This window comes from Chitinophaga sp. Ak27 (assembly GCF_012726295.1).
GTDB lineage: Bacteria > Bacteroidota > Bacteroidia > Chitinophagales > Chitinophagaceae > Chitinophaga.
This window is the reverse complement of record NZ_JABAOB010000011.1, coordinates 1-230,686: the sequence shown is the minus strand read 5'-3', so window position 1 is coordinate 230,686 and position 230,686 is coordinate 1. Positions and strand designations below refer to the sequence as shown.

The following is a 230,686-nucleotide window of genomic DNA, read 5'->3' as shown; positions in this document are numbered from 1 at the left end:
CTAAACAATACCACCATATGAAAAAACAACTATGGGCATTGTTGCCTTTGATATTATTTGCCTGCACCATGCGTATGCCGAAAGCAACAGATAATGGGACGGCGGCCCTCAATAAACTCGCTGAAAAATATGTGCGGCTGGGATTGGCCATTGGTCAATATGATCCGGATTTCGTAGATGCTTACTATGGCCCCGATTCGCTGAAGCCGGTGAGTAGTAAATCCATCACCTTTCCGAAAGATAGCTTTCTGAATGCAATAAGAAACCTGAGATTATTGCTGGACAACGTAGCTAACAACACAACAAATGATACCATCCTTACCCGGGCAAACTGGATGGATGCACAACTCACTGCCTTCAGCAGGCGTATTCAAATCATCACCGGTGTATATGCGCCCTTTGACGTAGAGTCGAAAGATTTATTTAATGCCATGGCGCCTATTTACACGGAATCACACTACCAGTCGCTGATCGCCTCGCTGGATAGCCTGCTACCCGGGAAAGGCCCGGTTGCCAACCGGTTCCAGCAATTGGCTAACCACTTTATTATTCCAAAGAATAAACTGGATACCGTTTTTAAAACGGCGATAGCAGAAGCGCGTAAACGTACCTTATCGCATTACCAGCTGCCGGCAACAGAAAGCTTTACCCTGGAATATGTAACCGGTAAACCCTGGATGGGCTATAACTGGTACAAAGGCAATTATAATAGCCTGATCCAGGTAAGCGTGGATGTGCCGATTTTTATAGAGAAAGCCATAGATCTCAGCTGCCACGAAGGATACCCGGGGCATCATGTCTATAATATGCTCCTGGAAAAGCATCTTTATCGCGACAAGGGTTGGGTGGAAATATCACTATATCCGTTGTTCAGTCCACAGTCGCTGATTGCGGAAGGCAGCGCCAACTACGGTATAGAAATGGTTTTCCCCGGTGAAGAAAAAATCGCATATACCCGCGATGTATTGTTGCCGCTGGCAGGCCTGGATACCACCGGCATCAGCACTTACTTTAAAGCGTTGGCCATCAAAGGAGCACTCAACTATGCACGTAACGAAGTAGGCAGAGGACTGGTAAATGGCACGATGTCCGACTCCGTAGCGAGCAGGTGGCTGCGTGATTATACGCTGCTCAATGAAGAGTCTATCCCCAAAGGCATCCAGTTTATTAAAAAGAACCGTAGCTATGTGATTAATTATAATTACGGGCAGGACCTGGTGAAGCAATACCTGGATAACCATTACGGCCAGCAGCCGGATAAAAGATGGGAGGGCTTCGGTTACCTGCTGAGCAACGAAATGACGCCTAACAACCTGCTGCAGTCAGGAAAATAGTATTAAGCCAAATCGCTGTCATACATCCCATACCATTGCGGTATGGGATTTTTTTGTTACGGCAAGAGACAAAAAAAGCGATATCGGGTTAATATCGGCAAAGAAGCTATCAATTTTAGCGTATACCATTCAAGTACATTATTCTAAATTCGCTGTGCAACAGCAGCATTCGAACAGCGCCACATTCCCGTTTATGAAGGTCCTTGCAGGACACGGTGTTTCAACCAAAACAGAATCAGATCAACGGTGTTGAATTTTCTATGACCCGCAGACGAAAGCCCTTATCTTCAATTCTTCCCGTCGATTTATCAACTCATCCTTAAAACCATTTTTATGAAGTAGAATTTTTGCTCCTTATTCATACAGCTAACATACCAGCTGTAGCAGCTTTACCGGTAGCGGGTTGCTACCGGCAGGAATTCTTTTACCCTTATGTTTAAATCGTTTATATGTCACAGTTATCTCAACGGATAATAGCGGCACTGCTTTGCCTCCTGGTGAGTGGAGGTGTAGTGGCGCAGCAAAAAAATGCGCCGGCTCCCTCGCCCGACCACTGTTCATCTTCCAGGGCCATGCAGGAGTTGTATAAAAAGCACCCGGCCTCCTTACAGGCTGCTCGCAAACAAGAAGCCTATATCAGCAGCATCGTAGCTAAAATGCGGGAACAACGACGCACCCTGGCTACCCAGCCGGTACAATATACTATCCCGGTAGTATTTCATGTCAACGACCCAGTAAATCCTTATAAGGTAACCATGGAACAAATCCGCTCTGCTATGGATATCCTGAATCAGGACTATAACTTGGCCAATGCGGATTATTCGCAGATTGATCCCCGCTTTATAGGTCTGGCTGCTAACCTGCACATTACCTTTCGCCTCGCCGATATTGACCCACAGGGGAATCCGACTACCGGCGTAACCTACCACTATAACGATCTGGATGGTCGTTCTCCCGATGGATCGGGCGCCGCGGTGAAAAGCGTTTCCTACTGGCCGTCGGAAAAATACCTCAATATCTGGATCGTTAGCGAGGTAGAACAGAAAGGTGTGTATAATAATTCCGGGTGGACCTACCTGCCCGATGACTGGGTAGCGGCCAATCACCTCGACGGGGTAGTTTATAACTGGCGTTACCTCGGGGCGCCAGGCGTAGGTTGCTCCGAAAACGGTTACCCCTATATGAAACGGGTACTGACCCACGAAGTAGGGCATTTTCTCAACCTGGAACATACCTTTGAAAACGGATGTAATGCACCGGGAGATGGGGTAGACGATACGCCTCCTACCTTATCAAACTATGGCGGGTGTAATCTCAACGCCAACTCTTGCGGTCCGGTAGCCAACGTAGAAAACTATATGGACTATTCCTCCTGCACCAAGATGTTTACGGTCGGGCAAAGTGACCGGATGCTGGCTGCGTTGACCAGCACCGTTGCCCACCGAAATAACTTGTGGTCGGCCGCCAACCTCGCCGCTACCTTATTACAGGATTCTGTCAAACGACTGGTGCCCGGGTTCACTTTATTCAACGAGAGCGACGCGAATAACGGTGCACTCACAATGGCCGATACCCTCAAATTGCTGGGTGGTGCTACGTTTGCGTTCAATAGCGGCAACCTGGTGCAGGGCACGCACTTCACCGTGCAACAGCTGCCGGCTGGCCTTACCCCGGTGATACAGGTGGTTAACAATACCACCGCCGTGTTGTCGTTCACCAGCAATGCTGCGCAACATAATGCTGTCAACAGCACCGATAGCCTAAAGGTTACTTTCCTGAACGCTGCCATTCAGGGTGGTGTAGGCGCGTTATACCGGCCATATATCAACCTGGGTATTCATTTCATAGATCCATATAAGATCGTGTATAACGATATTCCCGACATTGTGATTAACAGTGCAAATATCTGGACCTACTTCAGCTTCAACGCGGGGGACGGTGATTTTGGCGGGTGGCTCAACAGTGGCAAACTCCGGTTGGAAACCTATCAGAAAGCAGCCGTTTGCGAAGGCAGTTCCAGGAACATCTCCCCGCTGCCTGTCAATACGCTGATCGGCGATACGTCTAACTTCGTGGCTGGCGGCGCTTATCCTGATGAACACGATATTTACAGCAACACCTATACGAAATGGGCAGGCAAAACGGCCTATATAGGCGTTAAATTTACGCTGAACGGCAAGCCTCGTTACGGTTGGATTCGTATTGCTGTAGCTGCTGATGGCAGCAGCTATGTAATTAAAGACTACGCCTGGAACCAGGCGCCCAATGGTAGTATTGCCGCAGGCAACGCCGGCGCGCCTACGCTTTCCTGGTCCCGGTCGCAGTTCCGCGAAACACTGGCTAACAACGGCGCCTTCAGCGATACCGCCGAAATAGGTATTCTCGGTAACACCTTTGCTATCGGCAGCGGTATCTTTACCCGTAATACGCACTATACCGTCAGCAACCTGCCGGCGGGACTAAACGTGGAGCTGAAAGCCCTGAACAATACCACGGCGCGTTTAGCCTTTACCGGTAGTGCCGCCAGTAACGCTGCCTCCAACAGTGGCGTGGTTACCATCAATATATTGCCCGCCGCCTTTAGCAATCAACAGCCGGCCGACAGCAGCCAGAAACAGTTGTCGCTTAGCTTCCGCGACCCATATACCATTAAGTATGTGGACGTAAACGATACGGTGTATACAATTAACGCCACCAACAACTGGTATTATTTCCTGGTAGATAATATCCCGGAAGCGGCCTATGGGTTATGGTCCGACAGCGGGAAGCTGCGACTGGAAACCTACCAGCAGCCCATGGTTTGCGATGGCGCAACCAAAAACATTTCCCTGCTGGCGCTGAATACTGTTATCAGCGATACCTCACATTTCGTAGCAGGCGGAGCTTACCCCGATGAGCATAACCTCGTAACCACCACCTATTCTACGTGGAAAGGTAAAACAGGTTATGCCGGCTTTACCTTCACGGCCGGTGGCGAACATTTCTATGGCTGGTTCAGATTTAAAGTAGCGGCTAACGGCAGCAGCTATACGCTGATGGACTATGCTTACAATACTATGCCCGGTGGCAGCATCAAAGCTGGTCAATCGGCCCCTGCAACCGCCGACACCAGCGTACACGTACAGGACTACTGCACTGCCAGCACCGCGCTAAATTACAACACCATTACCCGGGTACGGCTGGCCAATCTCGACAACAGCTCGCAATGGGACGGGTATAAAGATTTTACCGCCCAATCGGCTACGGTCACCGCCGGTGGCTCCTACCAGCTGCAGATCAACCTGGCGGTGGAGTACTGGCCGGATATTTCGGTGGCTGCATGGGTAGACTGGAATGGCGACAAACAGCTCAATGATACCACGGAGAAAATATTTGTGAAACGTGGCAGCGGTCCGTTTACCCAAACCATTACTGTACCGGCTAACGCTAAAACCGGCGCCACCCTGCTTCGGGTAAGGATGGGATATGGCAGCAATGTGAAACCCTGTGGGGTAGATTCCTACCAGGGTGAGGTAGAAGACTATACCATCAAAGTAACCGGTGGAACCATGTTGGCTAAAAAACAGGATGCCAATGTTAATACCAACCGGCTGAATGCCACCAGTCCGTTTACCGATAAAATCAATATCACCTACCAGTCGCCGGTAGCGGGTATGGTACTGGTACGCATGTATGATATGAATGGCTATATACAGAAGGAACAACAACACCAGGTGGTGAAAGGGAACAATTATCTACAGCTGGATAATCTGTCGCTGTTGGGCTCCGGCATTTACATTATTGATATTTCCAATGGTACGAGTCATCGTACTACCAAGGTAGTGAAGTAGCTGTAGAAAGCAGAAGGCAGAAAGCAAAAAGCAGAAAGCAGAAAGCTATTGTAGCGAATGATCGATCCGGATATTTATCCGATACATGATCGCTACAATAGCTTTTTGCTTTCTGCCTTCTGCTTACCAGGTTAAAATATGTATACTTGAGGTTAATTTTTACATAGGTTACTCACGGGAAATATAATACTTTGGCGGCTCATAACCTGTTCCCGGTGGCATTGTCTTCTCCACATAAAAATATAGCACCTTTGCCTGTGCCTGACAGCAAGCCTGCTGCCGGAGAAGCCCTTGCCGTTTTCTGGACCGAATTCCAGCAACATAACGAACATGGCTTGTATAAGATCTATCATGAACTGTACGATAACCTGTATCATTACGGAATATCCGTGGTGCTGGATCAGCAAATGGTAAAAGAAGCCATCAACGATGTATTCGTGGAGTTGTGGAAGAAACGGGAGCAGCTGATCATGCCGGATCATATCCCCAATTATATATTTATCTGTTTCAAACGCCGCCTCAGCAAACTGTTGGGCAAAGAGCATAAACGCTCTGCCAAATATGCGGGACAGCTGTTCCAGGAGCCGGAAGAACAGCCCTACGAGGCCGTGCTCATCGGCATGGAGGCGGATGTACAGTTACGCCATAAAATGGAAAAGGTGCTGGCACAGTTAACAGCCAGGCAAAAAGAGTTTATCCACCTGCGTTTTTATGAAAATATGAGCATGGAAGAAATATCCCTTAAAACTTCCGCCTCTGTACGTACTATTTATAATACCCTGCATACCGCTATGGTACAGCTTCGCAGGATTTTGTCCTTCTTGTCACTCACCTTGCTGTGGTATTTAGTAAAATAATTTTCATTTTCTTTAGTAAAAAAGAAAAGTACCGGTCCTCTTTACATTAAACGGGCAATTCATGAACCTACAGGCCTTCATGGCGGAAGATTTTATGCTGAACGAATCCTTTGTACGTTACTGTCTGCAGAGTAACGACGAAGATGTTGCTTTTTGGAACGACTGGATTGCACGGAACCCTCATAAACGGCCAGAAACGGAGAAGGCGAGGGAATGGGTGCTGCGCCTGGGGGTACGACTCAACGCTTCCGAGAAGCAGGAAGAATTCAACAAGCTTCGCGCAATGATTGAAACGGACCGTGTCCATGGAAAACGCCGGCAAAACTACCTGCCGTATGTGGCCGCGGCAGCTATGTTTGCAGGGGCTATCGTTGGCGCATGGTTGTGGAAAAAACAACCGCGCACCGCGCATAGCACCGCCGCCATGGCGTATACCACGTACCACGCGGATAGTGTTCGTAAACAGGTAATACTGGCAGACGGGAGTACGGTGATCCTGAACTGCAACAGTACATTAAAAGTCCCTGCCAGCTTTAATCAGCAGGAACGCCACCTGATCCTGCAAGGCGAGGCGTTGTATGATGTACAGAAAGATGACAAACGCCCATTTACGGTAACCGCCGGGCAGGCTACTGTACAGGTACTGGGCACGGTGTTTAAAGTAAGGGCCTATCTTTTTGAAAACAATGTGCAGGTGTCATTGCTATCCGGGAAAGTGAACGTAGCAGCCAACAATGCGGCAGCGGCACTGTTGCCGGGACAAAAGGTGACAACGAGCCGGGGAAGGCTGATTGCCGGCACATTTGATGCTGCAAGGGAATCGGACTGGCGCAGTGGACGATTGTTATTTAAAGATGCTTCCCTCCAGGAAATAGCCAGCTTACTGGAGTATTGGTACGGTGTTAAGGTGCATGTAGCACCCCGCAATTATCAGGCTATTCATTTCAATGGCCAGTTCATGAACAAGTCTTTACCAGAGGTGATTGCCTCTATTACTTACATCACTAATCTTAAAATTAATATCTCCAAAAACGAGTTATTTATCAACCAATAGTGAGCGCAGCAAGGCTGCTATTCCATTCTAAACTATAAACTTTCTGACGTTATGAGAAAGCAAAGCATCTCTTGTCATTACAAGAGTATAACCCGGCGTGTGTGCTGTATTGCGCTGGCGGTATGTTTACTGTCGTGGGTACAGATACCCGAGGGGCTAAAAAATAAAGTCGAAATAGGATTTTCTCAGTCGAGTGTACTCAACGCGCTTCGCTACCTGGAGAAAAATACCGCGTTAAAATTCTCTTATAACCGCGATGACCTGGAACGTACCGCCAAATTTTCTATCGACAAAAAAGTACGTACGGTAGAAACACTGTTAAAAGATATCTGCGCCGCCGCAGGCCTTGAATACCGGGTTACCAACGACATGATCCTGGTAAAACGCGCCCCTGTGCCGCCAGCGGTAACCAATGTGGAACAGCAAAAGGAGCACGAGCTGCAGGGTATCGTAAAGGCCGCCACCGGCGAGCTGATTCCCGGCGCCACCATTAAGGTAAAAGGCAGCAACAAAGGTACTTTCACCACAGAAGACGGAAAGTTTAAGCTCGCCGGCGTACCGGAAAATGCTGTACTTGAAATTGCCTACATCGGCTATGAACCTCAGGAAGTTGCCGTGGGTGGCCGTAACGATATCAGCATCACCCTGCAGGCATCTGTGAAAGTACTGGACCAGGTGGTAGTAGTGGGATATGGTACGCAAAAACAAGGTAACGTTACCGCCGCCATCTCTTCCGTAAAAGGCTCCGCTATCCAGAACATGGCTACCAACAACCCGGTAGACGCCCTCCAGGGAAGAGTAGCCGGCCTGTCTGTTACCAGCACTGGCGGCCAGCCCGGCGCCATGGCCGATGTACGCATCCGCGGCCTCAGCACATTTGGTAACCACCGGCCACTCTTCATCATCGATGGCTCTCCCGGCGATCCCACTTACCTGAGCAATAACGACATCGCGTCCATGGAAGTGCTGAAAGATGGCGCCGCAGCTTCTATTTATGGTTCCTCCAGTGCCAACGGCGTAGTGATCATCACCACCAAAAAAGGGAAGAAAGGCGCACCGGTGATCGACTTCAACGCCTACTACGGCCTGGTAAGCCCTACCAGTAAATACAAACTCCTGGATGCCGACGGATATAAATCGGTACTCAAAATGATGTATCAGAATGCCGGCCGCAATTTGCCCGCCTACGTGACCAAGAATACCGGCGTTAATACCAACTGGCAGGATGAAATCTCCCAACAGGGTAACGCAGAAAACTATAACCTCAACCTGCGCGGTGGAGGCGATTATATTACCTATGCCCTCAGTGGAGATATTACCAATGAAAAAGGTAATTTCATCGGATCTGATTTTAAAAAGAAAACAGTACGCTCCCGCAATGAATACAAAAAAGGTATTTTAACGGTAGAAGCTAACCTGACCTACTCCGAGACTAAAACGCAGGTACAGAAATTTTCCCTCCGGGAAGCTTATTTTCAGTCGCCTTTGCTCCCGGTGCTCGACAGCAGTGAAAAATACGGATATGGCTTAACGGTAAACGGGTTGCCTAAATACCAGAATCCCGTAGGCGCCGATCATTATTTCCAATCATACAACACTACCCAGTATTTCAACGTAAACACCCGCCTAACCCTTGATCTATGGAAGGGGCTGAAAGCGGTAACGAACCTCAACCTGGTAAATGCCAACAACTTTGATTTCGCTTTCCGACCCGCTGTCCGGATCAATGCCAACGATGGCGCCGTACCCTATGCTTATCTCTATAACCAGCGCGCCAACAACCGGCAACGCCTAATGGAAAACCTGCTTTACTACGATTTCAATAAAGGAAAACACGCGCTCAATGTACTCGCGGGCTACACAGCACAGGAAACTACCAGCGATTGGCTGAACGTTACAGCCGATGGTAAAACTATTGTACGTACTATACAGGACGGGCAATTGGTTGAAAAAACAGTGCCCGGCGGATTCCTGGATCCGTCTTTCGTTACCATGGACGGCGCATTGGGAGGGACTTTCGGCGCCGGAGGCAGCAAAACAAAATATGTACGCCTGTCTACCCTCGGTCGCATCAACTACGCCTACGATGATAAATACATGATCCAGGTATCCGTGAGAAGAGATGGCTCCTCCAAATTCGACCTGGCCAAACGCTACAGCGTATTCCCTTCTGTAGCCCTGGGATGGAATATCCAGAAAGAAAGCTTTATGAACACTATCAGCTGGCTGGATATGTTGAAATTGCGCGCCAGCTATGGTGAACTGGGAACAGAAGAAGCATTGCTGCCTTATGATCACCTGAATCTCATGTATGTCGACAATACCTGGTTAGGCGGCTATGTACAGGGGAGCGGCAGCACGCCATGGACCGGTATCATCGGGCAGGACCTGCTGGGCCGCGAGCTGCACTGGGAAACCAGCCGTTCTTCCAATATAGGCGTCGACTTCGCCCTGCTGCAAAATAGACTGAGCGGATCTTTCAACGTGTTTAACAATAAAACAGATGGCTTGCTGATCACCAAAGAAGTACCCCCTTCTTCCGGCGTAAATAACCCTACGCTGAACGTAGGTAAAATCAGCAACCGGGGATGGGAACTTGAGTTTACATACAGCAAACACGAAAACGCCCTCCAATACAGTCTCACCGGTACGCTTAGCAGCGTGAAAAATAAAGTGGTAACACTGGCCAACGAAGGGCAGACGTTATATGGTACAGGTCTGAAATTCGGTGCGGACCATATTGCCAACCAAACCCGTGTAGGCAAAGAAGTAGGGGCGTTTTACCTGTATGAAGCAGATGGCATATTCCAGTCAGATGCTGAAGCAGCCAACTACAAAAATAAAGCGGGCGATCGCCTGCAACCTGCCGCCAAAGCAGGCGATATCCGGTTTAAAGATACCAATGGAGACGGCGTGATCGATGAAAATGATAAAACCTACCAGGGATCAGGCTTCCCTAAACTGGAATATGGATTCAATATCACACTCAATTACAAAGGGTTCGACCTGGTACTGTTCCTGCAAGGGGTAAGCGGCAACAAAATCTACAATGGTAACCGCTTCGAGCTGGAAGGCATGGACGCCGGCCGTAATTTCCTCACCACCACCTTAAATGCCTGGACACCAGATAATACCCATACAAATATACCACGTGCCGTATTGGGCGACCCTAACAGGAATGCCCGCGAATCTACCCGCTTCCTGGAAAATGGCAACTACCTGCGGATGAAAACGATCCAGCTGGGTTATACGTTCCCCCAAAGCATCCTGGGTCGTTATAAAATACAAAAGCTGCGCCTGTTTGCCAGCGGACAAAACCTGTTAACGCTTACCCACTACAGTGGGCTGGACCCGGAAATAGGCAGAGCCTCCGTACTCAACACCGGTATGGATCGTATGGCATACCCTCAGAACAAGAAAGTGATACTGGGTGCGCAATTGTCTTTCTAAGCATAAAATTATTCAAGATGAGAAAATTACACGTCTATATACCGCTGATACTTGCCCTGATGGCGATAGTACCAGGTTGCAGCAAGGATGTTTTAAACCAGCGCTCTCCTGATAAACTGGAAAGTGACTTGTACTGGACTTCCAAAGAAAGAGCGTTGTCGGGCCTGGCCGCCGCCTATTCACAGGTGGAAGGATTTATTTATTGGGATAACTATGTGGAAGCCCGTTCAGTACGCGAATTCTACCGGGAAGACTATGTGGAAGCCGGCGATGATGCCTATAACTATTCCTGGTGGATAGAGCACTTTAACTTCAACTTTACCTCCGGCAACTATGCGATAGATTTGTTATGGAGAGAAAATTACCGCGGTATTTATTACACCAACCAGGTACTGGAAAACGTAGCCGCCATGCAGCCTTCCATGATAGACGATGCTTCCCGCAAACAGATCCTGGGAGAAGCCCATTTCCTGCGCGCCTACTATCATTACAAACTCCTGGTGGATTTTGAAAAGATCATCATCCGGGATAAGGTTCCACAGAAAGAGGCAGAACTGCCCAAAGGCTTAGCTGATCGTAAAGAGACATGGGACTTTATCTGCAACGAGTTAAAAGCGGCAGAAGCAGTGCTGCCACTGAGAAGCGAGCGCCCTGATGCAGAGCTGGGGCGGGCTACCAAAGGCGCTGCACAGGCATTCCTGGGTAAAGTTTACCTGTACCGCGCCGGAGAAGATAAAGGTGCGGCGCCTGCGCTGCTGGCAGCATCGTCCGACTGGTTCGGCAAAGTACTGGCTTCCAACCAATACCACCTGGAAGATAACTATATGTCCATGTTCAATGGCGTTGGCAAAAATACCGCCGAGTCTATCTTTGAATTGCAGCAGTCTTCCGACGTAAACAACGGGGCTTCCTATGGCTCCTACCTGGCCGACTGGATGGCTGCCTCGCAAATGGGTGGTTACGGCGAAATTTACGGTACGCCGCGTTTACTCACGGAAATGCTGAAGGAGGGAAAAACCGCTACCGATCAACTGTACGACCACCGCGTTTATGCCAACCTCGTTTTCAATGATCCATATTTCAACGATGCCAATAATCCCCGTGCCTACGGATATACATACAACCAGATTTTTGAGGCAGGTACCAACGTGGTTGCCTTCAGGAAATGGATTCCGGCATCACTCGATCGTTTAGGAAACGACAATGCCCTCAACATACCATTGATCCGCCTGGCGGATGTAATGCTGATGCAGGCAGAAGTACTCAATGAACTGGGGAAGCCCGGCGCTATGAGTCTCATCAATGACGTAAGAGCCCGCGCAAAAATGCCGGCGTTAAACCTCACCGTCAAGGACGATATCTTCAAACAGATCATGCATGAAAGAGTGATGGAGCTCACCCTGGAAAACTGCCGCTACTACGACTTACGCAGGTGGGGATTGCTGGAAACAGAAATGAAGGAAGCCGGTCGTAAGTATACCGCCGACAAAGCCTTCTATCCGCTTCCATTGAAAGAAACGGTGAATAATCCGATGGCTAACTAAGGGGAAGTATGTATAAGAAAATAGGTTTGTTATTCGCGATAAGCGCCAGCGTTACTACCGCTCAAGCACAAACGAATGATTGGGAAAATCCGGGAAAAGTAGCTCAACATGTTTTAGCCCCGCATGCCCACTTCATACCCTATACCAACGCAGCCGCAGCTGTACGCCGGGATTCCGCGCGTGCAGCTGTCATGCTGCTCGACGGTACCTGGCATTTTCATATTGCCCGCAACCCCGGCGCCCGGCCCCGGGATTTTTACCGCACCGATTTTGATGTATCTCAATGGAAAAAAATACGGGTGCCGGAAAACTGGCAGACAGCAGGATTTGACAGCTACATTTTTACAGATGTAGAATATCCTTTCAAACCAGATCCTCCCAAGGTGCCGGCAGACTTCAACCCGGTGGGTTCCTATCGCCGCGATTTTGAATTGCCCGCTAACTGGAAAAATAAGCAGGTATGGATACACCTGGGCGCTGTAAACTCTTTCTTCTACCTGTGGATCAATGGGCATTACCTGGGTTTCAGCAAAGACAGTAAAACCCCTACGGAATTTGATATTACGCCTTACCTGAAAACGGGCGCCAATAACGTTTCCATCCAGGTATTCCGTTTCAGCGACGGATCGTACCTGGAAGGACAGGATATGTGGAAACTCAGCGGAATTGAAAGAAGCATATATCTCGTAGCCAGACCTGAATTGTGTGTATTTGATTTCTTTGCTAAACCCTTGCTGACCAACCAGTACAAAGATGGTAACCTGGACCTGCTGCTGCAACTGAACCGCCGCCCTTTGCCTGCAGAGGCGGGGCAACGGATCCGCGTGAAGCTATTGGATAAGGATAAAACTATCTTAACGAGAGAATGGCAGATAGAAAGGGATAGCACCTGGGAGATGAAGGCAGTATTGACCGACATCAGGTCCTGGAATGCGGAACGCCCTGCCCTGTATACTTTGGTGATAACGCATTACGGCCGGAATGGCGCCGAGCTGGAAAGCGTAGCCCATCGGATTGGCTTCCGTACCGTTGAAATCAAAGGCGGACAGCTGTTGCTAAACGGCGTACCTATCCATATCAAAGGCGTTAACCGCCACGAGCACGATATGTACCGTGCCCGCGTGATATCGCATGAAGGCATGCGCCATGATATTGAAGTGATGAAACAATACAATATCAACGCCGTGCGTAACAGCCACTACCCCGATACTGAGGAATGGTATGACCTCTGCGATGAATATGGTATTTACCTGGTAGATGAAGCCAACATAGAATGCGATGGCATGTCGCTGACACCACTGCAAACCTTGTCAGATAAGCCCGAATGGGAACAGGCCTACCTGCACCGCACCAAACGCATGGTGGAACGGGATAAAAATTATTGCAGTATCATTACCTGGTCGCTGGGCAATGAAAGCGGCTTTGGCGATAACTTCATCACCACCTATAAATACATCAAGGCAAAAGACAATACCAGGCCGGTGCAGTATGAAGCCGCTGGCTCCAATCCGTGGACAGACATCATTTGCCCGATGTATAAATCGATCTATACGTTACAGCAAAAATACCTGCTGGCAAATGACCCGCGTCCCATTATTCAATGCGAATATGCGCATATGATGGGTAATGGCGGTGGTAACCTGCTGGATGACTGGGAATTGTTTTACCAGCATCCCCGCTTGCAGGGCGGATTTATCTGGGACTTTGCTGACCAGACATTTTTAAAAACAGATGCCAATGGCCGACAGATATGGGCCTATGGCGCCGACATGGGCACTGTAGGCGCTACCAGCGATACCAGCTTTTGTGCCGACGGTATGCTGGCGGCCGACCGTACGCCGCATCCGCAGGCATTTGAAGTCAGGAAAGTATACCAGAACATACAAATTAAGCCGGCAGGAACACAATGGCGTATCACTAATCGCTTTGATTTTACTAACCTGCAAGACTATACGATCCGCTGGAAAATCAAGGGAGATGGTGCAGATGTCGCCACCGACGTAATACCGCCGCTGGCCCTGGCGCCAGGGAAAGACACGCTGCTGGCCATTGCTCTACCTGATTTTGCACCCACTGCCGGCACGCACTATTACCTGCATTTTGAAACATTGTCGCCTGACCAGGCGGTAGTGGCCACGGAGCAATATCCGTTACCTGCTTATATACCGGTGGTAAAACAAACCATGGACGGACCACCTTTGCAGGTAACGGAAGATGGGACCATTGGTAATACGCTGTTTAAAGCCCGGTTTAATAAAATAACCGGTTGGCTCGATAGTTATACCTCCGGCAACCAATCCCTCCTGCAAAGTCCTTTACAGCCTAACTTCTGGCGGGCGGCCACCGATAATGATATTGGCAACAGCGGGCAAATCCGTTGCGGCATCTGGCAACATGCGCTGCAAAATGCGGAACTGAAGGAGCTGAAAATTACACCGGTAAATGCTACCCGTACGGAGGTGAAAACAATACACTATCTGCCTACTGTAAAGGTAACCTACACTACCACCTATACGGTGTTTGTAAACGGTGATATCAACGTGGCGGCTGAGTTTATGCCGGCAGATACTACGTTGCCGGAACTGCCGCGCATGGGTATGCGCATGATCTTACCGCCCAACTACAACCAGGTAAGCTGGTTGGGACGAGGCCCGTTCGATAACTACCAGGACAGGAAATACGCCGCCGACGTTGACGTATATATGATGCCGGCAGACGCGCTGTTCCATCCTTATCCCCGTGCGCAGGAAAGCGGACATCGTACCGATGTGCGCTGGATGGCCATGCAGGATAAAGATAAGTCCGGTTGGATGTTCCTGTCAGACACATTGCTTAGCGCAGGCGTGCTCCATTTTGATATGGCGCAACTGGACTTCGACCGCCGGCAGAATAAACACGGCCATTCTATTCTCAATGACAATGGGATATGGTGGGATATTGATTACCTGCAACAGGGAGTAGGGGGAGATAACAGCTGGGGCGCTAAACCGCATCCACAATACCAGTTACCCTGCCGCCCTTATCAATATTCATTTACATTAAGAAGATTAACGCCCGGCATGAATGCGGTACAACAAGCTAAACTAAGTTTTGAATAATATGAGGAAATGGTGGTGGTTATTGTGTTGCAGCGCCCTTGGGGTGAAAGCGCAGCAGGTAGACAGGCAGCAGTTTACAGACGTATTGGACATAAAACATTTTGTAAAAGACAACGCTGATGTAGCCGTTAATTTTTTTTCAGACATGGGGGCCTGGCATGCTTACGCTTTGCCGGCACGCAGCGCCGACTACGGCGGTTTTATCGGCCCCCTGTTGATGGAAATGGAGGGACGTTGGCTAAGCAACAGCATCGCGAAGTTGCATGTATCAGCGGAGGACAAAACGTGGCAGCCAGAAAATGGAACTACGCACTATTACCCTGGGCTGATAGAACAAAGTTACCGGCTGAAAGACATACAGGTGCGTCTGCACCTGATTTTCACGAGTCGTACTACCGCCATGCTCCATACGGAATTGACCAACCTGGGCCGCAAACCCCTCCGGCTGCACCTGCGGTGGGAGGGAAGCATCTCTCTGCCATCAAAAGAATGGCAGCAGCATGGCCAGCAACTGAGTACTAACGTAAATGGGCATACGTTTTATATCGATTATTTGTCCACCGGCAAATGGGATATCCATTTAACGGATACCGGGTATACGTCGGCAAAAACGATCTTGTTACCGGCAAAAGGCCATTGGCAGGAAACGCAGTGCCATAGCTACCGGCAGCGGGATACCATCACTGCCAGCTTTGACGTTGCCTTACAACAAAACCATTCCCGCTGGAATGGCTACCTGCAATCGGTATTGGGCAACGATACCATCCTCCAACGCCTGAAAGTAAAATGCCTGATGACATTGATGACCAACTGGCGCAGTGCATATGGTCACCTGAAGCATGACGGTATTTTCCCTTCCGCCAGCTACCAGGGCTTCTATGGATTCTGGGCCTGGGACAGCTGGAAACAGGCTGCCGCTACCTGCCTGTTCTATCCCGCATTGGCAAAAGATAATATCCGCGCCATGTTTGACTACCAACAGCCCGATGGAATGGTGATCGATTGTATCTATGCCGATAGCAGCGAAAACAATGCCCGTGATACCAAGCCTCCATTGGCGGCGTGGGCAGTATGGGAAGTATTCCGGCATACAGGCGATACCGCTTTTGTAAGAGAGATGTATGCACCGTTGGTACGTTATCATCGGTGGTGGTACGCCGACAGGGATCACGACCGGGACAGTCTTTGCGAATACGGCGCTACTGATGGCACCCGCATTGCCGCCGCCTGGGAAAGTGGCATGGACAATGCCGTACGGTTCGACCATGCCCGTATGCAGCAAAACCATGACCATGCCTGGTCGCTGAATCAGTCATCGGTCGATTTGAATGCTTACCTCTATGCAGAAAAGCAGTATCTTGGCAAAATGGCCACCCTATTGCGTCTGGAGGATGTTTGGACAGCTCCGGCAGCAGCGTTGAAAGAGAAAATTAATCAACAATATTTTGATACGGCTACGGGGTTTTATTATGATAGTCACGATTCCCTGGTGAAAATACAAGGAGCGGAAGGCTGGATACCGCTATGGGCGGGCATTGCCACGCCTGCACAGGCAGTGGACGTAGCGGCCGTCATGCAGCAGCCAGCGAAGTTCAATACCAAAGTGCCCTTGCCGGTATTAGCAGCCGATCATCCCGCCTTTGATCCCCTCAAGGGCTACTGGCGCGGACCGGTATGGCTGGACCAGTTTTATTTTGGTATCATGGGATTAGAAGCATACGGATACCAGCAACAGGCGGATGCCCTGCTAACGAAGCTGTGGGAGCATGCAGAAGGGATGAAGGATAATCATCCGTTGTATGAAAACTATCATCCCCTCACTGGGAAAGGGTTGAATGCAAGGAACTTCAGCTGGTCGGCAGCACATATATTATTGTTATTACAGCGTAAATAAAGTATTATGGAGATATCGGTAATGAAAGCGCTCGTGCAGCAGCACTATGAAATGGACGTCAGCGTACAGGCGCTGGATGGTTATGAAGAACGCAACTATCTGCTGAAAGATAGTGCCGGTCAGCAATACATCTGCAAGGTAGGGAATGCAGGCGGCAACCTGTCTCTGCTGGATGCGCAAATAAAGACGCTGGAACACCTGGCTAATTCCCCGGCGGCAGCAGGTTTTCAGCGGGTTAAGCCTAATATACACGGCCAGGCAATCACCGCTATTCCTGCCGGGTATATGCGGATACTCACTTTTCTTCCCGGCAAAATATGGGTAGAGGCGCCAGCGCATACCCCCGCGTTGTGGAACAGCCTGGGCGGCTTCCTCGGAAGAATGGATAGCGCGTTGCGGGATTTTGCGCATCCTGCGGCTTACCGCATCGATAGCTGGGATCTGCGGAATGCCCTGGCCGCCAGGGAATACCTGGGCGCTATCAAAGATCATGAGCGCCGCCGGATGGTGGCTTATTTCCTGTTGCAGTTTGAAACGGAGATAGTGCCGCAACTATCACACCTGCGGATGGCAGTGATTCATAATGATGCCAACGATTATAACCTGTTGGTCAACGGTGAGGCCGTAACAGGTCTCATTGACTTCGGCGATATGGTATACAGTCAGCTGGTCAATAACGTAGCTGTAGCATGTACATATGCCATGTTACACCAGTCCAACCCCCTGGCCGCCGCTGCGGGTGTAGTCGCCGGTTACCACAAAGAATGGCCATTGACACCGGCTGAAATCAGCTGCTTGTATTACCTGGTCGCCGCACGTTTATGCATCAGCGTTACTAACTCCGCTAAGCAGGCGGCCGCGGGCAGTGATAACGGTTTTCATTTTATTACTGAGAAGGGCGCCTGGGCATTGTTGTATCAACTGATCAAAATCAACCCGCTGGCAGCAGAAGATGCCTTCAGGGTAGCAGCTGGCCTGCCATCGCAGATAAATACCAGTGATGATTACAAACCCCTGTTGGAAGAAAGAAAGCAGCACATTGGCCGTAATCTCAGTATCAGTTACCGGCAACCCCTCAAAATCTGGAAAGGGGCATTGCAATACCTGTATGATGAAAAAGGCCGTACTTATATAGACTGCGTAAACAATGTAAGTCATGTAGGACATTGCCATCCGGCCGTGGTAGCGGCTATCCAGCGGCAGGCAGCCAGGCTTAATACCAACACCCGTTATTTGTACGACGACCTGGTAGCTTATGCCAAAGAGCTGACAGCCACACTGCCGGGAGAGCTGAAAGTGTGTTACTTCACCAACTCCGGCAGTGAGGCCAACGACCTGGCGATCCGCATGAGCCGGCACTTTACTAAACAGAAAGATGTGATTGTGCTGGATCATGCCTACCACGGTACTTCTACCGTGGCGATGGAGCTGAGTCCCTATAAATTTGATGGTAAAGGTGGTTTTGGCAAACCGCCGCATACGCATAAAGCGGTGAACCCTGACCTGTACCGCGGTGAGTTCCGCTATGGGCAGGAGCATGCCGGCGCAGCTTATGCGGAAGATGTGGCTCATATTATCACCCGCTTGTTGGCAGAAGGAAAGGGCGTGGCCGCCTTTATCTGCGAAACCCTGCTGGGAGTAGGAGGACAAATTCCACTGCCTGCCTGCTACCTGGAAAAAGTATATCAGCATGTGAGGGCTGCCGGCGGAATATGTATCGCCGACGAAGTACAGGTAGGCTTCGGCCGCGTGGGTAGTTGCTTCTGGGGCTTTGAGCTGCAGGAGGTAGTACCCGACATAGTGGTACTGGGTAAGCCTATTGGCAATGGACACCCGCTGGCCGCAGTGGTAACCACCCCAGCTATTGCAGAAGCATTCAACAACGGCATGGAATACTTTAACACCTTTGGTGGAAACCCTGTATCTATGGCCACAGGAAGAGCCGTATTAAAAGCTATCCAGGAAGAAGAAATGCAACAGCATGCCCTCAACACCGGCGCACATTTCCTGGAGGGGCTGAAACAGCTGATGCACAAGCACCCAATCATCGGCGATGTACGCGGACATGGGTTATTCATTGGAGCGGAGCTGGTGCGCAGCCGCGAAACGTTGGAGCCAGCCGTGCCGGAAATAGATGTGGTAGTAGAGAAAATGAAAGACCGGGGCTTCCTGATCAGTACAGACGGACCGTTGCACAATGTGCTCAAAATAAAGCCACCATTGGTATTTAATAAAGAAAATGCAGATGCGCTGTTGGCGCACCTGGACATTGTGTTGGGAGAGCTCTCTTATCCGGGGAATTGATTCATAACAGCTACAACGTGTCGAATCTCCTCTTCTGTATGGATAACAGAGCAGGGGAGACTTAAGGTTTGCTGATGAATCCGGGTAGCAATGGGATAATGGTAATGATGAAGGTGTCCCTTCAATGCTGGCTGGTCATGCGGCGCTACGGGGTAATGAATATCCGTAGCGATATGGTGATCAGCCAGGTATTTTTTTAGCTCATCCCTTTTGGAATGGAGCACATTATAGATATGATAGACGTGAAAATAGTCTGGGTCCACTACAGGTTTTATAAACTGATTATCCAGGCCGGCAGTATAAATAGCCGCCAGTTTTCTTTTATGTTCGTTGATGCTGTTAAGCGCAGGGAGTTTAATTCTCAGGAAGGCTGCCTGTAGTTCATCGAGCCGCGAGTTATACCCGATAACGCCGTTATGATATTTTTTTTCTGAGCCATAGTTCCGGAGCTGCCGGAGTTTCAGGTAGTCGGCTTTGGATTTACAAATAATGGCGCCGGCATCGCCGAGGGCGCCCAGGTTTTTGGTAGGATAGAAGCTGAAAGCGCCAAAGTCGCCGAAGGTGCCAGCGAGTTGTTGTTTGTACCGGGCGCCATGTGCCTGGGCACAATCTTCAATTACTTTAAGGCCATGCTGGGTGGCTATATCCATAACCGGTCCCATATTGCAGCATTGTCCGTATAAATGTACCACCATGATGGCCGCCGTTTTGGGCGTAATCAGGGATTCAATAGCGGCAGGATCTATATTATAGGTGTTTGTGGCTGGTTCGGCTAACACCGGCACCAGTCCGCAGTGAATGATAGAAAGAATGGTGGCAATGTAGGTATTGGACGGAACAATAACTTCGCTGCCTTTTTCAAAGCCGCAACACTGGAGGGAAAGGATCAGGGCATCGAGGCCGTTGGCAACGCCTACTACATATGCTGAGCCGTGAAAGTCGGCAAATTCTTCTTCAAAACGGGTTACCTCTTCACCCAGGATATACCAGCCTTTTTCCAGGACATGTGCCAGTTGCTGCTTGAATTGCTCTTCAAAAGGATGGTTGAGCCGCTTCAGATTTTCGTAAGGAATGGCATAGCTCATAGCGCCATGCTTTTGAGTAGACGGTTGTTCATATGGCATCATATGGCTCATAAATATAGTCTTTTGGGTCAAAGGACGTAGATGCCAACACTAACAGGATGGCATCCGGCGAAAAACTATGCATGACATGCCAGTCTTCAGGCATTAACAACAGGCATTTATCAGGACTGTCCAACACAAACTCCTCCGTGATTTTACTGTTATGATTGCTGATCTGGCAGGAACCCTGGATACAGATGGCCGCTTGTTCGGTAGTATGGTGGCGATGGCCTCCCCTCGAAGAGTTATCTACGGAGTAAATATAAAATAACCTTTTTATCTGGAAGGGCACCACGTCGTCCAATACTGTTAATGATCCTCTATCGTCTTTAAATGTTTTTATATGAATTAATTTTGCCATCGGTCGGTATATATTCATCAATGATATCAAGAATTTCCGGGCTCTTCGTCATGTTAAACTTGCGTGCAAAAAGCATGTCGGATTGCAGTAACTTTTTAGCATCGCTGGCATTCAGCACTTTGGGATTTGCGCCACCCCGCGACCAATCTATATAACGATAGCTGTTGTTAATAATTTTGTCCCGGTAGGGAGAGTTCATCAATATCGTCTGAAAAACGACCTCATCACTCGCCCAGCTGAAGAAAAAGAAGTGCCGGAGCTTTCTATCAGCTATTACCCTGTTGACTACATACAACGCAGCCTCGGGGCTTAGCATCCAGAACATGGAACCTCCGTAGGGGTGTAGTCCGTAAGGGATTTTTTTTCTCGGGAATATTTTATTGATCAGGTTTTCCAGGCTATATTTCCCTGGAAAATTAAACGCTGTCAGGTAATATTTTCTTAGCCGGATCCACCCTTCTTTCCAGTCGTTTATAATGTCCCGGCAGGTTATAAATTCCTTTCCCCGGTGCGCTTCCAGGAAATCGTTGATGTAATCAGCCGATTTAATCGGGTAGTCCTGGCCACTCAGGAAGTTGATAAAATCGTAGTGTATTCCCGTTGCTGCAATTTCCCGGATACAGGCAAAAGTAGCTAATACAGTACTGAATGCGGCCCACGTAACCTTTTGCCGGTTCTGTATGAAATATACATTAGGTAATGATCCCAAATATAAATGTGGCTGTATATCAAACTTTTTATCTACGTGGATATAGAAGTCAAAATTCTGGTGGGATAATCTTTTGATCATCCTTTCCGTTTGATGCGGATCAGTGTAGGTAAGGATCAAGTGGGCGACGCGCATACTTTGCCAGCGACATTAATTGTGTATGAATAGTAGGTGCTGCTGCATTGTCAGGAAGCTTGTCTCCTGTAGCAAATCATCATCACCACGTTAAATATAGGCATTTAAATTCATAATGTGCCGTAGTAAATTGTTGTAACAGTGCTAATACTCAAATCATTGCGCGCAGGGCGCATGATAAGAACGATTGATGTGTTCGCTATTGTACTACAACGTCAGCAATTCCACCCGGTTTTTTGCACCAAATTGCCTGCAAAAATCATCATAACCAATGTTTACAGGTACCCCGAGGTTGTTGAAAAGGGCTGTTTTAACTGCGAGGTTATCTGGATGGTTAATGTCGGTATACCTATAATAAGGAGGCAGCCCCTTCCTGAAATCGGCCAGTAAATCTATCGGTGCTCCACAGCAGACTCCATTATTCCTGAGATCAGTATCTAAATCGATTCCTTCGGGGCCTGTTATGGCTACAGGCGATATATCTGCGACCATGGCGTGCCCCCAGCCGAAATAGTATCCCTTCCTGGCCGAGGCTACATAACGGCCATAATGCATCGGGAAATTCAGTTCAGTAGGCTCCAGGGGCAGATGACCGACGATTGGATATTGCCCGCGCATCAAAGTATCATCCATCATATAGAAAGCCGGTAGCGTTTTCTGTTGTCGAACCAGTGACAAATCTACTGCCAGGGAATCGGCCCTGAAATCATATAGGGTAACCAGCTGCACAACCGTCATCAGGTCATACCAGTGATGGTCTTTATCCACTACCTCTCTTTTTCTCAATGCCGAAATATTCAGGAGGTGTCGACCAAATACATACTCAATAGTATCGCCATACAGGCTAAAGCGGGTGGACACGGCAAAAAAGTCGCCGCTTTTAAACTTTATCGGCCGGGTTTTTCCCACCTTCTTTTCTTTTAGTTGTGCTAATCTATTCAAGTGATCGGCAGGCAAGCTCTGGATAAATTGTGGGAGTCGCTGCCAGAAATCGGCCAATTGCTGCATACCATTGAATACCGGTGCATTATTTTCGATGTCGAGTTGTTGCGAACCTATCTTCCACCTCCAGTAGGTTTGGTAAGCAGGTGGAGGCTCATTATGCTGGGCCATCTCCGGCAGCACATCCACTGGCGATATATCTACTCCGAAACTCACTGTTCTTCCCGGATAGCTACTGATGTTGATGGCGGAAATGGGTTTTTCTTTACCCTTACCTCCGGGAGAAATAACTTTACTTCGCTCCCTTGTGGCAATAGCTATGTCGAATTCCGCATAGGAAGTAGCGGTTTGTATAAGTGCTTTGCGGATTATATCCTGGTCAAAATAACAGATCAGTCCTTTGGGAAAAGTGATGCGTGTCCATTGTGGGTCAACAGGGCACAAACCGATATATTTCCGTTGCTCATTGCTAAATTCTAACATACACGATAGTACTATTAGCGGCAAATTACAAAATAGTTGCCAGCCAGCCATATTGCGTGTAGCCGGCCCTGTTGTATCTTCTGATACTAACGCATAAGGATATATTATTAAAGCTGGAACAGATGGAAAAGCATGTATCCGGCCATGATGAGCAGATAGAGCTTGTTTTGGGATATCTGAAACAGTTGTTAACCTCACTGCAGGAACCACGGGTAAGAATCGGATTTATGCGCGCACTTCCTTCATCTTCATCAACACCCACACACCCGACAAAAAAGTAAGTATCCCCGCAATATGCACGGCCCAGGCCAGTCCCGCCAGCTGCGCTACAATGCCCGACATCACCGCACCCACGGCATATCCTATATCTCTCCAAAATCTATAAACCCCCAGGGAAGACGCCCGCCAGGATGGATGCGCCGCATCGCTCACTGCCGCGAGCAACGCAGGATATACCATGGCAGTGCCAGCACCTAATAACACGGAGCCTATCATGCCGGAAAGAAAAGGGGAAAAGAGCAACAATCCAATCACCACATGGCCCACTGCCTGGGTAAACATCCCCCATACAATCAAGGGCTTTCGGCCAATACGATCCGTTAGCGGCCCGGTTACTACCTGCCCCACACCCCATACCACCGGGTAAATAGCTTTTATCCAGCCAATTCCCTCCAGGCCCACACCCGCTGAAACAAAAAGCAAGGGGAATACGCCCCACGACATACCATCGTTGAGATTGTTGATAAGCCCGGCTTGGGATACGGCAAACAGGTTTTTATTTTTAATACTGGTTTCTTTAAATACCCACCACAGGTTGGGCCGGTGTGGCCGCTCTCCGGATGTAGTAACAGCTACCTGGCTGGCTTCCAGCACAGCATAGGGACGCGTGTCGCGAATGATAAAAATAGACAATAACAGTCCGAGAATCGTATAGGCGATACCGATATAGAAAGGTTGAGGTCTTAATCCATATTGTGCCGCTATGTAACCGGTGAGTAGGGCGGTTAAGCCCACGGCGCCATAACCGGCGGCTTCATTAAGGCCCATGGCCAGGCCTCTTTTCTTCGGGCCTACCAGGTCAATTTTCATGTTAACGGTCATCGACCAGGTGAAGCCCTGGCTCATACCCAGTAACACGTTGGCAAGGATAATCCAGTTCCACGACGGCCCCCAGGCGAGCAAAAAAGGTACAGGCAAACCGATGATCCATCCCAATATCAACACCCGTTTACGGGTTAGTTTGTCGGCCAATATGCCGGATACCAGGTTGGTAAATGCTTTCACCACGCCGAAGGCAATGATGAAGGAAAATACAACAATGTCGGACGCCACCTTAAATTCTTCTGATCCTACCAGGGGTACTACGGTACGCTCCAATCCCACCATGCCTCCCACGAGGCAGTTTACCAGTACCAGCAACACAAATTGTTGCCAGTTTTCTTTTAATCCCAATTTGATCTCCACGATAACAGCTTGATTATTTGGTGGCAATGGGATAACCCTTCGCAGCCCAGTCAGGGAACCCTTCAGATAACCTTTGCGCCTTATAGCCTTTTTTCTTCAGCAAACTCACGGCTTCATCGGCAAATACACAGAAAGGGCCACGGCAGTAAGCGATCACGGTTTTACTTTTGGGTAATGTTTGCAGGATGCTGCTCAGCTCCGCTATCGGGGCACACAGTGCCCGGTGTATATGGCCCCGGTTATACTCTTCTGCTGGCCGTACATCCAGCAAAATTATTTTATTTTTTTCCAGCAGGTCAATCAGCGTCTCGGCATCAATGCTTTCGATAGGGCCGTATCCTTTCCGGAAATCACTCACCACTTTTTCTACTTCAGCGTTATACACCATGCCCAACGCACGCAAAGCCGCCCAGGCATTAAACACGTTTTCACCAGCCAGGGAATATAGTATAAAGTTACCATCCCGCGCAATGCTGACCAGCTTCGCGCTTTTCAATACCTGCAAATGCTGGGAAGCATTGGCTACCGGCATGCCGGTATGGTTGGCAATCTGCTCCACGGAAAAAGGACCTTGCCCCAATAGGTCAATGATCTCCAGGCGATGGGGATTGCCCATCGCCTTCGTGATCTTCGACAACTCACCATACACTTTGTCCTTAAACGCCCGCTTCGTCATATTGGCAGATTATTTTTGCGTAGGATAATGTTGATCGATCCAGTTCACTTTCACGTTCTTTTCAATGTTCAATAGTCTCGCTTGTTTGAAACCCATTTCGGTCAACGTTTTAAATGCAGGACGAACATTCGGGCATTTATCAAATGGGCAGCAACCACAGTAGATTACCACTTCTTTATTTTTGTCGGTGGTCTTCAATACCTTTTTTAGCTTGGCTAAACTTTCTGCATCTGATGCAGGCCCTATGTCAATACTGTTTTTGATAATAGCGCCCGGACCCACGGATAAGATCAGCAGGTTACCATCTTTCTGATGGGTAATGGCATCTGCCAATACCGCTGGGGCCATTAATTGTGCAGGCGTCCAGGGCTCCACTTTTTGTTGTGCTGATAAGCCCTGTATACAGGCTATTAACCCAATCATCAACAAAGAGAAATACTTCATAAGCTCTTTTTTTGACGAATGTAGGGGATATTTAACTATTCAACAAAATTATTGAATAGATGCCGGCATCCGGGAAGCAGTGTTAGGGAGGAAAAAGGTCAGGGCTGGTAATCCAGCATCCGCTCTACCACACGGGCAAAAGAAGCCCCATACTGCTGGCGTATACGGTCCAGACAAACGTCGATCGTATACCGGCGGCCAGTGGTATCGTAAGGAATGATCTGTAAATGAGGGTTTCGCTGCCGGCATTCATCCACAGCCGCCACCTGGAGGCCAGGCACATGCAGTTCGTCCAGCCGGTCCTCCCGGGTATTGCCCGTAGGAATCAGGGTAAGCCCGAACCTCGATACCACGGGGCGGTTGCCGGCAGAAAAGGAACGGATAGACGCCGGAAAAGTGCGGTAATAGGTATCCATAATCGCAGCCAGCTGTAATTCATTAATGCCGTCGGCAAGCCATACACCCACATGCTGGTTGGCGCCAAGAAATATCTTCCGGCCAATGCGCCATTTGGCAGCCCCGTTCACTTCAAGGCTTTGATGACGCAGGGATACGTCGTTATAAGGGTAGCCGATATCCTGCATGACTTGCTGCAATATAACAGTACCGAATAAACGCTTAATTACTACGAGGCTGCCCGCCACAGCATTGGATACGCCGGCGGTACTGTAACAATTGCCCGCTCCGGTAACGCCAGTATCTCGCACCCAGGCCAACTCGGGAAACTGTTGTTGGTTTTGCCGCAGTTCCGAGGCATGGGTAGTGATAGGTTTATCATGGTACAACCCGGTGGCAGCCATTGTCAGGGAACCCTGGCAAACAGAGAGCAGGAGCATTGAATCGGTATATTGCTGCTGTATCCAACGCACGATAGTGCTATCTTGTCCTTGCCGGTCCATAGCTGATAGCGCAGGAACGACCAGTACGTCCGGCTTTTGCGGCAGAAGTGCCGTCTCCGGAAAACTAAGATGCGGTAATACGTATAGCCCTTTACGTAGTATCACCGGTTTTTTTTCCGGCGCTACAACAAACACATTAGCTTTCCCGGTAGCCTGGAAAAGATAAAAAGGCGCCATCATATCAAATAGTTCAGTACCCCGGTTGTCTGCCACAATGAAAATGGTCTTTCTCGCAGGATCATAAGCGGGAGCAGCATAGTGGAAGTGATGACCGCCGCGGTATTCCGGGAACGTATAGAATGCTTTGAGAGGCTTACAGCCATGAAAGGTCACGGCCAGGCATGCGACGGCAGCCAAGGCCAGTCCGGCTTTAGTAATCAGGTGCATATATTGGATGTTGTTTTAAGAAAGAAGTATCCGCTGTAATTGACGGGCCGACCGGAAACCGCACTGGCTGGCAATATAAGCCATGGTATGCGCCGGATTTTTACGCAGCGTATGGGCTTTTTCTATTCTGAGTGCAGTAAGGTATTGGTGAACGGTGATGCCGGTTTGTGTCTTAAACACCCGGGCCAGGTTACGGGGACTCATCACCGCAATATCCGCCAGCGTATCCAGGTCACAATCGGTATGCAGGTGTTCAATCATATAATCCTGTACCCGGTGTATTTCCGCCCGTATATGATTGCGGTAAGCGAGGTAAATACTTTGCTGGGAATGATCAGCATTGCGCCGGTGATATACCACCAGCCCCCTGGCTACATGGTGGGCAAACAAAGCTCCCTTCCATTCCTCGAGTACAAACAGCGCCAGGTCTATGCCCGAACTGACACCGGCACTGGTATAAATTCGCTCACTTTTTACAAACAGTACATCTGTTAGTACTTTGGTGGCAGGATACAGCTGCTGCAACATTTTTACAGACCTCCAGTGGGTAGTGCACTCCCGCTGATCCAACAGTCCCGCTTCGGCTAATACAAAGGCGGCATTACAAACGCTGCAAATCAACACGCCTTTTTGTACCTGGCTACGGAGCCATTCCAGGAAAGCCTTTTCGGCAGCTGGTTCCCGGGAAAGTGTTTCGGCATGTATGCCCGGCAGAAAAATGATATCATCGGTATCCAGGATCAAATCGCTGTAATGCAACGCCGGCGCCAGGATCAAACCTGCGGCGCTGCTGACCGGCTGATGAAACCCGCAAAATATTACATCGGCGGCCAGCCCCTGGTGCCTGGCCTCAATAAATACCTGCGCCGGCCCTGCCAGGTCCAGCAATTCTACCTGTGGTAACAAAATGAATACAACTTTTTTCTTCGTCATGCTACAAAGGTATTGCGGCACCAGCAACTACCCAAGGACATTCATGCGTCAGAAAAGGACAAGGCACAAAAAAAACAGGCGCCTCAGCAGAGAGGTGCCTGTCGGTTATACAGATGAGAATAGCCTTAGAATTTATAGGTTACGTTACCGGAAAAGCGCCTGGGCATCTGCGGCTCCAGGGTGCTCCAGCCTTTATAATAGATCTGGTTAGTGAGATTATCCAGTTTAAACGCTACGCCAAATTTATTGGTATTGTAAAACAGGGAACCATTCAGCACGGTATAGGCGGGCAAGGTGAAAATACCGGTGGCAGCGCGGTTCAGGATAATATTTTCGCCGGCATAGTTGCCGCCAAAGCCAATACCGAACCCTTTAACAGCGCCCTGCTGGAATTTGTAGGTCACCCATAGGTTAGCCAGGTTTTGAGGACCTGCTTCTTCCGGGCGCCTGTTCATATAGTCAGCGGCGTCTGTTTTGGTGATCTTACTGTCGTTATAGCTATAACCGGCAATGACGTTTAGCCCGGCAACCGGGTTGGCAGTGATCTCGGCTTCGATACCACGACTATATTTTTCCCCGCCCTGGTTGTAATACCGTGGCTGATTAGGAATTTCCATGATGATATTTTTTACCTTGATATCGTAGTAGCTCACGGAACCGGTGATCATACCTCCCAGCAGGCTGGCTTTCATGCCCGCTTCCAGCTGGTTTGCCTGTTCAGGTTTGAAGGTTTTGATGCTGTTGTCGCCCTGCTGCTTAGGTGCACTGTTGGCATTGGAGAAGCCATTCATATAGTTGGCGAAAACAGACAGGGTATTTGGAATAGGTTGATATACAAGGCCAAACTTAGGCGATACGGTGGTTTGCTGGTATTTGTCGTTTTTATTGAGTGTCAGTCCCCCGTTAGTGAAATGATCCACACGCAGACTCACCATCGCTGATAAGTTAGGTAGGAAGTTAAATACGTCCGATACATATGCACTGTATACATCCTGTTTCAGGTTGGCATTTTGCAGTGGTAATGCATTGAGCAGCGAATCCGTATGCTGTTTGGAAAGGATCCCATTGTCAGCGCCGGCCATATTGATGATGCCATTCATGGCGTAACCGGTGGCGCTGCTCACGGAACCGCGACTGAAATAATCCAGTCCGGCTACCATTCGGTTTCGAAACTGACCCATCTTGAAATCACCAATGAAATTTTGCTGGATATCCGTGGTATTGGTACTACCGTTCTGGTAACTGATATACCGGGCAAAAGTAGGGGATATGTTCGGGAACCCGGGTGTGTTGGCAGACCCTTCATACAGGTAAGAATAATATCCTTCAGATTTGGCCGTTCCTCTCGACACAATCGTCTGGGAAGTCCACGCATTGGAAAGTTTATATATGGCCTGTGCCTGTACACTGGAGGTGGGTGTTTTAATGCTCAGGTTATTGCTGGTATAAGATCGCCGGTAATCATATCCCAGCGCGGCCAGGTTCGTGGCAAACAGCGATGATCCGCGGTCAAAGAATAACATAGTGGGATTGGTGCTTTCGGCCAAAAGGAATTCTGTATTCAGCATCAGTGTCAGTCGGTCATTTACTTTATAGGTGAGCGAGGGCGCAATAAAACGTCTTTTTGCAAATCCTGCATCCTGGAAACTGTTTTCATCATGGTAAGCGCCAGTAACACGCAGCAATACTTTTTTATCTTTATCCAACGGGGTGTTGATATCCATCGTTAAGCGGTTCAGGCCATAGCTGCCACCGGTGTAACTGATCTCTCCCCCAAAATGATCGTATGGCTTTTTGGTAATGGTGTTGATCAAACCGCCGTAGGAAATAACGGAGCTGCCAAACAGCGTGCCCGACGGGCCTTTTACCACTTCGATCCGGTCAATGTTGACTACATCCAGACCGCCGTTGGTTAAACCAGGTAAACCATTTACCAGCGTAGGCTGTACGGCAAACCCGCGAAGGGAATAGTAGCCCGCGCCATCACCTTCGCGACCGGTAGACGACCAAAGTTTGCTCAGCCCCGGCGCATTGTTCAAGGCATCATCGAAACTGCTCACCACCTGGTCTTTCAGCAGGTCGGCCGAAATAACGCTGTATACCTGCGGGTTTTCTATATTCTTAAGCGGCAGCTTCGCCACATAGTCGCTATTGCTTTTCGTATATTTATTACGAGTACCGGTAATCTCTACTTCATTTAAATTCTTTTCGGATATATTCAGGCGGAGATTAATGGTAATGGTTTTATCTTTTTCTACGGTCACCGATTGGCTGCTGGTTTCATAGCCCGTGAGCGAAACCTGTATGGTATACTGACCTGGCGTAATGTTACGTAACAGGTAGGCGCCGTCGTCGTCTGTAATTGTCGTCTTCTTACTGCCTTTTAATACCACCACTACGCCGGGCGCCGGTTTGTTGTCTGAGGTAGTAACCAATCCTTTTATGTGGCCGCCGTTGTCAATGTCGGAGGCAAAGCCCGCTCCGCAAAAGAGGAGGTTGATAAGCAATCCATACCAGAAGGCACGGCTGAAAAATTTTCCTGTCAATAATGTATCCATAATCCTATGCTTAATAATTTGCTGGCGCAAAATTCGGATGCTTATCCTGCCGGGAATAATCCGATACGGAATTTGTTTTACGCAATGCGGAAAAACATCGGGATCTCCCGGTGATCAATAATTTCATGTTGACTTGACACTTATTTTTATATATTTGGAGAGTCATGCCAGCCACCGGCAATTTGTACTACCTGGAAAAAAATTGCTCCGCCAATAGGACCAACCCTTTTTTGAATCGTCATATAACATAGATCAACCGTTAATGCAGTGGCCTTTTGGTCAGGGAATTGTTGTAAGTATTTTTATATCAATTGTTTATATATTATTGTGGCCACAGCCGGGCCCACTATTCAGGGTTAGTATATGGGGGAGTACCAGGAAGAAAAAATCAGTAATAGCGCACGGAAACAGCAGGAACAGTTTTCCTTATTATTCCGGCAATACGAACATCGTTTGTATGTATTTGCCTGTAATATGGTACAGTCAGAGTTGCTGGCCCGTGATATTATCCAGGAGGTATTTATCAAGTTATGGATAAAGAAAGATGACCTGGAAGGGATTGTCAACATCGAACAATATCTCTACTTGATGGTGCGCAATAAAGTGATCGACGTATTACGCAAACTGGCCAACGACCGTAAATTACGGGAAGAGTATTTCCGCCATCATCAATGGCAGGAAAATAAAACAATGGAACTCGTGGAAGTAAAAGAGTTTGAACTGGCCCTGGCAGAAGCCATCAGCCACCTGCCTCCCCAACGCCGCATCATTTACCAGCTGAGCCAAATCAGCGGTATGAGCCGCGACGAGATTGCCAGGGAACTACAGCTGTCGCCACACACGGTAAAAAATCAACTGACGGCCGCACTTTCCACCTTACGCAAATTTGTCAGCAACCATCTCCGGTTTTTCTAAAAAAAATTTCCATCACAATAGGACCAGCCTTTTTACAATTCGTCTTATAAATACGGCCAGGCCTTCCGCCAGCTAAAACGATATACACCATTGGAAAGAGCATATTTTAAATACCTGATCGACTTATATGTCTCCGGTAATATTACGGAAGCGCAGCGTAATGAGCTGTTTGATTATATACGTTCGAGCGATGCCGATGAACCACTGATCGCGTTGATGGACGAGCATTATGCCCGTATCCGTGGCGAAGTGCCGTCATCAGCTTTTGTAAGCCGGTATGGCGATATCAATTTGCCGGGCGATTTGCCCGGCACAGCATTGTCACCAGTGCAACCGCGCTGGTACCGTGGATGGGCTATTGCAGCCAGCCTATTGCTACTGGTGATAGCCGGCGCCGCTTACTTCCTTCGCGCGCCCGGCAAGCCTGCCCTCAATACCGGTAACGTTGCTGGTATGGAGCCGGCCAACGTGCTGACTTCCACCACCACCATCCGCACGGGTAACAAAGAGCAGAAACTGATTGTGCTGGCCGACAGTACCCGGATCCTGGTAAACGGGGCCACTATATTGCGTTTTCCTGATACTTTCAGTAAAGATAGAAGAGAAATATACCTCGAAGGGGAAGCTTATTTTGATGTACAACATGCCGCCAGCTGGCCTTTTATTATCCATACCCCGGCAGGCATCACCACTGTGGTACTGGGCACTGCATTCAATATTAAGGCTTATCCGGGACGTAAACAGTTGATCGTTTCCGTGGTAACCGGTAAAGTAAAAGTTACCAAAGATACCAAAGCCCTCTCTGTACTGGAGAATGGTCAGGAAATGAGATGGACCACCAGCAATAATAAAATAGAAGAACGCCAGGTTACGCCAGTGCTGGTCGACAGCTGGCAGCGGGGAGATATCAATCTCGTCGATGAATCCATGGCGGATATTATAAAAGATCTGCAGATCTTTTACGGTATCAACATACAATTAAACAACCCATCGCTCTCCAACCTGGTATTGACGATCGGATTTAAAAAACAGACATCTGTTGAGAGTGCCCTCCGGATTTTGTGTGAACTGGCAGATGCCAGGTTCGATAAAACCAAAGATGGTTATGTAGTTTATTAGCTACGCATTTAAATCAACCAATTAAAGTACATGATGACAAGAAAATTTGTTATGGTGCTGCTGGCAGTGCTATGCCTGCAGGTTTCACAAGCCTATGCCCAGGAGGCAGACGCCAAAGTAACTATTCACAGCAGACAGGTATCACTGAAAGAAATTTTCAGGCAGATGCAACAACAAACAGGGATGATTTTTGGCTACCAAGCCCGCGACTTGGAAGGATTGCCCGCTATCAGCATGGATTGCAATAACCTTCCCTTAAAGGAAGCCCTGCGCCGCCTGCTGGACAGTACTACACTGGGCTTTGTGATCCGCGGACAAAATGTACTGATCCGCAGAAAGCAAAACGATACCCCGGTGAAACTGGAAGAACCATCGGCCGTGGCGACACAACGGACTATCTCCGGACGTGTCACCACGGCCGATGGCGTGGGTATCCCCGCCGCCACCATCATCGCCGGCAACCGGAATATATCTACCAACGATAATGGGGAGTTCTTCCTGAAATTGCCTGCCGGTACCAACCTCATTTCTTTTTCCAGCGTAGGCTATGAACATGTTAATATCGCCGTAGGAGCGCAGAACGAATACAAAGTAGTATTGAAAGAGAGAGTAGGCAACCTGAAACAGGTGGAAGTGGTATCCACCGGTTATGCTAAACTGCCAAAAGAACGCGCTACGGGCTCTTTTGGCGTGGTAACCGCCAAACAACTGGAAAAGATTCCTGTGCCTAACCTGATTGCCCGGCTCGAAGGACAAGTGCCGGGTGTACAACTCAATCTCACAGAATCAGACAACAGCTTCGTATACTCCAACCTTACCGGGGATGTACAGGGCAACGGTAGCTACAGTGTTGCTATCAGGGGTACCAGCACACTTGATAATAATACCAATAAGAAGCCCCTGTTGGTAATAGATGGTTTCCCCTCCGAAATGGACATGCGCACCATCAATCCTGCCGACGTAGAACAGGTGACCTTCCTGAAAGATGCGGCTGCGGCCTCCATATGGGGCGCCCGCGCCTCTGCTGGCGTGATCGTCATCACCACAAAAAAAGGAAAATCAGGAAGCGCTCCCCGGATTTCCTTTACCGCCGGCGCAGGCTTCAATGGCAAACCCCGGCTCAACAGCCTTCCATTTATGGATGCTGCTCAAATGATTGACTATGAGCAGGAGCTGGTCAATAAAAGATTCATCACGGATCCCTCCAGTCTGCCCGCCAGTAGCCAGCGTCCTATTAGTGAGGCGGTAGACTGGATGTTCCGCCTCAAAAGAGGAGAGGTGACCCAGGCCCAGGAAGATTCGGCCTTCGCCGTGTTGAAGGGGCGCGATTCCCGTAGCCAGGTAAGCAAATACCTGCTGCAACCAGCATCTACCCAACACTATGACCTCAATATCAGCGGCGGGGGCGATAGGTACACCTACTTCGTTTCCGGCGCCTATGACAAGGAAAATACCAGTACCAAACTGACCTCCGGTGAAAGAATGACGCTGAGCGTTAACCAGGAGTTCAAAGTATACAAGAATATCACCTTGTCAGCCAATCTCCGCGGCAGCTGGTTCCACTATAAAACCGGTAACACCGGCATCGGCGTATATGCCCGCTCTTATTCGCCACTCATGCCCTATGATCAGATTGCGGATGCCAATGGGCATGGCGTCGACTTCTCCCGGGCTTATTATGCCAGGCGGCTCAGCAGCCTGGAAGCACAGGGATATCTTCCATGGCGCATCAATTACATCAACGAAATGGAGATGAATGATAATACCACCAATGAAAGCAACTATGCCGCCAACCTGGGATTAAATGTGCCCATCTATAAAGGTCTTTCATTCAGTGCACAGTACATGGTGGAGAGGGCCAGTAGTAAAGTCGGCGTTTTTAACAGCGATAGCAGCTACTATACCCGCAATCTCATCAATACGGCCACTTCCATTTCTAATGGTAAACTCGTATATGGGATACCGTTAGGAGCTATTATGAACCAAAACGAATTTGCAAAGAATAATTATAGTCTTCGCGGCCAGCTTAATTTTGATCAAAACTTTGCAGGCAAACACCAGGTAAATGCCCTCGCCGGTAGTGAGGTCAGACAAACTATCGATATTACCGGGATTAACACACTGTACGGATATAATGAGCAAAATCAATACAGCAAGCCGGTAGATTATGTTACGCCTTATTTATCTGTGGATGGTTATTACAGCAATTTATCCTATAATAACAGCTACTCCAACAGGCGTAAGCGTTACCTTTCTTACTTTGGTAATTTTTCGTATACCTATAACGGTAAGTATACCTTATCGGGAAGCGCGCGTTACGACGACTACAACAACTTCGGCTTAGATAGAAAATATCGCGCAAAACCTTTCTGGTCGGCGGGTGCTTCCTGGGCCATCAGCAAAGAAAACTTCCTGCAGCCTGTATCCTGGTTGAGCAGCCTTTCCTTGCGGGCTACCTATGGTATCAATGGTAATATCAGTATGTCGGCCCTGCCTTATGATCAGTTATCGCTTGCCACAGATTATAAAGCGCCGTATGATCCTTATGCCTATGTCTTCTCGCCCGCCAATCCCGCCCTGCGCTGGGAGCAAACCGGTATTTATAACCTGGGCATCGACTATAGCCTGTTCGACTATCGGCTCAATGGTAGCATCGAAGTCTACTATAAGAAAGGCAAAGACCTCTTCGCTACGTTCCCGATCGATAATACACTCGGATTTGATAACCTGACCCGGAATACCGCCACGCTCGACGGTAAAGGGATAGATATAGCGATTGGCGGAAAGATGATCAGGAAAAAAGATATCGAATGGTCCGCCAATTTTGTATTCTCTTATAATACCAACAAGGTAACGGATGCCCGCTACAACATTACCAACTACCTGCTGCAGAGCGCGGGCATAGGAGGGCCTCTGGAAGGATATTCCACCGACTACCTGATGGTGTTCCGTTATGCAGGACTTGATAAAAACGGCAGCCCACTCATCAAAAGAGGTAAGGGGGATACCCTGAATATCTACCAGCAGGTAAGAAATATCAATGACCTGAAAAATGCAGGCCATGTGAATCCTCCTTACTTCGGCAGCCTGAGTCAAACACTCCGCTATAAAGGATTGTCGCTGTTTGTGATGCTCACCTATAAACTGGGCTACGTATTCCAACGCTCAGTTCCTTCCAATTATCCCGGCAGGTATGGGCTGTCTAATTATGAGATGAATAAACTGATAGACCAGCGCTGGCGCAAACCTGGCGACGAAGCATTCACCAATGTACCCGGACTTTCAGGCAACAGCGGAGCAGGATTGATACGTTATGTTAACTCCGATATCAATGTCTTGCCAGGAGATCATATCCGCCTGCGGGAAGTTTCGCTCACCTATGAAGTACCGGTAACGTGGTACCAACGTCTTCCGGTGAAGAATATTTCACTGACCGGCGCAGCCCGCAACCTGGCGTTGCTGTGGACAAAAAACGGAGATGGTATAGACCCTGATTTTCCACCGTCTATCGCCAACCTGCGACTGCCGCCTTCTGCGTCTTATAACTTTTCTCTCAACATTGGCTTCTGATCCGACGATAAAGAAAACAACATGAAAAAGAATCATCTCATTCTCGCTATAGCCTTGTCGGCCTTACTGCTCCCGGCTTGTGGCAAGTATACTGATATAAAAACTGCCGGTGCCATTACGCCAACAGACTACAACAGCTTTCGCTACCTGATGAATAATAACCAGGTGCTCGAAAACGGCGTGGACGCTCCCGACATTACTTCAGATGATATTACACTGTCCGACGCAGGTATTCAACAGAACACTGGTACCGACAACATGCGGCAATATATGTGGAGCGCCGACTTTTATGACGCTGTCACCGCTGATCCCGACTGGAAGAACCTGTATGCCGCCATCTATACCTGCAACCTGGTAACAGACCAGGTCATGAACAGTACTGGAGGTACCCTGGCCCTGAAAAAACAGGTGCTGGCAGAAGCGAAAGTACACCGGGCCTATAACTACTTCACTTTGGTAAACATGTACGCCAGACAATACGATAGAACCACCAGTGCTACAGATCCGGGGGTACCATTGTTGTTGAAGGCTGATGTGGCAGTAACGGCCAAAAGGGCCACTGTGCAGGAAGTGTACAATAGCATCCTGGACGACCTCCGTACAGCTGTCGATGACCTGCCGCTACACAACACGTATAATATTTATCCTTCCAAAGCCGCCGCATATGCATTGCTGGCAAGGGTATGCCTGCAGATGGGCGATTATGTGAATGCCGGCAGCTATGCGGATAATACCTTACAGATACAAAACGGATTGCTGGACCTGCCTGTGGTGACCAATTATCCGCAGCGCATCGACGATCCGGAAATTATCTTATCCAAAACGTCCCGGAACTCTCATGCCTACTATGCTTACCAGGTATTGAGCAACGACCTGCTGGCGCTGTATCAGCCGGATGATTACCGCTACAGCTACCTCACGAAAACGCTGTCGCTCAGCGGTGTGAACTATCGCGTTTATGCGAAGGAAATTGTGAGCGGCAACAACCGTAATATTGGGTTAGCCGTACCGGAGGTGATGCTGGTAAAAGCAGAATCGCTGGCCAGGGCCGGACAAGCCAACGCCGCTATGGATATGCTGAATACACTGCGGGCCAAACGCTTTGCGGCGACTGCCTATACGCCGTTAACGGCAACAAGTGCTTCCGATGCTTTGGTAAAAGTATTGGAAGAGAGAAGAAGAGAATTATGCTGCCGCTGTATCCGGTGGTTTGATCAAAAGAGACTCTTTACTGATGACCGCTTCGCCAAAAGTATTACCCGTACCAACATCGCAACAGGGAAAACATTTACGTTATTGCCAGGAAGTAACCGGTATCTCTTTCCCATCCCGGCGTATAACATCCAGTTGAATCCTGCATTACAACAAAATCCAAGATAAAAGACCTTAAACGGAAACCTGCTTTTAAAAAATGAAGATGAAGAAAATAAGCATATCGATTGCTGCATTGGGACTCCTTGCAGGAGCCGTCAATGCACAACAGCCATTTCATGTAATACCTGGCAATCCTGTCTCCGGCCAAATGACTACCATCGCGTACAACCCGGCTACCACGTCCCTTAAAGGACTGGCGCCAGTGAAAGGAGTAGTATGGGCCTATCGCAATAATGATTGGGAGGCATACGATCTTCCCATGAAAATGGTGGATACCGGTTGGGTAGGAAGCTTTCGCCTGCCGGTGAACGCTGCTATCATCGTAGCCACTTTCAGCGCCAATGGGAAAGTAGATAGAGGGGGAAAGATGACCTATACTATGATGACTCACGATACCGCCGGCCGGGAAATTGCCACCAACTATGCGGCCTGGGCATTCCTGCGTACCAATGCGTTAAAAGACGTGGTTCCTCCTATCGTGGACGACACCGCCCGTATCACCGATGACATCGGGTTGTTCTGGATGAATACAGAACTAAAGTACCATCCCGAAAGCCGCCGGCGTATTTTCTATAATGCTATGACCATCTTACAACATGAAGATCCCAAACGTGCCGATACGATCATCCCCCGGGAAATAGCCTTCATCAGCAGTCTCCCGGACCCTTCGGAAAAAGAACTGATGGACGTCAGCAAAGCCTATCGCTACCTGTTAGCCAAACCCGCTCTGGCCGACAGTATGAATAAGGTAATCATATCACGCTTTCCGGATGGCATCACCGCCCGCGACCAGTCCATACGCCGTATGTTCACGGCCAAACCGGATGAACGCGTAACGCTGTGGAATGAGTTCGTGAAAAAGTTTCCGCCGGAGAAGTTTAAAAATGTAACCACAGAAACATCACAACTATACCTGGAAAAGACTTTCCGCGGAATGGTATACACCGTTTTCCTGAAAGAAAAAAAGCTGTCTGCCATCGATCCCTTCCTGGATCAGGCCTCCCTGGTATCATTGACCGAATTTCACCGGCAGCTGATTGTAAACGCGCTTGAGCACGGTGAACAACAGCCCGCCGCAGCCCTGCCGTATTCCACCAAACTGGTAGAACGTATTGCTGCCTACGCCGATCGTCATGATGACGCAGAAAGCCGCTATTACTCGCCCGATCAATGGAAAGAACAGGTATTGGACATGGCGGTGCCATCCTTCAAAGGACACGCCGCCTTACTGCATACCCTGGGCAACGATAAAACCGCACTTCAGTGGATGGAGAAAGTGAAAGACAGGAAAGGTACCAGCCGGGCCGATTTTCAGGGGCTCTATGCCACGTTGCTCAATAACAATAACCACCCCGCTGCGGCATTGGCAGTGGCAGAAAATGCTGTGCGCAACAATACCGCCACGCCAGAAGTAATAGCGCTCGTAAAGCAAGCCTACATAAAGCAACATGGCTCAGCAGCCGGCTTCACACAGTATTTCGACAGCATGAAAAGTACCGACGTGTTGTCGGCGCAGCAGGAACACCTGCGGGCCGCGCTGATTCGTGAACCTGCGCCTGCTTTCAAACTGGAACGGCTGAACGGAGGAACAGCGGAATTATCTAAACAAAAAGGAAGCATCGTGGTGCTCGATTTCTGGGCTACCTGGTGTAGTCCCTGCAAAGAAGCCTTACCGGGTATGCAGATGGCGGCAGACAAATACAAGGCCGACGATAAGGTGAAATTCTATTTCATCGCTACCATGGAAACAAAACCGGATTACAAAGCACAGATAAAGCAGTTCCTGGCCGCTAAAAACTACCGGTTAGAGGTACTGTTGGATGGTAAGAACAAAACAACCGGGCACCTGGATGCTGCCTATGCAGCCTATGCCAGTGCCTTGCATTTCAGCGGTATCCCGGCCAAAATGATTATCGATAAACACGGAGTGATCCGCTGGACTTCCAACGGTTATATGGGCAGCCCCAGCGCCCTGGCGGATGAAATCAGCTATATCATTGAATTACTGAAGAAAGAAGGATGAGGAAAGGAAAGAAATGGATAGGGTGGCTACTTTGTTGCGCCTTGGCGCTGAACGTCAACGCGCAGCAAAGCGCCTGCCGCAGCGATTCGGTGTCGTTCTTCAACCGCGATCAGTCGATCCGCTTTGGCGGTACCCTAACGGTACCTACCCAACGAAAGAGTTTTCCGGCAGTAGTGCTGGTATCTGGTACCGGCAAACAAAACCGGGATGGCCTGATGGCGGGGCATGCCATGTTCCGCGCGCTGGCAGATTCATTGACCCGTATGGGCTTCGCCGTACTGCGTACGGATGACAGGGGAGTGGGTACTACCACCGGCGTGTATGAAACGGCTACTACAGCCGATTTTGCGGCAGATGCCCTGGACGCAGTTGCATGGCTGCGTAAACAGCCAGGAGTAATCAGTGCAGGATTAATCGGGCATAGTGAAGGAGGCGCCGCCGCCATTATCGCAGCAGCCACCGGGAAAGTAGATTTTGTAGTCACCCTGGCGGGACTGGCCACCCGCGGCATCGACGCCCTAAAGCTTCAAAACCAGGCCATCATCAATGCCGCACCCATTTCCGACTACGATAAACATCGCCACCAAACCATTACTACACTGATGTTTGATACGGCCTACCAGTACGCCTATACGAATATCATGGAGGCAAAGCTGCGTAGTACTTATAATGCCTGGAAACAGGCAGACGACAGCGCCTTTGCAAAGGATATGCCTGGTAAGCACGATCATATGCGGTTTTTTATCGACTCATACATACGGCAGGCTACCGGCGCCTGGTACCAGTTCCACCTGCGCTACGACCCGGTGCCCTACCTGCAGCGCATCCGGGTACCTCTCCTGGCCATGAATGGCGACCGCGATATCATGGTGCCTTACAGGGAAAACCTGGATGTGGTGGAAACTACACTGTGTGCAGCCGGAAACAAAGTCTTTGCCGTGAAAGTATTGCCTGGACTGAACCACCTGATGCTGCGGTGCCATACCTGCACCAACGAAGAGCTGCCGCAACTGCCAGGCGACTTTGATCCCGAAGCCTGGGCGGCTCTGAAACAATGGTTGCAGGAACAAATTACCAGATAACTATGCCAGCCAATTAAAATAGAAAAAGCCTGTAGCGCCTGCGCTACGGGCTTTTTATGATCGCATATTCTTGTCTTGCCATCGCCATAATTTGGTTTTTTTTAACACCATTAGCTCAATGTCTCCCCAGTGAATAGCATAATTTAACGGCTCCTTTTATGGCTTATGCAGATGAAAATCTATGAGGTTCTTTTCTTATGCCTCGGAATTATAGTGAGGCCGGCATGGGCGCAGCAGCTCCCACACAGCATTAGCGGCAAAGTAATAGATGCGGCCAGCAGCAAGCCATTGCCCGCCGCCAATATTACCGTGCACAAAACCGGTATAGGGACTGTCAGCAATGAAGCCGGTGAATTTCGCCTGCAGGTACCCGCCGCTTTTCAAAAAGATACCCTGCGCATTTCCTGCCTGGGCTACGCGGTACAATACCTGCCAGTCGCGCAAATGACCAGCGGCGCAACAATCGGGCTGGAACCCACCGGGATCCAGTTGAAAGAAGTGGCAGTAGGTATCAAAGATCCGTTGAAATTATTGCAGCAGGCAGTGAAAAAAATACCAGGGAACTATCTCACCAACCCCTGCCTGTTAAAAGGTTTTTACAGGGCCGTTACCCAAAAGGACCAGGAATACCTGGAATTATCAGAAGCCGTTTTCAATATTTATAGCCAAGGGTATGGTAGCGCCGCTTCCAACCAGTTATACCTCGAAGGCATGAGGGCAGTGAAAGATGAAGCGGCCTCCCATGGCGTGGAATGGGGACTTAAACCCAACAACCTGTTCGAATTTGATGTAGTCAACAGCATGACAGGCGATGGGATACTGGGCGCGGCAGCCTGGCGTAAGTATGTGTTTGCATTAACAGGTATTGTTAATTACAAAGGACAGCCGGCCTATGAAATAACTTTTGATCAACGGGAGGAGCTAAAAGAATCTTTATACAAAGGAAGGTTTTATATAGACCAAGCCTCGCTGGCGTTTCTCAAAGTTGAGTATGCCCTGAGCCCCAAAGGTTTGCCATATGCGCGCTATGGAGATATGGTAACCCGCTCCCTGCTAAAAATGCTGGGCATGGACATCAAACGGCTGAAAGAAACCACAGCAGTGGAGTACAATAAAGTAGGAGACCGGTGGGTATTATCAAACGCAGTAAATTACTCCGATATAAATATCCATAGTAAAAACCGTGGTTATAATTTTATCAGTCATACTAAAGTAGATTATATCATTACCAATGTAGATACCACCGCCACAGGGCAGGGAATTACAGGTCAGAAAATCAAAAACGACAAGCTGATTGAATTTCATAGCTTACCGCCTGATACAGTGTTCTGGCGTAATAACACCATCCAGCTGGCCGACTTCGATGCAGAAGCCGCCTTCTCTACACTGCGCGCAAGAAATGAAGCCGCTAACCTGAAAAAACAATGGCAAACACGTACGCGGAAAATGAAGTGGATGCCCATGGAGCGAATCGACTCCCTGTTGAGCTTTTATCACCAACATCGGCAATTCAACGGCACTGCGCTGATCAGGGATAACCAGGGAAATAGCTACGTTAAACATTACGGCTACGCCGATAAAGAACAGCAGCGGCTCGCAGATAGCCTCACGCAATATCGCATCGGTTCCCTGTCTAAATCGTTCACCGCCATCGTGATCCTGCAACTGGTGGAAGAAGGGAAGCTGCACTTAAACGATGAAGTAAAAAAGATCTTACCGGGCTATGTGCATGGGGAGGTAACGATTGAGCAGCTACTCACGCATCAGTCAGGGATCCCCAATTATACCAACAACAGCGAGTATCTTTCAAACATACTGCGTCAGCGGTTTTCCCTCGATGAACTGGTGACGCAGTTTTGCAGCGACTCCCTGGATTTTACCCCAGGTACCCGTTTTCAATATAGTAACAGTGGTTACGTGGTGCTGGCTCGTGTAATAGAGGTGATCTGTCATCAACCATTTCCCCGCGTGCTGAAAGAACGGATTTTTATGCCAGCAGGCATGCGGCACACTTATGCCGGAAATACGGATACTACGGCTGCCGGGCAGCTGGCCACAGGGTATCTCGATAACGCCCCGGAACCAGCCTATTATACCGGCAATACATTGGGCGCCGCAGGTATCGTTTCCACCGGAACAGATCTCCTTCGCTGGAATGATGCCCTCACCACGCATACGTTGCTACCGCAACGCCGGCTGGAGGAAATGTGGCAACAGCATGCCGTATACTCCGATTGGGATGCAGGGTACGGCTATGGCTGGATGATAGACTTCGGACAGTTTGACGTATCCACGGAATCCCATCGCGTTATCTACCATCCCGGGACGGATATGGGTTTCTATACCATGTTCGCCCGGCAGGCGGGAAAAGCAGGCGTAGTGATCCTGCTGAATAACACGGGTGATTTTCCCCGCTTTGATCTCACAGATATGATTTTTACTGCGCTGAACGAAGCCCGGTAATAGCTGCTATGGCATTTGTTGCAACTGTTGTAGTGTAAGCCGGTACTCTTCCAATCGTTGTTTTAAGTTAGATAAGATGTAGGAGTCGGCACCGTGCGATCTGGAGGCAAGGTGCTTGTATATGGGCAACAGCTGAGGATCTTTTACTCCCGATAGCGCCTGCAGGGCCGTACGGATGACATCTTCCGATTCGTCGTTCAACCCGCTGATAAAAGCGGAGAGATAAGCGTCTTTATCTTCCAGTTTACCCAGGGTATATAACGCTGTAACACGTATATCGGCCAGCGTATGATGTACAAAGGGCGCTATTACTGGCCCAAACGGGTATTGGCTTTCGGTGAGGAGATAAGTACAGAACCGGAATGTTTCGCCGTCCTGCACCATCGGTAATTGGGTGGTCACCAACGCACACCATTCTGCACAACGGTCCTTTGCATACCAGTAAATAAATTTAATGATGTCGGGGAAGTGGTCTTCCCAGGCGGTCAGCAGGTAAGGCTTTGCCCGCTTATAATCAAACTTGGTTAATATTTGCAGCCATTGCAGATGAGCTGCCTCATCTGCATGTTGCAGGGCCGTTTCCAATTGGTCTGTTGTTACGGCACCCAATACTGTTTTTGCGACGATGCCATCCAGGCACTCGGCTTTAAATGCCGGATCGGCGGACGATTGATATTGTTCCAGCAGAACGGCCATACTTCCGTTCCGGCGGTAGCCATACCAGGGAGCTGTATCGGCAATAAGGTCCCCGGAAATAACTTCGTCCAGCCAGCCTTCATACCAGTCGAGGAAATTATCAGCAAAGGAAAACACCGGTTGCGCCAGGTCCAGGTCAATATTTACCACGCGGCCAGCGTACGGGCCATTCAGCAGTAATCCGTGATAGTAGCTGCATCCCTGCGAGCCAATAGGCAGTATGCCGGCAAATACCCGGCCTAACGTGGCTGTATATACGTCGTCTGACAGATCGTCGGCCAGCAGGTCATGCTTTAGCGATTCCCAATGAGCGGCTGTCATGCCCGGGTAGATGTTTACCGGTTGCTGAAGGTAATCCGAAGGCGCTCCGGCAAACTCGTCTGTATTTTCTCCCATAGGATAAATACCATAAAATGGCCCGGCGGCGGAATCCATGTAGGAGGGCCCCCCATTACCTATAGTGGTAAGGAAGGCTTTATAACAGGCTGGTAACTCAATTCCCCGGGTAAGTTCAAACGCTGCTACCTGCTCAGGTTGGAGCGGTGTATACAAAATATATTGATGGTCGCTCGCACCAAACGTTTTATGTTCGCTGTCTGCGTCACGTGCCAGGACTAATTTGGCTATTATCCGGCTGATCTGTTCTTTAAATACTGACATTGGTGTTCCGGTTAACAAGAAAACATTCTCTTTTTTTCAATGGCAAGGTACTAAACCGGTTATTACCTGCCGCCGGTTATTTTATTATTTATAAAGAGATATTTGTATCTTGCAATTAAATGTTTAGTTGACAATTAATTAGACGCCGCTATAGTATTGCTAAAATTCCGCGTGATCGCACCTTTAGACATCGCATACGTATAAACGGAAACCTATGAAAACCGGTTCTTCCCTAAACGGGAAAACCGGTATATTGTATGGCTCAAACAAAAACAGTAATAGTATTTATGAAGAAAATCTGGATGGTTATCTTGCTGATAGGCGTGATAAAGGCGGCAACAGCGCAGGATTCAATATACATTTTCTCTTATTTTAAAGATAACGGACAAGATGGTCTGCACCTCGCCTACAGCGAGGATGGTTATACCTGGAAGGAACTGGGCAATGGCCGTTCTTACCTGCAGCCCACCGCTGGAAAAGATAAACTCATGCGGGATCCTTGCGTGATCCGCGGCGCAGATGGATTGTTTCACATGGTGTGGACCGTTAGCTGGAATGAAAAAGGGGTTGGCTATGCCTCGTCCCCTGACCTGTTGCACTGGTCGTCCCAGCAAGACATTCCCGTTATGGAGCACGAGCCCGGCGCACTCAACTGCTGGGCGCCGGAAATCACCTACGACGCGCGCAACAATGCCTACATGATTTACTGGGCTACCACCATTCCCGGGCGTTTCCCTGCCGGCGATACCAGTGGCGATGATAAATACAACCACCGCCTGTATTACGTCACCACTAAGAACTTTAAACAGTTCACACCTGCGCGGGTGCTGTACGACCAGGGATTCAATGTAATAGATGCTACCATCATCCCCGACAATAACCGCTACGTGATGTTCCTGAAAGATGAAACCCGGAAGCCGCCGCAAAAAAATATCCGCATTGCAGTCAGCAATAAATTGACGAAGGGATACGGAAAGCCGTCGGCGCCCATCACTGGGCAATACTGGGCGGAAGGTCCTACGGTATTGAAAAGAGGCAAGGAGTGGATCGTTTATTTTGATAAATATACCCAGGGCAGCTACGGCGCCGTAAGATCAGAAGACAACGGGAAAACCTGGTCCGACATCTCCGATAAACTGACCATGCCTAAAGGGCTCCGCCATGGAACGGTGGTAGCCATTACCCGGGACGAATTTGATAAGCTAAAAGACTAAGCAGAAGGCTTAATGCGAAAAGGTATTGTGAAGAAGACTTTGGCGAATATTTAATGTTCGCGGTAGTCATTCTCCACAATAGCTTTTTGCTTTTTAAAAAATAATTGTCAAATTGACGATTAATAAAATAATTTATTATTTTTCCGTTGAAAACAGCCGGCAGGATGCACAACACTGCCGGGAAAAGCATTCACGGTTATGAAAAACACAAACAAATGGTGTGCTGCCAGAAAACCGCTCCCCGGTATGGTAGCGTGCTTGGCAACAGCACTCTGCAGCCTGTCTGCCAACATTACTTATGCACAACAGCAAACAGCCGGTCAACCGGTAAATGGCATTCCTGCGAAAACTATTTCTCCCAATTTATTTGGTATCTTCTTCGAAGACATCAGCTATGCAGCGGATGGAGGACTTTACGCAGAACTGATCCAGAACAGGTCGTTCGAATATACGCCGGCGGATCGCAGAAACTGGCATTCCCTCACCGCATGGGAGTACCTCACCAAAGGCTATGGATACGGCTCCCTGTCGGTAGAAACGAAAGCGCCGGTGCATCCCAATAACCCGCATTATGTGGTGCTCAACATAGATGATGCAGGGCAGGAGGGCGTAGGATTGGTAAATGAAGGCTTTGACGGCATCGTGCTCAGGGCAGGGGAGCAGTACGACTTTTCGGTATTTACCCGCTTGTTGTCGGCGCAACCCATCCCGGTGACGGTACAATTGAGAAGTAAGAAAGGAGAGATTTACGCCGAAACCACTTTTACAGCAGCTGCCAAAAGCTGGAAAAAATATTCCCTGGCACTCACGCCCGGCAAGAGCGACGATAGCGCCAGGCTGGCCATTGTGGCCAAAACCAAAGGGATACTGGCCATCGACATGGTATCTCTATTTCCACATAATACTTTCCATGGAAGAACAAATGGCCTGCGCTCCGATCTGGCCCAGGCTGTTGCTGAGCTGCAACCGAAATTTATGCGCTTCCCCGGCGGCTGCCTGGTACACGGTGATGGACTCAACAACATGTATCGCTGGAAGAACACTATTGGCCCGGTAGAAGAGCGGAAGGAGCAAAGAAATATCTGGTCTTACCACCAGTCCACCGGCCTGGGCTATTTTGAGTACTTCCAGTTTTGCGAAGACATTGGCGCCAAACCCTTGCCGGTAGTACCTGCGGCGGTGAGCTGCCAGAATTCAGGCGGTACCTGGGTCATTGGCGGCACCGGGCAGAAAGCCCTACCCCTGGCAGATATGCCAGCTTATATACAAGAGGTGTTGGACCTGGTAGAATATGCCAACGGCCCGGCCACTTCTAAATGGGGCGCTAAAAGAGCAGCTGCCGGCCATCCGGCGCCTTTCCACCTCGAATACCTGGCCATTGGTAATGAAGACAAACAAACCCCGGAATTCCGGGAACGTTTTAAAATGATCTATGAGGCGGTGAAGAAGAAATATCCGAATATCACGCTGATCGGCACTTCCGGACCGGGTTTCGATGGGGAAGACTTTCAGGAAGGTTGGGCATTTGCCAATAAATATGGCTGGCAGATGATGGACGAACATTACTATGAGAACCCAGAATGGTTCCTGGCACATACCCACCGCTATGATCAATACAACCGCAACGGCTCCAAAGTATATATAGGCGAGTATGCCTCTAAAGGAAATACATTGTTCAATGCTATGTCGGAAGCCTTGTATATGACAGGACTGGAACGCAACGGCGATGTGGTAAGCATGGCGTCTTATGCGCCGCTGCTGGCCAGAACGGCCCATACCTCCTGGAATCCCAACCTGATTTATTTCACCGGCAACAGCGTGTCGTTGACGCCCAATTATTATGTGCAGCAATTATTTTCCCGCAACAACGGCGACATGTACTATGATAACGTGGTATCGTTTTCACCAGCCGACAGCCGTACTGCCGGCGCTTCCTGCGTAAAAGATACCAAAACCGGCGATGTGATTATTAAACTGGTAAATGCCGGCGATACGCCGGTTACCGCTACCGCCTCGCTGCCTCCACTGGGAGCACGTTCAGGAATGGCTGTCATCACTATTCTCAGCGGCGAAAGCAAAACGTCTACACAACCGGTGATCAAGACGGCAGACTTTAAACCTGGCGAAACCCTGAACTATACATTGCCTCCTTATTCGTTGTCCGTGATCCGGGCAAAAACGAAAGACTAATCATTCCCCGGCGCCGGCATTGCCGGCGCCGGAAACAGGTATTAGTGCAAACTGATAACCCGGGAGATCTGCCAATGACCATCCGTATTTTTCCAGAGCACAATAAACTTACTGGCTTTTGAAGGCGTACCCACTGGCTGCTGATTGTTATGAAACCGGTGGTAGGCTATCTCCACCGCGCCATACCCGTGAATCGGGTATACTTCCAGGCTGCCAGGCACCAGTTCCCGGCTTACCTTACCACAGATATTTTTATGGGTAGACTCCAGTACATCTTTTTTGGAAGCACTCAAGCCTGTTTGGTCATGATAAAATTCCAGACTGTCGCTAAATGTATTGGTCATCGTTTCCATATCACAGTTGTTGTAAGCATGGAAGAACAGGCTGTCTTGCCGCGCAATCACGTCATATAATGGTTCAGCAGAGGGTACATAGGGATTAGGAGCATAACGGGGCTGGCCGGCATCAGGAAAACTGGTTTTTACCGCATAGTCCAGCTCACTTACCATCTTCCAGTCGTTGCCCTCTCTTTTCCAATTGCGTGTAAATTTAGATTCCTCCACCAGCCGTTCTCCTCCCTGTTCCATTAGTACGTATAGCCGTTGTATTCCGGTTTGTATTGCCTCCTGATGGTTGACCGGGATCACCTGCAGGCTGTTACCAGCAATTTCACGCCGCATCTCTGGCGTATGACTCGTACAGCGGTGCTGGATGTTTTCAATAAAACTAGCCAGCGACTGTGTTCCGGTAGGGCCATCAGACCCATTGTCATGGTAGAATACAAAGTCCGGGGCGAAGACTTCGTGTAGCCGTTGCACATCACAACTGTGGAAGGCAATATCAAACAACAGGCTGTCCTTCGCTTTCAAAGTCCTATAAAGCGCCGTTGTTGCCTGTCCCCGGGCGCCTGTCGCTTGCAGGAATAGTGTACCTGTTATAATCGTAAATAATTTAATGTGTTTGAGCATAATATGAATTTTTAGCTGTAGATGCCATGTAAATGGATGTTTGATGTTATACAAAGATATATGCATTTAATGGTAGTGTGTAATACATATTACGTGGGTTTCAAAAAATAATGATCAACGGCAAATGTTATCCAGCGCTGGCAGTGTTATTTTTTATGCTATCTTTAATAAGTTGATCCCTGAAATTCCATTATGATCCTGTGATGTTTAGCTAGTAGAAATCCTGATAAACCCTCAAATATATGATACGCCACTTTAGGAAAATTTCATGTGTATTGTTATTGACTACCCGGATGGGTAATGCTGCTGCGCAGAAGGAGATTGCTTCGCTGCCTGCTGCCAATGACAGTTCTTATGGTTATACTGCGGCCAATCCTGTAAAACTTAAGAAAGGTAATGTGGAGAAAAGCATCCTCCATACAATGGATTACCTGGCCGGACTAGTGACCGCAGATAACCAGGCGCTGGTGCTGATAAAACGCTCCTCGGTACCGGCTCCCGGACGTTCCGCCACCGCTCTCAGCGAGCGGTTTGGCGTAGCCAAACCCGGCATACTGGATAAATATGTTTTCGTAACCGCCACTTCAAAAGATACGATTACCCTGTTCGTAGATATTTATAACAAAAGCAAAACCATGATACCCGCGGGACTGAAATATGTACAACCATGATGGATTCGTGTATTCCTGCCCGTTAGGTCATCATCCCATAAAAAAGAGGTTGTACCCCGTACAACCTCTTTTTTTATGATCTCTTTACTCGTGCTTACTCAACAGGCGTCAGGTATTGCGCATAGGCATACCCTTCTGCTCCGCCATCAGTACGGATTAACCACCACTGATCACTTTGTTTGCTGATCAGTGAAACCACTTCATTGTGTGCAGCTTTACCTACAATCGGCTGATCAGTGCCTGGACCCTTACGGATATTAAGGTTGGTAGAGTCGGTAGTTACCGTCAGTTTAGCGCCCGCTACTGCTGTTGCTACATTGATGTTCATAACTACGTCGCCGGCCAGGAAATTTGGATCGATCTTGCCGTAGATGTCCCACAGCTGGTCTTTTACAGCGCCGCTGGGTGCTTCGCCATCAATATGTAATACGCCATCCTGTTCAGCTACCTGTAGATTGGTAGTACCGGAGGATTTAGCTGCATCAATCAGCTCTTTGTATTTATCCTGTAATGCCATGATTAATAAATTTAGGGGTGGAAATTATTTTACTTTCAAACCGGAAGCATCAACTTTCTTAGGCTTCAGCGCATCTAATGCCATTTTCAGTTTTTTCCAGCGATCTGCTTTTGCTTCTCCGGTAATGGTAATAACACCGTCTTTTACATCTGCAGTAATACCAGGGAAATCTTTTACGATATCTGCTACTGAAGTCTTCAGCGCATCATCAGCAGTGGCAACAGGTGCTGCCGGAGTAGGAGGTGGTGGAGGCGTTACTGTAATGTTGTCTACTACGCTTTTTACCCCAGCTGTTACTTTGGCGGTATTTTCTGCCGCATCTTTGTCCGCTTCATTGGCAACGGTTCCCGTAAGCGTAACTACACCATCTTTTACATCAGCGCTAACGCCGGGACTCGACTGTAAAGCCGCTACTACCGCAGCTTTGATGTCCGCATCTTTAGGTTTTGATTTACAGGAAATCATAAACATAAGTCCTGCAGCAAGGGCGAGTGAGGTCAGGTGTTTCATTTTCATAGTCATACTGTGTTTTAGTAATGAAATAATAATTCTTAAGTTAAGTATCTTTTTTCAACTGGCCATCACGCCATTGTATGTTGTTTATTTTTTAATACGACGCTTCAGTCTGTAAAATCATGCCGGTTTTTTATCTACCTCAAAAAATTTCGGGATTTTTTTTAAACCCGTATGGAATTTTATCCTTTCCCCGCATCATGCCGCCGAACAGCGATAAAAGGCTGGTGATATTGAAAGTATCGTTCTGATTAATACGTATTTATAGCGTTTACATAAATTTTAGTCCATGGTTGCACCCGGATAACAATAACATATATACGATAATGTAGGGTATTTATATTGGGAGAAACAAAAATATATTCCTTTGAATATTTATACTGTTTTTTGGTTGCTCCACGGCGGTTAATGTCCTGGGAAGATACGCCCGTAACCCCGGTTATTTCCAGCGCCTTCCACTAAGAGGATGACGCTTTTTATACCCCTGCGTAAGGACATATTTCTGAAATATTTTGCGGATTACCCCCGTTTACCTATTTTTGTATTTAGATAGTTGTCTAAATATATATCTAATGAACAACGTTTTCAAAGCACTCAACGATAAAACCCGCCGGGATATCCTGGAGCTGCTGAAACGGGAAGACATGACGGCGGGACAGATTGCCGACCACTTTAATTTCTCCAAACCTACCATTTCGCATCACCTGGATTTGCTGAAACAGGCGGAACTATTGACCAGCGTGAAAAAGGGGCAGTTTGTGTTTTATTCCCTCAACACTACGGTAATGGACGAATTATTAAAGTGGATGCTGCAGTTTACCGCCAATACCTTACCTCTCAAAAAGAAAATAACACCCCGCTATGAAGGAAAATAAATGGTTGAGGGATGTCCCGCTACTAGCCGTCATGGGCGCGCCCTTCGTGGCATACCTATGCCTGCGGAGCCAACTGCCGCCTACATTGCCATCGCACTACACGATTGGCGCAGAAGGAAAGTGGATCGCCAATGCCTACATGTCGCCATTGAGAAGCATATGCGCCATGCTGATTGGCAGCCTCATTGTATATGCCGCAATGAGCATCCCCACGTTTATAAATACGCAAAAAAGGGAGGCACCCCGGCAAATCAGAGCTATCGCTCCTACTTTATATATTATGAAAGTGGCACTGGTGCTCTTGTTTACGGGTATCCCGATTTATGAAATGCTGGTAGGCGCCGGTAAATTATCTGCCGGAAGCTCTTCCATGCTGGCTTACATGGGCGGCGCCGGGTTGCTGGTGCTATTGAATATTTTTATTTACCGGGTATACGCCATCATGTATAAATATGCCGATGAAAAACCACTGGCACGTAAATCTTATGTGGTCATCTGGGCGAGCACACATGTGGTAACTGCTATCGGCCCCCTTTGTATACTGCTGGCCGGTATGCACGTCAACCCCGAAAGAATGATAGCACAGTTTGTCCTGGTGTTTCTTGCTATTACCGGCAACCTCCTGTATAACGTGCGCCCCAACCGCTACCTGGGCATCCGCACGCCCTGGACGTTGAGGAACGATACGGTATGGCGGAAAACACATCGTTTGGGAGGCATCCTGTTTTTCGTGTTCGGTACCCTGGGTTTTATCGCTACCTTGGCAACTACCGGTTATCAGTCGCGTTACATCATGCTGGCTGTCCTGGCCATTACCACGCTGATACCAAGCATATACTCTTTTGCCCTCTACAGAAAATTAATTCATCAAGCCTGATACTATGAAACGTTTATTCATCTTAATGATTATAAGCTGCAGCCAAATGGCGACAGCATCTTATATACATCAAACTACTCCTTTGCACCTTTCTTCCTTTGCAGCTTCACGTGCCCAACAGCAAAAAGACAGTGTGGTGAGCCTTTTCTTTGAACAACTCGGTAAAGGTAACTGGGAGGCTGCCCGGGAGGCGGTAGATCCAGCGGTGAAGGACAAGCTGACCGCCGCATTGCTTAGCAGCACCTGGCAACAACTGGAGCTGGCCTACGGCAAGTGGGAGGCATTCACCAACCAGCAAACAATTCCGGCCGACCGTATGCACGTGATACTCGCTGCCAATACCTTTGCCCGGGGGCATATCCTCTTTAAAGTGGCATTGAGCCAGCAGCACAAGATAACGGGATTTTTTATAGAAGAAGCCCGGACTAATGCGCCTATATTGCAATCCAATGAAAGCGCTGATTCCATTACCACGAAAGACGGTGGTACGCTCTATGGCACGCTGACGCTGCCCCCGGGAAAAACAACCGCACCTGTAGTATTGATCATCGCCGGATCTGGTCCCACCGACCGTAATGGAAACAATGTGATGCTGCCGTTGCCCAACAGCGCCTCCTACCAGCAAATGGCTGCAGGCCTTGCCGCCAGCGGCATTGCCTCCCTGCGTTACGACAAACGCAGAGTGGGAGAAAGCCAGGGATTCTCTATTCCTATAGATCAAACAACGCTCAACGAATTTACCACCGATGCCATCGCCTGGGTAGATCACCTCCAGCAAGACAAACGGTTTACCGGCGTTACCGTTATGGGGCATAGTGAAGGCTGCCTTATAGGCAGCAAGGTGGCCGGGGAAAGAAAGCTGCACCGGCTGATACTGCTCTGTCCCCCGGGAGAACCCATGAGCAAACTGCTGACCATGCAGTTAAAGCCACGCCTGAGTGATTCGCTGAATCAACAGCTGGATAATATCTTGACCGCGCTGAGCAACGGTAACAATCCCACCACCATACCCCGCGACCTGGGAATGCTCTTTGCTCCCTCCCTGTATAATTTCTGGAAAAGCACCTTTAAGTATGTGCCCTGCGCTTTACTGGCCCCGGTAAAAACGCCAATACTGCTGGTAGGTGGTTCGGCTGATGTGCAGGTGCCCCCCGCGCAGTTGGATATCCTGCACCGCTGTAAGCCAGCAGCCACCTTGCTGATGGTGCCCGGCATGACGCATACCCTGAAAAACAACAGTAATATTGGACCGGATAAAAATGCACCCTTACCTTTGGCGCCGGAACTAATGCCCGCATTGGTAGCATTTATTAAAAAATAAATCTCAAAATTATTTTTCACTGGCATAGGGGGATTTTTCAGTTAAGGTGTATTAAGGGTATAACAGCAAAGGGAGTTGCATCTGCCACTGGAAATGAAGCAAGGTCATGACAAACTGGTTTCACTTGTAGAACACTACTTTCATACTTACTATGAAAGCCTGCACCGCTATGCCTTTACGATCCTGAAAGACAACGACCAGGCAAAAGACGCCGTACAGGCGGTGTTCCTGAAACTATGGGAGAAAAGGAGTACGATCGACGAAGAACAATCTGTAAAATCTTATCTCTACACAGCCGTATACAATTATTGCCTGAATGTAAAACGGCACGACAAAGTGAAAGACCGCTATGCGGCAGAAAGCAATATAACCGGAGATGACAGCAATCAGTTGGTCAGCAAAGAAATCAGTCAACGTATCATGTCACAGGTAGCCGCGCTGCCTCCGCAATGCCGGCTGATCTTTACTAAGAGCCGGTTTGAAGGGAAGAAGTACGCCACTATCGCAGCGGAGATGAACCTGTCGGTAAAAACGGTAGAAGCACAAATGGGCAAAGCATTGAAAATTTTACGGGAAAAATTACTGGACCTGATCATCAGCCTCGTCATCTTTTTTCTCTGGTATAGCTAACAATATTATTAATAATGAATAGTCCCGGTCACATACAAGTAGATGAGGAAGTACTGGCTAAGTACCTTTCCGGAGAAGCATCTCCGGAGGAAGCCATGGCTGTGGATAATTGGGTGAAGGCAGATGATGACAACCGGCGCCTGTTTGAACAGGCTATGAAAGTATGGGAGGGCACCAATACCGGCTCTTACTGGCAACTTCCTGATCCGCAAATCACTTTAACAGCCCTCCGCACGCAGGCGCTGGCTAAATCCTCTGGCAGGATAAAAGCCATCCGCTGGAGCATTGCAGCTGCCGTGCTCCTGCTCTTGGGCGCCACCGGCCTGTATGTGGGCTGGCAAAAGAAAAACGCCCTGCAACCACCACTGGCGCTGATCACCCGCACTGCGCAGGATATTACATTACAGGATACATTACCGGATCACTCACTGGCTACCATCCAGCCAGGCAGTACTATTGCTTACACTCCCGGTTTCTCCGGCGCCGCCCGGGAAATACAACTGAGCGGTAACGCCACTTTCGATGTAACTTCCAACCCGGTTAAACCGTTTAGGGTGCGTGTGGGCGATATCCAGGTGCAGGTGTTGGGTACTGTATTTCGGGTGTGGGAAGACAGCCAGCACATCAGGGTGCAGGTAAATGCAGGCGCAGTAAAAATGTATAGAAACGAAGACGGTATCGTCCTGAAATCAGGACAAGCAGGGAGCTACGAAAAAGCCCATCACCGCTTTATCACCGATTCCATTCCGGCCGTTGGAACAAGACTGCCATCCTTTACCTTTACTAATGCCAGCCTGAAAGATATAGCTACGCAGCTGGAAAAAGCCTATGGTATACATGTGGTATTTAAGAATAAAAAACTGGAAGCCTGTACCATGAGCAGTTCTTTCGATAATAAGACGAAGGAATTTATTTTTGATGTTATCTCAATTACGTTGAATGTTCAATGCAGGATCGAAAAAGATACGGTGTATATCAGTGGTATGGGATGTAATGAATAGTATTGGCCGTTGCATCATAATCGTGTTAATCGCCCTGGCAGCCGCCAGCCCGGCCAACGCGCAGCAAAGAAAAGTAAACTTGCAAAAGCAGGTGGTGCTTCCGGGAAAAAACCTCCGGTTTGATTCGCTGTTGGGTATCGTTAGCCGCCAGACAGGCGCGCGCTTTTCGCTGAACACCCGCAAGTTTCCGCCGGGCCGTGTCATTCACGCAAGTAGCGGCACCATGTCTGTGGCGAAGCTCCTGGCAGAGATCAGGCAATATACCGGTATTTATTATACGATTTTAGGCGAACATATTATCTTCATCGATAATCCACCTCCCGGTGCTAAACCGGCGTCTACACGTCCAGCAACGAAAATAACGACTAAGGCGAAAATACCGGCCGTTGTTACTATTCCATGGCGTCAACAATTACATACACTGCCGCCACGATATCCTTCTTCCGATATACCCACTAACTTTGATACCGCCTTCCATCTTTTCATGGCAGATACGGCATGGACGCTTTCAAAAAAAGATTCCACCTTTGGCCGTTTATCCCCGCCAACAGATAGTTCCAGGCAACTGACTTTAACGGGCGGATGGTCGCTGCGTCCCGGATGGCATTGGAAGAAAGGTACAGACTCTGCGAAGTATACGTTCGTTATCATCCCCGGAAAAGATTCGGCTGCCGATAAAACAATACCACCGGCAACGGATATAGCAAAGGCACGTAAAGAAACGGCTGTTCATAAAACCAGCGTCTTGCAATCATGGTGGCAAAATACTTTTGCCAGCGGTTACCAGCGGCCTGCATCGATGAAAGGAAATAACAGCAGTGAACGACGCCCCTTTGCCTTCCTGCTTAATGCCGGTGTGTCGGCAGATGAAATGAATTATGTGAACCCTACTTTGCAATTGGGATTTCCGTTCCTGTATGGCATCGGCTCCTGGAGCAGCAATTTTAGCAATTCCAGCCTCCGCTGGGGCGCAGGCATCTCCATACGCCTGTCGGAAGATTGGCGATTACACCTGCAAGGTACTACCGGCCAGCTCAGGCAGGCCTGGGATACGATGACGTTAACTTCCACAATGAAAGTACAACATGGGAAATTGGCACTGTTAGCAGAAAAAAGATTGAGCAATCATTTTAGCCTGCAAGGAGGGCTATCCTTTAATCGCATGCTCACGCGTTATTATGACTTCAATGGCCAATTCCAGGCGTTGGATAAATCGGCGATGGAAACGATGAGCACTTATTTCACGCTGCCCAAGCCACCCTATACGCTCAGCGACAACTATGGCGGCAATGGAAACGTAAAGACCTGGATAGGCTTTCAGCTGGGCATATTTTATAACATGAATTTATCAAAACGCAACTAAGGGTTTTTCACTAGCCGTGTGTAGTAAGTAATGCCAGGTAGCATGACGATAGTCAGGATACCGATTATTCATTTAAAGACGCATTACTATGATGGCATTATTGAAAACGGCTGAACGGATCAACAACACTTCTTTTGTTAATAACTACGTTTTCCAGCGGCATGTATTTGCCTACAAGGCTATTCCAATGGAATACCTTTTACACAAACAGGTATTGGAGCTGGGCTGTGGTGAAGGATACAGCCTGGATTTGCTGGCAAGGCACACGGCCCACTACCGGGCAGTTGATAAAAAGAAACCGCAGGCTACGTTACCAGCCAATGCTTCTTTTCAAACCTGTCACCTGCCGTATTTAACAGGAATTACCGACAACAGTTATGATACGGTGATCTGTTTCCAGGTAATAGAACATATCCGTGATGACCATGCGTTATTGCGGGAAATAAAACGCGTATTGAAACCCGGAGGCCGCCTGCTGCTGACTACTCCCAATAAATACATGTCGCTGAGCCGCAACCCGTTTCATGTGCGGGAATACCTGCCATCCGCCATGAAGGCGCTGATGCGGGTACACTTCCCCGAAGCCACTGTAGCTGGTATTTACGGTAATGATACGGTGATGAGGTATTACGGGGAAAATAAACAGCATCTCGACGCACTGGCCCGCCTCGATATCTTCCGGCTGCAATACAGGCTGCCAGCCTTTTTGCTGAAAGTGCCCTATACGTTGCTGAACAACATCAACCGCTACTTCCTGCTGAGAAAAATAGAAGATGTAACCGTGAATATCAATTACAGCGATTTTTATTTTCGGGACCTGGATCAGTATTGCCTGGATTATTTTGTTACGGCAGTAAAAGAAGATCAACTGTAGCGATCATTCCTCCAGGGATAGGCGGTGTTTGAATAGCCCCGCTCTTCCCAAAATCCCAGGGTATTGGCCGTTAGAAATTCAATGCGGCGTATCCATTTCGCACCTTTCCATGCATACAATTCCGGGGTGATCATTCGTACCGGCCCTCCATGTTCCCTGGGCAGCGGAGCATCTTCTACAGTGTGCGCCAGCAGTACATCGGGTTTTAATGCTTCCTCCAGGGATACGTTGGTGGTATAGTCGTCATACCCATAACACAAAATATGCGTAGCGTTTTCGAGGGGTTGTACCAACGCAGCCAGGTCGAGCAGGCGCACGCCTTTCCAGTGCATGCCGAGTTTCGACCAGCTGGTTACACAGTGAAAGTCGGAAGTATCAGCTGTTTGGGGCAAGGCCATGAAATCTTCCCAGGTAAGCGTAGTGGGATGCTCCACGGCGCCATCCAGTACCAGTCGCCACTCGGTTAATGATATCTCCGGCTCAATGCCCAGGTCCAGTACCGGCCATTTATGGGTGATGGTTTGGCCTACCGGTAATTCCGGCATGCCGTGACGGTTAAGTTTACCGCTGCCCTGAGGCCGGTTGTCTGCTACCGATGGGGTAAGCCGCATCTTCTCTTCAAAACGGGACTTTAGCTTCATCCTCGCTTCCACAATGCGTTTCAGTTTATCAGCCGCTTCCATAAGATAAATATTGCATAAAGGTACGCATTTACCGTTGGCCACAGAATGCTTGAATTTTTGCGAATAATTTTTTACTTTGTACGGACAAGTTGTTATTTGTTCGAACAAACTATGCTATTCCATTGATTTAAACGTGTGCTATGATTTTTTTTCAGACATTATTCCACGAAATTATCGGCTTCTTAGGGATCTCCAGGTTAATAGACATCTGTAAAACGGGCGACTATAAAGTGTTATTGACGCTCAACGGGATCTTCTCTGTAATTTCCCCACTCATACCTTTTCTGTTATTGCTGGAAATTGGCCGGGCGGTATTTTATAAGCGCTTCAAAATAGAGGACTACAAAATGCCTTTCTTTATTTTTGTAGCCAATCGCTTCATCTCCCGCTTTATTTCTATAGCAGCCGTGGCATTTTGCATTGGCGTACTAGAGAAGTACGCACTTTTTAACACCTCCCTCAAATGGTATTGGTTTATTTATGGCTATGTAATATGGGAATTCTCTCATTTTATTTATCATTATTTTGGCCATAAAGTGCGCCTGTTCTGGTGTTTACACTCTACGCATCATGCGCCCGAAACCATGAATTTATCGGTTACCTACGCCCACTTTTTCCTGGAGGCGCCCTATGCAGACGTGATCCGCACCAGTATCTGCATACTGATGGGCGTAAACCCGCCGCTGTTGTTTATCATCATGTTTATCGACGGCACCTGGGGAGCGTTTATTCATGTAGGAGAAAACCTGATTAAAGATGGGCGCCTGGGCTTCCTGAACAATATTATTCTCACACCTTCCCACCATCGGGTACACCATGCTAAAAATCCGTTGTATATGGACACCAACTTCTGTAACCTCCTCAATATATGGGATAAGGTGTTTGGTACTTTCCAGCATGAAAAGAGGGAGATGAAGATTGAATATGGGATATCACGCGATGTGAATCCTAATAATTTCCTCGATGTTTACTTTGGTGAGCTGTATGGTTTGTGGAAAGACATGGTAAAAGCCCCGGGTATTAAAAATAAGCTGTTGTATATCGTGATGCCTCCGGGCTGGAGCCATACTGGCGAACATAAAACCGCCAGGGTAGTGAAACGCGCCTGGCTGGATGAAAACAGGGAATCAGCCCATCTGGTCAAAGAGGTAGTAGAGGGGTGATTCTTCCAGGACCGTGCGGGTATCATTTTTCCATTTCACCAGGCGGATAAATCCATTTGCTATCTCAATGCCGGTAATGTCGCCGTCACTAAAGCAGCAGCAGCCGGTATTGAAATAGGAGGGACGCGCCATGGTTTTCACAAATTGTTTACCTGCATATTCGGCCCTGCGGGCAGCTAATGCCTGTTGTAAGATGTGTACCTCAGCGCTGTTTCCCTGGCTTTGGGCTTTTTCCAGTTGCTTTGTCAGCCGGTCTATATGATCCAATGAGGCAAACACTGGTTTATGCGTGTGCCCCGAAATCAGGAAAGTTTTTTGGTAATTTTTGCTCCACTCGTACATCAGACTGTTGTGCCGGTCAGCCAGGTCATAGCTATCCGAAAGGGTATCCATACGGACATTAAAATACCGTTGCACCGGCGTCCAGATGGCGGCAACAAACCATTTACTGAATGTATTGCCATCGCTCCGTAAATCGCCCTGATGGCCATGTGTGAGGAAAATACGATAGGTTTGTTCCCGGTAGCTGGTTTGAAGGATAAGCCCCTCATATACTTTCAGTTTTCTACCGAACAGGGGTTTAAGAAATTGTTGTCGGGGAACAGCATAGCGCCATTCCAGGTCATGATTACCAAAAATCCGGAAATACTTTTTTCCCTGTAAGAAGCGGGCTTCTGCCATGAGCGAAACCTGGTTGGCCGCCAACACTTTCGTAGGCGTACATTCCCACAGTTCTTCACAGTCGCCCAGGTTAATAAATGTGAATTGTTGTTCCCCGTAATGCCGCAAGGCAGCCAGGTAGCTGGATTCTGCGGCCATAAAATCATCTGCGCCATCTTTTCCTCCTTTATGCTGATCGGAGAAAATGATGAAGCGCGATTGCTCCATGGCAAAAGGCAGCACCAGTCCCTTTTGGCGCCGGCCTGCAAGAATTGCTTCGTGCAATGCCGACAGGGAACTAAATACCTGTTGCCGGTCAGGACTGGATGAAAACCTGGTAGAGAGCCAGATCACCGGGCGTTGCAACAATCGTTTTAACGGGTTAGACACGCTTCGTTGACTTTAGGGATAGTAATAGCGCTGGTTCCCCGCTCGTGAGGAGGAACGATGCGTGGAAATAGTGACAGGTTTGCCGGTGGTTAACGGCCTACTTCTTTTTTACATTCACCGCATTCAGCCCTTTAGGACCTCTTTCCACTTCAAAGGTAACGCGGTCTCTTTCTTTAATCGGCCCGGCCAACTGGTTAATGTGCACGAATACACTATCCTGTGTTTCCTGGTCAATAATGAATCCATAACCTTTGGACTCGTTGAAGAATTTTACCACTCCGGTACGTTCGGTATTAACGGGTTCGGACGGCTGCTGCTTGGGCGCGCCTATCTGGATGTCCTCCAGCTTAATTTCTACTTTCTTGTTCGGATCAGGAGGGGTAGAAGTCAGGTTCCCGTTTTCATCGAGATAAGCCATCATGTCTTCCAGGCCCTTTCCTTTTCCACTGTTTGCTTTCCGCTCTTCCTTTCTCTCTGCCTTTTCCTGGCGCTGTTGCTTCTTTCTCTTTTCTAATTCTTTTTTGCCACCTGTTTCCTGAGATTTGGCCATATGTTACGTATAAATTTTTGGTACGGCATAAAGATCGGTTTTTTTTAGCTATGCTGGTAGAAATATCCTGTATAATCCAGCACTGTTATGTTGCCCTGTATCCACCGCAGAGGATGCATTATCCTGCCTAATTGCCGGCGATACCAAATATGGGATTTTAACGGGATGTTTTACCGGATTTCCATAGATTAGTAAATAGCTTTAAACCTGCTGCACCGGGACCATTACCAACGGCTACCGGTATCACCTATCTAAAACGCTTATGATGAAAACAACAGCCCTGATCTTCCTGGCCGCTCTGGCGGGAAAACAGGCCACGGCACAGGTAGATGCCGGCCTATTCCGCTATCCCGATGTTTCCAGTTCCCAGATCGCATTTTCCTATGCAAATGATATCTGGATCGTTCCCAAAACCGGCGGTACCGCTATCAAATTGATTTCCCCACCCGGTGTGGAAACCTTCCCGAAATTTTCGCCTGATGGCGGCAAACTGGCTTACAGCGCCAATTACGACGGCAACACCGACGTGTATGTATTGCCCGTGGCCGGTGGTATACCGTTGCGACTTACCCAATATGGTGGCGCCGACCGGGTGGTTGATTGGACGCAAGACGGAAAACAGGTGCTCTTTGCCTCTGGCCGGGAAAGCACCAAAGAGCGTTTTAACCAGTTCTATACCATCCCCGAAACCGGTGGCGCCCCGGTGAAACTGCCGCTGGCCTATGCCGAGTTCGGCTCCTGGTCACCCGACGGCAACCACATAGCGGTAACCACCCGCACCCAAAGTTTCTCCAACTGGAAAAGATACCGGGGTGGGATGAAAGCTGATATCCATGTTTTCGATTTCAATAAACAACAGTCTGAAAACATCTCCAGCAAAAGTGAAACCAGCGACGAGTTCCCGATGTGGTATAAAAACTATATCTATTTCCTGTCGGACCGTGGCGATGAAAAACGGATGAACCTTTGGCGCTACGACACCAACACGAAAGCCAGTATACAGGTAACCCACTATAAAGACTACGATGTACATTTTCCCTCTATAGGGCCGGCCGATATTGTGTATGAAGCCAATGGGAAATTGTATCTCCTGTCACTCGCCAATGAACAAACCACGGAAGTAAAAATAAACATCAGCACCGATCTGGCTGGCCTGAAGCCCCGTACAGTGCATCCGGGGACGCTCATACAATCTTCGGCCATTAGTCCCGATGGACAGCGTGCCCTCGTCAGCGCCCGGGGCGATATATTTTCAGTACCGGCCAACAGCGGGTATATTAAAGACCTCACCCGCACCAGCGGCGTAGCAGAACGTTACCCGGTATGGTCGCCAGATGGCAAAAATATCGCCTGGTGGAGCGACAAATCCGGGGAGTATGAACTCTGGCTAGCGCCTGCCGGGAAGGAAAGCGAAGCACGCCAGATTACCCACTATGGCCCCGGCTTCCGCTTCCGTCCTTACTGGTCGCCCAATAGCAAGCAGATTGCCTTCATCGACCAGACCATGAAAATATCTGTACTCGATGTTACCACGGGTAAAACCACTGAAGTAGATAAAGCCCTGCACTATTCTCCCGACGTATTTGAAACATTCCGCTTCAGCTGGACACCCGACAGCCGCTGGCTTACATATAGCCGCGACCTGGAAAACGGGCATGAAGCCGTTTTCCTTTTCGATACAAAAGATAACCAACGCCACCAGGTCACCAGCGGCTTTTACGACTGCAACCGCCCTATATTTGATGAACGCGGAAAATACCTGTACCTGTTCACCAACCAGTCTTTCAAACCTACCTACAGTAGTATAGATAATACATTCATTTATGCTAACAGCACCCTTATCGGCGTAATAGGATTACAGAAAGAAACTCCTTCTTTGCTGGCCACCCGCAATGATGCGGTAGACATGAAAGAAGATAAAAAGGAATCTCCCGCGTCCGCAAAGGATAAAGACAAGCACAAGAAAGACAAGAAGGAGGACGCTAAAAAAGAAAAACCAGGTGCCGGAAAAATTGCCGCTACCGCAATTGACATCGACAATATGGAAGCCAGGATGATATTGCTGCCGGTGCCGGGAGGCAACTATTCCCGCCTGGGCGCCGCCAAAGGAAAGATCCTGTTTCTCACCACCGGCACGCCGGATGAAGATGAGGGAAATGGCGAAAGCACGTTGCAATATTATGATATCGCCACTCGCCAGGTGAAAACCATCATTAAAAATCCAGGCCAATATGAGCTTTCCGCCGATGGCAATAAAATCCTGGTCAACAACGGCCCTTATGGCGTAATCGATGTTGCCGAAAATCAGAAAATAGATACGGCAATGCGCGTAGGCGAAATGACCATGACCGTCCAACCCATGGAAGAATGGAAGCAGCTATTTATGGATACCTGGCGCATGGAAAGGGATTTCTTCTACGATCCGCACATGCATGGGGTAGACTGGAATGGCGTAAAGGATAAATACCTGCACCTGCTGGAAGGCGCCCGTACCCGCGATGAGGTCAGTTTCGTGATCCGCGAAGTGCTGGGCGAAATAAGCTCCTCGCATACCTACAATATGGCAGGGGACCTGGAAAATGCCAAAACAGAAAATGTAGGTTACCTGGGCATTGACTGGCAAGCCGACGGCCAATATTATAAAATAAAAAGAATTATCCGTGGCGCGCCCTGGAATGGAGAAGTGCGCAACCCGCTCGATGAACCCGGCGTAAACATCCATGAAGGAGATTATATACTGGCGGTCAATGGTGTGCCGCTCACCACCGCACAGGAGCCCTATGCAGGTTTCCAGGCCCTGGCAGGTAAGGCTGTGGAACTTACCTACAACAGCAAGCCTGCGATGGAAGGTGCTAAAACAGCCATCGTTACCACTATCGGCAAAGAATATCGCCTGCGTCACCTGGCCTGGATAGAAAGCAACCGTAAACGGATTGCGGATGCCACTAACAACCAGGTAGGCTATATTTATGTGCCCAGCACAGGCTGGGATGGACAGGATGAGCTGATCCGCCAGTTCAACGCCCAGTGGGATAAAGCCGCGCTCATTATCGATGAACGCTTCAATAATGGCGGACAAATCCCTGATCGCTTTATAGAAATGCTCAACCGCAAACCGCTCGCTTACTGGGCCACCCGCAGCGGTACACCGCAGCCATGGCCTATGTACGCCAACTTTGGCCCGAAGGTAATGCTCATCAATGGCTGGAGCGGCTCCGGAGGAGATGCCTTCCCCGACTACTTCCGTAAAGCCGGCCTCGGGCCCATTATCGGTACCCGCACCTGGGGCGGATTAATAGGCATCAGCAATACACCGCCACTGATAGATGGTGGCGTTATAACGATACCTAATTTCCGCATGTTTAACCCGGATGGCACCTGGTTCCGCGAAGGCCACGGCGTAGACCCGGATATCCCCGTGGATGAAAATCTTGGGGATATGGCGAAAGGTGTAGATCCGCAGATAGAACGCGCTATAACAGAAATAAAAAATCTCCTGCAAACGAAAGGGTATAAGGCGCCGGCACAGCCGCCATATGAAGTGAGGTGAAACTTTTTAGGCAAAATAAAGAAGGAGCAAAGTGGTAATTTTTACTGCTTTGCTCCTTTGTCTGTTTGTTGCGCTGCGTGATCAGACAACCGTTGCAGAACGGTATCAACCCAGTGAAGATCATCTTCCCCAATAATAATCGTCGGGAAATGATAACATTCGCCTTCTATACCTACGCCCGGGGCATCGTCTACATGTATATCGATATTAAATGCCGGCGGGTACTTGGAAATCCGGTGCGCCCGTTCTCCCAATATTTTATCATGTAAGGTCTTATTGATAATTTTCTTCGGGAAAATACCATACGGGAAAAACAAACGCCTGATGTATGCAGGTGACCGGTAGGAAGTGGTATAAATATAGATCCGGCAACCACGGGCACGTAATGCCTGTATCAGGGAAATAGTGCCCTGTCTTATCTTTTCGCGGCTAAAAAGCCGGTGCCACAGGTAATTACGCTCTACGGGGAATCGTTTGATACCGGGTATCAGCAGGTCGTCCAGATCGAAAGAAATGATAAAGGCCATAAGTACATGCTGGCCACGAAGATATTGAACCCGGTGGATATAACAACGTTGTCTGCCCGGCCCCATAAGGGCTCGAAGCAGACAAGGCATATTTTAATATAACCGTTTCCGTTAGTGACGGGTGGGTTTGAAATTCCACCGGAGGCCGCCGCTGAAGAAATAATTGGTAGCCAGGCGATGTGGATGGTCTTTATCAAACATATGCGAAAGATTTTTTTCCTGGAAAGACACTTCATTCAGCAGGGTAGCGCCCCCGGAAGCTACAAAGTCGATATGCCTGTTCAGGTGCCAGGTATTTTCCAGGCCTATACTCATCTCTGTTTGCCCCATCATTCTTTTATTGTTTTGCTGGTTTTCTACGTCGTAAGCAGCGCCACGCATACGGAATGCAAGACCGAGGTCAGTATATTTGTTCAGCGTGGTAACGACACTGATCTTTTCAGGGAAATTGATATCTATCCTATACTTGTTATCTGTTTGCCATCTTACCATGAAGGCGGGAAGTACCATTGGTGTGCCAAAGGAATTGGTGAGCATAGCACCTATGCCATAGGAGAAACGACGATTCACCTGTTTCACAAATAAAACGCCTCCATTCACAAAAAGATCTTTCTCGTCGACCTTCACGAGGTCAGTGTAAATGCCGGCTGAAACCAATGCTACCAGCGACCAGCGCCGGTTAATATTGCGGTAGTGTTGCAGCGCCAGTTGGGTACCCAGCAATTCTTCCGGGAAGATGTTGTGTTCATAATCTTTATTAGTGAATTTGGTGTAGCTGCCGGAAGCCGCCAGGGACCAGTTTCTTACCTTACCGGTAATGGTGTCAACACGGCTGCTGAGTGAAAAGATAGCGCCGAAATTATAACGTACCTGTGAAGAGGTAGAGTGTGTTTTAACACTGTCTTCCGGGCGGATATAACGCGATGCTGGCAGGTAATCTACGCTGAATCCAATGCCGGGTCCATTGAGAGAAGTCGCGCCCAGCTGGGCAAAGAGGCGTTGGGCAGGGGTAAGGGCGAATATGGCCACTAATAAACAAAGTGATTTTTTTTGCTTGCGCAGTTGCAGGTGTTTTGATGTGTAACCCATCATGATCGTCTTATTTTAATATGTTTTTTAAACTACATGAGGAAGACAGCATGACCGGGGGATACCCCTACGCACTTTTTAAAAATTAATTTTAAGGGTGTTGGTGGTACAAAATAAAGGGCTGTCGTTTTTACAACGACAGCCCCGGTTATTATAAATAGGTTTTCAATTATATTTTTCGGAAGACGACAATGCCATTGTGGCCGCCGAATCCAAAGGTGTTGCTCATGGCTACCGACACTGGTTTTTCTATAGCGTTGGTCAGCACGATCTGCATCCCTGCGGGAATAGCAGGATCCAGCTGTTGCGTGTTGATGGTAGGAGGGATGATACCCTGCTGTATGCTCATTACACTGGCAATGGCTTCTATGGCGCCTGCTGCGCCCAGTAAATGCCCCGTCATGGATTTGGTAGCGCTGATATGCAGGTGTGCAGGTGCTTCTCCAAATAATTTACCAATAGCGGCTATTTCACTCAGGTCGCCCACCGGAGTAGAAGTAGCATGAGCATTCAGGTAGTCGACAGACGATTTATCCAGTCCTGCATCTTCAAGCGCCTGTTGCATGGCGCGGAAAGCGCCCAGACCTTCGGGATGTGTGGCGGTCATGTGATAGGCATCTGCTGTCATAGCGGCGCCTGCCACTTCTGCATAAATATGCGCGCCCCTGGCTTTCGCATGTTCGTACTCTTCCAGTATCAGCGCGCCGGCGCCTTCTCCCATCACAAAACCATCGCGATCCACATCAAAAGGCCTCGAAGCGGTAGTCGGATCATCGTTGCGGACCGACATGGCTTTCATCGCACAAAATCCACCTACGGAGGCAGGCGTGATAGGCGCTTCAGAACCACCCGTAACAATTACTTTGGCCTTACCCAGCCGGATGTAATTTAAGGCATCCATGATGGCCGTATTAGAGGTGGAGCAGGCAGATACAGTGGTATAATTGATGCCCATCAGCCGGTACTTAATAGAGATCATGCCTGAAGCCATATTGGTGATCAGCTTGGGAACGAAATAGGGACTGAAGCGCGGGTTATAATCGCCGGATACATATTCGGTCACCTGCTCTTCAAATGTTTGCATACCGCCCTGGCCCGAGCCCCAGATCACCCCGGTATCAAAAGGGTCCATGTTACTGAAATCCAGTCCGCTGTCGCGAATAGCCTGATCAGCTGCTACCAGTGCATATTGCGTAAATGGATCGGTTTTCCGCAGTTCGGCCTTGTCCAGCAATGCACCGGCATCAAATCCTTTCAATTCATGGGCAAACCGGGTGCGAAACCGGCTGGCATCAAAATGGGTAATGGTGGCAGCACCACTGCCCCCATTCACCAGGTTATTCCAGAAAGTGGCAACATCGTTACCTATTGGCGACACGGCGCCCATGCCTGTGATGACAACTCTTTTCATAGTTAGCTATTTTTGACAGAGGTCTTCCAGCAGTTGATCTGCGATCCGGTGAAAGGCGGATGGGCCCATCACGCGCGACAGCAGCAGGGAAGACTGTAAATTGGATATGATGATCAGCGCCCGCGCATCGGCGGCGCCTTTAAAATGAAGACGTTTGTTTTTTCGGCCCTGCTCCAGGCAGTTGGTCAGCCATTGCAGAATAATGCTACCCATTTCCTGTACCTTGGCCTGCATGTCGGGCGACAATGTCTCGAAATCCGTAGCCAGTGAGCCCATCAGGCAAATGTTGCCCTCGCTGTTGTAGCGCCGGAATATATCGAATAACCGCGACAGCTGCTCATCTTCTGGCAGATGGGCCCATTTGCCGGTATTGCCGGTGAATAGCGCAATTTCATGAGCTACTATCTCTATGCCTAAATCGGCTTTCGCCGGAAAGTGGTAGTGTACCGCTGCGTTTTTAATATCCAACGGCGCCGAAATGTCTTTATAGCTGAAGGCGTTGAACCCCTTGGTTCTTACCAGCCTGTCGGCCATAGATACGATTTTATCTTTTGTGCCCGCCATATTTATTGCTTTTTGGCGGTGTAAAGATACTTACTTAGTAGTAAGTAAGCAAATCAAATTCTTTCCGTCACTAAAATTGCCAGTGACTGGATTGCTTTTCCGGAGAACAACTCCAGCTTCAGTGGGATCTTTTCACCGCTTTTCATTAATAGCGTGAGCCGGTATGCGGTGATCTGCTGACTGGTATACGTCAGCAGTTCAATATCCGCGATATCGCGGTAATAGTAATACGTAGCCTGACGTTGCAGGTTTTGGGTAAGGAAGCATTCGGGGTAAATATCCAGGTAACAAACACTGTTGGATTTGAAAAAGGCATCATAACAATACCAGCCGATCCCTCCCAGGAACAACACCACGAACACCATTTCCGGGATCTCGTAGTTGAGGTTGGGCACCAGGTACCAGTACAAAGTGTACATCACCCCGGCGAAAATAAAGAACAGCAAAATAGAATGATACGGGCGGAAGGAGAAATGCTGCTCTTTCATTTTTACTCATGTGTTGACTGGGCCAGGATCTCAGGTATGATGGAGTCCTTGTAAAATCGTTCCGCTTCTTTGGGTAAACCTGCCAATGGCTCACAATAGATCTTGTTATCCTGTTTGTTTTCGAAACCAGCAAAGGTAAAGTTACCATACTCCGGGAAGTTGAGGTTGAAAGAAAAGTTGGCGTAGGTTTCATTGCGGGTAATTACATAGAAGCGGGTTTTGCTGAATTTTACGCCAATCCGGTGAGGGCCCCGGGCAACCCTGATAGCGCCCGTGGGAAAGATGGTACGTACATCCAGGCTGTCGATGGTGGTAATCTCCAGGTTGTTGCCAGTATACAGTGTAACAGTGCTGTCGCCTTTTGCAAGGCGTCCCAGCTTCTTAATATTGCTACGTCCTTTGATTTCTTTCTGTCCCAGCACAAATAATCCCAGCAGCAGCAAACCGATATAGATGATGTTTCGTAGCAGTTTCATATATACAGATGGTTAGAGTCTGTTGCTAAACTACATACTGCCTGGTATCCGCGGCGGATACAATATATATTCGCGACCAATGGTCTTATATTCGCCCCGTTTGCCCGGATGCGCGTTTTCCCTGTTGGGTTCACCAACATCTGCAGGGAAGCATGTCCCCGCAAGTCAGTTACTTTTTTTATGATAACCCTTCTCGCCGTATGGCGCCAGTTCCAGCATCACCAGCTGCTCCAGGGCCTTAACATCTTTGCGATGGTCAGCCCCTGGCTCGCCCGACTCCTTTAGTACTTCCACGATCTCGTAAAGGAAGCCTTCTTCGCCATATGCCAGCCAGTCGCGCTGTAAGGCTTCGTTGGCATGATTCCCGGATTTTAGCTGTACTCGCAGCGAGTTCCAGGCCCTGCCCAGGTCCATGCTGCTGCCAATAAATATTTTGTTGTTGTGCTTATTACGCAGCTGGTATACGCCTTTCGGGAAGGTCATTTCCTTATATACCTGCTTCAGCGCTTTCTTCGATGACATGGTGTTAACTTTTTAGCTGGCTGTCTATAAAATGAGTGGCTTGTTTTAGAAAGGCGTCATAGCTGCCGGGATGGCGCCTGTTGAGGTAGAGCGTGAGCAGGCCGGTAGAGCCATACAACAAGGCGGCCTTCTTCAGTCCCGCCTCACGGGACGTGAGCATGCGCATGTCTATACAGTAATCCCAGTCCGCGGCGCATAGTTCGTCCAGCAGTGAGGTAATCAATGCGCTGGTATCTCCCTTGCCACTGATATCTGATAATTTCTCCGCAAAAAACAAATCGAATATGCCCGGGTATTGGATGAAGTATTCCATATAAGCCAGGATAATGGCTTTCAGTCGTTTGTTGCCCGGTGTAATGGCCATGGTGCGGCTCTCCACATATTCCCGGCACTCTTCCCGGAAATCCTTTACACAAAGAAATACCAGGTCTTTTACATCTTTGAAATAGTTGTACAAAGTAGCAAAAGAATACCCGGCCCTGTCTGCAATGTTGCGAACACTCACGCTTTTCAGCCCATCGCTTTTCAACAGGTCTTTCGTAGCCGTAATAAAATAGCCTTTCACCCGCTGCTCCTGTATTTCCTTTTTATTCATAATAGTGCAAATATATTGAACAGTGTTCAAAATATAAAACAGTATTAAAGTAAATGGACAAAAAAAAAAGCGCTTCCACCGGAAGCGCTGTATATAGGTGAAGCCATGGTAACTGCTCAGGAAGTGCGTTTCGCTTTTTTCAGGGCTATCTTATATTTATCAGGTGTACCGGAAACATTCAGGCTCATAAAGCGGACCTTCTTGTCTTTATCGCGTACCTCAATGGCATCTACCTGGTCTACATTCACCTCTTCCCGCTTACGGCCAAACAGAGCCTGGAAGCCCACCTGCGTCACCATCTTCATCGGGATGCGGAGGTAATAGTCCATCTGCATATTGAGCGACTGGCTGCCAGAAACCTCTATATACCCCAGGGAAGAATTGATATTCATATTGGGGATCTGCAATACGCCGTTCTTCAGCGTGAGCTGGTTGCGCAGGGTATCAAACCTTACCATGCGGAGGTTCTTGTCCTTGAAATAACCGGCCATGGCCTGCATGGGGCCAAAATCCAGCAGGGTACCATTCACAATGGTAATATTCATCTGCGATTCGGTTTCGCTCAGCACCGGCGTCAGATCCGGGTGCAGGCGTACATTGCTCTTAATATGCCCGCTCAGCGTGCCCTTCAGATTGTTATTCAGTACGAAGTCCTGCCCGAAATTATCGAACTTGATCAGCAATTTGGAGATATCTACATTTTCGAGATAGATACCGTTTTTGAAATACAGTTTCTTCGGATCGCTGGCGTTAAACATGCCCCGCATGGCTACATGCCCGCCGGCAATGTTCATGGCAACAGTGTCTACCTTAATTTTTTTATCTTCCCGCATATGTACATTCGCCAGCAGGTTTTTCATCCATAGCCGCTTATATTTTACTTTTTTGATATCTACCTGCGTTTCAAATTCAGAGAACGGGATGTCGAATACATTGAAGCCGGCTGCATGCAGGGAGTCGTTTTCTCTTACAGTGGTGTGTTTCGCCGGCGCCGTTGTAGCCACAGCGGGCTCGCTGAAATCATAGTTCATCAGCTCATCTACATCCAGCAGGTTGGATTTAAACCGGAAGTAGTTGCTGCGCTTTTGCTTGTTTTTTCCTGGCCCTACAGCATAACGCATGTTCAGATCAAAGTCAGTACGGCCTACTTTGCCGGTCAGCGTATCTATCACAATAAACCGGTTGTTGCCATAGCGTATCCGCCCGTTTACTTTTTCTATACTGATAGGATGCTCCCGCAGGGTGCCGGAAATATTGGCGATATGCGCATCTGCTTTCTTAAATACGGTATCGTATTTAAGGCTCATTTTAGAGCGCAGCCATACGTTGTTTGCCTGCTCGTACCAATATCCCCGGGGAATAAACTGGCGCCCCCGTTGGCTGATCAGGTCATTCACGGCCAGGCGGTCCGACTTAAAGTCAAAAGCAATTTCAGTATTTCCCTTTTTGATGTTATCGAACCAGAGGAGATAGTTATTGAGTCGTCCTTTCAGCGCAAAATTACTGCTGTCGATGTTTCCGCTGAAATTAAACACCCGTAAGCTGGTGTCGCTGATCGTCACCGCGGCGTTGAAGTCGTGTAACGCATGCGGGTATTGCTGAAATGCTGCCTGCAAGTGTGCTATTTTAAAGGTGCCTTTAGGTAGTGGATGGGGATGCAACAGCTCTTTCACCGAGCTTTCAAAAGCCAGTCCCATATTGAGGTTTTTTACTACTTCTTTGGCCAATACCGGGTGGATGGAATCTAGTTTCCACAGTTCACCCAGCTGCAGGCGCCTGCTGGATACGCCAAAGGTAATGGCTACCGGCTTGTTTTGCTGATGGAAGAGGGCTGGCACATCGCTTACAGATGCATGCGCCAGTATATCGGAACTGCCTATACGAAAAGCCACGGAATCTACCTGCAGTCGTCCCTGTTGAATCACCGCATGCACATTCATATTTTGTACCGGTAGGTGGTAACCGGGAATCCTGAACTCCAGATGTTTCACGGTGAGCTCGCTTTGCACGCCTTCTTTCAGCTTTGCCAGGCTTTCTTCGGGAATACGCATATCAACCATTTCCCGGAAGTTCATATTCAGCTTAATTTCTCCACTGATCTGCTCCAGGTCTTTAATTCCCAGGAACTCGCCTACAAATCGCAGGTTCAGCTCAGAATACAACTGCATAATGATTTGCGGGTCGGCGAAGTTCTTCATCACGAAGTTGCCCTTGAATATACCGGTACCCGGGCGGGCATTGAAATTAAGAATATGCAATTCTGATGTTTGAAGGTTATGCGCCGCACCATTGGTATAATATCCCCTGAAGCCCAGCTGATCTACTTTGCGGTCTATTTTTTTATTCTGAAACCACACAGATTCACAGCCGAAATTAGCGGTAATCAACGGAGCTATTCCCTTGCCCACCGGTCCTTTGATAATACCGTCGAAAAAGATACGGCCGTCGTGTTTATATTTCTCCAGTAATACCGCCACGTTCTGCGGTACCAGGGCCAGCAGGAGATTCATGTCGGGCTTGTCGCCCTTCACTTTAAGATCCACAAAGTGCTGGCTCAACAGTCCCTCTAGCTCGAGGGACGCGGCTTCTAACCTGATTTTCCCCGGCGGAATGGTTAACGTTTTCTTTTGCTTATCATAAACGCCGCTTAATGTAAACTGCAACTGCTTATGCCGGAAAAGGCTGGTATCGGTTTTCCCCGTGATGTCCACCATCAGCTTACTATCCATGTTAATAGCGATGCGATTGGCATCCATGGAGAACGCGGTTTTAATTTTATCAATATGGGAGGTAACCTTCCACCCACTGGCATCATCATGATAGGTGACGTCGATATTTTTCAGGATGACCTTTTTCAGATCGAGGTTCAGCGCAGCGGTAGCTGTATCTGTAGAAGCGCTGCTGTTGTCGCTTTTTAATGTATGCGCATCAATAATATCAACAGCGCCATTAGCGTAACGGGCAACATGTACTTTCCCGTTGGCCAGCACGATGATGCGGGCATTGTACCGCTGCTGTAACACATCGGGCAGGCTGAAACCTATGTATAGCCGTTCTACCTGGTACAAAGGAGTCCCATCCATTTTTTTATCTCTGAAAAAACGGACATCGCGTAACGCAATAGAGATATAAGGAAAGGTGCTGAAAGGGGAGATACTGCTGCTGGCTATTACCAGCTCCCCGGGAAGTTGCTTGTTCAATTCTCTGACAGCCATCTGGGTAAGGCGTTCCTGCTGACTGTACAGTATACTTCCAGCTATGGCGATCACCAACAAGAAAATACCGGTGATGATCAGTAATAGCCTGATTATTTTTTTTCCACGCTTCATGTCAATTGCCTTTCTATTGGATAAAAGTATGTAAAAATATATCGGAAATTTATCATCTTTAAAAACGCTATGGAGATTTTATTATTTTTAACGATTCATTTTAATTGTTGTTCATGAAAAGAAGAATTATAGCATTGTTATTATTGGCAGGGAGCGCGGGCATGGCTACAGCACAGCAAAAGAAGCTGGACAAATTATCCGGCAACCCTGTATTTCCCGGTTGGTACGCAGACCCGGAAGGGGTAGTGTTTGGTAAGGAGTACTGGATTTATCCAACATACTCCGCGGCTTACGAAAAGCAGGTATTTTTTGATGCCTTCTCTTCGCCCGACCTGGTTACCTGGACCAAACACCCGCGGATATTGGACACTGCCGCCGTAAAATGGGCTAAAAGAGCCATATGGGCGCCGGCAATTATCCAGAAAAATCAACACTATTATTTGTTCTTCGGCGCTAATGATATCCAAAGTAATGCCGAAATAGGCGGTATCGGTGTAGCAATTGCCGATCATCCTGCGGGGCCATATAAAGACTACCTGGGAAAACCCCTCGTGGATAAGATCATCAACAAAGCCCAGCCCATTGATCAATACGTATTCCACGACAGCGATGGGAAATATTATCTCATCTACGGTGGTTGGGGACATTGTAATATTGCACAGCTGAAAGATGATTTCACCGGCTTTATTCCTTTTGAAGATGGCACTACCTTCCGGGAAATTACGCCGGAGAAATATGTAGAAGGACCAACCATGTTTAAGAAAGATGGTAAATACTATTTCATGTGGTCGGAAGGCGGATGGGGAGGCCCGAACTATTGTGTAGCCTACGCCATTGCCGATTCTCCGATGGGCCCCTTTAAACGCATTGGCAAAATACTGGAGCAGGACCCGGCTATAGCCACAGGGGCAGGGCATCACTCTGTGATCAGTATTCCTGCTGAAAATCGCTGGTATATTGTATACCACCGCCGCCCGCTCACAGAAAAGGCAGCCAATTCACGGGAAACCTGTATCGACCGGATGGAGTTTGATGCCAACGGGTATATCAAACCGGTGAAGATCACTAAAGAAGGAGTGGCGCGCGCTCTAATCCGATAGACAAATTCCTTATCGCGTAAATCATTTTCCCGATACGATAAAGCCGCCGGTCAACCTGGTTATATCTTGCGAAAAAAAAAGCAATATATGATCAGGCAGACCGGCTTCTTAATAATATGGGTAGTACTCCTTTTCATTCCGAAATTCCTCCTCGCGGAAGATGAACATGGCGGATCCATTAAAGGAAAAGTAGTGACCGTAGATGGGAAATCCGCCACAGATGTAGTTATCCGTATCATAGAAACCAATGAGGCTGTTGTGTCAGAAGCAGATGGCACTTTTATATTCGAACATCTCAAGCCCGGCAACTACCATCTCAGCGTTACGCTCATGGGATATCAGCCTATTGAAGAAACAGCGGTGATCAATGCCGGTAAGATAACCCATATCAGGATTCAGCTGGCCATATCCAGCAAGGCCTTGCAGGAAGTGGTGGTTACCGGCAACTACAATAAGCTGGTGCGTGCTTCCAGCGAAGATGTAGCCAAAATGCCGCTGAAGAATATTGAAAACCCGCAGGTATACAGCACCATTACGAAAGACCTGTTGCAGCAACAAGTAGTTTTTTCGGTAGATGATGCCCTGAAGAATGCACCTGGCCTCACCCGCATGTGGGATGCTACCGGCAGGGGAGGCGATGGCGGCGCTTATTACAACCTCCGGGGATTTATTGTGCAGAGTAAACTGCGCAATGGCCTCGCAGGAAATGTGACCGCCCGGATCGACGCTTATAACCTGGAACAGGTGGAAGTGATCAAAGGCCCCTCCGCTACACTGTTTGGCAATGCGCTCACCTCTTACGGCGGATTGATTAATCGTGTTACTAAAAAGCCATATGATCGTTTTGGTGGCGATGTTACCTATTCCATGGGCAGCTACGGCTTTAACCGCATCAGCGCTGACATCAATACACCGCTGGACAAAGAAAAAGATGTGCTGTTCCGCTTAAACGCCGCCTATAACTACGAAGGCAGCTGGCAGGACTACGGCTTTTCCAGGAACCTGGCGCTAGCGCCCAGCCTGTCTTACCGCGTCAATGATCGCTTGTCTTTCTTGTTCGACGCCGAATTTTCCGCCGGGCAAAATACTGGGTTGGGGGTATTTTTCTTCCCGTATATGCAGCCGGTATCCGCGCTGGGCGCCGATCGTGCCGACCAGCTGAAGATCGATTATAAACGCTCTTACGCCAACAGCGACTTGTTTCAGACCGCCCGCAACACTAATATATTCGGGTTCATGAAATATAAAATTTCGGATCAATGGAATATGAGCACCAATATCAGCTCTACCAACAGCTTTTCTAATGGTCCGTCGCCTTACTTCTACCTCTTGTCCGATGCTGCGGCTACCGGGGTTGCCGGGGCAACGGGCAGCAACTATATCTCCCGCAATGACCAGTTTACCGATAACAGCCGCGATGCCATTGTGGAGATACAACATAACTTCAATGGCGATTTCCACATCGGTAGCCTGCGAAATCGCTTTGTAGGCGGATTAGATTATTTCCATCATCATTCCAACCAGTTCTTTGGTGGTAATACTTATGATACGATTCCTTCCCATGGCGATATTCCAGCATATGGTAACTTCAACCGCCGCAATCTGGATACCTTGTATGCCCGGCATGGGTTGTCGTTTACTTTCCCCGTGCGCACCATCAGCAATACATACAGCGCCTACGCATCGGACTTACTTAATATTACCGATAACCTGATGGTATTGGCCGCTCTGCGTATCGATTACTTTGATAATAAAGGCAGCTATAATGAAGTAAAAGGTATTTATGAGGGAAGTTACAACCAGACTTCTTTCTCCCCCAAATTCGGGATCGTATACGAGCCGCTGAAAGACCGGCTGTCCCTGTTCGGTAATTATCAGAACGGATTTACCAACCAGGTGGGCAATGCCGCCAACGGTAAGCCATTTAAGCCGGAACAGGCTAACCAGCTGGAAGGTGGCGTGAAACTGCAATGGTTGAATGGACGGATTAACAGTACCATCAGCTATTACTATATCAAGGTGAAAGATGTACTACGTCCGGACCTGGTCAATCCTAATTTTTCCGTACAGGACGGTACGCAGGTGAGTAAGGGAATTGAGGCGGAAGTAATAGCCAATCCTTTACAGGGATTGAATATCGTAGCCGGATTTGCCTATAATGATGCGAAATACGAAGCCGCTGCCAAGGAGGTAGAGGGACTTCGTCCTGGTACCGCGGGAGCGCCCACAGTGGCCAACCTATGGATCAGCTACCGCTTGTCTGCCGGCGCTGCAAAAGGGCTGGGAGCGGGTTTTGGCGGCAACTATGCCAGCGATAATAAGGTGCTGAATGATAGAACGGTAGGAACTTTCATACTGCCGGCTTACACGGTATTAAATGCCAGCGTGTTTTATGATCAGCCCCGTTTCCGGGTAGCGTTGAAAATGGACAATCTTGCAAATCAACGTTATTGGATTGGTTATACCACGGTAAATCCGCAGAAGCTCAGAAGTGTTACCGGCAGCCTGTCATTTAAGTTTTAAGGAAGGCGTTGTTATGCCAGCACCATCTTGTACCGGGTACAGGGTGGTGCTGATTTTTTTACGGTAATTAACAAATACCACGGTGGCTACGGCGCCGGCCAAACCTGCTACGAATACGGTCAGCCGGGGACCTATCAGGTGGGATAATAACCCTGTTAATAAACTACCCACGGGGATAATGCCCTGGAAGGCCATGATATAGTAGCTGATGGCCCTGGCGCGCATGGAAGGAATAGCGTGGGTTTGTATATAAGTATTGATACTGGCTGTTTGTGCCATCATACCCACACCAGAAAGCGCCATGAACAGGAGCGCCAGCGGCAGCCAGCCGGAAAAGGCCAGCAGCAGTACGCTGAGCGAAAAGATCAAACTGGCAGTGATCAGGATCTTTATGAGATCTTTATTAGGCTTCAGTTTGGCCATGTAAATGGCGGAAGCAATGGAACCCAGTCCCGCAGCGCTCTCAAACCAACTGAAAGTTTTGGCATCTCCGTTAAAAATATCTTTGGCAAATACCGGCATCAGGGTATTGAAGGGAATGACCAGCAGGCTGCTGGCACAAAGCATCAGCAATAGCGAGGATAAGTCTTTATCGCCTGCAATATAATCAAAACCTTCCCGTAGTTCGGTCCATATGCTCCGTTCGGATTTTACAATGACCGGCAGGGTGATTTTCATCATCCACAAGGAAATCAATACAGGAACATAACTGAGGAAGTTGCTGAGAAAACAGAAGTCCTCTCCGAAGGCGCTGAGTATAATGCCCGCCAGCGCGGGGCCGGCAATACGGGCGAAGTTGGACATGGTGGAATTGAGCGCAATCGCGTTGGGAAGGTCTTCCCGCTGCTCCACCATTTCCACCATCAGCGATTGGCGGCAGGTTACATCAAAGGCGTTGATAATGCCCTGTACGAGCGACAGGAAGATAATGCCTGGAATATTATAATATTTGAGTAAGATCATACCGGCCAGGGCGCCTGCCTGCAACATCGAAATCACCTGGGTGATGACCAGTACCCGGTAGCGGTTATGCCGGTCGATGTAACTGCCCGCATAAGGCGATAAAAAAAGGGAAGGGATCAGGCTTACAAAGCTTACAACTCCCAGCAATACTGCCGAGTTGGTGAGCCGGTATACCAGCCAGCATACCGCCGTTTTTTGCATCCAGGTACCTATAAGGGAGATTGATTGTCCGTAGAAGAAGAGCCGGAAATTCCGGGATTTTAAAGCACGAAAAGCATCCATTATTCCATACTGTTTAAGATCGTTAGTCATATAATCCGGTGCAAATTTCGCAAAGTTGGATATATTTGCTAAATAGATTGTTTTAATGATATTGATTGATAAAACCGATTGATGTATGGAATTAAGGCAACTGAATTATTTTGTAAAAGCCGCGGAGTTGTCCCATTTTACTGAAGCTGCCGCTGCCCTGTACATCACGCAGTCGACTTTGTCGCAGCAAATCCGACAACTGGAAAATGAGCTGGGCATACCGCTATTTGATCGTATAGGCAAGCATGTTAGTCTTACCGAGGCCGGGAGCGTATTCCTCTTACATGCCCGGCAAATACTGCTGGAGGTGGAAAAGGGTAAGCAGGCGATACAGGATTTACAGCACCTGCTGAGCGGCGATTTACGTATAGGCGTTACCTATGCCTTCACCTCTTTTCTATTGCCAGCCCTGGCTACTTTCCCGGTACAGTATCCTGGTATCCGCATGTATGTAGAGTATGGCACTACGCAGTCGCTGGAGGCTAAGCTAAGGGCGTCGGAACTGGACCTGGTGCTGGCGTTCCATCAGGAGGCATTTAATAAAGACCTGGAAATGCTGGAGTTGTTCCGCTCCAGGATGGTAGTGGCAGTTTCGCGTAAGAATAAGCTGGCCTCCCTGAAAAAGATACCGCTGCAGCGGCTTACAGGGATGGACCTCATTTTTCCGTCACGCGGCTTCAGCGCGCGGGATTCGCTGGACGAGGTATTGCAGAAGAATAATATTCAGCCGGCCGTGCGTATTGAAATGAACGACGTGCATTCCATTCTGTCGCTGGTGGAAAAGGGGCATTGGGCCACCTTGCTGAATGAGCGGGCATTGCTGGGCTGGAAAAACCTGGTGGCAATTCCTATTGAGGGCAGGGAGCTGCAACGCCGTGCCTACATCATCTGGCAGAAAGGTACCTACCGGAAGAAGGCGGCCGACTTATTCATGCAAGAGCTGCTAAAGGCGCTGCCGGATATGGAGAAATAAACGGCGGCCACAGGAAACGTTACTGGGCGATCCGGAGGTCGGCGATAACGCAGCGGTAATATTTTCCAAAGGCCTTTGCCATTTCTTCCCAGCTATTGTATTGGCTTATAGCAGCAATATGCGTCAGTGAATGATTGGTTTCCGCAATCATTTTAAAGAGGCAGGCCATTTTCTCCTGTTCAATGAGTTGCTCCACGGTAACCAGGAATTGTTGTTCAAATGGCGCTTCCAGGAACTCAGGCACTACCTTAAAGCGTTGGCAAAGGGCTTCTTTACTCACAGCTTCCAATGGATGCTGCTGTACGAAGGTGGCGATCTCCGTCAACTGCTGCTGATAGCTTTCTTCCAGCATAATGGGCGGCCTGTTTTGAAGAAAATGGAGATAGGTGAGATAAAAATCGAGTGCATTCCGTTCAAGGAAAATATCGGAAGCCTTTCCAATATACTTGCAATTGCAAATCCGCTGCATCACCTGGTAGCTGGTAAGATTTAGCTGGAACGGGCGGTTATGCGACGGTTTCCTGGTTTCTTCCAGGCCTATGGCGTCAATGATTTTAAATGCGGGGAATAGCGCCGACATTTTTTTGAGAGAGTAGCGATTGAAGTTTACATGGAAGCTGAAGATAAATTCTTTCTCATCGACTGGCATTTCTGGTGCGCCCGGTGCCGCTTTCACTGTTTTTTTCCTGAGCCGCATACGCATGGGCATAGCGGGATTGTTTTCAGTAAACCCTGATACATGGGCGGGCAGTGCATAATCGTATGGAAGTACCGTATCTAGTTGTACACCCTCTTCCAGGTGAATAAAATGGTAATAGATGGCCCAGTCCTCTGATTCCAGGATCTGTTGGTCGATCACTATACCGTTTTCGTCAACATCAGTAAAGCATTTGGCGTTGGGCACCAGTAAGGGATGTACATAGCTGGGTATATGTTCATAAGTGGTATACCTGGTATCGCCACGGACGATTCTCAGTTCTTTGGTTGCAGATTGTTGCATGTGGAATGGTTAATATATATTGAGAGTTTCGGTTACTTAAAGTGTAGGGTACTATCTGCGGTAAAATAGTAATCGGTGCCGGTGGTGGCTTTGATACCTTCCAGGAAAAAGCTCATGGAGGTACTCTTGTCCAGCAGGCCGGTAAATGTCCGCGACGCCAGTTCGGGTTTGTCCAGCACGGCTTTTACACCATACCAGCGGAAAACGGACTGGCAAATTTCGTCGAGGTGTGTATTTGAAAAACAATACAATCCTTTTTGCCAGCTCAATTCTACGGTGGCATTAAAAGGTTGGGTATCAAGCGTGGCTGCCTGCTTGTTGAAAATGGCTTGCTGACCGGGCTTCATTGTCACTGTTTTCTTGCCGGCTTTCATCCTTACCTTTCCGTCTACCAGTGATACTTTTACCATGCTGCTGTCGTAGCTGTTGATATTAAAGCTGGTACCCAGTACTTCTACCGTACTGTTGGGCAGGTGTACCAGGAAAGGATGGTTGGGTTGTCGTGCTATTTTAAGATAAGCCTCACCGTTGAGGGTAATTTCCCGGCCGTGCTCCGTTGTGGAAAAGGTGAAATCCATGCGGGTAGAGGCATTTAGATTCACCGCCGAACCGTCGGGTAACGCTACTTCATAGCTTTTACCCGGGGGAACGATCAGGGTATTTATTCCTTCCGGGAGCTGGCTGGCGGCGTTGAGGAACAAGGTGTTGTTTTTATTCGGAATGGAATGGCCGCCGATAATGATGGCGCCAGGTGACTGGCTGAGGTTGATAGTAGGTTGCCCGGCTACCTGTAATAGTACATCTGTATTGATTTTAGCGACAGGAGTGGTTTTTGGGGGAAACAGGAAGTTCCATTTCCAGGCGGTGAGCGATACCAGCGCCAATACCGCGGCGGCAGCTGCCCAGGGCAGCATCCTGCGATAGATAGACTTCCTGGGTTTGAAATCAATGATTTCTATCCAGGGATCGGGGGGAGGCGGCACCTGGATGGCGGAAAGCTGTATCCATTTTTCGCGTACTTCCGGATCCGATTCGATCAGATCCTCCAACCATTGGTCATCTGTTGCGGAAATAAGGCCCGCAATCTTCTCTGTCATTAACTTGTATATTTCTTCTGCGCTGTTCATGTACACTATTAACCGATTTTTAAATGGCACGGGGTATTAAAAAAAGAGGATTTTTTTTAAAGAAGCCCGTAACGTTTTCAGCGCGTTAGCGACTTGTTTTTTCACTGTTTCTTCGCTGGTGGCCATCTCCGCGGCTATTTCCTTGCGGGTTTTATGTTCCTGGTACGCGAGCCGGAAAGCCATGGACTGGCGTTCAGGCAGGCGACTGATGGCTGATTCCAGCTGCTCCCGCAATTCATTGTTCTCCAAACCATTGGATGGGGGCGTATAAGTATCTGACAGAAAAATATCTTTTAATCTCTTTTTCCGGGTGGCATCTTTGGCAATCTTATTCAGGCAGCGGTTCCGTATGCTGACAAATAAAAAGTTCCGCAGTGAGCTGGTGGTGTTCAGATCAATCCGCATCCCCAGCCCTTTCTGCCAGAAGTCCACAAACAGGTCCTGTACCAGCTCCTGTGCTTCTGCCTCATTTTTTATGATAGAGTAAGCCGCTACGTACAGCCAATGCCGGTAGGTAGTATAAAAGTGCTGAAAAGCTTCAAGACTGCCCGTCTTCAGTTGTGCAAGCAATTCATCATTATCGTTGATAGATGCACTCATGATGGGATTTAGTTGATAATAGTAACAACGGCGGTAGGTTCCCCAGAAGACAACTGCTTTGGTAACAATGCATTAATATGCCTATTGGTATATTCGGTTCAATCAATGAGACGGATTTCCATTTTTGCCCGTGATTTGTTAATAATTTGTTATTCAGGAGAATCTAATACCCCTCTCCGGCATTTTGCAACAGAAAATCGTTCAATTGGAATTTACCAGGTGCCATTTGTACAATAGTACCAAATGTTTTGATAAAATGCGCCTGATCATAAAAACCGTCCTCCATGCCCGGGACGCTTTGAAATGAATAATAAAACTTACATTAGCGGTTTGCCTACGGGGTATGGAATAACATGAGTGTATCGATCAGTAGTTTACAGCAATTGCTATTTGAGCTGTCGGGAGTATTACCGGCAGATTCCTCGCCTTTATTTGCCGTTACCCGGCAGGTAAAGCTGCATGCGAACGAAACCTATATCCGCGAGGGAGATCAGGACCGGCGGCTGGCCTATATTGAAAAGGGTATTATGCGTGCCTATACGCTAAAGCAAAATGGCGACGAGGCCACGTTGTTCCTGCGCTGGGAAAAGCAGTTTATCGCTTCTCATGATACGATTATCCACCGGAAGCCGTCCCGGTTTGTGTACCGGGCCCTGGAAGACGTAACCCTGCTGGAAATTGACTACGATGTACTGGAAGCTGTCATGAAAGTGTATCCCCAGTTTGAGCCGTTGCGTAATTTTTTCCTGATGCGCATGCTGTCGGAATCGCTCGCGATGATGGAAGCGTTTGTAACGCTCTCGCCAGAAGAACGCTACCGTAACCTGCTGGCCGAACGCTTCGATGTGGTGAACCGGGTGCCCGACAAGTATATTGCCTCTATGCTGGGCATTACGCCGGTTTCGTTGAGCCGTATCCGTAAGCGCATGCTGGAGAAGGGAAAATAGGAAATTAACTTTTGTTATCGCCGGAAATTAACCTTTGTAAACCTCTGCTGCCGCTGCCTTGCGCTATTTTTGGAGATAAATACACAAGGCGATGAAATCAATTATTGAAGCAGGCATCCGGGTTTTCAGCATGTCGGCCCTTCGGTACTTTTTATTGGCGGGCATTCCTTTCACTTTATTTTATTTGTTGATGCCTGCCCGGTTCAACCGGTTTAAGATCCAGTTGAAGCAGGCCACCAAAAAGGACTTTCTGCGCGAAATCTGGTATTCTATGCAGAGTACGCTCGTATTCACGATCATTACCGTGATACTACTCTTCACGCCGGTGAGAAAATTTACGCTCGTTTATGATCACCTCAACGATTTCCCGCTATGGTATATAGGAGTGAGCCTGGTGGCCAGCCTCATTTTGCATGATACCTATTTTTATTGGATGCACCGGTTGCTGCACCACAAGCAATTGTTTAAACGGACACACCTGGTACACCATGAAAGTACCAACCCCTCTCCATGGACGTCCTATAGTTTTCATGTGCTGGAAGCGATAGCAGAAGGCGGTATACTGGTGTTAATCGTTAGTGTAATGCCCATGCATCCCTTAACGGTATTGCTGTTTACCATTTCCGGTTTTATCATCAATGTATATGGTCACCTGGGATATGAGTTAATGCCGGAAAACTTCCGCCATACCTGGTGGTTTGAAGTGCTGAATACTTCTGTACACCACAATCTGCATCACAAAAAATTCAAGGGCAATTACGGTTTATACTTCCGGGTATGGGACCGCATCATGGGGACGGAGCATCCGGACTATGTAAAGGAATACGACCTGGTGCAGGCCAGGCGTTTCGGTCCTCAGACAGTAAAGGCTTAGCATAAAAAAATCCACCGCAGCATCCGGTGGATTTTTTTTATAGCAAAAGCTCGTACTATCTTATTTCTTTTTCGGCGTCCGCTTCTTTGGCTTACCGTATTTCAGCATCATCTTTTCTTTATGTGATACCTTTTTATTAGTCTTCATATTTTTAGCCAGCTTCTGGTGGAAGGCAGGCCCAACGTCTTCCCGTTTGGGCGCTTTCACGAGCGTATTACGCATGAATACCTTCGGTTTTTCATCTTCCGTTAATACATCTGAAATGGTAAGATCCCCTGGTAAAGCCTGTTCAGGGATGGTATAGTTCATCAGGCTTTCAATCCGCTCCAGGTTTTCCTTTTCTGCATCTTTGGTAAGCAGGATGGCAATCCCCTTTTTGTCGGCTCTACCGGTTCTGCCTATACGATGGATGTAGTTTTCAGGCACTTCCGGCGTGTCGAAGTTAATCACATGCGTTACTTCCGCTATATCCAATCCACGGGCTACGATGTCGGTAGCAATCAGGAAGCGGGTTTCGCCCGACTGGAACTTACGCACGGTATTAAAACGATGGTTCTGCTCTTTATTGGAGTGAATGATCCCCACCTTGTCAGGGAATTCTTTGATCAGTTGTTCGTACAGGTCATCTGCCAGTTGTTTAGTTCCTACAAAGATGAGGGTTTTGGTCATGCTGGCATCATCAGTGATCAACAGTTCCAGCAGGTTTACCTTGGTGTAAAAGTTTGGAACTTTATACACAATCTGGTCGATGTTTTCTAGTGGAGTGCCGGTAGGAGCTGCTTCTATTCTGACAGGATCATTGAAGTGCGTGTTAATCATTTTCTCCACGTCTTCCGTAATGGTGGCGGAAAACATCAGGTTCTGTCTTTTTGGTGGCAGCAGGTCCATAATATTGGTGAGCTGTGTACGGAAGCCCAGGTTCAGCATTTCGTCTACCTCATCGATGATGAGGCGTTTGATGGATTTTACTTTAAGGGCGCCACTGAGTATGATATCATATAGACGTCCGGGTGTAGCCACCAGGATATCCAGCTTATCTTTCACTGCTTCCATCTGTGGATTCATGTTCACGCCGCCATATACGCCCAGTACCGATACGTTCATGTAGGTGGTGAGTCGCCTTACGGATTCAACAACTTGTTGTACCAATTCCCTGGTAGGCACCAGGATCAGCACGGTGGGATGCTTTTCTTTTGAAAACCTGAACATTCGGAGCGTGGGCAGCAGGTAAGCAAAAGTTTTACCGGTCCCTGTTTGTGCAATACCGCATACATCCTTACCAGACATGATCACGGAAAATGCACGTTGTTGTATAGTAGTGGGGGTGCTTATGCCCAATTCATCCAATGCGTTTAATAAAGGGGTATTAAGATTTAAATCACCAAAAGTCATGATACAGCTATAATTATGAACGGCAAAGGTAAGTTTTTTCAATTTTATGACCGGCGGTTTCCGCTTTAGGCAGGCTGCAAGGTGTATCTTAGCAAAAAAAGATATGAAGAACCTCCACATACCCGCTATCCGCGTACACACCTATGGAGGCCCGGAACAGTTGCTGTTGGAGGAAATCCCGGTACCGGTTCCTGCCAAAGATGAGGTGTTGATAAAGGTAATAACCAGCGGGGTGAATCCGATCGATTGGAAAGTAAGAGAAGGTTTTATGCAGCATCCGTTGCCCTACATCCCCGGTGTAGAAGGGGCAGGCATTGTTACCGCTGTGGGAGAAGGCGTATACGGCCTTAAAATAGGTGATGAGGTGTATGGCTCCGTAGATGGTTCCTATACCACTTATGCCGCCGTGTCCACGGAAGTATTGTTCCGCAAGCCGCATACGGTCTCTTTCGAGGAAGCCGCTACGATGGCCGGTGCCAGAACTGCCTGGGGCGCCTTGTTTGATGTAGGACGCCTGGCCAAAGGGCAACGTATCCTGGTACATGGCGGGGCTGGTGGCGTAGGTCATTTTGCTGTGCAACTGGCTTATAATGCGGGAGCATATGTCATTGCTACAGCCGGCGAGGCTAATGTCGACTTTGTGGCCACGCTGGGCGCCAGCGAGGTGGTTGATTATAAAGCCGCGCCTTTTGAAACACAGATGGACCCGGTAGATATTGTGCTGGATACCGTGGGTGGCGATGTGACTGCCCGGTCCATGAAAGTGTTGAAACCCGGCGGGTTGTTAATCAGCATCGTCAACATGCCCGATCCGGCCATGGCGGAAGCCGCCGGCGTAAAATCCGTATGGGGAGGCACTAAAACGCTGGCCGCTATGAAAGCGGTGCATGACCTGCTGGAAAAAGGATTGATAAAACCTTATGTCCGCAGGGTGTTTCATTCCCTGTCAGCAGCAGCTGCTGCCCAGGAATACAGTAAAAGTGGGGGAGGTGGAAGAGGAAAAATTGTACTGAAAGTAGGAGAGATATGATCAAAAGCGGCGCCTGATGGCGCCGCAGTTATTTTCCCAATATCTTCTTCCGGTGCTGCAGTCCCCACTGCTGTAGCGCTACAATCACGCTTTCCAGGGTGGCGGCGTAAGGCGTCAGGGTATATTCTACCTGTACCGGTTGCGTATCATATACTGTCCGCCGGATGAGCTTATGCGTTTCCAGGTCTTTCAACTCCTTGGAAAGTACTTTCGATGTAATTTTAGGGATACTGCGCTCAATATCCCGGAAGCGGTTATGCCCCCGGGAAACGGCGATGATAATGGGTAGCTTCCACTTCCCACTGATCACATCCAGTGCATCTCTTACGGGCATGATCACCTTATGACAATCGGTATGGCTGTCGCCCGTTGGCGGGGCGCCACAATCCACCAGCAATCCTGTACTCTTCATTTATATAGGTTTGGTTTCCCCCGGTAAAGCACTTACCTTTTGGAAACTGGTTACTTTTTGATAGCAAATGTATTTAACTTTGCGGAGCAAACACTAAAAAAATAAAAATGAAAGTAGAAATATGGTCCGACATCATGTGTCCGTTTTGCTATATCGGCAAGAGGAAATTTGAAGCGGCATTGGAACAATTTCCAGGTAAAGACAAGGTAACAGTGGAGTGGAAGAGCTTCCAGCTGAATCCCGACCTTAAATCCCAACCAGGCAAAGACATATATGAATACCTGGCAGAAATAAAGGGACAGTCCCGCGAATGGTCAGTGGCCGTTCATGAACAAATGACTGGCACCGCCCGGGAAGTAGGACTCACTTATAACTTTGACAAAGCCGTGGTAGCGAATTCTTTTGATGCACACCGCCTCATCCAGCTGGCTAAAAAGCACGGAAAAGGAGATGCCGCCGAGGAACGCCTGTTTTACGCCTACTTCACAGAAGGAAAAGACATGAGCAATCATGATACCCTGCTGGAAATCGGCACCGACATCGGTCTCGATAAGGCTGAAGTAACAGCGGCACTGGCATCCAGCGAATTTGCCGAAGCCGTAAATCATGACGTAAATGAAGCGCAGCAACTGGGCATCCGCGGAGTCCCCTTCTTTGTACTGGACCGTAAATATGCCGTATCAGGCGCACAGCCGGTAGATGCCTTTACGCAGGCACTGGGACAGGCTTTCGAGGAATGGAAGAAAACACAACCGGTAGTGGAGCTTGAAACCTTGTCAGGGCAGGTTTGTACCCCGGATGGAGAATGTAAGTAAGTTGTTTTTGGTATAGTGGGGTTGGTTACGCCGTAACCAACCCTTTTTTATAGTATATCATTAGAGCGATTTCAGGGTCGTCATAAAAGCATGCGCCTGCTCTTTGGTTTTAATGACCTGCGCCCGGGAGTTTACACCACCTGATTTTAAGGTGACATTGATATTGCTATCCTTGCATTGTTTTGCCTTGAGCAGGATAGCGTCCATTTTCCGTTAGGTGTTTTTATCCATACAGTTAAATTACAGGCAAACATCTGGTAGTTTGTGAATCACGTCCAAACAGTTTCATACTGATTATTAAGCTTTTGATTTAAGACAATCTCCCCTATATTTACGTAACAAATTTTCTTTCATGAAAAAACAATTCGACGGCTTGTAGCACCAAATGTGTTAACAAGTGAAAAACTACAAATGCTTAAAGGAAACGACCCATCGCCGTACTTACAACCTTGTCAGGAAAGAGGAACTGGCCATGTGCTCCAGATGCAAATGGCACCCTAGTTTCTGGCGTAGATGCGCGGATCACCCTTTTATCTACATGGTTTACGAGGACGATGGTACCAATAAACCCTATAAACAGCGGTTTACACATCATCTCAACTGGAAACTGGTAACGAAACAGCCCAAGCAATGGATGAAAAAGAAATGGCATCAGAAGGTGCTGTCTAATTTCGAGAATGAAGTCACCATCTATTTTGGGATTTGATAATTACCTAAAAATGCTGAAAGGTCATCTTCCCAACGGGAGATGACCTTTCTTATAGAACAATATTCTTCTTAGCTTTATATCACAATTATCGATCTTATGGCGCTTCTGAAAAGAATCAACCCTTTTTTAAGACAGAACAACGACACCGGCTTTGGCGTAAATGCCAACGGTTACGGTGGCCGCTTTATTAACCGCGACGGGAGCTTTAACATACGCCGGGAAGGCCGGTCGTTTATGCACCGTTTCAATATTTACCATGCGCTGCTGAATGTCCCCGCCTGGCAGTTTGCAGTTGTGATCCTGTTATTTTATTTTTCTATTAACCTGTTATATTCCGGTATTTACTGGTGGATCGGTTACGACGATTTCCAGGGGATCATCGGGAAAACGCCCTGGCAACGGTTTAAGGAAATTTATTTCTTCAGCACCGAAACCTTTACAACGGTAGGATATGGCCGGGTAAATCCGGTAGGTGACGGGGCCAATACAGTGGCTGCTATTGAAGCCATGACAGGCTTTCTGTCTTTTGCAGTGGCTACAGGTCTTATCTATGGCAGGTTTTCCAAGCCCAGGGCGCACCTGCTGTTTAGCGACAATGCCGTGATTACTCCTTTCCAGGACAAAACTGCCCTGATGTTCCGCTTCGCTTCCTATAAGGAAAATCATACGCTTACCAATGTAGAAGTGCTGGTTACCCTGGGGCTGCAGGTGCAGGAAAATGGAAACGCAGTGTATAAATTTTATACCCTGCCCCTGGAACGGCGACATGTAGAAACCTTGTCGATGAACTGGACAGTTGTGCATCCTATTGATGAGGACAGCCCATTGCAGGGATTTACCTCACATGACCTGGAAACAGCCGATGTGGAGGTGTATGTAACTGTAAGGGGCTTCAACGATGTATATGCCAATACCGTTATACAACGTACATCTTACACCTACGATGAAATAGTGTACAACCGGAAATTTGTACCAATGTACAGGGAAAGTGATAATGGAAAAACAACGGTGCTGGAGTTGCACCATCTGAATAAAACAGTCGAAGTTTAAAAAAGCAGAGGGCCAAAAGCAGAAAGCAAAAAGCTATTGTGGCGAATGTTTAAAGCGAATTTTAAATACTCGCTATGTTCTTCTCCATAATAGCTTTTTTCTGCTTTTAGCTTTCAGCTTTACGCGATATCAGCAACAGGCCAATAAACGTAAAGGAGCCATTTATGATCAACAGTTCCAGTCCTATCTGGAAATGTCCAAACAACACAGACTGGTAAGTATCTACTAATAAGCACAGCAGGGGGGCCGCCACGCAGACCAGGGGTACCAGGGAGTCGTTTACTTTACGTTTCGACAGGATACCAAAGGCAAACAATCCCAGTAATGGTCCATAAGTATAGGTGGCCACTTTCAGGATGACGCCGATCATGCTCTGGTTATTTACCCATTCAAATACCATCACGAACAACAGGAAAATGAACGCCATGAGGAGGTGTATACGCTGACGCACTTTTTTCTTTGTTGCTTCCGGCCAGTCGCTTCTCCGCTGCATATCCAGTATATCGATGCAGAGGGAAGAGGTGAGGGCCGTCATGGCGCCATCGGCACTGGGAAACAGTGCAGATATCAGGGCAATAATAAAGATCACGGAAATCACCGGCGGCATATGATGCAAGGCCAGTTCCGGGAATAATTTATCGCCTGTAGCAGTTACCTGTTGTTGGGCGCCATACAGATGGAGCAGGCCACCCAGGAAGAGAAACAGGCCAATCACGATCACCATGATAAAGGCCAGTGATACCATGTTTTTCTTGGAATCTTTTAATGTTTTTACAGAGATATTTTTTTGCATCATCTCCTGGTCAAGACCGGTCATCGTAATGGTAATAAAGGCGCCTGCCAGTATCTGTTTTATAAAAAACAACTTGCTATCGGGATCAGTATTGAAAATGGTAGTCAGCCCCCGTTCATGCATTGCACTCAGGCTCTGTCCCAGGCTGAGATCCATGGTGTGCAGGATAAAGCCTACGCAAATGACCAGGCCAGCCAGCATACAGGTGGTTTGCAGGGTATCTGTATATACGATTGTTTTTACCCCTCCTTCATAAGTATAGAGGAGGATCATGATCAGGATAACCAGCGTGGTAATCCAGAATGGCACCCCGAAACTGGAAAGAATGGCATCCTGGAGAATGCGTACCACCAGGTATAACCTCGCCGTAGCGCCCAGGGTGCGGGACAGGATGAAGAAGGAAGCGCCGGTTTTATAGGATTTGGTACCAAACCGGGTACCCAGGTAATTATAAATAGAGGTGAGCTGCAACCGGTAATACAAGGGAATCAGTACATAGGCAATGGTAACGTACCCAATAAAGTACCCCAGGGTAATCTGCATGTAGGAAAAAGCATCTTTCCCTACGGCGCCAGGTACGCTCACAAAGGTAACCCCGCTCAAAGAGGTACCGATCATACCAAAGGCCACCAGCATCCAGTTACTGTTACGGTTGCCGATAAAGAAAGAGTCGTTGTTCGAATTACGGCCTGTATACCATGCTACGATCAGCAGGATGACAAAGTAAGCAATGACAAAAGAAAATAATAAACCCGGAGACATAAATCTGATTTCGTGATAAGGGCCTTTTGCTGCTGAACAGCAAAGGGAAGGTAGCAAATATAATATTTGCTGGAAATTTATCTTCATAGGTAACAGAAAACCAGTAAATGGGTGCTTAAAACCGCAGTAAATAAAATAGTTGACATAGGCAAATAAATTATTTGCCTATGTCAACTATTTACGTATTTTTGTTTGAAAAACAGCCTCCTATGTCTAGTAATTCCCAGGTAGTAAGCGATGTACGCAGTTTTAACCGCTTTTATACCGGCATGATCGGGTTATTAAATCAGCATATCCTGGATAGCCAGTTGTCGCTATCAGAAGTGAGGGTATTATATGAAATAGGGCAGCTGGGAAAGTGTACGGCAGGACAGCTCACCGGTATTTTAGGGATAGATGGCGGCTACCTCAGCCGCATGTTGAAACGTTTTGAAAAAAATGGCTGGCTGTTAAGGCAGCAATCTACCGCCGACGGGCGTACGTTTTTTTTGCAGCTGAGTGCAGCGGGGAAAAAACTAATGGCCCAGCTGGAAGATAAATCGACCCGGGAAATTCATCAGCTCACCGATCCCTTGTCTGAAAAGGACCAGCATCAGCTCACCGGCGCCATGAAAACCATTCGGCAGGTGTTATCGAACGATAAAGGCGGGGAACCTTCAGCTATCCATATACGTTATAACCTGCTGCCCGGCGATGTAGGATACCTGATTTATCTGCACGGACATTTGTATGCCCGGGAATGTGGGTACAACCTGGAATTTGAAAGCTATGTCTGTAAAACATTCTATGAGTTCCTGCCTGCCTATAACCCGGCGAAAGACCGTATGTTTATCGCTACAGCCGATAATCAGATGGTTGGCGCCGTGGCCATACTGGGATCTTCCCGGCACCTGGCGCAGCTGCGCTGGTTCCTGATCCATCCCGACTACCGCGGCAGAGGGCTGGGAAAACGTTTGCTGCAGGAAGCCCTGGATTTTTGCCGGGAAAAAGATTACCAGAAGGTGTACCTGATGACAACCAGCATGCAGGAAGCCGCTATCAGTCTCTATAAAAAGGCCGGCTTCCGCAAAACGGGAGAAAAGTACCTGCAGCTTTGGGGACAGCAACTATATGAACAACGTTACGATATGGACCTGTTTTAGGCGTATTTATGCAGCAATACAATTTGCCCCAGGTGATACGCATCATGTTCTGCCAGTCCCTGTAAATATCGGATGGCAGTGTATTCGGTGCCCGGAATGGTATCAAACAGGAACTTTTCGGGGAAGTTCCGGATAGCCGCGGTGATCATCTCAAAAGAATGTCCCAGCCGGTGAATGGTAGCCTGCCAGTTTTCCTCCCCATGATTTTCAGGCATATAAAAATCAGGCAGATCTCCGTCCTGCTCGGGAGCCTCGTTATGCATATACCGTTGCACCCGCTGGTGCCAGAAAATCAGGTGATTTACCAGCTCCCAGGTATTGTTGGAATCGCCGAAGCGTTGCACAGCCTGGGCTGCATTCATGCGCGACAAATGCTCCTGGAAAGTGACATCTATCCAGGGATTGCCATTGTATAGTTTTTCCAGTGATGAGGCTAAGTGTTCCGTTAACGACATACAAAAGAATTTTATTTTTTAAAAGATATCTGTATCTCTTTTAAATGCTATACATATAACCGGCATACAGCTATACAAATAAGAAACAGAATCGCGGTAATCATAATATTCATCAAAATACCAACGAAGTCCGGCGGGAGCCGGGCAGGTCCCTCTTCGTAATTTACTGAATTCTTTCCCTTATTTTTAAAGAATATAAAACCCATCGTTATGGATCAGCAGCAACTGGAAACCAATAAAAATGAAGATGCCATGCGGATGGCGATCAGTACTATGAAACAACGCCTGGGAGTGATTGAACAGGGCGGAGGAAAAAAAAGCCTGGAAAAAGTGCGGCAACGGGGTAAGCTTACCGCGCGCGAGCGCATCGATTACCTGGTAGACAAGGACACCACTTTTATGGAAATAGGCGCCTTTGCCGCCTATGATATGTACAATGAATATGGAGGTTGCCCTGCCGCCGGTACAGTAGGTGGTATTGGGTATGTAAGCGGGCGGCAATGCATGATCGTAGCAAACGACATGACTGTAAAGGCGGGCGCCTGGTTTCCGATGACCGGTAAAAAGAACCTGCGTTTACAGGAGATAGCGATGGAAAATCATCTCCCGGTCATTTACCTGGTAGACAGCGCCGGCGTATTCCTGCCTATGCAGGACGAAATTTTTCCCGATAAAGAACATTTTGGCCGCATCTTCCGCAACAATGCCCGGATGAGCGCCATGGGCATTACCCAGATTGCAGCTGTGATGGGTAGTTGCGTGGCCGGAGGCGCCTACCTGCCCATTATGAGCGATGAAGTGCTGATGGTAGAAGGCAATGGCTCCATTTTCCTGGCCGGTCCTTACCTGGTAAAAGCCGCTATAGGAGAAGATGTAGATGCCGAAACATTAGGCGGCGCCGTTACCCATACCGAAATTTCGGGTATCGCCGACTATAAATTTAAATCAGATGAAGAGTGCCTGGACCAGGTGAAACGAATTGTCAGTAAAATAGGGCAGCCTGCCCAAGCCGGGTTTGATCGTATCGCAGCAGTAGCGCCCACTAAACCAACCGAAGAACTGGACAGTATATTACCAGCCGACAGCACCCGTCCCTATGATATGCTGGAAGTAATAGAACGCCTGGTAGATGATTCTGCATTCGACCAGTATAAACAGGATTATGGTAAAAGTATTTTGTGTGGATACGCCCGCATCGATGGATGGGCAGTAGGCATTGTGGCCAACCAACGTAAGATTGTGAAAAGCCGCAAAGGTGAAATGCAGATGGGGGGCGTTATTTACAACGACAGCGCCGATAAGGCCGCCCGCTTCATTATGAACTGTAACCAAAAGAAAATCCCCCTGGTATTCCTGCAGGATGTTACCGGGTTTATGGTAGGCAGCAGAAGTGAACACGCCGGCATCATTAAAGATGGAGCTAAACTGGTGAATGCAGTGGCCAATTCGGTGGTCCCCAAAATTACGGTCATCATTGGCAACTCCTACGGAGCAGGCAACTATGCTATGTGCGGAAAGGCTTATGATCCCCGTTTTATCTATGCATGGCCATCAGCCAAGATTGCCGTGATGGGAGGGGAGCAGGCTGCGAAGACATTATTACAGATACAGGTTGCTTCCCTGAAAGCCAAAGGTGAAGTGATTACGCCTGAAGAAGAAGCACGGCTGCTCAAAGAAATCACCGATAAATATACCGCACAAACAACCCCTTATTATGCCGCCGCCAGGTTATGGGTAGATGAAATCATCGATCCGGCCGATACCCGTGCACGCATCGCAGAAGGAATTAAAGCCGCCAACAACGCACCTGTGGAACATGCCTTTAATGTAGGCGTATTCCAGGTGTAGTAAGTGAGCTGAAAGCGGAAGGCATAAAGCAAAAAGCTATTATGGAGGAGGACTTAAGCGATTTTTAATATTCGCTATAATCATTCTCCATAATAGCTTTTTGCTTTATGCCTTCCGCTTTCAGCTCATTTATACTACCTTAGCACTTCTTTAAAAATAAATATGGCTGAACTGGTAGTATATACGGATGGCGCCTCCCGTGGCAACCCTGGCCCCGGCGGATATGGAGTAGTATTGATATGGGGCAGCTTGCGCAAGGAGTTGTCACAAGGGTACCGAAAAACCACCAACAACAGGATGGAGCTACTGGCAGTAATCGTAGCGCTGGAAGCCCTCAGGAAGGAGGGATTAACAGTGACCATTTTTACCGATAGCAAATATGTAGTAGATAGTATAGAGAAAGGATGGCTATGGGGTTGGGTGAAAACAAACTTTAAAGAGAAGAAAAATAAAGATTTGTGGCTTCGTTTCATTCCACTCTATAAAAAACATCGCGTCAAAATGCAGTGGGTAAAGGGTCATGCCAGTAACCCGTTCAATAACCGCTGCGATGAACTGGCTACAGCTGCCGCCGACAGTGGCCATTGGCTGGTAGATGAAGAATTTGAACGCACCTGTGCTTAGCCCGCTATCGCACAATTACCCAGACATTGAAAAAGTAAAAAACAACCCTTCTGCATTTTGATGACAGAAATTTTCCGTTCATCACATTTTTATCAGCGCAATACCGCGTCAAACCTGTAAAACCAATATTTAAAAAAGTTTTATCCACTTTTTTAACAAATGTTTTGTTTTTCTTTATGAAAGCACATAGCTTTGCGACCCATTAGTCTATAGAAGTTATAGGGTAATAAAGATGGAATTTAAATGATTGCTTATGCGGAAAATAACCCAACCATTTTTAGTCATTGACTATTGTTGTTGCCATTAATTAACCAATAAACTGAAAATACCAACTGTCCGTGCGAACCGCTGTGGCAGCGAGTTACAACAATCCATAACCGTACCTGGGCACACCAGCCGTAACGGCTATTTACAACAATGAAATGCCATACTGTAAAAGTCTGTTACACAACAGGCCTGTACTTGTATTGCCGAAAACCTGGTTTATTATTATTCTCAACCCTTAGTTTATGTTACAACGACTACTGCTCTCATTGCTGCTGTTTGGCCCGTTGGCCACATTTGCGCAGTCACGTACGGTCACAGGCCGTATCTATTCTGCAAAAGACAATACGCCACTACCCGGGGCCACCGTGGTAGTAAAGGGAACTACTAACGGAACCGTTAGTGATCCTAATGGAAACTTTACTTTACAGGTCGGCGACCCTACTGCAACTGCCCTGGTGATCCGCTTTGTGGGCCTGGAGCCGCAGGAAGTACCTATTAGTACAACGCCATTGAATGTTTCCCTCAAGAGCGCTGGGAAAGACATTGACGAAGTGGTGGTGGTAGCTTACGGAACGGCTAAAAAAAACTCCTACACAGGTTCAGTAGCCACCATCAAAAGCGATGAACTGGTCAACCGCCAGGTATCCAACGTTACCAAAGCCTTACAGGGCCTGGCTGCAGGTGTGCAAAGTTCTGCTTCCAGCGGACAACCCGGCTCAGAAGCTACCATCCGCATCCGCGGAGTGGGCTCTATCAACGCATCGGCCGATCCTTTATACGTAGTAGATGGTGTACCGTACGGAGGTAGTCTCAGCGCGATCAATCCGTATGATATTGAATCTATCAGCGTACTGAAAGATGCCGCTTCCAGCGCATTATATGGTTCCCGTGGCGCCAACGGGGTGATTATCATTACCACCAAAAAAGGCAGGAAAGGCGGAAATAATATAGACGTTCGCGTTAGCCAGGGCTATTCTAACAGAGCAGTAAAAGATTATGAAAAGGTAAGTACTGACCAATATTTTCAGATGTACTGGGAAGCGTTGCGCAACGCAGGATTGACCAATGGTTTATCTCCCGCTACGGCAGCCGCTCAGGCCAGCAGCAACCTGGTAAGAAGAGTGGGTATTAATCCCTATGGCACGGCCTTTCCACAGCCGGTAGGCACCGACGGCAAACTGGTGAACGGCGCCAAACCCCTCTGGGATGACAGCTGGAATGATGCCATGCAACGTACCGGTCACCGTACAGAAGCCGACCTCAATATCAGCGGCGCTACCGACAAAAGTCGCTACTACATCGCCGGAGGCTACCTGGATGACCAGGGTATTTACCTGGGCTCAGGATTTAAACGCTATAACGTACGCAGCAACGTAGAGCTGGATGCCAAAAAATGGCTGAAAGTAGGATTGAACCTCAGCGGCGCACATTCAGAACAACAAGCACCCCCTTCTGAAGACAGCCGCTCCGATAACTATGTAAACTACGGCAGGCTGATGTCGAACTTTTATCCTATTTACCAGCGCGACAAAGCCACAGGACAATACATCCTGGATGCCAACGGTAATAAGATATTTGATTTTGGTAGCTACCGCCCCAGCGCCGATAATCCAAACAGCAACCTGGTAGCCACTTCCGCGATAGATAAACACAATGTGATCCGCGATGACGTATCTGCCCGTGTGTTTGGAGAAGCGACGATCTGGCGCGGACTGAAATTTAAATCCAGCTACAACGCCGACTATACTAACCGTCAATCGCACGACTACACCAATCCCACCCTGGGATTTGATGCAGAAGTAGGTGGTACCGTGGAAAAGGCCACTTATCGTACTTTCAGCTGGACCTTCAATAACCTCCTTACCTACGAAGAAACGTTCAACGAAAAGCACCACTTGAGCTTACTGGCCGGACAAGAAGCTTATAAATACCAGACCACATTTATGGACGGTCAGAAATCTGGTTTCTCCCTGCCAGGGCTGGATGAGTTGTCGGATGCCTCCCTGATCAAGGACTTACAAGGATATACAGATACGTATACCCTTTCCAGTTACCTCGGCCGTGCCGAATACGATTACGACGGCAAATACTTCCTGTCGGGTTCCCTGCGCCGCGATGGATCCTCCCGCTTTGCGCCCAACCGTCGCTGGGGTACCTTCTGGTCAGTAGGCGCTTCCTGGAAACTGACAGAAGAAAAAGCACTGAAAGATGTTTCCTGGATCGATTTGCTGACGGTACGGGCCAGCTATGGAGGACAAGGTAACGATAACCTGGGCCCGGATTCTTACTACAACTACTATCCTTTGCTGGAAGTAAACAGCAACCTGGGAGAAGGGGGTACTTACCGCCGGTTTCTCTATAACCCGCTGCTGAAATGGGAAACAAACCTAAACTTCAACGCAGGGGTAGACTTCGCCCTGTTTAATAATCGTTTTAGCGGTACCGTGGAATTCTTCCAGCGCAGTTCGAAAGATCTGCTGTATTCCAAGCCGCTGGCTCCTTCCCTGGGTTACGGTTCCATTGCACAAAATATCGGAGCCCTGAAAAATACCGGCGCGGAACTCACCCTGCATGGTATACCCGTTAAAACAAAGGATTTCAGTTGGGCCATAGACCTGAATATGACGCACTACCGGAATAAGGTAACAGAACTGCCGCAAAAAACTATTATCAGTGGCACTAAAAGACTGGAAGTAGGAAAGTCTATCTATGAATTTTATCTCAGGCAATGGGCTGGCGTAGATCCTAATACCGGCTTACCGCAATGGTATGTCGACAAAGCCGATGGTACCAAAGGTACTACCAACAACTATAGTGCCGCCAGCCTGTATGGTAGCGGTTCTTCACTGCCGGACGTATACGGGGGGATCACCAATACCTTTAACTATAAAGGATTTTCTTTCTCCTTCCTGGTGGCGTATAGCCTTGGAGGTAAGGTACTGGACCAGGATTACCTGTTCCTGTTAGGAACCGGCACCAGCCCCGGCCGGCCGTTTTCTACAGAAATGCTGAACCACTGGACACCGGATAACAAGAACACTGATGTTCCAAAGCTGACAACCATCAATACCAACTGGACATCCGTTTCCAGCCGTTTCCTGTATGATGCCAGCTATGCGCGGTTAAAGAGTGTGAACCTGAGCTATAACCTTCCGGTTTTATGGATGGAGAAGGCGCACCTCCATAACGTAATGGTTTACCTGCAGGGAGAAAACCTGTTCACCCTCTATAAGCATAAAGGGCTGGATCCGGAACAATCCATCGGAGGAACCACTTATTACCGCTATCCGGCTATTAAATCACTGTCTGCCGGTATTAACCTCAGCTTCTAAACATTCAAGCTATGAACAAGAAATTATTACTGATCATATTCGCAGCATTGGCATTCAGTGCCTGCAAAAAAGATTTCCTGGATACCAAGCCTACCAATGCGGTACCTGACGACCAGGTATTCAGTACGGCCGACAATGTAGAAACCGTATTGAATGGTACCTGGTCTTATATGTTTGAGGAGTTTTTTACTTACGCGGTGCCCGGCTATAAATCCATCAATCTCACCAGCGATGCTATGGGCAGCGATGTAGCGGTAATTTCGTCTTACGGATTTAGTGCGGCCTACGGTTATACGGAAATGAACGACAATACCAAGAACCGCGTAAGCGCTTACTGGACTATCTTGTATAAGGTAATCGACAACTGCAATAACATTATCGCGCGGGTAGATAATGCCACTGGAGATGACAGCAAAAAACAACGACTCAAAGGCCAGGCATATGCGCTGCGCGCCAACTGTTACCTGACCCTGGCTTCCTTTTACCAATTTAATAGAACCGGTACTGAAAAAGCAGTGCCCATTTACACCGCTCCATCTGGCCCCACTTCCGTTGGGAAGCCTAAAGCCACTGTCGGGGAAGTATATAAACTGGTGATAGATGATCTACAAAAGGCGTTGCCGCTGCTGAAAGATTACCAGCGCAGTGGTACCCAAAAATGGAAAATTGATGCCAGCGTAGCGAATGGTTTGCTGGCCCGCGCTTACTTATACAACCGCCAGTGGAACGAAGCCATTACCAGTGCCGTAGCGGCGCGTAACGGTTATCCGCTGATGTCGGGCGACGAGTATAACAAGGGATTCAGCGATATCAGCAATGGCGAATGGATCTGGGGACATGCACAAACGCCTAATCAGAGTAATGCCAGCTATAACTTCCATTTCCTGGATGTGTCTACGCCGGCGTCTTACTACCAGAGTTTCATGGCCGATCCTTATTTCAAAAATTTCTTTGATAGCGCAGATGTGCGTTTCCGTTTGTTTGACTGGGATACGCTCCCCGACCAGGAAGGCTTCCTGCGGTATAAAAAATTCCGCTTCAGGGATCCGGGTGCTTTGATTGGCGACCTGGTACTGATGCGCTCCGCTGAAATGTACCTGATCGAAGCAGAAGCCTATGCACAGAGTGGTAATACCGGCAAGGCAGCAGCAGCACTGAACGTATTGAGAGATGCCCGTAGCGCCACCCACTACACCGGTAACGGCAGTCACCTATTGGATACCATCCTGGTAGAAAGAAGGAAAGAATTATGGGGAGAAGGATTTTCACTCTCTGATATTATTCGTACAGGCGGTACCGTGGTCAGAAAGCCATTTTTGTCGTACAATGGGCAAGACAGTATTATCCGGGTGCCGAGGGGAGATGGGTCTTTTGTGGAAGTAGCAGGACAAGGGCATCAAACGCTGAAACAGCCAGATGGCACGGCTTTCACGCCCTACAGTAATTTTTATTTGTTCGCCATACCGATAACGGAAGTACAGAATAATCCGAATCTTAATAACTAATGCTAAAAATCCCTCACGCCAAAAGCGTGGGGGATTTTCTTATTAAATTAGTTATTGTTAGTAGATCCACGGCACCAGGCGCTTGGTGCGTTTCATATAGTTAATATACGTTTCTCCAAATTGCGTAGTCAGCATTTTCTCTTCCACATTTATCCGGTGAATGAACGCGGCCAGTACCGGGACAAACGCTACAGCCAGCGCCAGCCAGTTATTGAGCGACAACCCAAATCCCAGGAAGGAGAGCAGGGAACCGGTGTAGGCGGGATGCCGTAATATGCTGTACAATCCATCTGTTTTTAGGGCATGATCTTTTCGGATGGTGACCACTACGGTGAATAATCTTCCCAATTGCTGGATAGCTGCGAAGCGGAGTATCATACCCAGCAGTATAACGGTTAGGCCTATACGCGTCATAAGCGGACCAGGCACCATTATATACCGCGTTTTATAAGCGAGAAAAACAGCGAGGTTCAGAAATATGATGATCACCAGCCATATATACGCCAGGCTACCTTTATCCTGCTTTTTTTTGTCTGTTTGGGCGCCGCCGCGTAAGATCCTGTGCAAAAGAATTTCAGAAAGAAACCAGGCGAGGTAGATGATAGAAGAAACAAGGTCCATATAGAGAAATAAGCGATATTGTATATCTAATATATATTATATTTTAGGATCTTCAAAAAGTACGTAATTTGGCATTGGAATTAAATTGTGTGCCATGGAAAATTTACAAGCCATCCTGCAATCCACCACTCCTGTGTTAATTGATTGTTTTGCGACCTGGTGCGGCCCCTGTCAGATGGTGCCGCCGATTTTGAAAGAGGTTAAAGACAAAATGGGCGATCAATTACGAATCGTAAAAATAGACATCGATAAGAATCAGCAGCTGGCAGCGCAATGGCAGATTAGCAGTGTGCCAACCTTACTGCTATTCAAGGCTGGACGGTTGATCTGGCGCCAGAGCGGGGTAGTGCCTGCCCATCAGTTAATTCCTATCCTGAAACAAAAGATATAATTCCCTTTAAAGGCTGTTATAAAAACTTTGCAGGTCCCTGGCCAGCACGTCATAAATCGGGCGGGTAAATTCCATGAACAGGTCTGCCGGCGGCGGCGGCGGTACATCCCGTCCACCCATGAGCTTACGGTCTTCATCACTCAGCGCTCTTTCATCCCCCCGGAAAGTACCAAATTGATTCACCCAGGTATAATTGCCTGGAATGCGGTCAGTACGCAGTACCTGGCCGTTGTTGGTATTGGTAATGCGGTAGTCCAGCAGTCCTTTCGATACCACCGTCTTTTTAGTAATGTACAAGGTAGCCTTTACAGTTTGGTATAAGTTGATAGTATTGCCGCTGGTATCTTTTGTGGTGCCGGTTACAATTTCCTTTGATACATCCCGCTGGATACGGTCAACAAAGGTTTGTCCCACTATAAAATCAAAAAAGCGCAGTTCGATGTACTCATCCGGGCGAAGGTTTTCGCTGTGGGCTATCCGTTCATCGTAAAACTGTACAAAGCGGTTGATATTACGTTGCTGCAGGTTCCTCACGAGGTAATCGCGGAACTGGTCGGCGCTGAACTGGTAGTAGGGGGAACGGACTTCAATCTGGCTCACCACCACGTTTACAACGCCGAGTTGGAAGGCTTCGTCCATGCGCTGTTTAGTATCTCGGTAGTTGGGGATCAGTTTGAGGGCGGCGCCAAATTCTTCATACGCCTGACGGGCGCTGGCTTTGTCGCCACGATTCAATAACTCCGTACCGCGATCATACCGTATTTCGGCAGCGTTTTCCTGGGCGCCCGTAATGGCGTCGCGGTAATCCTTCGGTTGTACCAATTTCAAAGCAGCGGGAGAGCTGTGGATGCTATTATATAGGTTTTGAAGCACCCTATACTCATTCCTGACACTTTCCCATTTGAGTTGATTATTGGAGCGTAGCCATTCGTTTACCCGGTCTTCACCCGATTGTAAGGCCTGATGGTAAGCCTCCGGAAGCAACCGCGTGGCAGTGGCATCCTGTGGTTTGCGCTGCAATTTTTTTACAAATGCGAGCACTGCTTCATTGTAACGGCCTTTGTTGTAAAGCTTTTCACCTGATTTGCAGGAGAGGAGTAGGGTATAGGCAAGGAGGGCAACTATACAGCATAACTGCCTGCAGGATAATTTTTTCAAGGGGGTAGTTTTAAATGGACTTGTTTACCAGCTTGATTTTTATTTGAATTGTCGTCTTAATTCTCTATCAGCTTCCCTGGCTTTGATGGTATCCCGTTTATCGTGCACTTTTTTACCTTTACCAAGTCCTATCTCCAGTTTAGCGAGACTTTTGTCGGTGATAAACATGCGCAGGGGTACAATAGTATAGCCACGTTCTTTGATCTTATTTTCCAGCTTTCTCAGTTCCCGCTTGGTTAGTAACAGCTTGCGTTCCCTCAAAGGGTCGTGATTGGAGGAAGTACCGTGGGAGTATTCTGCAATATGCAGGCTTTTTACATACAATTCTCCTTTGGAGAAGTAGCAGAACGAATCATTAAAACTCACCTTACCGGCACGTATAGATTTAATTTCAGTACCCAGCAACACCATCCCGGCAATAAATTTATCTTCTATTGCGTATTCAAAATATGCCGATCTATTCTTTAATTCTGCCATTATTCGTTTTTTAGCGATTTAACAGCCGGCTTCCTATGATAGGAGGCCGGCTGCCAAATGCTTAATTTTTGAAGATGGTCAGCAGGCTGGCCAGCTTCGTCTTCAATTCTTTTCTATCCATGATGAAATCCAGGAATCCATGTTCCAGCAGAAACTCTGCACTCTGGAAGCCGGCAGGTAAATCTTTTTTAATGGTTTCCTTAATAATCCTTGGACCGGCAAAACCAATGAGTGCGCCTGGTTCAGCTATGTTCAGGTCGCCCAGCATAGCATAGGAGGCGGTCACACCACCTGTGGTAGGGTCGGTCATCAGGGATATATAAGGCAGCCTTGCATCCGCCAACTGGGTCAGTTTAGCAGATGTTTTAGCCATTTGCATCAGGGAAAATGCACTTTCCATCATGCGGGCGCCGCCTGACTTGGAAATAATCATCAGCGGCATTTTATGAAGAATACAGTGGTCAATGGAGCGGGCTATCTTTTCACCTACCACGGAACCCATAGAGCCTCCAATGAAATTAAAGTCCATACAGGCTACTACCAGGTCGTTCCCCAATACTTTACCAGCCCCCACTGTCATCGCATCTTTCAGACCGGATTTCTTTTGGGCATCCTTCAACCTGTCGCCATAAGGCTTCAAATCCTTGAAACCCAGGAAGTCCGTTGGGTAAATATTAGGAAACAGTTCCTCGAACTGATTGTTATCAAAAATGATCTCAAAATACTCCGCAGAGTTGATACGGTTATGATAATTACACTTATCACAAACATAGAAATGCTCCTTCAGATCCTTAACAGTGGTGGTTTTCTTACAGTTAGGACACTTATGCCACAATCCATCCGGTGCTTCCTTCTTTTCACTGGTGGTGGTGGAAATGCCTTGTTTAATTCGCTTAAACCAGCTTGACATATTTTGCTATTAGATTAGAAAATAGTGGTGCAAGATACGAATTATCGTATAAAGCCAAAAACATAGCTAGAAAAAGCTTAAAGCATAAAAGCCGAAAAGCAAAAAGCTATTGTAGCGAAGATGACAATATATTGTATTAAAACATATATTGTCGCTTTCATCTCCGCTACAATAGCTTTTTGCTTATCCTTTTTGCTTTAAGCTCTTTTACGCGTTTCTGTTGATGCAGTTCAGGTCTCTGAACGCTTCTTCGAGGCGTTTTACAAAGGTTTCTTCACCTTTGCGCAGCCATACGCGTGGATCGTAGTATTTTTTATTGGGTTTGTCAGCACCTTCCGGGTTACCCAGCTGTGCCTGCAGGTAATCTTTCTTTGCTTCATAGAAATCATGTACACCTTCCCAGAATGCCCATTGCATATCGGTATCGATGTTCATTTTAATGACGCCATAACCGAGGGCTTCGGTGATCTGGTGTTTTGGAGATCCGCTACCACCATGGAATACATAGTACACTGGCTTAGCGGCGGTTTTAAATTTCTCCTGGATAAATTCCTGGCTGTTGTGCAGGATCACGGGGCGGAGCTCTACGTTACCCGGAGAATATACGCCATGTACGTTACCGAAAGCGGCAGCTACCGTGAAACGGGGACCTACTTTAGATAAGATTTCGTACGCATAAGCTACTTCTTCAGGTTGCGTATATAATTTAGCGTTATCTACACCGGAATTATCAACGCCATCTTCTTCACCACCAGTTACGCCCAGCTCAATTTCGATAGACATACCCAGTTTGTTCATTCTCTCGAAATATTTATGAGAAATTTCGATGTTCTCAGCAATAGGTTCTTCAGACAGGTCCAGCATATGAGAGCTGTACAGTGGCTGACCGGTTTGTTTGAAATGCGCTTCACCCGCGTCCAGCAAGCCATCGATCCATGGCAGCCATTTCTTGGCAGCGTGGTCAGTGTGCAATACTACAGGTACGCCATAATATTTAGCTACTTCATGTACGTGTTTAGCACCGGAGATACCACCTGAAATATTCGCCTGCAGCTTGTCATTCGGCATACCTTTACCGGCAAAAAATTGTGCACCACCGTTAGAAAACTGTATAATCACCGGTGAATTTACCTTAGCAGCTGTTTCCAGTACCGCATTCACGGAGTTAGTTCCCACAACATTCACGGCAGGCATAGCAAATCCGTTGTTTTTGGCATCGTTATACAGCGCATCCAGCTCTTCGCCGAATAATACGCCAGCTCTGTACTTTCCCATACTCTGATATGTGTTTTATTTTTTAGGAAAGCAAATATAAGGAGTTAAATAGAAGATTTATAGCGAAAAGTAAGCGCTTATGTATTAAATCTACCAACAGAAAAATGTATTTTCCCCCTTTCTTAACCCGGTTCCATATGAAAAAATACCTGGTCCTGTTACTGTTATTATGGCTGAAGATGCCCGTTGCGCAGGCTTTTACGTCCGAAGTAGCCGACTCTCTCCTGTATTACACTTCTTTTGACGGTACCCATATTCATTACTCGGTAAAAGGAAGCGGTAAACCGGTAATATTAATACACGGCTTTATTGTAGACGGCGAATCCTGGAAAAGAACCGCCTTATATGACTCTTTGCTCTTGCATGGGTTTCGCGTTATAACACTGGATATGAGAGGTAATGGCGCCTCAGGTCATCCGCAGGACAGTACAGCCTACCTGCACGATGCAGAGGCGAAGGATGTGATGGAGCTGGCCAGCCAGTTGGGACTCCAGCATTACCAGGTAGTGGGATATTCCCGTGGATCCATTATCACCGCACGTTTGCTGGTACTGGATAATCGTATATCCAGCGCCGTTATAGGCGGTATGGGAACCGCTTTCACCAATCCAGCCTGGCCCCGCCGCCAGCAATTTTATGAAGCCCTCTCTGGGAAACCTGTACCGGCATTGGCCGCGATGGTGAAAAATGTGCAGAAGGCAGGCCTGGATCAGCGCGCCCTCGCCTGGATGCAGTTTGGCCAGCCTACCACAACACCGCAGGAACTGGCCAAAGTACAGCAACCAGTATTGGTTATTGGAGGAGATAAAGATGAAGATAATGACACTGGCGGATCACTCGCCGCTATGATGCCAGCAGGTATGCATGGAACAGTTACCGGCGATCATAATTCCGTAGTACGTAGCGCCGCATTTGCTGCATGGGTACTGGATTTCCTCCAAAATCACTAGCTGACGGTCAGCACATTTCCATCAACTTTTACGGTGAAGGCAGACAATGCCGCCGTAGCAGGACCTGTATTCACGGCACCGGTAGTAGTATATCTGCTACCATGGCCACAAGGCGCATTACACTCAATTAACTTGGAGCTGGTGTTGTAGGTAGCTACGGTACACCCCTGGTGCGTACAGGTGCTGGACAGCGCGGTGAAGGCCGATGCCGTATTACCGCTGCCTGTACGGATCAGGATAACGCCATTGGAGATTTTAAAATCGCCTACATTAGGCAGGTCGCTGGCCAGATTGAGCGTGAGTTTTGCATTGCCGCCCGCCGGAGGCGTAGGAGTGGGGTTGTCATTGCTGCCGCCTTTACTGCAGGCTGCCAATCCCGCTGTGCAAGCCAGTGCCAGCGTTAGTCCGAGGTTGGAAACAAAATCTCTTCTTTCCATAAATGTGCGTTTTTTGTTGATCTATTCACTGTTTACGCAAATGAAAAGAAGAAGGTTGCCTCGTTATATGGAAGGATGCAGCAAAGATTGGAAATAAGCCGGCGACTCCAGTAAACGGCTGCCATACCAGGAAAACATTTCTCCGTCCACCAACTGCACCTGTGCCTCCGGCAGCATGGTCTGCAATTCAGCAATATGTTTTTCCTTAAAAGGATAGGGCTCCGAAGATAGTAATACCCGCCGGCATCCGCTATGGAAGAGCTCTTCCGCAGTCACCGACGGATAACGGGGCCGGGACCCGAACACATTCTGCAACCCGCAGGCACGCAGCATTTCATGAATAAAGGTGTCGCCTCCGGCTACCATCCATGGTTCCCGCCAGATAAAGTAGGCAGTGGGCTCCGGTTCAGCGAGCGGCTGCAGCGCGCTAAAGCCCGCCTGTATACGGGTGCAGATGTCAGTTGCCGCCGACTGCCGGCCAGTAATTGCTCCTATGCCGGATATCATCTCAACAGCATCATCCAATGTTTGTATATTGCTTACCCATACCGGGTAATGTTCCATTAATGCAGTTACATCAGCCGCTGTATTTTCCTCTTTGTTGGCAATGATCAGGTCCGGATTCAGCGACCGGATAATATCAGGATGTATATTTTTGGTGCCGCCTACCCGCGTTTTTTCGCGAAACCACGTAGACGGGCGCACGCAGAATTTGGTGATGCCCACCACTTCTTTTTCAAGCCCCAGGGACCAGAGTAATTCAGTTTGTGAAGGCACCAGCGAAATAATCCGCTGTGGCGGATGAGCAAGTGTTATTTGTCTGTCTAACTGATCAGTGAAAGTAAGCATAAAGCAAAAAGCGAAAAGCAGAAAGCAGAAAGTAATGCAGCCAGCAAGACATAATAGCTTTTTGCTTTCAGCCCGTTCTAACGGCCCAGGGCCTGGATAATGTCGTATTTCGTTACAATATGGTAGTTGCCGCTGTCGTCTTTGGTGAGCACAGCGCCATTTTCCCGGTTAATGTATACCGACAGTTTTTCTATCGGCGTATCTTGTCCCACCAACGGGAAAGAAGCTTGCATCACCTGTTGTATGGCGGCATCTTTAAGATTGGCGTCATCGATCAGGCGGTTGAATAAACCACTTTCAGAAATGGAACCTACTATTTCGCTGTCCTTTACCACCGGGATATGTTCAATATCAAATTTCTTCATGCGGGCAATCGCTTCGCTTACTTTTTCGTCTGTGCCAATTGTGACCAGCGGCTGATTGCGACGGCCATTGACCACATCTTTTACTGTTTTAACATCGAGGAAGCCCCGTTCCATCATCCATTGGTCGTTGTATATTTTCCCTACATAACGGCTGCCATGATCATGGAAAATAACTACTACTACGTCGGTAGGTTTGAGAGAAGCTTTTAGCTGTAAAAGCCCCTGTATCGCTGATCCTGCGGAATAGCCCACAAAGATGCCTTCTTCCTTGGTGATGCGGCGCGCCATCACGGCAGCATCTTTATCCGTTACTTTTTCGAACTTGTCGATGACGGTCATATCATAATTCTCCGGCACAAAATCTTCTCCTATCCCTTCCGTGATATAAGGGTATACCTCATTCATATCTATTTCACCGGTTTCAAAATATTTTTTCAGCAGGGAACCATAGCTGTCAATGGCCCATACCTGTATATCCGGATTTTTTTCTTTCAGGTATTTTCCGGTGCCTGTAACGGTGCCACCGGTGCCGGTAGCCACCACCAGGTGGGTGATCTTTCCTTCTGTTTGCTCCCAGATCTCCGGACCGGTTTGCTCGTAGTGGGCGTCCCGGTTCGCCAGATTGTCGTATTGATTTACATAAAAAGAGTTAGGTACTTCCGTGGCCAGCCTCTTGGATACGGAATAGTAGGAGCGCGGATCTTCAGGCTCCACATTGGTAGGACATACAATTACTTCGGCGCCCACAGCCTTGAGGATGTCTACCTTTTCCTTGGATTGTTTATCGGTAGTGGTGAAAATACATTTATAGCCCCTCACAATGGCGGCGAGGGCCAGGCCCATACCGGTATTACCGGAAGTGCCCTCAATCAGGGTGCCGCCGGGTTTCAGCAGTCCTTTCTGTTCGGCTACGTCTACCATTTTTACCGCCATCCGGTCTTTAATAGAGTTGCCCGGGTTAAAAAACTCCACTTTGGCCAGCACGGTGCAGGGGAGAGTGGCCGTAACGCGATGCAGCCGGATCATCGGGGTATTTCCTATCGTTTCGAGTATGTTATCACAATATTTCATAAAAATGAGGTTGTACGTTTACGAAAATACGGAATTGGGTCGATACCGCCCGGTCGCTTTAGGATTGGTTTCCGGCGCTACTTTATACATTCTCCCTATATTTGCTGTCGATGAGTGAACGCATATTTATTACCGGTATAGGAACCGGCGTGGGAAAAACGATCAGCGCAGCCTGTGTAACCGAAGCGTTACAGGCCGATTACTGGAAGCCCGTACAAACAGGGTTGCTGGAAGGAACAGATACGGATACTGTCGGCAGCCTGCTATCCAATAACGTGTCAGTTTGTCACCCGGAGGCCTGGCTACTGAAGGCGCCCGCCTCTCCGCACCTGGCAGCCCGGCTGGAAAATAAAAATATTGATATCAACCGCATCGTGGCTTTGTCGAAACAATACCAGCCCCTGGACCGGGCGTTGGTCATGGAAGGCGCGGGGGGCCTGCTGGTACCTATTAACGAAACGCTATCGACCCTCGACCTGATCCTGGCCCTGGGTGCGAAAGTGCTGGTGGTGGCACAGAATTACCTTGGTAGCATTAACCATGCGATGCTTACTGCGAGGGTGCTGCAACATACAGGCGTACCTGTTATTGGATGGGTGTTTAACGGCGATTATCACACCAATGAAGATGATATTGTACGCTGGAGCGGCTATCCCAAGATAGGGCGTATCCCACAGGCTAATCCTGTAGATAAGGCATTTGTACAACAACAGGCACAGTTGTTGTCTGCCTCGCTGCATACTTTAATGGCATGACCACTAAAAAGGATATACGAAAACATTTCCTGGAGCTACGGCTCAATATGGACGATAATACGGCCCTGGACCTGAACGGGCGGCTGCTGAACCGTTGCCGGCAGCTGGACTACGGCCGTTTCCGGATGGCGCACGTTTTCCTGCCTATTTCAGAAAAAAAAGAAGCCGATACCTGGCCGCTGGTAAAATGGTTGCGGGATGAATACCCCGGCCTGCAGTGGGCGCTTTCCCGGTCGGATATGAAAACAGGCGACATGATTCATTATCTCTGGAAAACCAATACCATCCTCATCAAAAACCAGTTTGGTATTCCCGAACCCGAGCATGGGGAGGAAGTACAACCGGCTGATATAGACCTCATCTTCGTACCTTTACTGGCCTTCGACCGGAAAGGGCAGCGGGTTGGATACGGCAAAGGCATGTACGACCGCTTCCTGCAGCAATGCCCGACGGCGTACACGGTGGGGCTATCCCTGTTTGAACCCGTACCCGCCATCCAGGACGTAGATCCCTGGGATATTCCCCTGCAAACAGTGGTGACCCCGGATCATATTTATCAATTTAAATAAACAACAGTGCTCAGATACCTGAATTTTCTTTTATATCCCTTTTCCCTGCTCTATGGCCTGGTGATGTGGATCCGCAACCGCCTTTATGATAAAGGACTGCTGACTGCCGTGGAATTTGACCTGCCGGTAATTGCCGCCGGCAACCTTTCCGTAGGAGGGACAGGTAAAACACCGCATGTGGAATATATGATCCGCCTGCTGAAAGACCATCTCAACGTAGCAACCCTAAGCCGGGGGTATAACCGCCGTACCAGCGGCTACCTCCTGGCCGATGAACATAGCACCGCCGAAGATATCGGGGATGAACCGATGCAGTTCCATGATAAATTCCCCGATATCAAAGTCTGCGTCGGAGAAGAAAGGATGCTGGCTATTCCCCAGTTGCTGGGCGATGAACCCAACACCCAGGTGATATTGCTCGACGATGCCTTCCAGCACCGCTCCATTAAGCCAGGCATGAATATCATGATCACCGACTATAGCCGCCTGTTTACCCGCGATCATGTAGTGCCATTCGGCCGCCTGAGAGAGGGCCGGGCCGGTTATCACCGCGCCAACTGCATCATCGTATCCAAGTGTCCGCCGGATATGAGCCTGGCAGAAAAAGCCGCCCTGGAAAAAGAAATTAACCCTTTGCCTCATCAGCGGCTCTTTTTCACTACCTTGCAGTACGGCGCCCTGTCCGATATGGTTACCCATCAACCGGTGGAAATTCCCCCATCAGCAACTGTATTGCTGGCTTGTGGTATAGCAAGGCCCGAACCATTGCTCAATGAACTGAAACGGCGTTATGACCAGGTTTACCTCCTGTCCTTTCCCGATCACTATTATTATACAGAAAAAGATATCGCAAAAATCAAAAAAGAATGCAGCGACTTGCCAGGTACCGAAAAGATTGTCATCACCACCGAAAAGGATGCAGTGAGGCTACACCTGCTGAAAAAGGAGCTGGCAGAACAAAACCTCCGCATGGCTGTTATTCCTGTGGAAGTATCCTTCCTCTTCGGAGAGGCAGAATTATTTAATAACTTTATTTTTGACTACATAAGCCGGCATCTGCCAGCTCCTGGTCAATGATAACTTACGACTAACATGAGTAGAAAAAAGAAAAATAAAAAAGGGAACCACCACCATCCCCCCCAAAATATCCAGAAGAAATCCTTTAAAGGCATTGTGGAAGTAACAAAGTCAGGAATGGCTTTTGTGATCGTGGAAGGCCTGACCAAAGACATCATGGTGAAGCAGAAAAACCTGCATACCGCCCTCGACAGGGATGAAGTACTGGTAGATGTATTGACGCAAGACCGTAACAACGGCGCCCGCATGGAAGGCATTGTAACGGATATCCTTAAACGAAATAAAACTGAATTTACCGGCACCCTCCAGGTCAGCAAAAGCTTTGGCTTCCTGATCCCGGAAAAGGGATTGTTTATGCCGGATATCTATATTCCCGCCAATTCCCTCGGAACCGCTAAAAGCGGGGACAAAGCCGTGGTGAAAATAGTGGCCTGGGGCGAAAAATCCCGTAAACCGGTAGGTGAAATCATAGAAATACTCGACGCAACCAACACCAATGACCTGGCGATGAAGGAAATCCTCATCGAAGCAGGCTTCCCGCTCAACTTCCCCAAAGAAGTCATGGCCGAGTTAGACCATCTCCAGGAGAATATAACGGAAACGGAAGTACGCAATCGAAAGGATATCCGCAAATTCCTCACTATGACTATCGACCCAGTGGATGCAAAGGACTTTGACGACGCCATTTCCCTTCGCCTGCTGAAAAACGGGCTGTATGAGGTGGGCGTACACATCGCTGATGTAAGTCATTATGTATTGCCCGGAACAGAACTTGACAAGGAGGCCGATAAACGCGCCACCTCAGTATACCTGCCAGACAGGGTACTGCCGATGTTGCCCGAAAAGATATCCAATGAACTTTGCTCCCTGCGCCCGCATGAAGATAAACTTACTTTCTCGGCCATGTTCCAGATGACCGACAAAGGAGAAATAAAACAACACTGGATTGGGCGGACAGTCATTCATTCCGACCATCGCTTTACCTATGAAGAGGTACAGGATATTATAGAAACAAAAGAAGGTCTTTACCGGAACGAGGTACTGCTGCTGAACAGGATTGCCCAAAATCTCCGTGCACAGCGCTTTGAGAAGGGAGCTATCAACTTCTCTTCCCAGGAAGTACGCTTTAAACTGGATGAAACAGGTAAGCCCGTTGGGATTGTGGTCAAAGAAAGTAAGGAGGCCCACCAGCTGATCGAAGAGTTTATGCTGCTGGCCAATAAAACTATTGCAGCCTTTGTAGCAAAACTGAGAATTAATAAACAACCTATTCCTTTTCCATACCGCGTACACGATACGCCGGATCCTGAAAAACTGAAAACTTTTGCCCTGTTTGCAGGTAAGTTTGGTTATAAGTTTGATCTCAGCGGTCCGGAAACCATTGCAGAGTCATTCAATAATATGCTGGCCCGGGTAAAAGGCCGGCCGGAACAGCCGGTGCTGGAAACCCTGGGTATCCGTACCATGGCCAAAGCTATTTATACGATAGATAACATAGGCCACTATGGCCTCGGCTTTGAAGATTACTGCCACTTTACCTCACCTATACGTCGCTACCCCGACGTACTGGTACACCGTGTACTGGCAGAATGCCTGGCCAATAGCGTACGCCCGGATAAACAAATGGAGCAGAAATGCAAACACAGCTCAGAGATGGAACGCAAGGCAATGGAAGCGGAAAGAGCCGGCAACAAATATAAACAGGTAGAATATATGCAGCAGTTCATCGGTCACACCTTTGAAGGCGTGATCAGTGGCGTGGCGCATTTCGGCTTCTGGGTGGAAACCATGGATACCAAATGCGAAGGGCTAATTAGTATTCATAACCTCAACAGGCGGGAAGATTTTCAGTACAACGAAGGAGAATACGCGCTGGTGGGACAACGCACCGGTCGCAAGTTTCGTATAGGCGAGAAGGTAAGTATCCGGGTGGTAGCGGCCAACCTGGCCAAACGCCAGCTGGACTACGACCTGGAAGATGAACTCACCGGCACAGCTGTACCTGCTGCTCCTGGTGCATTTCAACCCAAGCGCCGGGATGATCAACGCAAGGAACAACGTCGCGATGAACGTAAACGGAAAAAGGAGAAGTTCCGTGCCGACAAACAGCGTAAGCCCTGGGAACATACACCCGCGCTCAAAACACATGAAGCGCCACGCATTGAGCCAGAGCCAGTGCCAGTGGTAGACCAGGTAGTGGCAGAAACCCATGTGGTGCCTGTTGCGCCTGTAGCTGAACCGGTTACTTCTGCCGTGTCTCAGCCTGCCGCGTCTGAAAAGAAAGCGAAGAAAAAGAAAGAACAAAAGCCTGTTACTGTAACAACTGCGCCAGCGCCGGTAGCCACTCCAGCGCCTGCAAAACCTGCTACGCCGGCGCCTGTTAAAGAGGCGGCTATCAGCAAGGAAGAAGTAAAAGTGCCGGTGAAGAAAGCTACTGATAAAGTAGCCGCTAAGCCAGCCAGCAAAACATCAGCAAAGTCAGCGGCTGAACCTGCTCCGGCAGCAAAATCACCAGTTAAGAAGGGGGGGGCTGCACCTGCCGGGAAAGCTGCTGTAGCCAAAGCGCCTGCGAAGAAACCTGTGGTAGCTAAGGCACCTGCTAAGAAAGCAACGGTAAAGGTACCTGCTAAACCAGCTAAGAAAGCCGCGGTAGCTAAGACGCCTGCTAAAAAAGCAACGGTAAAAGTACCTGCTAAACCAGCTAAGAAAGCCGCGGTAGCTAAGACGCCTGCTAAAAAAGTAGTGGCCAAAGTGGCTGCTAAACCAGCTAAGAAAGCTGCTGTAACGAAAGCACCTGCAAAGAAAGCAGTGGCCAAAGTGGCTGCTAAACCGGCTAAGAAAGCTGCTGTAACGAAAGCGCCTGCAAAGAAAGCAGTGGCCAAAGGGGCTGCTAAACCAGCTAAGAAAGCGGCTGTAACGAAGGCGCCTGCAAAGAAAGCAGTGGCCAAAGTGGCTGCTAAACCAGCTAAGAAAGCGGCTGTAACGAAGGCGCCTGCAAAGAAAGCAGTGGCAAAAGTGGCTGCTAAACCGGCTAAGAAAGCTGCTGTAACGAAAGCGCCTGCAAAGAAAGCAGTGGCCAAAGTGGCTGCTAAACCAGCTAAGAAAGCAACGGCTAAACCTGCTAATAAAAAAACAACGAAGAAAAAGAGTAAATAATAAAACCCGAGCCACGAGTGATGCAGTCATTTCAAGATTTAATAGCGCAGTTTAGTCAACATTTTAATCAGCAACAATTTCCGGCGCAACCCCGGAAATTGTATGACGCGGCCTCTCATATTTTGGGGATAGGTGGTAAAAGAATCCGGCCGGTATTGTGTTTGATGGGAAATGAGTTGTTTGATACCCTGCGCCCGGACGCCTTGGAGGTTGGGAGTGCCATTGAGCTTTTCCATAATTTTACCCTGCTGCATGATGATATCATGGATAAGGCGCCCCTCCGTCGCGGTAAGCCAACCGTTCATACGGTATATGGCGATTCTGCCGCTATCCTGGCGGGGGATGTGATGCTGATCAATGTATACGAACGCCTGAATAAGGTGCAGGCCCATTACAAACAGAAGATCATCAGCGTTTTTAACAAAGCGGCTATTGAAGTGTGTGAAGGCCAGCAGTTGGACATGGATTTCGAAACTATGGATCCGGAAGCCGTGCAATATGATGACTATGTAAATATGATTGGCCTTAAAACCTCGGTATTGCTGGCTGCCAGCCTGCAGCTGGGCGCTATCATCGGTGGCGCGGGAGAGGGCAATCAGCAACACCTGTATAACTTCGGTAAAAATGTAGGGATTGCTTTCCAGATCCAGGACGACTACTTGGATGCTTTCGGAGACCCGGAAAAATTTGGAAAACAACAGGGAGGCGATATCCTGGTGAATAAAAAAACGTTCCTGTTACTGAAGGCTTTTGAACTGTGCAACGCGGCGCAAAAAGCTGAACTGATCCGGTTAATGGAAGCATCGCCGGCAAACAAGGTAGAAAGGGTGTTGGAACTGTTCCGCGCCTGCAAGGTAGATGAGTGGGCCGAAAAGGAAAAGGAACGCTTTACCCGGCTGGCCTTCCAAAGCCTCGACCATATCGCGGTACTGTCGTCCCGTAAGGCACCGCTGATGGATCTGGCCAACTACCTGTTAAACCGCCAGCAATAAGTTTTGTATTTAAATTCGCGTTATATTCGCGCTTGTCTTATTCAGGATGAAAGTGAGAATGCTGTTTACACTGATTTTTTTCTGAAAGATTAATCAGGGTAATCAGCATTTTTATTTTACCAGAACAGGATTTTTTTAAATTACATTAAAAGCCAAACTGTAACACGTAATTCCTTAGCCAATGTCTAATTCGCTGTTTCGAAAAAAATCGCTTGCCACTATTTTAAAAGATGCCAAAGATGGATTGGCAGACGGTCATGAAACAGGGGGGATGCATAAAGTGCTGAAAGTAAAGGACCTTACTGCCATGGGAATTGCGGCAGTTATTGGCGCCGGCATCTTTTCCACCATCGGGGAAGCTTCTTTCCATGGTGGTCCGGGTGTATCCCTGTTATTTGTGATTACTGCGATTACTTGTGGATTTTCCGCCCTTTGTTACGCCGAATTTGCCTCCCGGGTGCCGGTATCTGGCAGTGCTTATACTTACTCTTACGTTACTTTTGGAGAATTAGCCGCATGGGTGATAGGCTGGGCGCTGATCCTGGAATACGCTATCGGGAATATCGCCGTGGCCATTTCCTGGAGTGGGTATTTCAATAACCTTCTCGGGGGACTGGGATTGAGTTTGCCACCCTGGCTGGCCAGCAATTATGATAGCGCCAGTCCTGCCCTCATTGCTGCGGCCCCGCATATCGCCGGTATCCCGATAATTCTCAATCTGCCCGCTTTTATCATCGTGGTAATTGTTACTTACCTGGCTTATGTAGGTATCCAGGAAAGTAAACGGAGCGCTAACTTCATGGTGGCCCTCAAAATATTGGTGATCCTTTTTGTGATCGTAGTAGGGTTTTTCTATGTAAATAAGGCGAATTGGTCGCCTTTTATGCCAAACGGGTTCTCTGGTGTCATGAAAGGGGTATCGGCCGTATTTTTCGCTTATATTGGCTTTGATGCGGTAAGTACTACTGCGGAAGAGTGTGCCAACCCACAGCGGGATTTGCCCAAAGGCATGATTTATTCGCTTATTATCTGTACGGTATTATATGTACTGATTTCTTTTGTACTGACGGGTATGGTACCATTTTATAACCTCAAGGTAGATGATCCCTTGGCATTTGTTTTTGACCAGGTACATTTACCATGGATCAGTTATCTCATTTCTGTGAGTGCAGTGGTGGCTACTACCAGCGTCTTGCTGGTATTCCAGATTGGCCAGCCCCGCATCTGGATGAGCATGAGCCGCGATGGATTGTTGCCCCGCCGGTTTAGCACCATCCACCGCCGGTTTAAAACGCCTTCCTATGCCACTATTATAACCGGCCTGCTGGTAGGTATTCCGGCGTTGTTCCTCAATCTGACGATCGTAACAGACCTCACCAGCATAGGTACCCTGTTTGCCTTTATCCTGGTATGCGGCGGCGTTTTGATACTTCCCCGGGAGGAAAAAGCGACTACCAAACGCTTTCAGCTGCCCTATATCAACGGGCAATGGATTGTTCCCGCACTGGTAGTCGGCCTGATTATCCTGTTTAATAAGGAAATACTGCTCAAACTGTCAATGGAAGGCGGTTGGAATGTATGGAAACATAATATTCCTTTCTACCTGTTTGTGGTGGTAACGCTGATAATTACTTATCTGTCGGCTACCCGCAAACTCTCGCTGATACCGGTATTAGGCATGCTAAGCTGTTTTTACCTGATGACAGAAATAGCCCTGAAGAACTGGATCGTATTCTCTATCTGGCTGGCCATGGGCTTAGTGATTTACATCGGCTACAGCTATTCGCACAGTAAACTGGCTGTAAAGCAAAACGCTTAAGGCATAGGCATAAATAAAGTAAAAAGCTATTATAGACGAGATTCTAGCGGATGCCATCCGCTTAATTCTCCTCTATAATAGCTTTTTGCTTTATGCTATATGCTTTCAGCTTTTTCGTAACTTCACAGTAGCTCTTTGATCTTAAAATTTATATTTTATGAACATGCTACAACGGGTTGAACACTGGGGCGACACACATAGCCCCAATTGGCTGAGTGCAGTACGCATTCTGCTGGGCGTATTTCTCATGGGAATGGGTGTCCTGTTTGTGATGGACAGAGATGCTTTGGTGTCTATGATCAGCCAGCGGCCTACGATGGCGGCCATGTCAATCATGCTCGGACACTATATTGTATTTGCCCACATCGTCGGCGGTTTATTTATTGCCATGGGGCTGGTGACACGGTTTTCCGTGATCGTCAATATACCCATCCTCCTGGGCGCCGTTTTCTTCGTACATTCTCCTACTAAATTATTTAATGTATATCCTTCTACAGGCCTGGCAATCTTGGTGCTTCTGTTACTGATTGTCTTCCTGGTGGAAGGAAGCGGCCGCATTTCTGTTGATGATTACATGCGCCGGCACCCTGAAAAACGTAACCATAAGTATATCGACTTCTGATATTCCGGATATCTCTGGCCCGCATATCCTTTCAAATTTCTATTTTTGCAGTCTGAAGAATGCAATTATGAAATACCAAATAGGCGACAGGATATTGCTGTTGAGCTCAAAAGAAGAAGGAACGGTTGTTGAACTGGTGAATGATAACATGGTAATGATCGAGATAAAAGGGACCTCTTTCCCGGTGTATCTCGACCAGATAGACTTCCCATATTTCCATCGTTTTACCCAGCAAAAGCTGGTGAAGGAAAAACCACGGCTCATTCCCGGTGACGAAATCAAAGTAGACAGAAGCAAATATGAAGTGTTTAAAACAGATAAGGGCATGTTCCTGTCTGTTTTACCGGTATACCAGATGGACGGTTTAGATGAAACAGTGAAACTGATGAAGTTTCACCTGTTCAATGATACTCCGCACGCCATGCGTTTCTATTTTCAGATCTGGCTGAATAATCAGCTGGATCTGGAAATAAAGAATGAGATCCAGCCATATAATCATTTCTACCTGGCTGACCTGCTGTTTGAATCACTGAACGACAATCCCCGGTTCGAGTTTACTTTCTTCCTGAAAGAGCCGCAACCCAAGTTGGCTACCTCTGTGAAGAAAACCTGGAGAATAAAGGCAAAACAAATGTTTGTGCAGCTGGAACAATTGCGCACCAAGGCAGAAGCCACCATTACCTATCCTTTATTTGATAAATTTCCGGAGAAGGAACCAGAACCAGAACCTACGCCGGAGCAGCCTAAAAAGAAAGCACCCATTACCTCTATCGGATCCGGGAACTTTGCCAGCCTGCTAAGCAAGATACAGCTGCAGCCTGAAACAACGCTTACGCCCAAACAGGAGGTGGATTTGCATATAGAGGCCCTGGAAAAAAACTGGAAAGGTTTAAGCAATATTGCCATCCTGGCTATCCAGCTCAATGCTTTTCAACGTTACCTGGAATTGGCGATCAGTCATCATCAGCATAACCTGGTAGTGATTCATGGCGTGGGTAAAGGAAAGCTGCGGGATGAAATTCACCAGGTATTGCGACAAACGCCAGAAGTAGCCAACTTCGTTAATCAATACCACGCCAAGTATGGCTATGGCGCTACAGAAATAACGTTTAGGTAATATTTTTCTTACCTTCGCGCCTCAACTACAAACCGTGCTATCGTTTCGCTGACTTGTTCAGCGAAAAGGAAAGTCCGGACAGCACAGAGCAACGCACCACCTAACGGGTGGGGCCTCCATCTTTGGTGGAGGTACAGCAAGTGCCACAGAAAATAACCGCCTCTACCTGGTAGAGGTAAGGGTGAAAAGGTGGGGTAAGAGCCCACGGTGCAGGCAGGTAACTGTTTGTGCGGGTAAACCTTGCGTGCTGAAATGCCATGTATACGGTCGCCTGAGGGCTGCTCGCCCGATGACCGAGGGTAGGCAGATACAGGCAACGTGCGAACGTTGCCGCAGATAAATGATAGCAGCTCCCCGCGAAAGCGGGGAGAACAGAATCCGGCTTACAGGTTTGTAGTTTTTTTCTTCTTCTCTTTTGATATGCTAAAATAAGCTGTTAACTTCCCTTTAATATTTAATCTTATATTTTATGAATCCTAAAGAAGAACGTACCTGGAGTACCTTTATTCACCTGGGCGGCCTTATTGGTATGTGGATCATCCCTACTGTAGGCAATATTATCGGGGCGCTGGTACTATGGCTGATTAAACGCAATGATTCCCATGTAGTGGACGATCAGGGCAAGGAAGCCGTGAATTTTCAGATCACCTATAGCCTGGCTGTTATTGCCGCTAAAATCGTTGAAAATATTCTGTATGGCATCTGGTCAGTGGCTACGTTTTGGTCACGGCCATGGTGGAACTTCAGCTTTACCTGGGGATGGGGAAGCCTGGTGCAGATATTATGGTTCCTCAATGTTATTTTCAGCATCGTGGCAGCGGTACGGGCCAATGAGGGCAAGATATACCGTTACCCGCTCAGCCTGCGCCTCGTTAAATAACTGCATTAAAAACAAAAGACCCGGCTGGTAATCTCATCGCAGCCGGGTCTTTTTTAGTATGATCGATACTGATTAGTTCTTTTTGATCGGTTTAACCTTCGCCTTGTGTTGTTTCTTCCCTTTCACATTTTCTCCCTTAATGGTAGCCGCCAGTTTCAACGCTTCATAAGCATTTACCAGCCCCCCGGTAACAGATAAATCTGAAAAAGCAATTTTTTCATCGCTGCTGCCTGGTTTGTTAACCATAGTAGAACCGTCCGGTAGTGGGGTAGCGCTTTTTTCGAGCACATATTTCAACTGTTTGGCGCTGAGCTCAGGGTAGTAGGAGAGCACCAATGCCGCCACACCTGCTACTACAGGGCTGGCCATGCTGGTACCGCTGGCAGAGCCGTATTTATTGCCACCCGGGATTGTAGAATAGATTTGAACGCCTGGCGCAAATAAGTCTACTTCTTTCTTGCCATAGTTGGAGAAACTCGCCACTTTATCGGGCATCGTACCGGTGCTGATAGCACCTACAGTGATAAAGTTGGCAGCCCGGCCGCCATCCAGGTAATTCGGGTTAGGATAGTTGGCAACAGAATCGTTGTTTGCACCATCATTACCGGCGGCATGCACCAGCAACACGCCTTTTTCTTCTGCATATTTTACCGCGGCATCCACCCATTCTTTATGAGGAGAGAAAGGCTTGCCGAAGCTCATATTAATAATCTGTGCGCCGTTATCCACTGCATAGCGGATGGCCAGCGCCACGTCTTTATCTCTTTCATCGCCATCAGGAACCGCTTTTACGGCCATGATACGTACATTGTCGGCTACGCCGTCGATACCTACGCTATTGTTCCTGGAGGCGGCAATAATACCGGATACGTGTGTTCCATGGAACCCAAAGGTACCCATCACATCCTGGTTTCCGTATTTGTTGTCGTTAATATCTTCGAGGTTGTCGCCTACAATCCTTTCGCGGTTAGCGTTTGGGAGTACATCGGTGGCTTCTGCCTTACGTTTCAGTTCATTCATGTACTCATCGAATTCCATTTTGAACTCGCCGAAGGTAGCTGGTTCATCGCCGGCGCTTTTTAGCAGGCGGCTCATGAAATTGCGGGCAAGCAAAACATCCTGGTTGGTCGTTTGAATACTGTCCAGTTGCGCTACATTGAAATCGTCTTTGCCCAGGTAATTTTTTAGGATGGTTTCGCATTTGTTCACATTTTCCTGCAGCTTGGACATGCTTTTGTACTGCACCTTAAACTGGGAGTTAGGCTTTTCTACTTTCGATTGCAATTGCTGCCAAATGGCGTATTCTTTTGAATCTTTTGCCAACGCAGAATCAGGATTGCCATACAGGCTTTTATAGCGGTAGTATTCCCGAGCTGCCTCTTCAGAGTCTTCTTTCAGACTGGCGCCGTCCTTTCCTCCGAGGAAATTCCAGCCGTGAATATCGTCTATATAGCCATTGTGATCGTCGTCCTTGCCATTGCCGGGTATTTCCCGCGGATTAGTCCACAGAATGTTCTTCAGATCTTCATGCAGGGTATCAATACCGGAATCGATTACGGCTACAATAACCGGGGTGCTTTTCTTCCCTTTTAACAATTCTTTATAAGCTTTTTCGGTAGACGTACCGAACACGCTATCGGTATCGTAGCTTAAGAGCTGCCAGTTTTTGGGGACCTGGACTTTACTTTGTGCATCGGCGCTTGTTGTAAATGCAGTCATCAACGCAATGCAGCCTGCAAGGGCTGCTACCTCTCGACTAAACAATTTCATGTTCAATAATTTTCCCTATAAAAACAACTAAAAATATCTTGATGATAAACGATAAAGGTATAGAAAAAGCGGTATAACATTAAATTTTAATGATAAACGCGCTATTTATTGGTTGATTGGAGGATAGAAGGACGAAAGCAGTATGATCGCAGTGAAAGAAATGGGGGTACGGGAAATTTCGGGGATCGTGCTGTGGAAACTGCTACTCAGCGGGCAAAAGTCCGCATGAGGCAACTGGACTATTTCAAATTGGCCGATAACCCTGAGCAGGCTGCCAACGTATTTAACCACTTGATAAAGAGAAATAAAGGCAAAGCCTTTGTTATTTGCAGTGATCCGGAAAATATTACTGCGGTGATTTATCGTACGGGACTATGGGGAAAAGAGATCAAAACCCTTTATGACAGAGGAAGCGGACAGGTTTTGACCGTGAAATAGGTCAGCAACGGTGCACCCGTAGCACAAAAGTTGAATATGAATATTCAAAAAAAAGTTTAATATTTATATTCAGAAGAGTATTTAATGGCTTCCCGCCATTTTTACTTTTCTCATAAGCATGGTTTCCGTTTAACGAAAAGCGGGGTTCTCTAACCTCGCTACTATTTTTAGAACTGTGCACGCAGTATGTAGAGTAAGGTGCAGCCGAGACTGCGCAAAAGAATATTAGTCACGCATTTTATCAACCGCTTTTAAAAATCTGATCGGGTAGCAGTTCCAGTCATGAAAGTTAAAAGCTCCGGGGCTAGCGCCTCGGGGCTGGAATCCAAAAAGCAGAAAGCATAAAGCGAAAGACATAAAACTATTGAGGCGAATAATCTTTGCGAATATTTTAAAATCGCATTGGTCATTCGCCTCAATAGTTTTATGTCTTTCGCTTTATACTCAATAGCTAAAAATCAAACTTGATTCCTTGTGCCAAAGGCAAGCTGGTAGAGTAGTTGATAGTATTGGTCTGACGGCGCATATAGGCTTTCCAGGCATCGGAGCCGCTTTCACGGCCACCGCCGGTTTCTTTTTCACCACCAAAAGCACCACCGATTTCTGCGCCGGAAGTACCGATGTTTACATTGGCAATACCGCAATCAGATCCCGCATGGGAGAGAAATTGCTCTGCTTCCCGCAAGTTGAGGGTCATAATGGCTGAGGAAAGCCCTTGCGGCACATCATTCTGCATAGCAATGGCTTCTGCCAGCGTCTTGTATTTCATGACGTACAGGATGGGGGCAAAGGTTTCATGCTGCACAATCGCGTAGGTATTTTCCACGGCGGCAATGCAAGGTTTCACATAGCAGCCGGATTCGTATCCTGCCCCGGAAAGCACGCCGCCTTCCACGAGGAAGCTGCCTCCCTGCGCTTTTACCTGTTCTATGGAATCCAGGTAAGCGTTAACGGCCGCTTTATCAATCAATGGACCTACATGGTTATGCTGATCCAGCGGGTTACCGATACGCAGCTGTGAATAAGCTTTTACCAGCCTGGCAGTAAAGGCGTCGTATACGCTTTCGTGGATGATGAGCCTGCGGGTAGAGGTACAACGTTGCCCGGCAGTGCCCACGGCGCCAAATACGGCGCCAATGATGGACATATCTAGGTCGGCATCCTGCGAAATAATAATGGCATTGTTGCCACCCAATTCCAGCAGAGAACGCCCCAGGCGCTGTCCTACGGCAGCTCCTACGGCTTTACCCATACGGGTGGAACCGGTAGCGGATACCAGTGGAATACGGGTGTCGTGCGACATCCATTCGCCGGCATCCCGGTCGCCGATCACCAGGTTACACACGCCTTCGGGTACCTTATTGGCGGCAAATACGGTGTCGACTATACGTTGACAGGCCAGGGCCGTCACCGGTGTTTTTTCGGAAGGCTTCCAGATACATACGTTTCCGCAAACCCATGCCAGCATCGAGTTCCAGCTCCATACTGCCACCGGGAAGTTGAAGGCGGAAATAATGCCGGTAATACCCAACGGGTGCCACTGCTCATACATGCGGTGGCCGGGACGCTCAGAATGCATGGTTAACCCGTGCAGCTGCCGCGATAATCCTACCGCAAAATCACAGATGTCTATCATCTCCTGTACTTCTCCATAGCCTTCCTGCAGGCTCTTTCCCATTTCATAAGACACTAGTTTACCGAGGTGCTCTTTATGTTTACGCAAGGCCTCGCCAATCTGCCGCACAATTTCTCCTCTCTTGGGGGCGGGCCAGTTACGCCATTCTTTGAAGGCTTCCTGGGCGATAGCCACCACCTGGTCGTAATCTTCTCTGTTGGCGCCTTTTACAGCTGCAATTTTTTTATCATCCACCGGAGATACAGAGGTAATGGTAGCTCCGTGAGCTGGCAGCCAGTGAGCGCCAGTGCTGACACCACTTTGTTCGCCCTGGATACCTAATGCTTTTAAAATATCTTCAACCATTGTCAGGTGTATTATTGAACGAAATTAGGAAGTTTTTTTTGTTTGGGCAGCGTAGGTGCTTTCGAAGATCTTATCGGCATTACCGGCTTCAAAGCCTTCCCGGCGGTGCTCGCGGCGGATTTCTCCGGCGGGGAGACCCACAAATGCCGGGAGTATCTTCCTTTCGGCAAATTCAACGTAGGAGCCGGCGATATCCTGTTTTTCGCCGCCAGCAAATTCGGCAGTGATCATACGGGCTACAGTGGCGCTTTGTAACAACATGCCATCCGGGCTGGTTTTGATTTTACCTCCTGCATCGTTCAGGCGGAAGCCGTGTTTCTCCAGGAAGGTATTGAAATCGGCTACCGTATTGTATCCAGTCGGCAGGTTATGCACGCTCACGGTAAAGTGGTTCAGGTAATAACGGTTATAAATCACCCAGGCTGCATACTCACTTTCTGCCGCCAGCAGGTTATAATCTGCTACGGTAGGGGTACGCCACAGGGCGCTGTGTAAAAAAGTATCCACAGTGGCGCTATCATCCAGGTTCAGTTGATCTACCGGGTCGCTGCTCACCTCGCGGGTATAGCTATAAATAATATCCTGCGCCTGCTGGCTGAGATCCTTTACCCGGAGCTCACTGATAAAGATCCGGGGATATTGGGGCGCAGGCGGCGCATACCACCAGGCATCCAGTTTTTTGGCGGCAAAATGGTAGTGATCCATTTTCCGGTAGCCATAGTGCAGAAATATTTTTTCCAGCGAAGCTACCCCCAGCTGAGGAACTCCCATTGTTCTGAACGCAATATGATCGTTTTCGATATCATCTGCCTTCCGGATCATTCCTTCTTTTATCATGGCGGTAATCACTGCCGCCACATCCGGAACCCGCTGCTGATAGCGTTCCATCAGCCCATTTAATACATCTTTTAACATTGAGGATGCGTTTTTGCAATTAGCTGTTAGTATTTCTGGTAAAGAGGCCACTCCTTACGGCAATTTACCAAGAGCAGATAGTTAAAAACTAATTATAATATACCGCAAAGCGGTTCTTGATCAGATCTCCGAACGCCACATCTTCTTGGCGAACAAAGCCGGTCGCCGGCAGTTTGCCCTTGGCATGGAGGTCGATGACTGCACAGGCGGCACCGGCGGTGGTAAGTTGGATAGCCGTGAAATCCTTACCAGCAATAGCCTGGTTGTAGATCTTACGGGAGTAGGAGCGCTGTACCGAACGGCCATTTACAGTGCCGGAAACGGATACAAATACCAATACCACGTCCTGTGGGGTGAAAGGTATGCTATCTTCCATAATCTCCTTCAACATTTCCCGCTTTTTATTGAGTTTAAGCTCGTTGAGCAGAATTTTCATCAGGTTACAGTGACCAGGATAACGTACAGTTTTATAGTCGAGGTTATATACTTTGTTATCCAGTATCTCAGCCAGGGCGCCCAATCCGCCAGAGGTGTTAAACGCTTCATATTCCACTCCATCGAGGGCAAAGCGTTCGTAGCCTTCCATGGGCATCACTTCCTTGCGTTCGCCTTCATGAATGGCATCACAGGGATTGCAATATTCATTGATCAGGCCATCGGTGCTCCAGGTAAGGTTATACATGAGGCTATTGGTAGGAAATTGGGGCAGGGCGCCGACCCGCAGGCGAACGGCATCCAGGGTATCGAATTGTTTGGCAATATCATGAGCGGCAATGCTGATAAAGCCCGGCGCCAGGCCGCATTGTGGCATAAAACTCACATTAGCTTTGGCGGCTATTTCACGGATAGCATTGGTAGTAGCCACATCTTCTGTAAGGTCAAAATAGTGAGTGTTGGCTTTGGCAGCCGCAGTGGCAATTTTTACGTTCAGGTAAAAGGGACAGGCGCTCAATACCATATCCTGGTTGGTTAATGCCTGCTCCAGGGCTGTGGCATCATTTACATTCAGCAAGGCTTTGTGAATGCCCTCATCTGTACATTTCTGTAAAAGCCCTTCATTACTGTCTGCCAGGGTTACAGTATAGTCGCCAGACTGTTGCAGCAGGAACGCTGCGGTTTCACCGATCTTGCCGGCGCCGATAATCATTACGCGTTTCATCATCTGTTTGGAATTATAGTGATGTGTGAAGCGGTTAGCTTCACTTGTTTAGTGAAAAGACATAGCTATTATTCCACACTACGTATATACGTCAACGTTATATTGACTGCAACAAGCTTTTGTGAATGATAGTTGTTCGTTTGTACCATGGAAAATACCGGTACGTTAACGCCGATCATTCATTACAGGAATGCTGAAATGCAATACAGTTAACCGCTTGAGCGGTAGTGCAGCAAGAAAAAATATGTAGGGAAGTTTAAATGCCCTTTGTGCTACCTATGGCACATGGGAGCAGGTGCTCCGCAAATAGGAGAGAAGAGAAAGCTGTATGTTTAACAGGTGATTCATTCAACTTATAAAAGTGATGAACAAATATAAGTATTTGAAACGAAAGAAAAGCGATATCTATAAAAATAAACAGCCCCCGCTTGGAGCGAGGGCCGTAAAAATGAGCTTAGTATTGTTCGTTATCGTTCGGGAAATCTTTGGCTTTTACATCGTGAATATAAGCCTGGGTAGCCCCGTAGATTTCTGCATACAGATCGAGGTAACGGCGCAGGAAGCGTGGTTTGAACTCCTTATTGATACCCAGCATGTCGTGCATCACCAGTACTTGGCCATCTACATATTTACCGGCGCCAATACCGATAATAGGAATTTCTACTGACTCGGCCACTGTCTTAGCCAGTGCAGCAGGAATTTTTTCCAGCACAATAGCGAAGCAACCGGCTTCCTGCAACAGTTTGGCGTCGTTGATCAGCTTATTGGCTTCGGCTTCTTCGGTGGCACGTACGGCGTAAGTACCAAATTTGTAAATAGACTGGGGCGTAAGGCCCAGGTGGCCCATTACCGGTACACCCGCGGAGATTATGCGTTTTACGGATTCGATAATTTCTTCGCCGCCTTCTATTTTAATGCCGTGTGCACCTGTTTCCTTCATAATACGGATTGCAGAGCTCAGCGCTTCCTTGGAATTTCCCTGGTACGAACCAAAAGGGAGGTCTACTACTACAAAGCAACGCTTGATGGCTCTTACCACCGAAGCGGCATGGTAGATCATCTGATCTAATGTAATAGGCAGGGTGGTTTCATGACCGGCCATTACGTTGGAAGCGGAATCACCTACCAGTATGATATCAATGCCGGCATCGTCAAAAATGCGGGCCATGGAATAATCGTATGCCGTGAGCATTGATATTCTTTCTCCGTCCACCTTCATCTTCTGTAGTACATGCGTGGTGATACGCTTTATTTCTTTATGGACTGACATAAGCAGTAGCTTTTAGCATTTAAGGGCTGTTAGCAATAACCGCAAAGGTGGTAATATAAAAAGATAAAAGGAAATGTTTTTTATGTGCGGCTAACGGCTATTTCCTCGTAAAGTGCATGGATAAGGCCATCTGCCAGCCCGATTTTAGGAACGAAAATTTCCGGTGTATCGGCCCAGCGCATTACGTTTACGTAGATCTGCAAGGCAGGTACGATCACATCGGCGCGGTCTTCCCGGAGGTTATAGAGGTGAATGCGTTCTTCTACGGTAAAGCTGCTGAATTCCTTGTAATAATCTTTCAGCGTATCCAGTGACAGTGGTTTACCTTCTTTGCGTTTAGAGAGAGAGAATATTTTATTAATGTTGCCGCCGGAGCCAATGGCGTATACGGGACCAGCCCCTTTGAGTTGTTGTTTCAGAAAATCTTTCAGCTGCTGCCACTGCACGTCGGTCACTTGTTGCTGTAACAGGCGGATGGTACCTATATTGAACGACTCCTTGAATACCTGCTTGCCGGCACTGAAGAGGGTGAGCTCTGTACTGCCGCCACCTACGTCTATATAGAGGTATGACTTGGTAGTGTCCAGGTGTTCGGCCACATGGTTTTCATAAATGAAAGCTGCTTCTTCCTGGCCGGAGATAATTTTAATATCGATACCGGTCGCTTCTTTTACCTGCTGCAGGATTTCAGGGCCATTGGTGGCATCCCGCATGGCTGAGGTGGCACAAGCCTTCAGATATTTTACATCGTATACGTCGAGCAGTAGGCGATAGGATCTGATCGTATTGATGAGTTGTGCGGCTTTTTTCTCCGAGATGATGTTGCTGGTAAATACGTCAAATCCCAGCCGCAGCGGTACCCTCACCAGATTCAGCTTGGTAAAGTCCATTACTCCGGAACTATTTGGCGATGCTTCAGAAATGAGTAATCTGGCAGCGTTGGAGCCAATATCTATCGCAGCTAATTTCATCTGTCAGTCGTTATATCAAAAGCCAAAAGTAAAACATTTTAAATTTACAGGTATTGTTTTTCGTGGAGGTACCGGTAGATTTCTACCTGGGTACGGATCTTTTTATCTCCCTCTTTCTTGTATTGATTGGTTTGCTCGTTATCCAGTATACGGGCTTTTACGTTACCGCTCAGCTGTATCTGCATAATATCGATCAGCTCCTGTCGTATAGCCGGATCCGTTACCTGCACGGCGGCTTCTACGCGGTGATCCAGGTTGCGTATCATCCAATCGCAGGAAGCAATGAATACTTTCTCTGCCCCGCCGTGATGGAAGATAAATACGCGGGCATGCTCCAGGTATTCATCTACAATGCTGATGGCATTGATAGACTTCTTCCATTTTTTATTCTCTGTATAAGCGCAACAGATACCCCTGATCACCATCTTTACATCCACGCCAGCTTTGGCGGCTTCATACAGCTTGGCAATCAGCATTGCATCGGAAAGGGAGTTCATTTTGATAGTAATGGCGGCCTTCTTTTTGTGTTTGGCGTTTTTAATTTCCCTGTCTATCAGTCGCAGGAAAGTGTCACGCATGTTGAGCGGACTAACCGGCAGGGTTTTGCAGCCCTGTAATATTTTGATATCATGCCGCGGACTTTCCAGGTAGGAAAATATACGGTTCATGTCGGCAATGATCAGGCGGTTGGCTGTTAGCAGGCAATGATCGCCATACACCCGGGCCGTTTTTTCATTGAGGTTGCCGGTGCTGATAAAACCGCATTGAATGGTTTTGTTGCCGATCCGTTTTTTAATCACACACAGTTTGGCATGTATTTTCATGTTGGGAATACCCAGCAATACTTTCACGCCTTCTTCTTCCAGCCTGGATTTCCAGTCGAGGTTAGCAGCTTCATCAAAGCGTGCGCGCAATTCCAGCACCACGGTTACCTGTTTGCCGTTACGTACGGCATTCACCAGGGCATTGATAATTTTTGAATTACGGGCCAGCCTATACGCCGTTATCTTGATGGCAGATACGTTGGGATCTATGGCGGCTTCCCTTAACAGGTCGATAATCGTATCGAAGCTGTGGTAGGGGAAATGGAGCATCACATCCTGTTGCTGAATGACGTGCATTACGCTGGGCGCATTTACAAACAGGGGATGGGTAAAGGTTTTACGGTGTGTATGCGGGGGGAAGATAGATTCCGGGAAATCCATAAAATCTTTGAAGTTATGGATACGGGCCCCGGGGATGAGGTTATCCTTCCCCGATAGTCCCTGCCGGCGCATCAGGTATTCGAGCAGCAGCGGGTCAATGTCTTTATCGTATACAAACCTTACGGGCTTGCCTTTACGCCGGTCTTTCAGGCCTTTTTCAATCTGGTGAATGAGGCTGTCGGAGATATCATTATCGATGTCCAGCTCCGCATCCCGGGTCACTTTGATAATGTGTGCAGAAAATTTGTCGTAGCCGAAATAAACGAAGATGCTCGGTAAACAGAAGCGTATCAGGTCTTCCAGCAGGATAATATCATGCTCTCCGGGCTTGGAGGGAAGAATGATAAAGCGGGGAAGTACGTTAGTAGGAATTTCTATCAACGCAAATTTTTGTCGCACTGAATTATCCTGGCGGGCCAATACAATGGCCAGGTAAATTGACTTATCGCGCAGGATGGGAAATTGTTGTATACTCTCGATCATGAGCGGGATGATGTTGGTACGTACCTGCTCATTGAAATAATTGAGTACAAATTTTTGTTGTTCTTTATTAAGTTGTTTTTCTGTTCGGAGATAGATATGCTGCGTTTCCATTTCCGTGGCAATATCTTTCCATACCTGGTCAAATTCCCGTTGTTGTTCTATGACCCTGGCCTGGATTTCATCCAGTATTTTGTCGGGATTTTCTTCGAGGTGCATTTTGGCGGACTTACCAAAAGACATCATGCGTTTGAGGGTGGCTACACGTACGCGGAAAAACTCGTCGAGGTTGTTGGAAAAGATGCCCAGGAAGCGAATGCGTTCGTGAAGGGGAACTGTTTTATCAGCGGCTTCTTGTAATACCCTGGCATTGAATGCCAGCCAGCTGATATCCCGGGCTATCATTTTTTTCTTTTCGGGAAGGGGTTTTTTCCGGGCAGTTTTTTTAGATACAATTACTTCAGGTATTGTCATGATATCGAGGTTCTCACTATTCTGCAAACGCATACTAACTAATTTACATTCAAAAAATTCACATAATACTAAAATACGATGATACGGCTTTCGCTTTAATTGAAGTATTAAATTAAAGTTAAAGAAAAGTTGGGTATTTCCCGTAGACACGCTAAGTAGCAAAGGTGGAAAGAGTGGCTTGTATCTGTCGTACCTGGCATCTTTACAGGAAATAAAAAATGCCCCGCTTATGCGGGGCATTCCTAATCGATATCTTTTAGCCGTTGGGAAACTAAGGTGTTACGGGGGCGGCTTCTTTCTTCTTATTATAGATCGGGAGGGCCACCAGGCTAATAAAGCCGAGGAGGATCACCAGCATGGTTTGTGCCACCCAGATAATCCATCCAAAGGCGAAGCCGATAGCCGAAGGGATGCTATAGATTTCCAACGTTTTTTGTACCAGTGGCTGATAGGCGCCGATACCGCCGGGCATAACGATCATGCCTACACTACCAATCATGAGCACGGCCAGGGCGGCGCTGATGCCCAGGTGGCTGGTTTCCTGGAGACAGAAAAAGCCGATATATACCTGGGAGAGGTAGCAGGACCAGATCAATATGGAATGGATAATGAACCATACTTTTTTCTTCCTTTCCATTTTGCCGATCGAGAGGAAGCCCTCCGTGATGCCCCTGATCAGGCCCTTTATGGTAATGGCTATTTTGGAACGGGCAAAGCGGCGGAGTAACCATCCCAGTATTACCAGGACTACTGCAAGTATGATGATGCCTGCCAGCAGTTGCATGCCATTGGCGTGCGCTATCTTGTTGGAAATAGGCTGCAAAACAGTTTCATTTACCAGGGAGCCGAGAAGATCCAGCTGGGTTACCACGGTCAGGATCATGAGGAGAATAAGGCATACCAGGTCTACGGCGCGTTCGGCAATCATGGTACCTACCAGTTTATCGGCCGGTACTTTTTCATATTGGGCCAGTAAACCGCAGCGGGTTACTTCTCCCAGGCGGGGTACGGCCAGGTTGGCAAGATAGCCCACCATCACGGCAAAGAAGGTATTGAGGGTAGCAGGTTGATGGCCCAGGGGCTTCATCAGGAGCTTCCATCTTACGGCCCGGAACCAGTGACTGGCGATGCCGATGGTCATAGTAGGGATCAGCAGCCAATAGTTGGCTTTTCGCAGGGCCACTTTAATCTGGTCCCACTCCGCTGCATTGATATTCCTGGAAAACAGCCATATCAACAGCACCCCTATGCCGAAAAAGCAAACAAACTTAATGACGTTCTTAAGCGTTTTGGGCATGATCCAAAGTTGTTTAGGGTGTTAATAACAATAAGGGTTACAATTTATTCCCTTCTTTAGGGAAAATGGCAATAGGCGTATATTTTTTAGCTTCTTCAAAATCCATGGTGGCATAGGAAATAATAATCACAATGTCTCCAGGCGCTACCAGGCGGGCAGCAGGGCCATTCATACAAATGACGCCTGAACCGCGCTTACCTTTGATGACATAGGTTTCCAGTCTTTCGCCGTTATTTACGTTTAATACCTGGACTTTTTCGTATTCAATTAAACCAGCAGCATCCATCAGGTCTTCGTCAATCGTAATGCTTCCAACATATTGCAGATTGGCTTCGGTAACTACTGCGCGGTGAATCTTACACTTTAAAATTTCGATTTGCATAATTTGTACTGGCTTAACGCTTATTAAAAGAGCGTCTGCAAAACTAGGAAAAAAATATGGAAGATCGAACAAGACATGCAGTCCTGGTGCAGCGTGCGCTGCATGTCTTGTTCCATAAGGCTAGAGGCTGCCCTGTAATATCATGTTGTCGATCAGGCGGACTCCATCGAGCCAGGCGGCCAGTGCTACTACTACAGTAGCGTTGCCGGGCGGCTGATCCAGGGGACGGAGCATACCGTCTTCCAACTGGAGTATGTCTACGTACTCGGGTTCAAAGCCCTCTTTTTTCAGGTGATCAAAAGCTTCATGGGCTTCCTCCATGAAATGGAGCCCTTTACCAAAGTTATTTTTGATGGCCGTCAGTTCGTGGTAAATGGCAGTGGCCTTTTTACGGGCGGCAGGAGAGAGCCGGGTGTTGCGGCTGCTCATGGCCAGGCCATCTTTTTCTCTTTCAGTAGGACATACGACCAGTTTCACGGGAGAATGGGTGATTTGGAGCAGGCGACGGACGATCAGGCATTGTTGCAAATCTTTTTGTCCCATAAAAAGCTGGTCTGGTTGCACAATATCCAGTAACTTGTGAACAATGCGGCCGACGCCCTGGAAATGCCCGGGCCGGAATTTTCCTTCCAAGATGGTTTCCAGGTCGCCGAAGTCGTAATGCAGATCGCTTTCCAGTCCTTCCGGATACATTTCTTCTACGGATGGTAAAAAAAGTATATCTGTTGATACGTGATTTAATTTTTTTATATCTTCTCCAATGGTGACAGGATATTTTTCAAAATCTTTTGGATCGTTGAATTGAGTTGGGTTGACGAAAATGCTGCAAACAACCACGTCGGTATTTTTTCTGGCGGCCTGAATAAGTGACAGATGCCCATCGTGGAGGGCTCCCATAGTGGGCACAAATCCAATGCTTTTGTTACTCTTTCTTACCAAGGAAAGGTGCTTCTTCAGGTCCGAGCTGTGCTTAAATTGATACATAAATCATTGCTTAAAAGGATGTTAAAACTGACAGATTGGCCAATATTCCGTAAAAAATCCGTAATTTTGCAAGCCAAATTAAAATTACTGCATTAATAATCAGCGTTAAATGTCCACAAAGAAAAGAATTCTTTTTATTGCCCAAGAGATGTCGCCGTACCTGGAATTGAGTGATTACGCGAACATGGTCAATAAAATGGCAATTAAGTCCAATGAGGCTGGCCTGGAAGTGAGAGTGATCATGCCCAGATTTGGAATTATTAATGAGAGAAGACACCGTTTGCACGAAGTGGTAAGGTTGTCGGGTATCAACATTGTGATTGACGGGGATGATTACCCGTTGATTATCAAGGTGGCATCCCTTCCGAATGCCCGGTTGCAGGTTTACTTCCTGGATAATGAAGATTATTTTAAGCGGAAGACTGTATTTGCCGATGAAAACGAGGAGTTTTTTGACGACAATGCAGCCAGAGCTGTCTTCTTTTGTAAGGGAGCCCTGGAAACAGTGAAAAAGTTCGGATGGCCTCCGGACATTATTCATTGCAGTGGCTGGATGACTTCTCTGATACCAATGTATCTGAAAACAGCCTACAAGAAGGAACCGGTTTTTGCCAACTCAAAAATCATATATTCGCTGACGCCCAACACGTTCAAAGAAAAGTTAGGCACCACCTTTGTGAAGAAAGCCACCATCAGTAACCAGATCAAAGAAAAGGATATGGAGCTGTTTAAGGATGGTACCAACACTGCATTGAACAGAGGAGCTGCCAAATACGCCGATGCGGTGGTACTGGCGGGCGACAAGCTGGAAAAGAAAGTGGTGGACGAAGTAAAAGCAGAAAAGGGAAAGATAATTTTGCCTTTCAAGAAAGATAACGATGATCTTGGCGATTACCTTGCATTATACAACCAGTTGCTGGGTAAGTAGCTAATTCAAAGCATGTTCGGCAGTTTAACCAATACTCACTAACAACATAACGCGTGAAGATCAATTTCAGAAACCTCAGTTTCTTAGCAACCTATATTACTCTACTGTTTGGCGCCGCCGGTTGTAATAAATCTACCCTTCTCGGGAGTGGCCTTATTCCTCCGGGCGATTTTGTAAACGCACATGATACCGTGATTTCCGGTATCATCGCCAACAACATCCTCCGGTATGATTCCTCTATTGCAAACGGAAATAGCAGTTATCGGAAAATTCTGGGATCTGTTACTACAGACCCGGTTTTTGGTAAAAGCCACGCCTTCGTATACACGCAGGTATCGCTGCCTAAAAGTGCTTTCACCTTTGAAGGAGCCGGCCAAACCCTCGATTCTGTGGTATTATCGCTCGCATACGCTGGCTACACCGGAGATTCTTCTACGCCGCAGACGTTCCGTATTTACCGCATGACCGAACCTAAGTTTACGATCGATACCAACTACGCCTATGACCGCGCATTAGGATACGATAAAAGTAATCTCCTGGGCCAGGTAACGGTAACGCCCCTGAGTCTCCGTGATTCGGTAAGCGTTTACGGCACCAAAGAAGCAGCACAGCTGCGTATTAAGCTTAGTCCTGCCTTCGGTAACGAGTTACTCCAGCAGAAATCGGATGGCGCCTTTGCTACCGACTCTGCATTCAGGGCTTATCTGAAAGGATTTGCCATTATACCGGATACCATGCTGGGTACCAACCGGAATATGATTTACCTGTCGCTCAATGATGTAAATACGAAACTGACCGTATTCTACAAGAACTCAGAAAAGGACTCACTGCAGGCTGTCATGAGCTTCAACCAATATACCAGTGCCCATGCCAACTACTTCGCCAGGAATTACAATGGTTCACAGGCAGGCCGGTTTATCAATACCGGCAACCCGCAAGGGGACAGTATCCTGTTCCTGAACAACGCACCGGGCTTGTATACGAAGCTGACCATCCCGGGATTGGAAAACTTTCCTAATGTGATGATCAACAAGGCAGAATTAATCATTACACAAATTACTGCCGGGCCATCTGACATGAATAATATTTTTATTGAACCAGGAAGCTTATCTTTACTGCAATATGGTAATGGGGACTCCACCAAGGTACCCATCGACTACTATTCATCCGGTGGCCCCACTTACTTTGGAGGAACCCGCCAGGTAATTACTAACTTCGGAGGAATACAGGTAGTCCAGTATACATTTAACCTTGCCAATACGGTACAGCGGTTTATCAAAAAACTCGATGCCAATAATGGTTTTAAGCTGAAAGCGTTGAATACTTCCTCTCTGCCCATAGACGTGGATAGGGTGAAAGTAGGCGGAGGTAATCTGTCGCAATACAATATGAAACTTAGAATTATTTACACTAAACCATAAAACTACTAATCCCAGTTTTTTATGCCTTACTTATTTACATCTGAATCCGTTTCAGAAGGACACCCTGATAAAGTAGCTGATCAGATATCCGACGCTTTGATTGATAACTTTCTGGCATATGATGCATCATCTAAAGTAGCTTGTGAAACGCTTGTAACTACCGGTCAGGTGGTACTGGCAGGAGAGGTGAAATCAGAGGCATACCTCGATGTACAGGACATCGCAAGAGAAGTAATCCGCAAGATTGGTTATACCAAGAGCGAATATATGTTTGAAGCAAATTCCTGTGGTATCCTGTCTGCTATCCATGAACAGTCGCCCGATATCAACCAGGGTGTAGACCGTAAATCTCCGGAAGAGCAGGGAGCCGGTGACCAGGGGATGATGTTTGGTTATGCCACCCGCGAAACAGAGAACTATATGCCGCTGGCGCTCGACCTGGCGCATAAACTGCTGCTGGAGCTGGCTGCACTGCGTCGTGAGAATAAAGACATTAAATACCTGCGCCCGGATGCTAAATCCCAGGTAACAATCGAGTATTCTGATGATAATAAACCCGTAAGAATTGATTCCATCGTGATCTCTACCCAGCACGATGACTTTGATTCCGATGAAAAAATGCTCGCAAAAATCAAGGAGGACATGATCAACATCCTGATCCCCCGGGTGAAAGCGCAGCTGAAACCAGAACTGCAAAAGCTGTTCGACGGTTTCGATATCAATCACCATATCAACCCTACCGGCAAGTTCGTTATTGGTGGTCCTCACGGTGATACCGGCTTAACTGGCCGTAAGATTATCGTAGACACCTACGGTGGCAAAGGCGCCCATGGTGGTGGTGCATTTTCCGGTAAAGATCCATCCAAAGTAGACCGTTCTGCCGCTTACGCTACCCGTCACATAGCTAAAAACCTGGTAGCAGCAGGTGTTTGTGATGAAGTATTAGTGCAGGTTTCCTATGCTATCGGTGTTGCTAAACCTTGTGGTATTTATGTAAATACCAACGGTACTTCCAAAGTGAAAATGACTGACGGAGAAATCGCTAAGAAGATTGAAGAAATCTTTGATATGCGCCCATATGCTATCGAACAGCGCCTGAAACTGCGCAATCCTATCTATAGCGAAACGGCTGCTTATGGCCACATGGGCCGTGAATCGCAGGTAGTGACGAAAGTATTCAACAAGGGTAAGAAACATGAGAAAACCGTAGAAGTAGAGCTGTTTACCTGGGAAAAACTCGACTATGTGGATAAAGTAAAAGCAGCATTCGGGTTGTAATAACCGGATGATACAAATAATAAAAGAAGGCAGCCGTTTCAAAACTTTTGAAGCGGCTGTTTTGTTTTTAACCTATACCTTTTTTTAACCGTTTAATGCTTTACCCGCGTCTTTTTTAAGAATGTGGAAAAGTTTTTCAAATTATTTTTGATTTTTTCAATAAAAATTTACGTATTATTATTAATAATATATATTATTAATAATAATATGGTTGATCAGCCTAGGTTTCAGAGCAGACAAGGGCATTATGGGTTCGGTATATTTCTGACCAACGGTAGAATCGGGCAATTTAATTTCTCTAATGACAGATAACTTAAAAATGCCTCATTTCCGGCGTATAATATTTCGTTTCGGAGGTTCGTTAGAGTGCTGTTTTATATTCAAAATTCTGGATATTCGCAGCCATAAATCATAATCGGACCGTTTTAATTGTTTCCGGAGACGTTAATATGTGTGCAGTTATTTTTTAGAAAAACCGAGTCCATATCAGATGATCACCGTTTACTATTAACTTTTAATAGTAGATATTTTATTGAAACCATACAAATAATTTGAAAAACCATGAGGCATTTCAGCACTGCACGATTGACTATGTTCACAGTCTTATCAATTGCCCTGACATATCTGGTTACAGCGGAAAGCTGTAATAAGGCGCAATTGGACCAACTTAAACCTTCAACATCAACAGATACGGTTGCTACTGCAGCGCCTATCACCGGAAAGGAATATGTACTTGTACCCGATGCTGCCGGCCACCTTGTGGTAGATGGGAGTATTTATAAGGGAGGAGACGTAATAAGCCTGAAAGGAAACTTCGCCGCCGTTGTTTTCAACAACTTACGTGGAAGTGCAGGCAATCCTATCATTGTTCGTAATGCCACTGGCACTGTTACCACTATTGGAAATCCAACCTGGAACGGTGGTTCCTGGGCTACTGCACTCAGCTTCAGCGATTGTCATTATGTAAAAGTAGGAGGTCAGAGTTCAAAATCTAACTTTGTTGTGAGCGGTAGTACCCAGAGCAGCAGACAAGCTTATTTTAACGTAGCACTTGCCAAACACTCAGATAACTTTGAAGTAAGTAATATCACCATTCAGAACGGTGGTACAGGCTTGTGGGCAAAAACAGAAGTGGTTGCCGGCGATCTGACTACACAGTATCCAAATTCCTACATGGAAAACCTGCTGATACATGATGTATCCATCACCGGTACTTTCAATGAAGCCATGTATATCGGTCATACCGCTACTTACTGGGATATGACAACCAATACGCCTTACTATGGATCTCCATCCGGCTTTACATCCGGCCAACAGTATGCGCAACCTATCAAATGGCGTAATGTTAAGATCTATAACAATACTGTATCCGGCAGCGGTGCGGATGGTATTCAAACTTCTGCCATTGATGGCCTGGAAGTATTTGGTAACGAAGTAACCAACTGGGCTACTAAACATGGTAGCGCAGATGCGGGTGGTATCTTAATTGGTGGCCGTACCACCAACACCAATGTACACGATAACTATGTACACGATGGTTGGGGCGAACTTTGCCAGTTCTACGGTTCCGGTGAAAACGGCGCTACGCACATTATCAAAAACAACCTGTTCAGAGACAACCAGCTGGATGGTGTGAGCCTGAGAGGCACCAACAATGCAGTAGTGCAAATCCTTAACAACACTATTGCCCGTATTGGTGGTGTGGGTATCCGCATCAACGGTTACCTGGGTATGACTGCTCCGCAGATTGTTAATTCAAATGCGATCATTCAGCCTCGTACCACTGGTGGTACTATCTATCCTAACGCCTACATCTACCTCGAAAATGGAGGTACGGTTACGGAAGGTACCGGTGGTTACGCCAATGCTAAATTACCAACTGTTGACTCAGCACTGGTAGACATCAACAACTATTACATGCCTTTGGCAGGGTCTCCGTTGTTGACGATTGGCTATAAAAAATAATTCATCTCTTTATACTGTTTCTCTTTAAAACAGTATTAGAGTTACCATACTAAACAATCGCCATCCTGGTTTACCGGGATGGCGATTGTTGTCAGAAGGCAAGGAAGTATATCAATCCTTTGCCTGCAGGTACTCCCACATGAGGCTATTTACCTGTGTTGGCTGTTCATAATGCGGCATATGTCCCGCACTATCTATTTCATGTACTGCTAAAGTTGGGTATAAGGAGGTATAAGTATCCAGTTTTTCCGGGGGGAAAAAAGGATCCTGTTTGCCGTAAATCAGCAATATCTTTTGCGGGGCTACCTGTTTTAACAGGTATAACTGGCTCTGGTTGAGCATATTCATCCATGAAGACAGGGTAATGCGTTTATAACCGTTAAAATTGCTGAAATAATTCAGCCGTTTGGCGTAGTCATTAAACAACGGTTGATTCACAAATTCCTTTCGTTGATTTTCGGTAGCCCGGGGATACCAGTACCCACTCATTAAAATATCTGAAACGACGGGAACTTTCAGGAATAGACTGGGATGGAGATCTCCGCTTGCAGCGGGACCCAGTAAAATGATTTGTTTTACCTGGCTGGCATGGGTAGCTGCATAGTCCAACCCAATCGCTGCTCCCATCGACATTGCAATCATATCAAAGGGCTGGTGAATGCCCAGCGTATCCAGCAGGCTGTTAAGCTGCCGGCGATACAGCGACAGGTCATAGGTTGTTTCCGGCCGGTCGGAATATCCCCGGCCATACAGATCGTAGGTAAGTACCCGGTAGCCTTTAGAAAGGAGGAAGGGCACATTGTATTTCCATACTTCCATACCACTGGAGCCGCCGCCATGGATCAGTACCAATAATCTGGCCGTATCGGGACCTGACAGGCGATAATGTACCAGGCCTTGCGGGAGCCGGATAAAACGCCCGGGAGCGGCCGCTCTCGCGGCTTCATTCATAACAGCGGTTTCCTGCCTGCTTTTAAAGAGCAGGAAACCTGATATCAACACCACCAATGTTCCGGTGCCCGTAATACATAACCACTTTTTGAAAGAAAACATACCTGGTTATCGTTTGAATTGCAGCAGCCACTCGTAAATATTCATTCCATTCTCCCGATAGGAGGGGTTGTAATATTGTTCCCAGCAGCAGTGCTTATGGTCACCAATGGTTAGTTTGGTAAGCCCGGGTTTGTATTTGCTGGTACTATCGGCAAACAGTTTGCAGTTGCCCAGGAATACCGGTTCTTCAGTACCGCCGAAATACCATACATGGATATTGTTTTGCGCGGTTACCTGGAAGCTTTTCAGGTTTTCTGCGTCGATCGTAGCAGGCGACATATTTACAGCGGCAGCTATTCGCTTCGCCATCCGTTTGTCGGTAACTGCCATTCCAACCGACCATCCGCCGGCGCTATAGCCGGTGATATATACCCGGGACGAATCGATCGGATATCTTTTCAATACATCTGTCAGCGCGGCATCCAGGTGTTCCGGGCCCAATGACCAGCTGGTGGCCAGTGGAGCCAGGACGATGAACTCATATTTTTTCCCGTCTGTTTTGTTGACGGCATCTATGTTTTTGCCCTCATGCATCTGCCGGGCTACCCCTTGTCTGAATATCTTCGTCAGATCTGTACCAGCGATACTTCTGCCATGCAGGCAGATTAATATCGGGTAACGTTTACCAGGTTTCATGTTATCCGGCAGCTTCAGCAACGCCGGTATATGATGCCAGGGCGTTATCTGCACCTGTATAGCCTGGAATGGTTTTAAATCCTGCGCCGCCAACACTATTGTCTGCAGCATCAATCCGATTACTAACGTCAATCTCATTGTACAAATTTATTTGCCGGCTAGCTTACGCCGCTGGCCCCCTGATTATAAATGCAGCAGTACTTCTTCCATGGTACTACCGATAATGCCTTCCAGCGCTATTTTAGATTGTTTTACGTCCCTTTCCAACGCTACTTTTCTCACCATTTCAGCATTGTAAAGACGATATGCTTCATTTAATGTTTCTACCTGTGTATTCTGATCAGCTTTGGAAAACCTGGATTCTACCTGTTTGTAATGATTATAAGCATCTTCCAGCAATGGCAATTGCAGCTCATATAATTGTTTGTTCGCAGCATAGTCTTCATAAGCCCGCAGCACTGCCGCTTTCAATGCCAGTTTACCAGTTTCTTTTTGTTGCTCCAATGCTTTGCCATTGGCCTTGGCTATTTTAACATCGTTAGGAATGCTGATCAGGTGACCAATGGGAACCATAACCCCGAAGTTGTATCTTGGATACAGGGTATTGTTGTTGGTAGTACCGCTTCCTTTGATGGTGAACTCATTCAGGTTACCTGCGGCGGTAAGCATATCCAGCCAGCTTGCCTTGGCTTTGTTTTCTTCATATTTAGAAATCTGTTTCTTAAAATCGATTTCTTTTAACTGGGGATTCTGATAGGCCAGTTCTACCAGTCTTTCCTTTAACCGGGCAACAGTAGGCTGATCGGCGGGTAAACGCAGCAGGACAGCGGTGTCGGCTTGCTGAGCCTTCGCTATAGTTCCTGTGAATGCTACCAATAAAAATAAAAATACGCGTTTCATGATGTGATGTTTGGAGATGATAGTAGATATTTTAACTTTATAGTGATCCCATTTAAGCCATAGTACAGCAGGGCAGATTCTATCAATCCGGACGATTCCTGAGCATACATACTCACCACCAGGGCAAACATGACGCAGAGAATGACCAGCGTAAACTGCTTTTCCGCTTCCGTTCGCGCAGCAAAATAATTAGACACCATGTACCGCATCATGATGAAAATATTAATCAGCACCAGGGTAAGGCCAATTAAGCCTTGTTCCAGTACGGTACGCAGGTAGCCACTGTCGGGAGGAAATCCATCCAGCTCACTACCCGAACCTGGTTCACAGCTGAGGAAACCTCCGCCAATAGGGTGTTTGAAGATATACGGCTGAATACGATGCCTGTTCACTTCCCTCACATTGAGAGAGGCGTCTTCTGAACCTGAAAAGGCAGTACGCATCCTGATCACAGTAGAGTTACCGTGAAAAGGGCCAAACATCAACACCAGGAATGCCATTACAAACACCAACGCGCCGATAATCGTATTGCGGTGCCGCATGTTCACAAATACCATGATCAGAAGGCCCATCGGCACCATGATGTAAGCTGTACGCGTACCGGAAAATCCGAGGGCCATGAACTGAAGTATCAGTGAAAACACCAGGAAAGCCTTCTTGGCAGGAGAAATCAGTTTCATGGAACTTGTCAGCAGCACAATATTGATAATGCAACCACAGGCCATGATCACCCCGAATACTGCCGGATCAGACACGAAGGAAAAGATGCGGATACCGGTTAAGATAAGTACGGTCTTAAATTTTTCCGGATACCTGGCGATATAGGCCTTCTCAAAAGGCATAAGCCCAAACCATTGCTGGATACAGGCATAGAAAGCCGCGATGGTAAGCATGATGATCCAAAACTTCAGGTAAAATTTAAGGTCATCCATATTCCTCACTATTCTCATCACCAGGTACATCGCTACCATATTACGCACATATACCCTGGCGAAGGTAGTCCAGCCATGCCGGTCGTACACAAAGGCGGGGTTGAAAAACTGCAGCAGGATATACCCACCATAGATATAGAAAGTAATGATAGCAGGATCCCTGAGGAAGTCTACCTTTTTAATGTTATTATCTTCCTGTTTTAGCAAGCTACCTACCAGCGTTATCAGCAGGATGGCATCTATCAGCACGCCCACCGGGATTTCTGTACCAGACATCCGCTCCAGCAATCGCACTGTCAGTGCAACGGTGCAGGAGATAAAATAGCCTGCCCGGTAATTCAACACGGAAATTAGCGCTACGCTGATACCTACTACGCCACCTATCAGTAAAGCTGTATACTTTACCTCCTGGGCGCTTGTATAGGCAATAACCGGTACAACTATTACCCAGCAGATAATAATGAATATGTTGAAGATATTTTTTTTCGCTACTTCCACTGAATAGAATTTATAAGAAAACTATTTTAACCGCCATAGCGATAATCGTGAGCGCTATAAAGATGAGGATCAGCACCTGGTGCAGGTGTTGGTCTATCGGTTTATTTTTTGCTTGCTTTTTCATGTTTAAGATGGCAATACTGTTTTATTGTTAGCGTTATGCTGACCGAATGGCCCGGTAAACAACCAGCCGCATTTCAATTGTATCAATACCCGGTAAGCGATAATCGACAGGAAGATGGAAGTGGGTATTAACGTCAATAAAAGGACCAGGCCATTACTGATACCTATTCTCATCAGTACCGCCCGCAGCACCGCAAATATGGTGATGTGCAGCAGGTAGATATACAATGAATAATGACCTATTATGCTCAGGAACCCCATCCGTTGGTGTTTTGCCAACCAGGAGGAAAGCATCATCACAAACAAACATCCATTGAGTGCAATCAGCATGAGGACATACAAGCTCATTTGCTGGTGATGCAGGTAGTACCATTGCAATAAACCGAATACTGGTGCGAGCAGTAGCAGGTTGATTGGGTTGGAGAAACGCATTTGTGTTTCTTCCCGGAAAAAATAACCGGAAGCAATGTCTCCGATAGCAAAGTAGATATAATGTATCGCTATATCGTAAAAGGTGCTGATTGGCTGCACATAAGGCGCTATCCCCAACAATGCCAATCCGATGACCAGTTGCCATGCTTTCCGTTCTTTAATTGTAAGCGATGACAGCAAGTACAGCATCGTTACATTAAATAGTGCAAACAGGTACCACAGCTGATCAAGCTTTCTTGGCTGAATAAAAATGTTCAAGTAATCAGCCATCGAACGGGTAGCATTACTATAGTCTGAAAACAATATCTGCAGGGTGATCTGGATCACTGCCCAAAGCAGATAAGGGTATAGCAATGTGTTTACCTTATTCACCAGGAACGTTCCTGGACCACGTTTCCCTACGCTTCTGCTGAAGAAAATGCCTGACAGTAAAAAAAAGAGCGGCATCCTGAAACTGTATAACATATCATTAGTAGCCAGTACTTGCTTTGGTAGTACAATGCCGCTGGCTACAAGCCCATAGGCCAGATGCCGGTATACAACCAGGACAATGGCAATGCCTTTTGCATAGTCAATCCAGGCGTAGCGCGACGCTTTGCTCTCGGGGCGTAAGCTAAATATGTCGTGAAGTTTCAACGGACCTTTAATTTTAGAGAAATTTACAATTCTATGTAATCCTCCTTAACGTTATTCAAGACAGCTCCCAGGAATTTGTCGCCGAGTGATTCCAGGAATTCGGATGATTCCCGGTCTATTTGTTTCATTTTTAAGTGAGAAGAAAAGATGGCGATTACTCCTTCTGCATATACAGATAACTCACGGCTGTCGGTGAAATCGTTCAGTGGTGCACCTTCCATTAAAATGTAATCGTAATATTGCTTTAGCTCAGGCAGGTAGTTAAGCAGGTGATTGGGAGGCAAAATTTCGGAAGGGGTGTAGTCCCCGCCCCGGCAGCCAATCACTTCTATGCCTGGTGCTTCGTACGTTGTCACAATCTCTTTCACTTTTTCGATGCTGAATTCAGCAGGAGGTACGGAAAAGAATTCCAGCGTAGGTTTGGCTTCCATCTGTACACTCACATCATTGTTGCAGAAATTGGTATCGATCACTAATACTTTTTTGTTGCTCAGGCTCAGGCTATAGGCCACTGCCTGCAGCAGGGTGGTTTTACCCTGCTGAGGTTCTGTACTGGTAAACAGGAATACCTTTCGACCGCTGCTTTCCAGCTCATACCGGAGTTTGCGCAGCAACTCGCGGAAAATATTTTGTCTTTTCAGCCATTGCGATTCATCCGCTTTCCGCTGTAATATTTCCAGCAGTTTATAACGCTGCAGGTTAGCGTGGTTGATGGTAGCAATGAGCTTCAAATCAGAGGTGCGGTTGAAAATGGAAGGAGATTTCAGGGAGTTATCCATAAACTCTCTGAAGAGGATACTGATACAGGCAATCATAAAAACGGCCATACCAGACATACCCATGATCACCAGGCGTTTGGAAGATTCCGGTGTAAAGGCAGGCTGTCCAATCAATGTTTGGCGGAAGTTATCCTGTGGTACGTTACGGTTGTCCAGGGCGGAACCTAATTTTTCTTTCAGCTTATTATATTCTTCCTGTGCCAGGGTTACTTCCTGTTGCAGGGAGGTAACGGTAGCTTCTTTATTGGCATAGGAACCAACTGAGGAGCGCAGGTTCCGGATTTTATTTTCCAGGGCGCTGATGTTCAGCCGGGAGGCGCTAACCTGTGCTTCCAGGGCTTCTTTGCTCTGTAGTAACTCTTCTTTGCTGCTTACTTTACCGGAAGGGGTGGAGGCATCCAGCATAGCTTTTTGCAGACGGGCGCGTTGTGTTTTTATTTTATCGGCCAGCGCATTGTCGGTAGAACCGCCATTCACATATTGATCGTTGAGATCGTTGATTTGTCTTCTCAGTGAAATGATTTCGGCATTTGAGTTGGAGTAGGCAGGCTTGCCGCTATTAGCCTGGGCCAGTTGTGTGCTGATGTTGTTGAGAGAAGCCTGCAGGTTGTTGTAGTTAGCCCTTTCATCGGAGAGGGATTTTTCAAATTGTTTGATCAGGTCCCACTCATTGCCGCTGGCTGTTTCTACGTTCAACACGCCCTGGGCAGTTTTATATCCCCGGAGTGCTTCTACTTTCTGGTCCAGTTCCCGTTTTTTCTGTTCTACCAGCGCTTCAAATGTTTCTACGTTTTCTACAGAGCGTTCGGAACGGGAGCTGCGATAAAAGCGGATAAATTCTTTGTAGAGTGTATTTACGGCGTAGGCAGACAGGTCCGGATTCTCTGAATAACAAATGATGTTGATATAATCTGTACGCTGAAGACGTCCTACCAGCATCATTTTGCGAATGCTCTCATAATCATATTTATAAAGCTTCATGAACTCCAGTATCTTCCGTTCTTCGGGAATAGAAGAGGAGAGTATTTGCAGGGAATCAATTTTCTGGCGGCATACGCGAACAATTTCTTCTTTATTGGCGGAGAGGTATACCGGTTTTTTCAGGTCTTGTTCTGTAAGCTGACGAAAAGGTTTATTGCTGGTGAGATCATGCAGCATCAGGTTACAGGACAGCAGCCCGGTAACGAGCGGAGAATTAATGTTTTCTATAACGTTGTCAAATTTAACGTCGGCTTCAAACAGGTTAACATTTTCATCCCTTAATTTAATCTGCTCGTTGGTAGTGTATCCCGTCGCCATTTGGGCGGTGGATGCGTATAATTTGGGTTTACCGATGGTAAAGGCAAAGGCTGCAGCCACTGCAGCGATGGTGCTGAGCAGTATCCACCATTTCTTTTTGAGTAACGCCTTTATGAAATACACGATGTCCATATATAATTTTCCTTTTGCTAAAATTTATTGTAATACGCAGAGCAGGAACATGGATATACATGTATATTGAAGTCCTATCCCGGCGCAGATACTGGCGTGTCAGAGGAGATGGTAAAAAATCTAATTAATATTGGGCTTACTGCCCTTCAAATTCTGGTTTTATCGAGGATGAGGTTATGGGGAGATATCCGGGAGAACATAAGTATCCTGGTATATCCGGTTATGAGTCAAAGGTAAAAGATTATATTAAAAGACACTTTATTTTTAAGCGAAACATAAATTTTAGTTGGTTATCGCTGAAGTTTGGCGGGTAACGCAAATTTAACCAAAAGCAAAACCGCCCCGAAAATTTCGGAGCGGTTCTACTTTGATCATAATCATTCAGTTACAACTCAATTTCCCTTGACAAGTTTAACGCTCTTGGTTTCACCGGTCGAAGTAGTCAGCTTCAGGATATAAATGCCTGGTAAGCTGATGCTGCTCCTGGTGTTGATCCGGATGAGGTTCTTACCTTGCGGTACTTCCTTCCGGGTTTCTGTATAGAGGCGTTTACCGCTGAGGTCAGTAATTTCTATCATCATCACAGGGGCTGATTTTTGTAAGGTCATATCTATGGCCAGGTTATCCATATATGGATTTGGATAGATATTGGCCTGGATACTGCCTTTATTAGCGCCGTTTGATGTCAGGGCCGGCTGATGATTAGTTACATCTGTCACCATGGCCTGTGTACCGTTTAAGGTTTGAATATTGGAGGTAGCATCAATTTCCATGCAGTTCAGGTAACCTACCTGTCCGCCGGCAGGGATGCTGAGTGTGAAGGCAATTTCACCATTTGCATCAGCTGTCAGGTTAGCGAAATCGGCAGTAGTGGTCGTGTTGTTTTGTGCATACAGCGTTTTAGTTACGCCGTTGACGGTAAACTGGGTGCTGCCATTGTCTGGCTGCGGCGCCCACCATTTACTATTCGACAGGAATTTGATGGTATAAGTAGTATTCGCGCTTAAACCAGTCAGGTGTCCGTGCATCACAGGGGCGCCGTTAAAGAAGCCCGGCAGTGATCCGAAGTACAGGTATTCAGCCAGTACCACATCCGGATAAACTCCGCTGTTATTACCGGTGGTAGCTCCTTCTATACCAGCTGCCCACCAGCTTTCATCGAATCTCAGTCCTACGGAAGTGGTCTGGCCCTGATCGTTTTTCAGGGCAGAAGCGGTGCCGTTGGATAGATTATTCCATGGAGCCGGAGCCGTGTTATTGAGTTTAAAGTTCAGGAACAGTTTGTAGCTGCCATTAGAATTAGGCGGCACATTTACTGTAATGCTGAAGGTAGTGGTATCTGCGGCGCCATAGGAATCCCTGGCGATAACGCTTACATTGTTAAAGGTACCTGAAGTGCCTATTGGTGGTGCGATTGACAGTGATACGCTGCCGCCTGACTGTACCAGCGTTACGAAAGATGGCAGGTTAACGGCACTGTAGTTAATCGGGTTACCATCCGGATCGCTGGCCACTACAGGTACGTTGAGGGTAGTACCTGCATCCAGTGTCTGGTTGCTGATATCAGTTAATACCGGCGGATGGTTAGTTGTTACCGTACTATCGCCTACGCCGCCTGCATCAATTTCCATGGCATTCAGGTAGCCTACCTGGCCGCCAGCAGGTATGCTGAGCGTAAATTTGATCTCACCATTGGCATCTGCCGATACGTTTTGGAATATGGCGAGATTGCTGGTATTGTTTTGCGCATATAATGTCTGGGTAACGCCATTGATGGTGTATTGTGTACTACCATTATTTGGCTGCGGCGCCCACCATTTACTGTCGCAAATGAACTTCACGGTGTAAGTCCTGTTTGTTTCCAGGCCGGTAATATGACCGTGCATAGCGGGTGCGCCGGTGAAGAATCCGGGCAGCGCACCGAAATAAAGGTATTCTGCCAACACGGAATCAGGATATACACCGCTGTTGTTACCTGTAACGGCGCCTTCTGTACCTGCTGCCCACCAGCTTTCATCGAAAGTAAGACCAGCATTGGTTACCCGACCGCCATCATCTTTCAGGTTAGTGGTAGTAGTACCAAAGATATTGTTCCACGGTGCAGCTACGTTGTTGTTGAGTTTGAAGTTAAGGAACAGTTTATAGTTCGGTGTAGGTCTGTCTACTACCGTAAGTGTAAAGCTGTGTACGTCGATACCGCCGGCATTATCCGCTGCCTGCAGTTTTACTACGTAGGTGCCCGCATCGCTGTATCCTGGTGCTAAAGTCAGGAGGCAGGTATCATTGGCGCTTACTATGCTGGCAAAGGCCGGCAACTGGAGGGCTGTCCAGGTAAAGGTATTACCCGGGTTCAGGTCATGCAGGGATACTTTCACCGTAGTGGTAGTGCCCTCATTGACGCTCCATCCAGCTACGGAATCAATTACCGGTGGATAGTTGTCGTTCACTACCAGGTTGAAGAGCGCAGTGTCTTTGCCACCATTGTTATCTGCTGCAATTACACCGATGCCATTGTAGGTGCCCTGCTGTGCTGCCGTTGGCGCCAGGTACAGGGAAGTAACGCCTGCATTTTGCTGCAGGGATACGAAGGCAGGTGCATTATAGAGACTGAAAGTAATCGGATCGTTATCCGCATCTGTAGCGCTTACCGGTATCGACTGCGTGGTGCCGTAGCGGATAGTCTGGCTGCTGATAGGCGCCATCTTAGGCGGATTGTTCAGTGATTTGGTGCCTGCTGCTGCGGTGAATGCAGAGTAACCACCTTCTCCGAAGGCCCTTACCTTATAGTATACCACCGTATTGGCTGCCAACGTAGAATCAGAGAAGGTTCCCTGGCTGGTAGCAAAGGCGCCCAGTATCTTAAAGGAACTGAAATGCAGACTGTCGGCCAGTGAACGTTGTACTTCATAGCCGGTTTCAATAGTGGTAGTATCATTCCAGGTGAGTTTCACCACGGAGGTAGACAATGCCTGTAAAACGAGGTTAGAAGGTGCTGTTGGCGGCAATGGTTTCGCCGCGGTAGTAGCGCTGGCCACAGCAGTATAGGCAGATTCGCCATACTGACCAATGGCTCTTATTTTATAATAATAAGTGGTGCTGGCATTAAGCGCAGTATCGGTATATGCCACAGCTCCGGCTGCGGTAGTAGCTACGATATTATAAGTGCCGGAGCTACTGGTACTTCTGTAAATTTCGAAACCTGTTTCGTTGGTACTGTTATCTTTCCACGTCAGGTTGAGTTTACTGTAGTTATTAACCGTAACGGCCAGGTTAGATGGCGCTGTTGGTGCGCTGCCATTTACCACGGAAGTATCTACGAAAGCCGCATCCGGAATCAGCGTACGGGTAGTAATACCAGCAGCGGTGCTGGTCCAGTACACGTTCATGGCAGAGCCGCCGCCGCCCTGGAAGTAAGTAACTGTAATAGGATATACCCCCGCATTGGCGATTACGGTGCCTGAAGCATAGGTAGGGCCATGCGAACCATCATTATTGACGGTAGCAGTAGCGGAGCTGGAATATGTTTTATTGAAATACAGCTTGCTGCCATCATCTGAGTAAGTCTCAAATGTATAGGTACCGGTAACCGGGATACGGATATAACCGGTCCACATGATCGCATAATTAGTAGTAGTGCCGGCTGGTACTATGGAAAGATCCGGAATATACGCTTTACCTGTTTGAGCCGGTGTCAGGTTAGTAAAGTTAGGCAAACTGGTATAGCTACCGTTGTAGAACTTGTAAGACAGGTTTGCCTTTTTAGTTCTTACCGTTACCTGGTTACTTGGCGTAGATGTTTTACCCGACACATCTTTTGCTTTCACATAGAAGTTGTACAGGGTACCATCGGTAAGACCAGTAACAGTGGCGGTTAATACATTGCCGACAGACATTTTCAGTACGCCGTTGGCATATACGTCGTAACCGGCAATACCCGCATCATCTGTGGCGGCCAGCCAGGTTAATACTACCTGGTTATTGGTATAACTGCTAATGGCTAATGATGGAGGGGCAGAAGGAGCGGAGCTGTCTGCAACAGTTGTTCCTTTAACTTCAGCAGACACAGGCCCGGCTGCGTTATCATTAACCGGACGTACCTTATAGAAGTAGTTGGTACCTGGTATGAGGTTGACATCAGTGAAGGTCACCACACCTGAGTTGTTCTTTCCAACTAAAATATATGGTCCACCACTTTGGGTAGCCCTGTAAATTTCAAAGTATTTTTCATTGAAAGCAGGGGTTGGATTCTCTGTCCAGGACAGGGAAATAGACGTTTTGGTGAAGCTGCTTACTATGAGGCTGCCAATGGGATCCGGGCCGTTGATACCGGTGGCATTCACCACCCTGAAGGTATCTGAATAGGCGCCTATGCAATAATTAGGCGCTGTAACCCTTACCACATATGCACCGGGTGTAGATGTGGTGAGCGTATTGGTGTTGCTGAGTATGGTAGCGCTACCGCCTTTGATCCATTCGTATTGGGTCATACCGCTGGGCACCTGCATAGTAATGCTGGTGCTGCCATCGAGGGCAGGCAATACATTGCTGGCGAGTGCCGGCGACGTAGTAATAACCGGTGCCGGTGAGGCGGGTTTATAGCTCATCACCAGTGGGGTAGGAGACCATCCCGTCCATCCGGTAGGTAGTAATCCTCTCACACGATAACTACCCGGTAGGGTGACTACCAGGGAATCGGCCGTACCTGTATAAACAGTAACGCCATCTTTTTGCCATTCATATTGTTGGAACCCAGGAGCTATACCAATAGTGATCGACTGTCCGGGACAGAAGGTGCTGGAACCAAACAGCGGCCATGGATTTAGCCGGTTGGCCCGCAGCATGAATGGAGCAAAGTCCGGTTCATTCCAGGCATCCACCCAGGTATTATGTCCATCATTAGGATAAGTAGTGAGTTTGAAGTCACTACCTGCTGCCACAATTTGTGCGGCCACCTGGTTGGTCGTATAAGGAGCGGGATTACCGTCCTGGCCGCCCTGGAAGAGCCACAGCGGCGTAAATTTATAAGTATTGATATAATTGGCATAATCCAGCGTCATGGCACTCATAGGGAGAAACGCTGCAGTCAGTTGAGGGTAGCGCAGTGCAAACTCCCAGGTACCCCATCCGCCACCGGATAAACCGTTTACGCACAAACGATCGGGATCGCCTTTACAGGAAGCAACAATAGAATCTACTACTTCCTTCAGGTTATCATAATCGTTAGGGCCCCAATAGCCGCCCTGGCTTTGGGGATAGAGCAGGAAACCATCGAACGTACCTGCGTCGACGCGGGAAGCCCATAACTGACCGCCCCACAACAATTGGTATTCGTTGTCGTAAATCGTTCCTTTTTCTCCCACACCGTGGAAGAACAGGTAGATGGGATATTTTTTCCCATCATTGGTGCCAGGAACGTAGGTCTTAGGGAATTTAAGACGGAACGCCATGTTCTTATAAATGTAGCATTTATAAGAATCGGTGTTGTAGCTCATTCTTACTGTTCTTACCCATTTTACGATTTTATCGTACTGTGGGGTAGCGGGAGGATTGGCAGAGTTGTAAGTGATCACCGGGTCACTGGGATTTAATGCTGTTTGAGCCTTTGTTTCATAGAGAAGGCCCAATGCAAACAGCATTGTAAGGAGCATGCGGTGTAAAGTTTGATTCATAGAAGTATATTATATTACGTGATCCCACAGCTTTCGGCTTGGCTGAAGGAAAAAAATGTCACAGCTAAAACCCCGGGAAACCGGAATTACGTTTCGTTCAGAGGAGATGGTAAAAATTACTAGCTGTATCAGACACTTGTCTGTCAGCATGGAGGCTTTGTCGAAGGATAAGGCTGAGGGGAAATGGTGGTCAGGGAATTAACTTATTCACTGATATTGTTGCATTGTCAGTCCATTCAAATAGCAGGACACAATCTCTTTATTCAATTTCCTTTATTCCCTGCTAAAGTAAATAACTGTTCGTATATATTATATTTTTTTTGGTAAACGGCGGCTTTTGGCTGGTAAACGCAAACATCTGCCTTGTGAATAAAAAGCGAGGGCGACGATTATTGCACGGCGATACTTCTTTGCGCCCGTTCCCAAACAGCGGATTGTCGCTTCCGGAAATAACGTATGCAACCGATGTACACAGCAACATTCATAAATACGAAATAGAAAGGGATATAAAAGTATTTCACTTTTTTCTGGCGTTTGGCGAGAAGATAACCTACGAGCGCTGCTCCATAGAAGCAGACTTGGGCGATGCCCGTCACAATATAAATATTACCTGCCTGCCCTATTACCAGTAAAGCATTACTAATGATAGCCAGGAGCAGCGATAAAGGGGCCAGGGTCCACCGGAGTACCCGGTGGGAAATGTATTGCCATGTAATTTTAGGATAGCGGAAAGGGTTGAGCAGTGGGAGCAGGCGTCCCATAGACTGGAAACCTCCGGCACATATTCTTACTTTACGTTTATACTCTTCCCCCAGGGAGGCAGAAGACGTTTCCATGGCATAGGCTGCCGGTTCATACATCACTTTGTATCCTTTCATATTGATACGGAAAGAAATCATAAAATCATCCAGGATAGTATCTTCTTCCGGGTGTTCATACAGCTCGGTACGGATGGCAATCAGCTCGCCAGCAGCGCCCATTACACTGTAGAGCTCTGCATCCCATTTTTTGAGCAGGGACTCATATTTCCAGTACATGCCTTCTCCTTCGGCTTCTGCGCCGCCGGTAGTGGGCATCACCTTTTTTTCCCCCGCCACCACGCCGGTAGCAGGATCGGCAAAGTGTTGCATGAGCAGGGACACGGCGCCGGGATTCAATAGTGTATTGGCGTCCGATAGTACTACAAAGGGAGTGTGTACCTGTTCCATGGCGCGATTAACAGCAGCCATTTTTCCCCTGCGCTGAGGATCATATAATAAAGTTACCTGCGGATATTGTGCTATGATTTCATTGGTGTGATCAGATGATCCGTCTGTTACAAAAATGAAACGGATTTTATCGGCAGGGTAGTCCATCGCCAGGCTGTTCTTTATTTTTTCAGCGATAAAATCTTCTTCATTATAGGCGGCAACAAGAAAAGTTACCGGGGGAACAAAGGAAGGGTCGCCATGCTGTGAATGCCCATGTAATAGACGTTTGATACGTATAATGAAATATAGCAGCAGACCATATCCTACATAACTGTAGCATACTATAAAAAGACTCAGCCAAAAGATCACAGACAAAAAGGTGGACATAGCAGCAAAACTTAAAAGGGGCTTATTTGTTTTCTTCACAAAAGTATTGTAATTTAAATGATACGCAAATCGTAATTTGTGTTAGTTCATTGCTCCAGACCACTTTATTGAAATGTAAATGACCGTTTACCTCAAAAATTGCAACACTTACCCTCCAAATTTGGTCGTTTACAAAAAAAAATATCGCTGATATTTTTAAAACTATACTTTTGCTTTCATATTCGTCGAGTGAAGATTCGGGAATACACAACAAGCATGAAAAAACCATTTTTCCTCTCTCATATCCCCTGCAAAGACCGCATTAGGTAACTTACCTGACTGATAATTGACCAGATCCCATCAAAAGCCTTCGGGAGTTTGCGCTAAATTTTTTGCAAACCACCATGTAACAGTTTTAAATAATTGTTTGAAAAGAAGGTATAATGAAAAAGAAAATTTTAATAATAGATGATAGTATGCCGATGCGTTATTTGCTGGAGGCGGTTTTAGGAAAGGAATATTCCGTGGTAACAGCGCAGGACGGCCTGGTAGCAATTACCTGGTTACTGAACGGTAACAAAGCAGATTTAATTATTACCGATTTGCAAATGCCTAATATTGATGGATGGGAACTGCTGGACTACCTGTCGGGTAGCTATTTATACCAGGATACACCCGTAATGGTGCTGTCGGGGTTTTATGCCGACAAAACCAATGATCTGACTGCACGGTACAATAGTGTGAGAGAAGTGTTGCAGAAGCCATTTGATCCAATGCAGTTATTAAATAAGGTGGACTTTATCCTGGAGAAACAGTTAAGCGCCACCGCTATTTAATATGTTATTGTCACAAACGAATACACTACAACTTTTTAACCGATGAATACCATTACCCCCAATTTACTGCAAGTTAAGAGCATCAGAGGCGTAGAAGTAAATAGAAATAGTTTACTCACCCAGGTAGCAGATGCTGAAAGCGTGGTACTTTTTGTTGGAAAACCCAACAAAGTCATGCTGGCAGAAAATAGTCAGTTTAGATGTGTCGTGACAGAGCAAGTAGAGGATGCGAGAAAAGTAATTCATCAGCTGCAGCATGTTTTCAAGAAAATGCCTTCAGCTATCATTTATGGGTTTGACAGCAATTATGAAACAACATTAACGGAATGGGATACTTTTTTTAACAGCCACCAGTTTCTGGGTTCTATTCCTTTCTTCGTATATATCGATAAAGGATTTGACGAACTGAAACCCTTGGTTGCCCGCTATACGTTTATTGATGATATTATTACCGCCAGTGCGTGGCATATGCTGAACAATAAAATTGCCATTGTCAGCAAGTTTAAGCGCATGCGCACGTTTCCTGTTTACAAGAGCAGCAGCCTGCGTACCCGTTTATATTCCGGGAAGTTTTACAGCAACCTGCTCAAGCGTACCCTGGACATTACCCTGGCCACCGGTGGCCTGATTGTGTTAAGCCCCGTCCTGCTCGTGATCGCAGCGATGATCAGGTTAGAGTCAAAAGGCCCTATATTTTATGCCGCTAAACGTGCCGGCAGAAATTACCGCGTATTTAAATTTTATAAGTTCCGTACCATGATACCAGATGCGGATAAGCAACTGGATAAAATTAAACATCTCAATCAATATGATGGTCAGGGTAACGGACCTACCTTCATTAAAGTTTCCAACGATCCAAGGGTGACCAGATTGGGCAGCTTCCTGCGCAATACCAGCCTGGATGAAATTCCCCAGCTTCTGAACGTAATTAAAGGAGATATGTCGCTCGTAGGCAATCGTCCTTTACCATTATATGAGGCAACCACGCTGACCACTGACCAATGGGTGGAAAGATTCCTGGCGCCCGCCGGCATCACCGGTCTTTGGCAGGTGAGCAAAAGGGGAAAGAAGGAAATGTCTGTACAGGAAAGAATAGACCTGGATATTAATTACGCGCATAACCGTTCCTTCAGATATGATATGTGGCTGATGGCGAGCACACCATTTGCCCTTGTACAAAAAGATAATGTATAATGATAGCTACTATAGAAGTAATACTGTTTGTTTACCTGGCCGGTTGCGTATTGTATAATCTTTTGTTATCCATAGCAGGTCGCCTGAGCCGTAAGGAAAAGATTAACTACGAGGAAACGACTGCTTTTGCAAAGATTGCGATACTTATTCCTGCCTACAAGGAAGACAGTATTATCTTATCGACGGTGAATAGTTACAATCGCTTACGCTACCCGCTTACCAGGTTTGAGGTAGTGGTAATAGCAGATTCACTCCAGCCAAGAACGCTGGAGGAACTGGCTGCTACCGGCGCCAATGTAATCGCCGTTAAATTTGATAAAAGTACCAAGGCCAAATCACTGAATGCGGCATTTGAGGAACTGGGCGATGATTATGATATGGCATTGATCTGCGATGCGGACAATATGCTGGAAGAAGACTTTTTGTTGAAGATTAATCACGCTTATCAACAAGGATATTATGCTATTCAGGGGCAACGGGTAGCAAAGAATCTCAATACACCATTTGCTATACTGGACGCTGCCAATGAAATTATAGCCAATCATCTTTACCGTAAAGGAGCTAATGCCCTGGGTTTATCGTCTTCTGTGATTGGATCCGGCATGGCGTTTCATTACCCGCTGATCAAGCAGATCTTAAGTGAAATACAGGCTACCGGCGGATTTGATAAAGTGTTGCAACTGCTGGTAATAGAAAAGGGGCATAGCATCCACTACCTGGAAGATGCCTACGTGTTTGATGAGAAAATTACTCATGCGGCCGTATTCGAAAACCAACGTAAACGTTGGATGTCCAGTCAACTGGTATATTTACGCACTTACTGGCGCGCCGGATGGAAAGCTCTTTTCAGGGGTAATATCAATTACTTTAACCTGGCCGTTTGCCAGAATGCTTTACTGCCCAGGATGTTGCTCCTGGCCGCATTAACATTCATTACCGCTCTTTGTTTCCTGTTGCAGTCTTTTCTGGTTATTCCGGCTTATGTGTGGGCAGGGCTGTTTATAGCAAATATGCTGAGCCTCCTGTTACCCATCCCGGGAAAGTTTTTCAGGAAATACCTGGTTACCGCTATGATCGCATTGCCCAGGGCTATCGGTATTATGATATTATTGTTGTTTCGCCTCAAGGGAGCTGACAAAACATTCATTCACACTACTCATACACAAACGGGTATTAACAACCCTTTATTAGATGCAGCCAGAAAATAATACATATTATCCACTGGTATCCATTATCACTGTTAATTATAATAACGCTAAAGTAACAGTGGAACTGATGGCGTCGCTCAAACGCATCGGCTATCCCCGCCTGGAAGTGATTGTGGTTGACAATGCCTCTGCTGAAAACCCCACGGGGGCCATTCAGCAGGAATATCCTGCTGCCAGGGTTATACTGAGCGAACAGAACCTGGGATTCGCGGGAGGCAATAACCTGGGTATAAAGGCCGCCACAGGGGACTACCTGTTCCTGGTTAATAATGATACAGAATTTACCGAAGGCCTGATAGAAGGATTACTGGAAGTGTTTAGTCAGCATCCCGATGCAGGTGTAGTAAGTCCCAAGTTCCATTACTTCTTCCAAAAAGGCACCATCGAATATGCCGGCTATAAAGCCGTAGATACGCTCACCGGCAGAAACAGTATGATCGGTTGCCGGGAAACAGACAATGGCCAGTATGATGCCTTTACAGAAACACATTATGCACATGGTGGTGCTATGATGGTATCTGCTGCTGCTTTAAAAAAGGTAGGGCTCATGCCGGAAGTATATTTCCTGTACTACGAGGAATTTGACTGGTGCGAACAATTCAAACGTCAGGGATATAAAATATATTACCAGTATAAATCCCTCATCTATCATAAAGAATCGATGACTACCGGGAAGAACAGCCCGCTGAAAACATACTACATTACACGCAACCGGATATTATTCATGCGAAGGAATGTTAAACTGCCAGCCCGGATGTTTTTTATGTTGTACTTTATCTTTTTCACCATCCCCAAAAACACGGCGCAGTTTCTACTAAAAAGGGAATCCGTTCATATGAAAGCATTCTGGAATGGCATTTTCTGGAACCTTAAACATCCTAAACCAGATAATATATGTGTGGCATAGCAGGGTTTATTGATTTTACCCAAAAATCAGATACAGGTATATTACGCAGTATGACGGATGCGATGGCACATCGCGGACCCAACGATGCCGGGTACGAGGTGTATGAACACCCACATGCCTCCATCGGTTTGGGGCAACGCCGGCTGTCGATCCTGGATCTTTCCAGTTCCGGTCATCAGCCTATGCACTTCGAACAATATTCCATTATCTTCAATGGAGAGATATATAATTTTAAGGAGATCAGGACCGAACTGGAAAAGCTGGGGCACAGTTTCCGCTCCGGCGCCGATACCGAGGTATTGCTAAAAGGCTATGCCCAGTGGCAGGGTAAGATCCTGGATAAATGCATCGGCATGTTCGCGTTTGTGATCTACGACCGCAATGCAGGAGAAGTTATCCTGTTCCGTGACAGGGCCGGCGTAAAACCACTGTACTACTACTGGCACAACCGTACGCTGCTTTTTGCTTCAGAGTTAAAAGGACTCTGTGAACATCCGTCTTTTAAGAAAGAGATTGATGAAAAAAGTCTGTCCCTGTTCCTGCAATACAGCTATATCCCGGCGCCATATACTATTTACCGGAATACGCATAAGCTCCGGCCAGGGCACTTGCTGAAAGTATCTTTGGAAAAGGAAGCCATTAGCGAGCAGGAGTACTGGAATGTGTTGAATGCGTACAAACAGCCGCTGACACACCTGTCTGAAGGCGATGTCATCCGTCATACGGAAGAGCTGATGCATAGCGCGTATAGTTACCGAATGGTGTCTGATGTGCCGGTGGGCGTTTTTTTAAGTGGTGGATATGATAGTGCCAGCGTGGCGGCCTTGCTGCAATCTAATACCTCCAGCCGTATCAAAACCTTCACCATCGGCTATAAAGAACCACAGTGGGACGAGTCCAGGGAAGCGAAGAAAATAGCCATGCACCTGGGTACCGAGCACCATGAGTGGATCGTAGGACCTAAAGACGCACAGGAAGTATTGCATCACCTGCCCGAAATATACGATGAGCCCTTTGCTGATAATTCTACCGTACCCACTACACTGGTGAGCCGTTTTGCCAGCCGGGAAGTGAAAGTAGTGTTATCTGCCGATGGGGGAGATGAGGTATTTGCGGGGTATAATAAATTTAACCAATCGCTCCGCTATACCGGCAGCTTCCCACGTCCGATACAGCGTACCCTGAGTGCGGCGATGTCGGTGGTATCCCCGGAAGTGATTCCTTATTTCAATAAGCAATACAACTTCGCGTCCCGTTACGAGAAGATGAAATTGATCTGGGCCAGTGGAAAACCACAGCATGCCCTGAAATATATCAGCCAGTATCTTACCGAAAACGAAGTAAACTATTATACCGCCAGCCCTGTAGATGGTTATAAAACTAACTTCGATATGAACGGGGAACTGGACCGGATGAACGATCCGCTGAATCGCTTACTGGCAGTGGACTACAAAACATTCCTGGTAGATAACAACCTGGTAAAGGTCGACAGGGCCACGATGTCTGTCAGCATCGAAGGCCGCGAACCTATGCTGGATCACCGCCTCGTGGAATTCCTTGCCCAGGTGCCTGCCAGCCTGAAAACGAAAGATGGGATCAACAAATATATCCTGAAAACAATTGTACATAAATATATTCCCAGGCCCCTGATGGAACGTCCAAAAAGGCCATTCATTGCACCTTTGCAGGAATGGTTCCGCGACGACCTCAAGGAACAGATGCAGTACTACCTATCCGGTGAGCGCCTGGCAAAATCCGGTTTGTTCAACGTTCCACATGTAGAGCAACTATTGAATCATTATTTATCCGGCGGAAAGGTGAGTCACCAGAAACTGTGGAACATGCTGGTATTTCAATTATGGTATAGTCGCTGGATTGAAAAATTGTAGTATGGGAAAAGTAAATGGCAAAATACGTGTACTGGAAACCATCCGCCAGGGTAAAATTGGTGGTGGAGAGAGCCACGTACTAGACCTGGTGGCAACGCTGGACCGCGATTTATTTGAGCCGGTAGTACTCTCTTTTACAGAAGGGCCGATGATCACCGCGTTGAAACAAATGAATGTACCAGCCTATGTGATTGGCAGTGAAAAAGCCTTTGACATAGGAGTGTGGAGAAGGGTAAAGAGCTTCATACAACAACAAGAGATTGATGTGGTACATGTGCATGGCACCCGCGCCAACTCCAATGTGCTGTGGGCCGCACGTAGCCTGGGATTACCGGTGGTATATACCATTCACGGCTGGTCATTTCACGAAGGGCTGCATCCACTGACCAAGCGTTTGCGTATTGCTGCGGAAAAATTTATTACCCGTAAAACACAGGTAAATATCTGTGTGTCCGAATCTAATCGTCAAACCGGTATCAAGGCATTCAAGCGCTTTGCCGGCGTGGTGATCCGGAATGGTGTAAGTCTGCGGAAGTTTAATCCTGAAGGTTCTTACCCGGATCTGCGGGCAGAGTATGGGATACCGGCCGATAAGCTACTGATTTGTTTTATTGCCCGGATGACTTACCAGAAAGATCCGGTGACGATGATCAAAGGGTTTGCAGCGGCCTTGCAACAGGTGCCGCAACTGCAATTGCTCATGATTGGCGACGGGGAACTGATGCCGGCAGCGGTATCTGCTGCCCGTGAAGCAGGAGTGGAACAGCAGGTGATCTTTGCCGGCTATCGCCAGGACATTCCAGCTGTGCTCTATGCCGCTGATATCTACTGCCTACCATCGCTCTGGGAAGGATTTCCGATTGGCGTACTCGAAGCAATGGCCATGGGAAAGGCAGTGATTGCCAGCGATGTGGACGGCACCAAAGAAGCGGTGAAAGATGGGGAAAATGGCCTGTTGATACCCGCTGAGAATGTGTCCGCGTTAGCGGCTGCAATAGTAAAAGTAGCCACAGATGAACGTTTACGCCACCGGTTGCAGCAAAACGCAAAGATTGAAATTGCTACGCACTTCAATGTAGCTGGTATGACTGAAAAGATAGCTGCTGTATACCAACAGCTCTGTAAATAATAACACACTTATCAATTTTGATATGACAAAGACCGCAATCACCTACGAATACGACCGGATTACTGATATAAAACGCCTCAATTTTATAACGGATAGTCTGCAGAAAAACATTCCCGACGGAGGCCGTGTGCTGGACGTAGGATGTGGTAACGGCGTGATCAGCCGCCACCTCGGACAGTTTGGTTATGAGGTATTGGGAATAGATATCAGTGAAAAGACCATCGCTGTGGCCAATGCACGCAATACTTATCCCAATGTGAAGTTTGCTGCCATCAGCGCAGAGGCGCTCACGGCACAGGGAGAAACATATGATGCAGTGATCTGCAGCGAAGTGCTGGAACACCTGGATCAACCTCAGTTGTTACTGCAAACCATCCACGATTCCCTGAAAGATGACGGACTGTTGATTGTAACCGTTCCCAATGGACAGGGACCAAGAGAGTTGTGTGTTACCCGCCCTATGCTGAAAGCGCGTAACAACCCGGCATTGTGGAAAAATATTAATAAGGTAAAACACGCACTGGGCTTCAAAGGCACTACTGCCCAATCACAAGCCGATAACCTGGATCACGTGCAATTCTTTACGGTGAAGGATTTGCAGAAGCTGGCCGCTGCGAGCGATTTCAAAATAGTACGCTTTGCCAAGACCAATTTTGTGGAAGACGTATTCCCGTTTTCACTGATCACCAAGCGGGTGAAGTTTCTGCAATCATTGGATTGCCAGGTAGCAGAAATACTGCCCTACAACTTTACCGGTGGCTTTAATACTTTGTGGAGAAAGAACACCCGATAATAAATAATATACGCAACGAGTGTAAAAAAAGAAACCGTCTCTGCGGAAGCGACGGTTTTCTTCTTTTATAGTAGTTTCACCCTGTTAACGCTTGGTCGCCAGGTCAATCTGGTCCAGCAGTTCCGGTGCTTTGTCCATATCAAACTTACGTGCCAGCAGTTGCCCCGACTGCAATATCTTGTCCAGATCCTGTATAGTAAACGTTTTTGGATGGGCATGTCCTTCCGACCAGTCTATATACCGCATGTAACTATTCCGGACAGTATCTTTAAATGGACTGTTCATAATGAGTGTCTGGAAAATAAATTCATCTCCTCCCCAGGTATATTTATAAAAGCGTTCCAGCCTGGGATGATCTTTTACATATTGGGCGCACCACAGCGCACATTCCTGTGTAAGACTCCACCATAGGGAGCCGCCATAAACCTCGAGGTTAAATGGGTGGCGCCGGGCGGGCAATATTTTGTTGACCAGGGAGGCTATCCGGTATTTACCAGGGAAACGGAGATCCTCAAAATAGTAGGCAGTGATTTTAGACATCATCCGTTGGAGCGCTTCCGGTGGAAGCAGGTCCAGGAACTGTTGCCCGGGATTGCCGGCAAAGAAATGATACAGCACGTCGATATCTGCCAAAGGATAATCTTGTGCGCTGATCAGGTGAATAAAGCCGTATTGCTTGCCGGTGGCGCCAATGTGCTCAATGCCATTAAGTGCCGCCCGGATGGTGCCGTAACCGGCCCAGGTTACGTTAGCTCTCTTGGTGATAAAACTGACCTGAGGGAAATGTAAAGCATCCTGCCATTCCAGTATATTCGCCTTCGCATCGAGGTGAATATAGCAATCAACTGCCGGATGCTGCAGCCGGCCGAGCAGACGGCATAACTGCTGAGGATTCTTATGACTCAGGATAATAAAAGCTATCCTCATAAATGGTTAGTTATTTGTACTGTAAGCGGAAGATTTTTAATTTCGACAAAAGCATTTTGCATTCATTCCAACCATAAAGCCATACATCTTTCAACTTCACATCAGGAAGATAACGGTGAAGGAAATAATAACCGAATATTACTGCAAACACCAGGTTAAGGGAAGAGGCAATCGCCACAGAGCGAATATCGGTAAATAACAGCACCAACACTATATCCAGGACAATATTTATGATTAGTTTCAACAGGTTCTTATAAAAGTTTACACCTGGTTGGTTGATCATGTCCAGGGTCACACTGATGAAACGGTCGATCGGGTACAGAATACCTGATAGCAGGAATATTCTCACAATATCGGTAGCCGGCAAATAGGCCTTGGCCGCCAGTATCAGAATCAACGGCTTGGTGAATATTAATAGCCCTATAATAAAGGGTAGAATGATGATCGTAATGGTGCCGGTATAGCGACAAAATGCACGGGATACTTCTTTCCAGTCGTTCCGGTTGGCTGCGGAAGAAATGGTTGGCTGAGAAGTGGCCACAAAACTTCGCAGGATGATTTCGATGAACTCCATAAATTTCTGCGGGATGCTATATACCGCTACTGCTGCGGGATTGATCATTGTTCTTAATACCAGGTTATCAGAGTAGGTAAGCAGGGAAGAGGTCACCATACTGCCGACTATCATCCGTCCATACCGGTATAACTGTAAGGCATGCGCTTTGGTGCGTACGGCCAGGGTATGTAATTCGGTCCACTTAAAAACCATGCAGTATATGCTGGTCAAAAGCAGCGACAGGGTATACGCATATAATACATTGTGCAGGTTCACCTGTTTCAGCAGAAACAGGATGCAGAGCAGTACCAGGAAAGAACCGTTTTGCATCATGCGTATTTGCACAATTTTATCAAACCGGTGTGCGGCCTGTAATACCCAAGTAGAGAAGTTGAAGGGGAGTGAAAACAACGTCATAATGCCCAACCATCCGAGGAAAAAATGCCAGGTGTCGCTGAACCAGCGGTAGCCGGCAGCATATACGGTAAATGAGCCGGCGATAAAGATAAATGTCAGCAGCAGCGAAATATACCAGGCGGCCCCGGTTACCTGGTTGCTGATATCCGCATCTACACCCGCACTGAATTTAATAATGCCGGATTGAAGTAACGCCGTTCTTATCTGATCCAGGATGTTGTAGGTAGCGAGAAATAATACCCATTCACCAAACGCAGGAAGTGACAACATTCTTACCAGCAATGCGAAAGAAAGTACATTGAAAAACGCCATAATCACATTTCCAAGAAGCGAATGGAAATGCCTGTTGCGCATTACTGCCAAAAGTTTAAATGCCATGAACCATTAATTACAATCGTATTGTCCTGAAATAATGGTCTTTGTGTAGGAAGAGGTCAAAAAATAAGGGGTCTGTGCAGACTAATAGCTACAAAGTTAAGATTTTTATTGACAAAAAAATCAATCTTTACCAGATAGATTTAAAATAAACAAATAAATACAGATATGAATTATTTATACTTTATTTATTGTCGATATATATGTTATTTTTTTTAATTATATGAAAGAAAAAAAACCTTTCTTTGCAAAGACAAACCCCTGTTTTTGGGAACCTTCAAAGAGAATGACTATGAGGATAGAATTTTAAACTATTGCAAGCCATATAATTACATGATAAACCATCTTCCCTTGCCCAGGCGCTCGTTTCGCCGCAGCATATTCCGGTTAACTACTCTCTTCCTCCTGGTGTCCTGCTTGGGATCCCTGCCTGTTTTTAGCCAGGTACAAACAGCCCGGTCATTTAATGATCCCACCATGTCTAATATCAAGGGCTTTTATGAATACCTGCCGGCGGGTTATACCCGGGGTGGTGGTAAGAAGTATCCACTCATTATGTTCTTTCATGGCGTGGGTGAACTCGCTACTAATTCGCCGTTATCAGGTGTATTGAGAAATGGTTTGCCGAGGGTGATCAATGATGGCAGGTTTCCTACCAGTTTCACTGTAAATGGTCAGCAGTACTCATTTATCGTAATCTCCCCACAGTTTAATACCTGGCCGGGTTCAGGAGATGTAACCCTGTTTAAAAACTACCTGCTTTCAAAATATGATATTGATACCAACCGCATTTATATCACTGGTATGAGTATGGGAGGAGGACTCACCTGGGGAGCGCTTTGTGAAGATAAAACTAAAGCAGCCGCATTTGCGGGCGCTGTAGTCGTATGCGGTATGTATCCGCCTACTACTGCGCTGGCAGCAGTAGTGGCAGGTAATAACACACCCGTATGGGCCCTGCATAATAACCAGGATCCTACCGTACCTTCCCAGTATTCGATCGACTGGGTAAAAGATATCAACTCCACGGTACCAGCTCCTAATCCACTGGCAAGACTCACCCTCTTCCAGGCGGCATCGCACGATGCCTGGACTAAAGCCTACGACCCGAATTACAAAGAAGATAATAAGAACATCTATGAATGGATGCTCCAATACAGCAAATCCGGCACAACACCCACCACGCCACCCGGAACTGCCAAACGTATTGTAGTACCCATGACCAATACTGCCAACGGAAGAGCGGAAATGTACTACCCCGACGCCATGACGACATTGAACGTAAACCCGGGAGATACCTTGTGTATACCCGCGGGGGAGTACGAATATCTTCATCTCGGGAACCTGACCGGCACTCCCGATAAACCCATCGTCATCACCAACTGCGGCGGCCAGGTAAAGCTGGGTGTCCGCAACCAAGGCACTGCCGCAGTATTCAACTGTCCTACCTGCCGCTTCGTGGAAATCAGTGGTAGCGGCGATAAAAACTACGAATACGGTTTCGATCTCAATGGTACTAATATCAACGGTCTCCCTATTTTCGGGATCACCTTTGGCCTGGGTGCCTCCGATTTCGATGTACATCACCTGTATATCCATGACGGTAATATCCTCCTCCAGGCCAAAACATTGCAAACCTGCGCCCAGCCTCAATATTGGGAAGGGAATTTCGTGATGCAAAATGTGAAAATACACCACCTTAAATGCAGAAATGCAGCAGGGGAAGGATTTTATATCGGTAACACCCACTATTTCTGGAACGAAGGTACCTGTACTAATATGCGCTCCCACTGGATTGAAAACCTCTGGGTATACGATAACGACCTCGAAAATATCGGTAGCGACGGAATACAGATTGCCATGGCCAAAAATGGCGATAACCGTGTGTTCAACAACCGCCTGGTCAATTATGCCATGTCTAAAAATGCCGCCCAGGGATATGGTATCCTCATCGGTTCCGGTTCGGCACTGAAAGTTTATAATAATAATGTGTCTACCGGGTATATGCCAGCCATCGAAGTGTTCGGCTCCGGTATCAGCGAAATCTATAACAACATCATTTCAAACATTTACTACGAAGGGATTAACGTAGCTGATAAGATCCCCGATGGAACCACTCCTGACTTGTTTCCGCCGCCAACTGCCAACATCTACAACAACACGATCGTCAATACCGACAGCGGCAAGAACGCGATCAAAATATTCGCCTATCAAACCACCATCGGTCACCAGGTATATAATAATCTATTGGTGGAGAAGGGAACTCCCTATGACTATCCATCAAACGGGATGTATATTAAGGGCGCCCAACCAATTAAACTGCAATTTGGTAACAACATTTGCTATACGGACATGGCCACTGCCAATTTTGTAAATGGCGCTGCCGGCGATTATCACCTGTTGCCCGCGTCCACGGCGGTGAATACGGGAAGAGATATGTCGGATTTCAACCTGAAAACAGATTACGACAATACCGTACGCCCTCAGGGTGGAAAATATGATGTGGGCGCCTTCGAACTGAAAGATGGCACTACGGCGCCTCCGGTTGCGAATGCAGGAAGCGATATTACCATCACTTTACCGGTGAACTATACTACACTCGATGGCGCTGCATCCAGCGCTGCATCAGGCAATACGCTCACCGCGTATGCATGGAAGAAATTAAGCGGCCCTACGGGCGGAACCCTCGTAACACCCGCTGTCGTTAAATCAAATGTTACGGGGCTACTGGCTGGAACCTACGTATATACGTTGACGGTAACCGATAACAAAGGGTTGACAAGCACTGATACCATCAATGTAAAAGTGAATCCTGCGGCTAATAAACCACCGGTAGCCAATGCAGGCGCCAATATCCAGGTACAACTGCCAGTTAGTACCACCACGCTTGATGGTAATGCCTCCACGGATGCCGACGGGCAAATCACTACCTGGCTGTGGGAGAAAACCGCTGGTCCTGCCGGTGGCGATCTGGCTACGCCAGGTGCGGCTAAAACGAATGTGAGTAACTTACAGGAAGGTACTTATAGTTACCGGCTGACGGTAACAGACAATAGCGGTGCTACCAATTCCGCTACGGTAACTGTGACTGTATTGGCAGCCCCGCCTAATAAGCCGCCCGTAGCTAATGCTGGAACCAATATCCAGGTACAGCTGCCAGCTAATACCGCCGCTCTCGATGGCAGCGCCTCTACGGATGCCGATGGACAAATTACTACCTGGCTATGGGAGAAAACTGGTGGCCCCGCCGGTGGCGACCTTGCTACACCGAATGCGTCCAAAACGAATGTGAGCAACCTGCAGGAAGGTATTTATACTTATCGCCTGACGGTGACAGATAACAATGGCGCCACCAATGCAGCTACAGTAACGGTTACCGTGTTGGGTGCAACCTTGAATAAACCGCCGGTAGCCAATGCTGGTACCAATATCCAGATACAATTGCCGATCAATACCGTAGCCCTCGATGGTAGCGCTTCTACAGATGCCGACGGGCAAATCACCACCTGGTTGTGGGAGAAAACTGGCGGCCCTGCGGGTGGTGATCTGGCAACAACCAACGCCGCTAAAACGAATGTGGGTAACTTACAGGAAGGTACCTACACTTACCGCCTGACCGTAACTGATAATAATGGCGCCAGTGCTACGGCCACGGTAACAATTACTGTACTGGCGGAAATACCCAACAAACCCCCAGTTGCCAATGCCGGCAGCAATATCCGGGTGCAATTACCGGTGAATACCAGTGCCCTCGATGGCAGCGGTTCTACCGATGCCGACGGACAAATTACGACCTGGCTATGGGAAAAAATCGGCGGCCCCGCAGGCGGCGACCTGGCTACACCAAATGCAGCCAAAACGAATGTGAGCAACTTACAGGCAGGTACGTATACTTATCGAGTTACCGTAACCGATAATAAAGGCGCCAGTAGTACGGCCTCCGTAAACGTGGTAGTAGCGGCTATACCCAATAAATCACCTGTTGCTGTTTCCCAGGGAGATAGGAGCATAGAACTGCCTATGGATGCATTGATTGCTGATGGAAGTGCTTCCTATGATCCTGATGGCAACATTGTAAAATACGAATGGTCACAGGTAAAAGGTCCGGTGACAGCGTATATACAAAGTCCGAATACTGCCCAAACCCTGATCAGGGTGACTGAAGGAGGAGAATACCAGTTTCGCCTTACCGTTACAGACGATAAAGGAGCTACAGGCACAAGTCTGTTTTCGTTAACGGTAACCGGTAACAATGACGGACACCAGGAAAATAAGGTACAGCTGTATCCGAATCCGGCAGTGCAGTATGTGCGGTTGCAAGTTACCCGCAGGGGTGAAGCGCCGCTGCAGGTGAGGATCTTCGATCTGAATGGCCGTATACAGCATCAACTCCGGTTTACTACGCCTGGGCCTTTCCTGGCTGAAATAAACATCAGTAACCTGGCCAATGGCTACTATACGGTAGATGTAAAAGCGGAAGACGGTAGCTTTAACTGGAGGGGCCGTTTTATAAAAGTGAGCAACTAAATTTTTTCCCAGGTACCACTGGATGGCTGATATTGTCGGATAGGGCGGGCAGGATTGCCCGCCACTATCGTATAAGGGGGAACGTTTTTGGTGACCACGCTGCCTCCTGCCACCACCGAGTGGCGGCCAATAGTGACTCCGGCGGTAATAACACTGTTGGCGCCAATCCAGCAGTCAGCCTCCACTACGATCTCACCAGTACTGCACGGTTGCTGGGCAATAGGTACATTGGGGTCTGTATAGCCGTGATTTAAGCCAGATAATACGATGTTCTGCGCCAATATAACATTGTCGCCTATACGTACCGGTCCTATCAGTACGTTGCCGATACCTACCCGTACATGGTGACCAATAACAACGGCGCCCATACCATTATTAACGGTAGCAAAATCTTCGATGGTGGAATAGTCGCCCAGTGTGAAAGTATTGAAAGGTAGTACATCCATCCGGGTGCGCCGCCTGATCAGGGACCCTTTACCTTTCTTATGTATAAAGGGATTCACAAATAGCCTTACCCATGCACGTGGACGGGCCTGATGCCTGGGCATCAGGAGGTACAATGCCAGTTTCTTGAGACCAGGATTCTGTTTCAGTTTTTCTTTTATGCTCATAATTAATTGCCGCTGGTAGATAATATGGCCTGGTAAATGGCCGCAACTGAATTTTCCCAGGTATGGGTACCTGCAAAGTGTATGCGCGCTGCCGCCGTGTCCGTATTGTTTTCTTTCAATGCCTTTTCAATCAGCAACGTATATTCATCCGGGTGAGTAGCCAGGTACACATAATCCCGAAATAGTTCCATCGTTTTGGTGGCGGTAGCCACCACCGGTTTGCCCATCGCCAGGTATTCGTCAATCTTTAACGGATAGTTACCTACCGTCACTTCATTCACTACCTGCGGATTCAGGCACACATCAAATGCCTGTATGTAGGCAGGCAGCAGGGAAATGTCTTTACTGCCGGTGAAATGAACATTGGGAAGCTGATGGAGGGCAGAAGCTTTAAAGTCGTCGTCTTCGGGGCCTACCAATACCAGCTGCCACTGTGGCTGATCTTTCGCTATTTTCTCCAGCACCGGTATGTCGAGGCGCAGCGATTTTAATGCACCCACATACCCGATGAGGGGGCCCTTACCGGTTGGAATATCCTCCGGCACCGGGTGGTTACCGGCGCGGAACAACTCCAGGTTGCATCCTTGGCCTACGTAGTAACTATGGGGATTATATTGTTGAAGCATTTCGGCCAGGTAGAGGGAATTGGCTACCGCCGCATCCGCCTTGGCAATATGTTGCGGCTCCAACTGCAGGCCATGTTTCTTCCAGTAGGGTACGCCCAGGAGGTAATCCCTGCTGTAGTATACATACGTGGAGGGTTGCAGCATTTCTTTCAGGTAAAATCCCCGGAAGATATCGTTGTCATTAAACAAGATGACATCTTTGAAGTTCATTTCCTGTATCGCCTCCCGGATGCTGTCGGCAAACTTTCTGTTATTCCGTTTGTTAAACCACGAGAAAAGCGGTGTAAAAGGCAGCCAGTTGATGGATTCCAGCACAGCGGATGGATAATGGTTCCATAAGTTGTCGCTGATCTGCACGGTTGCTGGTACTTTTTTATCCCGGGCGTCCAGGGTATACTGTACATGAGGATCGTCTTTCCCGTGCATGATGGTGCGCCGGTCCAGCGGGGAGTTGATATACAATACCCGGTTATGACGGGCAAATTCACGGGCAATACTTTTACAGTTGCTGCCAATTGAAGTATACCATTGCTGCAATCCTATAATGACGATATCTCTGTTTTCTATTAAAGGCACGGTAGTAAGAAGGGTATCGGTTAATGAAATAATTATACAGGCTTGCCACTGGGGGTATGGTTAAATTATTTGAACCGTTGACTGATGATACAAAAGTAAACGAAAATTTCTATATTATTGAGAGATACACCGGGAATACCCTAATTTAAGAACAGAAACTTACGCTATGTCAGAAACAGTTGAAATCAGAAATTTAACAGTAGCCGATTACATGGACCTGAAAGAATCAATGGTGTCTGCCTATGCAGATATGGCCGGCAGCTATTGGAGGGAACCTACCATACAGCGATTGATCAAGCTCTTTCCAGAAGGACAGATTGCTGTGGCGGTAAATGGAAAGGTAGTGGGCTGCGCATTATCTATTATTGTAGACTATAATAAGTTCGGGGACAACCATACCTACGAACAGATTACGGGCTATTATACCTTTAGTACCCACACCCCCAAAGGAGATACGCTTTACGGCATAGAGGTATTTGTACACCCGGATTTCCGGGGAAAGAGGTTGGCCCGCCGCCTGTACGATGCCCGTAAAAATTTGTGTGAACAGTTGAACCTGGAAGGGATTGTGGCCGGGGGCCGCATTCCCAATTACGAAAAGTACGCGGATCATTTGTCGCCCAGGGAATATATAGAGAAGGTACAGGACCGGGAAATTTACGATCCGACCCTGACCTTCCAGTTTGCCAACGACTTTACCGTAAAGAAGATATTGAAAAATTATCTCCCTAACGATGAGGCCTCCAAAGGGTTTGCTACCCTTTTACAATGGTTTAATATTTATTATGAGAAGGACCAGGATACCATCCGGTATAACAAATCGACCGTCCGTATCGGGCTGGTCCAATGGCAAATGCGCGACTATGGTAACCTGGACGGCTTCCTGCAACAGGTGGAGTACTTTATTGACGCCGTGAGCGACTACGGATCCGATTTCGTGGTATTTCCTGAGTTGTTTAACTCTCCCTTGATGAAGGAATTTAACCAGATGGATCCTGCAGGCGCTATCCGTGGGGTGGCTAAATACACTGAGCAGCTGCGGGAGAAGTTCCAGGAGCATGCGGTGGCCTATAATGTAAATATCATTTCGGGAAGTATGCCGATTGTGATCGATGAGGTGCTGTACAACATCTCTTATCTCTGTCGCCGCGATGGTACATACGATCAGTATATTAAAATCCATCCTACGCCCGGAGAGGTATCCGCCTGGGGAATCAAGGGCGGAAGCGAAATTAAGGTGTTCGATACCGACTGCGGAAAGGTGGGGATCCAGATTTGTTATGACGTGGAGTTTCCGGAACCTTCCCGTATCCTGGCCGAACAGGGAATGCAGATCCTGTTTGTGCCTTTTATGACAGATACCCAACATGCCTACAACCGGGTACGGTTCTGTGCCCAGGCCAGGGCAGTGGAAAATGAGTGCTATGTGGCAATAGCCGGCTGCGTAGGTAATCTACCGAAGGTAAATAATATGGACCTGCAATATGCCCAGTCCTGCGTATTTACCCCATCCGATTTCGACTTCCCGGTAACCGGTATCAAAGCAGAGTCGACTCCTAATACCGAGATGGTGGTAATCGCAGATGTGGATCTTGTATTGTTGAAGGAATTACATGCATTCGGAAGCGTGCAAACTAAAAAGGATATACGAAAAGACCTGTATGAAGTCAACTATAAGAGGGTGAAATAGATAGTGATATGGGAATTTGATAGGTTATTGATAATCTTAATTTGAATGACGGAAGCTTTTACCACACTGCTTCCTGCTCACATTCCTAAGATTTATTTTAACCAGAAAACCCAACTATCATGAAAGATCAAGCCTATTATCCCTCATGGAGGAAATTGTCTAAATACGGGCAATACCTGTCGTATTTTGGCGAGTACATTCGTTACAACGACTGGAATTCGTTGGCGGCTTCCGTTATACTGGTGCTCTTTAATAAACCACCTGGAAAGACCTGGCAGGCTACCTCGGCTATGGGACGTTTCAGGATCCGCAAAGGCACCACCGATTTCCAATTTATCAACTATGCTTATGAAAGACGCGTGCGTAATTACCTGAAAGAGCAGGTAGCGGCAAAGGCTATTGGTAGCTTTATTGACATCGGCGCCTGTATCGGAGAGTACGATGTATGGCTGGCGGCGCAGGGTGTTCCCTGTGTCGCCTTTGAGCCGGTTAATTACAAGGCGGTGGAGGAAAACCTCCGGCTCAACGGGGTGGACGACAAGGTAAAATTATACGCCTCGGGATTGGGTAGCCGGAGGGAGAAGGTAAATTTTGTGGTGATGGGAACAGTTACCGGATCTAGTCATATCGATCGTGACCATAAGAATGGGGGCAATATCCCTATTGAAAGGCTGGATGATTTAGTGCCTCAACTGGAGTTAAATCTCCGGGAGCGCATTATTGTGAAGCTTGATGTGGAAGGAATGGAAACCGAAGTGTTGGAAGGCGCCCGGAATTTTATCGGGGATACGCCGGATCTTCGTATTATTTTTGAACGCTATGAAGGGGACAATACTGTAAACGATAAACTCAGTTCCATGGGCAATTTTGAGTTCACCCGAATTGATCAGTATAATTACCTGGCCACCAAGAAAGCGACAACATGGTGCCCATAGCGGGAGAGACGAGATGTATATTAATGCAATTTTCTGCGCTGGAAGACCTGTTTATTATTTTAAAAATAAATACATTAAAATTGATATATATAACTGCGCCTTCAATGAGTCTACGAAAGAAGTATTGAAAAATGAATCGAATATAATAGATTGATTAATAAAATATTATTAGATTTATATCTACTATTGCTTTAATCGAAAAGAGCAGAAGAACCAATAAAAATAATGATTAATAGAAAGATGTGAAAAAAGAAACGTGTTTTATCTTAAGTAATAGTTTAAATAAATGTATTTATTTATATAAAATTCAATTTATTAGATAAAATAAAAAAGATGAACAATAAGATCAATTTAGCCTTACAAATCATTCCCTCGGTGCCTTCTGAGCAGGTTTATGCGGTAGTGGACGAAGCCATTGCGGTGATCAAAGACTCCGGTGTCAAATATAGGGTGTGTCCTTTTGAAACGGTGATGGAAGGTACCTATGATGAGCTCATGGAAGTGGTGCGTAAAGCCCAGGAAGTTTGTTTTAAAGCGGGTGCATCCCAATTGCTGGTGTATGTAAAAATGCAGATAAGAAAAGACAGTGATGTTACCATGGAAGAAAAAACCGGTAAGTATGATAGCATATAACTAAATTTCTTTATCTTACCAGGCAATTAAAGGATAGGAACTTATGCGATATGCGGCCCGGTTGGACGATAACTCAAAACTTGTTACACATCTGATCATTATCATTTCATTGGTCTTTTTGTTCCGGCAAATTACGGACATCTCACAGGATACACTCAGCACCACCGTAATGTTGTTTATACTGGTACCGGTAATCGTTATCGCCTGGTGTTTAAGTCCGCGGTATTATACGATCACCGCCACGGCCATTCTTATCCGGCGGCCACTGTTGAGCATCACTATCCGCATGGAGGATGTGGTAAGACTGAGGAGCATTACAGAAGAAGACCTGGGAAGCAGTTCCCGCCTCTTGAATATAGGAGGTGTATTCGGATACCTGGGCACCTACCGCTCCAGCGAAATAGGGAAGTACCAGCGCTGGTGCACGAACCGGGAAGACCTGGTACTCATCGAATCAGATAACCAGAAATGGTTGATCAGCCCTGCTGGCGCCGATGATTTTGTGAGAAGGGTGAACCAGTTGATTAACATACCTCAGGCATAGAGCAGTTGAGCTTTTTGCTTTCTGCTTTAAGCTCAACTGCTATGAAAAAACAGGTATCCCAGCAGGATGGCACACAGCATTCCAAAAAAGTCGGCAATCAGCCCCGCCGCCAGCGCATACCGGGTATGCTTCACGTTGACAGAGCCAAAGTATACTGCCAGCACATAAAATGTAGTTTCGGTAGTGCCCTGTATAATACTGGCCAGCTTGCCCACAAATGAATCCACACCATGGGTTTTCAGGATATCGACCATCAGTGCCCTGGCGCCGCCGCCACTCAGTGGCTTCATAAAGGCTACCGGCAGTGCTGGCACAAAATCGGTATTGAGTCCCAGCCAGGCGAAGAACAAGCCAATACCATGGGTGATATAATCCAGGCAACCCGTAGTGCGAAACACGCTAATGGCCACCAGCATTCCCACCAGGTAAGGAATAATCCGGACAGATACCTGGAATCCTTCTTTAGCACCCTCTATAAAAGCATCATACACGTTTATTTTTTTTACCATTCCTGCCACCAGGAACGTAATCACAATGGTAAAGATGATAGCCCCACCCAGGGAAGCTGTTTTGGGACCAATTTCAGCTGGAGGCAGGCTGTGCACCCAGTAATAAAGTCCCGTCATAATACCGGCAAATAGCAACAGGAAGACCAGCACTGGCAGTTTGAACAGGTTGATTTTCTGAAATATGGAAACGGTAAACATTCCCATAATAAATGCGATAAAGGTAGAGATCAGGGTAGGAATAAAAATGTCGGCAGGGTTGGCGGCGCCTGCAGCCAATCGCAACGCAATCACTGAAGTAGGAATCAGTACCACACCCGCAGTATTCAGCACCAAGAACATAATCTGGGGATTGCTGGCTTCCTCAGGTTTTGGGTTGATTTCTTGCAGCTCCTTCATCGCTTTCAACCCCATAGGCGTGGCGGCATTATCGAGACCCAGCATGGTAGCGGAAAAGTTCATCATCATCGACCCCATAGCCGGATGGCCTTTCGGCACATCGGGGAATAATTTGGAGAAGAAAGGATTTACCAGGCGGGAAAAACGGTTGATCATGCCGGCTACTTCCCCAATCCGCATAATTCCTAACCATAAAGTCATAATACCTGCAAGCCCCAGCGAGATCTCAGCACCGGTTTTAGCGCTGGAAAACATCCCATTCATGATCTCCCCGAAGATGGAAGCGTCGTGCAAAACTACCGACTTGAAAACTGCTACAACAAATGCAATAAGAAAAAATCCCAGCCATACGTAGTTTAATGCCATTAGATTATTGGTTTATTCATCAACAAATAAACTAAAATAAACCTATCTTTGCGCAAATTTTAAAAAATGGCTTTGCAAGTTGGAATTGTAGGATTGCCGAACGTAGGAAAATCAACTTTATTTAATGCGGTGAGCAACAGCGCTAAAGCGCAGGCCAGCAACTACCGCTTCTGTACTATAGAACCCAACGTAGGTCAGGTAGACGTACCGGACGAGCGTATGTATAAACTGGAAGAGCTGGTAAAACCAGAACGTGTAGTACCTACTACGATCGAGTTTGTAGATATTGCCGGCCTGGTAAAAGGCGCCAGCAAGGGCGAAGGACTGGGAAATAAGTTCCTGGCCAACATCCGCGAGGTAGATGCAATCGTACACGTCATCCGCTGCTTCGAAGATGAGAACATCCTCCGCGAAGAGGGCGCTATCAACCCCGTGGGAGATAAAGAAATCATTGACACCGAATTACAGCTGAAAGACCTGGAAAGCGTGGAACGTAAAGTTGCCCGCACCGAAAAAATGGCTAAAACCGGAGGAGATCCCAAAGCAAAAGTAGAATTTGAAGTCCTGAAAAGATGCCAGGCACACCTGGAACAAGGCCGTAATATTCGTGAACTGGGACTCAGTAAGGAAGAACGCGTAGCGATCGCCGACCTGTTCCTGCTCACCGAAAAACCAGTATTGTATGTGGCCAACGTAGACGAAGCGTCACTGCATACCGGTAATAAATTCTCTGAAGCGCTGCAGGAAGGTGTAAAAGCGGAGAATGCAACTGTTATCGTGATGAATAATACCATTGAAGCCCAGATCTCCGAAATGGAAGACCCGGCCGATAAGGAACTGTTCCTCGAAGAATATGGACTGAAAGAGCCTGGCCTGAATCGCCTGATCCGCTCAGCTTACGGACTGCTCAACTTAATCACTTACTTTACTGCCGGTGTGCAGGAAGTACGTGCCTGGACCATCCACCAGGGATGGAAAGCACCGCAGGCGGCCAGCGTTATCCATACTGACTTCGAAAAAGGATTTATCAAGGCAGAAGTTATTGCATATGACGACTATGTGAAATATGGTTCTGAAGCGGCTGCCCGCGACAACGGACGTCTGCGTATTGAAGGAAAAGAATATGTAGTGGCTGACGGAGATGTGATGCATTTCCGCTTCAACGTATAAGATACTTCATGAAAATATCCATGAGGGTTACAACAATCAAACGGGCCGGAGAAATCCGGCCCGTTGCTACGTAATGTACTAACGCCGACGTATATATCATTTTTTACCCCGTATAGATATTATAATCCCACAAAATTGCCAGCTAACGTTCGGAAATTGTAATTCTTTTGTTAGCTTTAGCCCGTCTATATTTAATGTTAATGTTAGCTCATGCGAATTGTCAGGAACGTAAAACTCTTTTTCCGGGAAGGAAACTCGGATAAGACCTATGAAATTGACCTTTGTGAAGTTGGCCCGGAACAATATATTGTTAACTTCAGATACGGAAAACGTGGTGGTGCCCTGAAAGACGGCACCAAAACTGTAAGCCCCGTAGCACTCGCCGCTGCCACTACCATCTTCGACGCGCTCGAAAAGGAAAAACGAAGCAAAGGTTATTTAGGAGAACAGGAAGCTGTTCAGGATTTGACATTTGTACCGGTAGATACTACCCAGGTAGCAGATGTAAAACACCGTGCCATATTAAGGCGCCTGCAGGACGCCGTGGAAGGGAAATCCAGTTATAAAACCACCTGGAGTACTTCCCGCGTGATTTGGAGAGCAGGAGAGGAGAAAATAAAAGAAGCAGTACCCTACCTGGTCAAACTGGTAGAAAAAGGAGATGCCCGTCAACGTTATGCCGCATTATGGTCGCTGGGCAAAATAGGCGATCCGGCTGCCGGCCCTGTATTGCGCTCATATGCCGACAATAGCTCCCGCCCGTTGAACATCCGTATGCTGGCGGCTAATGGCCTTTTGTTGGTATTGCGGGCAGAGGAACGGGCCGCGCATATACAGGCATATGTACAACGGCTCCCACCTCCTTTTCAAACAGCGGTGACCAGTAATAATGGAGAAGAGCTTTTCAATTTGCTTACCCAACAGGTAGTATCCCAGCAGCAGCTGAGTTATCCTATGCTGGAGGAACTTTTCGTGATCTCCTGGCAATACCCTGCGGTAAAACAAGTGCTGGTAACCCTCTTGTCACGCATGCCTTTCCGGCCCTCTTTCTTTCAGCACGTACGCCACATCTTTAAACAGGCGGAGCTGAGGGATGAACATAATTTAGTAGGCCTGCTGGCGACCCGCTTCGAAAGGGAAGCACCAATGTTCAACAACCCGGGCAGCAGTACCGACTACGACGGAGAACCTTATATTCCCACCATTTATATTCCTGAGTTGCAGGAATCGATGAAGGCGGACAAGGAACTGAAAAAGCCTACTTCCCGATTGTCGTATTCCAACCGTACCCGTGCTTACCTGCACCGTCGTGTACTACGTAACCTGCAGACAATGGGCGCCCGCGAAGATGTACAATATGTACGCCTCGCTACCGCCTTACTGTTGCACTACGACGAAAGCAGGGACGCCACCAAAGAATACCAGGTACGCGACTATGCGTATATCAATAACCGTTATACCTCTATTTATATCCAGTATCCCGCCAACTCACGCGCGGTATACCTGAATTATATTACCCGCGGAAATGCCCCCAACCTGCGACTGAAACCGGATGGCAGGGAGTGGGTATTCCAGGAACCAGGTAGTGATGGGGCACAAACTACTGCCAAACGTACATTAGATGCTAACCCCGATACCCTCAAAAATGGAGATAAAGGTGGTTTGCTGAAAAAGTTGTTTGGCTGGCTGGGCGCTGAAAAGCCATCTGTAACACCGGCGATTCCTAAAGAATACCAAGCCGCACCGGCGCCAGCACCGGCTATTATAAGCGATGTACCCTGCCTGCATCTCTGGCAACAACTGCCGCAGGCTTTTGTACAGCTGCTCATTTCCGGTCGCATGGAAGCCGTGCATATTTTTGCGATGGAGCAATTGAAAGCCCACCCCGAATATGAAAGCCTGAAAGCTAAGATGGATGAAGGCGTCATTGCCGGGCTGCTGGCCAACGCCTTCAGTATTCCTACCATGTACGGACTGGAATTGGCTAAGGAAAGATATGATCCGGCCAACCCGTCGATACCGCTCCTGTTCAGCCTGATCAAAAGTCCGCTGGACCTGGCCCGAATACAAGGATTGCAATGGATCAGCGAAAACCAGGCGAAGTGTTTTGGGAACCTCGACTTCCTCATGCACCTGTTATTCTCTCCTTATAAAGAGGTACGTGACTTTGTACGTAAACAATTAACACCGGAATACCTGCCGGGCGACAATGCCCGTCTCTTATGCAATATGGCGATTGACGGCCTGCTGGCACTACAGTCAGCTACCGCTGCCGGCAACGATAATCTCAATGATTCCTGCAGCATACTGGAACAGGTTTGCCGTCAGGCGCTAACAGTTACGGATATAGCTATTATCGAGAAATTATTAGGCAGCCCGGTACCAGCTTGTCATGCGTTTGCCGCACGCCTGCTGCTCCTGAAACAAGGACACTTTAACTATGCCGAAGTATCCGACGGCTTAATCCGCGAGCTGCTGGTAAATGCCTTTCAGCCAGTGAGAGCTGCCGGGGTGAATATTCTGCAGGCGCTTGGTACGGCCGAACTGTTGAAAAGACCAGAACTGGTATTATATATTATTACCAGTACGTACACGGATGTACGAAATGGCATACGTTCGCTGATTAGTCAGCTGGTGCAACAGGACCCGCGCATGGCCGTTTACCTGGTAAATGAACTGGTACCCCTGCTGATGCGCAAGGAAGCTGCCGAAGGTACGCATGCAGATATTGCTGCACTGCTCAGCCATGAACTGGTGAACTACTTACAGGATGTAGACACGGCCACGGCCCTGCGCCTGCTGTACTCGAATTACCGGTCGGCACAGGAATTCGGTATCGTAGTACTGGAAAAGTATATCCCTGCCGATGCGTTGACCCTGAAACAGGTAATTGCTGCCGGCAGCCATGAACTGTTGGCCGTACGCGAATGGTGCTGGCTGTTTTATCACAGAAATGTGGCCCGTATCCGCTATGAAAGAGAAGCGGCCATGGGATTGTTGGATGCCAAATGGGAAGATACCCGCCAGATGGCCATGGAATTTTTCCGTACCCAGTTTACTGATAAAGACTGGACCCCCGAAACACTCGTATCGGTGGCCGACAGCGTCAGACCCGATATCCAGGCCTTTGGTAAAGAAATGCTGATGCGCTTTTTCCGGGAGGAAGATGGCACGACATATTTGCTGAAATTAAGCCAGCATCCAAGTGTAAGCATGCAGTTATTCGCTACCAACTACCTGCAAAGTTATGCCGCCGGTAACCTGGATTACCTGCAACAACTGGAACATTACTTCAGAGTAGTGCTGAGCCGGGTCAACAAAGCCCGCGCCGCGAAAGAAAGAATATTTGCATTCCTGGAAGTTGAGGCGTTAAAGTCTGTCGAAGCCGCTGCATATATTGGCCATATCATTGCCCATATTTCCGCCACTGTGGCGATAGGCGATAAGGCCCGTTGTATTGATATCATGCGTAACATCCAACAGCAATACCCGGTAGAATTGCCTATCCAGATTATGCCAACAGCTATCAGAGTATCTTAAAAAGTAATCCATTTATGTTATTTAACTACAGATATAGTGGTAACTCGCAGGTTTACAGCAATGCCTCCTCTGCAGGCATTTCTTTTGCGCCGGATACCCGTCGTGACCCAACTTTCTTTGTAGGAAAGCTGCACAAAAAGATAGCCTTCCGCGAAGCCATATCTGCGCTGCATGATGTGGTGGTATCTGACCTGCGTTTTAAACCGAAAGATAAAACTGCCTACAAAGAGTGGGCTGCCCAGCAGGAGTCCCTCTGGCTGGCAGAATACATGAACGGCTTTGATATGAAAGCCGCCGATGACCGTATTGCCACGCTCAGAAACCAGTTGCACGATATTTCCGCTGAGCGGGACCGGGTAATGGGCCCTTTTTATAAAGCCCGCAAAACTTACTTCGATTATCTATATCAAAAAGACCGGGATGCCTGGTTTGTACTGGACCCTGTTATCAGCGTACACCCCGATGAAATGTTCTTTGAATGCTTCAGCCAGGATGAATCAACTTATGGGAAGTTAAGCGCCAGCTATAACGTATTTAAAGAGGTGAATGAGTTTGAATGTGGCACCACCAACATTGATTATTCCGCCGCCTTGTATGATGAGTTTCAGAAGATACGTGATTATAAAGAAACAGATTTCAAAATTGATCCGGGAGGCTTCCAGGTGCAAACCTCCCAGGAAGAGCTTTACCACGAGGTGAAGATCGACCTGCCGGATAGCTGGGTGAGAGGATTTTTGCAGGTAAGTTCGGCTATGACGTTGCCTGCCGCCACTTTTGACCTGCATCCAATGGATGTATATAACTTCTGCTCCTGGCTCCGCCGGTTTAAAGAGAAGAAAGGGCCCCGTTCCATTCGCTTTATATTGGAACCAGGTAAACCCGTAAGAGCTATTTTTGAACCCTGGAACCAGGAAATCGTATGTGCGAGGTCGTTATACACGGGGCCGCAATTGCGCGAAATTCGCATATGGGGGAGAAGACGCCTGCTGATATTGGAAAGGCTGATTCCCATCGCTAAAAAGTTCACGGTACATCTGACCGGTAATGGCTTGCCTTCCTTCTATATAGCCGACTTGGGAGATATGCAGTTTACGCTGGGTCTGAGCGGATGGACAGCCAACGACTGGTCCCGCGCGGGTCAGTTTGACCTGATGGCGCCCAGAGCTATTGTTGATGATAGTGCCAAACTAAAAGTATTTGCCGACCTCAAAACCAGGTGGATGGCCAAACCGGAAACCATTGCGCATGCAACCGGTCTGGATAAAGCTACAGTGCTGGGGGCACTCGGTATCTATACCCAGGCAGGCAAAGTGATCTTTGATCTGCATACGGGGTTTTACCGCCTGCGGGAGCTGAGCCGGGAACCATTGCCATTGGAAGACCTGCGGTTTTCCAATCCTGAGGAAGCTGCTGCCAATAAACTGGTACAGGAAAAACGGGTACAGTTTACCGAAAAAGAAATCCCTGGAGTGGGATTGCAATTAACGGGTACTGTGAAGGGATCGCATCGTGTATACCATCCCGTTATTACCATCGATGCAGATGAAAGATTGAGCAACGCGCATTGTGATTGCAGCTTTTATGCAAGCAATAAATTATACAAAGGTCCTTGCGAACATATGCTGGGACTGCGTATCGCGCATGCACAAAAATAAAAACAGGAAAAAAGCAGGAGAAGATTTTTTGTTTTCCGGAATAATTTTCTAACTTGCTGGCTCGTTAATAATAAAGATCTTTGTAAAGAGGAATTGATTGCACTTGCGCCCGAAAAGGGACGAATGATGTTTCGTCATTCAGGTATTTTGACTATACATGCTTCACTAAATGCAATCTTTACTTTGGGAGGGGCCTACCATACGCATATTTCCGGTAGAAGCCCCAGGGGCTGAAATATACGTATGGTAGGCCCCTCCCTTGAGTTGATTGATTTAGTCAATGGCTTGCACGAAGGCCTCTTCCTCTTTACAAAATTTTGTTACTCCCCGTCAGCAAGGCGTTAGAGCCGGTATATCTTCTCTTCAGTTTCCCGTCTTACAACTATTTTTTATTTAGTCTGAAAGTAATGTCGTTGCCTGAAACAGCATTGCTGTATATGAAAATGAATAAATACTCAACTATTTATCATGGCCGAAAGCTTAACCCGTCAACAGCTGTACGATAGAATACGTGCATCCTCTAAAGAGGAATTTATACTGGAAGAAATGATACGCCTGGGTTTCTGGGCAAGAAATACTGCACAGCCATCTCCCTCTGAAACACTTATCCGCAGGGAAGGGGAGTTGCGCCGTGAACTGAATGACCTCCTGTCCGAAAAGCAGCGCTATCAAAATAAGGCCAAGATGCTGGCCGACATGCGAAAAGATCGCATGGCCAAATCCAAGCTAAAAATTGCCGAAACCAAAAAACGCCGGGAGGAAGAAAGAAAAGCGCGGGCAGAAGCCTGGGTGGTGGCTAAGGACCAGCAAATCCTTTACCTGGGCGAAGAGGTATCTGCGGGCCTGAACAAGGTGAATCCTGACACTGTACAACTGGCGAAGTTTAACCTGCCGGTATTTGCGGATGCCACTGCGTTGGCCAGCGCCATGGGCATTACGCTGGGCAAACTCCGCTACCTGGCGTTTAACCGGAAAGTGGGGCATCATACCCATTACCAGCGTTTCCAGGTGCCTAAAAAATCCGGTGGCACCCGCGTGATTTCTGCGCCGATGCCTCAGTTGAAAGCAGTGCAGCACTGGATACTGGAACATATTCTGTATAAAGTTGGCCACAGCGCCGCCGCGCATGGCTTTGTGCCGGAAAAATCGATTGTTACCAACGCCGCACCACATGTAGGCCAGGATATTGTGATCAATATTGATCTCCGCGATTTCTTCCCGTCCATCGCCTATAAAAGAGTGAAAGGACTATTCTGCAAACTGGGATATGCCGAACAGGTAGCTACCATCCTGGCCCTCATTTGTACAGAACCGGATGTAGATGAAGTGTTGCTCGATGGCCGCAAATATTATGTAGCTAAAACGGCCCGTCATCTGCCGCAGGGAGCTCCTACCAGCCCGGCTATTACCAACCTGATTTGCTTTAAGCTGGACCGGCGTTTTACCGGTCTCGCTGAAAAATACGGTTACGCCTATACGCGGTATGCAGATGATATGACGTTTTCTGCGAAGGGAGGAGCGGCCGACAAAGCCGGTCAGCTTCTGCGGGCAGTGAAGATGTTTGTGAAAGAAGAAGGCTTCACTATTCACCCCGGCAAACTCCACGTAATGCGTAAAGGCGATCGCCATACGGTAACTGGCATCGTGGTAAACGAGAAGTTGAGTATAGACCGTACTACCTTACGTAAGTTCCGCGCGCTGTTACACAACATTGAGAAAACGGGTTTATCGGGTAAAAGATGGGGCAAAGGAAAAAATATTATCAGCAGTATAGAAGGCTACGCGAACTTTGTATACATGGTGAAACCTGAATGGGGCGCCAGGCTGAAAGATAAGCTGGCAGCGCTATTGCAGCGACCAGATATCAAAGCAGAAGCGCATGCGATCTGGACAGGCAACAGCTCACAGCCTGTTACAACCGAAACGATATCTGCGTCCTCGCATCCAGCTGGCTATACCAGTTCTGCTACTACTACGCCGGGCGCTACTACCGATAGTTCCACCACTATGCCGGGGAAGATAACGCCGCCAGAACCACCTGCGGCAACAGATAAACCCTGGTGGGATGTGGTATAGGTAATACGCATTAAGCAAAAAAAAGCCCCGGTTTTTCTTCCTGTTTCAGGAGAAGAACCGGGGCCTGGTTGTTTAACTACTTAAATTTTATCAGAGATTATACCCCAGCGAGATATACCATTGTGACCCAATGGTAGGGTTACCCCATGAAGTGGTATATTTCTTATTCAGGATATTGACGCCACCCAATTTCACTGTGGTTTTAGCTTTCGGGAAGAATTTACTTACCATCGCATCCAATGTGCCATAGGAAGGTATTTCACTTAATCCTGCTGTATTAACTGCAGGTCCTACGAAAGTAGATTGCCATACAAATGAATCTTGCCATTTCCATAAGATATTAAAGGCAATATTGGAGTTGGCAACATTCCGGTTGCCGAAGTTCAGGCTATAGCGGTATTTCGGCGTATTATACTGGGGGATAAAGCTACCGAGGTCTTTCGCATTGGTCAGTTCATTGTAAGTAATGTTACCGCCGGCAGTAAAGTTCAGTGGCAGGCTGTAATCCAATCCTAACGCCCATCCCCATGATTTTACAATTTGTTGTGAGCTTACAGGAACAGAGAAGTAAGCGAAAGGTTGTGTAGGATTGGCGGTTGGCTTAGCTACCACCTGGCTGCCGTTCATATTTTTGAAATCATTTTTATAGATGTAGGCATCAATCAGCAGGCGTTTGGCAATAACTGATTTATAACCGATTTCGTATGCCTGTATTCTCTCCGGTAAAAATTCCTGGAACTGGTATTGAGCGGGATTGCCTGCCAGCAGCGATTGCAAAGAATATACTCTGCCGGTATCGAGTCCATAACGTTCACGCATAAACGGCAAGCCGCCGATCAGGTGCGCCTGTGGTGTTACAAGGTCAATATACTGATCCTGGTTAGTGGGAATACGGAAGCCTGTTTGGTAAGAGGCGCGGATATTCTGGCTTTCCAGGAAGGTGTATACGGCGGAAATACGCGGACTAAACTGGCCTTTGAAGTTCATGTTCTTATCGTACCGTACGGAGCCGGTCAGTTTAAGATGATCATCAATTAGCTTTTTCATGACCTGCACATAAGCACCATATTCGTTGATCTTAAATTCCTTTCCGTTATCGTCCAGGGCAAACAGCGTTTTCTCCGAGTTCAGGGAGTAGCGTCGATAGTTACCACCTACCAAGATTTCAGCGAAATGTACCAGCTTGTGGAAGTTGTACATAAACTCAGCCTGGTAAAGATTGGTTTTATCTGTGAATTTGGCGCCTACGCCCTTCGCATCGCCGGGAATAGGCTTGCTCTTCACCTGGGCGGCAGCGGCATCAAATTCAGGGGTGCCTGGTAGGAAGCGTCCCTGGTCGGCCACGTCCCTTGCAGATTTAAAGAAGTTGGGTTGTTGGGCTTGCACTGCCTGTTGGGCGGCAGCCACGGCAGCTACAGGTCCCTGGGCGATATTGGCCATAATAGTCTTCTTGAAAAGGTCGCCGGCAGTGGCAGCGTAGGTGCCAAAGTATTGTGTATACCAGGTCTGGCTGCTCTTCCAGGCTTCGTTAATACCAGCGGCCAATGTACCTCCTGCATAGCTGTCGCCAGATCTTTCCTGGGTAGTATATAGTCTTACGTAGAAGTCAGAACTTCTCAGCTCCACTTTATACTGGCCCATATTAAAGTTCTTCAGGGAATAACGGTCGTTACCCGTATATACACTGGTACCGGAGCCGTAGCTACCTTGTATCAGGGCTTCCAGGTCTTGTGTGATCTTATAATGCAGGGCTGCGTTTAATTTCAGGTTTTTGGTTGTATAGTCTACCACATCGGCTTCATTATAGCCGGTACGGGTTACGTTCGACATATTGGGTGCAGGCATTAGCGCGTTGTAGAGTTGTGTGGGACTCACGGCGCCGCCGAGTTGGGTAGATAAAGCCGTCATTTGGGGCATCAGTGCTGGCATCAGAAAATTGTACATGTTGACTGAGTTCTCATCGCCATAGGTGTTGACGCCATTATAGCCCTCATTATTAGCCCTGGTGCCGTCCTGCAGGGTATGGCCATTGGTAAGGCTTTGATCGCGGTGATCATATGCCTGCCAGTCCTTTGCCTGGAGGTAGCCCACATTTAACTTGAAGGCCCATTTATTATTGAAGGCATGTGCGTAACGAACAGATACATCGTAGAACGGGGTAGTGGCGTCGGTACGGCCGCCATCATTGAGTACGCCGCCTTTTACCTGTGCACTTAATCCCTGGTATTGGAAGGGGCTTTTGCTGGTCATCAGCACAATACCGTTGAGCGCGTTAGGGCCATAGAGGGCAGATGCCGCACCCGGGATCAGTTCTACGTTGTCCAGGTCCAGCTCTGGGATACCCACCATGTTGCTCACGGCGAAGTTGAGCCCCGGCGCCTGGTTGTCCATACCGTCGTTCAGTTGCAGTACGCGGGTATTACCATTGCCATTAAAACCGCGGGTGTTAACGGATTTGAAGGTTAAGCTCTGCGAACTGGTTTCCACGCCTTTCAGGTTGGCGATGGCATCATAAAATGAAGGGGCAGGAGAGGCCTTCAGAGCGCGGGCATCCAGCTTTTCTATGGATACGGGCGATTGCAGGATGCTTTCCTGAACACGGCTGGCGGCTACTACCACTTCCTGTCCAAGAATTTCGGAAGTGCTGAGTTCTACCGTCACGCTTTCCTCGGCGCTGCTGACTTCTTTTTCTTCCGTCTTATAACCCACATAGGAAAACACAAGGGTTAGCGGAAAAGAGTGGCTGGTTTTGAGTACAAAGGTTCCGGCGCTGCCCGTAATGGTTCCTGCTGTGGCGCCTTTGACGCTCACAGTCACACCGGACATGGTACGGCTGGAGCCTTTTTCCCGTACAATCCCGTTAACCGTGGCCATGGTTTGCGCCGAAACTACCTGGGTCAGGGATAGCAAAAGCATTAGCACACCTGGGAAGGACTTGATGAACGTGCTTTTCATAGAGTGGATTTTAAACAGATTTAGATTCGGTTTAATTTAAATATAGGGAAAAAAGCACAAAGCAAAAAAAGCTTAACGCAGAAAGCATAAAGCATAAAGCTATTAAAGCGAATGACTAATGCGATTTTAACTATTCGCCGAGGTCGTCCCGCTTTAATAGCTTTATGCTTTATGCTTTCTGCGTTAAGCTTTTATGAGCGTCCCATCCAGTCCCTGAGTATGTTACCGATCTTTTCAAATTCTATGAGGAAACCATCATGACCATATGAAGAGTCGATTTCATGATAAGTTGCCCGTGGGAGATGGGCTGCCATGAATTGTTGTTCTTCCGGCGGGCAGAGGATATCGCTACTGATGCCAATCAGCAGGGTACGTTGCCGGATATGCGATAGGGATGCGGTAATGTGTTCGTGCCGTCCGCGGGCGATATTGTGGCTGTCCATCGCTTTGGTGAGCAACCAGTAAGACTGTGCATTGAAGCGTTTTACCAGCTTGTCGCCCTGGTAGTTAATATAAGAGGAAGCGCGGAAATGATCTGTCTTTTCCTTGTCTTCGTCAGACTGGGCGCGCACAAAGGTTTGATAGTTGCGATAGGTGAGCATACCGATGGCCCTGGCGGCTTTGAGGCCCCTGGAGCCGGCGCTGTGGCAGTCCTGTTGCCAGGTATCGTCTGCCTCAATGGCCAGTCGCTGGGCGGTATGAATAGCAATACCCCAGGCGCTTTCCGCCGCGCCGGTGCACAGCAGGAAAAGCTGGTCTATTACAGTGGGTTCGGTCAATGCCCATTCCAGCGCCTGGTATCCGCCCATGGAGCCACCTATCAGCAGGTGAATACGGGGCACCTGTAAATGAGCCCTTAACAATATATGCGCCTGTACCATATCGCGGATGGTAACAGCAGGAAAGCTGTGATACCAGGGTTTGCCGGTGTCGGGATTTATAGTATGCGGCCCGCTGCTGCCGTAACAGGAACCGATAATGTTGGCACAAACAATAAAGTGCCTGGAAGGATCTATCACCTTCCCGGCGCCTATCAGGCCGGTCCACCAATCTGCCACATCGCTGTTGGCCGTTAAGGCATGACATACCCATACTACGTTACTGCCATCTTCATTCATGGTACCGTATGTATGATACGCGATATGCAATTCGGGTAATACCTGGCCGGACTCCAACCGGAACGCTGCTTTACTGTGAAATACCTTTGCCGACAATGCTTCTTTAAATTTGCGCAAAACTACAATATTGGAATTAAAAATTACAATTACAATTACACAGGCACTTATGGGAAGGCCCCGTGTATGGGTGTTATTCGTAATTCGTAATTCATGATTGTTTTATTTTATCTTTGTTAAAGAAAAATAATAACCATGAAGATAGCATTACAAAGAATAGACGACGGATTCAATATGGAAGCGGTAGATGAAGGCGGTCATAAAGTACTGATGGACTCTTCCCTCGAAAATGGCGGAAAAAACAACGGGGTGCGTCCCATGCAAATGGTGATTATGGGCCTGGGTGGTTGTTCTGCCATTGATGTGATGATGATTCTGAAGAAACAACGCCAGGACGTACAGGATTTCCGTATTGAAATCGAGGCTGAAAGAGAAAAAGGGAAAGAGCCTTCGCTCTGGGAAACCGCTCACCTGGTGTTCCACCTGAAAGGTAATATAGATCCGGATAAAGCGGCACGCGCCGTGGAATTGTCTATGAACAAGTATTGTTCTGTAGCAGAAACCCTGCGTCAGGGACATACCAAACTGACCTGGGAAGTGAAACTGAACGCGTAACAGCTGTAATTACCATATTCATGAACAAAGACAGACATCAATACCAACCGGATACCAATGCTGTAAGAATCCAGATTCCGAGGACAGACCAGATGGAACATGCGTCTCCTATGTTCCTTACTTCCAGTTTCTGTTTTGATAATGCAGAAGAAATGCGGGCTACGTTTGCTGATGAAACGGATTTTAATATCTATAGCCGTTTCAGTAATCCCAACGTAGACGAATTTGTACAGAAGATGTGCGCCCTCGAAGGAGGGGAAGCAGGTTACGCTACCGCCTCTGGTATGAGCGCTATCTTTGCCAGTTTTATGGCCCTGCTGAAGGCAGGTGATCACTTGCTCTCGGCCCGTTCTATCTTCGGCTCTACACATACGGTGATTACCAAGTTCCTGCCTAAATGGGGCATCACCACTTCCTATTTCGATATTACAGATGATCCGGCCACCATCGCGGCAATGATCAAACCCAATACCCGGATGATTTTCCTGGAAACGCCTTCCAACCCGGGACTGGAAATTATTGATATTGAAATGTTGTCCCGTATTGCCAGGGAACACAAGGTAATACTGAATGTAGACAATGCTTTTGCTACTCCCGTATTACAAAGGCCGCTGGACTATGGCGCCGACCTGGTTACCCATTCTGCCACCAAGTGGATAGACGGGCAGGGACGTGTGTTAGGAGGTGTAGTGGTTGGAAAGAAAGAACTGATCAAGGAAATATATACCTTCTGCCGCAGTACCGGGCCGTCTATGTCGCCGTTCAACGCCTGGGTACTGAGCAAAAGCTTGGAAACCCTGTTTGTGCGTATGGAACGCCATTCGGACAGTGCGCTGAAGTTGGCCAAAGCCCTGGAGAGCAACCCTCATTTGTCGTTGGTGAAGTATCCATTTTTACCCAGCCACCCGCAATATGCCATTGCGCAAAAGCAGATGAGTGGAGGAGGGGGGATTGTATGCTTTGAGCTGAAGGGCGGCTTACAACAAGGGGTACGCTTCCTGGATGCCTTACAGTTGTTGTCGCTCACTGCTAACCTGGGCGATAGTCGCAGTATTGCTTCGCATCCGGCCAGCACCACGCACGCCAAATTGAGTGAAGAAGAGAGAGCCATTGCCGGTATTACACCTGGATTGATCCGTATTTCTGTGGGATTGGAGAATATCAGGGATATTCTGGCAGATATTGAACAGGCATTGGAAAAAAGCAAATAAGCAGAAAGCAAAAAGCTATTGTGGAGAATTATCAAAGCGATTTTTAATACCCGCTAAGATCATTCTCCACAATAGCTTTTTGCTTTCTGCTTTCCGCTTTCTGTTCTCCTTTAAGCTTTTTATCCTATATTAGAATTATGAAATCCTTTGCACATTTTCTCCTTATCCTAGTCCTGGCTTATATAGCCGGTATGTTTTTGCCCTGGTGGAGCGTGGCGGTGGTTGCCTTCCTGGTAACCCTGTTGATGCCTTTATCTCCCGGTAAATCCTTCTTCAGTGCATTCTTGGGTATATTTGTGCTGTGGCTGATGCTCGCGTTTTATATGGACGTACGGAATGATCACCTGTTGGCTAACCGCATGAGTGAAATGATCCTGAAAGTGAAGAGCGCCCCGCTAATAGGCATAGTAAGTGCGTTCCTGGGCGCACTGGTAGCAGGTTTTGCCGCCAGCTCCGCCGCCTTTTTACGTGTAACAAAAAAGCCAGCCTGATTGCTTATCAAGGCTGTTAAACTTCTGGTAAAACGGCGTACCGGGCATACCGGTAAACCGTTGGCCGTTACATTTGGGAATATGATGAAATATCTATCCACCCTGTTGTGTATCCTTATTTCGGGCTATTGTCAGGCCAATGTGGTGAGGGGCCGTGTAACGGATGATAAAGATCAGCCGCTTCCTTTCGCTACTATATTCATAAAAGGAACCACTACCGGCACGACCACCAATGCTGCCGGACAATATCACCTTGACCTTCCCCCGGGGCAATACACCATTGTATGCCAGTATATCGGCTTCCGGAGAACAGAACTCCCGGTTAACGTTAACGCCCCTACGCAAACGCTCGACTTCCATTTACAGCCGGTGAATATGCAGATCCGGGAAGTAGTGGTGAAAGCCGCGGGCGAAGACCCGGCATATGCCATCATTCGCCAGGCCATTAAGAAAAGACAGTTTTACCACGACCAGGTGAAGGAATACACCTGCATGTCTTATATTAAAGGTACTATTGGCCTGCAAAACGTGCCAGAGAAACTCCTGGGCAAGAAAATAGACAAAGCTGATATGGGCGTAGATAGTAGCGGGAAAGGCATGGTATTTCTCTCTGAATCTATTACAAAAATTTCCGCCCGTCAGCCGGATAAGATCAAGCTGGAAGTTATTTCTTCCCGTAAAAGTGGCGGTGGTTTTGGCCTGAGCTTCCCGGCCATCATCAGTTTTTATGATAATAATGTAACGGCTGTTATTACACAAATGGGCCCCCGTGGCTATATCTCGCCGATCGCAGAAAATGCGCTGGCTTTCTATAAATATCACCTGGAGGGCACTTTTGTAGAAGATGGGAAAACGGTGAATAAGATAAAAGTGATTCCACGCCGTAAGCAGGAGCCGCTGTTTTTTGGCGATATCTTTATCACAGATGGCGACTGGCGCATTCATAGCACCGATCTGTTCCTCACCTCTGAGTACCAGCTGGAGCTGATGGACTCGCTGGAGATCCGCCAAACCCACGTGCCAGTGACTGATGGCGTATGGCGGGTAAAAGACCAGGTACTGCGTATTGCCTTCAACAAATTTGGTTTCCGCATGGGGGGAAGCTTTGTGAACGTTTATTCAGATTATAATGTGCAGCCCAATTTACCGGCTCGTTTTTTCGATAATGTTTTCCTGAAGTACGATACCGCATTTGATAAACAGCAGCATGCTTATTGGGACAGTATCCGCCCCGTGCCCCTGGAGCAAGCTGAAGTAAAGGATTATCACGAAAAAGACAGTGCGGCCAAGGCCGATCGTGATTCTGCCATGTCTAAATACCGCTTGTCTTCCCTTCAGAAAAAGCAAAAGCCAGTGAAAGTAATGGACCTGCTCTGGGGCGGTGCTACTCATAAATATTATTTCCGCCGCGACAGCGCTATCAACTTTCATCAGCTTTATGTCAAAGGGTTATTGAAATCGCTAAAGTATAATACAGTAGAAGGATTGGCGTTGGCACTGGAACCGGAGTTCACCGTCAATACCAGCGAGGAAAGTAGTTTGCGCATAAAGCCTTTCTTGCGCTATGGGCTGAGTAATACTCACCTCAATGCCTATACGGAAATAAACTTCCAGAATACCAGCAAAATCAGCAAGCGGTATGGGCGCAATGACTGGAAGCTGGCCGGGGGCAAGCGTATTTCCCAATTCAACCAGGACAATCCCATCGATAACATAGCCAACGAATTTTATACGCTCTTTCTAAAGGAAAACTATATGAAGCTATACGAGAATTGGTTTGGTAGCCTGCAATACAGCAGAACGTTTCAAACTAATGATCGTTTATCCGTTGGCGTGAATTATGAAAGCAGGGTACCGGTAGAAAATACTACCGATTTTGTATTCTTTAAGAACGATCGTAAGGCCTTTACGCCCAACCATCCGCAGGAACTGGCTAATATACCTTTTGAAAAGCACCAGGCACTGGTAGCTGATGTAAGTTTTACTTACCAGCCGGGGCAACAGTTTGTGGAGTTGCCGGATCGCAAAATACCGTTGGGATCCAAATATCCTACCTTTAAAATCAGCTACAGTAAAGGGATTCCGAATGTAGCCAATAGTATTGTTGATTTTGATAAATGGAACTTTTCGGTGCAGGATAATATGAACTTTAAATTGCTGGGCGAGTTCCGTTATCACATTGGCATAGGCGGATTTTTGAATGACAAAAATGTGCAGATTCCGGACTATCAGCATTTCAACGGCAACCAGACGTTCTATAACATGAAATACCTGAATAGTTTTCAACTGGCTCCCTATTACCAGTATAGCACCACGGCCTCGTTTTATACCACAGCCAATGTAGAACATCATTTCAATGGGTTGCTGACCAACAAAATTCCATTGTTCAACCGGCTGAAATGGAACCTGGTAGCGGGCGCCAATGCTTTTTATGTAAATGGCGACAACAACTACGTAGAAGTATTTGGAGGTCTGGAAAATATTTTCAAAATGATCCGGGTAGATGTGGTGGCGGGTTATCAGAGTAAACAGGATACCCGTATAGGCGTGCGCGTTGGCTTTGGCGGAATATTAGGCAACGTCGTAAAGTTTAATAGCCGTTGAGCTTGATGCCGGAGATTTTACCTGGGGTACCGTAAAATCTCCGTATCTCAACATCCACACCCATGAAAAGGGCGTTACTTTTTCCTGCTCTTCAATTCCTTTTTCTCGTCGAAGTAATACGCCAGCAATCTGTAGATCCAGATACCAACAACTGCGTAAATAAAGTAAGTAATGTAAGTACTCATAATGTAACATTTAAGGGTTAAACAATAATTGTTCTTGCGATACCATTTTTCAAAAAGGGTGCCAATCGGGGTCGTAACTTACAACAAAGTTATATACAATAATTATCAAATAGTTATAAAATAACAAATATTTTTTTTCTCAGAAAAGAAACTTTTGGTTGATAAATTACGTTAGTAAGGTAAGCATATTTGCAGGATCGCTGTGCACATTTTACTCACACGTAAGTGCCAGTGGCCACTAGTTAATCAGAAATCGTTCGTTATGAGGAAAATCGCTCTTTATGCGTTGTTATCAGGCATCTTGCTGGCAGCAGCGGCCTATTTTACAGAAATGAATGACCTGCCCGGCGCAGTAGAATTAAGAACCCCCGGCTTTGTGGGTTATATATTCATTATCAGCGCGATAGGTTGGTTTTCCCTGAATACGCTGCACCAATGGGGGCGGGAAGCCGACGCTTACCAATATTGATATTGCTGTATTTTTGCTACCTTTGCGCCCTAATCAATTGTTCTTTTACGATTAAAGAGGGTTGATTGAAGTTTTGTTCACGACGCAGGTGTCCTTAAAATTTCAAGCAATTATGGCATTACACAACAGAGTATCTGCCGCCGAACTAAAACAACGGCTGGCAAAAGAAACATTTAAGCGCGTTACAATATCTTTCTACCAGTACGCGAAAATCCCCGATCCGCAGGCATTCCGCGATCAGCTCTACGAATCCCTTTTCAAACTGGATACATTCGGACGTATTTATGTGGCCCATGAAGGCATCAATGCCCAAATCAGTGTGCCCGAACATCATTTTGATGCATTTAAAGACACTTTGTATGCCATCGACTTCCTCAATGGTATTCGCCTGAATATCGCAGTAGATGATGATGGTAAGTCATTCTTCGTATTGAAAATCAAGGTCCGGGAAAAAATTGTCGCCGACGGCATCGAGGACCCCACTTTTGATATGGCCAACCGTGGCCGTTATGTAGACGCCCAAACTTTCAATGAGCTGACTGCTGATCCTGACACGGTGATTGTGGACATGCGGAACCACTATGAGTACGAGGTGGGACATTTTGAAGGCGCCATTGAGGTACCTTCTGATACTTTCCGCGATCAACTGCCCATGGCTGTCGATATGCTCGCTGACCAGAAAGATAAAAACATCATTATGTATTGCACGGGGGGCATACGTTGCGAAAAGGCATCTGCCTACATGCTGCATAATGGTTTTAAGAACGTATTTCACCTGGAGGGCGGCATTATTGAGTACACCAACAAAGCCCGTCAACAAGGCCTTCCAATCAAATTCAAAGGCAAAAACTTTGTATTTGATGATCGCCTCGGTGAGCGTATCAGTGAAGATATTATCAGTCATTGCCATCAATGTGGCGAGCCTTGTGATACCCATACCAACTGCCTGAACCAGGGTTGTCACCTCTTGTTCATCCAGTGCGAGTCCTGCGCGAAGAAGTATAATGGCTGCTGCAGCGAAGCCTGTCAGACTGTACATGCTTTGCCGGAAGAAGAACAGCTCGAATTACGCAAAGGTGTAGAGAAAGGATTGATGTTTAATAAATCGAGACGGAGAAAAATATAAGCGGGTACATTTCCCGCAAAGCCAAATAACAGCGAAGCCGTAAAGAAATGTAGCCACATTCTTTACGGCTTCGCTGCTTGGTTTTAAAAAATCCGCTCCGCGTTGTATCTTCTCGGCAGGGCGGAGTAGTATGGTCATAAAATTGAATGGTCGGAATTGCCCTGTCATTCTTTTTTATGGCCATGCTATCAACCTATATGCGAACTAAAATTTTCACGAGTTTCCTATAAAGCGTCTTTCTTATTCTTGTAAGCGCCGTAGAAGATAATCGGGAACACCAGCAATGTTAAAATGGTAGCCGTAATCAATCCTCCAATTACTACAATCGCCAGCGGCTTCTGCGTTTCCGAACCAATACCATGGGAAATAGCGGCTGGTATCAAACCTATGGCAGCCATCAGGGCGGTCATTACTACCGGACGTACACGACTCTGTACGCCCAGTTTAATGGCCTCATTGAGTGGCACTTTCCCTTCCAGGTTTTTATGGAAGACAGAAATCAGGATCACCCCATTTTGTATACAGATCCCGAATAGGGCGATGAAACCAACACCAGCGGAAATACCGAAGTTCATACCGGTAACATGCAGCGCCAGGATACCGCCAATCAATGCAAACGGTACATTCATCAACACCAGGCCGGCATCTTTTACACTACCCAGCATGATAAACAATACCATAAAGATGGCAATGATACTGATAGGGACTACCTGTCCCAAACGTTGCGTGGCACGTACCTGGTTTTCAAACTCACCGGTCCAGCCAATAGAGTAGGCCTTTGGCAGTTTAACCACCTTGTTGATTTTAGCCTGTGCTTCGGCAATGGTACTGCCCAGGTCACGGTCACGCACCGAGAACTTCACCCCGATAAAGCGCTTGTTACTGTCCCGGTAAATGAACGCCGGACCTGTAATCGTTTTGATCTCCGCGATCTCTTTCAGCGGTATTTTATTATTGTTGATGGTAGGCACCATCAGGTTAGCCAGGTCGTCTTCCGTTTTACGATAGTTTTCGTCATAACGGATACGGATATCGAATTTTTTCTCTCCCTGATACAACTGGGTAGCGGTTTTACCACCAATCGCCATTTCAATTACTGCCTGGGCATCGCCGGTGGCTACACCATATTGGGCCATTTTGTTGTCGTCGAGATTGATACTCATTTCAGGCTGACCGATGTTACGGATAACGCCCAGGTCTTTGATACCCTGTACGGTTTTCAGCTGTGCAATCACCTGTTGGGATAATGCTTCCAGCTTAGTCAGGTCATCTCCGAAAATCTTCACTCCGTTTGCAGCCTTAAAACCAGCAACGGCTTCCGCTACGTTGTCGCTGATAGGCTGAGAGAAGTTCAGGATAATGCCAGGATATTTTTTCAGGCGATGCTCCATTTCTGCAATCAACTCATCCTGTGTGATCTTGCGCTTCCATTCCTCTTTCGGCGCCAGATCTACCTGGTACTGTACGAAGTAAAAGCCGTTAGGGTCAGTACCGTCGTTGGAACGCCCTACCTGCGATAATACCCGTTTTACTTCAGGGAATGCACCCAGGTCTTCCCGGATATCATGCGCCATTTTAGTGCTTTCGCTCAGCGCCATACTCATGGGCAATTCCGTTGTTACCCATAGAGAGCCTTCATTCAGCTGGGGCAGGAATTCTGTTCCCAGGAATTTGGCGGAGATGAAGGTTACCACCATGAATGCGAGGGCCAGCGTCATGCTTAAGCGCTTGTTGCGGTAAGTCCAGCCGAAACCGCGCATAACGATACGGTCAAAGAAATTAACCAGTATATTATTTTTCTCCTTTACATTTTTATTGAGCAGGATAGAGCACAATACCGGTACCAGTGTTAAAGTAAACAACAGGGCGCCCAGTAGGGCAAATCCCAATGTCCAGGCTAGGGGCGAGAACATTTTACCTTCTACTTTCTGGAAGGAGAAGATAGGAATGAGGGAGATGATAATAATGAGTTTGGAGAAGAAGATGGCCTTGGCCAGCTCGCCGCCGGTTTGCTTGATCCATCCCAGTTTAGCCATTTTATTAAACCGATCCATGCCATACTTATGGGCTTTGTGATCGAGCATAACGAAAATACCCTCCACCATTACCACGGCCCCATCGATGATGATACCGAAGTCGATAGCTCCCATCGACAGCAGGTTGGCGCTCATACCTTTCAGGCGTAAACACATGAAGGCAAACAGCAATGCCAGCGGGATAATGATAGATACGATCACCGTAGTACGCCAGTCGGCCATAAAGAGGAATACGATCACCGTTACGAAAATGATACCTTCTACCAGGTTATGCATTACCGTATGGGTACAGAATTCCATGAGGTTATCACGGTCATAGAACGTTTCCATTTTAATATCATCCGGCAGAATGGTTTCATTCAGCTCTTTCAGCTTGTCTTTCAGGCGGGCCAGGACTTCTGTCGGATTTTCGCCTTTACGCATTACCACGATCCCTTCTACCAGGTCATCATTTTTATCGATACCTACCTGTCCTACGCGTGGAGCGGAGGCTTCGCGTACGTTAGCCAGGTCTTTTACCAGCAGGGGTACGCCATTGATATTTTGTAAGATGATGTTATTGATGTCCTGTATGCTGTTTAGCAAACCTATACCACGTACTACGTAGGCCTGCCCATTCTTTTCGATCACATCGCCGCCTACGTTGACGTTACTCTTGGTAACGGCCTGGTATAATTCCAGCGGGGTAATATCGTATTTAGCCAGTCTTACGGGGTCGGCGGAAATTTCATAAATCTTTTCCTGTCCGCCAAAAGCTACTACATCTGCAATACCGGGTACACTGCGGATCTGGCGGTCTATCACCCAATTCTGCCAGGTGAGCAGATCGCGGGAGTCACGTTTGTTGCTCTTGAGATAGTATCGGAATATTTCACCAGTAGGGCCGTAGGGAGGCTGTACTTCCGGTTCCGCGCCCTCGGGTAGACTTATGTTAGACAACATGTTGTTGACCTGTTGCCGGGCAAAGAAATCTTCCACATCGTCTTCAAACATGATTTTCACCACAGAAAGCCCGAACATGGTTACGGAGCGTACACTGGTTTTCTTTTGTACGGCGTTCATCGATACTTCTATGGGTAGCGTTACGAAACGCTCTACTTCCTGGGCACTGCGGCCATTCCATTTGGTAACGATTACGATTTGTGTATTCGTTACGTCGGGGAATGCTTCGATCGGCGTGTGCACAAAGGAAAATATGCCGGCAGCGATCAGCGTAGCAACGCTGATGAAGACAAACAATTTATTCCTTAGCGAAAAAGCAACAATATTTCTAATGAATTTATTCATAACTCCTGTTCTTTAGAATGCCACTCTGGTCCTTATGCCAATGATATTAACCGGTCCGCGGTCCTTGTTGTAGGCAGGATGCAGCACAAACTGGTAATCAGGGCTTAAGGCGATATGTAGCCTGGTAATGTTACATTGATAGAAAACTTCGGCAATCATTTCCGGAGCATAGTTCAGCTGGCCATCGCCCACCATGAACCCGGTGCCTCCGGCAGCGAGGTAGTCCCGGTGGTCTATCGACAAGCCGTTTACGGCGATGGCAATGCCGGCATTATCCTGTGCGCGGTGCCACCATTGGCCATTTTGCAGCCATCCGGCGCTCAGCGATTGGTCTATTTCGGTATAGGCCCAGGTTTCATTATGACCATCATTCCAGGAGGCTTTCAGGAAAGCGCCTCCGCTTTTGGTTATCTCCTGGTCTATATTAATGCCGAAGCCATATTTAGTACGTCCGTCTTTCCTGGTAGCGGTGATGTCGGGTGTATCGGCCGCATGTTTCAGTGCCAGCAGGTAGCTGCCCATAGGCGCCTGGTTAATAAAGGCCATCAACCGTACATTCCCTTCATGTTTATTCAGTGTATGCGTATGAGCTACTTCTATCACTTCGCCGTTCGACTTACCATAGTCATAATTCAACTTAGGACCATTGGCGAGCTTAGGCTCCAGGGAAGTGGCCGCCTGCACCTGCCACTTGTCTTTCCGGTATTGTACCGTCAATGCCATGGTATACCCACGTACATCGGCGGGGTAGTCCCACGCAGCATTAGCCATCAGTGACCAGTTCAGGAACTGAGTGCGGGGATCGTGGCTATAACTGTTCTGATCAAAGTAGTCGGCCAGGCAATACTTACCGGCAATAAAACGGAGGTAGTGGGTAGGCGTGGTGCCAGCTACATGGTTCAGATCATCAGCGTCATATTCGTTCCGGTCATCCAGGTCGGTTGTTGTCCTTCTGGAGGTTAACGGTAACGTATATATGCCAAATGCCCGGGCCAAGTAAATGGTAGGAGTGGGGTTGCCTACCCGAAACGTTTCGCCATTGGGAAAACCCGCGATACCGGTGGCATGGCTGAGACCCTGACCACCAGCGAGTTCCGGGTTTACATATAGTTCCAGGTTCTTTAACGGACGAATGCCCGCATAAATAGTACTGGTAATAGAAGTAGCGCCTTTTTCATGCGTCTGGAAGCTGTTGGGACCGGAATACTTAGCCTGAAAGTCCGGATGCCACTGCGTTACCAGTGTTTGCTGGAAATGGAAAGTGTAAGGAACAATACTATCCGTTCGTTTGTCTTGTGCGATAGCCTGGTTGCCGACGAATGCCAGCATACCCAGGGAGAATAAAGGTCTTATTCCCAGCTTAGTCTTTAAGTGCATCGTAAATAAGCAATTGATTTTTTGAGATAACTTTTTCATCTGTATTGAGGCCAGATGAAAGATAAGTAATATCTCCCGCTGTCTTGGCGACCTCTACCTGGCGTACAGCGATGTTAAATTTGTCCTTAAATACGAGCACATAGTTTTTGCTGTTGTCGAAAATAACCGCTGCAGAAGGTACTGCCACTTTTTCATCGTTGTCCTGGTACTTTACGTACACGGTGGCAAACATTTCCGGTTTCAACTCCATGTTTTTGTTATCGATGGCGATTCTTACCTGCATAGTTTTGGTAGCAGGGTCCAGGAAGTTGTAGATCTTGTCGATCTTGCCATGGAAAGGCTCATCGGGATAGCTTACCGTTACTACTTTGGCTTCGTAGCCTTCTTTAATACGGGCGATATCCGTTTCAAATACGTTGGCCATTACCCACACATCATCCAGTTCAGAGATGGTGAAGATATTGGCGCTGTTATCTGAGCGGATCTCCATATTGTTGTTGATATTTTTTTCGATGATATAGCCGGAGATGGGGGCTGTTACGAGATAAGTAGCGCCATTTCCTTTGCGATAAATTTTAAAGAGGTCGTTGAGGCGGTTAATTTCCGCTTCAGACTTCTGTAATTCTCCTTTGGCGTTTACCACATCTTTTTCTGTGCTCAACCGGCTGTCATACAAGTCCTGTGCTACTTTCAGGTTTTTGTCGGCCACATTCCGGTCAGATTTTGCCTGTGCCAGTTGCTTTTCATAGTCGGCAATTTCCGCACTGTGTATTACGGCCAGCACTTGTCCTTTTTTAACATAGTCGCCCAGCTGCACTTTGATATCTTCTACATAACCACTCACCAGCGGATATACTTTCAATACCTTGCCACCGTTGGGCGTTACCTTACCGGAAAGGCGCAGTTCATTCATCACCGGTTGCATATGCGCGGTATCAATGCGTATATTTTTCAGCATGGTATCGCTGAGTACAAAGGTGGTCTTCTCTGAATCTTCTGTCTGGCTGTGTTTGCATCCACTCCACAGAATGGCTGCCAGCAGCGAAAAGCCAATAATCAGAATAGGCTGTTTCATGTGCTTAGTTTTTAAATAATTCTTGTCCTGTTGCATAGTTGAGTTCTTCGTAAGCGTTTACCCGGTTGGATAAGAACTTATTAATATTTTTTGCGTTGTCGCTATAACTGTTGAAATAGTCGATAAACTGGAGCAGGGAGATATTACCCTTGCTGAAATTTTTGGATACTTCTGCGATGAGGGTATCAAATTCGCCCTGGAACTGGTGGAGGTCAAATCCTTTGTAACGCTTTTCCAATGCCACAATGCGCTGGTAGGCATTCAGCACTTCTGTTTGCGCTACGGATTGTTGCTGCATTAGCAGTTGTTGCTCACTGCTGATTTGCAGTTTTGCTGCGTGTATGTTACCCTGGTTGCGGTTCCACACCGGCAGGTCAATCCCAAGGGTCAGGCCCACGAAATTGTTAACGTAGCTGCCTTGTTTATCATAAGTGGCGCCTACATGCAAATCCGGGACTGCCAGGGATTTTTGCAGGCGATAATTCAGCTGGGCGGTCTGGTATTGCAGGTCGGCCATCCGCACATCGGCCCTGTTTTTTGAAGCGGCTTCCAGTAACTGGGGCAGTTGTATCTTATCCAGCGTATAAGGAGCCAGATCGGCGGGCTTGATATCGGCCGCGTAGAAATCCTGGCTATGCAACAGCTGTTGCAGGTTTTTCTGGGATTCCAGTTCCTGTTGTTTCAGATCGGCGAAATCATTTTCTATACCTACCTGCAGGGCCTGAAGGCGTACCAGGTCGGCATGTGCCACGCTTCCTTTTTTATCTGCAGTAACGTAGGCATCTACGATCGTCTGGAGATTTCCCAGTTGCTCTTTTAATACCTTTTCTGTTTGCTGCTGGTAATAGATATTGTAAACGTTCTCCCGCAGTTGTAAACGGAGGGTGCGTATCAGCTCATCGAAATTGGCTTCGCTCATTTTGGTGGCGGTGGCGGCCAGCTGAATGGCTTTATTCCTTTTGCCGGCGGTCTGAATCAGTTGATCGATGTTGTATTGTGTTTCACCACCGGATCCAACGTTAAAAGGCTTCAACTTATCAGTGCTGCCAAAACCAAGTACGGTACTGAAGGAAGGATTGCTCCACATCTTTGCCTGGCGTACCAGCGCTTTGGAAGCATCGATCTGGTAGCGTTGTGCCAGCAATAAATAGTTTTTAATCAGGAAGGAATCCTCCACAGACTGGAGGGTCACTGTTTGTACAGAATTTTGTGCCTGTGTAGGTTGAATAAAGCCCAGGCATGTTCCACATGCTGCCAGTAGCAGCATCCTTATAGTTCGCATAATGCCAATTTTGATGATACAAAATTCTTAAAGCGAAATTAAAGGCGCCTTTAAGCCACATTAAAATGCCCTTAAAATAGGATTAGAAAAAGAGCGTATAGTCGTTCATGTTGGATCAAAGAGGGAGTGTGAAGAGTTGTTGCTGGTCTGTAATACCTGCTGGTGGCTTTCTTTAACGGGATTGGCAAAATTGCAGGATAGCATTTGAAAATTAAAATGCAGTCCATTCCGGATTAGAATATGATTAGAACAGGGTTATAAATGGGGGAGTATGACAGTAAAAGTGGTGCCTTCTGGTAAATTAGAAGTAACTGTAATGTGTCCGTTGTGAATCTGGACTATTTTCTTGCAGATAGAGAGTCCCAGGCCATGGCCACGGATTTGGAGGGCATTCTGGCCCCGGTAGAAAGGCTCAAATATTTTATTAATCTCATCGGGGGGGATACCAATGCCGGTATCTTTTATTTGTACCAGGATATATTGGGTAAAGAAATCGATAGATACATGTGCGGTATTGTTGTTAGAAAATTTGCAGGCATTATCGATCAGGTTCAAGAAAAGTACTTTCAGCAGGTTTTCATTGCCATAGCAGGTTACCAGCGAATCGTTGTCCGGCACCTTCAGGAAATGCAATTCCAATCTGGCGGCGGTTTTCTGCTTCAGCCGGATCAGCGTGGTCATTTCCATCAGCAATTCATCAATGCGCACATTACTCAGCACAAATTCCTGTTGCCTCATTTCAGATTGCGCCAGCTGTAGCAGCCCATTGGAAAGGTCGGAGAGGTTTTCGGCGTCTTCGAGCACGGAACTGAGGAGGGCCTGGTATTCTTCCTGGGTCCTGTCTTTCGACAAGGCTACCTGTAGCTGGCTGATAATGGCAGCCAGCGGGGTACGCAGCTCATGGGAGGCATTGCTTACAAAGCTTTTCTGGAGATGGAATGACTCGCTAAGGCGTTGCAGCATGGTATTAAAGTTGGCGCCCAGCTTGGCTATTTCGTCTTTTCCCTTTACGGCTACCTGTGTATCCTGCAGGTTATTGGCGTTGATACTGTCAACCTGTTGTACTAATTGATCTATTGGTTTCACCATTTTGCGGGCAAAGAAATAGCCTATCACCACCAGTACAATCACGGCGGTGAGTAGCTCCAGCAGCAGGATCTGGCTCAGGTGCTGCAGGTTAAGGAAGCCATACTTATCGAAGGAGGAAACGATGACGATCACCGAAATGTCGCCTTCCGTATAGTATACGCCTACCACCTCGCCGCTGCCTTTGTCGTAGCTGTATAGTTTATTCTCCTTGATATAGTTCAATAAGCTGGGGTGGGTGCGGATGGTAGTGTCTTTCAGGTTACTGTACAGCAGGTCGTAGTTGGGATTGTATACCAGGATGGTTTCCTTGTATAGGTCCTGGAAGGTAGTCCTGTCCAGTTTCCGAAGCAGGTCTACCTTTACGTTACCGTCTTCAATAATAACGTTGGCAATGGACCTGGCGCGGTATTCCAGTCGCTCCAGGTATTCCGCCTTGCGCGACTTGGCCGAAAAGTAATAGGCAAGTCCCGCAAACGCAATGAGCATTAGCGTAGCGGAGAGGGTGTAATAGAGCGCTATTTTATACTTGATCTTCAAATAAAACTCCTATTCTTCGGAAAGATAATATCCCATACCAGTTTTGGTATGGAGTAATTTCTGGTCAAAGTCTTTGTCTATTTTCTTGCGGAGGAAGTTCATATATACTTCGATCACGTTGGTGCCGGTATCAAAGTCGATATCCCATACTTTTTCGGCAATGGTAAGTTTGGAGATTACTTTTCCCTTGTGCATGGCCAGGAATTCCAGCAGCTGGTATTCTTTGGCAGTAAGGGCGATTTTTTTGCCGGCGCGGCTCACGTCTTTTTTCTCCCGGTCTATTTCCAGGTCGGCAATCGTGATTCTGTATTGGGTGCCATGGGTGGCTTCGGAGCCGGCACGTTTCAGGAATACCCGGATACGGGCCAGCAGCTCACGGAAGTCGAAGGGTTTTACCAGGTAGTCGTCGGCCCCTAGTTCAAAGGCTTGCATTTTATCTTCCATGCCGCCCAGCGCCGTCAGCATAATGACGGGTACCCGGTTATTTTTGTTGCGGATCACCTCACAGAGCTCATACCCGTTGTTATGCGGGAGATTGAGGTCGAGGATCACCAGGTCATAGTGATTATTGGTCACCAGGCCTTTACCAATGCGGCCATCATAGGCTACGTCTACATCAAAACCATTTTCTTCCAACCCTTTCTTAACGGCATTGGCCACTTTAACTTCGTCTTCAACTACCAGTATTTTTTGCATACTACAGGAAGGGGGATGGTTAAAAAATATAGCTGATTGCCTACGGTGTGGAAGGCTGCTGGCCGGTCCACACCGTAGTACTACCTGAATGTAATAATATTAGCTGACCAGGCTGGCTTCCAGCTGCATTATTTTTTCAAATAATTGCTCATATTGCTGGTTCGCACGGTCTAAAAACTTCTGTACCTCCTGGTATTCACTTTCTACCTGGGCAAATTTTGCCCGGTCGCCGTAAATATCCGGTGATCCCAGACTGGCTTCCAGGTTAGCTTTGCGCTCTTTCAGGCTGGCAACCTGTCCTTCTACCTGGGAAAACTGTTTCTGCTGTTTTTGCAGCTCACGCTGTACATCTTTATTAATGGCCCCCTTGCCGGCATCAGCTGCCGGGGTATTACTTTGGGGAGTACTTTCTTTTTTCGTATCTGCGTTGTTGTTAGTCTTGGTAGCAGCGGGTTGTTGTTGGGCGGCCATTCTCTTCTTCCACTCTTCGTACTCGTTATAGGTGCCTTTGAACTCTTTGATTTCGCCATCTACGATCTCCCAGATTTTGTTGGCCGTTTGGCTGACAAAATAACGGTCGTGCGATACCAGCACCAGGCTGCCTTCGTATTTGTTCAATGCATCGATCAGCATTTGTACGGAGTTCATATCCAGGTGGTTGGTAGGCTCATCCAGCATGAGGAAGTTGGCCTGACTGATAATGGTTTTGGCCAGTGCCACCCGGGCTTTTTCACCTCCCGACAGGATTTTGATCTTTTTAAATACGTCGTCGCCGGTAAAGAGGAAACAACCCAGCAGCTGGCGTAATTCCAGCTCTGTACGGCCGCTGCCGAAATTTTTCAGCTCATCCAGGATCTCAGCGCTCAGGTCCAGCGACTCCAGCTGGTGCTGTGCGTAGAAGCTGGTCACTACATTATGACCGGGAACACGTTCTCCTTCCATAGGTTCCATCCCGAAAATGATGCGGAGCAGGGTAGACTTACCCTTACCGTTAGCGCCTATCAGGGCAATTTTATCGCCGCGATTGATTTCAGCGCTGGTATTCTTCAGGATTTGTATATCTCCGTAGCTTTTACTGATATTATTCAGGGTACATAAAATCTTACCAGGCGTTTTATCCACGGTAAAGTTGATCCGGATCTTGGAAGGGCCATTATCTACCTGTTCTACCCGTTCCAGCTTATCGAGCCTTTTTGCGATACTCTGTGCCTGGGCGGCTTTGGAGGCTTTGGCTTTAAAACGCTCAATAAAGCGTTCCTGCTGACGGATATAGTCCTGTTGATTTTCGTAAGCGCGTTGCTGCATTTCGCGACGGAGATCTTTCTCCACTTCGTAGTCGGCATAGGTGCCGGCGTAGTGATGCAGCTGTTGCTGGTATACTTCCACGATTTTATTCACCATGCGATCCAGGAAGAAACGGTCATGCGATACAATGATTACGGCGCCGTTATAGCCTACGAGGTACCTTTCCAGCCATTCGATAGATGGGAGGTCAAGATGGTTCGTGGGCTCATCGAGCATGAGTACATCCGGCTGCTGCAGGATCAGGCGGGCCAGGAGCACACGCATGCGCCATCCTCCTGAAAACTGGCTGTAGGGCCGGTCCAGGTCAGATGTGGTGAAGCCAAGGCCTTCCAGCACCTGCGCTGTTTTATGTTTCATGTTATAACCATCCAGCGCCTCGAATTCGTGGAGTTTATCGCTGAATTCCTCCAGTAACGCGTCTGTTTGGTTGTGCTCCAGCTCTTTGGTAATACGTTCTATGTCCTTTTCCAGCTCCAGAGCCTTACCGAAGGCCATCATACCCACGGTGAGGATAGATTCATCGGTTTCAAAACTGAGCAGGTCCTGGTTAAAGAAACCAATCGTCAAATTTTTACTTTTGTTAACACTTCCTTTAGAAACGGAATATTCCCCATTGATAATACGCAACAGGGTTGACTTTCCCGTACCGTTTAACCCAATAAGGCCCACGCGGTCACCGGGTTCTATATGCCAGGAAGAATCTTCCAGTATCACCCTGGATCCAAACTCAAACGTAATATCCTGTAATGCGATCAACATAAAAACAAAAAAATTGGATAAAAAACGTGCAAAGTTAAGGATAAAAGCTGAATAGTGAAGCAGAAAGCGTAAAGCGTAAAGCATAAATCAGGATTAACTGGTGCTAATAGTTATTAAAATATCCGATTATATTTATAAGCCGGATAGCTTTATGCTTTACGCTTTCTGCTTTCTGCTTACTTTTGCTGAAAGACTAACAAGATGCATATCAAACAAGGCTTATCGATTGGATGTTTACTGTTGGGGCTTTGGGCCTGCCATTCTGCAGCGCCTAAGGAAGAACAGGCAGCGGCGCCTGCTGCAACGGAGCTACAGGCGCCCTATAGCCAGCAGTTTTATGACTCGCTGGGAGGAGTAATGACTACCTATTACCGTCTTTCTGCCGCATTGGTAGCAGCCGACAGCTTGACGGCGAATCATACTGCCGCCGTGTTGAAAACGCAGGTGGACAGCCTGCCGGTAAACCTGCTACAGATGGATAGCAGCCACCTGGCCAATATAAATGGTATTAGCACCAGTATCAGCGCCGAACTGGCTGGTTTTGAAGGGGAGCAGGGACTGGAAGGCAAACGGGCATCGTTCCAGATGGTATCCGATATGTTGTTTGACCTGGTAAAGAATACCGGCTTAAAAGGACATACTATTTATCACCAGTACTGCCCCATGGCATTTGATGAAAAAGGCGCCTACTGGCTTAGCGATAAACCAGGTATTCAAAATCCCTACTTCGGCCATGATATGCTAACCTGCGGAGAAACCCGGGATAGTTTAATTTATAAGTAGATTATCGTCGGGTAAATCGTAAATTACCAGCAACGATCTTACGGTATGTTCACACGATACGGTCCCTTTTTACTGATGTTATGGCTGTCATGTTTTGCGGGTGCAGCATGGGGACAACAATATACCGTCAGCGGCTTTATAAAAGACAGCACCAACGGCGAATCCTTGCCTGGCGCCACTGTGCAGGTGCTGCATTCATCCAGTGGCGTACAAACCAACAATTATGGTTTCTACTCTCTCACCTTGCCGGCCGGCAGCTATATATTACTTTATTCTTTTGTAGGCTATGAATCCAGGGCCGTAGCCCTTAACCTGGCGGGAAATGCTACCCAGCACATGGAATTATCGCCACATACCTACCAGGCAAAAGAAGTGGTGATTACCGATAAAAAGAAAGATGCCAACGTTAAAAGCACCGACATGGGAAAGGTGGAAATTACCGCTGATCAGGTAAAGAAATTACCAGCGCTGATGGGAGAGGTGGATATGCTCAAAGCCCTGCAGCTGATGCCGGGGGTACAGGCCTCAGGAGAAGGAAATGCAGGATTTTACGTGCGGGGAGGCGGCCCGGATCAAAACCTCATCCTGCTGGACGAAGCGCCGGTATATAATACTGGTCACCTTTTCGGCTTTTTCTCCGTATTCAATACAGATGCCATCCGCAATACCACGCTGGTCAAAGGAGGGATGCCTGCCAACTACGGCGGGCGCCTGTCTTCCGTAGTGGATATTTCCATGAAAGAAGGTAATAATAAAAATTTCCAGGGAGAAGGAGGAATAGGACTGATCTCCTCCCGGCTCTCTTTACAGGGACCGCTGAAGAAAAACAAGGCCTCCTTTATTGTAAGCGGCCGGCGCACTTATATCGACCTGATTACAAAACCGGTTATCAATAATACTTCGTATAAGGGTTCGGGTTATTACTTTTATGACCTTAACCTCAAGATGAATTATATCTTTTCGGACAAAGACCGCTTGTACCTGAGCGGTTACCTGGGAAAAGATGTGTTTAGCTTTGCCAATAAAGACCGTTCGTTCAATGTGAATATTCCCTGGGGCAATACCACGGCCACGTTGAGATGGAATCATATTTTCAGCCGGCAGTTGTTTGCCAACACATCGCTCATTTACAACGACTATAAATTCCGTTTCAACGCCCTGCAAAATAGCTTTGATATCCGCATGTCGTCTGGCATCAGCGATGTAAATTTCAAAACCGATTTCGACTATTATCCACATGTGGATCATCATATCCGGTTTGGCGTCAACTATATCCACCATGTCTTTACGCCTTCCACCGTGTCTGGCAGGCAGGATTCCACGCAGTTTACACCAGAAAAGGCCTTCGAGAAATATGCGCATGAAGCGGCGGCCTACCTGATGGACGACTGGGAGATATCTCCCAAACTACAACTCAATGCGGGCGTTCGTGTTAGCGGGTTTATGCAGGTGGGGCCTTATAAGCGGTATACCAAAGATGCCAACGGCAATAATCTCGACAGCGTTATGTATGGCCGGGGGCAAAAAGTGGTGAGCTACGGAGGACTGGAACCCAGGTTGATCCTGCGTTTGGCACTGAATGATCAAAATTCGCTCAAAGCATCCGTTACCCGCAACTATCAATACATACACCTGGTGTCTAATGCGGCTACCACGCTGCCTACCGATGTTTGGGTGCCCAGCACTTATCTTGTAAAACCGCAGGTGGCCTGGCAATATAGCGCTGGTTATTTCCTCAACTTCGGCCATAATACGTACGAAGCTTCTGCGGAAGTATATTACAAGGAAATGGACCACCAGATTGAATATAAAGAAGGATATACGCCTTCTATCACCGATCCCGAACAGGATTTTGTTTTTGGTAAGGGGCAGGCTTATGGCCTGGAACTGTTTGTGAACAAGAAGAAAGGACACTTTACAGGGTGGGTGGGATATACGCTGGCATGGACCTGGCGGCAGTTCCCCAGTCTGAATGATGGCAAACAATACCCGGCGAAGTATGACCGTCGCCACGACCTGGCGCTAGTAGGTACTTATGAACTGAATAAGCGCTGGAGCCTTTCCGGTATATTCATTTATGGCAGCGGCAATACGACTACATTGCCGGAAACTTTTTATTTTATGGAAGGTACGCTGATACAGGCCTATGGGAACCTGAATGGCTATCGCCTGCCGGCCTACCATCGCCTGGATTTATCGGCTATTTATTCGCCTCAGCCCAAAAGGGCCAACCGCCGGTTTAAGAGCAGCTGGGCGTTTTCAATATACAATGTGTACAGTAGGCAAAACCCTTATTTTGTGTATTTTGATCAGAATGGAAGCGTGGTTAACGGGACATTACAAGTAAGTGCCAAACAGGTGTCGTTGTTTCCTATATTGCCTTCTATTACTTACAACTTCAGGTTTTAGGGAGAGAGAAAATGGAAGCTTAGCAGAGGTGGAAAGTAGACAATAAATTACTTAATTACGCCCGTATATTTCAGGATCGTAAAAATGGAAATCATGATGACCAGCAGTTGGGCCAGGCTTGCAGAGAAAACCGTCCGGGTAAGTCTGGTTTCCACCTTGTAGATTGCTTCCGTCAGGCTTAAATTTACCTGGTTTAGTTCAACTTTCGTGGCCATTGTCTCGGTCATGTGATCAAATCTTGCATTTACCTCAGCTTTAGTTGCCATAGTTGCCATTGTTTCGGTCATGCGATCAAACCTTGCATTCACCTCGGCTTTGGTCGCCATTGTTTCGGTCATGCGCTCAAGCTTTTCGTTCAGCTCCGCTTTTGTGACCATTCGTTCGGTGATGTCATCAAGCCTTAAATTGATGGCCGAGATATCAACTTTCAATTCATTTTTAGTGCTTTCAAGTTCGGTTTTGGTAGCCATTTTTAAATTGATTGCCGAAATATCTGCCTTCAATTCATTCTTGGTGTTTTCCAATTCAGCCTTAGTGGCTACTTCCGCTCTGGTAGGCAAGTCCCTATGAGCATTGGCGGCTTTTTGCGAGAAAAAATCATCCATTGCCATCATGGCTTCCATGGCCCGGTTGTCGGGTAAATGGAGATCCAGCCTAAGGATGTCGTACAATTTTATGTCTTCAAATGTCATAAAAAATATGGTTTTAAATCACGATAAAATTACGGCATTCCAATATCGGATATCTGAGTATGTATAGATATTTCTTTTAACTATATTATATTAAATTTAAACTAGTTAAGATGAAAGATAGACATTCATTTTGATCATTGCTCACATGAAATCAAAGCGCAGTTATGAAAATGAAAATAGCTACACCCTTGGCCGGCAGTCCGGTATAGACAGGTTTACCACCGGTTATCCCAAAAAAATATGACAAAAACCCATTTCTGTCATTTTTTAACTGAGCTCATACCGCTGTAATAATATTTATTTTTAAAATCCTTAATTTCAATGACATGGTTATCTAAATGCTAACAAAGTATTTCTTAACTTCGCAAACATTTTATAAAGGAAATATAGCCCATATGACGTAGTATGGAGCTAACAGCAAAACGTATGATAAATATCACTTTTCCGGATGGCGCAGTTCGTCAGTATGAACCAGGAGTAACTGCATTGGAGATTGCCAAATCCATCAGCGAGGGATTGGCGCGTAAAGTATTGGCAGCAAATGTGAATGGGCAGGTAGTGGATGCTACGCGCCCGATTTTGACGGATAGCACGCTGCAGCTGCTGACGTGGGTGGATAAGGATGGCAAGGCAACGATGTGGCACTCTTCCGCCCACCTGATGGCCGAGGCCCTGGAGGCGCTGTATCCCGGCGTGAAACTGGGTTATGGACCGTCTATTGAAAACGGATTCTATTACGATGTTGACCTGGGCGACCGTACTATTTCGGAAGAAGATCTGAGAAAGATTGAAGCCAAGATGGTGGAGCTGTCTAAGTCAAACAGCGAGTATATACGCAAGGATGTCAGCAAAGCAGATGCGCTGGCTTACTTTACGGAGAAAGGAGATCAGTATAAAGTAGAAACCATCAATGAACTGGCTGATGGCAGCATTAGCTTCTATACCCAGGGTGGTTTTACAGATTTGTGCCGTGGTCCGCATATTCCTAATACCGGCTTTATCAAATCGATTAAGTTGACCAGCATTGCCGGCGCTTACTGGCGTGGAAATGAAAAAAATAAGATGCTGACCCGCATCTATGGTATTACTTTCCCTAACCAGAAGGAGCTCGATGAGTATCTGACCCTGATCGAAGAAGCGAAGAAACGTGATCACCGTAAGCTGGGCAAGGAACTGGAGCTGTTTGCCTTTTCCGAGAAAGTGGGCCTGGGGCTGCCTATGTGGCTGCCTAAAGGCGCAATGCTCCGCGAGCGTTTACAACGGTTTCTCCAGGAAGCACAGATTGCCAGTGGTTACCTGCCAGTGGTAACTCCGCATATCGGTAATAAAAATCTGTACGTGACTTCCGGTCACTACGAAAAATATGGTAAAGATAGTTTCCAGCCTATTCACACGCCGGAAGAAGGCGAGGAGTTTATGCTGAAACCGATGAACTGTCCGCATCACTGTGAGCTTTACAAGGTAACGCCTAAGTCATACAAAGACCTGCCGGTTCGTTTTGCCGAATTTGGTACCGTATATCGTTATGAGCAACACGGCGAACTGCATGGCTTAACCCGTGTAAGAGGATTTACCCAGGACGATGCACACTTATTCTGCCGTCCCGACCAGGTGAAGGCAGAATTCCAGAAAGTGATCGACCTGGTAATGTATGTGTTCAACAGTCTCAGTTTTGCTGATTTTACCGCGCAGATTTCCCTGAGAGATAAGGAAGACCGCAGTAAGTACATTGGTTCAGAAGAGAACTGGGAGCTGGCAGAACAGGCGATTATTGAATCTGCCGCCGAAAAGGGTTTGAATACCGTGGTGGAATATGGCGAAGCGGCTTTCTATGGTCCTAAGCTGGATTTCATGGTAAAGGATGCACTGGGCCGTAAGTGGCAGCTGGGTACCATCCAGGTGGATTACAATCTGCCAGAGCGTTTTGACCTGGAATATATCGGCGCCGATAACCAGCGTCATCGCCCGGTAATGATTCACCGTGCGCCATTTGGTTCACTGGAGCGGTTTATAGCCGTGCTGATAGAGCACTGCGCGGGTAAGTTCCCGTTATGGTTGGCGCCTACCCAGGTGAAGATTTTACCGATCAGTGATAAAAGCCAGGAGTACGCAGAAAAAGTAGCAGAATTGCTAAAAAATGCGGAAATTCGCGCTGAAATAGACGATAGAAGTGAAAAAATAGGCAAAAAAATCCGGGAAGCTGAACTGGCAAAAATTCCGTATATGCTTGTCCTGGGTGAAAAAGAAGCTGCCGATAATGTAGTAGCTGTTCGTCGTCAGTCTAAAGGTGATATGGGAACTATGCAAATCGACGCTTTCACCGCGTTGATCAACGAAGAAGTAGCGAACCGGAAACCATTAGAATAGTGGCGTAATAAATGTGGAAAAAAGGTATATAAAACAATGAACATTCCTGCAGAAAGGTATGTTTATTGCTAAAATTTTCCCCTTATTTTTGTAGAAATTGTTTTTGGTCCATGGAAGAAAAATGGACCATGGACTAAATGGACAATTAATTAATTAATTTTAATTTTCTTAATGCAACAAAGACCCAGACCAAGTTTTGGCGGTAACAACAACAACCGGGGAAGAAACCCCAACTTCCGCAGGGAACAACAACAAGAACATCGCACCAACAGGATGATACGTGTCCCTGAGGTTAGGCTTGTAGGTGAAAACGTTGAAGTAGGTGTTTACAGAACGGAAGAAGCACTTCGTATGGCAGAAGAACAGGGATTAGACCTGGTAGAAATTTCTCCGAATGCGGTGCCTCCCGTTTGTCGTATTATCGACTACAATAAATTCCTTTACGAGAAGAAGAAGAAGGAAAAAGAAATGAAGGCGAAGGCGCACAAGAGCGAAGTGAAAGAAATTCGTTTTACGCCTAACACCGATGATCACGATTTTGATTTCAAGGCCAAGCATGCAGAAAGCTTCCTGAAAGACGGTAACAAGGTAAAAACCTATGTACAGTTTAAAGGTCGCGCTATCATGTTTAAAGAGCGTGGTGAGTTAATTCTCCTCAAATTCGCTGAAAGGCTGGCAGAAGTAGGTGGTTTGGAAAGCATGCCTACCATGGAAGGTAAGCGTATGATTGCCATCTTTGCGCCGAAAGCAGCCAAGAAGAAAGAGAAGGAACCTAAAGAGCCAAGAGAACCAAGAGAGCCGAAGGCAGCTACTCCTCCGTCATCTGCTGATGCGGGTGGTAGCGCAGAGTAGTCACCAACGGTTATATACCTGATTAAGAAAAGCAGCACAACGGGGTTTGAAACCTCGTTGCGCTGCTTTTCGTTTATGGCCCCGCCTGTTCTATTGGATTGCTTTTAGTACCTTCTTTGCCTTCGACCGGATGCCGGGCGTGGGATTGGTTTCCAGCTGGTCTTCTACCAGGAGGCGGATTTCATTTTTAATGTCGGGATAGTCTTTCGCCAAACCGGCCAAAATGCCCATGGAAAAGGCTTTTACGGCTATTGGTTCTTCCGGATCTTCCAGGAACCGGAAGCAGCTGTTCATGACTGCTCCGTGAAGTGGCGCGGGGATGGAAAGGTATTGCAGTATCCTGAGTACATTTCTTTTAACGGCAACAGGGATACCGGCATCTTCCATCCTGGCCACCATGGCGGGCAGGTGAGGAGTCAGCAGTGCCGGGTGTTTCATAGCCACGAAGCTGATGATCCAGGCGGATCTTTGTACCACGCGGTATTCATCTTCCAAAAATAATTGCATGAGCTGCCGGAAGCGGGAAGCGTTATTGCCGATCCAGCCTGCGATATACAGCGATTGTGTACGGGAATGTTCTGCCAGTATGGCTTCTCTAAGGTCCATACCGGAAAGTTAATACAAGTGGTTTAATCAGCCTGATTTATTGATAATGTTCCAGCAGGTAGGACAGCGTTTTTTGCTTCATCCGGCTGATGTCTTCAGGTAGCACCGGCCTGTCAGTTTCTTTCCCCATATCGTCCCATATTCTTATCTGGATGTATTGTTGGAACAGCGGATCATTGCGGAAAGCAAGGGCTTCTTCTTCAGTCATAGGTCCTCCCTGGTATTCGAGGGTTTGTTTACTGGCTTCGGACAGCGTATCGTAATATGCGCTGTCGGACCAGGTGAGATAACGTTTGGCGGCCACATGGCTTCCTACCAGTTTGGCCATCCTTTCAGGAAACCCACATTCTATCAGGTAAGCGCTGCCCAGGTTGTCGTGCGCCTGGCTGCCATAGATGCCCATTTGAGCTTCCTGTTCAAAAAAATGGCCGATATCGTGTAAGAAAGCGGCGACAATCATCTCATCATCAAATCCTGTACTTTCCGCTATCAGGGCGGCTTGCATCATATGCATCATCATCGTTACCTGTTCTCCGTATTCCTGGTGCCCATGGCGTTCGTATAAGTCAAAAATATTGTTAATAACAGCGTGTGCATGTAATTCGTTGTCGGTCATTTTCGTATATTAATGAGGGTTAGGACTGTTTTTTCGGTAGTCGTGGTAACGCTTATCGCAAATGTAATGGCTATCGGTGCTAAATATGCACAGGTGTTGTTATGTAATTATTAAGGTCTTGGATACAACAGGGAACAAAAAAAGCAGCAGCGCTGCTGGCGCTACTGCTGTAGGATCGTTGCTGATTGTTGGTTTATTCTTCTCCCGCTTCTTCGCCATCACCGTGGCCAAGTATTTCACGTACTGGTTTTACTGCCTGGTAAATGCCGCGGTTATATTTGTTGCCTAATATAATCAGGGTAGTAGAGTCTTGTACAAAGCGGTAAAACACGGTATTGTTACCATGCCACCATCCGTTGTGGTACACGATATTTTTGCTGCTGTCGGGGTATACCATCAGTCGCCATCCGAGGCCGTAGTTGCGTACGCCCGGTTTTTCGTTGCTGTAGGGCGTATAGGCAGCTTTCAAGCTGGCTTCATTCAGAAACTGACCGGAGTAAAGCGCCTGGTCCCATTTCAGCATATCTTCTGCGGAGCTGTAGATACCTTTATCACCCATTACGCCATCGAAATAAGTATCGGGTTCAAACTGCCCGTTATATTTGTGGCTTTGTGTCTGGTGTGCGTGTACGGCGCTACCCGGGTTAAATACAAAGGTGCTGTTCATGCCCAGCGGTTTGAATACGGTTTGGGTCATGAAGTCGGCATATTTCTGTCCGCTTACCTTTTCTATGATAGACGCCAACAAGAGATAGTTGGTATTGCAGTACTGGAAATGGGTGCCCGGTAGATGCTGCATGGGCGGCTTATGTACTTCCATCAGTTTAATTACTTCGTCATTGGTGATAAAGCCTGATTCTTTTTTCCAGAGGCTGTCACAGAAGTAGAGGTAGTTCGGAAGTCCGCTGCGGTGGCTTAACAGCATGCGTACATTAATTCCCTTGTAAGGGAATGTGGGAAAGAACTTTTGCAGTGAATCGTCCAGGCTGAGTTGTTCTTTTTGTACGAGCCATAGTACGGCTGCGCCGGTAAATGTTTTGGATACGGAAGCCAGCTGGAAGGCAGAGCTGTCTATAATTGGCGCCTTGGTGCGGGAGTTTTCGTATCCATGATATTTCTCAAAAATCACCACACCTTTTCTGGCTACAATCATCGCCCCGTTGAACCCGCTGCGGATAAGTTTACCGTTATAAAATGCTTCCAGCTCCTGCTGCATTTGTTTGGTGCGGGATGATTTAAGGATGGCTTCCTTTTCTGTATCGTTTAATCCTAATGTATAAAGAACACTATCCGATGTTGCTTTCTTTCTATTTGCTTCCCTGCGCGCTGCATTGCTCTGGCAACTTGATACAATCGCAATTCCCGATATTAAAATGATACTTACTGCTTTCAATCGCTTCATTAGAGGAGTGTATACTAGCTTTCTTAATTCAAATGACCCTTAACAAAAATACAAGGCGTTAAATTTATACTCAAAGTGTATGACTGCCAAATAAAAACAGCGTTTTCAGATCGTTTTAATGGGTTTTTAAGCCCAAAAGCTAAAAAAACTTCAAAATTAGTCCCTGATACGCGTGTTTTTTTGATAAAATCGAATTTGATGTTCCTACTATTTGAATATTCCCCAACATCGAGTAGGTTTGTGCCCTGTTTCCCCGCTATCAGCAATTATTAAGCCAATTGCAACACAGAGATACACATATAATCTAGTATAATATTATGGACCAGCAAAAGTCGACAAGTTATCCGAAAGAGAAGATCAGCATTTTATTATTGGAAAATATCAGTGATGCCGCCGTGGCAGAATTTACGTCGGCAGGTTACCAGGTACGCAAGTTGTCGGGTGCGATGAATGAAGATGATCTGATCAACGAGATCAAAGATGTACATCTCCTGGGAATACGTTCTAAAACCAAGGTTACCCGTAAAGTGCTGGAAGCAGCAAAGAAATTGCAGGCAATAGGATGTTTTTGTATCGGTACCAACCAGGTAGACCTGAAAGCTGCTACAGAGCATGGTGTGGCGGTATTCAATGCGCCTTATTCCAACACCCGCTCGGTAGCCGAACTGGTAATAGGGTTATCCATCATCCTGATTCGCCGGATTGTAGATAAGAATGCTGCTGCTCATAATGGTACCTGGCTGAAGGAAGCCACCGGTAGTTATGAACTCAGAGGTAAAACGCTGGGTATAGTAGGGTATGGTAACATTGGTAGCCAGGTGAGCGTACTGGCGGAAGGCATGGGTATGAACGTCATTTATTACGATGCAGAAACCAAGCTACCCCTGGGAAATGCAGAACAGCAACGTACCCTGAAGGAATTGTTTAACAAATCGGATATTATTTCCCTGCATGTGCCTTCCAGTAAAACTACTGCCAACATGATCACCAAAGAGGTGCTGGCAGATGCTAAACCGGGCGCTATCTTTATTAACTACGCCCGTGGGGAAGTGGTAGACCTGGAAGCACTGAAGGACGCATTGCAGAGTGGCCTGTTGTCTGGCGCTGCCATCGACGTGTTCCCGGTAGAACCGGAAAAGAACGGGGCTTCTTTCAGTACGCCGCTGCAGAAATTATCCAACGTTATTTTAACGCCGCACATCGGCGGTAGTACCGAAGAAGCGCAGCATAACATTGGGTTGGATGTGAGCAGTAAAATGCTCAACTACCTGGAGAAAGGCGCCAGCTTTGGTTCGCATACCGTGCCAGCCATCAGCGTACCGCCGATTGAAAATACACACCGTATCCTGCACATTCACCAGAACGTGCCGGGCGTATTGTCGGCCATCAATACCGCACTATCTTCCAACAAAATCAATATCCTCGGACAATACCTGAAAACCAACGACCAGATTGGTTATGTAGTACTCGACGTGGATACCCGGTTATCGCAGGAAGCATTGGCGCTGCTCAAAGAAGTGGAGCACACTATTAAAACAAGGTTGCTGTATTAAAGACTTACAGCAGGGTAAATATTTTTATAAAAAGCAGGGAGAGATCCCTGCTTTTTTTGTTTCTTTATATTCATTTTTAAACCCTAATACCTTTTCTGTACGATGAAAAAATTAACCCTTTTCCTGGCGCTTTGCGCAGGATTGTTATCCCAGCAAACGAAGGCCCAGATTGGTAATTATGATACTATCTATTTGAACAAGACCTATCGAAACAATATTTTCAGCAGTTTCTACAGTGCCAATTTCAGATCTGGGTTAACCTTTCAAACCGGGGCATCTATTAATTCGGCCATCAGCAACTATGCGTATCTTGGCTTCCAGTTCAGGTGGCTGGCCAATGATGTGGCAGTCGATTTTACCACAGACCGGGACCTTATCATGAAGTTAACTCCCGTTGGAGACCTGTCAGTGAAAAAATCCGTGAGCGTGCCTCTTCTGACTGTTGGAAGCGCCACCGACAGTAATTATTATAAGCTGGTAATGGTGGGGCCTAACAGCCCTTACGGCCCGGATAGCAGGCGTGATCTTTCCTATGAGTTCGCAGGCGCCGGTAAAGCCTTTGTGCGTTCTTACAGAGGAGGATCCTGGGATACTTACCTTCAATTTTTAACGAGCGGGATCAATAACACCGGGGGAGAACCTAGTGTAAGAATGCATATTGGAGAGGACGGTAACGTGGGTATTGGCACTACCGCTCCCGCGAACCATTTGCAGCTGGCCACTTCAGCAGCAAATAATCCCAACATACTTTCTATCGTGAATACCGGCGTCGCCAATTCTCAAATGTTTATTGGCAACACTACGAGCAACTATGTTGTTACCAACCAGCGGGATGCCAATATCATTGAAAGTTACAGGGACTTGCATTTAAGTGCCGCCAACGCAGGAACCATTTACTTTGAAACAGCCAGGGCGGGAGCCACTGCACCGATCCGCATGACTATCCTGAATGATGGTAGCGTAGGTATCGGTACGGCTGCTACGGGTACGAACAAACTAGCGGTCGAAGGAACAATCGCAGCCCGGAGAGTAAAAGTCACTTCCGCCAATCCATGGCCGGATTACGTATTCCATGACGGGTATCAACTACCACCTTTAAATGACCTGGCGCATTATATAGCGCAGTATAAGCACCTCCCAGGCATACCTGATGCCGCAGCTATACAGCAGGAAGGGCAGGATCTGGGAGAAATGAACCGTAAATTATTGGAAAAGGTGGAGGAACTAACCCTGTATATCATTGAGCAACATAAAAGAAATGACGAACAGCAGGCACAGATAGATATGTTATTGAAACAACTGAAACATTAACCGTATGCTTTGGGAGATGACAGCTATGTATATCTCCCAAATTTCCCTTGTTAACTCCCCAAAAACGGCCATTCACCGACTCTTTTTCCCCATATACGCTTTTTATTGGTGGATTGTCAAAATTCTTTGCTAACCTTGTAGTGCAACTGAAAATATTAGCACATGAAAATGAACAGGGCACTGACAACGGGAGCAGGGATAATAGCCGGATTACTGTTATTTGTAAAAGCTTCTGCGCAGGATGAACCTAACAAGTGGGCGCCAGCCAACATCAAGGTAGACGGACAAGCCACTGAATGGCCTAAGCCCCTCCAGTTTTATAATAATGAAACCAAGTTATTTTATACCATAGCCAACGATCAGGATAATATATACGTAATTGTAAGTGTACCTGACCCAAAGAGCCAGATGAAAATTATGCGTTCAGGCCTGACGCTTTCTGTGAATGCCACAGGGAAGAAAAAGGGAGGTGTTTCTGTTACATTTCCACTAACGGAAAATGTAAGCACCGGGGCGCCGGATGTTCCTGAAGCTTCCAGGGCCTTGATTGCGGGGGAGCTGAAAAAGCAGGTGCTGGCGAACGTTAAAGAAATTAAAGTATCAGGTTTTGAAGGTATACCAGATGGCAATATTCCAGTGCGCAATACGTTTGGTATTCAGACAGCCGGCACCTACGAGGCTGCCGGGAACCTGGTATTGGAGGTGGCTATCCCATTAAAGACTTTGGGTGTTACCTCATTAGCTGGTCAAGCCATTGCCTATCATTTTAAGGTGAATGCGATGAAGCGGGAAGATAAAAAGGAAATGGAAGCTAAGCGGGCCAAAGGGCAGGCGGCTCCCATGCCTGGTGAGTATGAAGACAATTTCGCCATGTACTATTCTGCTGACTTCTGGACCAGGCAAACACTGGCCAACCACTAGTTGCGACAGCGCAGATCGTCTTAACCGTTTTTATGTATAGAGAGCTGTTTACTACAAGAGCAAAAGCAATGCTGGCTGGCGTTTTTTGTGCCGGCGTTTTGATGTCTTGTCATAAAGACCATAACCCCGCTCCTGATCCGGGGACGGGCCCCGTAATTACAGATGCCATGAAGGAAGATTCCCTGCGGTACCTGATGTACCAGATTATGCAGGTGAGCTATGGAGATGGCGGGCGAAATGCCAGTACGGGATTACCGACCTATTATTGGAATAAATCGGTGCCAGTATTGAATCCCTTTGATAAGCAATTTGCCAATGCCGATAGTTTGCTGGAACAGATGAAGCGATATGCCATTAATCCCACTACAGCAAGGCCCTTCGACCGTTATAGCTTCCTGGACCGCGATGGTACCCTCACCAACAAGCTAATGAACGGCGTCTCTTCACAAGCCTATATTGCCGCTACCGGCTCGCTGGGACTGGATTATGCGCCAGTACTGGTGTCGAATACCAACAAGGTAAGGTTGTTTGTATTGTATGCCGATAAAAATAGCCCGGCAGGGCAGGCGGGTGTGACGAGAGGCTGGGAGATTACCGCGGTAAATGGGACGACCGATTTCAATACCTCTGCAGCGTCGCTCGACTTTGTATACAATGCCATCCTGAAATCTTCCAGCGTTACGCTGACGTTTAAAGCGCCTAATGTGCCCAATCCCATTACACGCACCATTAATACCGCCAGCTATAACATCAACCCGGTATTGTTTGATACCGTTTATACCGTGAATTCTAAGGATCACGGTCCGGTAAAAGTCGGTTATTTCGGCTTGTATACTTTTGCCAGTGTATTTAATGAAAAAGGACAGCCTACGGCGACGAAAATAGCACTGGATCAAACACTGGGTAAATTTGCATCCCAGGGCATCCGCAACCTGGTGATAGACCTCCGCTACAATGGAGGCGGAGCCACCACTACCGCCGAATACCTGGATAGTGCCATTGCTCCTGCTTCTGCAGCAGGGAAGGTCATGTACAAGTACAAGTACAATGAAGCCCTTACGCAGAACCTGAATGCTGCGGGCCTGGCATCGCAGGTAAACTTCCCGGCCAATACCGGTGGTTTCACGCTGGATAATGTTTTCTTTATTGTTTCCCGGGGGACGGCATCCGCCAGTGAGCTGACGTTGAACAACCTGAAACCTTATATGAATGTGAGGTTGGTGGGAGATACCACTTATGGTAAACCGGTAGGATTCATCGATTTTAATATTTCGATGTACGACAACACCCACCAGGCTAAATACCTGGCGGACTTGTACGCCATTAACTTTGAAACCATGAATGCAAAAGGAGAGGGCGGGTATTTTACCGGCATCGGTGAAGATTTCGGGGCCTTTGCGCATGATTTTGTAAATGTTCCGTGGGGGGATACTACCGATCAGAATATCAAGCAGGTACTAAATTACGTTCAAACGGGCGCTTATCTGAATATCCCGCGTAATGCGCGCCTTGCTGCAGCCCCGACCAGTGGAGGAAGTTTACAGATCCCCATCCAGAACAGCCATCCTGCTCCTAATTTCAATGGCATGGTTGATTTCAGGCTGAGGCAAAAGATCAGGTAAAAATTCAGAGAGAAAATAATAACCTTTAGGCCTGCCGGTTAGTCGATTGCACTAACAGGCAGGCCTAAACGCTAATAGATAATTACTTCATCTGCGAAGAGAAAACCATGTTGTTGGTTCTTTGCGTGTATCCGGATATACCGGGCCAACTGCTCCTTTAAATCAAACCGGAAATCTTTAAATGTCAGTGTTGATTGCGTAACAGGTATGTCATTATCTATCTGTTTTACCTTCCTGAAATCTTTATTGTCGTCAGACACCAGTACTTCTACGAAGGCCGGGATATATACTCCGGGACCGGTTTGCTGCATGAAGGAAACCGACAAGCTTTTGAGCGCGGTGACCTGATCCATATCGATGGTAACGTCCATATCTTTTCCTTCAAATCCCTGCCATTGGCCATCGCCATAGGTGAGTGATCCCCGGTAGCCATTTACCAGCGTGGACTCCCGCTGAGCAGGATAGCCTTTGCTGTAGGGGAGATTATAGATCACCTTTTTACCAAGTGCAAGGTGATCGTCGAGCTGCAGGGAAGCGGGTTTACCCGGCATGTTATTGTCTTTGAAGACCGCAGCAGTAACGGTGGCAGTACCGTGTATTTCAAAAGGACTGGTATACAGAGCCGACTGGCTCGTGGGGAGCGTACCGTCGAGGGTATACCGGATCTGTGGTTGGTATTGCTCCGTACTGAAAGAAATAACAGTTTTATGCGCTGCGATATTTATAGCCGGATGAATAGTAACTGCATACGACGGTCGATAGTAATTTACGTGTAACCGTTGCAGTAAGCGATAGTGGGATTGTAACCGGCGCTGAAAGTCTGTCCATTCTTTATGCAGGGTATCCGACCACACTACCTCCGATAGTGCCAGTAAACGCGGATAGATCATATACTCCAGGTGGTCAGTATTGGGAATATATTCGGTCCAGGTAGTGGCCTGTGCGCCCAGTACATGTTGTGCCGCTGCAGGCGTCAGCTCTTCCGGCACCGGCTCGTAACTATATACTTTTTCCAGCGGGAGATAGCCCCCAATGGCTTCCGGCTGTGTTGTAGGATCGGCCTGATAACTGTCGAAATAACAATATCCTCCCGGCGTCATGATAACGTCGTGCCCGGCACTCGCTGCGGCTATGCCGCCGGCCTCCCCGCGCCACGACATTACCGTAGCTTCAGGCGCCAGCCCGCCTTCCAGGATTTCATCCCAGCCCAGGAGTTTACGCTGGTGCGCCACCAGGAATTTCTCCATACGCCATATGGCATAACTCTGTAATTCATTTTCATCTTTCAGGTGCTCCTGGCGTATACGCTGCTGGCATTTGGGACATTGCTTCCAGGCCTTTTTATCTGCTTCATCGCCACCGATGTGGATATAAGGAGATGGGAAAATATCCATCACCTCTTTTAATACATTTTCCAGGAAGTGGAAGGTACTATCATTACCCAAACAGAATTCTGAGTTTTTGTAGGGTGATCCCGAACAAGATAGCTGAGGATACACGGCCAATACTTCTTCAGAGTGACCGGGCATTTCAATTTCCGGGATAACGGTAATGCCGCGTTGAGCGGCATAGGCAACGATTTCTCTGGCTTCCTCCTGTGTGTAATAGCCGCCATAAGCGTTTGGATCACCTTCGAGGGCATAGTGGCGGTTACCGTTCCACCATTCCTTCCAGCTGGCCTTATCCCTCCAGGCGGCTATCCGCGTAAGTTCAGGATAACGCTTTATTTCAAGTCTCCATCCGGCACCATCGGTAAGATGCCAATGAAAGGTATTCATTTTATACAGCGCCATCAGGTCAATAAAGCGCTTGATATAGCTGGTGGAAAAGAAATTCCTGGACACATCCAGGTGTACGCCGCGATAGCCAAAACGGGGATAGTCGGTAATTTCTGCGCAGGGGATGACAGTGGGAACAGGCTGTAATAACCGCAGCTGCAAGAGCGATTGCATCCCGTTTAATGCACCCGCCCGGGTAAGGGCAAGGATAAAAACATGATCGGGCGTAATTTTTAACTGATAACCAGCGGAGTCACGGAGCCCCAATTTATCGGCTATTCCAAAAACAATGCTATGGAGAGCCGGTTTGCCGGAAGAGGAGGTAATGGGAGAAAGACCGGTAGCGCTGGCAAATAAGGTCGCTACTTCTTTAAAACGGGGAGTGCTGTATACTTTACTCTGGCTGGTAAAGGTAAAAGCGCCGGCGGTAGCCAATATCCTTGCCGGCCGGGGAATAAGGTCCAGGTTGCCGCGGCTCTGACTATAGAGGACGTTTGAAAGTCCCACTGCCAGCAATAATAAACAGGTAATACGTTTTAACATGCGTAATGTTGAGTGATAACCCGTGAAAATACCCTGTTTTGGGAGAAATATATATCGTCGGTAGAAAAAGTACCAGTATGTGTCAAAATACTATAAAAACAACAGGTCCGGGTATTATTGCCCGGACCTGTTGACACTTGATGAAGATCGTTATTTTGATCCCAGTTTGCGGATCATATCTTCCGACATATCTTCTGAATATACACCATAGCCATACATCAACACTCCTTTGGTGCCGGATTTTGTTTCAATGGCATATACCACGGCTTCATCTCCCGGATCACTATCACCTTCAAAACGATAAGTTTCCGTGATTTCAAAATCCTGGGGATGTATGGTGTTGCTGTTATGTTGTATGCTATCAAAAAGCAGGTTGAAATCAGCCTGGTATCCACGTGCACGTAGATCTGAAATGGCGGCGGTTACGGTATCATACACTCTCATATGTTCATTTATTACTTGTTATACTAAGTTAGGGAAAAATGTGAAAGCAGGTAAAAAAGGAACAGCATAAAGCCGATTGGCTTTATGCTGTTCCTTTTTATGGTCGTTGACCGTTGTTAGCGTATTACGGTAACTTCTCCTTTAAGTACATTGGCATTACCACCTGCTACTTTCTTATAGGTGAGCCACCATACATAGGTACCTACATCTACCGGTACTCCTTTGTATTTACCATCCCATCCTTTATGGTTGTCGGATGTTATGAAGATCAGTTCACCCCAGCGGTTGAAGATCCTTAATTCATATTCGAACATTTGTCCTCTTACAACTGGTCTGAACACATCATTACGTCCATCGCCATTTGGTGAGAAGGCATTCGGGATGGTAGGTTTAGGTTCGCACTGTGTAAAGTTCACGGTGATATCATCACTAGCGGATCCGCAATCGTTGAATACAGTGACGGTGTAGGTACCACCGTTCGTCACTGACAGGGAAGAAGCACTGGAACCGTTATCCCAACGAACACCTGAGATGCCGGTGCCCATGGCGCGGAGTACAAGTGTTTCGCCTACGCACATCACCGTATCTCTGCCGAGGTTCACCGTTGGTAAGCCGGTGATGTTTACTGCTACGCTGTCCATGAATACGCGCTGGCAATATTTATCCATTACCGCGAGTTTGTATTTACCTGCCTGGGTGATTTGCTTCACTGGATTTGGATCACCGTCATTCCAGAGATAGGAGATCGCATCCGGATTAGTGCCATTCAGGGTAATAGTACCGCCTGGGCATATATTCCTGTCTGGTCCCAGATCCATCATGAGTGCCGGTTTCATTCTCACATTTACGGTATCTCTTACCACGCAGTTGTCTCTGCTAACCGCTACCCAGTAACCGCCTGGTTTATTCACGACGATAGAGTTGCTGGTTTCGCCGGTTTGCCATTGGATACGGCCACCGTTTGAATTCACGGTGAGCATGATTGACTGGTCAGGGCAGATAGCGGTATCGCGACTCAGGCTGATGTCTGGTGGCGGATTCACGCTTACTTTAATGGTGTCGATCGTGATACATGCTGATTTCATCACTTTCACCCAGAATTGTTCCTGTGTGCTTACCAGTATGGAAGAAGCGGTAGAACCGTTGCTCCACAGGTAGGAAGCGCCATCTACATAGGCATCCAGTTTAACCGACTGACCGCGGCAGATGGTAGTATCAGGGATACTTACCAGCGGTGTTGGAATCAGTCCCACATGGATGGTATCGGTGGTGGCACATTCGCCGTTGCTTACATTTACCCAGTAGGTACCGGCCTGGTTGATGTTGATCCTTTGGGTGGTAGCACCGGTAGACCATTGGATCTTGTAAGCGAAGTTAGCTGCGCCTGCATCCAGCACCAGGCTGTTGCCACCACAGATCGTGGTATCGCTGCCCAGGTTTACCACTGGTGTCTGGATATAGTTGATGTTGTAAGTCACGGTATCGGAAGAGCAACCTGTTCTGCCATCTGTGATGATGAAGGAAGCTGAAGTGGCGCCGTTCAGGTTAAACACGTTGTTATTTTGTGTTCTTGGCAAACCTGTCACCACATTGGCAGGTGTAACGCTTACCAGGGTGTAGGTTGGCATATACACATCGCCCACTTTATGTAATGCAATTCTGCCGTTGTCGGAACAGTTGGAAGGCAGGGTAGCTTCCAGTTGCGGTTTAGCGCAAGGCTTCACAATTACACGTTGGGTAACATCATTGGCTTTGTTGCCGCAGGCATCCATGATGGTCCATCTTCTCACAATAGTATAACCGTTACAGATATCGGCCACATATGGGTCTTCTGAATAGATAGCGTTTTTCGGGAAGCTATTATCGCAGTTATCCGTTGCGGTCAGTACCGGAGGAGCCGGGATTTTATCCTGGCAGTAGATCACCACATCAGCCGGGGCTGGCATGATCACCGGTCTGGTGGTATCTTTTACGGTTACCACCTGTGTGATGGTGCTGGTGTTGCCGCAGGCATCTGTCGCAATCCAGGTTCTGATGATGCGGTAGTTGGAAGCGCATGCACCTGGTATTGTTTCCACTGTTACGCGGCGGTTTACTGTCAGGCCATTTCCGATGGTGCTGCAATTGTCCGTTACGGTTACATCGATAGCGGGAGCCGGGATGTTATCGCAGCTGACGGTGGTATCTGCCGGTGGTTTTACGGTGAATACCGGTTTAGTGGTATCCTGTACAGTGATGGTTTGCTGCATCACGGATTTGTTACCGCAATCATCGGTAGCTGTCCAGTAGCGGATTTCCTGGTAGTTACCTGCGCAGTTGCCCGACAGTTTCACCGTTTTGCTGGTGGTAAACACCTGGACATTAGCGGTACAGTTGTCACTTGCGGTGATAACCGGCCATGCTGGTACTTTATCACAATTTACTACGGTGTCTTTAGGAGCAGGCATGCTGAATACAGGTTTAGTGGTATCCTGTACATGAATGACCTGTTGTACTGCGCTGGCATTACCGCATTGGTCAAAGGCAGTCCATTTCCGGTAAATCAGGTAGTTGCTGTTACAGTTATTGACATCACGCGCTATAGAGTCTTTTGGCGTTACGGTAATGGTACCCGGCGTACAGTTGTCTTTAGCCATAAGGTTAAAGCCTGCAGGTATTTTATCGCAATCGACGGTGGTGTCTTTTGGCGCTGCCATATCGAATACCGGAGCGGTCATGTCTTTCACGGTGATCACCTGTTTGAGGGTTACACCTGTATTACATGCGTCTTTCGCGGTCCAGGTGCGGATCAGCAAGTAGCTGTTGGCACAGTTGCCTGGAATATCCTGGCGAACTTCCACCACAGGGATGATGATTTCACCGGCACAGTCATCGTTTGCCTTCAGATCCGTTCTAGCTGGTACCTTGTCGCAATCCACGGTGGTGTCAGCAGGAGCTGGGGTAGTGAATACCGGCGCTTTGGTATCCTGGATAGTGATTGTTTGCGATGCACTTACGGAGCGTCCGCATCTGTCGGTGGTGGTCCATGTGCGGGTAATGGTGCTGAGGCAAGGCGATGTTACCACGGTGGCATCATTGTACGTGATGGTCAGTTTTTCATCGTCATAAGGTGCGTGACTGAATACCGGTGTTCCGAAGAGCGTGGTATAGTCTTTACCTTTTTCACATTCAGTAGTGACCGCAGGAGGAGTGGAGGTAACAATCGGATTGATGGTTATCACGGTGATCTTCACTGCGTTACTGATGTTGTCGATACAAGCACCTGAAGCCACGATTCTTCTGTACCAGGTATTTGCGGCGAGTGTACCTGGCTGGTAGGTATCGCTGGTGGCACCCGGGATATTTACAAATGGTCCGGTAGCGCCGGTGGTACTTTGTTGCCATTGGTAGGTGTAGGCGCCATTACCACCGCTGAGGGCATTGCTGCGTATAGCCATTGGCGTTTCTGTGATACACACGGTTTGATCGGCCGTGATATTGTTACCCAGAATTGGCTTGCGGTTAACCAGCGTTACACTGGAGCTGGTAGCGGCACATACACCGTTGCTTACTACCCAGGTCAGTTGTGCGGTTTCGCCGGCAGGAACAGTAACGGTGGCAGTTCTCAGGTTGATATCGCTAATCTGAATAAGGCTGGCATTGTTGCTGGTGACTACCCAGGTGCCTTTTGCACCGGCTACACCAGGGTCGCTGGCATTCATTTTAAAGGTAGCGTCGTCGCAATGTTCCTGGTTAGTGCCCGCGTTGGCAGTTACCGGCATCCGGTAGTTAATGAGGGTCACATCATCCCAGGTAGCGCTACATACGCCGTTGGTAACGGTCCAGCGTAAGGTAACGGTATCACCGACGTTGATATTTACCAGGGAGGTAGGACTGTTGATAGATTTGATCACCGCATTACCTTTTACGATGGACCAGAAGCCTTTGGCACTTGGAACAGATACTGGATCTGCGGCCATTTTGAAGTCGCCGGTATTGTTACACATTTCCTGGTCAGGACCTGCATTGGCATCATCAGCTTTCTTGTAGTTGATGAGGGTCACAATGCTGTTGGTGCTGGTACAAGTACCGTTTGTCACCGTCCATTTCAGTATTACTGTGTCGCCGATAGGAACGGTTACTGCTGTTAGCGGATCGTTTGGCGATTTAATGGTGGCACGGCCAGGAATCCGGCTGATGTCTGTCCATGTGCCGATGGCAGAGCTGGATCCAGGCAGGCTGGCTTTCATGAGGAAGTCGGCTGCCGTGTTACATTTTTCCTGGTCAGGTCCTGCATTGGCAGTGATGGCAGCCTTATAGTTGATGATAGTAACTCTGCTGAAAGTGGTGTCACATACGCCGTTAGCGATAGCCCACTGCAGTATCACCGTGTCGCCAACAGGTACTGTCACGGCAGTAGTCGGACTGTTAGGTGATTTGATAACCGCTCTGCCAGGGATCCGGCTGATGTCGGTCCAGGTGCCTTTAGCAGTTGGTACACCCGGTGCATTTGCCTGCATGATGAAGTCGCTTGTATTGTTACAGATCATCTGGTCAGGTCCCGCATTAGCCTTGTTGGCAGTGGCGTAGTTGGTGAGCAGTACCGTATCGGTAGTAGCGGCGCAGGTGCCGTTGGAGATGGTCCATACCAGGGCCGCCGTATGGCCCGCCAATACTTTTACCTGGGTGTTATTTAATGTGGTGTCGCTAATGGTCACCCAGCTTTGTTTACCACCCACGATAGTCCATGCGCCTTTGGCCCCGTATTCCGTTGGCTTATTAGCGGCCACGGTGAAGCTGGAGTCATTACAGTGTTTCTGGTCCACATTCGCTCTGGCAGCCACGGGAACATCGTAGTTAGTGAGCAACACAGTGTCGGTGGTGGCTGCGCAGGTACCGTTGTTAATGGTCCATACCAGGGTAGCGGTGTGGCCTGCGAGTACTTTTACCTTAGTCGTATTTAAAGTGGTATCGGTGATGATTACCCAGCTTGGTTTACCAACTACAGACCAGGTGCCTTTAGTACCATATTCCGTCGGTTTGTTAGCAGCCATGGTAAAGATGGAGTCGTTACAGTGTTTCTGATCCACGTTTGCTTTAGCAATAGCCGGTACATCATAGTTAGTGAGCAACACGGTGTCGGTAGTGGCCGCACAAGTACCATTGGTGATGGTCCATACCAGGGTAGCGGTATGACCTGCGAGTACTTTTACTTTAGTAGTATTTAAAGTGGTGTCTGTAACCGTTACCCAGCTTGGTTTGCCCACTACAGACCAGGTGCCTTTCGCGCCATATTCTGTGGGTTTGTTAGCAGCCATGGTGAAGATGGAATCGTTACAGCGTTTCTGATCCACATTAGCCTTGGCCACAGCCGGGATATCGTAATTGGTGAGTAATACGGTATCGGTGGTTGCTGCGCAGGTACCGTTGGTAATAGTCCATACCAGGGTAGCGGTATGACCAGCGAGCACTTTCACAAGGGTATTATTCAGCGTAGAGTCTGTAACCGTTACCCAGCTTGGTTTACCAATGACAGACCAGGTGCCTTTAGCGCCATATTCCGTAGGCTTGTTAGCGGCCATGGTGAAGATGGAGTCGTTACAATGTTTCTGATCCACATTTGCTTTTGCAACCGCCGGTGCATCGTAGTTGGTGAGTAACACGGTGTCGGTAGTGGCAGCACATGTACCGTTGGTAATGGTCCATACCAGTGTAGCGGTATGGCCAGCGAGTACTTTTACTTTCGTCGTGTTTAAAGTGGTATCGGTGATGTTGATCCAGGTTTGTTTACCACCCACGATGGTCCATGTACCGTACGCCCCGTATTCCGTAGGCCTGTTAGCTGCCATGGTAAATATGGAGTCATTACAGTGTTTCTGATCGGTGTTGGCATTTGCGATAGCAGGAACATCGTAGTTAGTGAGCAGCACGGTGTCTGTGGTTGCTGCACAGGTGCCATTGGAAATAATCCATACCAGTGCAGCGGTATGCCCAGCTAACACTGTCACCTTGGTATTATTCTGTGTTGTGTCGGTAATGGTTACCCAGGTTTGTTTACCGCCAACTATTTTCCATGCGCCTTTAGCCCCGTATTCAGTAGGCTTGTTAGCGGCCATAGTGAATATGGAGTCATTACAATGTTTCTGATCGGCGTTGGCATTTGCCACCGCCGGGATGTCAAAGTTGGTGAGCAACACGGTGTCAGTAGTTGCCGCGCAGGTACCGTTATCAATGGTCCATACCAGGGTAGCGGTGTGACCTGCGAGTACTTTTACCTTAGTTGTATTTAAAGTGGTATCGGTGATGATTGCCCAGCTTGGTTTACCGACTACAGACCAGGTGCCTTTAGTACCATATTCCGTAGGTTTGTTAGCGGCCATAGTAAAGATGGAGTCGTTACAGTGTTTCTGATCCACGTTTGCTTTAGCAACCGCCGGTACATCATAATTAGTGAGCAACACGGTGTCGGTAGTGGCCGCACAAGTACCATTGGTGATGGTCCATACCAGGGTAGCGGTATGACCTGCGAGTACTTTTACTTTAGTAGTATTTAAAGTGGTGTCTGTAACCGTTACCCAGCTTGGTTTACCCATCACAGACCAGGTGCCTTTAGCGCCATATTCTGTGGGTTTGTTAGCAGCCATGGTGAAGATGGAATCGTTACAATGTTTCTGATCGATATTGGCATTTGCGATCGCCGGCTTGTCGTAGTTGGTGAGCAGTACTGTATCGGTGGTAGCCGCGCATGTACCATTGGTGATAGTCCATACCAGGGTAGCGGTGTGGCCCGCCAGTACTTTTACTTTAGTAGTATTTAAAGTAGTGTCAGTAATAGTGATCCAGGCTTGTTTACCACCTACAATGGTCCATGCGCCATAAGCGCCATATTCTGTTGGCTTGTTAGCCGCCATGGTGAAGATGGAGTCGTTACAGTGTTTCTGATCAATATTAGCCTTAGCCACCGCCGGAATATCGTAGTTGGTGAGCAGTACTGTATCGGTGGTAGCCGCGCAGGTACCGTTGGTAATGGTCCATACCAGGGCAGCTGTGTGACCCGCCAGTACTTTCACTTTAGTAGTATTTAAAGTGGTATCAGTAATGGTGATCCAGGTTTGTTTACCACCCACGATGGTCCATGCTCCATATGCTCCATACTCCGTCGGCTTGTTAGCAGCCATGGTGAAAATGGAATCGTTACAATGTTTCTGATTGCTGCCCGCGTTTGCGATCGCCGGTTTATCATAGTTGGTCAGCAGTATGGTATCGGTAGTTGCCGCGCAGGTACCATTAGTGATGGTCCATACCAGGGCAGCTGTGTGGCCAGCGAGTACTTTTACTTTAGTCGTATTTAAAGTAGTGTCAGTAATAGTGATCCAGGTTTGTTTACCACCCACAATGGTCCATGCGCCGTATGCTCCGTACTCCGTAGGCTTGTTAGCCGCCATGG

Annotated in this window: 172 protein-coding genes and 1 other RNA gene (1 of these 173 cut by a window edge); 90 read left to right on the top strand and 83 right to left on the bottom strand. The window is 47.5% G+C overall.

Annotation, left to right across the window (positions count from 1 at the left end):
- The 10 genes from HGH90_RS28830 to HGH90_RS28785 all read left to right on the top strand — a co-directional run.
- On the top strand, positions 1-4 hold the 3' end of the coding sequence (locus HGH90_RS28830) for an aminopeptidase P family protein (protein WP_168765407.1). It extends 1,385 nt beyond the left edge of the window; 4 of the gene's 1,389 nt are visible here — the last part of the coding sequence; its start codon lies beyond the left edge, outside the window; it ends in the stop codon at positions 2-4.
- A 13-nt stretch (positions 5-17) separates the two neighbouring features.
- Entirely contained in the window at positions 18-1,334 is a 1,317-nt protein-coding gene (locus HGH90_RS28825; protein WP_168765406.1) for a hypothetical protein, read from the top strand.
- Positions 1,335-1,783: 449 nt separating this feature from the next.
- Positions 1,784-5,164 (top strand): M43 family zinc metalloprotease, encoded by a 3,381-nt coding sequence (locus HGH90_RS28820; RefSeq protein ID WP_169192513.1) that lies wholly within the window; start codon positions 1,784-1,786, stop codon positions 5,162-5,164.
- 191 nt (positions 5,165-5,355) lie between these two features.
- Entirely contained in the window at positions 5,356-6,021 is a 666-nt protein-coding gene (locus HGH90_RS28815; protein WP_168765404.1) for an RNA polymerase sigma factor, read from the top strand.
- 61 nt (positions 6,022-6,082) lie between these two features.
- Entirely contained in the window at positions 6,083-7,075 is a 993-nt protein-coding gene (locus tag HGH90_RS28810; protein ID WP_168765403.1) for a FecR family protein, read from the top strand.
- 51 nt (positions 7,076-7,126) lie between these two features.
- Positions 7,127-10,525: a SusC/RagA family TonB-linked outer membrane protein gene (locus tag HGH90_RS28805; RefSeq protein ID WP_169192512.1), complete on the top strand. Its 3,399-nt coding sequence runs from the start codon at positions 7,127-7,129 to the stop codon at positions 10,523-10,525.
- Positions 10,526-10,542: 17 nt separating this feature from the next.
- Entirely contained in the window at positions 10,543-12,069 is a 1,527-nt protein-coding gene (locus tag HGH90_RS28800) for a RagB/SusD family nutrient uptake outer membrane protein (protein WP_169192511.1), read from the top strand.
- Positions 12,070-12,077: 8 nt separating this feature from the next.
- The gene (locus HGH90_RS28795) at positions 12,078-15,167 is read left to right on the top strand and encodes a glycoside hydrolase family 2 TIM barrel-domain containing protein (protein ID WP_169192510.1); all 3,090 of its coding nucleotides are present in this window, start codon (positions 12,078-12,080) and stop codon (positions 15,165-15,167) included.
- Position 15,168: 1 nt separating this feature from the next.
- Positions 15,169-17,061: an MGH1-like glycoside hydrolase domain-containing protein gene (locus HGH90_RS28790; protein WP_169192509.1), complete on the top strand. Its 1,893-nt coding sequence runs from the start codon at positions 15,169-15,171 to the stop codon at positions 17,059-17,061.
- A gap of 6 nt (positions 17,062-17,067) precedes the next feature.
- The gene (locus tag HGH90_RS28785; RefSeq protein ID WP_169192508.1) at positions 17,068-19,365 is read left to right on the top strand and encodes an aminotransferase class III-fold pyridoxal phosphate-dependent enzyme; all 2,298 of its coding nucleotides are present in this window, start codon (positions 17,068-17,070) and stop codon (positions 19,363-19,365) included.
- Here HGH90_RS28785 and HGH90_RS28780 read toward each other — a convergent pair.
- The 10 genes from HGH90_RS28780 to HGH90_RS28735 form a co-directional block, all read right to left on the bottom strand.
- The gene (locus tag HGH90_RS28780) at positions 19,350-20,501 is read right to left on the bottom strand and encodes a DegT/DnrJ/EryC1/StrS family aminotransferase (protein ID WP_211172700.1); all 1,152 of its coding nucleotides are present in this window, start codon (positions 20,499-20,501) and stop codon (positions 19,350-19,352) included. The genes HGH90_RS28785 and HGH90_RS28780 overlap by 16 nt on opposite strands.
- Positions 20,479-20,850, bottom strand: coding sequence for a sugar 3,4-ketoisomerase (locus tag HGH90_RS28775; RefSeq protein ID WP_169192507.1), 372 nt, complete (start codon positions 20,848-20,850; stop codon positions 20,479-20,481). Before HGH90_RS28775 ends, HGH90_RS28780 begins: the two co-directional genes overlap by 23 nt.
- Complete coding sequence (locus HGH90_RS28770; protein WP_169192506.1) at positions 20,819-21,694, bottom strand: beta-1,6-N-acetylglucosaminyltransferase; 876 nt, start codon at positions 21,692-21,694, stop codon at positions 20,819-20,821. The genes HGH90_RS28775 and HGH90_RS28770 overlap by 32 nt, the downstream gene beginning before the upstream one ends.
- 207 nt (positions 21,695-21,901) lie before the next feature.
- Entirely contained in the window at positions 21,902-23,119 is a 1,218-nt protein-coding gene (locus HGH90_RS28765; protein ID WP_169192505.1) for an Imm26 family immunity protein, read from the bottom strand.
- 225 nt (positions 23,120-23,344) lie between these two features.
- Positions 23,345-24,583 carry an MFS transporter gene (locus HGH90_RS28760; protein ID WP_317166185.1) on the bottom strand — a complete coding sequence of 413 codons (1,239 nt, stop codon included), beginning with the start codon at positions 24,581-24,583 and terminating at the stop codon, positions 23,345-23,347.
- 13 nt (positions 24,584-24,596) lie between these two features.
- The gene (locus HGH90_RS28755) at positions 24,597-25,259 is read right to left on the bottom strand and encodes an ArsR/SmtB family transcription factor (protein WP_169192504.1); all 663 of its coding nucleotides are present in this window, start codon (positions 25,257-25,259) and stop codon (positions 24,597-24,599) included.
- Positions 25,260-25,268: 9 nt separating this feature from the next.
- Positions 25,269-25,703 (bottom strand): rhodanese-like domain-containing protein, encoded by a 435-nt coding sequence (locus HGH90_RS28750; protein WP_168765393.1) that lies wholly within the window; start codon positions 25,701-25,703, stop codon positions 25,269-25,271.
- 98 nt (positions 25,704-25,801) lie between these two features.
- Entirely contained in the window at positions 25,802-26,989 is a 1,188-nt protein-coding gene (locus tag HGH90_RS28745) for a DJ-1/PfpI family protein (RefSeq protein ID WP_169192503.1), read from the bottom strand.
- Between the two features lie 15 nt (positions 26,990-27,004).
- Positions 27,005-27,922: a GlxA family transcriptional regulator gene (locus HGH90_RS28740; protein WP_169192502.1), complete on the bottom strand. Its 918-nt coding sequence runs from the start codon at positions 27,920-27,922 to the stop codon at positions 27,005-27,007.
- A gap of 125 nt (positions 27,923-28,047) precedes the next feature.
- Positions 28,048-30,480: a TonB-dependent receptor gene (locus HGH90_RS28735; protein ID WP_169192501.1), complete on the bottom strand. Its 2,433-nt coding sequence runs from the start codon at positions 30,478-30,480 to the stop codon at positions 28,048-28,050.
- A gap of 363 nt (positions 30,481-30,843) precedes the next feature.
- Here HGH90_RS28735 and HGH90_RS28730 point away from each other — a divergent pair, with 363 nt between their 5' ends.
- The 7 genes from HGH90_RS28730 to HGH90_RS28700 all read left to right on the top strand — a co-directional run bounded on the left by HGH90_RS28730 (position 30,844) and on the right by HGH90_RS28700 (position 43,026).
- On the top strand, positions 30,844-31,395 hold the full coding sequence (locus HGH90_RS28730; RefSeq protein ID WP_168765389.1) for an RNA polymerase sigma-70 factor: 552 nt from the start codon (positions 30,844-30,846) through the stop codon (positions 31,393-31,395).
- Positions 31,396-31,485: 90 nt separating this feature from the next.
- Entirely contained in the window at positions 31,486-32,514 is a 1,029-nt protein-coding gene (locus tag HGH90_RS28725) for a FecR family protein (RefSeq protein WP_169192500.1), read from the top strand.
- A gap of 30 nt (positions 32,515-32,544) precedes the next feature.
- Positions 32,545-36,084, top strand: coding sequence for a SusC/RagA family TonB-linked outer membrane protein (locus HGH90_RS28720; protein WP_169192499.1), 3,540 nt, complete (start codon positions 32,545-32,547; stop codon positions 36,082-36,084).
- Positions 36,085-36,105: 21 nt separating this feature from the next.
- On the top strand, positions 36,106-37,464 hold the full coding sequence (locus HGH90_RS28715) for a RagB/SusD family nutrient uptake outer membrane protein (RefSeq protein ID WP_168765386.1): 1,359 nt from the start codon (positions 36,106-36,108) through the stop codon (positions 37,462-37,464).
- A gap of 37 nt (positions 37,465-37,501) precedes the next feature.
- A complete protein-coding gene (locus tag HGH90_RS28710; protein WP_168765385.1) occupies positions 37,502-39,481 on the top strand; it encodes a TlpA family protein disulfide reductase in 1,980 nt (659 codons plus the stop codon).
- A complete protein-coding gene (locus HGH90_RS28705) occupies positions 39,478-40,563 on the top strand; it encodes an alpha/beta hydrolase family protein (protein ID WP_168765384.1) in 1,086 nt (361 codons plus the stop codon). Before HGH90_RS28710 ends, HGH90_RS28705 begins: the two co-directional genes overlap by 4 nt.
- A gap of 171 nt (positions 40,564-40,734) precedes the next feature.
- A complete protein-coding gene (locus tag HGH90_RS28700) occupies positions 40,735-43,026 on the top strand; it encodes a serine hydrolase (RefSeq protein ID WP_169192498.1) in 2,292 nt (763 codons plus the stop codon).
- Between the two features lie 6 nt (positions 43,027-43,032).
- On the opposite strand, the gene HGH90_RS28695 is transcribed toward HGH90_RS28700, so the two are convergent.
- A complete protein-coding gene (locus tag HGH90_RS28695) occupies positions 43,033-44,382 on the bottom strand; it encodes an SMI1/KNR4 family protein (RefSeq protein ID WP_169192497.1) in 1,350 nt (449 codons plus the stop codon).
- Between the two features lie 287 nt (positions 44,383-44,669).
- Here HGH90_RS28695 and HGH90_RS28690 point away from each other — a divergent pair, with 287 nt between their 5' ends.
- A complete protein-coding gene (locus tag HGH90_RS28690) occupies positions 44,670-45,596 on the top strand; it encodes a glycoside hydrolase family 43 protein (RefSeq protein ID WP_169192496.1) in 927 nt (308 codons plus the stop codon).
- A gap of 198 nt (positions 45,597-45,794) precedes the next feature.
- Positions 45,795-47,786, top strand: a complete 1,992-nt coding sequence (locus HGH90_RS28685; RefSeq protein WP_248277083.1) for an alpha-L-arabinofuranosidase C-terminal domain-containing protein — start codon at positions 45,795-45,797, stop codon at positions 47,784-47,786.
- Between the two features lie 41 nt (positions 47,787-47,827).
- On the opposite strand, the gene HGH90_RS28680 is transcribed toward HGH90_RS28685, so the two are convergent.
- Positions 47,828-48,754 (bottom strand): nuclear transport factor 2 family protein, encoded by a 927-nt coding sequence (locus tag HGH90_RS28680; RefSeq protein ID WP_169192495.1) that lies wholly within the window; start codon positions 48,752-48,754, stop codon positions 47,828-47,830.
- Positions 48,755-48,996: 242 nt separating this feature from the next.
- Here HGH90_RS28680 and HGH90_RS28675 point away from each other — a divergent pair, with 242 nt between their 5' ends.
- The gene (locus tag HGH90_RS28675; protein ID WP_169192494.1) at positions 48,997-49,425 is read left to right on the top strand and encodes a hypothetical protein; all 429 of its coding nucleotides are present in this window, start codon (positions 48,997-48,999) and stop codon (positions 49,423-49,425) included.
- Between the two features lie 94 nt (positions 49,426-49,519).
- On the opposite strand, the gene HGH90_RS28670 is transcribed toward HGH90_RS28675, so the two are convergent.
- Both HGH90_RS28670 and HGH90_RS28665 read right to left on the bottom strand, forming a co-directional pair.
- Positions 49,520-49,942, bottom strand: coding sequence for an SH3 domain-containing protein (locus HGH90_RS28670; RefSeq protein ID WP_145665712.1), 423 nt, complete (start codon positions 49,940-49,942; stop codon positions 49,520-49,522).
- A gap of 24 nt (positions 49,943-49,966) precedes the next feature.
- Positions 49,967-50,458 carry a BON domain-containing protein gene (locus HGH90_RS28665; RefSeq protein WP_168765378.1) on the bottom strand — a complete coding sequence of 164 codons (492 nt, stop codon included), beginning with the start codon at positions 50,456-50,458 and terminating at the stop codon, positions 49,967-49,969.
- Between the two features lie 569 nt (positions 50,459-51,027).
- Here HGH90_RS28665 and HGH90_RS28660 point away from each other — a divergent pair.
- The 7 genes from HGH90_RS28660 (at position 51,028) to HGH90_RS28630 (ending at position 57,396) form a co-directional block, all read left to right on the top strand.
- Entirely contained in the window at positions 51,028-51,330 is a 303-nt protein-coding gene (locus tag HGH90_RS28660; RefSeq protein ID WP_168765377.1) for an autorepressor SdpR family transcription factor, read from the top strand.
- Positions 51,317-52,207, top strand: coding sequence for an SdpI family protein (locus HGH90_RS28655; RefSeq protein ID WP_169192493.1), 891 nt, complete (start codon positions 51,317-51,319; stop codon positions 52,205-52,207). The genes HGH90_RS28660 and HGH90_RS28655 overlap by 14 nt, the downstream gene beginning before the upstream one ends.
- 46 nt (positions 52,208-52,253) lie before the next feature.
- Positions 52,254-53,528 (top strand): alpha/beta fold hydrolase, encoded by a 1,275-nt coding sequence (locus HGH90_RS28650; protein ID WP_168765375.1) that lies wholly within the window; start codon positions 52,254-52,256, stop codon positions 53,526-53,528.
- Positions 53,529-53,621: 93 nt separating this feature from the next.
- Positions 53,622-54,158 carry an RNA polymerase sigma-70 factor gene (locus tag HGH90_RS28645; RefSeq protein WP_168765374.1) on the top strand — a complete coding sequence of 179 codons (537 nt, stop codon included), beginning with the start codon at positions 53,622-53,624 and terminating at the stop codon, positions 54,156-54,158.
- 14 nt (positions 54,159-54,172) lie between these two features.
- Complete coding sequence (locus HGH90_RS28640; RefSeq protein WP_169192492.1) at positions 54,173-55,159, top strand: FecR family protein; 987 nt, start codon at positions 54,173-54,175, stop codon at positions 55,157-55,159.
- Positions 55,098-56,522, top strand: coding sequence for a hypothetical protein (locus HGH90_RS28635; RefSeq protein WP_169192491.1), 1,425 nt, complete (start codon positions 55,098-55,100; stop codon positions 56,520-56,522). Before HGH90_RS28640 ends, HGH90_RS28635 begins: the two co-directional genes overlap by 62 nt.
- Before the next feature lie 88 nt (positions 56,523-56,610).
- Positions 56,611-57,396 carry a class I SAM-dependent methyltransferase gene (locus tag HGH90_RS28630; protein ID WP_169192490.1) on the top strand — a complete coding sequence of 262 codons (786 nt, stop codon included), beginning with the start codon at positions 56,611-56,613 and terminating at the stop codon, positions 57,394-57,396.
- Here HGH90_RS28630 and HGH90_RS28625 read toward each other — a convergent pair.
- A complete protein-coding gene (locus tag HGH90_RS28625) occupies positions 57,387-58,079 on the bottom strand; it encodes a sulfite oxidase-like oxidoreductase (RefSeq protein ID WP_168765370.1) in 693 nt (230 codons plus the stop codon). The two genes, HGH90_RS28630 and HGH90_RS28625, sit on opposite strands and share 10 nt — an antisense overlap.
- Before the next feature lie 140 nt (positions 58,080-58,219).
- Between HGH90_RS28625 and HGH90_RS28620 the strand changes: the two genes are divergently transcribed.
- Entirely contained in the window at positions 58,220-59,242 is a 1,023-nt protein-coding gene (locus HGH90_RS28620; RefSeq protein WP_169192489.1) for a sterol desaturase family protein, read from the top strand.
- Here the strand turns inward: HGH90_RS28620 and HGH90_RS28615 are convergent.
- Together HGH90_RS28615 and HGH90_RS28610 are read right to left on the bottom strand one after the other, a co-directional pair.
- On the bottom strand, positions 59,207-60,292 hold the full coding sequence (locus tag HGH90_RS28615; RefSeq protein WP_169192488.1) for a metallophosphoesterase: 1,086 nt from the start codon (positions 60,290-60,292) through the stop codon (positions 59,207-59,209). The genes HGH90_RS28620 and HGH90_RS28615 overlap by 36 nt on opposite strands.
- 97 nt (positions 60,293-60,389) lie before the next feature.
- Positions 60,390-60,842, bottom strand: a complete 453-nt coding sequence (locus HGH90_RS28610) for a cold-shock protein (RefSeq protein WP_168765367.1) — start codon at positions 60,840-60,842, stop codon at positions 60,390-60,392.
- A gap of 262 nt (positions 60,843-61,104) precedes the next feature.
- On the opposite strand from HGH90_RS28610, the gene HGH90_RS28605 reads away from it, so the two are divergent.
- Entirely contained in the window at positions 61,105-64,392 is a 3,288-nt protein-coding gene (locus HGH90_RS28605) for a S41 family peptidase (RefSeq protein WP_211172699.1), read from the top strand.
- Positions 64,393-64,433: 41 nt separating this feature from the next.
- Here the strand turns inward: HGH90_RS28605 and HGH90_RS28600 are convergent, their stop codons facing one another.
- From HGH90_RS28600 to HGH90_RS28560, 9 genes are all read right to left on the bottom strand, one after another.
- Positions 64,434-64,919, bottom strand: coding sequence for a hypothetical protein (locus HGH90_RS28600; protein WP_169192487.1), 486 nt, complete (start codon positions 64,917-64,919; stop codon positions 64,434-64,436).
- 111 nt (positions 64,920-65,030) lie between these two features.
- Positions 65,031-66,011, bottom strand: a complete 981-nt coding sequence (locus tag HGH90_RS28595) for a DUF6268 family outer membrane beta-barrel protein (protein WP_169192486.1) — start codon at positions 66,009-66,011, stop codon at positions 65,031-65,033.
- Between the two features lie 166 nt (positions 66,012-66,177).
- Complete coding sequence (gene fabF, locus HGH90_RS28590) at positions 66,178-67,419, bottom strand: beta-ketoacyl-ACP synthase II (protein ID WP_169192485.1); 1,242 nt, start codon at positions 67,417-67,419, stop codon at positions 66,178-66,180.
- 6 nt (positions 67,420-67,425) lie between these two features.
- Positions 67,426-67,983 (bottom strand): TetR/AcrR family transcriptional regulator, encoded by a 558-nt coding sequence (locus tag HGH90_RS28585; RefSeq protein ID WP_169192484.1) that lies wholly within the window; start codon positions 67,981-67,983, stop codon positions 67,426-67,428.
- A 53-nt stretch (positions 67,984-68,036) separates the two neighbouring features.
- On the bottom strand, positions 68,037-68,471 hold the full coding sequence (locus HGH90_RS28580; protein ID WP_169192483.1) for a hypothetical protein: 435 nt from the start codon (positions 68,469-68,471) through the stop codon (positions 68,037-68,039).
- Positions 68,472-68,473: 2 nt separating this feature from the next.
- Positions 68,474-68,947, bottom strand: a complete 474-nt coding sequence (locus HGH90_RS28575; protein WP_169192482.1) for a hypothetical protein — start codon at positions 68,945-68,947, stop codon at positions 68,474-68,476.
- Positions 68,948-69,112: 165 nt separating this feature from the next.
- Positions 69,113-69,469, bottom strand: a complete 357-nt coding sequence (locus HGH90_RS28570) for a GIY-YIG nuclease family protein (protein ID WP_169192481.1) — start codon at positions 69,467-69,469, stop codon at positions 69,113-69,115.
- Between the two features lie 4 nt (positions 69,470-69,473).
- Positions 69,474-70,064 (bottom strand): TetR/AcrR family transcriptional regulator, encoded by a 591-nt coding sequence (locus tag HGH90_RS28565; protein ID WP_169192480.1) that lies wholly within the window; start codon positions 70,062-70,064, stop codon positions 69,474-69,476.
- A 116-nt stretch (positions 70,065-70,180) separates the two neighbouring features.
- Positions 70,181-73,393: an AsmA-like C-terminal region-containing protein gene (locus tag HGH90_RS28560; RefSeq protein WP_169192479.1), complete on the bottom strand. Its 3,213-nt coding sequence runs from the start codon at positions 73,391-73,393 to the stop codon at positions 70,181-70,183.
- Positions 73,394-73,506: 113 nt separating this feature from the next.
- Here HGH90_RS28560 and HGH90_RS28555 point away from each other — a divergent pair, with 113 nt between their 5' ends.
- Both HGH90_RS28555 and HGH90_RS28550 read left to right on the top strand, forming a co-directional pair.
- Entirely contained in the window at positions 73,507-74,493 is a 987-nt protein-coding gene (locus HGH90_RS28555) for a glycoside hydrolase family 43 protein (protein WP_168765357.1), read from the top strand.
- Between the two features lie 87 nt (positions 74,494-74,580).
- On the top strand, positions 74,581-77,016 hold the full coding sequence (locus HGH90_RS28550) for a TonB-dependent receptor (RefSeq protein WP_169192478.1): 2,436 nt from the start codon (positions 74,581-74,583) through the stop codon (positions 77,014-77,016).
- On the opposite strand, the gene HGH90_RS28545 is transcribed toward HGH90_RS28550, so the two are convergent.
- Positions 77,002-78,291, bottom strand: coding sequence for an MFS transporter (locus tag HGH90_RS28545; RefSeq protein WP_247679941.1), 1,290 nt, complete (start codon positions 78,289-78,291; stop codon positions 77,002-77,004). The two genes, HGH90_RS28550 and HGH90_RS28545, sit on opposite strands and share 15 nt — an antisense overlap.
- A gap of 85 nt (positions 78,292-78,376) precedes the next feature.
- Here HGH90_RS28545 and HGH90_RS28540 point away from each other — a divergent pair, with 85 nt between their 5' ends.
- Complete coding sequence (locus HGH90_RS28540) at positions 78,377-79,264, top strand: LysR substrate-binding domain-containing protein (protein ID WP_168765355.1); 888 nt, start codon at positions 78,377-78,379, stop codon at positions 79,262-79,264.
- A 19-nt stretch (positions 79,265-79,283) separates the two neighbouring features.
- Here the strand turns inward: HGH90_RS28540 and HGH90_RS28535 are convergent, their stop codons facing one another.
- The 4 genes from HGH90_RS28535 to HGH90_RS32030 all read right to left on the bottom strand — a co-directional run bounded on the left by HGH90_RS28535 (position 79,284) and on the right by HGH90_RS32030 (position 82,277).
- A complete protein-coding gene (locus HGH90_RS28535) occupies positions 79,284-80,264 on the bottom strand; it encodes a helix-turn-helix transcriptional regulator (RefSeq protein WP_168765354.1) in 981 nt (326 codons plus the stop codon).
- A 32-nt stretch (positions 80,265-80,296) separates the two neighbouring features.
- Complete coding sequence (locus HGH90_RS28530) at positions 80,297-81,391, bottom strand: FecR family protein (RefSeq protein ID WP_169192477.1); 1,095 nt, start codon at positions 81,389-81,391, stop codon at positions 80,297-80,299.
- Positions 81,392-81,427: 36 nt separating this feature from the next.
- The gene (locus tag HGH90_RS28525) at positions 81,428-81,991 is read right to left on the bottom strand and encodes an RNA polymerase sigma factor (RefSeq protein ID WP_168765352.1); all 564 of its coding nucleotides are present in this window, start codon (positions 81,989-81,991) and stop codon (positions 81,428-81,430) included.
- A 163-nt stretch (positions 81,992-82,154) separates the two neighbouring features.
- Positions 82,155-82,277 carry a hypothetical protein gene (locus HGH90_RS32030; protein WP_262888614.1) on the bottom strand — a complete coding sequence of 41 codons (123 nt, stop codon included), beginning with the start codon at positions 82,275-82,277 and terminating at the stop codon, positions 82,155-82,157.
- A 67-nt stretch (positions 82,278-82,344) separates the two neighbouring features.
- Here HGH90_RS32030 and HGH90_RS28520 point away from each other — a divergent pair, with 67 nt between their 5' ends.
- Positions 82,345-82,938 (top strand): Crp/Fnr family transcriptional regulator, encoded by a 594-nt coding sequence (locus HGH90_RS28520; RefSeq protein WP_168765351.1) that lies wholly within the window; start codon positions 82,345-82,347, stop codon positions 82,936-82,938.
- Positions 82,939-83,029: 91 nt separating this feature from the next.
- Positions 83,030-83,812: a sterol desaturase family protein gene (locus tag HGH90_RS28515; RefSeq protein WP_169192476.1), complete on the top strand. Its 783-nt coding sequence runs from the start codon at positions 83,030-83,032 to the stop codon at positions 83,810-83,812.
- Positions 83,813-83,872: 60 nt separating this feature from the next.
- Here the strand turns inward: HGH90_RS28515 and HGH90_RS28510 are convergent, their stop codons facing one another.
- A complete protein-coding gene (locus HGH90_RS28510; RefSeq protein ID WP_168765349.1) occupies positions 83,873-85,204 on the bottom strand; it encodes a DEAD/DEAH box helicase in 1,332 nt (443 codons plus the stop codon).
- A 103-nt stretch (positions 85,205-85,307) separates the two neighbouring features.
- Between HGH90_RS28510 and HGH90_RS28505 the strand changes: the two genes are divergently transcribed.
- Positions 85,308-86,234 carry an NADP-dependent oxidoreductase gene (locus tag HGH90_RS28505; protein WP_169192475.1) on the top strand — a complete coding sequence of 309 codons (927 nt, stop codon included), beginning with the start codon at positions 85,308-85,310 and terminating at the stop codon, positions 86,232-86,234.
- A 28-nt stretch (positions 86,235-86,262) separates the two neighbouring features.
- Here HGH90_RS28505 and HGH90_RS28500 read toward each other — a convergent pair whose 3' ends face one another.
- The gene (locus HGH90_RS28500; RefSeq protein ID WP_168765347.1) at positions 86,263-86,646 is read right to left on the bottom strand and encodes a winged helix-turn-helix transcriptional regulator; all 384 of its coding nucleotides are present in this window, start codon (positions 86,644-86,646) and stop codon (positions 86,263-86,265) included.
- 107 nt (positions 86,647-86,753) lie between these two features.
- Here HGH90_RS28500 and HGH90_RS28495 point away from each other — a divergent pair, with 107 nt between their 5' ends.
- Positions 86,754-87,461 carry a DsbA family oxidoreductase gene (locus HGH90_RS28495; RefSeq protein ID WP_168765346.1) on the top strand — a complete coding sequence of 236 codons (708 nt, stop codon included), beginning with the start codon at positions 86,754-86,756 and terminating at the stop codon, positions 87,459-87,461.
- Positions 87,462-87,521: 60 nt separating this feature from the next.
- Here HGH90_RS28495 and HGH90_RS28490 read toward each other — a convergent pair whose 3' ends face one another.
- A complete protein-coding gene (locus HGH90_RS28490) occupies positions 87,522-87,668 on the bottom strand; it encodes a hypothetical protein (RefSeq protein ID WP_168765345.1) in 147 nt (48 codons plus the stop codon).
- A gap of 331 nt (positions 87,669-87,999) precedes the next feature.
- Between HGH90_RS28490 and HGH90_RS28485 the strand changes: the two genes are divergently transcribed.
- Together HGH90_RS28485 and HGH90_RS28480 are read left to right on the top strand one after the other, a co-directional pair.
- The gene (locus HGH90_RS28485) at positions 88,000-88,167 is read left to right on the top strand and encodes a hypothetical protein (RefSeq protein ID WP_169192474.1); all 168 of its coding nucleotides are present in this window, start codon (positions 88,000-88,002) and stop codon (positions 88,165-88,167) included.
- Positions 88,168-88,266: 99 nt separating this feature from the next.
- The gene (locus tag HGH90_RS28480; RefSeq protein WP_168765343.1) at positions 88,267-89,220 is read left to right on the top strand and encodes an ion channel; all 954 of its coding nucleotides are present in this window, start codon (positions 88,267-88,269) and stop codon (positions 89,218-89,220) included.
- A gap of 106 nt (positions 89,221-89,326) precedes the next feature.
- On the opposite strand, the gene HGH90_RS28475 is transcribed toward HGH90_RS28480, so the two are convergent.
- Complete coding sequence (locus HGH90_RS28475; RefSeq protein ID WP_168765342.1) at positions 89,327-90,775, bottom strand: sodium:solute symporter; 1,449 nt, start codon at positions 90,773-90,775, stop codon at positions 89,327-89,329.
- Between the two features lie 209 nt (positions 90,776-90,984).
- Here HGH90_RS28475 and HGH90_RS28470 point away from each other — a divergent pair, with 209 nt between their 5' ends.
- Entirely contained in the window at positions 90,985-91,917 is a 933-nt protein-coding gene (locus HGH90_RS28470) for a bifunctional helix-turn-helix transcriptional regulator/GNAT family N-acetyltransferase (protein WP_169192473.1), read from the top strand.
- Here HGH90_RS28470 and HGH90_RS28465 read toward each other — a convergent pair.
- Positions 91,914-92,372: a DinB family protein gene (locus HGH90_RS28465; protein WP_168765340.1), complete on the bottom strand. Its 459-nt coding sequence runs from the start codon at positions 92,370-92,372 to the stop codon at positions 91,914-91,916. The two genes, HGH90_RS28470 and HGH90_RS28465, sit on opposite strands and share 4 nt — an antisense overlap.
- Before the next feature lie 210 nt (positions 92,373-92,582).
- Here HGH90_RS28465 and HGH90_RS28460 point away from each other — a divergent pair, with 210 nt between their 5' ends.
- From HGH90_RS28460 to HGH90_RS28445, 4 genes are all read left to right on the top strand, one after another.
- Positions 92,583-94,220, top strand: coding sequence for an acyl-CoA carboxylase subunit beta (locus HGH90_RS28460; protein ID WP_168765339.1), 1,638 nt, complete (start codon positions 92,583-92,585; stop codon positions 94,218-94,220).
- Between the two features lie 162 nt (positions 94,221-94,382).
- The gene (gene rnhA, locus HGH90_RS28455) at positions 94,383-94,844 is read left to right on the top strand and encodes a ribonuclease HI (RefSeq protein ID WP_211093028.1); all 462 of its coding nucleotides are present in this window, start codon (positions 94,383-94,385) and stop codon (positions 94,842-94,844) included.
- A 509-nt stretch (positions 94,845-95,353) separates the two neighbouring features.
- Positions 95,354-98,443 carry a SusC/RagA family TonB-linked outer membrane protein gene (locus HGH90_RS28450; RefSeq protein ID WP_169192472.1) on the top strand — a complete coding sequence of 1,030 codons (3,090 nt, stop codon included), beginning with the start codon at positions 95,354-95,356 and terminating at the stop codon, positions 98,441-98,443.
- Between the two features lie 11 nt (positions 98,444-98,454).
- The gene (locus HGH90_RS28445; protein ID WP_169192471.1) at positions 98,455-99,948 is read left to right on the top strand and encodes a RagB/SusD family nutrient uptake outer membrane protein; all 1,494 of its coding nucleotides are present in this window, start codon (positions 98,455-98,457) and stop codon (positions 99,946-99,948) included.
- Between the two features lie 57 nt (positions 99,949-100,005).
- Here HGH90_RS28445 and HGH90_RS28440 read toward each other — a convergent pair whose 3' ends face one another.
- On the bottom strand, positions 100,006-100,569 hold the full coding sequence (locus tag HGH90_RS28440; RefSeq protein ID WP_168765336.1) for a methyltransferase family protein: 564 nt from the start codon (positions 100,567-100,569) through the stop codon (positions 100,006-100,008).
- A gap of 94 nt (positions 100,570-100,663) precedes the next feature.
- On the opposite strand from HGH90_RS28440, the gene trxA reads away from it, so the two are divergent.
- Entirely contained in the window at positions 100,664-100,960 is a 297-nt protein-coding gene (gene trxA / locus HGH90_RS28435; protein WP_168765335.1) for a thioredoxin, read from the top strand.
- Between the two features lie 6 nt (positions 100,961-100,966).
- Here trxA and HGH90_RS28430 read toward each other — a convergent pair whose 3' ends face one another.
- The 4 genes from HGH90_RS28430 to fbaA all read right to left on the bottom strand — a co-directional run bounded on the left by HGH90_RS28430 (position 100,967) and on the right by fbaA (position 104,780).
- Positions 100,967-102,118 carry a hypothetical protein gene (locus HGH90_RS28430; protein WP_169192470.1) on the bottom strand — a complete coding sequence of 384 codons (1,152 nt, stop codon included), beginning with the start codon at positions 102,116-102,118 and terminating at the stop codon, positions 100,967-100,969.
- Positions 102,119-102,157: 39 nt separating this feature from the next.
- Positions 102,158-102,595, bottom strand: a complete 438-nt coding sequence (gene smpB, locus HGH90_RS28425; RefSeq protein WP_168765333.1) for an SsrA-binding protein SmpB — start codon at positions 102,593-102,595, stop codon at positions 102,158-102,160.
- Between the two features lie 61 nt (positions 102,596-102,656).
- Complete coding sequence (gene accD / locus HGH90_RS28420) at positions 102,657-103,505, bottom strand: acetyl-CoA carboxylase, carboxyltransferase subunit beta (RefSeq protein ID WP_169192469.1); 849 nt, start codon at positions 103,503-103,505, stop codon at positions 102,657-102,659.
- 207 nt (positions 103,506-103,712) lie between these two features.
- The gene (gene fbaA, locus HGH90_RS28415) at positions 103,713-104,780 is read right to left on the bottom strand and encodes a class II fructose-bisphosphate aldolase (protein WP_168765331.1); all 1,068 of its coding nucleotides are present in this window, start codon (positions 104,778-104,780) and stop codon (positions 103,713-103,715) included.
- A 137-nt stretch (positions 104,781-104,917) separates the two neighbouring features.
- On the opposite strand from fbaA, the gene HGH90_RS28410 reads away from it, so the two are divergent.
- Positions 104,918-105,730 (top strand): alpha/beta fold hydrolase, encoded by an 813-nt coding sequence (locus HGH90_RS28410; RefSeq protein ID WP_169192468.1) that lies wholly within the window; start codon positions 104,918-104,920, stop codon positions 105,728-105,730.
- On the opposite strand, the gene HGH90_RS28405 is transcribed toward HGH90_RS28410, so the two are convergent.
- The 3 genes from HGH90_RS28405 to HGH90_RS28395 form a co-directional block, all read right to left on the bottom strand.
- Entirely contained in the window at positions 105,727-106,167 is a 441-nt protein-coding gene (locus HGH90_RS28405; RefSeq protein WP_168765329.1) for a ubiquinol-cytochrome c reductase iron-sulfur subunit, read from the bottom strand. The genes HGH90_RS28410 and HGH90_RS28405 overlap by 4 nt on opposite strands.
- A 63-nt stretch (positions 106,168-106,230) precedes the next feature.
- Positions 106,231-107,016, bottom strand: a complete 786-nt coding sequence (locus HGH90_RS28400) for a helical backbone metal receptor (RefSeq protein ID WP_169192467.1) — start codon at positions 107,014-107,016, stop codon at positions 106,231-106,233.
- Between the two features lie 77 nt (positions 107,017-107,093).
- Entirely contained in the window at positions 107,094-108,452 is a 1,359-nt protein-coding gene (locus HGH90_RS28395; protein WP_168765327.1) for a pyridoxal-phosphate dependent enzyme, read from the bottom strand.
- A gap of 110 nt (positions 108,453-108,562) precedes the next feature.
- On the opposite strand from HGH90_RS28395, the gene bioD reads away from it, so the two are divergent.
- From bioD to HGH90_RS28340, 10 genes are all read left to right on the top strand, one after another.
- Entirely contained in the window at positions 108,563-109,207 is a 645-nt protein-coding gene (bioD, locus tag HGH90_RS28390) for a dethiobiotin synthase (RefSeq protein WP_168765326.1), read from the top strand.
- Positions 109,204-109,776, top strand: coding sequence for a 5-formyltetrahydrofolate cyclo-ligase (locus HGH90_RS28385; RefSeq protein WP_169192466.1), 573 nt, complete (start codon positions 109,204-109,206; stop codon positions 109,774-109,776). The genes bioD and HGH90_RS28385 overlap by 4 nt, the downstream gene beginning before the upstream one ends.
- 6 nt (positions 109,777-109,782) lie before the next feature.
- Positions 109,783-110,853 (top strand): tetraacyldisaccharide 4'-kinase, encoded by a 1,071-nt coding sequence (gene lpxK, locus HGH90_RS28380; RefSeq protein WP_169192465.1) that lies wholly within the window; start codon positions 109,783-109,785, stop codon positions 110,851-110,853.
- A 15-nt stretch (positions 110,854-110,868) separates the two neighbouring features.
- A complete protein-coding gene (rnr, locus tag HGH90_RS31690) occupies positions 110,869-114,009 on the top strand; it encodes a ribonuclease R (RefSeq protein ID WP_211172698.1) in 3,141 nt (1,046 codons plus the stop codon).
- A gap of 20 nt (positions 114,010-114,029) precedes the next feature.
- Positions 114,030-115,001 carry a polyprenyl synthetase family protein gene (locus HGH90_RS28365; protein WP_169192464.1) on the top strand — a complete coding sequence of 324 codons (972 nt, stop codon included), beginning with the start codon at positions 114,030-114,032 and terminating at the stop codon, positions 114,999-115,001.
- A 181-nt stretch (positions 115,002-115,182) separates the two neighbouring features.
- Entirely contained in the window at positions 115,183-116,820 is a 1,638-nt protein-coding gene (locus HGH90_RS28360; RefSeq protein WP_169192463.1) for an amino acid permease, read from the top strand.
- A gap of 157 nt (positions 116,821-116,977) precedes the next feature.
- Positions 116,978-117,442 (top strand): DoxX family protein, encoded by a 465-nt coding sequence (locus HGH90_RS28355; RefSeq protein WP_168765321.1) that lies wholly within the window; start codon positions 116,978-116,980, stop codon positions 117,440-117,442.
- A 67-nt stretch (positions 117,443-117,509) separates the two neighbouring features.
- Complete coding sequence (locus tag HGH90_RS28350) at positions 117,510-118,559, top strand: Smr/MutS family protein (RefSeq protein ID WP_168765320.1); 1,050 nt, start codon at positions 117,510-117,512, stop codon at positions 118,557-118,559.
- 24 nt (positions 118,560-118,583) lie between these two features.
- An RNA gene (gene rnpB / locus HGH90_RS28345) (RNase P RNA component class A) lies at positions 118,584-118,961 on the top strand.
- A 67-nt stretch (positions 118,962-119,028) separates the two neighbouring features.
- Entirely contained in the window at positions 119,029-119,439 is a 411-nt protein-coding gene (locus HGH90_RS28340) for a DUF4870 domain-containing protein (RefSeq protein WP_168765319.1), read from the top strand.
- A 72-nt stretch (positions 119,440-119,511) separates the two neighbouring features.
- Here HGH90_RS28340 and HGH90_RS28335 read toward each other — a convergent pair whose 3' ends face one another.
- Positions 119,512-121,209, bottom strand: a complete 1,698-nt coding sequence (locus HGH90_RS28335) for a S8 family peptidase (RefSeq protein WP_211093026.1) — start codon at positions 121,207-121,209, stop codon at positions 119,512-119,514.
- A gap of 192 nt (positions 121,210-121,401) precedes the next feature.
- Between HGH90_RS28335 and HGH90_RS28330 the strand changes: the two genes are divergently transcribed.
- Positions 121,402-121,647 (top strand): hypothetical protein, encoded by a 246-nt coding sequence (locus tag HGH90_RS28330; protein WP_168765318.1) that lies wholly within the window; start codon positions 121,402-121,404, stop codon positions 121,645-121,647.
- A gap of 451 nt (positions 121,648-122,098) precedes the next feature.
- On the opposite strand, the gene HGH90_RS28325 is transcribed toward HGH90_RS28330, so the two are convergent.
- The 9 genes from HGH90_RS28325 to panC form a co-directional block, all read right to left on the bottom strand.
- On the bottom strand, positions 122,099-123,628 hold the full coding sequence (locus HGH90_RS28325) for an aldehyde dehydrogenase family protein (RefSeq protein WP_169192462.1): 1,530 nt from the start codon (positions 123,626-123,628) through the stop codon (positions 122,099-122,101).
- A 24-nt stretch (positions 123,629-123,652) separates the two neighbouring features.
- Positions 123,653-124,543, bottom strand: coding sequence for a DUF1338 domain-containing protein (locus HGH90_RS28320; RefSeq protein WP_168765316.1), 891 nt, complete (start codon positions 124,541-124,543; stop codon positions 123,653-123,655).
- Positions 124,544-124,631: 88 nt separating this feature from the next.
- Complete coding sequence (locus tag HGH90_RS28315) at positions 124,632-125,705, bottom strand: saccharopine dehydrogenase family protein (protein ID WP_211093024.1); 1,074 nt, start codon at positions 125,703-125,705, stop codon at positions 124,632-124,634.
- Between the two features lie 451 nt (positions 125,706-126,156).
- On the bottom strand, positions 126,157-126,972 hold the full coding sequence (gene panB, locus HGH90_RS28310; RefSeq protein WP_168765315.1) for a 3-methyl-2-oxobutanoate hydroxymethyltransferase: 816 nt from the start codon (positions 126,970-126,972) through the stop codon (positions 126,157-126,159).
- An 80-nt stretch (positions 126,973-127,052) separates the two neighbouring features.
- Complete coding sequence (locus HGH90_RS28305) at positions 127,053-127,943, bottom strand: exopolyphosphatase (RefSeq protein WP_168765314.1); 891 nt, start codon at positions 127,941-127,943, stop codon at positions 127,053-127,055.
- A gap of 44 nt (positions 127,944-127,987) precedes the next feature.
- The gene (gene ppk1 / locus HGH90_RS28300) at positions 127,988-130,135 is read right to left on the bottom strand and encodes a polyphosphate kinase 1 (protein ID WP_169192461.1); all 2,148 of its coding nucleotides are present in this window, start codon (positions 130,133-130,135) and stop codon (positions 127,988-127,990) included.
- Positions 130,136-130,373: 238 nt separating this feature from the next.
- Positions 130,374-131,399 (bottom strand): lysylphosphatidylglycerol synthase transmembrane domain-containing protein, encoded by a 1,026-nt coding sequence (locus HGH90_RS28295; protein ID WP_168765312.1) that lies wholly within the window; start codon positions 131,397-131,399, stop codon positions 130,374-130,376.
- A gap of 37 nt (positions 131,400-131,436) precedes the next feature.
- Entirely contained in the window at positions 131,437-131,781 is a 345-nt protein-coding gene (gene panD / locus HGH90_RS28290; RefSeq protein WP_133811105.1) for an aspartate 1-decarboxylase, read from the bottom strand.
- A 120-nt stretch (positions 131,782-131,901) separates the two neighbouring features.
- On the bottom strand, positions 131,902-132,765 hold the full coding sequence (panC, locus tag HGH90_RS28285; RefSeq protein WP_168765311.1) for a pantoate--beta-alanine ligase: 864 nt from the start codon (positions 132,763-132,765) through the stop codon (positions 131,902-131,904).
- A 109-nt stretch (positions 132,766-132,874) separates the two neighbouring features.
- Here panC and HGH90_RS28280 point away from each other — a divergent pair, with 109 nt between their 5' ends.
- The 4 genes from HGH90_RS28280 to HGH90_RS28265 all read left to right on the top strand — a co-directional run bounded on the left by HGH90_RS28280 (position 132,875) and on the right by HGH90_RS28265 (position 138,357).
- On the top strand, positions 132,875-133,693 hold the full coding sequence (locus HGH90_RS28280) for a glycogen/starch synthase (RefSeq protein ID WP_168737197.1): 819 nt from the start codon (positions 132,875-132,877) through the stop codon (positions 133,691-133,693).
- A 53-nt stretch (positions 133,694-133,746) separates the two neighbouring features.
- Entirely contained in the window at positions 133,747-135,114 is a 1,368-nt protein-coding gene (locus HGH90_RS28275; RefSeq protein WP_168765310.1) for a DUF4270 family protein, read from the top strand.
- A gap of 21 nt (positions 135,115-135,135) precedes the next feature.
- Complete coding sequence (gene metK, locus HGH90_RS28270) at positions 135,136-136,392, top strand: methionine adenosyltransferase (RefSeq protein WP_168765309.1); 1,257 nt, start codon at positions 135,136-135,138, stop codon at positions 136,390-136,392.
- A gap of 657 nt (positions 136,393-137,049) precedes the next feature.
- Entirely contained in the window at positions 137,050-138,357 is a 1,308-nt protein-coding gene (locus tag HGH90_RS28265; RefSeq protein ID WP_168765308.1) for a right-handed parallel beta-helix repeat-containing protein, read from the top strand.
- Between the two features lie 111 nt (positions 138,358-138,468).
- Here the strand turns inward: HGH90_RS28265 and HGH90_RS28260 are convergent, their stop codons facing one another.
- The 8 genes from HGH90_RS28260 to HGH90_RS28225 all read right to left on the bottom strand — a co-directional run bounded on the left by HGH90_RS28260 (position 138,469) and on the right by HGH90_RS28225 (position 153,023).
- The gene (locus HGH90_RS28260; protein ID WP_169192460.1) at positions 138,469-139,410 is read right to left on the bottom strand and encodes an alpha/beta fold hydrolase; all 942 of its coding nucleotides are present in this window, start codon (positions 139,408-139,410) and stop codon (positions 138,469-138,471) included.
- A 6-nt stretch (positions 139,411-139,416) separates the two neighbouring features.
- Complete coding sequence (locus tag HGH90_RS28255; protein WP_168765306.1) at positions 139,417-140,184, bottom strand: prolyl oligopeptidase family serine peptidase; 768 nt, start codon at positions 140,182-140,184, stop codon at positions 139,417-139,419.
- A 45-nt stretch (positions 140,185-140,229) separates the two neighbouring features.
- A complete protein-coding gene (locus HGH90_RS28250) occupies positions 140,230-140,946 on the bottom strand; it encodes a TolC family protein (protein ID WP_168765305.1) in 717 nt (238 codons plus the stop codon).
- A complete protein-coding gene (locus tag HGH90_RS32155; protein ID WP_168765304.1) occupies positions 140,943-142,376 on the bottom strand; it encodes an O-antigen ligase family protein in 1,434 nt (477 codons plus the stop codon). Before HGH90_RS32155 ends, HGH90_RS28250 begins: the two co-directional genes overlap by 4 nt.
- 126 nt (positions 142,377-142,502) lie before the next feature.
- Positions 142,503-143,567: an acyltransferase family protein gene (locus tag HGH90_RS28240; RefSeq protein ID WP_168765303.1), complete on the bottom strand. Its 1,065-nt coding sequence runs from the start codon at positions 143,565-143,567 to the stop codon at positions 142,503-142,505.
- Between the two features lie 23 nt (positions 143,568-143,590).
- Complete coding sequence (locus HGH90_RS28235; protein WP_168765302.1) at positions 143,591-145,777, bottom strand: exopolysaccharide transport family protein; 2,187 nt, start codon at positions 145,775-145,777, stop codon at positions 143,591-143,593.
- A 392-nt stretch (positions 145,778-146,169) separates the two neighbouring features.
- Positions 146,170-151,446, bottom strand: a complete 5,277-nt coding sequence (locus HGH90_RS28230; RefSeq protein WP_169192459.1) for a fibronectin type III domain-containing protein — start codon at positions 151,444-151,446, stop codon at positions 146,170-146,172.
- A 389-nt stretch (positions 151,447-151,835) separates the two neighbouring features.
- Positions 151,836-153,023 (bottom strand): glycosyltransferase family 2 protein, encoded by a 1,188-nt coding sequence (locus HGH90_RS28225; protein ID WP_211093023.1) that lies wholly within the window; start codon positions 153,021-153,023, stop codon positions 151,836-151,838.
- Positions 153,024-153,445: 422 nt separating this feature from the next.
- Between HGH90_RS28225 and HGH90_RS28220 the strand changes: the two genes are divergently transcribed.
- The 7 genes from HGH90_RS28220 to HGH90_RS28190 are packed head-to-tail and all read left to right on the top strand — an operon-like array spanning position 153,446 to position 160,958.
- Entirely contained in the window at positions 153,446-153,838 is a 393-nt protein-coding gene (locus HGH90_RS28220; RefSeq protein WP_168737186.1) for a response regulator, read from the top strand.
- Between the two features lie 42 nt (positions 153,839-153,880).
- Positions 153,881-155,032: a sugar transferase gene (locus HGH90_RS28215; RefSeq protein WP_211093022.1), complete on the top strand. Its 1,152-nt coding sequence runs from the start codon at positions 153,881-153,883 to the stop codon at positions 155,030-155,032.
- Complete coding sequence (locus HGH90_RS28210) at positions 155,032-156,240, top strand: glycosyltransferase (RefSeq protein ID WP_168765300.1); 1,209 nt, start codon at positions 155,032-155,034, stop codon at positions 156,238-156,240. The genes HGH90_RS28215 and HGH90_RS28210 overlap by 1 nt, the downstream gene beginning before the upstream one ends.
- Complete coding sequence (locus HGH90_RS28205; protein ID WP_168765299.1) at positions 156,224-157,147, top strand: glycosyltransferase family 2 protein; 924 nt, start codon at positions 156,224-156,226, stop codon at positions 157,145-157,147. The genes HGH90_RS28210 and HGH90_RS28205 overlap by 17 nt, the downstream gene beginning before the upstream one ends.
- Complete coding sequence (asnB, locus tag HGH90_RS28200; RefSeq protein WP_169192458.1) at positions 157,135-159,036, top strand: asparagine synthase (glutamine-hydrolyzing); 1,902 nt, start codon at positions 157,135-157,137, stop codon at positions 159,034-159,036. The genes HGH90_RS28205 and asnB overlap by 13 nt, the downstream gene beginning before the upstream one ends.
- Before the next feature lies 1 nt (position 159,037).
- Entirely contained in the window at positions 159,038-160,165 is a 1,128-nt protein-coding gene (locus HGH90_RS28195) for a glycosyltransferase family 4 protein (RefSeq protein ID WP_169192457.1), read from the top strand.
- Positions 160,166-160,187: 22 nt separating this feature from the next.
- Complete coding sequence (locus HGH90_RS28190; RefSeq protein ID WP_169192456.1) at positions 160,188-160,958, top strand: class I SAM-dependent methyltransferase; 771 nt, start codon at positions 160,188-160,190, stop codon at positions 160,956-160,958.
- Positions 160,959-161,042: 84 nt separating this feature from the next.
- Here the strand turns inward: HGH90_RS28190 and HGH90_RS28185 are convergent, their stop codons facing one another.
- Positions 161,043-161,885: a beta-1,6-N-acetylglucosaminyltransferase gene (locus HGH90_RS28185; protein ID WP_168765295.1), complete on the bottom strand. Its 843-nt coding sequence runs from the start codon at positions 161,883-161,885 to the stop codon at positions 161,043-161,045.
- 10 nt (positions 161,886-161,895) lie between these two features.
- Entirely contained in the window at positions 161,896-163,236 is a 1,341-nt protein-coding gene (locus HGH90_RS28180; protein ID WP_169192455.1) for a lipopolysaccharide biosynthesis protein, read from the bottom strand.
- 330 nt (positions 163,237-163,566) lie between these two features.
- Between HGH90_RS28180 and HGH90_RS28175 the strand changes: the two genes are divergently transcribed.
- Complete coding sequence (locus HGH90_RS28175) at positions 163,567-167,760, top strand: PKD domain-containing protein (protein ID WP_169192454.1); 4,194 nt, start codon at positions 163,567-163,569, stop codon at positions 167,758-167,760.
- Here HGH90_RS28175 and HGH90_RS28170 read toward each other — a convergent pair.
- Both HGH90_RS28170 and HGH90_RS28165 read right to left on the bottom strand, forming a co-directional pair.
- Entirely contained in the window at positions 167,757-168,371 is a 615-nt protein-coding gene (locus tag HGH90_RS28170; RefSeq protein ID WP_169192453.1) for an acyltransferase, read from the bottom strand. The two genes, HGH90_RS28175 and HGH90_RS28170, sit on opposite strands and share 4 nt — an antisense overlap.
- A 2-nt stretch (positions 168,372-168,373) precedes the next feature.
- Positions 168,374-169,573, bottom strand: a complete 1,200-nt coding sequence (locus HGH90_RS28165) for a glycosyltransferase (RefSeq protein ID WP_169192452.1) — start codon at positions 169,571-169,573, stop codon at positions 168,374-168,376.
- A gap of 166 nt (positions 169,574-169,739) precedes the next feature.
- On the opposite strand from HGH90_RS28165, the gene HGH90_RS28160 reads away from it, so the two are divergent.
- The 4 genes from HGH90_RS28160 (at position 169,740) to HGH90_RS28145 (ending at position 173,375) form a co-directional block, all read left to right on the top strand.
- Positions 169,740-171,263 (top strand): bifunctional GNAT family N-acetyltransferase/carbon-nitrogen hydrolase family protein, encoded by a 1,524-nt coding sequence (locus HGH90_RS28160; RefSeq protein WP_169192451.1) that lies wholly within the window; start codon positions 169,740-169,742, stop codon positions 171,261-171,263.
- A gap of 119 nt (positions 171,264-171,382) precedes the next feature.
- Complete coding sequence (locus tag HGH90_RS28155) at positions 171,383-172,198, top strand: FkbM family methyltransferase (RefSeq protein WP_169192450.1); 816 nt, start codon at positions 171,383-171,385, stop codon at positions 172,196-172,198.
- Positions 172,199-172,531: 333 nt separating this feature from the next.
- Positions 172,532-172,831: an MTH1187 family thiamine-binding protein gene (locus HGH90_RS28150; RefSeq protein ID WP_169192449.1), complete on the top strand. Its 300-nt coding sequence runs from the start codon at positions 172,532-172,534 to the stop codon at positions 172,829-172,831.
- A 43-nt stretch (positions 172,832-172,874) separates the two neighbouring features.
- Positions 172,875-173,375, top strand: a complete 501-nt coding sequence (locus HGH90_RS28145) for a PH domain-containing protein (RefSeq protein ID WP_168765287.1) — start codon at positions 172,875-172,877, stop codon at positions 173,373-173,375.
- Positions 173,376-173,407: 32 nt separating this feature from the next.
- On the opposite strand, the gene HGH90_RS28140 is transcribed toward HGH90_RS28145, so the two are convergent.
- Positions 173,408-174,646 (bottom strand): nucleoside recognition domain-containing protein, encoded by a 1,239-nt coding sequence (locus tag HGH90_RS28140; RefSeq protein ID WP_168765286.1) that lies wholly within the window; start codon positions 174,644-174,646, stop codon positions 173,408-173,410.
- Between the two features lie 66 nt (positions 174,647-174,712).
- Here HGH90_RS28140 and ychF point away from each other — a divergent pair, with 66 nt between their 5' ends.
- From ychF to HGH90_RS28120, 4 genes are all read left to right on the top strand, one after another.
- A complete protein-coding gene (gene ychF / locus HGH90_RS28135; protein ID WP_168765285.1) occupies positions 174,713-175,816 on the top strand; it encodes a redox-regulated ATPase YchF in 1,104 nt (367 codons plus the stop codon).
- Between the two features lie 210 nt (positions 175,817-176,026).
- On the top strand, positions 176,027-179,356 hold the full coding sequence (locus HGH90_RS28130) for a HEAT repeat domain-containing protein (protein ID WP_169192448.1): 3,330 nt from the start codon (positions 176,027-176,029) through the stop codon (positions 179,354-179,356).
- 14 nt (positions 179,357-179,370) lie between these two features.
- Positions 179,371-181,011, top strand: coding sequence for an SWIM zinc finger family protein (locus HGH90_RS28125; RefSeq protein WP_168765283.1), 1,641 nt, complete (start codon positions 179,371-179,373; stop codon positions 181,009-181,011).
- Positions 181,012-181,479: 468 nt separating this feature from the next.
- Entirely contained in the window at positions 181,480-183,087 is a 1,608-nt protein-coding gene (locus HGH90_RS28120) for a reverse transcriptase family protein (protein ID WP_168765282.1), read from the top strand.
- Positions 183,088-183,177: 90 nt separating this feature from the next.
- Here the strand turns inward: HGH90_RS28120 and HGH90_RS28115 are convergent, their stop codons facing one another.
- Both HGH90_RS28115 and metX read right to left on the bottom strand, forming a co-directional pair.
- Positions 183,178-186,042, bottom strand: coding sequence for a TonB-dependent receptor (locus HGH90_RS28115; RefSeq protein WP_168765281.1), 2,865 nt, complete (start codon positions 186,040-186,042; stop codon positions 183,178-183,180).
- A 191-nt stretch (positions 186,043-186,233) separates the two neighbouring features.
- Positions 186,234-187,277, bottom strand: coding sequence for a homoserine O-acetyltransferase MetX (gene metX, locus HGH90_RS28110; protein ID WP_211093021.1), 1,044 nt, complete (start codon positions 187,275-187,277; stop codon positions 186,234-186,236).
- 135 nt (positions 187,278-187,412) lie between these two features.
- Between metX and HGH90_RS28105 the strand changes: the two genes are divergently transcribed.
- The 6 genes from HGH90_RS28105 (at position 187,413) to HGH90_RS28080 (ending at position 193,918) form a co-directional block, all read left to right on the top strand.
- A complete protein-coding gene (locus HGH90_RS28105) occupies positions 187,413-187,832 on the top strand; it encodes an OsmC family protein (RefSeq protein WP_145666067.1) in 420 nt (139 codons plus the stop codon).
- A 20-nt stretch (positions 187,833-187,852) separates the two neighbouring features.
- Positions 187,853-189,043 (top strand): O-succinylhomoserine sulfhydrylase, encoded by a 1,191-nt coding sequence (locus tag HGH90_RS28100; protein ID WP_168765280.1) that lies wholly within the window; start codon positions 187,853-187,855, stop codon positions 189,041-189,043.
- Between the two features lie 137 nt (positions 189,044-189,180).
- Complete coding sequence (locus HGH90_RS28095) at positions 189,181-189,534, top strand: hypothetical protein (RefSeq protein ID WP_168765279.1); 354 nt, start codon at positions 189,181-189,183, stop codon at positions 189,532-189,534.
- A gap of 81 nt (positions 189,535-189,615) precedes the next feature.
- On the top strand, positions 189,616-192,138 hold the full coding sequence (locus HGH90_RS28090; RefSeq protein WP_168765278.1) for a DUF5686 and carboxypeptidase regulatory-like domain-containing protein: 2,523 nt from the start codon (positions 189,616-189,618) through the stop codon (positions 192,136-192,138).
- A 447-nt stretch (positions 192,139-192,585) separates the two neighbouring features.
- Complete coding sequence (locus HGH90_RS28085) at positions 192,586-192,792, top strand: hypothetical protein (RefSeq protein WP_168765277.1); 207 nt, start codon at positions 192,586-192,588, stop codon at positions 192,790-192,792.
- A 112-nt stretch (positions 192,793-192,904) separates the two neighbouring features.
- Entirely contained in the window at positions 192,905-193,918 is a 1,014-nt protein-coding gene (locus HGH90_RS28080; RefSeq protein WP_211093020.1) for a rhodanese-related sulfurtransferase, read from the top strand.
- A gap of 224 nt (positions 193,919-194,142) precedes the next feature.
- On the opposite strand, the gene HGH90_RS28075 is transcribed toward HGH90_RS28080, so the two are convergent.
- The 7 genes from HGH90_RS28075 to HGH90_RS28045 form a co-directional block, all read right to left on the bottom strand.
- Entirely contained in the window at positions 194,143-197,241 is a 3,099-nt protein-coding gene (locus HGH90_RS28075; protein WP_169192447.1) for an efflux RND transporter permease subunit, read from the bottom strand.
- Positions 197,242-197,253: 12 nt separating this feature from the next.
- Positions 197,254-198,618, bottom strand: a complete 1,365-nt coding sequence (locus HGH90_RS28070; protein ID WP_211172697.1) for a carbohydrate porin — start codon at positions 198,616-198,618, stop codon at positions 197,254-197,256.
- Positions 198,602-199,693 (bottom strand): efflux RND transporter periplasmic adaptor subunit, encoded by a 1,092-nt coding sequence (locus HGH90_RS28065; RefSeq protein WP_168765275.1) that lies wholly within the window; start codon positions 199,691-199,693, stop codon positions 198,602-198,604. The genes HGH90_RS28070 and HGH90_RS28065 overlap by 17 nt, the downstream gene beginning before the upstream one ends.
- A 4-nt stretch (positions 199,694-199,697) precedes the next feature.
- Entirely contained in the window at positions 199,698-200,975 is a 1,278-nt protein-coding gene (locus HGH90_RS28060; RefSeq protein WP_169192446.1) for a TolC family protein, read from the bottom strand.
- Positions 200,976-201,230: 255 nt separating this feature from the next.
- Positions 201,231-202,601, bottom strand: coding sequence for a sensor histidine kinase (locus HGH90_RS28055; RefSeq protein WP_168765273.1), 1,371 nt, complete (start codon positions 202,599-202,601; stop codon positions 201,231-201,233).
- A 9-nt stretch (positions 202,602-202,610) separates the two neighbouring features.
- A complete protein-coding gene (locus HGH90_RS28050; protein WP_169192445.1) occupies positions 202,611-203,297 on the bottom strand; it encodes a response regulator transcription factor in 687 nt (228 codons plus the stop codon).
- Between the two features lie 99 nt (positions 203,298-203,396).
- On the bottom strand, positions 203,397-205,361 hold the full coding sequence (locus tag HGH90_RS28045; protein WP_169192444.1) for an ABC-F family ATP-binding cassette domain-containing protein: 1,965 nt from the start codon (positions 205,359-205,361) through the stop codon (positions 203,397-203,399).
- 201 nt (positions 205,362-205,562) lie between these two features.
- On the opposite strand from HGH90_RS28045, the gene HGH90_RS28040 reads away from it, so the two are divergent.
- Together HGH90_RS28040 and HGH90_RS28035 are read left to right on the top strand one after the other, a co-directional pair.
- Positions 205,563-206,144: a DUF3347 domain-containing protein gene (locus HGH90_RS28040; protein ID WP_169192443.1), complete on the top strand. Its 582-nt coding sequence runs from the start codon at positions 205,563-205,565 to the stop codon at positions 206,142-206,144.
- A gap of 45 nt (positions 206,145-206,189) precedes the next feature.
- A complete protein-coding gene (locus HGH90_RS28035) occupies positions 206,190-208,553 on the top strand; it encodes a TonB-dependent receptor (RefSeq protein WP_247679940.1) in 2,364 nt (787 codons plus the stop codon).
- Positions 208,554-208,600: 47 nt separating this feature from the next.
- Here the strand turns inward: HGH90_RS28035 and HGH90_RS28030 are convergent, their stop codons facing one another.
- Positions 208,601-209,245 carry a hypothetical protein gene (locus HGH90_RS28030; RefSeq protein ID WP_169192442.1) on the bottom strand — a complete coding sequence of 215 codons (645 nt, stop codon included), beginning with the start codon at positions 209,243-209,245 and terminating at the stop codon, positions 208,601-208,603.
- Positions 209,246-209,671: 426 nt separating this feature from the next.
- On the opposite strand from HGH90_RS28030, the gene thrS reads away from it, so the two are divergent.
- Positions 209,672-211,612 (top strand): threonine--tRNA ligase, encoded by a 1,941-nt coding sequence (thrS, locus tag HGH90_RS28025; RefSeq protein WP_169192441.1) that lies wholly within the window; start codon positions 209,672-209,674, stop codon positions 211,610-211,612.
- Positions 211,613-211,783: 171 nt separating this feature from the next.
- On the top strand, positions 211,784-212,464 hold the full coding sequence (gene infC, locus HGH90_RS28020; RefSeq protein WP_145666114.1) for a translation initiation factor IF-3: 681 nt from the start codon (positions 211,784-211,786) through the stop codon (positions 212,462-212,464).
- Between the two features lie 90 nt (positions 212,465-212,554).
- Here the strand turns inward: infC and HGH90_RS28015 are convergent, their stop codons facing one another.
- The 3 genes from HGH90_RS28015 to HGH90_RS28005 all read right to left on the bottom strand — a co-directional run bounded on the left by HGH90_RS28015 (position 212,555) and on the right by HGH90_RS28005 (position 215,088).
- Positions 212,555-213,070, bottom strand: coding sequence for a hypothetical protein (locus tag HGH90_RS28015; RefSeq protein ID WP_168765268.1), 516 nt, complete (start codon positions 213,068-213,070; stop codon positions 212,555-212,557).
- 37 nt (positions 213,071-213,107) lie between these two features.
- Positions 213,108-213,686, bottom strand: coding sequence for an HD domain-containing protein (locus tag HGH90_RS28010; protein ID WP_168765267.1), 579 nt, complete (start codon positions 213,684-213,686; stop codon positions 213,108-213,110).
- A gap of 193 nt (positions 213,687-213,879) precedes the next feature.
- Positions 213,880-215,088, bottom strand: a complete 1,209-nt coding sequence (locus HGH90_RS28005) for a serine hydrolase domain-containing protein (RefSeq protein ID WP_248277082.1) — start codon at positions 215,086-215,088, stop codon at positions 213,880-213,882.
- A gap of 317 nt (positions 215,089-215,405) precedes the next feature.
- Between HGH90_RS28005 and serA the strand changes: the two genes are divergently transcribed.
- From serA to HGH90_RS27985, 4 genes are all read left to right on the top strand, one after another.
- On the top strand, positions 215,406-216,641 hold the full coding sequence (serA, locus tag HGH90_RS28000) for a phosphoglycerate dehydrogenase (protein ID WP_169192440.1): 1,236 nt from the start codon (positions 215,406-215,408) through the stop codon (positions 216,639-216,641).
- Between the two features lie 102 nt (positions 216,642-216,743).
- Complete coding sequence (locus HGH90_RS27995) at positions 216,744-217,952, top strand: hypothetical protein (protein WP_168765265.1); 1,209 nt, start codon at positions 216,744-216,746, stop codon at positions 217,950-217,952.
- Positions 217,953-218,114: 162 nt separating this feature from the next.
- Entirely contained in the window at positions 218,115-218,873 is a 759-nt protein-coding gene (locus HGH90_RS27990; protein ID WP_169192439.1) for a hypothetical protein, read from the top strand.
- 32 nt (positions 218,874-218,905) lie between these two features.
- The gene (locus HGH90_RS27985; RefSeq protein WP_168765263.1) at positions 218,906-220,495 is read left to right on the top strand and encodes a S41 family peptidase; all 1,590 of its coding nucleotides are present in this window, start codon (positions 218,906-218,908) and stop codon (positions 220,493-220,495) included.
- A 71-nt stretch (positions 220,496-220,566) separates the two neighbouring features.
- On the opposite strand, the gene HGH90_RS27980 is transcribed toward HGH90_RS27985, so the two are convergent.
- The 3 genes from HGH90_RS27980 to HGH90_RS27970 all read right to left on the bottom strand — a co-directional run.
- Positions 220,567-222,816 carry a family 20 glycosylhydrolase gene (locus HGH90_RS27980; protein WP_169192438.1) on the bottom strand — a complete coding sequence of 750 codons (2,250 nt, stop codon included), beginning with the start codon at positions 222,814-222,816 and terminating at the stop codon, positions 220,567-220,569.
- A 150-nt stretch (positions 222,817-222,966) separates the two neighbouring features.
- Positions 222,967-223,260: a phosphoribosylpyrophosphate synthetase gene (locus HGH90_RS27975; RefSeq protein WP_168765261.1), complete on the bottom strand. Its 294-nt coding sequence runs from the start codon at positions 223,258-223,260 to the stop codon at positions 222,967-222,969.
- A gap of 116 nt (positions 223,261-223,376) precedes the next feature.
- Positions 223,377-230,686: gliding motility-associated C-terminal domain-containing protein (locus HGH90_RS27970; RefSeq protein WP_169192437.1), on the bottom strand; the 7,310-nt coding region annotated here is incomplete at its 5' end.

What these genes read in the sequence shown, in the direction of transcription:
- HGH90_RS28620 (WP_169192489.1), top strand. Translation starts at nt 58,220, where the DNA reads ATGATTTTTTTTCAGACATTATTCCACGAAATTATCGGCTTCTTAGGG.
- HGH90_RS28325 (WP_169192462.1), bottom strand. Translation starts at nt 123,628, where the DNA reads ATGGTTGAAGATATTTTAAAAGCATTAGGTATCCAGGGCGAACAAAGT.
- HGH90_RS28210 (WP_168765300.1), top strand. Translation starts at nt 155,032, where the DNA reads ATGATAGCTACTATAGAAGTAATACTGTTTGTTTACCTGGCCGGTTGC.
- HGH90_RS28130 (WP_169192448.1), top strand. Translation starts at nt 176,027, where the DNA reads ATGCGAATTGTCAGGAACGTAAAACTCTTTTTCCGGGAAGGAAACTCG.
- HGH90_RS28800 (WP_169192511.1), top strand. Translation starts at nt 10,543, where the DNA reads ATGAGAAAATTACACGTCTATATACCGCTGATACTTGCCCTGATGGCG.
- HGH90_RS28650 (WP_168765375.1), top strand. Translation starts at nt 52,254, where the DNA reads ATGGCGACAGCATCTTATATACATCAAACTACTCCTTTGCACCTTTCT.
- HGH90_RS28410 (WP_169192468.1), top strand. Translation starts at nt 104,918, where the DNA reads ATGAAAAAATACCTGGTCCTGTTACTGTTATTATGGCTGAAGATGCCC.
- HGH90_RS28780 (WP_211172700.1), bottom strand. Translation starts at nt 20,501, where the DNA reads ATGAGCCATATGATGCCATATGAACAACCGTCTACTCAAAAGCATGGC.
- HGH90_RS28515 (WP_169192476.1), top strand. Translation starts at nt 83,030, where the DNA reads ATGAAATCAATTATTGAAGCAGGCATCCGGGTTTTCAGCATGTCGGCC.
- HGH90_RS28360 (WP_169192463.1), top strand. Translation starts at nt 115,183, where the DNA reads ATGTCTAATTCGCTGTTTCGAAAAAAATCGCTTGCCACTATTTTAAAA.
- HGH90_RS28280 (WP_168737197.1), top strand. Translation starts at nt 132,875, where the DNA reads ATGTCCACAAAGAAAAGAATTCTTTTTATTGCCCAAGAGATGTCGCCG.
- HGH90_RS28585 (WP_169192484.1), bottom strand. Translation starts at nt 67,983, where the DNA reads ATGGCGGGCACAAAAGATAAAATCGTATCTATGGCCGACAGGCTGGTA.
- HGH90_RS28320 (WP_168765316.1), bottom strand. Translation starts at nt 124,543, where the DNA reads ATGTTAAAAGATGTATTAAATGGGCTGATGGAACGCTATCAGCAGCGG.
- HGH90_RS28105 (WP_145666067.1), top strand. Translation starts at nt 187,413, where the DNA reads ATGAAGATAGCATTACAAAGAATAGACGACGGATTCAATATGGAAGCG.
- HGH90_RS28820 (WP_169192513.1), top strand. Translation starts at nt 1,784, where the DNA reads ATGTCACAGTTATCTCAACGGATAATAGCGGCACTGCTTTGCCTCCTG.
- HGH90_RS28075 (WP_169192447.1), bottom strand. Translation starts at nt 197,241, where the DNA reads ATGAATAAATTCATTAGAAATATTGTTGCTTTTTCGCTAAGGAATAAA.
- HGH90_RS28010 (WP_168765267.1), bottom strand. Translation starts at nt 213,686, where the DNA reads ATGACCGACAACGAATTACATGCACACGCTGTTATTAACAATATTTTT.
- HGH90_RS27990 (WP_169192439.1), top strand. Translation starts at nt 218,115, where the DNA reads ATGAAAATGAACAGGGCACTGACAACGGGAGCAGGGATAATAGCCGGA.
- HGH90_RS28085 (WP_168765277.1), top strand. Translation starts at nt 192,586, where the DNA reads ATGAGGAAAATCGCTCTTTATGCGTTGTTATCAGGCATCTTGCTGGCA.
- HGH90_RS28445 (WP_169192471.1), top strand. Translation starts at nt 98,455, where the DNA reads ATGAACAAGAAATTATTACTGATCATATTCGCAGCATTGGCATTCAGT.
- panD (WP_133811105.1), bottom strand. Translation starts at nt 131,781, where the DNA reads ATGCAAATCGAAATTTTAAAGTGTAAGATTCACCGCGCAGTAGTTACC.
- HGH90_RS28765 (WP_169192505.1), bottom strand. Translation starts at nt 23,119, where the DNA reads ATGTTAGAATTTAGCAATGAGCAACGGAAATATATCGGTTTGTGCCCT.
- HGH90_RS28100 (WP_168765280.1), top strand. Translation starts at nt 187,853, where the DNA reads ATGAACAAAGACAGACATCAATACCAACCGGATACCAATGCTGTAAGA.
- HGH90_RS28540 (WP_168765355.1), top strand. Translation starts at nt 78,377, where the DNA reads ATGGAATTAAGGCAACTGAATTATTTTGTAAAAGCCGCGGAGTTGTCC.
- HGH90_RS28040 (WP_169192443.1), top strand. Translation starts at nt 205,563, where the DNA reads ATGCATATCAAACAAGGCTTATCGATTGGATGTTTACTGTTGGGGCTT.
- HGH90_RS28080 (WP_211093020.1), top strand. Translation starts at nt 192,905, where the DNA reads ATGGCATTACACAACAGAGTATCTGCCGCCGAACTAAAACAACGGCTG.
- HGH90_RS28520 (WP_168765351.1), top strand. Translation starts at nt 82,345, where the DNA reads ATGAGTGTATCGATCAGTAGTTTACAGCAATTGCTATTTGAGCTGTCG.
- HGH90_RS28790 (WP_169192509.1), top strand. Translation starts at nt 15,169, where the DNA reads ATGAGGAAATGGTGGTGGTTATTGTGTTGCAGCGCCCTTGGGGTGAAA.
- HGH90_RS28465 (WP_168765340.1), bottom strand. Translation starts at nt 92,372, where the DNA reads ATGTCGTTAACGGAACACTTAGCCTCATCACTGGAAAAACTATACAAT.
- HGH90_RS28440 (WP_168765336.1), bottom strand. Translation starts at nt 100,569, where the DNA reads ATGGACCTTGTTTCTTCTATCATCTACCTCGCCTGGTTTCTTTCTGAA.
- HGH90_RS28675 (WP_169192494.1), top strand. Translation starts at nt 48,997, where the DNA reads ATGATACGCCACTTTAGGAAAATTTCATGTGTATTGTTATTGACTACC.
- HGH90_RS28625 (WP_168765370.1), bottom strand. Translation starts at nt 58,079, where the DNA reads ATGGAAGCGGCTGATAAACTGAAACGCATTGTGGAAGCGAGGATGAAG.
- HGH90_RS28400 (WP_169192467.1), bottom strand. Translation starts at nt 107,016, where the DNA reads ATGCTTACTTTCACTGATCAGTTAGACAGACAAATAACACTTGCTCAT.
- rnr (WP_211172698.1), top strand. Translation starts at nt 110,869, where the DNA reads ATGAGTAGAAAAAAGAAAAATAAAAAAGGGAACCACCACCATCCCCCC.
- HGH90_RS28665 (WP_168765378.1), bottom strand. Translation starts at nt 50,458, where the DNA reads ATGAAAATGAAACACCTGACCTCACTCGCCCTTGCTGCAGGACTTATG.
- HGH90_RS28685 (WP_248277083.1), top strand. Translation starts at nt 45,795, where the DNA reads ATGAAAAACACAAACAAATGGTGTGCTGCCAGAAAACCGCTCCCCGGT.
- thrS (WP_169192441.1), top strand. Translation starts at nt 209,672, where the DNA reads ATGATAAATATCACTTTTCCGGATGGCGCAGTTCGTCAGTATGAACCA.
- HGH90_RS28125 (WP_168765283.1), top strand. Translation starts at nt 179,371, where the DNA reads ATGTTATTTAACTACAGATATAGTGGTAACTCGCAGGTTTACAGCAAT.
- HGH90_RS28030 (WP_169192442.1), bottom strand. Translation starts at nt 209,245, where the DNA reads ATGACATTTGAAGACATAAAATTGTACGACATCCTTAGGCTGGATCTC.
- HGH90_RS28510 (WP_168765349.1), bottom strand. Translation starts at nt 85,204, where the DNA reads ATGACTTTTGGTGATTTAAATCTTAATACCCCTTTATTAAACGCATTG.
- HGH90_RS28480 (WP_168765343.1), top strand. Translation starts at nt 88,267, where the DNA reads ATGGCGCTTCTGAAAAGAATCAACCCTTTTTTAAGACAGAACAACGAC.
- HGH90_RS28630 (WP_169192490.1), top strand. Translation starts at nt 56,611, where the DNA reads ATGATGGCATTATTGAAAACGGCTGAACGGATCAACAACACTTCTTTT.
- HGH90_RS28185 (WP_168765295.1), bottom strand. Translation starts at nt 161,885, where the DNA reads ATGAGGATAGCTTTTATTATCCTGAGTCATAAGAATCCTCAGCAGTTA.
- HGH90_RS28350 (WP_168765320.1), top strand. Translation starts at nt 117,510, where the DNA reads ATGAAATACCAAATAGGCGACAGGATATTGCTGTTGAGCTCAAAAGAA.
- panC (WP_168765311.1), bottom strand. Translation starts at nt 132,765, where the DNA reads ATGTATCAATTTAAGCACAGCTCGGACCTGAAGAAGCACCTTTCCTTG.
- HGH90_RS28595 (WP_169192486.1), bottom strand. Translation starts at nt 66,011, where the DNA reads ATGATGGGTTACACATCAAAACACCTGCAACTGCGCAAGCAAAAAAAA.
- HGH90_RS28795 (WP_169192510.1), top strand. Translation starts at nt 12,078, where the DNA reads ATGTATAAGAAAATAGGTTTGTTATTCGCGATAAGCGCCAGCGTTACT.
- HGH90_RS28495 (WP_168765346.1), top strand. Translation starts at nt 86,754, where the DNA reads ATGAAAGTAGAAATATGGTCCGACATCATGTGTCCGTTTTGCTATATC.
- HGH90_RS28670 (WP_145665712.1), bottom strand. Translation starts at nt 49,942, where the DNA reads ATGGCATTACAGGATAAATACAAAGAGCTGATTGATGCAGCTAAATCC.
- HGH90_RS28340 (WP_168765319.1), top strand. Translation starts at nt 119,029, where the DNA reads ATGAATCCTAAAGAAGAACGTACCTGGAGTACCTTTATTCACCTGGGC.
- HGH90_RS28225 (WP_211093023.1), bottom strand. Translation starts at nt 153,023, where the DNA reads ATGTCCACCTTTTTGTCTGTGATCTTTTGGCTGAGTCTTTTTATAGTA.
- rnhA (WP_211093028.1), top strand. Translation starts at nt 94,383, where the DNA reads ATGGCTGAACTGGTAGTATATACGGATGGCGCCTCCCGTGGCAACCCT.
- HGH90_RS28660 (WP_168765377.1), top strand. Translation starts at nt 51,028, where the DNA reads ATGAACAACGTTTTCAAAGCACTCAACGATAAAACCCGCCGGGATATC.
- HGH90_RS28035 (WP_247679940.1), top strand. Translation starts at nt 206,190, where the DNA reads ATGTTCACACGATACGGTCCCTTTTTACTGATGTTATGGCTGTCATGT.
- HGH90_RS28115 (WP_168765281.1), bottom strand. Translation starts at nt 186,042, where the DNA reads ATGAAAAGCACGTTCATCAAGTCCTTCCCAGGTGTGCTAATGCTTTTG.
- HGH90_RS28090 (WP_168765278.1), top strand. Translation starts at nt 189,616, where the DNA reads ATGATGAAATATCTATCCACCCTGTTGTGTATCCTTATTTCGGGCTAT.
- HGH90_RS28180 (WP_169192455.1), bottom strand. Translation starts at nt 163,236, where the DNA reads ATGGCATTTAAACTTTTGGCAGTAATGCGCAACAGGCATTTCCATTCG.
- HGH90_RS28405 (WP_168765329.1), bottom strand. Translation starts at nt 106,167, where the DNA reads ATGGAAAGAAGAGATTTTGTTTCCAACCTCGGACTAACGCTGGCACTG.
- HGH90_RS28705 (WP_168765384.1), top strand. Translation starts at nt 39,478, where the DNA reads ATGAGGAAAGGAAAGAAATGGATAGGGTGGCTACTTTGTTGCGCCTTG.
- HGH90_RS28565 (WP_169192480.1), bottom strand. Translation starts at nt 70,064, where the DNA reads ATGAATAAAAAGGAAATACAGGAGCAGCGGGTGAAAGGCTATTTTATT.
- HGH90_RS28470 (WP_169192473.1), top strand. Translation starts at nt 90,985, where the DNA reads ATGTCTAGTAATTCCCAGGTAGTAAGCGATGTACGCAGTTTTAACCGC.
- HGH90_RS28580 (WP_169192483.1), bottom strand. Translation starts at nt 68,471, where the DNA reads ATGAAAGAGCAGCATTTCTCCTTCCGCCCGTATCATTCTATTTTGCTG.
- HGH90_RS28710 (WP_168765385.1), top strand. Translation starts at nt 37,502, where the DNA reads ATGAAGAAAATAAGCATATCGATTGCTGCATTGGGACTCCTTGCAGGA.
- HGH90_RS28610 (WP_168765367.1), bottom strand. Translation starts at nt 60,842, where the DNA reads ATGGCCAAATCTCAGGAAACAGGTGGCAAAAAAGAATTAGAAAAGAGA.
- accD (WP_169192469.1), bottom strand. Translation starts at nt 103,505, where the DNA reads ATGTCAAGCTGGTTTAAGCGAATTAAACAAGGCATTTCCACCACCACC.
- HGH90_RS28655 (WP_169192493.1), top strand. Translation starts at nt 51,317, where the DNA reads ATGAAGGAAAATAAATGGTTGAGGGATGTCCCGCTACTAGCCGTCATG.
- HGH90_RS28015 (WP_168765268.1), bottom strand. Translation starts at nt 213,070, where the DNA reads ATGGACCTTAGAGAAGCCATACTGGCAGAACATTCCCGTACACAATCG.
- HGH90_RS28545 (WP_247679941.1), bottom strand. Translation starts at nt 78,291, where the DNA reads ATGACTAACGATCTTAAACAGTATGGAATAATGGATGCTTTTCGTGCT.
- HGH90_RS28395 (WP_168765327.1), bottom strand. Translation starts at nt 108,452, where the DNA reads ATGAAATATTGTGATAACATACTCGAAACGATAGGAAATACCCCGATG.
- HGH90_RS28785 (WP_169192508.1), top strand. Translation starts at nt 17,068, where the DNA reads ATGGAGATATCGGTAATGAAAGCGCTCGTGCAGCAGCACTATGAAATG.
- HGH90_RS28720 (WP_169192499.1), top strand. Translation starts at nt 32,545, where the DNA reads ATGATGACAAGAAAATTTGTTATGGTGCTGCTGGCAGTGCTATGCCTG.
- HGH90_RS28525 (WP_168765352.1), bottom strand. Translation starts at nt 81,991, where the DNA reads ATGAGTGCATCTATCAACGATAATGATGAATTGCTTGCACAACTGAAG.
- HGH90_RS28170 (WP_169192453.1), bottom strand. Translation starts at nt 168,371, where the DNA reads ATGAGCATAAAAGAAAAACTGAAACAGAATCCTGGTCTCAAGAAACTG.
- HGH90_RS28365 (WP_169192464.1), top strand. Translation starts at nt 114,030, where the DNA reads ATGCAGTCATTTCAAGATTTAATAGCGCAGTTTAGTCAACATTTTAAT.
- HGH90_RS28190 (WP_169192456.1), top strand. Translation starts at nt 160,188, where the DNA reads ATGACAAAGACCGCAATCACCTACGAATACGACCGGATTACTGATATA.
- HGH90_RS28690 (WP_169192496.1), top strand. Translation starts at nt 44,670, where the DNA reads ATGAAGAAAATCTGGATGGTTATCTTGCTGATAGGCGTGATAAAGGCG.
- HGH90_RS28530 (WP_169192477.1), bottom strand. Translation starts at nt 81,391, where the DNA reads ATGAACAGCGCAGAAGAAATATACAAGTTAATGACAGAGAAGATTGCG.
- HGH90_RS28120 (WP_168765282.1), top strand. Translation starts at nt 181,480, where the DNA reads ATGGCCGAAAGCTTAACCCGTCAACAGCTGTACGATAGAATACGTGCA.
- HGH90_RS28550 (WP_169192478.1), top strand. Translation starts at nt 74,581, where the DNA reads ATGATCAGGCAGACCGGCTTCTTAATAATATGGGTAGTACTCCTTTTC.
- HGH90_RS28730 (WP_168765389.1), top strand. Translation starts at nt 30,844, where the DNA reads ATGGGGGAGTACCAGGAAGAAAAAATCAGTAATAGCGCACGGAAACAG.
- HGH90_RS28215 (WP_211093022.1), top strand. Translation starts at nt 153,881, where the DNA reads ATGAATACCATTACCCCCAATTTACTGCAAGTTAAGAGCATCAGAGGC.
- HGH90_RS28560 (WP_169192479.1), bottom strand. Translation starts at nt 73,393, where the DNA reads ATGAAGCGTGGAAAAAAAATAATCAGGCTATTACTGATCATCACCGGT.
- HGH90_RS28680 (WP_169192495.1), bottom strand. Translation starts at nt 48,754, where the DNA reads ATGCTCAAACACATTAAATTATTTACGATTATAACAGGTACACTATTC.
- fbaA (WP_168765331.1), bottom strand. Translation starts at nt 104,780, where the DNA reads ATGGGAAAGTACAGAGCTGGCGTATTATTCGGCGAAGAGCTGGATGCG.
- HGH90_RS28095 (WP_168765279.1), top strand. Translation starts at nt 189,181, where the DNA reads ATGAAATCCTTTGCACATTTTCTCCTTATCCTAGTCCTGGCTTATATA.
- HGH90_RS28305 (WP_168765314.1), bottom strand. Translation starts at nt 127,943, where the DNA reads ATGAAATTAGCTGCGATAGATATTGGCTCCAACGCTGCCAGATTACTC.
- HGH90_RS28755 (WP_169192504.1), bottom strand. Translation starts at nt 25,259, where the DNA reads ATGACGAAGCGGGCGTTTAAGGACAAAGTGTATGGTGAGTTGTCGAAG.
- HGH90_RS28695 (WP_169192497.1), bottom strand. Translation starts at nt 44,382, where the DNA reads ATGTCAGTATTTAAAGAACAGATCAGCCGGATAATAGCCAAATTAGTC.
- HGH90_RS27975 (WP_168765261.1), bottom strand. Translation starts at nt 223,260, where the DNA reads ATGAGAGTGTATGATACCGTAACCGCCGCCATTTCAGATCTACGTGCA.
- ppk1 (WP_169192461.1), bottom strand. Translation starts at nt 130,135, where the DNA reads ATGCGTTTGCAGAATAGTGAGAACCTCGATATCATGACAATACCTGAA.
- HGH90_RS28220 (WP_168737186.1), top strand. Translation starts at nt 153,446, where the DNA reads ATGAAAAAGAAAATTTTAATAATAGATGATAGTATGCCGATGCGTTAT.
- HGH90_RS28155 (WP_169192450.1), top strand. Translation starts at nt 171,383, where the DNA reads ATGAAAGATCAAGCCTATTATCCCTCATGGAGGAAATTGTCTAAATAC.
- HGH90_RS28575 (WP_169192482.1), bottom strand. Translation starts at nt 68,947, where the DNA reads ATGAAACTGCTACGAAACATCATCTATATCGGTTTGCTGCTGCTGGGA.
- HGH90_RS28640 (WP_169192492.1), top strand. Translation starts at nt 54,173, where the DNA reads ATGAATAGTCCCGGTCACATACAAGTAGATGAGGAAGTACTGGCTAAG.
- HGH90_RS28450 (WP_169192472.1), top strand. Translation starts at nt 95,354, where the DNA reads ATGTTACAACGACTACTGCTCTCATTGCTGCTGTTTGGCCCGTTGGCC.
- HGH90_RS28145 (WP_168765287.1), top strand. Translation starts at nt 172,875, where the DNA reads ATGCGATATGCGGCCCGGTTGGACGATAACTCAAAACTTGTTACACAT.
- HGH90_RS28805 (WP_169192512.1), top strand. Translation starts at nt 7,127, where the DNA reads ATGAGAAAGCAAAGCATCTCTTGTCATTACAAGAGTATAACCCGGCGT.
- HGH90_RS28490 (WP_168765345.1), bottom strand. Translation starts at nt 87,668, where the DNA reads ATGGACGCTATCCTGCTCAAGGCAAAACAATGCAAGGATAGCAATATC.
- HGH90_RS28070 (WP_211172697.1), bottom strand. Translation starts at nt 198,618, where the DNA reads ATGCACTTAAAGACTAAGCTGGGAATAAGACCTTTATTCTCCCTGGGT.
- HGH90_RS28385 (WP_169192466.1), top strand. Translation starts at nt 109,204, where the DNA reads ATGACCACTAAAAAGGATATACGAAAACATTTCCTGGAGCTACGGCTC.
- HGH90_RS28195 (WP_169192457.1), top strand. Translation starts at nt 159,038, where the DNA reads ATGGGAAAAGTAAATGGCAAAATACGTGTACTGGAAACCATCCGCCAG.
- HGH90_RS28160 (WP_169192451.1), top strand. Translation starts at nt 169,740, where the DNA reads ATGTCAGAAACAGTTGAAATCAGAAATTTAACAGTAGCCGATTACATG.
- serA (WP_169192440.1), top strand. Translation starts at nt 215,406, where the DNA reads ATGGACCAGCAAAAGTCGACAAGTTATCCGAAAGAGAAGATCAGCATT.
- HGH90_RS28825 (WP_168765406.1), top strand. Translation starts at nt 18, where the DNA reads ATGAAAAAACAACTATGGGCATTGTTGCCTTTGATATTATTTGCCTGC.
- HGH90_RS28230 (WP_169192459.1), bottom strand. Translation starts at nt 151,446, where the DNA reads ATGAATCAAACTTTACACCGCATGCTCCTTACAATGCTGTTTGCATTG.
- HGH90_RS28355 (WP_168765321.1), top strand. Translation starts at nt 116,978, where the DNA reads ATGAACATGCTACAACGGGTTGAACACTGGGGCGACACACATAGCCCC.
- HGH90_RS27980 (WP_169192438.1), bottom strand. Translation starts at nt 222,816, where the DNA reads ATGTTAAAACGTATTACCTGTTTATTATTGCTGGCAGTGGGACTTTCA.
- metK (WP_168765309.1), top strand. Translation starts at nt 135,136, where the DNA reads ATGCCTTACTTATTTACATCTGAATCCGTTTCAGAAGGACACCCTGAT.
- HGH90_RS27995 (WP_168765265.1), top strand. Translation starts at nt 216,744, where the DNA reads ATGAAAAAATTAACCCTTTTCCTGGCGCTTTGCGCAGGATTGTTATCC.
- HGH90_RS28140 (WP_168765286.1), bottom strand. Translation starts at nt 174,646, where the DNA reads ATGGCATTAAACTACGTATGGCTGGGATTTTTTCTTATTGCATTTGTT.
- HGH90_RS28740 (WP_169192502.1), bottom strand. Translation starts at nt 27,922, where the DNA reads ATGACGAAGAAAAAAGTTGTATTCATTTTGTTACCACAGGTAGAATTG.
- trxA (WP_168765335.1), top strand. Translation starts at nt 100,664, where the DNA reads ATGGAAAATTTACAAGCCATCCTGCAATCCACCACTCCTGTGTTAATT.
- HGH90_RS28505 (WP_169192475.1), top strand. Translation starts at nt 85,308, where the DNA reads ATGAAGAACCTCCACATACCCGCTATCCGCGTACACACCTATGGAGGC.
- infC (WP_145666114.1), top strand. Translation starts at nt 211,784, where the DNA reads ATGCAACAAAGACCCAGACCAAGTTTTGGCGGTAACAACAACAACCGG.
- HGH90_RS28260 (WP_169192460.1), bottom strand. Translation starts at nt 139,410, where the DNA reads ATGTTTTCTTTCAAAAAGTGGTTATGTATTACGGGCACCGGAACATTG.
- HGH90_RS28485 (WP_169192474.1), top strand. Translation starts at nt 88,000, where the DNA reads ATGGTTTACGAGGACGATGGTACCAATAAACCCTATAAACAGCGGTTT.
- HGH90_RS28045 (WP_169192444.1), bottom strand. Translation starts at nt 205,361, where the DNA reads ATGTTGATCGCATTACAGGATATTACGTTTGAGTTTGGATCCAGGGTG.
- HGH90_RS28635 (WP_169192491.1), top strand. Translation starts at nt 55,098, where the DNA reads ATGTTCAATGCAGGATCGAAAAAGATACGGTGTATATCAGTGGTATGG.
- HGH90_RS28060 (WP_169192446.1), bottom strand. Translation starts at nt 200,975, where the DNA reads ATGCGAACTATAAGGATGCTGCTACTGGCAGCATGTGGAACATGCCTG.
- HGH90_RS28150 (WP_169192449.1), top strand. Translation starts at nt 172,532, where the DNA reads ATGAACAATAAGATCAATTTAGCCTTACAAATCATTCCCTCGGTGCCT.
- HGH90_RS28810 (WP_168765403.1), top strand. Translation starts at nt 6,083, where the DNA reads ATGAACCTACAGGCCTTCATGGCGGAAGATTTTATGCTGAACGAATCC.
- HGH90_RS28750 (WP_168765393.1), bottom strand. Translation starts at nt 25,703, where the DNA reads ATGAAGTATTTCTCTTTGTTGATGATTGGGTTAATAGCCTGTATACAG.
- HGH90_RS28050 (WP_169192445.1), bottom strand. Translation starts at nt 203,297, where the DNA reads ATGCAAAAAATACTGGTAGTTGAAGACGAAGTTAAAGTGGCCAATGCC.
- HGH90_RS28775 (WP_169192507.1), bottom strand. Translation starts at nt 20,850, where the DNA reads ATGGCAAAATTAATTCATATAAAAACATTTAAAGACGATAGAGGATCA.
- HGH90_RS28315 (WP_211093024.1), bottom strand. Translation starts at nt 125,705, where the DNA reads ATGATGAAACGCGTAATGATTATCGGCGCCGGCAAGATCGGTGAAACC.
- HGH90_RS28770 (WP_169192506.1), bottom strand. Translation starts at nt 21,694, where the DNA reads ATGCGCGTCGCCCACTTGATCCTTACCTACACTGATCCGCATCAAACG.
- HGH90_RS28475 (WP_168765342.1), bottom strand. Translation starts at nt 90,775, where the DNA reads ATGTCTCCGGGTTTATTATTTTCTTTTGTCATTGCTTACTTTGTCATC.
- asnB (WP_169192458.1), top strand. Translation starts at nt 157,135, where the DNA reads ATGTGTGGCATAGCAGGGTTTATTGATTTTACCCAAAAATCAGATACA.
- HGH90_RS28645 (WP_168765374.1), top strand. Translation starts at nt 53,622, where the DNA reads ATGAAGCAAGGTCATGACAAACTGGTTTCACTTGTAGAACACTACTTT.
- HGH90_RS28295 (WP_168765312.1), bottom strand. Translation starts at nt 131,399, where the DNA reads ATGCCCAAAACGCTTAAGAACGTCATTAAGTTTGTTTGCTTTTTCGGC.
- bioD (WP_168765326.1), top strand. Translation starts at nt 108,563, where the DNA reads ATGAGTGAACGCATATTTATTACCGGTATAGGAACCGGCGTGGGAAAA.
- HGH90_RS28005 (WP_248277082.1), bottom strand. Translation starts at nt 215,088, where the DNA reads ATGAAGCGATTGAAAGCAGTAAGTATCATTTTAATATCGGGAATTGCG.
- fabF (WP_169192485.1), bottom strand. Translation starts at nt 67,419, where the DNA reads ATGAAAAGAGTTGTCATCACAGGCATGGGCGCCGTGTCGCCAATAGGT.
- HGH90_RS28175 (WP_169192454.1), top strand. Translation starts at nt 163,567, where the DNA reads ATGATAAACCATCTTCCCTTGCCCAGGCGCTCGTTTCGCCGCAGCATA.
- HGH90_RS28605 (WP_211172699.1), top strand. Translation starts at nt 61,105, where the DNA reads ATGATGAAAACAACAGCCCTGATCTTCCTGGCCGCTCTGGCGGGAAAA.
- smpB (WP_168765333.1), bottom strand. Translation starts at nt 102,595, where the DNA reads ATGGCAGAATTAAAGAATAGATCGGCATATTTTGAATACGCAATAGAA.
- HGH90_RS28500 (WP_168765347.1), bottom strand. Translation starts at nt 86,646, where the DNA reads ATGAAGAGTACAGGATTGCTGGTGGATTGTGGCGCCCCGCCAACGGGC.
- HGH90_RS28255 (WP_168765306.1), bottom strand. Translation starts at nt 140,184, where the DNA reads ATGAGATTGACGTTAGTAATCGGATTGATGCTGCAGACAATAGTGTTG.
- HGH90_RS28235 (WP_168765302.1), bottom strand. Translation starts at nt 145,777, where the DNA reads ATGGACATCGTGTATTTCATAAAGGCGTTACTCAAAAAGAAATGGTGG.
- HGH90_RS28570 (WP_169192481.1), bottom strand. Translation starts at nt 69,469, where the DNA reads ATGTCATCGAAGAAAGCGCTGAAGCAGGTATATAAGGAAATGACCTTC.
- HGH90_RS28600 (WP_169192487.1), bottom strand. Translation starts at nt 64,919, where the DNA reads ATGGCCTTTATCATTTCTTTCGATCTGGACGACCTGCTGATACCCGGT.
- panB (WP_168765315.1), bottom strand. Translation starts at nt 126,972, where the DNA reads ATGTCAGTCCATAAAGAAATAAAGCGTATCACCACGCATGTACTACAG.
- HGH90_RS28065 (WP_168765275.1), bottom strand. Translation starts at nt 199,693, where the DNA reads ATGAAACAGCCTATTCTGATTATTGGCTTTTCGCTGCTGGCAGCCATT.
- HGH90_RS28250 (WP_168765305.1), bottom strand. Translation starts at nt 140,946, where the DNA reads ATGAAACGCGTATTTTTATTTTTATTGGTAGCATTCACAGGAACTATA.
- HGH90_RS28460 (WP_168765339.1), top strand. Translation starts at nt 92,583, where the DNA reads ATGGATCAGCAGCAACTGGAAACCAATAAAAATGAAGATGCCATGCGG.
- HGH90_RS28735 (WP_169192501.1), bottom strand. Translation starts at nt 30,480, where the DNA reads ATGGATACATTATTGACAGGAAAATTTTTCAGCCGTGCCTTCTGGTAT.
- HGH90_RS28745 (WP_169192503.1), bottom strand. Translation starts at nt 26,989, where the DNA reads ATGCACCTGATTACTAAAGCCGGACTGGCCTTGGCTGCCGTCGCATGC.
- HGH90_RS28535 (WP_168765354.1), bottom strand. Translation starts at nt 80,264, where the DNA reads ATGCAACAATCTGCAACCAAAGAACTGAGAATCGTCCGTGGCGATACC.
- HGH90_RS27985 (WP_168765263.1), top strand. Translation starts at nt 218,906, where the DNA reads ATGTATAGAGAGCTGTTTACTACAAGAGCAAAAGCAATGCTGGCTGGC.
- HGH90_RS28335 (WP_211093026.1), bottom strand. Translation starts at nt 121,209, where the DNA reads ATGAAATTGTTTAGTCGAGAGGTAGCAGCCCTTGCAGGCTGCATTGCG.
- HGH90_RS28555 (WP_168765357.1), top strand. Translation starts at nt 73,507, where the DNA reads ATGAAAAGAAGAATTATAGCATTGTTATTATTGGCAGGGAGCGCGGGC.
- HGH90_RS32030 (WP_262888614.1), bottom strand. Translation starts at nt 82,277, where the DNA reads ATGGAGGACGGTTTTTATGATCAGGCGCATTTTATCAAAACATTTGGT.
- HGH90_RS28205 (WP_168765299.1), top strand. Translation starts at nt 156,224, where the DNA reads ATGCAGCCAGAAAATAATACATATTATCCACTGGTATCCATTATCACT.
- HGH90_RS28715 (WP_168765386.1), top strand. Translation starts at nt 36,106, where the DNA reads ATGAAAAAGAATCATCTCATTCTCGCTATAGCCTTGTCGGCCTTACTG.
- HGH90_RS28700 (WP_169192498.1), top strand. Translation starts at nt 40,735, where the DNA reads ATGAAAATCTATGAGGTTCTTTTCTTATGCCTCGGAATTATAGTGAGG.
- ychF (WP_168765285.1), top strand. Translation starts at nt 174,713, where the DNA reads ATGGCTTTGCAAGTTGGAATTGTAGGATTGCCGAACGTAGGAAAATCA.